This window comes from Campylobacter concisus, assembly GCF_003048605.1.
Classification (GTDB): domain Bacteria; phylum Campylobacterota; class Campylobacteria; order Campylobacterales; family Campylobacteraceae; genus Campylobacter_A; species Campylobacter_A concisus_BM.
This window is the reverse complement of the sequence record NZ_PIRX01000001.1, coordinates 1-230,686: the sequence shown is the minus strand read 5'-3', so window position 1 is coordinate 230,686 and position 230,686 is coordinate 1. Positions and strand designations below refer to the sequence as shown.

At 40.0% G+C, this 230,686-nt stretch carries 216 protein-coding genes, 4 tRNA genes, 1 other RNA gene and 3 pseudogenes (1 of these 224 cut by a window edge); 103 read left to right on the top strand and 121 right to left on the bottom strand.

Annotated features, from left to right (window positions below):
- The 3 genes in view from CVS86_RS01105 to murJ are tightly spaced (each overlapping or abutting the next) and all read right to left on the bottom strand, a layout consistent with a single transcriptional unit that may run on beyond the window.
- Nucleotides 1-1,107 carry the 5' portion of an ABC transporter ATP-binding protein gene (locus CVS86_RS01105; protein WP_107790705.1) on the bottom strand. The gene continues 618 nt to the left of window position 1, outside the view, so 1,107 of the gene's 1,725 nt are visible here — the first part of the coding sequence; it begins with the start codon at nt 1,105-1,107; its stop codon lies off the left edge, out of view.
- Nucleotides 1,100-2,494: a cysteine--tRNA ligase gene (gene cysS, locus CVS86_RS01100; RefSeq protein WP_107790704.1), complete on the bottom strand. Its 1,395-nt coding sequence runs from the start codon at nt 2,492-2,494 to the stop codon at nt 1,100-1,102. Before cysS ends, CVS86_RS01105 begins: the two co-directional genes overlap by 8 nt.
- Complete coding sequence (gene murJ / locus CVS86_RS01095) at nt 2,481-3,881, bottom strand: murein biosynthesis integral membrane protein MurJ (RefSeq protein ID WP_107790703.1); 1,401 nt, start codon at nt 3,879-3,881, stop codon at nt 2,481-2,483. Before murJ ends, cysS begins: the two co-directional genes overlap by 14 nt.
- A gap of 121 nt (nt 3,882-4,002) precedes the next feature.
- Between murJ and CVS86_RS01090 the strand changes: the two genes are divergently transcribed.
- The 8 genes from CVS86_RS01090 (at nt 4,003) to CVS86_RS09800 (ending at nt 11,159) form a co-directional block, all read left to right on the top strand.
- Complete coding sequence (locus CVS86_RS01090; RefSeq protein ID WP_107790702.1) at nt 4,003-5,934, top strand: flagellar assembly protein A; 1,932 nt, start codon at nt 4,003-4,005, stop codon at nt 5,932-5,934.
- Nucleotides 5,934-6,488: a Holliday junction branch migration protein RuvA gene (gene ruvA, locus CVS86_RS01085; RefSeq protein WP_107790701.1), complete on the top strand. Its 555-nt coding sequence runs from the start codon at nt 5,934-5,936 to the stop codon at nt 6,486-6,488. Before CVS86_RS01090 ends, ruvA begins: the two co-directional genes overlap by 1 nt.
- An 11-nt stretch (nt 6,489-6,499) precedes the next feature.
- On the top strand, nt 6,500-7,540 hold the full coding sequence (locus tag CVS86_RS01080) for a D-alanine--D-alanine ligase (protein ID WP_107790700.1): 1,041 nt from the start codon (nt 6,500-6,502) through the stop codon (nt 7,538-7,540).
- A gap of 64 nt (nt 7,541-7,604) precedes the next feature.
- Nucleotides 7,605-7,835, top strand: a complete 231-nt coding sequence (locus CVS86_RS01075) for a type II toxin-antitoxin system Phd/YefM family antitoxin (protein WP_002942153.1) — start codon at nt 7,605-7,607, stop codon at nt 7,833-7,835.
- Nucleotides 7,825-8,610: an alpha/beta fold hydrolase gene (locus tag CVS86_RS01070; protein ID WP_107790699.1), complete on the top strand. Its 786-nt coding sequence runs from the start codon at nt 7,825-7,827 to the stop codon at nt 8,608-8,610. Before CVS86_RS01075 ends, CVS86_RS01070 begins: the two co-directional genes overlap by 11 nt.
- The gene (locus CVS86_RS01065) at nt 8,607-10,031 is read left to right on the top strand and encodes a Mur ligase family protein (RefSeq protein ID WP_107790698.1); all 1,425 of its coding nucleotides are present in this window, start codon (nt 8,607-8,609) and stop codon (nt 10,029-10,031) included. The genes CVS86_RS01070 and CVS86_RS01065 overlap by 4 nt, the downstream gene beginning before the upstream one ends.
- Nucleotides 10,028-10,477: a hypothetical protein gene (locus CVS86_RS01060; protein WP_107790697.1), complete on the top strand. Its 450-nt coding sequence runs from the start codon at nt 10,028-10,030 to the stop codon at nt 10,475-10,477. Before CVS86_RS01065 ends, CVS86_RS01060 begins: the two co-directional genes overlap by 4 nt.
- 526 nt (nt 10,478-11,003) lie before the next feature.
- Nucleotides 11,004-11,159, top strand: a complete 156-nt coding sequence (locus CVS86_RS09800; RefSeq protein WP_159070802.1) for a hypothetical protein — start codon at nt 11,004-11,006, stop codon at nt 11,157-11,159.
- Between the two features lie 45 nt (nt 11,160-11,204).
- Here CVS86_RS09800 and CVS86_RS01055 read toward each other — a convergent pair whose 3' ends face one another.
- Genes CVS86_RS01055 through pta form a run of 3 tightly spaced genes read right to left on the bottom strand, consistent with a single transcriptional unit; the run spans nt 11,205 to nt 14,834 of the window.
- Nucleotides 11,205-12,269, bottom strand: coding sequence for a tyrosine-type recombinase/integrase (locus tag CVS86_RS01055; protein ID WP_107790696.1), 1,065 nt, complete (start codon nt 12,267-12,269; stop codon nt 11,205-11,207).
- Between the two features lie 2 nt (nt 12,270-12,271).
- A complete protein-coding gene (locus CVS86_RS01050; protein WP_107790695.1) occupies nt 12,272-13,465 on the bottom strand; it encodes an acetate kinase in 1,194 nt (397 codons plus the stop codon).
- Nucleotide 13,466: 1 nt separating this feature from the next.
- Complete coding sequence (gene pta / locus CVS86_RS01045) at nt 13,467-14,834, bottom strand: phosphate acetyltransferase (protein WP_107790694.1); 1,368 nt, start codon at nt 14,832-14,834, stop codon at nt 13,467-13,469.
- 67 nt (nt 14,835-14,901) lie between these two features.
- Here pta and flgH point away from each other — a divergent pair, with 67 nt between their 5' ends.
- The 15 genes from flgH to hypA all read left to right on the top strand — a co-directional run bounded on the left by flgH (nt 14,902) and on the right by hypA (nt 30,054).
- On the top strand, nt 14,902-15,609 hold the full coding sequence (flgH, locus tag CVS86_RS01040) for a flagellar basal body L-ring protein FlgH (RefSeq protein ID WP_002940928.1): 708 nt from the start codon (nt 14,902-14,904) through the stop codon (nt 15,607-15,609).
- A 347-nt stretch (nt 15,610-15,956) separates the two neighbouring features.
- Entirely contained in the window at nt 15,957-17,102 is a 1,146-nt protein-coding gene (locus tag CVS86_RS01035; RefSeq protein WP_107790693.1) for a hydrogenase small subunit, read from the top strand.
- 9 nt (nt 17,103-17,111) lie between these two features.
- Complete coding sequence (locus tag CVS86_RS01030) at nt 17,112-18,830, top strand: nickel-dependent hydrogenase large subunit (protein WP_107790692.1); 1,719 nt, start codon at nt 17,112-17,114, stop codon at nt 18,828-18,830.
- Nucleotides 18,831-18,839: 9 nt separating this feature from the next.
- Complete coding sequence (gene cybH / locus CVS86_RS01025) at nt 18,840-19,520, top strand: Ni/Fe-hydrogenase, b-type cytochrome subunit (RefSeq protein WP_021085813.1); 681 nt, start codon at nt 18,840-18,842, stop codon at nt 19,518-19,520.
- Nucleotides 19,520-20,062, top strand: a complete 543-nt coding sequence (locus CVS86_RS01020; protein WP_107790691.1) for a HyaD/HybD family hydrogenase maturation endopeptidase — start codon at nt 19,520-19,522, stop codon at nt 20,060-20,062. Before cybH ends, CVS86_RS01020 begins: the two co-directional genes overlap by 1 nt.
- Nucleotides 20,059-21,531, top strand: coding sequence for a hypothetical protein (locus CVS86_RS01015; protein ID WP_107790690.1), 1,473 nt, complete (start codon nt 20,059-20,061; stop codon nt 21,529-21,531). The genes CVS86_RS01020 and CVS86_RS01015 overlap by 4 nt, the downstream gene beginning before the upstream one ends.
- Nucleotides 21,515-23,740: a carbamoyltransferase HypF gene (gene hypF / locus CVS86_RS01010; protein ID WP_107790689.1), complete on the top strand. Its 2,226-nt coding sequence runs from the start codon at nt 21,515-21,517 to the stop codon at nt 23,738-23,740. The genes CVS86_RS01015 and hypF overlap by 17 nt, the downstream gene beginning before the upstream one ends.
- Nucleotides 23,741-23,785: 45 nt before the next feature.
- Nucleotides 23,786-24,199, top strand: a complete 414-nt coding sequence (gene nikR / locus CVS86_RS01005; RefSeq protein WP_103638568.1) for a nickel-responsive transcriptional regulator NikR — start codon at nt 23,786-23,788, stop codon at nt 24,197-24,199.
- A gap of 356 nt (nt 24,200-24,555) precedes the next feature.
- Nucleotides 24,556-25,818 carry a DUF2157 domain-containing protein gene (locus CVS86_RS01000; protein ID WP_107790688.1) on the top strand — a complete coding sequence of 421 codons (1,263 nt, stop codon included), beginning with the start codon at nt 24,556-24,558 and terminating at the stop codon, nt 25,816-25,818.
- The gene (locus CVS86_RS00995) at nt 25,815-26,465 is read left to right on the top strand and encodes a GDYXXLXY domain-containing protein (protein WP_107790687.1); all 651 of its coding nucleotides are present in this window, start codon (nt 25,815-25,817) and stop codon (nt 26,463-26,465) included. The genes CVS86_RS01000 and CVS86_RS00995 overlap by 4 nt, the downstream gene beginning before the upstream one ends.
- Nucleotides 26,466-26,572: 107 nt before the next feature.
- Nucleotides 26,573-27,385, top strand: coding sequence for a hydrogenase nickel incorporation protein HypB (hypB, locus tag CVS86_RS00990; protein WP_107790686.1), 813 nt, complete (start codon nt 26,573-26,575; stop codon nt 27,383-27,385).
- On the top strand, nt 27,385-27,624 hold the full coding sequence (locus CVS86_RS00985) for a HypC/HybG/HupF family hydrogenase formation chaperone (protein ID WP_009293878.1): 240 nt from the start codon (nt 27,385-27,387) through the stop codon (nt 27,622-27,624). Before hypB ends, CVS86_RS00985 begins: the two co-directional genes overlap by 1 nt.
- Nucleotides 27,624-28,712 carry a hydrogenase formation protein HypD gene (gene hypD, locus CVS86_RS00980; protein WP_103609423.1) on the top strand — a complete coding sequence of 363 codons (1,089 nt, stop codon included), beginning with the start codon at nt 27,624-27,626 and terminating at the stop codon, nt 28,710-28,712. Before CVS86_RS00985 ends, hypD begins: the two co-directional genes overlap by 1 nt.
- Nucleotides 28,713-28,720: 8 nt before the next feature.
- A complete protein-coding gene (hypE, locus tag CVS86_RS00975; RefSeq protein WP_107790685.1) occupies nt 28,721-29,713 on the top strand; it encodes a hydrogenase expression/formation protein HypE in 993 nt (330 codons plus the stop codon).
- On the top strand, nt 29,713-30,054 hold the full coding sequence (gene hypA, locus CVS86_RS00970) for a hydrogenase maturation nickel metallochaperone HypA (protein ID WP_021087609.1): 342 nt from the start codon (nt 29,713-29,715) through the stop codon (nt 30,052-30,054). Before hypE ends, hypA begins: the two co-directional genes overlap by 1 nt.
- Before the next feature lie 868 nt (nt 30,055-30,922).
- Here hypA and CVS86_RS00965 read toward each other — a convergent pair.
- Entirely contained in the window at nt 30,923-33,388 is a 2,466-nt protein-coding gene (locus tag CVS86_RS00965) for an AsmA-like C-terminal domain-containing protein (RefSeq protein ID WP_107790715.1), read from the bottom strand.
- 73 nt (nt 33,389-33,461) lie between these two features.
- Between CVS86_RS00965 and mltG the strand changes: the two genes are divergently transcribed.
- The 12 genes from mltG to CVS86_RS00905 all read left to right on the top strand — a co-directional run bounded on the left by mltG (nt 33,462) and on the right by CVS86_RS00905 (nt 49,984).
- Nucleotides 33,462-34,406 (top strand): endolytic transglycosylase MltG, encoded by a 945-nt coding sequence (gene mltG / locus CVS86_RS00960; RefSeq protein ID WP_107790684.1) that lies wholly within the window; start codon nt 33,462-33,464, stop codon nt 34,404-34,406.
- Between the two features lie 63 nt (nt 34,407-34,469).
- Nucleotides 34,470-36,644: an NADP-dependent isocitrate dehydrogenase gene (locus CVS86_RS00955; RefSeq protein ID WP_107790683.1), complete on the top strand. Its 2,175-nt coding sequence runs from the start codon at nt 34,470-34,472 to the stop codon at nt 36,642-36,644.
- 3 nt (nt 36,645-36,647) lie between these two features.
- On the top strand, nt 36,648-37,541 hold the full coding sequence (locus CVS86_RS00950; RefSeq protein ID WP_107790682.1) for a lactate/malate family dehydrogenase: 894 nt from the start codon (nt 36,648-36,650) through the stop codon (nt 37,539-37,541).
- An 8-nt stretch (nt 37,542-37,549) separates the two neighbouring features.
- Nucleotides 37,550-37,861, top strand: a complete 312-nt coding sequence (locus CVS86_RS00945) for a 4Fe-4S dicluster domain-containing protein (protein ID WP_009293870.1) — start codon at nt 37,550-37,552, stop codon at nt 37,859-37,861.
- On the top strand, nt 37,858-38,988 hold the full coding sequence (locus CVS86_RS00940) for a 2-oxoglutarate synthase subunit alpha (protein ID WP_107790681.1): 1,131 nt from the start codon (nt 37,858-37,860) through the stop codon (nt 38,986-38,988). The genes CVS86_RS00945 and CVS86_RS00940 overlap by 4 nt, the downstream gene beginning before the upstream one ends.
- Entirely contained in the window at nt 38,978-39,823 is an 846-nt protein-coding gene (locus tag CVS86_RS00935) for a 2-oxoglutarate ferredoxin oxidoreductase subunit beta (protein ID WP_103605843.1), read from the top strand. Before CVS86_RS00940 ends, CVS86_RS00935 begins: the two co-directional genes overlap by 11 nt.
- A complete protein-coding gene (locus CVS86_RS00930; protein WP_021087611.1) occupies nt 39,820-40,371 on the top strand; it encodes a 2-oxoacid:acceptor oxidoreductase family protein in 552 nt (183 codons plus the stop codon). Before CVS86_RS00935 ends, CVS86_RS00930 begins: the two co-directional genes overlap by 4 nt.
- A gap of 39 nt (nt 40,372-40,410) precedes the next feature.
- Entirely contained in the window at nt 40,411-40,833 is a 423-nt protein-coding gene (locus CVS86_RS00925; protein WP_107790680.1) for a heat-shock protein, read from the top strand.
- 429 nt (nt 40,834-41,262) lie between these two features.
- Nucleotides 41,263-43,101, top strand: a complete 1,839-nt coding sequence (gene sdhA / locus CVS86_RS00920) for an 8-methylmenaquinol:fumarate reductase flavoprotein subunit (RefSeq protein ID WP_107790679.1) — start codon at nt 41,263-41,265, stop codon at nt 43,099-43,101.
- 9 nt (nt 43,102-43,110) lie between these two features.
- On the top strand, nt 43,111-44,076 hold the full coding sequence (sdhB, locus tag CVS86_RS00915) for an 8-methylmenaquinol:fumarate reductase iron-sulfur subunit (RefSeq protein ID WP_107790678.1): 966 nt from the start codon (nt 43,111-43,113) through the stop codon (nt 44,074-44,076).
- Nucleotides 44,077-44,078: 2 nt separating this feature from the next.
- The gene (gene sdhE / locus CVS86_RS00910; RefSeq protein ID WP_107790677.1) at nt 44,079-44,936 is read left to right on the top strand and encodes an 8-methylmenaquinol:fumarate reductase membrane anchor subunit; all 858 of its coding nucleotides are present in this window, start codon (nt 44,079-44,081) and stop codon (nt 44,934-44,936) included.
- A 350-nt stretch (nt 44,937-45,286) separates the two neighbouring features.
- Entirely contained in the window at nt 45,287-49,984 is a 4,698-nt protein-coding gene (locus CVS86_RS00905; RefSeq protein WP_107790676.1) for a hypothetical protein, read from the top strand.
- A gap of 100 nt (nt 49,985-50,084) precedes the next feature.
- On the opposite strand, the gene CVS86_RS00900 is transcribed toward CVS86_RS00905, so the two are convergent.
- The 15 genes from CVS86_RS00900 to murA all read right to left on the bottom strand — a co-directional run bounded on the left by CVS86_RS00900 (nt 50,085) and on the right by murA (nt 62,983).
- Nucleotides 50,085-50,705: a thiamine phosphate synthase gene (locus CVS86_RS00900; protein ID WP_234399202.1), complete on the bottom strand. Its 621-nt coding sequence runs from the start codon at nt 50,703-50,705 to the stop codon at nt 50,085-50,087.
- Nucleotides 50,692-51,846: a 2-iminoacetate synthase ThiH gene (gene thiH, locus CVS86_RS00895; protein WP_107790674.1), complete on the bottom strand. Its 1,155-nt coding sequence runs from the start codon at nt 51,844-51,846 to the stop codon at nt 50,692-50,694. The genes CVS86_RS00900 and thiH overlap by 14 nt, the downstream gene beginning before the upstream one ends.
- Nucleotides 51,846-52,610 (bottom strand): thiazole synthase, encoded by a 765-nt coding sequence (locus tag CVS86_RS00890; protein ID WP_107790673.1) that lies wholly within the window; start codon nt 52,608-52,610, stop codon nt 51,846-51,848. The genes thiH and CVS86_RS00890 overlap by 1 nt, the downstream gene beginning before the upstream one ends.
- Nucleotides 52,611-53,462, bottom strand: coding sequence for a sulfur carrier protein ThiS adenylyltransferase ThiF (gene thiF / locus CVS86_RS00885; protein WP_107790672.1), 852 nt, complete (start codon nt 53,460-53,462; stop codon nt 52,611-52,613).
- 7 nt (nt 53,463-53,469) lie between these two features.
- Nucleotides 53,470-53,673, bottom strand: coding sequence for a sulfur carrier protein ThiS (gene thiS, locus CVS86_RS00880; RefSeq protein ID WP_107790671.1), 204 nt, complete (start codon nt 53,671-53,673; stop codon nt 53,470-53,472).
- Nucleotides 53,673-54,851 (bottom strand): pyridoxal phosphate-dependent aminotransferase, encoded by a 1,179-nt coding sequence (locus tag CVS86_RS00875; protein ID WP_107790670.1) that lies wholly within the window; start codon nt 54,849-54,851, stop codon nt 53,673-53,675. Before CVS86_RS00875 ends, thiS begins: the two co-directional genes overlap by 1 nt.
- 11 nt (nt 54,852-54,862) lie before the next feature.
- Entirely contained in the window at nt 54,863-56,698 is a 1,836-nt protein-coding gene (speA, locus tag CVS86_RS00870) for a biosynthetic arginine decarboxylase (RefSeq protein WP_103569606.1), read from the bottom strand.
- Nucleotides 56,695-57,921: a histidine--tRNA ligase gene (gene hisS / locus CVS86_RS00865; protein ID WP_107790669.1), complete on the bottom strand. Its 1,227-nt coding sequence runs from the start codon at nt 57,919-57,921 to the stop codon at nt 56,695-56,697. The genes speA and hisS overlap by 4 nt, the downstream gene beginning before the upstream one ends.
- A gap of 29 nt (nt 57,922-57,950) precedes the next feature.
- A complete protein-coding gene (tmk, locus tag CVS86_RS00860) occupies nt 57,951-58,538 on the bottom strand; it encodes a dTMP kinase (RefSeq protein WP_107790668.1) in 588 nt (195 codons plus the stop codon).
- A gap of 1 nt (nt 58,539) precedes the next feature.
- On the bottom strand, nt 58,540-59,010 hold the full coding sequence (gene coaD / locus CVS86_RS00855) for a pantetheine-phosphate adenylyltransferase (RefSeq protein WP_012001782.1): 471 nt from the start codon (nt 59,008-59,010) through the stop codon (nt 58,540-58,542).
- Nucleotides 59,007-59,558, bottom strand: coding sequence for a UbiX family flavin prenyltransferase (locus tag CVS86_RS00850; RefSeq protein ID WP_107790667.1), 552 nt, complete (start codon nt 59,556-59,558; stop codon nt 59,007-59,009). Before CVS86_RS00850 ends, coaD begins: the two co-directional genes overlap by 4 nt.
- The gene (flgA, locus tag CVS86_RS00845) at nt 59,555-60,361 is read right to left on the bottom strand and encodes a flagellar basal body P-ring formation chaperone FlgA (RefSeq protein ID WP_107790666.1); all 807 of its coding nucleotides are present in this window, start codon (nt 60,359-60,361) and stop codon (nt 59,555-59,557) included. Before flgA ends, CVS86_RS00850 begins: the two co-directional genes overlap by 4 nt.
- A gap of 65 nt (nt 60,362-60,426) precedes the next feature.
- A tRNA-Gly gene (locus CVS86_RS00840) sits at nt 60,427-60,501 on the bottom strand.
- A 50-nt stretch (nt 60,502-60,551) separates the two neighbouring features.
- Entirely contained in the window at nt 60,552-61,712 is a 1,161-nt protein-coding gene (locus tag CVS86_RS00835; protein ID WP_107790665.1) for a molybdopterin molybdotransferase MoeA, read from the bottom strand.
- A 2-nt stretch (nt 61,713-61,714) separates the two neighbouring features.
- Nucleotides 61,715-62,983 (bottom strand): UDP-N-acetylglucosamine 1-carboxyvinyltransferase, encoded by a 1,269-nt coding sequence (gene murA / locus CVS86_RS00830; protein WP_107790664.1) that lies wholly within the window; start codon nt 62,981-62,983, stop codon nt 61,715-61,717.
- A 139-nt stretch (nt 62,984-63,122) separates the two neighbouring features.
- On the opposite strand from murA, the gene CVS86_RS00825 reads away from it, so the two are divergent.
- Genes CVS86_RS00825 through CVS86_RS00810 form a run of 4 tightly spaced genes read left to right on the top strand, consistent with a single transcriptional unit; the run spans nt 63,123 to nt 65,655 of the window.
- Complete coding sequence (locus CVS86_RS00825) at nt 63,123-63,803, top strand: NlpC/P60 family protein (protein ID WP_107790663.1); 681 nt, start codon at nt 63,123-63,125, stop codon at nt 63,801-63,803.
- Nucleotides 63,787-64,362: a rhomboid family intramembrane serine protease gene (locus CVS86_RS00820; protein ID WP_107790662.1), complete on the top strand. Its 576-nt coding sequence runs from the start codon at nt 63,787-63,789 to the stop codon at nt 64,360-64,362. The genes CVS86_RS00825 and CVS86_RS00820 overlap by 17 nt, the downstream gene beginning before the upstream one ends.
- Nucleotides 64,349-65,161 carry a ferritin-like domain-containing protein gene (locus tag CVS86_RS00815; protein ID WP_087583241.1) on the top strand — a complete coding sequence of 271 codons (813 nt, stop codon included), beginning with the start codon at nt 64,349-64,351 and terminating at the stop codon, nt 65,159-65,161. The genes CVS86_RS00820 and CVS86_RS00815 overlap by 14 nt, the downstream gene beginning before the upstream one ends.
- Nucleotides 65,158-65,655 carry a SixA phosphatase family protein gene (locus tag CVS86_RS00810; RefSeq protein ID WP_021084619.1) on the top strand — a complete coding sequence of 166 codons (498 nt, stop codon included), beginning with the start codon at nt 65,158-65,160 and terminating at the stop codon, nt 65,653-65,655. Before CVS86_RS00815 ends, CVS86_RS00810 begins: the two co-directional genes overlap by 4 nt.
- Nucleotides 65,656-66,623: 968 nt before the next feature.
- Here CVS86_RS00810 and CVS86_RS00805 read toward each other — a convergent pair.
- The 5 genes from CVS86_RS00805 to CVS86_RS00785 are packed head-to-tail and all read right to left on the bottom strand — an operon-like array spanning nt 66,624 to nt 73,677.
- Nucleotides 66,624-67,112 (bottom strand): flagellar protein, encoded by a 489-nt coding sequence (locus CVS86_RS00805; RefSeq protein ID WP_107790661.1) that lies wholly within the window; start codon nt 67,110-67,112, stop codon nt 66,624-66,626.
- A 4-nt stretch (nt 67,113-67,116) separates the two neighbouring features.
- Nucleotides 67,117-68,463, bottom strand: coding sequence for a TolC family protein (locus CVS86_RS00800; RefSeq protein ID WP_107790660.1), 1,347 nt, complete (start codon nt 68,461-68,463; stop codon nt 67,117-67,119).
- A gap of 1 nt (nt 68,464) precedes the next feature.
- Complete coding sequence (locus CVS86_RS00795) at nt 68,465-70,393, bottom strand: MacB family efflux pump subunit (protein ID WP_107790659.1); 1,929 nt, start codon at nt 70,391-70,393, stop codon at nt 68,465-68,467.
- Nucleotides 70,394-71,590, bottom strand: coding sequence for an efflux RND transporter periplasmic adaptor subunit (locus CVS86_RS00790; RefSeq protein ID WP_107790658.1), 1,197 nt, complete (start codon nt 71,588-71,590; stop codon nt 70,394-70,396). It abuts the gene before it with no gap.
- 53 nt (nt 71,591-71,643) lie between these two features.
- Complete coding sequence (locus CVS86_RS00785) at nt 71,644-73,677, bottom strand: ATP-dependent helicase (RefSeq protein ID WP_107790657.1); 2,034 nt, start codon at nt 73,675-73,677, stop codon at nt 71,644-71,646.
- A gap of 65 nt (nt 73,678-73,742) precedes the next feature.
- Between CVS86_RS00785 and pbpC the strand changes: the two genes are divergently transcribed.
- From pbpC to CVS86_RS00755, 6 genes are all read left to right on the top strand, one after another.
- Nucleotides 73,743-75,911: a penicillin-binding protein 1C gene (gene pbpC / locus CVS86_RS00780; protein WP_107790656.1), complete on the top strand. Its 2,169-nt coding sequence runs from the start codon at nt 73,743-73,745 to the stop codon at nt 75,909-75,911.
- Nucleotide 75,912: 1 nt separating this feature from the next.
- Entirely contained in the window at nt 75,913-81,036 is a 5,124-nt protein-coding gene (locus CVS86_RS00775; RefSeq protein WP_107790655.1) for an alpha-2-macroglobulin family protein, read from the top strand.
- A gap of 121 nt (nt 81,037-81,157) precedes the next feature.
- Nucleotides 81,158-83,914: a valine--tRNA ligase gene (locus tag CVS86_RS00770; RefSeq protein ID WP_107790654.1), complete on the top strand. Its 2,757-nt coding sequence runs from the start codon at nt 81,158-81,160 to the stop codon at nt 83,912-83,914.
- A gap of 150 nt (nt 83,915-84,064) precedes the next feature.
- The gene (locus tag CVS86_RS00765) at nt 84,065-85,051 is read left to right on the top strand and encodes a diaminopimelate dehydrogenase (protein WP_107790653.1); all 987 of its coding nucleotides are present in this window, start codon (nt 84,065-84,067) and stop codon (nt 85,049-85,051) included.
- Nucleotides 85,052-85,081: 30 nt separating this feature from the next.
- Entirely contained in the window at nt 85,082-86,038 is a 957-nt protein-coding gene (locus CVS86_RS00760) for a methionine ABC transporter ATP-binding protein (RefSeq protein WP_103599169.1), read from the top strand.
- Nucleotides 86,038-86,712 carry a methionine ABC transporter permease gene (locus CVS86_RS00755; protein WP_002940443.1) on the top strand — a complete coding sequence of 225 codons (675 nt, stop codon included), beginning with the start codon at nt 86,038-86,040 and terminating at the stop codon, nt 86,710-86,712. Before CVS86_RS00760 ends, CVS86_RS00755 begins: the two co-directional genes overlap by 1 nt.
- On the opposite strand, the gene CVS86_RS00750 is transcribed toward CVS86_RS00755, so the two are convergent.
- The gene (locus CVS86_RS00750; protein WP_107790652.1) at nt 86,701-87,660 is read right to left on the bottom strand and encodes a permease; all 960 of its coding nucleotides are present in this window, start codon (nt 87,658-87,660) and stop codon (nt 86,701-86,703) included. The two genes, CVS86_RS00755 and CVS86_RS00750, sit on opposite strands and share 12 nt — an antisense overlap.
- A 102-nt stretch (nt 87,661-87,762) precedes the next feature.
- On the opposite strand from CVS86_RS00750, the gene CVS86_RS00745 reads away from it, so the two are divergent.
- The 4 genes from CVS86_RS00745 to CVS86_RS00730 all read left to right on the top strand — a co-directional run bounded on the left by CVS86_RS00745 (nt 87,763) and on the right by CVS86_RS00730 (nt 90,729).
- The gene (locus CVS86_RS00745; protein WP_103599125.1) at nt 87,763-88,098 is read left to right on the top strand and encodes an ArsR/SmtB family transcription factor; all 336 of its coding nucleotides are present in this window, start codon (nt 87,763-87,765) and stop codon (nt 88,096-88,098) included.
- 260 nt (nt 88,099-88,358) lie between these two features.
- On the top strand, nt 88,359-89,141 hold the full coding sequence (locus CVS86_RS00740) for a MetQ/NlpA family ABC transporter substrate-binding protein (RefSeq protein WP_002940462.1): 783 nt from the start codon (nt 88,359-88,361) through the stop codon (nt 89,139-89,141).
- Nucleotides 89,142-89,217: 76 nt separating this feature from the next.
- Nucleotides 89,218-89,997, top strand: a complete 780-nt coding sequence (locus tag CVS86_RS00735; protein WP_107790651.1) for a MetQ/NlpA family ABC transporter substrate-binding protein — start codon at nt 89,218-89,220, stop codon at nt 89,995-89,997.
- Nucleotides 89,998-90,138: 141 nt separating this feature from the next.
- A complete protein-coding gene (locus tag CVS86_RS00730; protein ID WP_107790714.1) occupies nt 90,139-90,729 on the top strand; it encodes a DedA family protein in 591 nt (196 codons plus the stop codon).
- Between the two features lie 68 nt (nt 90,730-90,797).
- Here CVS86_RS00730 and murI read toward each other — a convergent pair whose 3' ends face one another.
- Nucleotides 90,798-91,586 (bottom strand): glutamate racemase, encoded by a 789-nt coding sequence (gene murI / locus CVS86_RS00725; protein WP_107790650.1) that lies wholly within the window; start codon nt 91,584-91,586, stop codon nt 90,798-90,800.
- Between the two features lie 91 nt (nt 91,587-91,677).
- Between murI and CVS86_RS00720 the strand changes: the two genes are divergently transcribed.
- Both CVS86_RS00720 and murG read left to right on the top strand, forming a co-directional pair.
- Nucleotides 91,678-92,838 carry an FtsW/RodA/SpoVE family cell cycle protein gene (locus tag CVS86_RS00720; RefSeq protein ID WP_009293817.1) on the top strand — a complete coding sequence of 387 codons (1,161 nt, stop codon included), beginning with the start codon at nt 91,678-91,680 and terminating at the stop codon, nt 92,836-92,838.
- On the top strand, nt 92,835-93,857 hold the full coding sequence (gene murG / locus CVS86_RS00715; protein WP_107790649.1) for an undecaprenyldiphospho-muramoylpentapeptide beta-N-acetylglucosaminyltransferase: 1,023 nt from the start codon (nt 92,835-92,837) through the stop codon (nt 93,855-93,857). The genes CVS86_RS00720 and murG overlap by 4 nt, the downstream gene beginning before the upstream one ends.
- Here murG and CVS86_RS00710 read toward each other — a convergent pair.
- Nucleotides 93,849-94,583: an imidazole glycerol phosphate synthase gene (locus CVS86_RS00710; protein ID WP_107790648.1), complete on the bottom strand. Its 735-nt coding sequence runs from the start codon at nt 94,581-94,583 to the stop codon at nt 93,849-93,851. The genes murG and CVS86_RS00710 overlap by 9 nt on opposite strands.
- Nucleotides 94,584-94,700: 117 nt before the next feature.
- Between CVS86_RS00710 and CVS86_RS00705 the strand changes: the two genes are divergently transcribed.
- Nucleotides 94,701-95,468 (top strand): hypothetical protein, encoded by a 768-nt coding sequence (locus CVS86_RS00705; RefSeq protein WP_107790647.1) that lies wholly within the window; start codon nt 94,701-94,703, stop codon nt 95,466-95,468.
- On the opposite strand, the gene CVS86_RS00700 is transcribed toward CVS86_RS00705, so the two are convergent.
- From CVS86_RS00700 to CVS86_RS00590, 23 genes are all read right to left on the bottom strand, one after another.
- On the bottom strand, nt 95,469-96,719 hold the full coding sequence (locus CVS86_RS00700; protein WP_234399206.1) for an RNA polymerase factor sigma-54: 1,251 nt from the start codon (nt 96,717-96,719) through the stop codon (nt 95,469-95,471). It abuts the gene before it with no gap.
- Nucleotides 96,720-96,722: 3 nt separating this feature from the next.
- On the bottom strand, nt 96,723-97,451 hold the full coding sequence (gene lptB, locus CVS86_RS00695) for an LPS export ABC transporter ATP-binding protein (RefSeq protein ID WP_009293825.1): 729 nt from the start codon (nt 97,449-97,451) through the stop codon (nt 96,723-96,725).
- Nucleotides 97,444-97,842: a tRNA (adenosine(37)-N6)-threonylcarbamoyltransferase complex ATPase subunit type 1 TsaE gene (tsaE, locus tag CVS86_RS00690; protein WP_107790645.1), complete on the bottom strand. Its 399-nt coding sequence runs from the start codon at nt 97,840-97,842 to the stop codon at nt 97,444-97,446. The genes lptB and tsaE overlap by 8 nt, the downstream gene beginning before the upstream one ends.
- Complete coding sequence (locus CVS86_RS00685; protein WP_002940508.1) at nt 97,842-98,087, bottom strand: RNA-binding S4 domain-containing protein; 246 nt, start codon at nt 98,085-98,087, stop codon at nt 97,842-97,844. The genes tsaE and CVS86_RS00685 overlap by 1 nt, the downstream gene beginning before the upstream one ends.
- 33 nt (nt 98,088-98,120) lie before the next feature.
- Nucleotides 98,121-98,948, bottom strand: a complete 828-nt coding sequence (locus CVS86_RS00680) for an alpha/beta hydrolase (RefSeq protein WP_107790644.1) — start codon at nt 98,946-98,948, stop codon at nt 98,121-98,123.
- Nucleotides 98,942-101,041 (bottom strand): TonB-dependent receptor domain-containing protein, encoded by a 2,100-nt coding sequence (locus tag CVS86_RS00675; protein WP_107790643.1) that lies wholly within the window; start codon nt 101,039-101,041, stop codon nt 98,942-98,944. Before CVS86_RS00675 ends, CVS86_RS00680 begins: the two co-directional genes overlap by 7 nt.
- Before the next feature lie 182 nt (nt 101,042-101,223).
- On the bottom strand, nt 101,224-101,988 hold the full coding sequence (locus CVS86_RS10195) for a methyl-accepting chemotaxis protein (RefSeq protein WP_413784218.1): 765 nt from the start codon (nt 101,986-101,988) through the stop codon (nt 101,224-101,226).
- Nucleotides 101,989-102,481: 493 nt separating this feature from the next.
- Nucleotides 102,482-102,982 carry a PAS domain-containing protein gene (locus tag CVS86_RS00665; RefSeq protein ID WP_107790642.1) on the bottom strand — a complete coding sequence of 167 codons (501 nt, stop codon included), beginning with the start codon at nt 102,980-102,982 and terminating at the stop codon, nt 102,482-102,484.
- A gap of 28 nt (nt 102,983-103,010) precedes the next feature.
- Complete coding sequence (locus CVS86_RS00660; protein WP_107790641.1) at nt 103,011-104,246, bottom strand: type II secretion system F family protein; 1,236 nt, start codon at nt 104,244-104,246, stop codon at nt 103,011-103,013.
- Nucleotides 104,243-105,994, bottom strand: a complete 1,752-nt coding sequence (locus CVS86_RS00655) for a GspE/PulE family protein (RefSeq protein ID WP_107790640.1) — start codon at nt 105,992-105,994, stop codon at nt 104,243-104,245. The genes CVS86_RS00660 and CVS86_RS00655 overlap by 4 nt, the downstream gene beginning before the upstream one ends.
- Nucleotides 105,994-106,533, bottom strand: coding sequence for a hypothetical protein (locus tag CVS86_RS00650; protein WP_021089183.1), 540 nt, complete (start codon nt 106,531-106,533; stop codon nt 105,994-105,996). The genes CVS86_RS00655 and CVS86_RS00650 overlap by 1 nt, the downstream gene beginning before the upstream one ends.
- Entirely contained in the window at nt 106,530-107,405 is an 876-nt protein-coding gene (locus tag CVS86_RS00645) for a CDC27 family protein (RefSeq protein ID WP_107790639.1), read from the bottom strand. The genes CVS86_RS00650 and CVS86_RS00645 overlap by 4 nt, the downstream gene beginning before the upstream one ends.
- The gene (locus CVS86_RS00640; protein WP_107790638.1) at nt 107,398-108,225 is read right to left on the bottom strand and encodes an ATP-binding protein; all 828 of its coding nucleotides are present in this window, start codon (nt 108,223-108,225) and stop codon (nt 107,398-107,400) included. Before CVS86_RS00640 ends, CVS86_RS00645 begins: the two co-directional genes overlap by 8 nt.
- A complete protein-coding gene (mshL, locus tag CVS86_RS00635) occupies nt 108,218-109,744 on the bottom strand; it encodes a pilus (MSHA type) biogenesis protein MshL (RefSeq protein ID WP_107790637.1) in 1,527 nt (508 codons plus the stop codon). Before mshL ends, CVS86_RS00640 begins: the two co-directional genes overlap by 8 nt.
- Nucleotides 109,722-110,132: a hypothetical protein gene (locus tag CVS86_RS00630; RefSeq protein ID WP_107790636.1), complete on the bottom strand. Its 411-nt coding sequence runs from the start codon at nt 110,130-110,132 to the stop codon at nt 109,722-109,724. Before CVS86_RS00630 ends, mshL begins: the two co-directional genes overlap by 23 nt.
- Nucleotides 110,132-110,779, bottom strand: a complete 648-nt coding sequence (locus CVS86_RS00625) for a pilus assembly protein PilO (RefSeq protein ID WP_107790635.1) — start codon at nt 110,777-110,779, stop codon at nt 110,132-110,134. Before CVS86_RS00625 ends, CVS86_RS00630 begins: the two co-directional genes overlap by 1 nt.
- Complete coding sequence (locus CVS86_RS00620; RefSeq protein WP_107790634.1) at nt 110,776-112,296, bottom strand: C4-dicarboxylate ABC transporter; 1,521 nt, start codon at nt 112,294-112,296, stop codon at nt 110,776-110,778. Before CVS86_RS00620 ends, CVS86_RS00625 begins: the two co-directional genes overlap by 4 nt.
- Nucleotides 112,297-112,356: 60 nt before the next feature.
- Nucleotides 112,357-113,226, bottom strand: coding sequence for a GTPase Era (gene era, locus CVS86_RS00615; RefSeq protein ID WP_103636894.1), 870 nt, complete (start codon nt 113,224-113,226; stop codon nt 112,357-112,359).
- Nucleotides 113,223-114,545, bottom strand: a complete 1,323-nt coding sequence (gene hslU / locus CVS86_RS00610; RefSeq protein WP_107790633.1) for an HslU--HslV peptidase ATPase subunit — start codon at nt 114,543-114,545, stop codon at nt 113,223-113,225. Before hslU ends, era begins: the two co-directional genes overlap by 4 nt.
- Before the next feature lie 8 nt (nt 114,546-114,553).
- Complete coding sequence (gene hslV / locus CVS86_RS00605) at nt 114,554-115,087, bottom strand: ATP-dependent protease subunit HslV (protein ID WP_002940451.1); 534 nt, start codon at nt 115,085-115,087, stop codon at nt 114,554-114,556.
- Complete coding sequence (rplI, locus tag CVS86_RS00600) at nt 115,088-115,534, bottom strand: 50S ribosomal protein L9 (protein ID WP_107790632.1); 447 nt, start codon at nt 115,532-115,534, stop codon at nt 115,088-115,090. It abuts the gene before it with no gap.
- A gap of 23 nt (nt 115,535-115,557) precedes the next feature.
- Nucleotides 115,558-116,781: an argininosuccinate synthase gene (locus CVS86_RS00595; protein ID WP_107790631.1), complete on the bottom strand. Its 1,224-nt coding sequence runs from the start codon at nt 116,779-116,781 to the stop codon at nt 115,558-115,560.
- Nucleotides 116,782-116,962: 181 nt separating this feature from the next.
- The gene (locus tag CVS86_RS00590; RefSeq protein WP_107790630.1) at nt 116,963-118,501 is read right to left on the bottom strand and encodes an inorganic phosphate transporter; all 1,539 of its coding nucleotides are present in this window, start codon (nt 118,499-118,501) and stop codon (nt 116,963-116,965) included.
- Nucleotides 118,502-118,631: 130 nt separating this feature from the next.
- Here CVS86_RS00590 and CVS86_RS00585 point away from each other — a divergent pair, with 130 nt between their 5' ends.
- From CVS86_RS00585 to CVS86_RS00570, 4 genes are all read left to right on the top strand, one after another.
- Entirely contained in the window at nt 118,632-119,534 is a 903-nt protein-coding gene (locus tag CVS86_RS00585; protein ID WP_107790629.1) for a disulfide bond formation protein DsbA, read from the top strand.
- Nucleotides 119,535-119,564: 30 nt separating this feature from the next.
- Nucleotides 119,565-119,996, top strand: coding sequence for a GatB/YqeY domain-containing protein (locus tag CVS86_RS00580; RefSeq protein ID WP_107790628.1), 432 nt, complete (start codon nt 119,565-119,567; stop codon nt 119,994-119,996).
- Between the two features lie 194 nt (nt 119,997-120,190).
- Nucleotides 120,191-120,265 (top strand) — tRNA-Gln (locus CVS86_RS00575).
- 26 nt (nt 120,266-120,291) lie between these two features.
- Nucleotides 120,292-120,366 (top strand) — tRNA-Met (locus CVS86_RS00570).
- Between the two features lie 28 nt (nt 120,367-120,394).
- Here CVS86_RS00570 and CVS86_RS10190 read toward each other — a convergent pair.
- From CVS86_RS10190 to CVS86_RS00550, 4 genes are all read right to left on the bottom strand, one after another.
- Entirely contained in the window at nt 120,395-120,649 is a 255-nt protein-coding gene (locus tag CVS86_RS10190; RefSeq protein WP_413784217.1) for a hypothetical protein, read from the bottom strand.
- Nucleotides 120,650-120,942: 293 nt separating this feature from the next.
- Complete coding sequence (locus CVS86_RS00560) at nt 120,943-121,941, bottom strand: hypothetical protein (RefSeq protein ID WP_107790626.1); 999 nt, start codon at nt 121,939-121,941, stop codon at nt 120,943-120,945.
- A 34-nt stretch (nt 121,942-121,975) separates the two neighbouring features.
- Nucleotides 121,976-124,069 carry a DNA translocase FtsK 4TM domain-containing protein gene (locus tag CVS86_RS00555; RefSeq protein WP_413784216.1) on the bottom strand — a complete coding sequence of 698 codons (2,094 nt, stop codon included), beginning with the start codon at nt 124,067-124,069 and terminating at the stop codon, nt 121,976-121,978.
- Between the two features lie 143 nt (nt 124,070-124,212).
- The gene (locus tag CVS86_RS00550) at nt 124,213-126,528 is read right to left on the bottom strand and encodes a flagellin (RefSeq protein WP_107790624.1); all 2,316 of its coding nucleotides are present in this window, start codon (nt 126,526-126,528) and stop codon (nt 124,213-124,215) included.
- A 141-nt stretch (nt 126,529-126,669) separates the two neighbouring features.
- Between CVS86_RS00550 and CVS86_RS00545 the strand changes: the two genes are divergently transcribed.
- From CVS86_RS00545 to CVS86_RS00495, 11 genes are all read left to right on the top strand, one after another.
- Nucleotides 126,670-127,416, top strand: a complete 747-nt coding sequence (locus CVS86_RS00545) for a YaaA family protein (RefSeq protein ID WP_107790623.1) — start codon at nt 126,670-126,672, stop codon at nt 127,414-127,416.
- Nucleotides 127,417-127,540: 124 nt separating this feature from the next.
- Entirely contained in the window at nt 127,541-127,843 is a 303-nt protein-coding gene (locus CVS86_RS00540) for an HU family DNA-binding protein (RefSeq protein WP_012001719.1), read from the top strand.
- A 71-nt stretch (nt 127,844-127,914) separates the two neighbouring features.
- Nucleotides 127,915-128,001: transfer RNA gene (locus CVS86_RS00535), tRNA-Leu, on the top strand.
- Between the two features lie 65 nt (nt 128,002-128,066).
- Nucleotides 128,067-129,827 carry a response regulator gene (locus CVS86_RS00530; protein ID WP_107790622.1) on the top strand — a complete coding sequence of 587 codons (1,761 nt, stop codon included), beginning with the start codon at nt 128,067-128,069 and terminating at the stop codon, nt 129,825-129,827.
- Between the two features lie 94 nt (nt 129,828-129,921).
- Nucleotides 129,922-130,827 (top strand): AEC family transporter, encoded by a 906-nt coding sequence (locus tag CVS86_RS00525; RefSeq protein WP_021085107.1) that lies wholly within the window; start codon nt 129,922-129,924, stop codon nt 130,825-130,827.
- 63 nt (nt 130,828-130,890) lie between these two features.
- Nucleotides 130,891-131,217, top strand: a complete 327-nt coding sequence (locus CVS86_RS00520) for a hypothetical protein (protein WP_021085558.1) — start codon at nt 130,891-130,893, stop codon at nt 131,215-131,217.
- A gap of 9 nt (nt 131,218-131,226) precedes the next feature.
- Nucleotides 131,227-131,889: a response regulator transcription factor gene (locus CVS86_RS00515; RefSeq protein ID WP_021089189.1), complete on the top strand. Its 663-nt coding sequence runs from the start codon at nt 131,227-131,229 to the stop codon at nt 131,887-131,889.
- Nucleotides 131,882-133,051 (top strand): sensor histidine kinase, encoded by a 1,170-nt coding sequence (locus tag CVS86_RS00510; protein ID WP_107790621.1) that lies wholly within the window; start codon nt 131,882-131,884, stop codon nt 133,049-133,051. The genes CVS86_RS00515 and CVS86_RS00510 overlap by 8 nt, the downstream gene beginning before the upstream one ends.
- Nucleotides 133,052-133,177: 126 nt before the next feature.
- Entirely contained in the window at nt 133,178-134,653 is a 1,476-nt protein-coding gene (locus CVS86_RS00505; RefSeq protein ID WP_107790620.1) for an aldehyde dehydrogenase family protein, read from the top strand.
- A gap of 127 nt (nt 134,654-134,780) precedes the next feature.
- Entirely contained in the window at nt 134,781-135,497 is a 717-nt protein-coding gene (locus tag CVS86_RS00500) for a metallophosphoesterase (protein WP_107790619.1), read from the top strand.
- On the top strand, nt 135,484-136,509 hold the full coding sequence (locus CVS86_RS00495) for a hypothetical protein (RefSeq protein ID WP_107790618.1): 1,026 nt from the start codon (nt 135,484-135,486) through the stop codon (nt 136,507-136,509). Before CVS86_RS00500 ends, CVS86_RS00495 begins: the two co-directional genes overlap by 14 nt.
- Nucleotides 136,510-136,583: 74 nt before the next feature.
- Here CVS86_RS00495 and CVS86_RS00490 read toward each other — a convergent pair whose 3' ends face one another.
- Nucleotides 136,584-137,405 carry a YihY family inner membrane protein gene (locus CVS86_RS00490; RefSeq protein WP_103571176.1) on the bottom strand — a complete coding sequence of 274 codons (822 nt, stop codon included), beginning with the start codon at nt 137,403-137,405 and terminating at the stop codon, nt 136,584-136,586.
- A 3-nt stretch (nt 137,406-137,408) separates the two neighbouring features.
- Nucleotides 137,409-138,131, bottom strand: a complete 723-nt coding sequence (locus tag CVS86_RS00485; protein WP_107790617.1) for a plasminogen-binding N-terminal domain-containing protein — start codon at nt 138,129-138,131, stop codon at nt 137,409-137,411.
- 114 nt (nt 138,132-138,245) lie between these two features.
- Between CVS86_RS00485 and CVS86_RS00480 the strand changes: the two genes are divergently transcribed.
- From CVS86_RS00480 to CVS86_RS00450, 7 genes are all read left to right on the top strand, one after another.
- Nucleotides 138,246-139,415 carry a peptidoglycan DD-metalloendopeptidase family protein gene (locus CVS86_RS00480; protein ID WP_021085605.1) on the top strand — a complete coding sequence of 390 codons (1,170 nt, stop codon included), beginning with the start codon at nt 138,246-138,248 and terminating at the stop codon, nt 139,413-139,415.
- A gap of 9 nt (nt 139,416-139,424) precedes the next feature.
- Nucleotides 139,425-140,792 carry a magnesium transporter gene (mgtE, locus tag CVS86_RS00475; protein WP_107790616.1) on the top strand — a complete coding sequence of 456 codons (1,368 nt, stop codon included), beginning with the start codon at nt 139,425-139,427 and terminating at the stop codon, nt 140,790-140,792.
- Complete coding sequence (locus CVS86_RS00470) at nt 140,777-141,361, top strand: NUDIX domain-containing protein (RefSeq protein WP_103578625.1); 585 nt, start codon at nt 140,777-140,779, stop codon at nt 141,359-141,361. The genes mgtE and CVS86_RS00470 overlap by 16 nt, the downstream gene beginning before the upstream one ends.
- 163 nt (nt 141,362-141,524) lie before the next feature.
- The gene (locus CVS86_RS00465; protein WP_265094618.1) at nt 141,525-143,642 is read left to right on the top strand and encodes an RNA degradosome polyphosphate kinase; all 2,118 of its coding nucleotides are present in this window, start codon (nt 141,525-141,527) and stop codon (nt 143,640-143,642) included.
- A 257-nt stretch (nt 143,643-143,899) separates the two neighbouring features.
- Complete coding sequence (locus CVS86_RS00460) at nt 143,900-144,532, top strand: nucleoside recognition domain-containing protein (RefSeq protein WP_012001704.1); 633 nt, start codon at nt 143,900-143,902, stop codon at nt 144,530-144,532.
- A gap of 3 nt (nt 144,533-144,535) precedes the next feature.
- The gene (locus CVS86_RS00455) at nt 144,536-144,991 is read left to right on the top strand and encodes a YjiG family protein (protein WP_002942766.1); all 456 of its coding nucleotides are present in this window, start codon (nt 144,536-144,538) and stop codon (nt 144,989-144,991) included.
- A 9-nt stretch (nt 144,992-145,000) separates the two neighbouring features.
- A complete protein-coding gene (locus CVS86_RS00450; RefSeq protein ID WP_107790614.1) occupies nt 145,001-146,119 on the top strand; it encodes a M20/M25/M40 family metallo-hydrolase in 1,119 nt (372 codons plus the stop codon).
- Between the two features lie 59 nt (nt 146,120-146,178).
- Here CVS86_RS00450 and CVS86_RS09840 read toward each other — a convergent pair whose 3' ends face one another.
- Together CVS86_RS09840 and CVS86_RS09940 are read right to left on the bottom strand one after the other, a co-directional pair.
- Nucleotides 146,179-146,481 (bottom strand): hypothetical protein, encoded by a 303-nt coding sequence (locus CVS86_RS09840; RefSeq protein ID WP_234399200.1) that lies wholly within the window; start codon nt 146,479-146,481, stop codon nt 146,179-146,181.
- Between the two features lie 123 nt (nt 146,482-146,604).
- On the bottom strand, nt 146,605-146,766 hold the full coding sequence (locus CVS86_RS09940; RefSeq protein WP_234399199.1) for a hypothetical protein: 162 nt from the start codon (nt 146,764-146,766) through the stop codon (nt 146,605-146,607).
- 41 nt (nt 146,767-146,807) lie between these two features.
- Between CVS86_RS09940 and CVS86_RS10105 the strand changes: the two genes are divergently transcribed.
- On the top strand, nt 146,808-146,930 hold the full coding sequence (locus CVS86_RS10105; protein WP_265094617.1) for a hypothetical protein: 123 nt from the start codon (nt 146,808-146,810) through the stop codon (nt 146,928-146,930).
- 47 nt (nt 146,931-146,977) lie between these two features.
- Here the strand turns inward: CVS86_RS10105 and CVS86_RS00435 are convergent, their stop codons facing one another.
- From CVS86_RS00435 to CVS86_RS00420, 4 genes are read right to left on the bottom strand one after another with little or no spacing between them, the layout of a single operon-like run.
- Nucleotides 146,978-147,781 (bottom strand): 3'-5' exonuclease, encoded by an 804-nt coding sequence (locus CVS86_RS00435; protein WP_107790613.1) that lies wholly within the window; start codon nt 147,779-147,781, stop codon nt 146,978-146,980.
- The gene (gene rpe, locus CVS86_RS00430; protein ID WP_009293926.1) at nt 147,778-148,425 is read right to left on the bottom strand and encodes a ribulose-phosphate 3-epimerase; all 648 of its coding nucleotides are present in this window, start codon (nt 148,423-148,425) and stop codon (nt 147,778-147,780) included. Before rpe ends, CVS86_RS00435 begins: the two co-directional genes overlap by 4 nt.
- A gap of 9 nt (nt 148,426-148,434) precedes the next feature.
- On the bottom strand, nt 148,435-149,808 hold the full coding sequence (locus CVS86_RS00425) for a prephenate dehydrogenase (RefSeq protein ID WP_107790612.1): 1,374 nt from the start codon (nt 149,806-149,808) through the stop codon (nt 148,435-148,437).
- The gene (locus tag CVS86_RS00420) at nt 149,805-150,551 is read right to left on the bottom strand and encodes a hypothetical protein (RefSeq protein WP_107790611.1); all 747 of its coding nucleotides are present in this window, start codon (nt 150,549-150,551) and stop codon (nt 149,805-149,807) included. The genes CVS86_RS00425 and CVS86_RS00420 overlap by 4 nt, the downstream gene beginning before the upstream one ends.
- Nucleotides 150,552-150,702: 151 nt before the next feature.
- Between CVS86_RS00420 and rpmB the strand changes: the two genes are divergently transcribed.
- From rpmB to CVS86_RS00405, 3 genes are all read left to right on the top strand, one after another.
- Complete coding sequence (rpmB, locus tag CVS86_RS00415; protein WP_002942221.1) at nt 150,703-150,894, top strand: 50S ribosomal protein L28; 192 nt, start codon at nt 150,703-150,705, stop codon at nt 150,892-150,894.
- A gap of 22 nt (nt 150,895-150,916) precedes the next feature.
- Nucleotides 150,917-152,047 carry a potassium channel family protein gene (locus CVS86_RS00410; protein ID WP_009293929.1) on the top strand — a complete coding sequence of 377 codons (1,131 nt, stop codon included), beginning with the start codon at nt 150,917-150,919 and terminating at the stop codon, nt 152,045-152,047.
- A gap of 117 nt (nt 152,048-152,164) precedes the next feature.
- Nucleotides 152,165-152,371 (top strand): DUF465 domain-containing protein, encoded by a 207-nt coding sequence (locus tag CVS86_RS00405; RefSeq protein WP_021088212.1) that lies wholly within the window; start codon nt 152,165-152,167, stop codon nt 152,369-152,371.
- 105 nt (nt 152,372-152,476) lie between these two features.
- Here CVS86_RS00405 and htpG read toward each other — a convergent pair whose 3' ends face one another.
- Nucleotides 152,477-154,333, bottom strand: coding sequence for a molecular chaperone HtpG (htpG, locus tag CVS86_RS00400; protein WP_107790610.1), 1,857 nt, complete (start codon nt 154,331-154,333; stop codon nt 152,477-152,479).
- A 681-nt stretch (nt 154,334-155,014) separates the two neighbouring features.
- Here htpG and CVS86_RS00395 point away from each other — a divergent pair.
- Nucleotides 155,015-155,221: pseudogene (locus CVS86_RS00395) on the top strand (thiamine phosphate synthase); the annotation flags it as partial.
- A 36-nt stretch (nt 155,222-155,257) separates the two neighbouring features.
- Here the strand turns inward: CVS86_RS00395 and CVS86_RS00390 are convergent.
- The 11 genes from CVS86_RS00390 to CVS86_RS00340 all read right to left on the bottom strand — a co-directional run bounded on the left by CVS86_RS00390 (nt 155,258) and on the right by CVS86_RS00340 (nt 166,743).
- On the bottom strand, nt 155,258-155,827 hold the full coding sequence (locus CVS86_RS00390; RefSeq protein WP_103617423.1) for a nitrogen fixation protein NifR: 570 nt from the start codon (nt 155,825-155,827) through the stop codon (nt 155,258-155,260).
- The gene (gene mog / locus CVS86_RS00385; RefSeq protein ID WP_009293784.1) at nt 155,828-156,367 is read right to left on the bottom strand and encodes a molybdopterin adenylyltransferase; all 540 of its coding nucleotides are present in this window, start codon (nt 156,365-156,367) and stop codon (nt 155,828-155,830) included.
- 13 nt (nt 156,368-156,380) lie between these two features.
- Nucleotides 156,381-158,033 carry an ATP-dependent metallopeptidase FtsH/Yme1/Tma family protein gene (locus tag CVS86_RS00380; RefSeq protein WP_107790712.1) on the bottom strand — a complete coding sequence of 551 codons (1,653 nt, stop codon included), beginning with the start codon at nt 158,031-158,033 and terminating at the stop codon, nt 156,381-156,383.
- Complete coding sequence (mtaB, locus tag CVS86_RS00375; RefSeq protein WP_107790609.1) at nt 158,020-159,258, bottom strand: tRNA (N(6)-L-threonylcarbamoyladenosine(37)-C(2))-methylthiotransferase MtaB; 1,239 nt, start codon at nt 159,256-159,258, stop codon at nt 158,020-158,022. Before mtaB ends, CVS86_RS00380 begins: the two co-directional genes overlap by 14 nt.
- Nucleotides 159,258-160,847 (bottom strand): mechanosensitive ion channel domain-containing protein, encoded by a 1,590-nt coding sequence (locus tag CVS86_RS00370; RefSeq protein ID WP_107790608.1) that lies wholly within the window; start codon nt 160,845-160,847, stop codon nt 159,258-159,260. Before CVS86_RS00370 ends, mtaB begins: the two co-directional genes overlap by 1 nt.
- A complete protein-coding gene (gene aroB / locus CVS86_RS00365) occupies nt 160,844-161,881 on the bottom strand; it encodes a 3-dehydroquinate synthase (protein WP_107790607.1) in 1,038 nt (345 codons plus the stop codon). The genes CVS86_RS00370 and aroB overlap by 4 nt, the downstream gene beginning before the upstream one ends.
- A gap of 3 nt (nt 161,882-161,884) precedes the next feature.
- Nucleotides 161,885-163,303, bottom strand: coding sequence for a COG3400 family protein (locus tag CVS86_RS00360; protein WP_107790606.1), 1,419 nt, complete (start codon nt 163,301-163,303; stop codon nt 161,885-161,887).
- A 103-nt stretch (nt 163,304-163,406) separates the two neighbouring features.
- Nucleotides 163,407-163,967 carry an ABC-type transport auxiliary lipoprotein family protein gene (locus tag CVS86_RS00355; RefSeq protein ID WP_107790605.1) on the bottom strand — a complete coding sequence of 187 codons (561 nt, stop codon included), beginning with the start codon at nt 163,965-163,967 and terminating at the stop codon, nt 163,407-163,409.
- Nucleotides 163,964-164,899, bottom strand: coding sequence for an MlaD family protein (locus CVS86_RS00350; protein WP_107790604.1), 936 nt, complete (start codon nt 164,897-164,899; stop codon nt 163,964-163,966). The genes CVS86_RS00355 and CVS86_RS00350 overlap by 4 nt, the downstream gene beginning before the upstream one ends.
- Nucleotides 164,900-165,640 carry an ABC transporter ATP-binding protein gene (locus tag CVS86_RS00345; RefSeq protein ID WP_103646864.1) on the bottom strand — a complete coding sequence of 247 codons (741 nt, stop codon included), beginning with the start codon at nt 165,638-165,640 and terminating at the stop codon, nt 164,900-164,902. It lies immediately after the preceding gene.
- Nucleotides 165,637-166,743 carry an MlaE family ABC transporter permease gene (locus CVS86_RS00340; RefSeq protein WP_012001686.1) on the bottom strand — a complete coding sequence of 369 codons (1,107 nt, stop codon included), beginning with the start codon at nt 166,741-166,743 and terminating at the stop codon, nt 165,637-165,639. Before CVS86_RS00340 ends, CVS86_RS00345 begins: the two co-directional genes overlap by 4 nt.
- An 85-nt stretch (nt 166,744-166,828) precedes the next feature.
- Here CVS86_RS00340 and tgt point away from each other — a divergent pair, with 85 nt between their 5' ends.
- A complete protein-coding gene (gene tgt, locus CVS86_RS00335; RefSeq protein ID WP_107790603.1) occupies nt 166,829-167,959 on the top strand; it encodes a tRNA guanosine(34) transglycosylase Tgt in 1,131 nt (376 codons plus the stop codon).
- A complete protein-coding gene (locus CVS86_RS00330) occupies nt 167,949-168,647 on the top strand; it encodes a CorA family divalent cation transporter (protein WP_107790602.1) in 699 nt (232 codons plus the stop codon). Before tgt ends, CVS86_RS00330 begins: the two co-directional genes overlap by 11 nt.
- A 50-nt stretch (nt 168,648-168,697) precedes the next feature.
- On the opposite strand, the gene CVS86_RS00325 is transcribed toward CVS86_RS00330, so the two are convergent.
- A complete protein-coding gene (locus CVS86_RS00325) occupies nt 168,698-171,271 on the bottom strand; it encodes an ATP-dependent Clp protease ATP-binding subunit (RefSeq protein WP_012001683.1) in 2,574 nt (857 codons plus the stop codon).
- A 252-nt stretch (nt 171,272-171,523) separates the two neighbouring features.
- Here CVS86_RS00325 and CVS86_RS00320 point away from each other — a divergent pair, with 252 nt between their 5' ends.
- Genes CVS86_RS00320 through CVS86_RS00295 form a run of 6 tightly spaced genes read left to right on the top strand, consistent with a single transcriptional unit; the run spans nt 171,524 to nt 176,388 of the window.
- Nucleotides 171,524-172,798 carry a S41 family peptidase gene (locus tag CVS86_RS00320; protein ID WP_223228762.1) on the top strand — a complete coding sequence of 425 codons (1,275 nt, stop codon included), beginning with the start codon at nt 171,524-171,526 and terminating at the stop codon, nt 172,796-172,798.
- A gap of 16 nt (nt 172,799-172,814) precedes the next feature.
- Nucleotides 172,815-173,525 (top strand): phosphoribosylaminoimidazolesuccinocarboxamide synthase, encoded by a 711-nt coding sequence (gene purC, locus CVS86_RS00315; RefSeq protein ID WP_009293856.1) that lies wholly within the window; start codon nt 172,815-172,817, stop codon nt 173,523-173,525.
- A gap of 8 nt (nt 173,526-173,533) precedes the next feature.
- Nucleotides 173,534-173,770 (top strand): phosphoribosylformylglycinamidine synthase subunit PurS, encoded by a 237-nt coding sequence (purS, locus tag CVS86_RS00310; RefSeq protein ID WP_103603103.1) that lies wholly within the window; start codon nt 173,534-173,536, stop codon nt 173,768-173,770.
- Nucleotides 173,767-174,432 carry a phosphoribosylformylglycinamidine synthase I gene (gene purQ, locus CVS86_RS00305; RefSeq protein ID WP_107790601.1) on the top strand — a complete coding sequence of 222 codons (666 nt, stop codon included), beginning with the start codon at nt 173,767-173,769 and terminating at the stop codon, nt 174,430-174,432. The genes purS and purQ overlap by 4 nt, the downstream gene beginning before the upstream one ends.
- Nucleotides 174,426-175,733, top strand: a complete 1,308-nt coding sequence (locus CVS86_RS00300) for an SH3 domain-containing protein (RefSeq protein WP_103642023.1) — start codon at nt 174,426-174,428, stop codon at nt 175,731-175,733. The genes purQ and CVS86_RS00300 overlap by 7 nt, the downstream gene beginning before the upstream one ends.
- Nucleotides 175,720-176,388 (top strand): lysophospholipid acyltransferase family protein, encoded by a 669-nt coding sequence (locus CVS86_RS00295; RefSeq protein WP_103573067.1) that lies wholly within the window; start codon nt 175,720-175,722, stop codon nt 176,386-176,388. The genes CVS86_RS00300 and CVS86_RS00295 overlap by 14 nt, the downstream gene beginning before the upstream one ends.
- A gap of 535 nt (nt 176,389-176,923) precedes the next feature.
- Here the strand turns inward: CVS86_RS00295 and lpxD are convergent.
- The 13 genes from lpxD to CVS86_RS00230 all read right to left on the bottom strand — a co-directional run bounded on the left by lpxD (nt 176,924) and on the right by CVS86_RS00230 (nt 189,758).
- Complete coding sequence (lpxD, locus tag CVS86_RS00290; RefSeq protein ID WP_107790600.1) at nt 176,924-177,877, bottom strand: UDP-3-O-(3-hydroxymyristoyl)glucosamine N-acyltransferase; 954 nt, start codon at nt 177,875-177,877, stop codon at nt 176,924-176,926.
- A complete protein-coding gene (gene ilvN / locus CVS86_RS00285; RefSeq protein ID WP_223227413.1) occupies nt 177,877-178,338 on the bottom strand; it encodes an acetolactate synthase small subunit in 462 nt (153 codons plus the stop codon). Before ilvN ends, lpxD begins: the two co-directional genes overlap by 1 nt.
- Before the next feature lie 2 nt (nt 178,339-178,340).
- Complete coding sequence (locus tag CVS86_RS00280) at nt 178,341-180,035, bottom strand: acetolactate synthase large subunit (RefSeq protein WP_234399205.1); 1,695 nt, start codon at nt 180,033-180,035, stop codon at nt 178,341-178,343.
- Nucleotides 180,036-180,127: 92 nt separating this feature from the next.
- On the bottom strand, nt 180,128-180,424 hold the full coding sequence (locus CVS86_RS00275; protein ID WP_107790598.1) for a hypothetical protein: 297 nt from the start codon (nt 180,422-180,424) through the stop codon (nt 180,128-180,130).
- A gap of 190 nt (nt 180,425-180,614) precedes the next feature.
- Nucleotides 180,615-181,622: a tRNA 2-selenouridine(34) synthase MnmH gene (gene mnmH, locus CVS86_RS00270; protein WP_107790597.1), complete on the bottom strand. Its 1,008-nt coding sequence runs from the start codon at nt 181,620-181,622 to the stop codon at nt 180,615-180,617.
- Nucleotides 181,609-182,094, bottom strand: a complete 486-nt coding sequence (locus CVS86_RS00265) for an HIT family protein (RefSeq protein ID WP_087582184.1) — start codon at nt 182,092-182,094, stop codon at nt 181,609-181,611. The genes mnmH and CVS86_RS00265 overlap by 14 nt, the downstream gene beginning before the upstream one ends.
- Nucleotides 182,094-182,879, bottom strand: coding sequence for an indole-3-glycerol phosphate synthase TrpC (gene trpC, locus CVS86_RS00260; protein WP_107790596.1), 786 nt, complete (start codon nt 182,877-182,879; stop codon nt 182,094-182,096). The genes CVS86_RS00265 and trpC overlap by 1 nt, the downstream gene beginning before the upstream one ends.
- Nucleotides 182,876-184,138 (bottom strand): tetratricopeptide repeat protein, encoded by a 1,263-nt coding sequence (locus tag CVS86_RS00255; protein ID WP_107790595.1) that lies wholly within the window; start codon nt 184,136-184,138, stop codon nt 182,876-182,878. Before CVS86_RS00255 ends, trpC begins: the two co-directional genes overlap by 4 nt.
- Nucleotides 184,117-184,482: a YkgJ family cysteine cluster protein gene (locus CVS86_RS00250; protein ID WP_103611468.1), complete on the bottom strand. Its 366-nt coding sequence runs from the start codon at nt 184,480-184,482 to the stop codon at nt 184,117-184,119. The genes CVS86_RS00255 and CVS86_RS00250 overlap by 22 nt, the downstream gene beginning before the upstream one ends.
- Nucleotides 184,479-185,186, bottom strand: a complete 708-nt coding sequence (locus CVS86_RS00245; protein ID WP_107790594.1) for a tRNA1(Val) (adenine(37)-N6)-methyltransferase — start codon at nt 185,184-185,186, stop codon at nt 184,479-184,481. Before CVS86_RS00245 ends, CVS86_RS00250 begins: the two co-directional genes overlap by 4 nt.
- Complete coding sequence (locus CVS86_RS00240) at nt 185,183-187,435, bottom strand: vesicular transport factor Uso1p (RefSeq protein WP_107790593.1); 2,253 nt, start codon at nt 187,433-187,435, stop codon at nt 185,183-185,185. The genes CVS86_RS00245 and CVS86_RS00240 overlap by 4 nt, the downstream gene beginning before the upstream one ends.
- The gene (locus CVS86_RS00235) at nt 187,425-188,393 is read right to left on the bottom strand and encodes an NAD(P)/FAD-dependent oxidoreductase (protein WP_107790592.1); all 969 of its coding nucleotides are present in this window, start codon (nt 188,391-188,393) and stop codon (nt 187,425-187,427) included. Before CVS86_RS00235 ends, CVS86_RS00240 begins: the two co-directional genes overlap by 11 nt.
- A gap of 24 nt (nt 188,394-188,417) precedes the next feature.
- Nucleotides 188,418-189,758 (bottom strand): class II 3-deoxy-7-phosphoheptulonate synthase, encoded by a 1,341-nt coding sequence (locus CVS86_RS00230; protein WP_107790591.1) that lies wholly within the window; start codon nt 189,756-189,758, stop codon nt 188,418-188,420.
- 143 nt (nt 189,759-189,901) lie between these two features.
- On the opposite strand from CVS86_RS00230, the gene rarD (CVS86_RS00225) reads away from it, so the two are divergent.
- From rarD (CVS86_RS00225) to CVS86_RS00205, 5 genes are all read left to right on the top strand, one after another.
- Nucleotides 189,902-190,789: an EamA family transporter RarD gene (gene rarD, locus CVS86_RS00225; RefSeq protein ID WP_009293763.1), complete on the top strand. Its 888-nt coding sequence runs from the start codon at nt 189,902-189,904 to the stop codon at nt 190,787-190,789.
- On the top strand, nt 190,773-191,660 hold the full coding sequence (gene rarD, locus CVS86_RS00220; RefSeq protein WP_107790590.1) for an EamA family transporter RarD: 888 nt from the start codon (nt 190,773-190,775) through the stop codon (nt 191,658-191,660). The genes rarD (CVS86_RS00225) and rarD (CVS86_RS00220) overlap by 17 nt, the downstream gene beginning before the upstream one ends.
- A complete protein-coding gene (locus CVS86_RS00215) occupies nt 191,653-192,105 on the top strand; it encodes an aryl-sulfate sulfotransferase (protein ID WP_107790589.1) in 453 nt (150 codons plus the stop codon). The genes rarD (CVS86_RS00220) and CVS86_RS00215 overlap by 8 nt, the downstream gene beginning before the upstream one ends.
- Before the next feature lie 318 nt (nt 192,106-192,423).
- Nucleotides 192,424-193,890, top strand: coding sequence for an McrB family protein (locus CVS86_RS00210; RefSeq protein WP_107790711.1), 1,467 nt, complete (start codon nt 192,424-192,426; stop codon nt 193,888-193,890).
- Nucleotides 193,862-195,052, top strand: a complete 1,191-nt coding sequence (locus tag CVS86_RS00205; protein WP_107790588.1) for an McrC family protein — start codon at nt 193,862-193,864, stop codon at nt 195,050-195,052. Before CVS86_RS00210 ends, CVS86_RS00205 begins: the two co-directional genes overlap by 29 nt.
- A gap of 17 nt (nt 195,053-195,069) precedes the next feature.
- Here the strand turns inward: CVS86_RS00205 and CVS86_RS00200 are convergent, their stop codons facing one another.
- The 3 genes from CVS86_RS00200 to gatB are packed head-to-tail and all read right to left on the bottom strand — an operon-like array spanning nt 195,070 to nt 198,446.
- The gene (locus CVS86_RS00200) at nt 195,070-196,125 is read right to left on the bottom strand and encodes a glycoside hydrolase family 3 N-terminal domain-containing protein (RefSeq protein WP_107790587.1); all 1,056 of its coding nucleotides are present in this window, start codon (nt 196,123-196,125) and stop codon (nt 195,070-195,072) included.
- Nucleotides 196,122-197,012: an NAD(P)H-dependent glycerol-3-phosphate dehydrogenase gene (locus tag CVS86_RS00195; protein WP_021086264.1), complete on the bottom strand. Its 891-nt coding sequence runs from the start codon at nt 197,010-197,012 to the stop codon at nt 196,122-196,124. The genes CVS86_RS00200 and CVS86_RS00195 overlap by 4 nt, the downstream gene beginning before the upstream one ends.
- Before the next feature lie 12 nt (nt 197,013-197,024).
- Nucleotides 197,025-198,446 carry an Asp-tRNA(Asn)/Glu-tRNA(Gln) amidotransferase subunit GatB gene (gene gatB / locus CVS86_RS00190; protein WP_087583160.1) on the bottom strand — a complete coding sequence of 474 codons (1,422 nt, stop codon included), beginning with the start codon at nt 198,444-198,446 and terminating at the stop codon, nt 197,025-197,027.
- A gap of 213 nt (nt 198,447-198,659) precedes the next feature.
- On the opposite strand from gatB, the gene CVS86_RS00185 reads away from it, so the two are divergent.
- Nucleotides 198,660-200,042 (top strand): purine-cytosine permease family protein, encoded by a 1,383-nt coding sequence (locus tag CVS86_RS00185; protein ID WP_103574174.1) that lies wholly within the window; start codon nt 198,660-198,662, stop codon nt 200,040-200,042.
- Complete coding sequence (locus CVS86_RS00180; RefSeq protein ID WP_103574173.1) at nt 200,039-200,812, top strand: creatininase family protein; 774 nt, start codon at nt 200,039-200,041, stop codon at nt 200,810-200,812. Before CVS86_RS00185 ends, CVS86_RS00180 begins: the two co-directional genes overlap by 4 nt.
- Before the next feature lie 157 nt (nt 200,813-200,969).
- Here CVS86_RS00180 and CVS86_RS00175 read toward each other — a convergent pair whose 3' ends face one another.
- From CVS86_RS00175 to CVS86_RS00125, 11 genes are all read right to left on the bottom strand, one after another.
- Nucleotides 200,970-201,653 carry a F0F1 ATP synthase subunit A gene (locus CVS86_RS00175; RefSeq protein WP_002942300.1) on the bottom strand — a complete coding sequence of 228 codons (684 nt, stop codon included), beginning with the start codon at nt 201,651-201,653 and terminating at the stop codon, nt 200,970-200,972.
- Nucleotides 201,654-201,718: 65 nt separating this feature from the next.
- Nucleotides 201,719-202,480 (bottom strand): TSUP family transporter, encoded by a 762-nt coding sequence (locus CVS86_RS00170; protein WP_107790586.1) that lies wholly within the window; start codon nt 202,478-202,480, stop codon nt 201,719-201,721.
- Between the two features lie 141 nt (nt 202,481-202,621).
- Entirely contained in the window at nt 202,622-203,158 is a 537-nt protein-coding gene (locus CVS86_RS00165; protein WP_103635749.1) for a superoxide dismutase family protein, read from the bottom strand.
- 66 nt (nt 203,159-203,224) lie between these two features.
- Nucleotides 203,225-203,992: a TIGR02757 family protein gene (locus CVS86_RS00160; protein ID WP_107790585.1), complete on the bottom strand. Its 768-nt coding sequence runs from the start codon at nt 203,990-203,992 to the stop codon at nt 203,225-203,227.
- Nucleotides 203,989-205,860 carry a flagellar hook-associated protein FlgK gene (flgK, locus tag CVS86_RS00155; protein WP_002942291.1) on the bottom strand — a complete coding sequence of 624 codons (1,872 nt, stop codon included), beginning with the start codon at nt 205,858-205,860 and terminating at the stop codon, nt 203,989-203,991. Before flgK ends, CVS86_RS00160 begins: the two co-directional genes overlap by 4 nt.
- Before the next feature lie 3 nt (nt 205,861-205,863).
- Entirely contained in the window at nt 205,864-206,295 is a 432-nt protein-coding gene (locus CVS86_RS00150; RefSeq protein WP_012001657.1) for a flagellar export chaperone FlgN, read from the bottom strand.
- Between the two features lie 16 nt (nt 206,296-206,311).
- The gene (locus CVS86_RS00145) at nt 206,312-206,515 is read right to left on the bottom strand and encodes a flagellar biosynthesis anti-sigma factor FlgM (protein ID WP_035142326.1); all 204 of its coding nucleotides are present in this window, start codon (nt 206,513-206,515) and stop codon (nt 206,312-206,314) included.
- Between the two features lie 58 nt (nt 206,516-206,573).
- Complete coding sequence (locus tag CVS86_RS00140; protein WP_002942304.1) at nt 206,574-206,873, bottom strand: rod-binding protein; 300 nt, start codon at nt 206,871-206,873, stop codon at nt 206,574-206,576.
- Nucleotides 206,873-207,925, bottom strand: a complete 1,053-nt coding sequence (locus CVS86_RS00135) for a flagellar basal body P-ring protein FlgI (protein WP_002942326.1) — start codon at nt 207,923-207,925, stop codon at nt 206,873-206,875. The genes CVS86_RS00140 and CVS86_RS00135 overlap by 1 nt, the downstream gene beginning before the upstream one ends.
- Nucleotides 207,926-207,982: 57 nt before the next feature.
- Entirely contained in the window at nt 207,983-208,549 is a 567-nt protein-coding gene (rsmD, locus tag CVS86_RS00130; protein ID WP_107790584.1) for a 16S rRNA (guanine(966)-N(2))-methyltransferase RsmD, read from the bottom strand.
- The gene (locus tag CVS86_RS00125; RefSeq protein WP_107790583.1) at nt 208,546-208,890 is read right to left on the bottom strand and encodes an ornithine carbamoyltransferase; all 345 of its coding nucleotides are present in this window, start codon (nt 208,888-208,890) and stop codon (nt 208,546-208,548) included. Before CVS86_RS00125 ends, rsmD begins: the two co-directional genes overlap by 4 nt.
- Before the next feature lie 119 nt (nt 208,891-209,009).
- Between CVS86_RS00125 and CVS86_RS00120 the strand changes: the two genes are divergently transcribed.
- From CVS86_RS00120 to CVS86_RS00105, 4 genes are read left to right on the top strand one after another with little or no spacing between them, the layout of a single operon-like run.
- On the top strand, nt 209,010-209,405 hold the full coding sequence (locus CVS86_RS00120; RefSeq protein WP_002942325.1) for a FlaG family protein: 396 nt from the start codon (nt 209,010-209,012) through the stop codon (nt 209,403-209,405).
- A 2-nt stretch (nt 209,406-209,407) separates the two neighbouring features.
- On the top strand, nt 209,408-211,168 hold the full coding sequence (fliD, locus tag CVS86_RS00115; RefSeq protein ID WP_107790582.1) for a flagellar filament capping protein FliD: 1,761 nt from the start codon (nt 209,408-209,410) through the stop codon (nt 211,166-211,168).
- Between the two features lie 9 nt (nt 211,169-211,177).
- Nucleotides 211,178-211,549 carry a flagellar export chaperone FliS gene (gene fliS, locus CVS86_RS00110; RefSeq protein ID WP_035167483.1) on the top strand — a complete coding sequence of 124 codons (372 nt, stop codon included), beginning with the start codon at nt 211,178-211,180 and terminating at the stop codon, nt 211,547-211,549.
- Nucleotides 211,542-211,769, top strand: coding sequence for a hypothetical protein (locus CVS86_RS00105; protein WP_107790581.1), 228 nt, complete (start codon nt 211,542-211,544; stop codon nt 211,767-211,769). Before fliS ends, CVS86_RS00105 begins: the two co-directional genes overlap by 8 nt.
- A 100-nt stretch (nt 211,770-211,869) precedes the next feature.
- Here the strand turns inward: CVS86_RS00105 and rnpB are convergent.
- Nucleotides 211,870-212,196, bottom strand: an RNA gene (gene rnpB, locus CVS86_RS00100) — RNase P RNA component class A.
- A gap of 508 nt (nt 212,197-212,704) precedes the next feature.
- Here rnpB and CVS86_RS10185 point away from each other — a divergent pair.
- Both CVS86_RS10185 and CVS86_RS10180 read left to right on the top strand, forming a co-directional pair.
- Nucleotides 212,705-213,598, top strand: a pseudogene (locus CVS86_RS10185) (Cache 3/Cache 2 fusion domain-containing protein); the annotation flags it as partial.
- A gap of 24 nt (nt 213,599-213,622) precedes the next feature.
- Nucleotides 213,623-214,675 (top strand): annotated as a pseudogene (locus CVS86_RS10180) (methyl-accepting chemotaxis protein); the annotation flags it as partial.
- A gap of 110 nt (nt 214,676-214,785) precedes the next feature.
- Here the strand turns inward: CVS86_RS10180 and truD are convergent.
- Both truD and CVS86_RS00080 read right to left on the bottom strand, forming a co-directional pair.
- A complete protein-coding gene (gene truD / locus CVS86_RS00085; RefSeq protein WP_107790578.1) occupies nt 214,786-215,910 on the bottom strand; it encodes a tRNA pseudouridine(13) synthase TruD in 1,125 nt (374 codons plus the stop codon).
- A complete protein-coding gene (locus CVS86_RS00080) occupies nt 215,888-216,709 on the bottom strand; it encodes a thiamine-phosphate kinase (protein WP_107790577.1) in 822 nt (273 codons plus the stop codon). Before CVS86_RS00080 ends, truD begins: the two co-directional genes overlap by 23 nt.
- A gap of 63 nt (nt 216,710-216,772) precedes the next feature.
- Here CVS86_RS00080 and CVS86_RS00075 point away from each other — a divergent pair, with 63 nt between their 5' ends.
- Nucleotides 216,773-217,792: a hypothetical protein gene (locus CVS86_RS00075; protein WP_107790576.1), complete on the top strand. Its 1,020-nt coding sequence runs from the start codon at nt 216,773-216,775 to the stop codon at nt 217,790-217,792.
- A 310-nt stretch (nt 217,793-218,102) separates the two neighbouring features.
- Here the strand turns inward: CVS86_RS00075 and CVS86_RS10100 are convergent, their stop codons facing one another.
- Nucleotides 218,103-218,237 (bottom strand): hypothetical protein, encoded by a 135-nt coding sequence (locus CVS86_RS10100; RefSeq protein ID WP_265094616.1) that lies wholly within the window; start codon nt 218,235-218,237, stop codon nt 218,103-218,105.
- Nucleotides 218,238-218,645: 408 nt separating this feature from the next.
- Entirely contained in the window at nt 218,646-220,454 is a 1,809-nt protein-coding gene (locus CVS86_RS00070) for a menaquinone biosynthesis decarboxylase (RefSeq protein ID WP_107790575.1), read from the bottom strand.
- A gap of 116 nt (nt 220,455-220,570) precedes the next feature.
- Between CVS86_RS00070 and CVS86_RS00065 the strand changes: the two genes are divergently transcribed.
- Nucleotides 220,571-221,293 (top strand): lecithin retinol acyltransferase family protein, encoded by a 723-nt coding sequence (locus CVS86_RS00065; protein WP_087583145.1) that lies wholly within the window; start codon nt 220,571-220,573, stop codon nt 221,291-221,293.
- A 180-nt stretch (nt 221,294-221,473) separates the two neighbouring features.
- Here the strand turns inward: CVS86_RS00065 and CVS86_RS00060 are convergent, their stop codons facing one another.
- The 10 genes from CVS86_RS00060 to CVS86_RS00015 are packed head-to-tail and all read right to left on the bottom strand — an operon-like array spanning nt 221,474 to nt 228,764.
- Entirely contained in the window at nt 221,474-221,839 is a 366-nt protein-coding gene (locus CVS86_RS00060; RefSeq protein WP_103616894.1) for an Imm10 family immunity protein, read from the bottom strand.
- A 2-nt stretch (nt 221,840-221,841) separates the two neighbouring features.
- Nucleotides 221,842-222,771: a hydroxymethylbilane synthase gene (hemC, locus tag CVS86_RS00055; RefSeq protein WP_107790574.1), complete on the bottom strand. Its 930-nt coding sequence runs from the start codon at nt 222,769-222,771 to the stop codon at nt 221,842-221,844.
- An 8-nt stretch (nt 222,772-222,779) separates the two neighbouring features.
- Nucleotides 222,780-223,211 (bottom strand): FxsA family protein, encoded by a 432-nt coding sequence (locus CVS86_RS00050; protein ID WP_107790573.1) that lies wholly within the window; start codon nt 223,209-223,211, stop codon nt 222,780-222,782.
- Nucleotides 223,208-224,908, bottom strand: a complete 1,701-nt coding sequence (locus CVS86_RS00045) for a proline--tRNA ligase (protein WP_107790572.1) — start codon at nt 224,906-224,908, stop codon at nt 223,208-223,210. Before CVS86_RS00045 ends, CVS86_RS00050 begins: the two co-directional genes overlap by 4 nt.
- The gene (gene hemA, locus CVS86_RS00040) at nt 224,898-226,181 is read right to left on the bottom strand and encodes a glutamyl-tRNA reductase (RefSeq protein ID WP_021088348.1); all 1,284 of its coding nucleotides are present in this window, start codon (nt 226,179-226,181) and stop codon (nt 224,898-224,900) included. Before hemA ends, CVS86_RS00045 begins: the two co-directional genes overlap by 11 nt.
- Nucleotides 226,181-227,074: a polyprenyl synthetase family protein gene (locus CVS86_RS00035; RefSeq protein WP_107790571.1), complete on the bottom strand. Its 894-nt coding sequence runs from the start codon at nt 227,072-227,074 to the stop codon at nt 226,181-226,183. The genes hemA and CVS86_RS00035 overlap by 1 nt, the downstream gene beginning before the upstream one ends.
- A 10-nt stretch (nt 227,075-227,084) precedes the next feature.
- Nucleotides 227,085-227,516: a hypothetical protein gene (locus CVS86_RS00030; protein ID WP_107790570.1), complete on the bottom strand. Its 432-nt coding sequence runs from the start codon at nt 227,514-227,516 to the stop codon at nt 227,085-227,087.
- Nucleotides 227,509-227,763 carry a DUF2018 family protein gene (locus tag CVS86_RS00025; RefSeq protein ID WP_012001636.1) on the bottom strand — a complete coding sequence of 85 codons (255 nt, stop codon included), beginning with the start codon at nt 227,761-227,763 and terminating at the stop codon, nt 227,509-227,511. The genes CVS86_RS00030 and CVS86_RS00025 overlap by 8 nt, the downstream gene beginning before the upstream one ends.
- A 48-nt stretch (nt 227,764-227,811) precedes the next feature.
- Nucleotides 227,812-228,435, bottom strand: a complete 624-nt coding sequence (locus CVS86_RS00020; protein WP_107790569.1) for an HAD family hydrolase — start codon at nt 228,433-228,435, stop codon at nt 227,812-227,814.
- A complete protein-coding gene (locus CVS86_RS00015) occupies nt 228,432-228,764 on the bottom strand; it encodes a hypothetical protein (protein ID WP_009293722.1) in 333 nt (110 codons plus the stop codon). Before CVS86_RS00015 ends, CVS86_RS00020 begins: the two co-directional genes overlap by 4 nt.
- 106 nt (nt 228,765-228,870) lie before the next feature.
- On the opposite strand from CVS86_RS00015, the gene CVS86_RS00010 reads away from it, so the two are divergent.
- The gene (locus CVS86_RS00010; RefSeq protein WP_107790568.1) at nt 228,871-230,142 is read left to right on the top strand and encodes an O-acetylhomoserine aminocarboxypropyltransferase/cysteine synthase family protein; all 1,272 of its coding nucleotides are present in this window, start codon (nt 228,871-228,873) and stop codon (nt 230,140-230,142) included.
- Nucleotides 230,143-230,188: 46 nt separating this feature from the next.
- Here the strand turns inward: CVS86_RS00010 and CVS86_RS00005 are convergent, their stop codons facing one another.
- Nucleotides 230,189-230,368 carry a transformation system protein gene (locus CVS86_RS00005; RefSeq protein WP_103589770.1) on the bottom strand — a complete coding sequence of 60 codons (180 nt, stop codon included), beginning with the start codon at nt 230,366-230,368 and terminating at the stop codon, nt 230,189-230,191.
- Nucleotides 230,369-230,686 lie beyond the last annotated feature (318 nt).

The following is a 230,686-nucleotide window of genomic DNA, read 5'->3' as shown; positions in this document are numbered from 1 at the left end:
AAGGGCTATAAATTCTGACTTATTTGCCTCTAAATTTATCCCTTTTAAGACCTCTTTGTCGCCGTAGCTTAGGCGGACGTCGTTAAATTTGATCAAATTTATCTCTTCGTTTAGCTCATTTTGGCCATCTTTTATCTGGCTTACCTTATCCATCAAGAAAAACGTCCTCTCGCTTGCTGCGATGGCATCTTGCATCTTATTATAGATATTTACGATGCGTTTTAGCGGGGTGTAGAGCATAAAAAGCGCTGTTAAAAATGAAAAGAATGCGCCCATGTTTATATGCCCGTCGATGACGTCTTTACCACCTATGATGATTACTGCTGCCACGCCTATTGAGCCTATGGTCTCCATTAGCGGGCTTACTAGCTGCTCGATCTTGACGCTTTTTAAATTTAGCCTAAAAAATTTGTTATTTTCATCAACAAAGCGTGAATGCTCGTATTCTTGGGCGTTATTTGCTTTGATTATCTCGATATTTGTAAAAATTTCACTAAGCGCAGAGGTGATGTCTGATGTTTTTTCTTGCGACTGCTTTGAAATTTTCTTCATCCTTTTAGCAAGGCGCGAGATCGGATAGATCGCCACTGGCATGACGACAAGGGCAAAAAATGCCAGCTTTGGACTTTGATAGATGACGACGCAAAGTAGGCCAATGATCGTTATAAATTCCCTCGTAAGTTCAGGGATCATGCTTGAAACTATTGATCTTATGCGGTCGATGTCGTTTGTTGTTCTGCTGATTAGCTCGCCAGTTCTAAATTCATTGAAAAAGTCCATATCTAAATTTAAAAGGTTTGCAACCATCTTTTCGCGAAATCTTCTAATCGTATCTTGCCCGATATATGCCGTAAAATAGGCCTGCATGAAGGTTCCGATGTTTTTTATCACGTAGATCGCGATGATGGCGCAAGGCAAGATGTAAAGTAGCTTTTCGTTTTTCTCAACGAAAATTTTATTTAGCACAGGCTCCACAAGATAGGCACTTACCGCCGTCCCACCACTGGCAAGCCCCATACCGATGATGGCAAAGATGAAGTGTGGGATGTAGTCTTTAAAGTAAGGACCAAAGCGCTTTAGCACATCTTTTAAACCAAAATTATTCATTATTTCTCTCCCAAACTGCGCCATTTGGCGTATCCATGATAGAGATATTCATTTTTGCTAGCTCATCTCTTATCTCATCAGCCCTTGCGAAATTTCTCTCTTTTTTGGCTACCGCGCGCTCGTCAAGAAGTTTTTGGATATGCTCTTTTTGCTCGTCACTTACACCAAACTGAAAGTACTCCACATAGTTTGTGATAGCAATGCCTAAAATTTCGCCTATAAGCTCTAAATTTGCCACCACTTCGGCCTTATATGCTTTATCTTTTGGGTTGTTATCAAGTCTTTCATTTGCCGTTTTTACAAACTCATCGACGCTTGCAAGCGCTTTTGAAGCGTTTAGATCATCACTTAGTGCCTCAAGTAGCTCATTTTTAAAGCTCTCATTTACCATGCCAGATTGCACGCCATCGACCCTTTTTTTGAGGCGATAAATTTTATCAAGTCTCTTTTTTGAAGCCACAAGATCTTCATCTGAATAGTTAAAATGAGCCCTATAATGGCTCGTAAGCAAATAATATCTAAGCACTTCGCCATGAACGTTTTTTAGGGCGTCTTTTACAAAAAAGCTATTGTTTAGGCTCTTGCTCATCTTTTCGTTATTTACTTTTATAAATCCGTTGTGCATCCAGTATTTGCTCAAATTTTTATGATAGGCGCATCTGCACTGGCTTGCCTCATTTTCGTGGTGCGGAAAGAGCAGGTCGATACCGCCAGCGTGGATGTCGATCTCAAATTTATCATTTTCTTTATCGCTTAGAAATTCTCTTATCATCGCCACGCACTCAGTGTGCCAGCCAGGGCGACCCTTGCCAAATGGGCTCTCGTACCATTTCTCGTCAAATTTCCAAAGCACAAAGTCTTTTTCGTCTCTTTTCTCGCCAAAACTAGCCACGCGCGCGATTAGATCGGTGTTATTATCCTTGCCGCTGATGCTAAAATAGCCACTATCCTTGCTCGTATCAAAGTAAATTCCATCGCTCGTCTTATACGCCACGCCTCGATCCATAAGCAGCTCGATGTAGCTAATGATCGCCTCCAAGCACTGCGTAGCCTTTGGTTTAAAGTCTGGATCAAGCACATTTAAAGCGCCCATGTCGCTCTCATAATGCGCTATATATTTGTTTGTGATCTCCTCTAGGCTTTGACCAGTCTGCGCCATTTTATTTAAAATTTTATCATCGATATCGGTGTAGTTTCTTGCAAATTTGACCTTGTAGCCAAGCGCTTTTAAGACCCTTCTTAAAAGATCAAAGCTAACGGCTGACTTTGCATGTCCCAAATGCGCGTCGTCATAGACTGTTGGGCCGCACAGATAGATGCTAACTTCGCCATCTTTAATAGGGCTAAACTCAACCTTTTCTCTTTTAGAAGTATCAAAAATTCGCATTAAATATATCCTTTAAAAATGTTAAACCAAAATAGAGCAAAACCGCCAAAAGTGCGATGGCGGCTATAAATTTAGGCTCGATTATAGCTAAAAATCGCTTAGCTCCAAAGGCTCTTATATATAAAATAAGCTGTAAAAATCCCCCAAGCGAGCTTGCAAATGCAAGGCCAGCAGCTCCAAATTTCTGCATCAAAATGACTGCTAGGATCAAATTTATCACAAGGCAGATGATAGAAATTTTGGCTGCCTCTTTTTGCTTCATATTTGCATAGAGCCAAAGTGAGAAAATTTTAGCCAGTCCAAATGGCGTAAGCCCCACCAAATAGGCGCTTAGCACCTTGGCGCACTCGGTCGTGTTTGCCCTTACGAAATTTCCCCTTTCAAACAAAAGCCAGATGATAAACTCGCTTAGCACAACGCCTGTGATCGTGGCTGCTAGCAGGGCACAAAGGAGCAGATAAAAGCTCTTTTTTGTCCAAAATAGGGCGTTTGCTTCGTCTTTTTGCTTTAAAAGTCTAGTGATCTTTGGAAATAGTGCCTGAGAGAGCGCGATCGCAAAGATGGCAAGCGGGAGCTGGAAAATTCTATTTGCATAAAAGAGGTAGCTTATCGAGCCACTTACCAAAAAGCTAGCTAACCAAGTATCCATAAATGCGCTTATCTGCATCGCACTTGAGCCAAGTAAGCCGTGGTAGAAATTTATAAAAAATCCTTTGCTTTGCGCTCTTTTGCCCTTAAAATATCCGCTTAGACCGCCCCAGAAAATTTTATTTAAGGCGTTAAATTTCATAGCAACTAGATGCACTAAAACCTGCAAAATGCCGCCTGCAACGACGCCAAAGCTAAGATAAAGCGCAACCACGCTCTCGCTCTTGCCACGAGCCAAAAGTAGTGAAGCGATCATGGCTAAATTTAGTAGCGCAGTAGAAAATGCAGTCGTTGCAAAGTGCCCTTTATACTGAAGTAGCGCACCCATGAAAGTGACGATATAGACAAGCGCTAGATAGTAGAAATTTATACGCACAAGTGGCACTGCGTCTGTGATATTTTGCTCGCTCAAGCCGCTTGCGATGATCTTTATAAAGTAGGGGGTAAATAAATTTACAAGAAGCGTCAAAACGCCTATAAAAAGTAGAAATTTGATGAAAATTTCAGCTTGAAAGATCGCTTTTTTCTTGTTATTTGCAAAATTTGGCAAAAATGCTTGCGTAAAGGCACCCTCGCCAAAGATGCGGCGAAATAAATTTGGTATCTTAAATGCTATAAAAAAGAGGTCGCTAAATATGCCAGCACCAAGGATAGAAGCCGTTAAAAGATCTCTTATAAGTCCTAAAATCCTTGAAGTCATGATGCCAACTGAGTTTGAAAAAAAGCCTTTTATAAACATCGCCCACCTAGTAAATTTAAAACGCAATAGTAACAAAAGATGCTTTAAAGCTTACATAACCCAAATTTAATAAAGTTTTAGAGATAATAAGAGCCAAAATTTTATGTGAAATGGATCAAATTTGAGCGAGAACGTGCAAGAAAACGAGAGATTTTTACCGCCAACGCAAATTCAAACTTCAACACCTTATCTATCGCTTAAAGAGCTAAGCAAACAATACAGCGTGCCGGTAGAATTTATAGATTTTAAACTCTCAAATATCTTAACTTACTACAAAAATAAAGACAACGTCGAACCAGTTTTTGTCCCTGAAGAAAATTTAAGCTTTTTTGATGACAACACATTTTATCTTGACGAGACGCTAGAGATCGAGCAGGTCTATGACGTGGAGTTTTTTGACGTTAGGCTAAATGCCACGCCAAAGCTGCCAAAGATCGATATCGGCGTAAATTCAACCATCACAAAGGTCATCGCAAAGGTTAGAGCGAGCAAAGAGTGCGAATACGAACAGCACTACGAAGATAAGCTTTATGAATACATCGCCAAGCAGCTTATGAAGGCTCAAATTTTAATAGGCATAAGGATCGGCAAGCTAAAAGAGGAGCTAAAGCAAATCGCCTCGATAATCCACGTAAAAGGCGAGCTTGACAAGGACTACACACTAAATTTAACCCAAGGCATCAACCCTAAAAAAGCGATCGATGCTAAGATCATCTACTACTACAAAGATAAGCTTGATGATATAAAAGAAGAAGATAAGGTTGATTACGCTGATAGGGGCTTTGTCTTTGGCGTGGCAAAAGATGAAGTGATAATGGAGGAGAAAAAGTCACACGAGGGCGCAAATGGACGCGACGTAAGAGGCAAGCTTATAGAGGTTGCAAAGCCAAAAGAAGAGAGCGAAAAAGAGATAAGCATAAGCGAAAATATCGAGCGCGTAGAAAATGATGAGAGCATAAAATATATCGCTAAAAAAGCAGGCTACGTGGTCGAGAAAAACGGCTCTTTTGACATCGAAGAGCGCATAGAGATAAATGAAGCAAATTTTAAAACGACTGGCTCGATCCAAGCAGGCACCGACACAAACGTCACATTAGTAGTTCGCGAAACTGACACGATAAAAGACGCTATCGGCACTGGTATCATCGTGGAGGCTGATGAGATCGAGGTAAAAGGAAACGTCGGCGCAAATGCGATGGTCAAGGCAAATGATGTAAATATCGGCGGACAAACGCACCAAAAGGCTAAAATTTATGCCAAACACGCCAAAATTTCTATCCATATAGGCAAGGTTGAGGCTGAAAGCGTCGAGATAGATAGACTTGAAGGTGGCACTGTCATAGCAAAAAGAGTGAAGATAAATAGCGTAGTTGGTGGCTCTATAACAGCTCAAAATATCCAGATAGACACGCTTGGCTCAAACTGCACCATCACTGCCTCGCACCTAATAGACGTTAGATATCTAAGAGGCACTGATAATAAATTTATCATCGACGCTAGCAAGATGCCAGAAAGTGCGGAGGCTACGCAAGATCAGCTAAGCAAGATAGAGAGCACCAAGTCTGAGCTAGCTACGCTTCTAAAAAACATAGAGAGCAAGAAAAATGTCATCAACGAGAACAAAGACTCGATCTACACGATAAAAGCTAAGATCGAGGAGCTCTCAAAAGCCAAAGTGATACCGCCAGTTACGTTTATGAAAAAGCTAAAAGAGTATCAAGGGCTTGTTAATGAGTATAACACCTTGCTTAGGATATTTAAAGAGAAAAAAGAGCTTTTGGCTGATCTAAAAGATGAGCTTGAGATGATGCAAAATGGCATATTCTCAGCCAAAGTGATAAACAGAGGCAACTGGATAGAGCTAAATGAGATAAGATTTGTCATCGTCGATCCTCCGCAAAATGTCACCTACATCTCGAAGCAAAACGAGACCGCTCACGTCATCACGCTAGATAAATTTGATAACGGCGGCGAGGTCGAATACAAGATCAAAAAGTCAAACAAACTTGAAGACTACGCGGATATAAATTTCATGGAACAAAAGGTTAAATGATGATAAAAGCAATCGAAGGCGTCGTTACGAAAAAAGAGCCTGCATTTGCCATACTTAAGACAAATAGCGGCGTAAGTTATGGGATTTTCATCTCGCTTTTTTGCTCAGCAAAACTTAGTAAAGGCGAAAAGGTCGAGCTCGCCATAACGCAGATCATAAGAGAGGACGCAAATTTACTCTACGGCTTTTTAGACGCAAACGAGCAAAAGATGTTTGAGATGCTCATCAAGCTAAATGGTATAGGCGCTAGCACAGCGATGGCGGTTTGCTCAAGCCTTAGCTCGCAGGCATTTACAAATGCCATAATGAGCGGCGATGCGGACACTTTTAAAAGCGTGCCAGGTATCGGACCAAAGACAGCTAGGCGCATAATAGCCGAGCTAAGTGACGCTAAACTAATAAGCGACGAGAGCGTGCCAAGCTACCAAAATGAGGCGCTTTTGGCACTTGAGGCACTTGGCTTTAAGCGTGAAAAGATAGTGAAAATTTTGCCTGATTGTAAGAGTGAAAACACGAGCGATCTTATAAAAGAGGCACTTAAAAAACTAGGATAAGGATAAAAAAGATGAATTTAGGCGTGATATTTGGGGCAAAGAGTTTTGAGCATGAGATAAGCATAGTAAGCGCGATAGTTTTAAAAAACGTCCTAAAACAGGAGCTAAAATTTATATTTTGCGATGCAAGTAGAGACTTTTACTTGATAGAGCAAAAAGATATGAGAGCAAATTTCTTTAGCTCTGGCAAATACAAAAACTCAAAGAAACTATCTTTAGCAAAGGGTGGCTTTTACGCGCAATCGCTTTTTGGTGCAAACAAAGTTGAATGTGATGTCATTATAAATTTGATCCACGGCATGGACGGCGAAGATGGCAAGATAGCGGCACTTTTTGACTTTTACGGCATAAAATACATAGGTCCAAGGCTTGAAGCAAGCGCGCTTAGCTACAACAAAGAGCTTACTAAATTTCTAGCGCAAAAGGCTGGCGTAAAGGCGCTTGACTATGAGATGCTAACTCGTCAAAGTGAGCCAAAATTTCACTATCCTATTATATTAAAGCCAGCAAGGCTAGGCAGCAGCATCGGCGTGAGCGTCGTGCATGATGATAGCGAGCTAGCTTACGCAAAAGATGTGGCGTTTGAATTTGATAAAGATGTTTTAGTAGAGCCATTTATAAAAGGTGTCAAAGAGTATAACCTAGCAGGCTGCAAGATCGATGGAAAGATCAAATTTTCTATCGTCGAAGAGCCAAAAAAGAAAGAATTTCTTGACTACGAGCAAAAATATCTTAGTTTTTCAAATGAAAACAAGGTAAAAGAGGCGGAAATTTCTGAAGAGCTAAAGCAAAAGCTTAAATTTAACTTTTCTAAAATTTATGATTGTGGATTTGACGGAGCGATCATTAGATGCGACTTTTTCGTGATAGATGACGAGGTTTATCTAAACGAGATCAATCCAAACCCAGGCAGCCTTGCAAACTATCTGTTTGAGGATTTTGAGAGCACGCTAAACGCCCTTGCTAACTCACTTCCAAAAGAGCGTGAGATAAAGATTGATTATAAATTTATAAACTCGATCACTTCGGTAAAAGGTAGCGGCAAGCTCTAATTTATTTAGTGATATATAAAGTAGTTTGTGATATTTTACATAAAATTTTACATAAAGAGCGACAATGGTAACTTTTACAAAAGATGAAATTTATACAGCAACCGAGGTGGTTAGAAATTTTAGCTCAGTGCTTTCACGCGTGGGAGCTAGCGAGCTAAAGCGCGCTGTCATCGTTAAAAACAATAAATTTGAAGCTGTCCTTTTAAATATGGAAGAGTATGAGCGCCTTTGCGAGGCTGTAAGCGTGCTTGAGAGCATTTATGCTGCTAAAAAGAGAGAAAACGATGGCGAGTAGGGTAGTAAAATACGGCTCAGACGAGTATGAGATCAGCTACGAGGTAGTAAATCCAAAAGCGTCAAAAACCGTGCTTTTCTTGCACGGCTGGGGTGCTAATAAAGAGATAATGAAAAAGGCTTTTGGCTCATATCTAAGCGAGTTTTGCCACGTCTATATCGATATGCCTGGCTTTGGCAAAAGCTCCATTTTTAAGCCTTTAAAAACAAGTGACTACGCAAAAATCGTTGCAAATTTCTGTGACGAGCTTGGCATAAAACCAGACATCATCGCAGGACATAGCTTTGGTGGCAAGGTCGCAACGCTTCTAAAACCACCATATCTAGTGCTTTTAAGCTCTGCTGGCATAGTTGTCAAAAAGCCATTTATCGTACGAGCAAAGATAGCGATATTTAAAATTTTAAAGATATTTGGCTTTGGTAAATTTTACAAACTCTTTGCTACAAAAGATGTGAGCGGCATGAGTAGAGTTATGTATGAAACCCTAAAAAACGTTGTTGATGAGGATTTTACAAAGCATTTTGCTGACTTTGGGGGCAGAGCTTTTATATTTTGGGGTGAAAATGACAAGGCAACGCCTGTAACAAGCGGCGAGAGCATAGATAGACTTATCAAAAATAGCTCATTTTTCCCGCTTAGCGGCGATCACTTTTTCTTTTTGCTTCACGCTAAATTTATATGTGATGAGATAGAAAAAGGGATAAATTTTGAGCTAAATGAAGCAAAAAATGTCGTGCTAGATGACGATGAGAGCGGGATCGAGGAGATAAGATGAGTATATTTTTAAGTCTGAGCACAGTTTTATTTATCTTTGCGCTTGCTTTTTATGTGATCACTTGCTTTCAGTGGTTTTCATATAGGCCTGAGCGCGTGCTCTTTCACTTCACAAAGCCCGCTTGGCACGTCTTTTTCTTCATCGTGCCTTTGGTGCTATTTTACACGACTGGCAAGTGGTTTTTTATCTATTTTTACTTTGCGCTCTTGCCAGCTCTTTATCTTTGGCATAAAAAACTTGATAAAAAGCTAGTCTTTACAGGTAGGATCAAGCACTTTTTTGCCATCCTTGCTTGCGCTATCATCTTAAACTACGCTTTAAATTTAATCATCCATAAGGCGTTTTTAGCTCCTATGCCACTTTTTGTCTTGGTCGTGAGCCTATTTTTTAGTGAAATTTTAGAAAAGATCAAATTTCAAGGCTTTAAAAACAAGGCGCTTAAAAAACTTGGCGCAAACAAAGAGCTAAAGATTATCCTAATCACCGCAAGCTACGGCAAAACGAGCATCAAAAATTTCCTCTTTGAAATTTTAAAAGATAGCTTTGTCTGCTACAAAACGCCTCGTAGCGTAAATACAATGGCTGGTATCATTAAAGATATCAACGAAAATTTAAGCGAGCAAACGCAAATTTACATCGCTGAAGCAGGTGCTAGACTAAAGGGCGACATCCTAGAGATCACTAAATTTCTAAATCCACAAATAGTAATCGTTGGCGAGATCGGCGCGCAACACATAGAGTACTTTAAAACGCTTGATAACATCCGCGTGACAAAGCTTGAAGCACTGCAAAGCGCTCGCTTGCAAATGGCATTTTTACATAGCTCAACAAAAAAAGAGCCAAGCCAAAATTTAGAAATTTATGATGAGAGCTTAAAAGATATAAATGCAAATTTAGATGGAATTTCATTTACGCTTGATGGCAAAAACTACGCTTCGCCGCTACTTGGTAAATTTAATGCTACAAATTTAGCCGTTTGCATCAAGGTGGCAAGATACCTAAAAATGAGCGATGAGGCGATAAGTAGTGCGCTATCTAAGATGAAAAACGTCGAGCACCGCCTAAGCAAGATCGAGGCTGGTGGCAAGCTGATAATCGATGATAGCTTTAATGGAAATTTCTCAGGCATGAGCGCAAGCTACGAGCTTGTAAGCACTTACGCTGGTAGAAAAGTGCTGCTAACGCCTGGTATCGTTGAGAGCGATGCTGAGCAAAATGCAAATTTGGCCAAGGTGATAAATGAAATTTTTGACCTAGTCATCATCACAAGCTCGCTAAACGCCCAAACTCTGCTAAAACATATCGTTAAGCCAAAGATCATCATCCTAAAGGACAAGAACAAAATGCAAGAAATTTTAGCCCAAAACACGCACGCTGGCGATCTTATACTATTTTCAAACGACGCACCGAGTTTTATATGAAAAATATAGTTTTTTTAGCTCTAATCTTAAGCTTAGCCTCAGGCTTTGACATCGATGACTACGATAGGGGCAATGAGGCACTAAACGCCGGAGACTACGCAACTGCGTATGAAATTTTTTACGATGGTTGCGAGCAAAAAGATGTGCTTTCGTGCGAGGCTTTGGGCGATATGTTTGTAAATGAAGAGATAAACGAGCAGATGGATAGTGATCTAAAAAAGCACTCAAATATCGAGCTTGGCGTGAGCTATTTTATGAAAAGCTGCGACCTTGGCTATCAAAACGCCTGCGATGACGTCATAAGCCTAAAGGACGATCTAAATATCACCTTGCCATCTGGTGTCTATGAAAACGCTAAGGCTAGATATGATGAGCTTTTTGAAGAGTTTAAAGAGCAAGAGGCGAATAAAACGGTAGAAGAAGAGGAGTCAAAGGCTAAAAAATAGTCAAATTTAACTTTGCGAGCAGGCTAAATTTCACATCAATTAAATTAAACTGCCGCCCTTATGAAAGCGGCTAATACAAAATAGGCATAAAGACAAGCCACATCTTGCGTCAAAACTACGCACTTTTTATATAAGCAGGGTTAATTTTATGCCGCGAGGCGAAGTAGTTTTTTAGGCTTGCTTCGCCTGTGAATTTTAAAATTTTTCTAAATTTTACTTTCTCACGGCGCTACTAATTAGAAAGATAGGCAATCATCAAATGCTTATGACAAAACACACAAGGTGCCAACTATAAAATTTACCCCGATTAGTCTAATGGCATTTTGCAGATATTCGTTTATAACGTTTGCAACTGCATAAAGTGTCGCACTAATTATGAAAACAAAAAGGACGGCATGAGCTAGAAAAATGGCTAGTTTTAGCGCTCCAAGCCAAATTTGTCTCGTTATAAAGTTAAGAGTGTATAGGCGTTTGCCTTTGGATTGCTTGGGCTTTAAGCTAAATTTGCCCCGTTATAAAGCGGTTTATGTCAAGCTCACCAAAGATGAAGCTCCTCACCCAAAAGACAAAGATAGGCGACTTTAAATTTAAGATAGCTATCTACCAGCTTATCAAGCCTTTTATCTTCAAATTTCTAGCATTTTTAGCAGAGCAAAGCTTGTCTTGCAAGACGAAACGATAGAATTTATGTTTTTCTCGCTATTAATGCATAAAATTTGATTTAAATTTACTCATTCGCCAGATCCTCAGCCACTTTGGCAGCTAGTTTTAGCTTATCACTATCAAAGTGCGTGTAAATTCGCGAGGTATTTAGGCTCGCATGCCCAAGGGCTTCTTGCACTAGCACAAGGTCTTTTTGCTTTTTATAAAGCATCGTTGCAAAGGTGTGGCGCAGCATGTGAGCGCCGTTTTTCTCTTTTCTGATGCCTGCTTTAAATAAAATTTGCTCCACTATGCGGCTAACATAAGCTTGCGTGAGCCTTGTGCCTTTTTTATTTATAAAAAGATAGCCCTCTTTGTTTATGTAGTTTATAGCGATTGCGTTTAGATGAGCTTCGATTAGGTGGCGCTTTATCATTACGATGCGGTATTTGTTGCCTTTACCACGAATTCTAATGATAAAAAGATCACCATCTTCAGTAATATCTTTTCTCTTTAAATTTAGCGCCTCGCTTACACGAATTCCGGTAAAGATGATGATTTTTATGATGAGCTTGTTGCGGTTTGAGTTTTGCTTAAAGTCGCTCTCCTCGATCGCTTCAAGAAATTTCTTGACCTCATCTTCACCCATAAACTCAGGCAGCTTTTGCCCTTTATTGCCACTAACGCCGCCCCAGTTTTTTAAATTTATATCAAAAACATGAGCCTTGCCGTCCTCTTCGTTTTGTTTGTCTAAAAAGGCAAAGAAATTTATCACTGAAATTCTGTAGTTTTTCTTGCTCGCATCACTTAGTCCGCCAGTGGTGCTGGCTAATATTTCACTTAGCAGCTCTTCATCGATCTGCTTTAGGCTGCTAAGCTCATAAAATTTCATCGTCTCATATATCTTTTTAAGCGGGTTAAAGTAGGTATTTATGCCAGTAAGTCCTGCATTTCTAGCGCTTTTTACCAGCCCATCAAGCTGCTCTATGTTTTTTATCTCGCGGCTTAAGGCGAAATTTACACTTGCAAGCGCCTTTGGATCTCTTAGCTCCTTGTTTGAAAGCGAGCTAAGCTTAAATTTGACATAGCGAGTTAGCCAAAAGATAAATGAGCTTTCAAAACTATCTTTGCAGTCAAGTGGAAATTTCATGCTTAAAGCGTTCTCTCTTTTATCACTCTGGCTGTTTCTATAGCGATCTCAAGCTCTTCGTTGGTTGGGATGATGAGCGTTTTTATCTTAGCGCCTTCTTCATCTATGCACCTCTCGCCTCGCTCGTTAGAGAAATTTAGCTCATGGTTGATGTGGATGCCAAGATGTTTTAGATCATCACAAATTTTTTGCCTTGTATTTGGCGCATTTTCGCCGATACCGCCAGTGAATATGAGCGCATCAACTCGCCCTAAAATGGCGTAGTATGATCCGATATACTTTTTCACTCGGTAGCAAAACATCTCAAATGCAAGCTTTGCGCGCTCGTCGTTTTGCATCTTAGCTACGACCTCTCTCATGTCGCTTGAGCTACAAATTCCAAAAAGTCCGCTCTTTTTATTTAAAAAGTTATCGATCTCGTTCCACTTTAAAACGCCGATATTTAGCAGATAGATGACCACGGCTGGGTCCATGTCGCCGCTTCTTGTGCCCATTATGAGCCCTTCAAGCGGACTAAGTCCCATCGAAGTGTCGATGCTTTTGCCATTTTGCACCGCACAAGCTGAGGCGCCGTTGCCTAGATGAAGTGAGATAGCGTTAAATTTATCAAACTCTATGCCAAGCATTTTAGCAGCTTGTTTGCAGACATATCTGTGTGAAGTGCCGTGAAAGCCGTATTTTCTGATGTGATGGGTCTTGCAAACGTCGTAGGGTAGGGCGTAGCGGTAGGCGTACTCTGGCATGCTTTGATGAAACACAGTGTCAAAAACGACCACGTGAGGCACGTTTTTGCTCTCTTTCATCGCGTTTTTGATGCCAGCAAGGTGCCCTGGGTTGTGAAGTGGGGCAAGAGGGCTTATCTCCTCGATCTTTTTTATCACGCTTTCATCAACGATCATCGAGCTAAAAAAGCTCTCGCCACCATGAACTATCCTGTGTCCGATGCCGTCAAGTTCGCTTAGATCGTGCAGCGTATGCGAGGTGGTAAAGAGTTCGTTCATCGCCTCAAGTCCGTCGTGGTGGTCTTTTATGAAGCGTTTTATCTCATAAACTTCGCCATTTGCCTTTAACACCGCCCTTGAGCTAGAGCTGCCGATTTGCTCGACTAGACCGCTTGCTAGGCTTGTTTTTGTCTGCATTTCAAAAAGTTGAAATTTTATCGAGCTGCTACCTGAGTTTAAAACTAAAATTCTCATATCACTCTCCTGCTTGTATCGCGCTTATTAAGATGGTATTTACGACGTCTTCGACGAGGCAGCCACGGCTTAGGTCATTTACTGGTTTTTTTAGCCCTTGAAGTATCGGGCCCACAGCTAGGGCATTTGCGCTTCGCTGAACTGCTTTGTAGCAGATGTTTCCGCAGTTTAAATTTGGAAATATAAATACATTTGCCTGCCCAGCCACATCAGAATTTGGCATCTTTTTGCTAGCCACGCTTAGATCAACTGCCGCGTCAAACTGAATTGGTGCAGCTATTTTTAAATTTGCATCAAGCTCGCTTGCTTTTTTGGCAGCCTCTTTTACAAACTCCACATCGGCCCCGCTGCCACTATCAGCTGTTGAGTAGCTTAGCATGGCGATCTTTGGATTAAGTCCAAAGGCACTTGCTGTTTGAGCGCTACTTAGCGTGATGCTAGCTAGCTCGTCTGCGCTTGGATTTGGCGTGACGGCGCAGTCTGCAAAGAGTGAAATTTCTTCTTCAAGCGCCATGAAAAATGCCCCGCTTACCACGCTTACATTTGGCTTTGTTTTTATGATCTGAAGGGCTGGGCGGATCGTATCAGCCGTACTCATCGTAGCGCCACTTACCAAGGCATCTGCTATGCCTTCATGTATTATCATCGTGGCAAAGTAAATTTTATCTTTTGCAAGCGCGTTTGCCTTGTCTTCATCCATTCCTTTATGCTTTCTTAGCTCATAAATTTTCTTTGCAAATTTGTCTGTTAGCTCATTTTGTGCTGGGTTTAGCACTTTGGCTTTGCTTAAATTTAGCCCCAAAGTGGCTGCCTTTTTTGAAATTTCACTCTCAAGGCCTAGCAAGATGATATTTGCCGCACCTTTTTCTAGCACGATGTGAGCTGCTTTTAAAATTCTCTCATCATCACTTTCAGGCAAAACGACGGTTTTGTTTGCCGCTTTAGCTCTTTTTAGAAGCAAGCTTTGAAATTTAAATGGCGTGATGATCTCGTGCTCATAGCTTAAAATTTCATCAAATTTATCAGTTATTAGAAGCTTTGAGTTTAAATTTAGCGCCTTTAGCTCGCTTGCGTTTTCGTCAAAAACAGGCGCGTTTAAATTTCTAGCTAGCTTTAAATTTAGCTCGCTCTTGCCAAAGACGCTAAAGCCCTCACAGCCAACGACTATGACAAAGTCGCTTCTCTCCTTTAGCTCTTCAAATTTATCTATAAATTTTAAAAAAAACTCCTTTTCATTTAAATTTATTAGATTTTTTTTGTCGTTTTCGTCTGGAGTTATCTTAAAGATCTCAACTTTTTTGAATTTTGTAGCTATAATTTCCTGCAAATATGCTAGATTTTTGTCTGAAAAAATGTAACAACTTTTCATTTTGTGACCTTTTTGGGAACTTAAATTGCTTAATCTTAGCACAAAGATACTTATTTTAAGGCATTTTATGAACTATAAAAAGATTTGGCTCGTCACATTTGCGGGCATTTTTTACACAGGTTGCACCCCAAGTGCAGATCCTCACATCAATATGAAACCTCCAGTTTATGTCGAACAACTCCCTTCAAAAGATAGTGGCAGCGGTCAAAGCAACGCCGGCAGTCTCTTTGGCAAGGGCGAAAATCCGCTATTTTCAGATAGAAAGGCGATGAATGTAAATGACATCGTAACCATCGTCATCTCAGAAAATGCAAGTCAAATTTCAAGCGGCAGCAAAAGCACCAACAAAGATAGCACCATTTCGCTTGGCGGTGGCGTTTTCACAGCTGGAGCCGCACCGCTCTCAACCGTGGCTGATAATCTAAACAAATACGGTGACATCGGCTTTAAAGCAGGTGGCGGCAATAAATTTACAGGTAGTGGCACTAGCAACAGAAGCGAGAAATTTACCGCAACCATCTCAGCTAGGATCATCAAGATCTTAAACAACGGCAACTACTTCATCGAGGGCAGCCGCGAGCTACTTATAAACGGCGAAAAACAGATCATGCAAGTAAGTGGCGTCATCAGACCTTACGACATCTCGCAAAACAACGAAATCGACTCAAAATACATAGCTGACGCCAAAATTTTGTATAAAACTGAGGGCGAGCTAGACAAATCAACTAAAAAACCTTGGGGCACAAGGCTTATGGAGGCTATCTGGCCATTTTAATGCAAATTTAAAAGCCTAAATTTAACCCATTTGGGCTTTTGTAATTTTGTACCTTAAATTTCACTCTTCTTAAAAACACTAAATTATATTTTTTAAAAATTATTAAAAATTTGAATTGATATTTACTTTCAGAAAAATAGAATTTTTGCCATATCATTTCTCAAAATGGGATAAATTCTCACTAAATATTATTTTTTAGCATATTTTAAGACTATTGATAACAAGGCGTTTAAAATTTTAATCTTTAAAATTTATTTAAATATAATTACTAATAGAATAAAATAATATTTGTCTTCTTTAAAAAAGATAAGATACAAAATAAACAAATTTCAAATGAAGGAGCTTATATGAATAATGACTTGCGTCAAAAGATAAATAGACGCTTAAGCGAACTTAGTGCATTGCCTAAAATGAAAAATGACACTAGTATTGCGCAGCTTTTAAAAGATAAGGGCTTTACTAGGCGTGATTTTATGAAGTGGGCTGGTGCGATGACAGCTTTTATGGCATTGCCAAGTGCGATGACACCGATGGTTGCTCGCGCTGCTGAGCTAAGCGATAGGCTCCCAGTGATATGGCTTCACATGGCAGAATGCACTGGCTGTAGCGAGGGCCTACTAAGAACTGACGCTCCAAGCATAGATAGCCTTATATTTGACTACATAAGCCTTGAATACCACGAAACTATCATGGCTGCTGCTGGCTGGCAAGCTGAAGAAAATTTAGAGCATGCGATAGAAAAATATAAAGGCAGATACATCCTGCTAGTTGAGGGTGGCATCCCAACAGGAGCTACTGAACACTTTTTAACAGTCGGACCTCACGGCACAAGCGGCAAAACTCACGCTGTAAATGCCTCTGCTAACGCGGCTGCTATCTTTGCCATTGGCACCTGTTCTAGCTTTGGCGGTATCCAAGCAGCTAAGCCAAATCCAACAAATTCAGTCGGTCTTTCAAAGGTGACTGATAAGCCAGTCATAAACGTGCCAGGCTGTCCTCCAAGTGAGAAAAACATCGTTGGCAACGTGCTTCACTACTTGCTATTTGGCACTTTGCCTGCACTTGATGTTTATAACAGACCAAAATGGGCTTATGGCTTAAGAATTCACGATCTTTGCGAGAGACGCGGTCACTTTGATGCGGGCGAATTTGTCCAAAGCTTTGGCGACGAGGGTGCAAAAAATGGCTACTGCTTATATAAAGTAGGCTGTAAAGGTCCATATACATTTAATAACTGCTCACGCGAGAGATTTAACCAGCACACATCATGGCCAGTTCAGGCAGGTCACGGCTGTATAGGCTGCTCGGAGCCAGACTTCTGGGATACGATGGGGCCGTTTGAAGAGCCGATGGCTGATAGGCTATTTGACACTGTTTTAGGGCTTGGCGCTGATAATGTAAGTGATAAAATAGGCATTGGAATTTTAGCACTTGCTGGTATTGGCATGGCGGCTCACGCTGCACTAGCTTGTATGAGTAAAGATAAAGAATAAGGCGAAAAAATGAGTGAAAAAAGAATAGTAATAGACCCTATAACACGTATCGAAGGGCACTTAAGAATAGAAGTCGTAGTCGATGAAAATAACGTTGTAAAAGAGGCTTACTCTGGCTCAACTCTTTGGAGGGGCTTAGAGCAGATAGTAAAAAACAGAGACCCAAGAGATGCTGGCTTTTTCATGCAAAGAATTTGCGGCGTTTGCACATACTCACACTACCGAGCAGGCATAGTAGCAGTTGAGGATGCCCTTGGCATCAAGCCTCCGCTAAATGCCGAGCTAACTAGAACGCTCATGAACGCAGCTTTATATCTTCACGATCATATCGTGCACTTTTATCAGCTTCACGGCATGGACTGGGCAGACGTCGTCTCTGCATTAAGCGCAGATGTACATAAAGCTAGCGAAGAGGCGTTTAAATATACAAGCACGCCATTTGCAACAGGCGCAGACAAGCTAAAAGAGGTAAAAGAGAGGGTTGAAGCCTTTGTTAAAAAGGGCAACCTTGGACCATTTGCCAACGCATACTGGGGACATAGCACATATAAATTTACTCCAGAGCAAAATTTAATCGTCCTCTCTCACTACCTTGAGTGCCTTAGGATCCAAAGAACAGCAGCTCAGATGATGGCTATCTTTGGCGCGAAAAACCCACACCCACAAAGCCTAACAGTTGGCGGCGTGACCTGCGTGATGGATCTTATGGACCCAGCTAGAATGGGCGAATATATGAGCAAATTTGCTGAGATCAAAGAATTTGTAGATAGAGCTTACTATCCAGACATTTTGATGGCGGCTAAGGCTTATGCAAACGAGCCAAGCGTTCTAAACGACGTTGGAGTATCAAATTTATTCTGTTACGATGAGTTTTTGATCGGCAAAAATGACCATCTATTTAAAGGTGGTATCATCTTAAATGGCGATCTTAGCAAGGTTTATGACATAGACGAAGAGAAGATCACAGAAGAGGCAACAAGGGCTTGGTATAAAAATGACAAAGCGCTTCATCCTTATGATGGTGAGACAGAGGCAAACTACACTGGCCTTGTTGATGGCGAGAGCATAGACGGCGAGGGCAAGCTAGCTCACAGCAAGCTTTTTGACACAAAGGGCAAATATAGCTGGATCAAAGCGCCAAGATATGATGGCATGCCTATGCAAGTAGGACCGATCGCAAGCATCGTCATAAACTACGCTAAAGGCAACGAGAGAGTTAAAAAGATAGTTGATGAGTTTTTAGCAAAGAGTGGCTTGCCACTAAGTGCAGTCTTTTCAACTCTAGGCAGAACAGCTGCTCGTATGCTTGAGGCAAAAGTGGTCGCAGAGCACACAATGGACGCATTTAATGCCTTAATCGAAAATTTAAAGACAGATCAAGAGACCTGCACAAAATATGTAATAGATAACAAAAAAGAATATAAAGGAAATTTTCAAGGCAACGCTCCAAGAGGCGCGCTAAGCCACTGGTGTCGCATAAAAGATGGCGTCATCTCAAACTGGCAAGCAGTTGTGCCAAGCACTTGGAACGCCTCTCCAAAAGATGCCAAAGGTCAAATGGGCAGCTACGAGGCGTGCTTGATAGGCTTAAAGATCGCTGATCTTTCAAAACCGCTTGAGATAATACGAAAAATTCACTCTTACGATCCTTGCATCGCGTGTGCTGTGCATGTTATGGATACGAAGGGAAATGATTTGAGTACTTATAAGATAAATCCAAATTTGTAAGGAGAAAAGATGTCACATAAAAATCCTGACAGGATCAGCGAATACGAATTCTCCATCGGCGTTAGGCTGACACACTGGATTAGATTTATAGCTATCACGCTTTTAGTGGTTAGTGGCTACTACATCTCTTATGTCTTTATGAGTCCAGAGATCACAAGCGAGCCTACAAATTTCATGCAAGCAAAGTGGCGTTTGGCGCACCAGGTCGCTGGCTTTGTGCTAATAGCGGTATTTATCTTTAAATTTTATCTATTTGTCTTTGATAAACACAGCAAAAAAGAGTGGATGAGCGTGCTTGACTTCTTAAGTCCAAAAGTTTGGATAGCGCAGATAAAGTACTACATTTTTATGGGGCCGCACCCGCATTTAAGGGGCGTTTATAACCCATTGCAGTTTGCCTCATACTTTTTCTTTTACGTCATCTTGGCACTCATTTGCCTAACTGGCCTAGTGCTTTACGCTCACGTTTATCACAATGGACTTGGCGGAGCGATCTACGAGCCAGCAAGATACTTTGAAGAGCTTATGGGCGGACTAGCAAATGTTAGAACGATACATAGAATTTGCATGTGGATTATCATGATATTTGTGCCTATTCACGTTTATATGGCGATATTTAACGCCGTTAAAGGCAAAAATGGAGCGATGGACGCCATCGTTAGTGGCTATAAATTTGTAAAAGAACACTGATGAGAGTGCTGGTTCTTGGCATTGGCAACGTTATGTTTGCTGATGAGGGCATAGGTGTTCATTTTGTAAATTTGATGGCTAAAAACTATAAATTTACAAGTTCTAAAAACGAGCTTACTCTAATGGACGGGGGCACTTTAGCCCTCGCTCTAACTCACATAATAAGCGAATTTGACTATCTCATCGTCGTTGATTGCATTAGCGCAAATGGCGCAAGCGTGGGCGATGTTTATTTTTTCGACTTTCTAAACGTGCCAAATTTTATCAGCTGGGACGGCTCGGCTCACGAGATCGAGATGCTTCAAACCCTTCATCTAATGGAGCTGGCAGGCGACAGGCCGACAACCAAAATCCTAGGCATCGTGCCTAGCCGCATAGAGTCATCAAATTTTAGCCTCTCAGATGAAGTGACAAAAGCTTCTAATATCCTAGAAAAAACGCTGCTTGATCACTTAAAAGAGCTTGATTTTAAGTGCGAAAAGGTGGCAAATTTCACCTTAAATGATACCCTCGATGACTACGCCAAAAAAGGTTTAAAATGATACTTGCTTTTAAATTTGACTGCTTTAAAAAGCCAGCCTTTTTGGCGCCATTTTTACGCTCATTAGCTGGGGAGCTTAAGCATTCTATAAGCTGCAAAGATGATCAAATTTGCCTAAAGGTAAGTGGCTTTGCCAATGAGCTTAGCGCCCTAGCAGACAGAGCTAGCGTCATCTTGCCTTATAGCCTTTATATAAAGCATAGCGAGGTTGATACAGCAGATGAGCTTGACGTGGCAGGTGAGATTAAAGATATAAAATTTGGCACGCTTAGCCCATCTCAAGCGGCGGCATTTTTGGCTAATGGCAAGGCTATTTTAAATGAAAGTGGCACGCTTGCTTTGAGTAAATTTGATGGTGAGATAACGCTTGATAATTTTAATGAAAAGCTAAAAACCTGCCTAAATTTATTAAAAAATGGTAAGAGCGTTTGCATAGAGCAAGATGAAAATTTATATGAAATTTCTCTTGGGGTAAATTTTGATGCAAATTTCTTGATGCCTGTAAATTTAAAGCAGCTACCAAAAATTTTTATAACTGGTGATAGGGCGCAGATCGCGCTTGCCAGCTTTGAAAAGCCACTTTTGGCACTAAAAACGACAGCCATTTATAGGCAAAATCACGAGGACGCGCCGCTATTTTTTGACGTGATGGCGCCAAATGATCTTTTTCTTTACGCCCTTTGCGAGCAGTTAAATCGAGATGGCTTTAGCTTTTTAAGCGTTACTGTAAAGGAGCAAAAAAGCGCTCTTTCAAGGCTTGCTTTGCTTGAAAACAGCGCACTTTTAAGCCCATTTTTTTATACAAAAGATGAAGAATTTGAGCTTAACTATTTGGGCGAAGTGGCTTTGGGGCTAAAATTTAGCAAATTTAGCGATGATGAAATTTGCCTGCTTTCAAAATCAAGCAAAACGCAGCTTCTATTTTTACCAAAATTTAGCAGCTTTGAAGAAATTTATGAGCTCATAAGAGCCGATGAGAGCGGCGAAAGACTACTTGAAAACTTTAGTAAAGAGCGCGCCCTGCCAAGTGGTAAATTTAGCTCAGATGCTAGCTTTTTCTCGCTATTTTGCATTGCTGGACGCTTGCTTGGCTTAAGTGATGAGTTTAAAAAAGCAGGGGAGAATTTGCTTCTTATGGCAAGCGATTTTAGCGGTCAAAAGGGCGTTAGGATCGATTATAAAATGAAAGATGACTTTGGTTTAGACGGGGTTAAGTTTGTAAAAAGTATCATTTCATTTATCCTTGCTGGCGCTGGAGAGAAGAATATCAGCTTTGGTTGCACCGAGTCTTTGGCGCATTTTTTGAGCGATTTTAGCTATGAAAAACGAGATAAATTTAAGATCAAAAACGTTACTTTAAGCGGGGATTTATTTTATAATAAGGTAGTTAGCAACTTGATGAAAAAGCACCTAAACCCAAATATAAAAACAAATTTTGACCCCGGATTTGGCATTGAGATCAAGCTTTAGATATGAGATCAAAGGCTTAGTTCAAGGCGTTGGTTTTAGACCTTTTGTCTATACTTTAGCGGACAAATTTAAGCTAGTTGGCGAAATTTACAACGATGATGAGGGCGTGAAGCTAAATTTTAGCGGCGAAGAGGCTAGCTTTTTGGCTTTTGAAAAAGAGCTTTATGAGAAGCTGCCAGCCCTTGCTAGGATCGATGAACTGCATAAATTTAAGATAGATAAAATTTATGAAAAGCTTGAGATCATCGCTTCAAAGTCAGCTACCAAACAAGCGCCTATCTTGCCTGATTACGCACTTTGCGATGACTGCTTGCGTGAGTTTTATGACCCCACAAATCCACGCTACAAATACCCATTTATAAACTGCACCAACTGCGGACCGAGATTTTCCATCATCAAAGCATTGCCTTATGATAGGGTAAATACGACGATGAATGAGTTTAAGATGTGTAAATTTTGCGAGAGCGAGTACAAAGATCCGCTTAATCGTCGCTACCACGCAGAGCCGATCTCTTGCCCAAACTGCGGACCAAAGCTATATCTAAAAGATAAATTTGGCAAAGTTTTGGCTAGTAAAAACGAAGCAGCCAAAGAGGCGGCTAAGCTCATAAACGAGGGCAAAATTTTAGCCATTAAGGGGCTTGGTGGCTTTCATCTGGTTTGCGATGCGACAAATGAAGCAACAGTTTGCGAGCTAAGAGCTAGAAAGCACCGCCCAAGTAAGCCATTTGCGTTGATGAGTAAAAATTTACAAAACGCTAGAGAGATAGCGCAAATTTCAGAAGCAGAGGCTAGGCTTCTTAGCTCAAATTTAAAGCCGATCGTCTTGCTTGAAGCAAAAAATGGCTCAAATATCGCAAAAAGCGTAGCTCCAAATTTAAACAAGCTTGGCGTTATGCTCGCATTTAGTGGCATACATCTTTTGCTTTTTGACCACTTAGAACACGACATCATCGCAACTAGCGCAAACATCTCAGGCGAGGTTGTGATAAAAGATGAGAGCGAGCTAAGAGAAAAACTAGGCGACGTCATAGACTTTTATCTTGATCACGACCGAGAAATTTACTCGCCAAGTGACGATAGTATCGCATTTTGCGTTGGAGATGAGACGATTTTTACAAGGACGAGCCGCGGGCTAAATCCAAATTTCATCCATACAAATTTCAAGCAAAAAGGGACGTTTTTAGCCCTTGGAGCGGAGCTAAAAAGCTCATTTTGTATCTACAAAGACGGGCTTTTGATGATCAGCCCATATATCGGCGACCTAAAAAACGTGGCGACTTTTGATAGGTTTAAAGACATTTTCACCCTTTTTGAAACGACTTATGATCTAAAAATAGACAAGGTCATAGCCGATCTGCATCCAAATTTTTTAAATACAAAATGGGCAAAAGAGCAGGGCTTTGAGCTAGTTCATCTGCAGCATCACTACGCACATTTGCTAAGTGTGATCTTTGAAAATGATTTGCCAGACAAAGAGTATCTTGGCTTTTGTTTTGATGGCACAGGATATGGAGAGGACGGCAAAATTTGGGGTGGCGAGGTCTTTAGGCTAGATAAAAATAGCTACAAGAGAGTTTATCACTTTGATGAATTTAGCTTATTTGGCGGCGAAAATAGCATAAAAAATATCTATCTCATCGCTTATTCTATTATTTTGAAGTACGAGCTTGAGGATGAGGGGCATAAATTTTTAGTAAATTTTGATGAAAAGGTGCTTCGAAATTTCAAGATAATGGAGCAAAAGGGGCTAAATTTAGTAAAAACTAGCTCTGTTGGTAGGATATTTGACGCATTTGGTGCGATAATATGTGGCATTTCTCACTTGAGTTTTGAAGGCGAGAGTGGCATGAGGCTTGAGGCACTTTATGATAAAAATTTAGATGTGTGTTACAAATTTAGCCTAAATGACGGAGTTATCGGCTTTAAAGAGGCTTTTAAAAGTGCTTTAAAAGATGAGCCAAGAGTGGCTGCAACGGCATTTATAAATGGCATGGCTGATATTATTTTTGAAATTTCTAAAAATGAGAAAAAAGAGATTTTACTAAGTGGCGGAGTTTTTCAAAATAAGACTTTGCTTGAGCTTATTTACAAAAAATTTACTAAAGCAAATTTGAAATTTTATATCAATAAGAAATTCTGCAGTAACGATTCTAACGTAAATTTAGGGCAAATTTATTATTATTTATCCACATTTTCTAATAAGTGATGTATAATTATTTTAAACGGTAATCAAACGAGAAAGGAGCAAAAAATGGATAGTGTTATACGTTTTAGTGTTTCTTTGCCTAGTCAATTACTAGACGAACTGGATAGAAAAGTTAGCGAACAAGGCTACGCTTCTAGGAGTGAATTTACAAGGGATTTGATCCGTGATAAAATCGTAAGCGACAGCTGGAAGGACGCTAACGAGGAGTTGATTGGGGTTTTGACGCTCATTTATGTGCATCATCACAACGATTTGGTGAATAAAAAAATGGATATCGAGCATGACTCTGATGTGAAGATCATCTGCACAAATCACGTCCATGTCGATCACCACAACTGCTTAGAAACAATCTCTATAAGGGGCGAAGCGGAGAAGATAGAGCGCTTTGCTGATAGGATTGCTGGCTTAAAGGGTGTTAAGTTTTCTAAACTTACAAAGGCTGCTGTGCCTAAATTTTAAGCTAAAAGCTTTTTTGGCTCTTAAATTTGGGTTTTTGTAAATAGCTAGCAGTGCTCTTGGCTGCGGAGCTTGTCTTATTTTGTCTTTTTGTTAGTTTTTTAGCAGTTTTTGTGATCCATTTTTGCAAATTGTTATTGGGTTTTGCTATTTCTTGCTTGCCTGATATCTTTTTTGTGGCGAAAGTTTGATGACCGTTTGTTTTTACTTGGGCTTTGGCTAAAGCTAAATTTGCAAAAGCCCGCCCAAGTTTTTTGGCTTTTTAAATTTCTCCCTTTTTGTTTTATTTTCTTCTGGCATTTTTGGCGCTTGTATGCTATCATTAGCCACAAAAAAATGTCATTTAAAGAGAATGAAAGATGAATTTTTACAATAGAAATTTTCTAGCCAAAGAGCTAGATCGCTGGCAAAAAGAGGATGTGGTCGATAAGGCCACCGCTTTAAAGATAGCAAATTTATATGATATAGATCTAAACGCTCATAGCGAAAAGACTAGCTTTATCTTAAAGTTGGTTGCTTATCTCTTTTTCGCGCTGGCATTTTTTACCCTAGTTGGAGCCTACTGGGAGGAGATACCAAGGATGGGGCGCCTTGTCATCATCTTTGGCGTGCTTGCTCTTTTAAATTTTGGCGGAGTTTATTATCTCAAAAAGGGCAAAGACAAGCTTGGCACGGCTACGCTCTTTTTGGGAAATTTCTGCTACGGAGCGGCCATAGCGCTTATCGCTCAAATTTATAATATTAGCGACGAGCCAAGTGGCGGAGTTTTGCTCTGGAGCGTTGGAGCTATGGCGCTCTCTTTTGCTAGCAAAAAAGCCTTGCTGGTGGCTCAAAGCCTTGTTTTTGCGACGATCTGGTTTGTTTTAAAGGGCATGGGCGGCGAGTTTGCTTATGAATTTATCGTCTTTATAGCCCTTGGCACCTACATGCTTTATAAAAGTGACTCGGCATTTCTTGCGATTGTACTTTTAGCGGATATATTTTTCTACATCGTTTCGCTTTGTGCTAGGATCAGCGGGTTTAATGAATTTTATGGTTATGATCTTATGTTTAGAGCGCCGATGGCTGCTACTTTATCACTCTCATACGCGCTTTTACTTGTCGCGCTCTTTAACACGTTAGCTGGCTTTAGAGATAGGCTAGCGCACCTTGTAAAAGGCTTTGGCAAGTATCTTGGCATCGTTATCTTGATCGTTTGCCTGATAGCTTATGCAAATGGCGACATCTACGAGCTAGAAGAAGATAAATTTTGGTTTGCAAAAGCATTTTTCTATAGCAGTTTTGGCAAGGTTTTTGCCGTATTTGGCATCGCTAGCATTGCGCTATTTTTTAAAGAGAAAAACAAAAGTGGCTTGCTTCTTGGCTTGGTACTCTTTGCGTTGCCATTTGTCTTTAGCTTGGGCGTGGGATATGCAAATATCTTCTTCTCGCTAGTAAACATCATCGTCGCAGCCGTGCTTATCAAAAATGGCGAGCTAACGCTAGGACTATGCATGATATTCTTAGTTGCGGTGGTTAGATACTTTGAGCTAATAGGCGATTATTTGGGGGCTACGGCGCTATTTATCGTCTTTGCCTTCGTCGTGCTCGCAGTTGCTGCTAAAAAAGGACGTACAAAATGAAGATAAGATCACTAATACTAGCCATAATCTTTCAAATTTTACTAATAATTGCGATGCTCGCATACGCGCTCATGCCACTTTATCTTGGAAAAGAGGTAAAAGTGAGGGTAAATCTTTACGATCCAAGAGATCTATTTCGCGGAAACTACGTGAGCTTGAGCTATGATTTTTCAAATCTGCAGCAGTATAAATTTGATAAAAAAACTGGCGTTGAGATAGATCAATATGATAGAAATTTCTCAAAAAATGATGAAATTTACGCCATTTTGAAGCAAGATGCGAATGCCACTTACGCTTTTGATAAATTTAGCTTTACTAAGCCAAAAGATGCTCTTTTTCTAGCTGGCAAATTTGATGGATATTCATTTGTAAAATATGGCATCGAAGAGTTTTATATGCCAACTAAAAAGGCAAAGCAAACTGAGCGAGAGATGATGGATCAAGACGTGGATGCTGTTGCTGTTTTGATGGTGATGGATGATGGCAGGGCAAGGCTAAAAGATATCATCATCACGCCAAATGGCAAAAAAAGAAGCAATGATGAAAATTTTGATGAAAATGGCTACACAGATGACAACGAGAGTATAGATGATAACGAGAGCCTTGAAGAGCTAGATAAAAACGCTAGTTTGCAAGATCAAAGATAAAAAAATGGCTTAATTTATCTTATTTGCATAAAATGCCCTTAAAATTTAATTTTATTTTTAAATTTAAACGTTAAAATCTCTGGAAATTAATAAAAAAGGATAAGAAAATGTGTAAAGACTGCGGTTGTTCAATGGGAAATCACACCCACACTCACACTCATGCCGATGGCACCACTCACTCACACCCACACACTCACGATGGACATACAGATCACGCTCATGACGCTCACGAGCATAGCCACGAGGCTCACGCGCACCCTGTGCTAAACGAGGGCAAAACGATAGATGTGATAGAGAAAATCCTCTCAGAAAACGACAAAGAGGCCGCTCACAACAGAGCGCATCTTGATGAGAAAAAGATACTTTGTGTAAATTTGATGAGTAGCCCAGGTGCTGGCAAGACCACGCTTTTAGAGGCTACGATAAAGGCTGGTAAATTTAAGATAGGCGTTGTTGAGGGCGATCTTGAGACTAATCAAGATGCCGACCGCATAGTAAAAGCTGGCGCAAAAGCTCATCAGATAAGCACAGGTCAGACCTGCCACTTGGACGCTTTTATGGTGCATGAGGGGCTTCACCATCTACCGCTAAATGAGCTTGATCTAGTCTTTATAGAAAATGTTGGAAATTTAGTCTGCCCTGCAAGCTACGACGTTGGCTCGCACTTTAACGTTGTGCTTCTTTCAGTGCCAGAGGGCGATGACAAGGTGAGCAAATATCCAGTGATGTTTAGAGCTGCTGACGTGCTTCTCATTACAAAAGCTTCGCTTGCGCCGCACTTTGACTTTGATATCGAGCGAGTTAAAAACGACGCTAGAAAGCTAAATCCAAAGGTCGATATCTTTGTGGTAGATAGCAAAACAGGCGAAGGCATCGATAAATGGATAAGTTATTTGGAATTTAAAAAAGAGCTAAGATAATGTGCCTCTCGATCCCTTCAAAAGTAATAGAAATAGATGAAAATAACGTTGCTACCGTTGAGACTCTGGGCGTTACTAGAAAGGTAAGCCTAGATCTCATCTCTGAAGAGGTAAAAGTTGGCGAATACGTGCTAATCCACGTTGGATACGCCATGCAAAAGATCGACACGCAGTTTGCGCTTGAGAGCTTGGAGGTCTATCAAAAGATCGCTGAGGATATGGACGCGGGGAAAATTTGATGGATCTTATCAATGATTTTCGCGATAAAAATTTAATCCTAGCTCTTTCTAAACTGATACAAAAAGAGAGCGTAAAACCGCTAAATATCATGGAAATTTGCGGTGGTCACACGCATAGCATTATGAAATTTGCACTGCCAAGCTTAGTTGGAGAGCATATAAATTTCGTCCACGGCCCAGGCTGTCCAGTCTGCGTGATGCCAAAGAGCCGCATAGATGAGGCCTGTAAGCTTGCTAGCATGGATAATGTGATCTTTTGCACGCTAGCTGACATGCTAAGAGTGCCTGGCTCAAAGACAAGCTTGCAAAAGCTTCGCGGCGAGGGGCACGACATAAGAGCACTTTACACGCCACTTGATGCGCTAAATATCGCTAAGCAAAATCCAGACAAAAAGGTCATATTTTTTGCCATTGGCTTTGAGACGACGACTCCGATGAGCGCAAATTTGGTTGAAAAAGTGGTGCAAGAGGGCATTAAAAATTTATACTTTCACATAAATCACGTGACCGTCCCAGCGCCAGTTAGAGCTATAATGAGCGATGAAAACGTAAGGATAGACGCATTTTTGGGACCAAGCCACGTGAGCGTCATCACAGGTAGCAAAATTTACAAAGAGCTAGCGAGCGAATTTAAAAGACCCATAGCCATTAGCGGTTTTGAGCCACTTGACATCATGGCAAGTGTCTTAAATTTAGTCCGTCAGCAAAACGCAGGCACTTATGAAGTATATAACGAGTATGCAAGGGCGGTCAAAGAAGAGGGCAACGTCAAGGCAAAAGAGCTCATAGCTAAGTACTTTGAGCCGTGCGACTTTGTCTGGAGAGGCCTTGGCGAGATAGCGCAAAGTGGCATGAAACTAAAAGACGAGTTTGCCTATCTTGACGCTAGAGTGCAGTTTGACTGCAGCGTAGAGAGCGCTGGCGAGAGCAAGGCTTGCATTTGTGGGCAAATTTTAAGAGGGCTAGCAAAGCCGACAGAGTGCAAGGTCTTTGGCAAGGTCTGCAACCCACAAAATCCGATAGGATCGTGCATGGTCTCAAGTGAGGGCGCTTGTGCGGCATATTTTAAATACGCAAGAGTTGGTTAAGGAATTTAATGAAAAAGATAATGCTAAGCCACGGCGGCGGCGGCGAGGAGATGAACTCGCTTATAAACGAGACGATATTTAAAATTTTTGATAACGAAATTTTAAGACAGAGCAACGACTCAGCGATACTAAATTTAAACGGAAAGATCGCATTTAGCTCCGATAGCTTTGTGGTAACTCCCATTTTTTTTAACGGCGGCGACATCGGTAAGATCGCAGCTTGCGGCACGATAAACGACCTTGCGATGGTTGGAGCAAATGCAAAATACCTAAGCTGCTCGCTAATCATCGAAGAGGGGCTTAGCATAGAGGAGCTCGAGCGTGTGCTTGGCTCGCTTGCAAAAACATGCAAAGATAGCGGCGTGAGCGTGGTTTGTGGCGATACGAAGGTCGTGCCAAAGGGCAAATGCGACAAAATTTTTATAAACACAGCAGGTATCGGCGAGATAGTTTGCGAAGGCGTGGAGCTTAAAAATTTAAAAGCAGGGGCTAAAATCTTAATCTCTGGAGATGTTGGCAGACACGGCGGCGTGGTGCTAGCAGCAAGAGAGGAATTTGAGCTTGGGCTTGATCTAAAAAGTGACTGCAAAAGCCTAAAAGAGGTTGTTTTAAAGCTATTTAGCGCTGGCATAAAACCACAAACTATGCGTGATGCGACAAGGGGCGGACTAAGTGCGGTGCTAAATGAGTGGGCTAAATTTAGCAAATTTGACATCTTAGTTTTTGAAGAAAATATCAAGGTCGCAGACGAAGTGATGGGCGTTTGTGAGCTATTTGGATTTGAGCCTTATGAGCTTGCAAATGAGGGCACTTTTGTGATGGCTGTCGATGAGAGCCAGGCTGAAGAGGCACTTAAAATTTTAAGAGAATTTGATAAAAACGCGATGATAATAGGCGAAGTAATGGAAGCCAAAAACGAGCGTGTCATCATAGAAAACGCCTATAAATCAAGAAGATTTCTCGAGCCGCCAAAGGGTGAGCTACTGCCAAGGATCTGCTAATGCACGAGCTTAGTATCGTTCAAAATTTAGTTAGCCTTTGCGAGAAAAATGCTGCCAAAGAAAACGCCAAAGAGATAAGCAAGATCGAGATAAAAGTTGGTCGCTTAAGCGGAGTGGAGCCACACTATCTGGAGAGTGCATTTGATGTTTATAAGACTGGCACGATCTGCGAAAACGCCGAGCTTGTCATAAATTTACAAGGCATTGTTGTAGAGTGTTTGGATTGTGGATTTGGCGGGGAGCTTAGCGAAAATGACTTCACCTGCCCAAAGTGTAAAAGCCAAAATTTAAAGGTAACTGACGGCGAGGATATGTATCTTATGCGCCTTGAGATGAAGTAAAATTTTACGTATTATAATGCGTAAAATTTTATGAATTTATTGATTTTTATGGATAGTGTTAAATTTTTCTCAATCAAACGCCTAAAGAGCTATAAAAACGAGCAAGAGCATAAAAAGAACTTTTTGCTAGTACAGGCTGGCTTAAAAGCTTGGTATTTTAGAAATTGCCACTAGAAATTTGGCTTTTTTAGAGCATTGATAAATAATGACGAGATAAATTTTTTAGGTCATTTATCGCGCACTTCAGTCTAGATGATTTTTGGTCTTTATGATAATGGATTAATAAGTTGAGCCAAAGATCTTGCGCCAACTCAAAAATACATGCTAATTAGCCCTTAAACCGATAAATACGGCAAAGTGCGAACATAGTAACAATTCTAAAAGAAATATCGCGTTTATCACTCGACCCTTTTTTAAAGGACGAAATTTCAACAAAGTTATAGCCCTGAAATAGCTTACTTTGGCGGAAATTTTTGCAAAGACAATAGAGCAGGCTAAATTTTATAGCTACATTATAAATCTAGCTAGGTCGTAAAATTTAATACTTTTGCGCACTTGATCGCTTTAGCTTGTAAAAGAGCTGTAGATACTGTGAAAACCTAAATTTAACTATAAAATAAGCTTCTACCAAAACTAAAGTCCATAATATCTTGCTTCAAAAATAACAAGCCCAGCACTTTATTTTAAACTAAATACCAACTCGTACTAAAAAGACTTTGGCAGGGCATTGAACCGCAAGTGTTGGATGGTTTTGTCAATGAAATGTTTTTTGACAAAAACCAGTGAGATATCTAAATAATTGGCGGATAAGCTCCGCCGTGAACTTCGTCGCAATTATACTAAACAATAATGTTTTTTGCGCAACACTTTACTCAAATATCAAAAACGGAGCTTGCAGAACGTTTCTTATTATCTTTAGCGGTGAGAGCAGGGCATCTTGCAAGATTTGTGTTGAGTACTCGGGCTTTTCAGTCGTGCCACGTATGGCGATGACGGTTGAGAGCGAGCGGTCTTTGCCAAGGATGATTTGGTTGATAAGTGGGATTTTGTCGATGATGCCGCTTGCGTCTTTTAGTATCTTTAGCTCAAGGTCGATGTTTATCTTTTTGCTCTTTAGATCGATCGTGCCGCGTCCGCCGATATCTGCGCTCGTGCCTATCATCTCAATCGCTAAAAACTCGATCACGTCGCCCTTTCTAGTAAGTAAAATTTTGCCGTTTTTAACAGTAAAACCCTTGTCGTTAAAGTCAGGCGTTTTAAAGCTAAGAAGTGACGGCACCGAGTTTAAAAAGCTTAAGAGTTTTTGATAAAAGATGTAGTCTTTTAGATACGTGCCAAAAAATCTCACCTCAGCCTTGAAATTTTTCGAGCTCTCTCCAAGCATTTTTAGGCGAAATTTACCGCCCTCAAAGCTCTTGACGCCAAAAAGGTCGTTGATAAATTCGCCACTTATATCAGTTGCGTCTAAATTTATACTTTTCTCATCGCTAAAATATCCAACTCTGCCTTGTTTTGCCAGTCCGTTTAGAGAGGTGCTTTTGCCCTTTTTCTCGGCGCTAAAGCTGGTAAATGGCAAGGTTTTGTTTAGATCTTGCAAGATGATGTCGCCATTTTTTGCAAAGAGCTCAAGTGGCGTGCTTTGCTCTTTTGTGCTGTTGTCATCAAGCACAAGCAAATTTAGGTCGTTGCTCTTGGCTTCTATGCCTTTTTCGGCGATATTTAAAGAGAGTTTTTTGCTCGCACTTTGCACTTTTACGCCAGCCTTTGAGACCGTGATCAAAAAGTCGTCACTATCATATTTTGAGCCATTTTTATCCAAAAACGGCATGTCAAATTTAAGCCCTTTTGCCAAAATTTCAAGATTAGTAAAGTCCTTGCTCTTTATGCTCACATCTTCAAAGCCAAGCACGCCATTTTGCTTTAAAACTGGGGAGTTTTGCATTATAAAGTTGCTATTTTTCGTAGCTATCACGTTCTCATCGCCAAAGCTTAAATTTAGTCCAAAAGGCTCAATGCTAAGCGTGGTCTCGCTTGGCTTGCTAAAGTCAAGAAGCGCGGTAAAGGGCTCATTTTTAAAGGCTAAAATTTCATCATTTTTCTCTTTTAGATCAAAGCTTTCTATGACGCCCTTTATCTCGCCGCTACTCTTTTGCAAGTCGATATTTGCCACGGCGTTTGCTCTGAAAAAATCAAGCCCAAAGCCGCTTGCATCGATGTTTAGCACAGAAGTATTTACGAGCTTTACAAGGGCACTTTTAGCGTTAAATTTACTCCCAGCGATATCTAAAACCGCGTCACTTATCTTAAAATCGCCATTTGCGATGACGCTTTTTTCATCAAAATTTTCTAAGCTTTTTTCGTCAAGCTTTATCAAAATTTTTAGGCTAGCGTCCATTTTGCCGCTTAGCTGCCTAACTGGCACGTTGATCTTATAAGCTCTTAGTATCTCATTTATCGCCTCATCGTAAATAGAATTTGTCTTTATAAAAAGCTCTAAATTTGCACTTTTTTCATCAAAGATATTATTTATAGCAACATTTGAGCCATCAAGCTTTTTGCCTTTATAAACTGGAGCTGTAAGGTCAAATTTAAGCTTTGAGTTATTAAGCGTGATGTTTGCCTCAGCGACATTTACAGCTGACAAGCCTTTATCAAATTTAACAAGTAAATTTTTGGCATTTGCAGTCGCGTTTAGCTCGTTTAAGAAAAGATCATTTTCTTTAAGATCAGCCTTGCCGTTTATCTCATTTAGGTGATAGTCATCAGCCACGATGTAGCCATATATCCAGTTTTTAACCTCGCTGTTTAGGTGTATGCGGCTATCAAGCTCAGCGATGAAGTCCTTGATGCTGCCAGCATTTACGTCATAGGCTTTGTAGATTAAAAGAGTATCTTTTAAGGCGAAGCTAAGCTTGCCATTTAGCTCGTGCGAGGTGAAATTTCCATCAAATTTATAATCATCTTTGTCAAAATTTGCACTGCCCTCGCCGCTGATGCTTACGTTAAAATCTTTAAGGCTTAAATTTTTTACTATGAAGCGATCTATGCCATCTTGCTGCTTATTTTGAAATTTGATATCGATGTTTAGATAAGGGCTATCAACGAAAAATATATCATCTAAAAATAAAATTTTGATCTTAAAATCATCGCCGATTTGCACGCTCTCAAGTGAAATTTCTTGAAAAAAGGTCTCGAGGTAGTCCACGCCCTGACTAAGGTTTAAAAGTCTCTCATCGCTACTTTTTTGTGCTGCGTCTTTTTTAAAGCTTGGAAGCTTGATCTGCTTTGCTCTTACAATTAATTTTTTATCTAACTTTATATATAATTGCTCCAATTTTACGCCGTAAAACTCGAAATCGTTAATTTTTATGCCGTATTTTAAAAGCAAAAGAAGCGAAAGAATCAAGATGATAAAAAATTTTATAAAAAAACCATACCTAGATATTTTTTTTGATATCGTACTCATCGTCGTCCTAAGCATATTTGTCTATTTGGCACGCCCCATAAACACGAGCAAGGTCGTCTTTGTGCCAAAGGGGAGTGTGGGCGAGATTATATCTTATTTAGCTAATCGCAACTTTAACTTAAGCGCCATAGATAAATACGCCATGCGCTTCATCGGTTCGCCTCAGTCTGGCTGGATCGAGATAGGCAAAGATAAAATTTCAAGGGTTGATTTTTTAAAAAAATTAGCCAAGGCAAAGGCTGCGATGACCGAGATCACGCTCATCCCTGGCGAAACGACGATCGTTTTTTTAAATCAAATCGCTGCCCAGCTTGGACTTGACGGAGCTAAACTAAATAGCGAGTATAACGCCCTTGCGCCAGTGAGCGATGGCTTTTTGATGCCAAATACTTATAAGATCCCAGTTGGCATCAGCGAGAGGCACCTAGCTTATTACCTTGTAAATTCATCTAAAAAGGCGCAAAGCGAGATCAGCAGAAAAATTTTTGGTGAATACAACGAGAAAAAGTGGTTTAAAATTTTAACCATCGCTTCAATCATCCAAAAAGAGGCCGCAAATGACGCTGAGATGCCACTTGTCGCCTCAGTCATCTACAACCGCCTAGATAAGGGCATGAGGCTGCAGATGGATGGCACGCTGAATTACGGCATCTACTCGCACGATGTGATCACGGCTGAGCGCATAAGAAGCGACATGAGCGAGTTTAATACCTATCTAAACGACGGCATACCGCCAAGTCCAGTCTGCTGCGTCTCGATAAGTGCGATAAAAGCGGCGATAAACCCCGCAAAGAGCGATTATCTATACTTTGTGCTTGATAAAAAGGCGAAAAAACACATTTTTTCAAAAACCTTAAGCGAGCACAATCAAAATATCGCAAAATAGGGCTAAAATACAACTAGCTTTAATAAAAAACGTGATAAATTTCAAAAAATCAAAAGGGCTAAAATGAGTGACATTATCTGGACAAAAACCGACGAAGCACCGCTATTTGCAAGCTACTCTCTCTTTCCTATCGTAAAGAGCTTTTTATCACGTGCTGGCATTAGCATAACTAGGGCTGACATCAGCCTAGCAGGGCGAATTTTATCTCTTTTTAGCAAAGAGCTTGGGCTAAACAAGGCTGACGAGCTGGAGCTTTTGGGCGAACTAACCGCGCACAAAGAGGCAAATATCATAAAACTGCCAAACATCTCAGCCACACTCGTTCAGCTAAAAGCGGCAATTGAGGAGCTTAGAAGCAAGGGCATAAACGTGCCATTTTATCCAGACGAGATCATCACAGACTACGACGAAGAGGTCGCTAAAAAATATGCAAAAGTGCTTGGTAGCGCTGTTAATCCAGTGCTAAGACAAGGAAACTCAGACAGAAGAGTTTTGCCTCCTGTTAAAGAATTTGCCAAAAAGCATCCACATAGCAACGGCAGCTGGGACAAGGCAAATAAAACTAAAATTTGCTACATGCAAAAGGGCGATTTTTACGAAAATGAGCGCTCAATCATCGCCAGTAAAGATGAGAAATTTTATATAAATTTCATAAGTTTAGATGGCAAAAAAGAGCTTTTAAAAGAGTTTACCGTTCAAAGTGGCGAGATCGTAGATGCGGCATATCTAAACGTAGATGAGCTAGATAAATTTTATGAAAGCTGCTTTGAGGCTGCGCTAAAAGAGAATTTGACCTTGAGCTTACATCTAAAATGCACGATGATGAAGGTTAGTGACCCAGTCATCTTTGCACACGCGATAAAGAGCTATTTTAAAGAGGTTTTTGAGCTATTTGGCGATGAATTTAAGGCTCACGGAGTTGAGGCAAAAAACGGCTTAAAAGATATGTTTTCTAAAATTTTAACTCTTAAAAATAAAGATGAAATTTTGGCTAAATTTGATGAAATTTTGAGCAAAAAGGCAAAAATTTGGGCACTAAATGAAAATGCCAGCAACTTTGACGTGCCAAATGACGTCATCATCGACGCCTCAGTGCCAGCGCTCATTAGAAACTCTGGCAAGGTAAAAGATAAGGACGGCGAGCTAAATTTCTCACTTTGCATGATCCCAGATAGAACCTACGCTAGGGTTTATGAGGCCTGCGTGGCAGACTTTAAGGAGCATGGCGCGCTTGATGTGAGCAACATTGGCAGCGTAGCAAACGTGGGACTAATGGCTAAAAAGGCCGAGGAGTACGGCAGCCACGATAAGACTTTTATCGCAAAAGAGGACGGAGAATTTGTTGTTTGCAACGAAGCTGGCGAGAGCGTCTTTAAATTTAGTGTTAAAAGTGGCGACATTTTTCGGATGACGCAGGCTAAAGAAGACGCGATAAATGCGTGGTTTGAGCTTGCTTTAAAAAGAGGCGAAATTTCAAAAGATGAGCTTATATTTTGGCTAGATAGCAGCCGTGCTCACGATAGAAATTTGATAGCTAAATTTGAAAAATTTAGAGATAAATTTACTAGTGCTGGCGTGAAATTTGAAATTTTAAACTACGAGCAAGCAACTAAAAAATCGCTTGAAGCGATAAGAGCTGGCAAAGACGTAATAAGCGTCACTGGCAACGTTTTAAGAGACTATCTAACCGATCTTTTCCCGATATTTGAGCTAGGTGGCAGCTCAAAAATGCTCTCAGTAGTGCCACTACTTGCTGGTGGAGCGATGTTTGAGACCGGTGCTGGTGGGACGGCTCCGACGCTTGTAAAAGAGCTAAAAGAGAGAAATCACCTACTTTGGGACAGCCTAGGCGAGTTTTTGGCGCTTAGTGCTTCGCTTGAACATTTAGCGTTTTTTAGGCAAAAAAAAGAGGCAAAAGAGCTAAGTGACGCGCTAAATAGAGCCGTTGCTAGCTATTTGGACGAAAACAAAACGCCAAATGCCACTCTTGATACCAGAGAGTCGCACTTTTATTTGGCACTTTTTTGGGCGAGAGAGATGGCAAAAAGCGGTGGAATTTTAAGTAAAATTTTTGAAAATTTAGCAGACGAGCTAGAGAAAAATGAGAGCGAAATTCTAAAGCAGATCAGAGAAAATGATGGTGCAAGCGTGGAATTTGGCGGATACTACCTGCTAGATGAAGCAAGAGCAAATGAGGTCATGAGACCAAGTGAAATTTTAAATCAAATAATAGGATAAGAGATGAAAATAAGTGTAGTTGGAGCTGGAAACGTCGGTGCTAGCATAGCTTATGCGCTTTGCATGAGAGAGCTTTGCGATGAGATCGCGCTTGTAGATATCTTTGGAGACGTGGCGCGTGCAAAAGCGATCGACCTAGCGCAGTCAAGCTGCGTCTTTAACGCAAAAACTAGCGTTTGTGGTGGCGATGATTTTGTGCTAATTGAGGGCAGTGACATCGTTATAGTCACAGCTGGAAGCCCAAGAAAAGAGGGTCAAACTAGAGAAGATCTGCTGCTTAAAAACGCCGTTGTCGTAAAGCAAACAGCGCAAAAGATAGCTGAATTTGCCAAAAACGCAGTGATAATAGTCGTCACAAATCCGCTTGATGTGATGGTCTGGACGGCTCATAAATTTAGCGGTTTTAGTAAAAACAAAGTGATCGGCATGGCAGGCGAGCTTGATAGCGCAAGGTGCAGATATGAGCTAGCACTTTTAAAAGATAAGGACGCTAGCAAGCTAAGAGCAAAGATCGTCGGCGCTCACAATGACGAGATGATCGTATCAGCTAGCAACATAAGCGAAAATTTAAATGAAAATGAGCTAAAAGCGCTCAAAAAAGAGACAAGCACCGGTGGCGCAAAGATAGTTAAACTTCTTGGCACTTCAGCATATTACGCACCAGCGGCTGCAGCTGTGAAGATGTGCGAGATGATCGTTGGCAAGAGCGATGAGATAATAAGCGCTAGCGTGCTAATAGACGATGAGCTAAGTTGCGGCAGGCTAGTAAGGCTCGGACGTGATGGCTTAAAAGAAATTTTAGAGTTAAATTTAGACGAAGACGAGCAAGAGCAACTAAACAAAAGTGAAGCTGAAATTATAAAAAATATCAAATTTTTAAAAGAAAACTTAGAGTAGGAAGATATATGATCGTAAAAGAAAATGTCCCAGTTTGGGTCGATGAGAGCAGGTGTAAGGCCTGTGATGTCTGCGTGAGCTACTGCCCAGCAGGCGTGCTAGGTATGAGGCTTGAGCCAAAGGCTGTGCTTGGCAAGATGATAGAGGTGGTCTATGCTGACTCATGCATAGGATGCCGTGACTGCGAACTTCACTGTCCTGATTTTGCCATTTATGTGGCTGATAAAGGCTTTAAATTTGCAAAGCTAACGCCTGAGAGCAAAGAGCGAGCTGCGGCTGTAAAGGCAAATAAATTTGCAAAACTTGGAGAGAGCGCATGAGAGAGGTAGTATCAACTGGAAATGCCCTAGTAGCAAGGGCTGCGGTCGAGTGCGGCTGTAACTTCTTTGGCGGATATCCTATCACTCCAAGTAGTGAGATCGCCCATGAGCTAAGCGTGCTTTTGCCAAAACATGGCGGCACTTTTATACAAATGGAAGATGAGATAGCTGGGATTTCCGTAGCTCTTGGTGCAAGTGCGAGCGGTGCTAAGGCGATGACTGCTAGCTCTGGTCCTGGGATTTCACTAAAGGCTGAGCAAATAGGCCTTGGCTTTATCGCTGAGATACCGCTCGTCATAGTAAATGTCATGCGCGGTGGCCCTTCAACTGGCCTACCTACCCGTGTCGCACAAGGCGATATCTTGCAGGCTAAAAACCCAACTCACGGCGATGTAAATATGATAGTTTTGGCCCCTAGCAGCCTAGAGGAGTGCTACACGCAGACCGTGCGCGCCTTTAATCTCGCAGCTAGGTTTATGACGCCAGTTATGCTGCTGCTTGATGAGACGATAGGTCACATGCAAGCAAGGGTTAGTTTGCCAGAAATCAGCGAGCTAGAAATTTATAAAAGAAGAGAATTTAGCGGCGAGCCAAAAGAGTATAAGCCATACGAGGCCGCGCACGACGAGCCAGCCACGCTAAATCCTTTCTTTAAAGGCTATCACTACCATATAACTGGTCTTCATCACGGCGCTACTGGCTTTCCAACAGAAGATGGCAAGATCGTTGAATACTCGATGAATAGGCTATTTGATAAGATAAATTTACACACTGATGAGTGCGAGAAATTTGAAGAGTTTATGCTTGATGACGCTGAAATTTGCATCATCGCCTTTGGTAGTGTGGCTCTCTCAGCCAAGCAAGCGATATTAAATTTACGTGAAAAAGGGCTAAAAGTAGGGCTATTTAAGCCACTCACACTTTTCCCAGCTCCAGCTAAAAAACTAAAAGAGATATCAAATAAATTTAAGAAAATTTTGGTCTGTGAGCTAAATTTAGGCCAGTATAGCGGTGAAATTTCAAAGATCATCTTAAGAGATGACTTTGCAAAACTGCTAAAAGCAAACGGCAGACCGATAAGCCCAAGCGAGATCGAGGCGAAGATAGGAGAAATTTATGGCTTTTAATTACGATAAATATTTACGAACAGATAAAATGCCTACTCTTTGGTGCTGGGGCTGCGGCGACGGCGTCATACTAAAGGCGCTCATCCGCGCTATCGACACCATGGGTTGGGACATGAACGATGTTTGCGTGGTCTCAGGCATAGGCTGCTCTGGCCGCTTTAGCGGATATCTTGACTGCAACACCATCCACACAACTCACGGCAGAGCCGTAGCATATGCTACTGGCGTAAAGATGGCAAACCCAGACAAGCACGTCATCGTGGTAACTGGCGACGGCGACGGGCTAGCGATCGGAGGCAACCACACGATACACGGATGCCGCCGAAATATCGGGCTAAATCACATCTTAATCAACAACTTCATCTACGCGCTAACCAACTCGCAAACCAGTCCAACCACGCCAAAGGGCATGTGGACGGTCACAGCGCAGTATGGCAACATCGATCCTAGCTTTGACGCCTGTAAGCTCGCAACTGCCGCAGGTGCTAGCTTTGTCGCACGTGGTAGCGTCATCGAGCCAGAGAAACTTACAAAGCTCTTTGTAGAGGGCTTTAGCCACGATGGATACAGCTTTTTTGATGTATTTTCAAACTGCCATATAAATTTAGGCCGCAAGAACAAAATGGGCGAGGCGGTGAAAAATTTAGAGTGGATAAAGGGCCGCACGACGAGCAAGGTCAAATTTGACATGTTAAACGACGAGGAGAAAAAGGGCATTTTCCCACTTGGCGTGCTTCACAAAGATGAAGAAAAGATCGAATACACCAAAGCTTACGACAAGGTAAGAAAGGCTGCTATGAGCAATGAAGCGATAAATTTTGAGGAGCTAGCATGAAGTCACAATTAAGATTTGTCGGCGTTGGCGGACAGGGCGTCATACTAGCAGGCGAGATCCTCTCAGCCGCCAAGATAAAAGCAGGTGGATATGGCGTCAAGGCCTCTACCTACACATCTCAGGTGCGTGGCGGTCCAACGAAGGTCGATATCATACTTGATGAGAAAGAAATTTTATACCCTTATGCAAACGAGGGCGAGATAGACTTCATGCTTGCCACTGCGCAGATAAGCTACAACGCCTTTAAAAGCGGCGTGAAAGAGGGCGGTGCGATCGTTGTCGAGCCAAATTTGGTAAAAGTGAGCGATGAGGATAAAAAGCGCTGGAAAATTTATGAAATCCCTATCATCTCTATCGCAAAAGACGAGGTCGGAAACGTCATCACTCAAAGCGTCGTGGCCCTTGGCGTAGCAGTGGCGATGAGTAGGTGCATGGATGAAAATTTAGTGCGTGAAGAGATGCTAGCAAGCGTGCCAGCTAAGGTCAAAGAGGCAAACGCAAAAGCTTACGAGCTAGGCCTAAAATACGCAAAAGAGCTTTTAAAATAAATTTTTGGCTAAATTTAAATTTAGCCAAAACCTCCCAAAATGGATCAGATAAAACTAGAAAATTTCCGCAAAGAATATGGCTTTGAGATGCCGATCGTTAGGAGCTTGCCGGCTGGTGAGTGCTTAAAGATAAGAGAAAATTTACTTCATAAATTTAGCCTAGATGATATAGATGAGTTTTTTAAGATAGATAAATTTAGCAAGCTTGATGACTTTAATGCGGACGAAGAAAATTTTGATCTAAATGCTCTTTTTAACGAACTTAACGTCGCCACACCAAATGAAATTTGCATAAATTTTAATAAATTTGAGAGCATTGATATTTTGCGCTTCGATGACCTCTCTAAATTTTTTAGCGATATCTGGTATCCATCTCTTGATGATATTGAGATATTTGATATAAATTTAAGCTTCATTGTCTTGGTTAGACATTATGGAGCTATCTACTATTTTATTTTCTAACTATTAAAAATTTACAAATTTATATGATTTTTGATAATCATACGATTTTTATCTCATTTAAATTTATTAGTTTTAATTATTTATTTAGATTTAAGTAATATCCTCAAAGATACGTAAAATTAGCCATTTTATAACATCTTATCTATTTTTATCAATATATTGCGATATAATATTATTTTTAGCTTTATCAAAATAATAAATTTATAAGTAGTTGCTACAAATGCGATAAAATGGTTATTTTATAAATGATTTTAGCTATCAAATCTCACTATATAACCTAAAATAAATTCTTATGTTTCTTTTAAGTAAATTTTATGTAAAGTTTCATTATTAATTTTTTTATTAATATAGTTATTTTAAAAAATATTAAGAAATGAACTGGCGGTGCGTTTTAAACGTTAAAAATTAACTAAGAATAGGAAGTTATCAATGAGTGAAAAATTTACCAGAAGAGAATTTCTACAAAGCGCCTGTATCAGCGTAGGTGCGCTAGCTACAACAGCTGGTGCGACCAATGTTTTTGCTGGTGAGTTGCCAAAGGGCAATGAAAATGGCTTGCCATCTGTTGATGTGCTAATAATCGGCTCTGGCGGTGCTGGACTTCGTGCAGCAACAGCCGTTCGCAAGCAATATCCAAACTCAACCGTCGTTGTCGCTACAAAGATGATGCCATCACGTAACGCGACTTGTATGGCAGAGGGCGGTATAAACGGCGTTACTGACTTTAGCAACGGCGACAGCTTCAAGCTTCACGCGTATGACACTGTAAAAGGTGCAGCCTATCTTGCTGATCAAGATGCAGTTGTGAAATTTTGCGAGGCAGCAGGCGCAGTCATCCACGAGCTAGACTACAACGGCATGCTCTTTTCTCGTAAAGATAATGGCGACGTGGCATTTCGTTTCATGGGTGGCGCTAGCAAAAAACGCTGTAACTACGCAGCTGATAAAACCGGCCACGTTTTGATGCACGCCTGTCTTGATGACGCTATCACAGCTGGAGTTAAATTTCTAATGGATCATGAGCTACTTGAGATCGGTCTTGAGGATGGTAAAGTAGAGGGCGTCGTTCTTCGCAACATCCAAGATGGTCAAATTTACCCAGTTCTTTGCAAATCTCTAGTCATCGCAACTGGCGGATACACTAGAATTTTCTACAACCGCACATCAGTTCCATTTATAGCAACAGGCGATGGCATAGCTGCTGCGCTTAAAGTAGGTCTTGGTTTTGAAGACCCTGAGATGCTTCAGTTTCACCCAACTGGCGTTCAAAATGGCGGCACGCTTATCACAGAAGCTGCTCGTGGCGAGGGTGGTTACTTGCTAAACAACAAGGGCGAGCGCTTTATGAAAAACTATCACGAAAAGATGGAGCTAGCTCCTCGTGACGTCGTCGCTCGTGCGATCGAGACAGAAATTCGCGAGGGTAGAGGCTTTGGCGAGGGTATGAGTGCTTATGTGCTTTGCGATGTTCGTCACCTTGGCAAAGATACTATCATGAAAAAGCTTCCAAAAATTCGACACACTGCTATGCTTTTCCAAGACATCGACCTTATCGAACAACCAGTGCCTATCCGCCCAACAGCTCACTACTCAATGGGTGGCATAGAGGTAGCTAAATTTGATGATATGAGCACAAAAATCCCTGGAATTTATGTAGGTGGCGAGGCTTCATGCGTATCTATCCACGGTGCAAACCGCCTTGGTGGTAACAGCCTAACTGACGCAGTTGTAACTGGCGATCTAGCTGGCAAAGGTGCTGGCGCTTACGCTCAAAATGCAAAATTTGCAAGCGGTAAGAAAACTTCTGAGCTAGCAAAAATGTGGCAAGATAAATTTAAATCTATCGCAACAGGCGAGGGTGGCGTAAATGATATGTACGCACTTCGTGAAGAGCTTGGTAAAAACAACTGGGATCTAATGGGTATCTTTAGAACTGGTGCTAAACTAGACCAACTCTCTAAAAACCTAGAAGCTATCCAAGCAAAATATGACACCATCAAAGTGCCAAATCAAAACCCAGTAATGAATACTGCCTTTACCGACTATGTCGAGCTTGGCAACCTTATACTTCTTTCTCGTGCAGCATGTCTTGCAGCGCAAAATCGTCTTGAGAGCCGTGGCGCTCACACAAGAGAGGACTATCCAAAAAGAGATGATGTAAATTTCTTAAAACACAGCATAGTCACACTAAAAGACGGCAAGTTGGAGCTTGGCTACAAAGACGTTGTGACAGGCATATTTTCACTTGACGGCAAGAAGCCAGAGTAAGGAGCTAGGATGAAAATTATTATCGACCGTTTTGACGGAACTAAAAAATATGAATCAACTTATGAGCTAACAAATGAAGAGATCAAAGGCAAAACTCTTTTAACAGTGCTTTTTGACATCAAACAAAAAAAGGATGCGACGTTAAATTTCACAGCATCTTGCCGCTCAGCGATATGCGGTGCATGCGCTGTTAGAGTAAATGGTCACTCATATCTAGCTTGCGATACAAAGATGAACGAGCTTTTGGCTGAGTATGGCAACCCAGATACTATTAGAATTTCACCACTTGGAAATTTCAAGGTTATCTCTGATCTTATGGTGGATTGGGAGCCAAGTATCGAAAATTTACGCAAGATCAAACCAAGCATCTCTGCTAAGCCAGAATTTAGCGCTGCAAAAGGCTGTAAGCAAAGCCAAAAAGAGTACGACAAAGTCGCACTTGAATGGGACTGCATACTTTGCGGTGCATGCGCTAGCGAGTGTAATAAACTTGAAGCAGACGCGAGTGACTATATGCAGCCATTTGTATTTGTTCATGCTTACAGAGCTGCCTTTGACTCACGTAGCAAAGATCCTATGCCACACCTAAAACCAGCTATCGACAACGGTCTTTGGATGTGTGTAAAATGCCAAGAGTGTGCTGATCGCTGTCCAAAAGGCATAAGTGCATGCGCTGACATAACTGATCTTCGCATCATGGCTATACAAAAAGGCTTTAATGAGGGCATGGGACCAGATCACGCTGAGGCGTTCTTAACAGATCTAGTTGATGGCTCGGGCAGACTAAATGAGGTTAGACTTGCGCTTCGTTCAGAAGGCGTTATCAAAAATATGGGCAAACTAGACATCGCTGCAAACTTAATGCTTGCTGGTAAGATGAATCCGCTTCATGTATTTGGCGAAGAAGACATAGAAGGTCATGACGATCTAGTAAAAATGATAAATGCGGCTCGCAAAGCTGCTAGTAAGGAGTAATTATGCAAAATGAATTCGCTTTTTTCCCAGGATGCGTACTCACTCAAGCAGCTAAAGAGGCTAAGATGTCGCTTGAGGCCATCGCTCCAGTACTTGGCTGGAAGCTTCACGAGATAAAGGGCTGGAGCTGCTGTGGTGCTCAACAAGCACAAGACGTAGATCCTATGGCTGCACTTGTAGCAAATGCTAGAAACATAGCGCTTGCAGAGCAGATGAATATGCCGATGCTTACGACATGCTCAACTTGTATGCTAACTCTAACAAGAGCTAAAAGCACGCTTGATAAGGGCGCAAAAGATCGTATCAATACATTTTTAGCTGAAGGCAATATGAAATATAATGGTACATCTGAGGTAACAAGCCTTCTATGGGAGCTTTACCAAAATGTTGATACGCTAAGAGCAAAGGTCGTTAAGCCACTTAGCGGTCTAAAAGTAGCGCTATTTTACGGCTGCCACAGCCTAAGACCTGAAAAAGATCTACATAACAAAGAAAGCTCAGTAAATCCAAAGAGCTTTGAAACTGTTGTAAGCGCACTTGGTGCTACTATCGTGCCATTTGAGAAAAGACTTGACTGCTGCGGCTTCCACGCTAGCTATCCAGCTGGAAAATCAGTAAGAAAAATGTCAAGCCAGATCGTAAATAACGCTGATCAAAATGGCGCAGACGTAGTTGTAACTCCATGCCCACTTTGCCAAATGCAACTTGACATCTATCAAGAGAGATATCAAGATGAGAACCACTCAGATGTTAGAAAACCTATCATCCACCTCTCTCAGCTTGTAGGCCTTGCACTTGGCCTATCTGTCGAAGAGCTAGGACTTGATCTAAATATCATCGACGCTAGCAAGATAGCGTAAATTTTATCCCACGTCTTTTGGCGTGGGAATTCCTTAAGAATTTATACCAAATTTCTATTTTACTTATCAAAAATATGCAAATTTTAATAACATTATCGTTTTAAAATTTACTTTGTAACGACAAAACATCTTCTTGGTAAATTTCATAAAAATTTAAAATTTTATCTTGCTAAAAGCTAGCGGCGATTTTTTGGTAAATTTATAAAAAATCAAGTCGTTTTTAAATTTAAAAACGACCCAGAAATGACAAAAATTCTTATATAGATTTTTTATTTACATTATTATTGATTTGGCTATAATCGCGTGAAAATTTAAATGGATGTTTTAGTTTTAAATTTAAAGGATGAAAGATGCAAAGCGTTGGTGTCGTCGCAAAGATAAGTGGAAAAGTTTTTGTAAAACGAAACGGAAAGTTGATCTTGCTAAAGCAGGGCGACGAGATATTTTTAGGCGATGAGATCATCACGCAAAGCAGCAACGACACTATCGTTATAAATTTCGACCACGCTGCGCCTATCACGCTACTTGAACCACAAACTATCATCATCACAAAAGAGCTATCAAATGCAAAATTTGACGCCCAAGGCAATGAAGCGCAAGTAGAAGAGGACAAGAGAAGGATTTTTGGCGAGAGCGAAGAGTCTGGTAGTAAAAGCAGCGACGAAAGCGCTCAAGGCTCTAGCCGCTACTCTCACGGCTCAAGCCACGGTAGCGACGCAGCAAGCATAAATGGATCAAATTTTGACACGCAAGGGCACATTTCAAACGTAGTTTGGTTTGACGGCGGTACGCTAGAGCTTCAAGCTATCATCTCAAGCGAGCAAACAATGCCAGTTAGTTCTATTAGCGGAGCAGCGCCAGTAGCGGCTGAACAAAAAGAGAGTGCTCCAGCTATACCAGCGCCTAGCATCGCACTTTTAAAAGACCTTGACGGCGATGGTTATATCAATATCGCAGAAGCAGGCGGCGATCCTAACCACACAAGCATGGCAGTCGCTTTTAACAATGACTTTAGGCCAGGCGACAAAGTGACGCTAGAAGTTATAAATAACGGCGTAAAGACCACGCTTTCTTACAAAGTAGATCTAGCAGGCACAAGCGTGATAAATGCAAACAATCCAAGCGAAATTTTGCCTATCACGCCAAATGCAACAAATCCAGATCAAAAAGAATTTATCATCCCAAGCGTTGCTATAACGCCAAATGCCCCGTTTAATGTAAGCTCTAGCATCACGTTAGCAAATGGCGCTAGCTCGGCTCCAGCAAAGGCAGCCGCAAGCGTTGATACTGTTACGCCAGCTCTTAGCTTTACAAAGGTCGTTTTAGGCAAAGACCTAAACGGCGACGGCGTGATAGACGCTAGCGAAAATGGCTTTAATCCAGCCAGCAGTACCCCAAGCGACGATGTGAAGATCGTTTTATCACCAAATATGAAAATAGGCGATAAGATAAAGCTTACTACCACCGATCCAGACGGTACTTTGCATGAAAAAACGCTTGTTAAAACATCTAGCGGCACGCTTGTGGATAAAGATAGTGGCGAGAGCTATCCGCTCACAAGTGAGAGCGGCGGAAATGTCGGCTTTAACGTGGCAAGCGCTGTTAAAATTTCATCATCAACGCCAACAAATGTAAATATCCAAATGATAAGCAAGTCGGGCAACCCAGGTGCGACAGATACGATAACTATCGCAAATAATAACGATCCGATCGCCGTTTTTACCCTTGATGAGAACAAAGATGGCATTATAAATGCAGCCGAACTAGCTAAAAGTGGCGGCACGGCGTCGCTTATCGATATCTATGTGCCAAACAACGCCGCAGTTGGCGACAAGATCCGCATAAAGGTCGATGACCCAGCTAGCACACCAACAAGCGTTACAAAGACCTATACTATCGCACCTGACGGACTTACTGCCACGCTTGATGGCGGTAGCGAGACTATCTCTATCCAAAATGGCAAGATCACAGTCGCTGACCCTACAAGCTCAACTGATCCAAGCAGGAAAAAGCTAAGCACGACGATCATTGATGGCACAACTGGAGCTACAAAAGCTTTAAGTATGAGTGAAATTTCAAGCGATACGGTTGCGCCTGTTAGGTCTCCGCACGTGCAGTTTGCAAAAGATGAGAACAAAGATGGGGTGCTAACCAGTAAAGAGAGTGGCTTTAGCCCTGATGGTGCGAAAACCTCTATAAAGATGAAAATTCCAAACGACGCAAGAGATGGCGATAAATTTGAGATAGATATCGCAGGAAGCGACGGCAAAACAGATAAGATAACCATTAAAATTTCTCAAAACGCATCCGGCGCATATAGTGCCACAAGAGATGATGGCGTAGCTATTAGTGTAAATAATGGCACCATAGAGACCACGACAAAACTTTATGGCGTTACGACAAATTTCACGACCACATTTACCGACAAAGCTGGCAACAAAGCAGACCCGGTCACAGACGAGATCACCGTAGATAACAGCATAAAGGTGCAGTTTGCAAGGGATAATGACGGAGACGGGCTAATAGATAGCATCACCACCCCTTCTGGCTCACCATCAACCCAAAGTGACCTTGATATCTACGTACCTAGCAACGCAAAACCAGGAAGCAATGTAAGCGTTACTATCTCAACTCCGACCATACCAGCTGTAACCACAACGGTCAAATACACAATAAGCGACGATGGACTAACCGCATTGCCAAGTGACGGCTCAGCGCCACTTCCTATCGTGGATGGTAAATTTAGCATACCAAATGTCCCTATCTCGGTCGATCACTCTACGCCTGTTAGAGCTACTATCACGACACCAAACGAGGTCACCACAACTGATGGCGTTCGTGGCAGACTCTTTGACTTTGGAATTTTAAGCTACATAGATGACGTCAAGCTTGCCACGCAGATAGATGGCGGAGCTATAAATATCGCTAAATACCTTAGAGTGGAGGACTATGAGAAGGTTATCCAGAAAAACAACTTTGACGATGAGACAAAAACCATAAAAGAGTACAACATCTCACTTACTAACGACGAGCAGCCAAATATTATATTTGGCGTGGACCGTGACCCCGGCACCAAGCTTCGTTTGGCGCTTGAGGATGATCATGGTAATGCCAAAATTTTACCAAGTGGGCAAACATATATAGATCTAGTTGTCGGCGCAGATAAGCGTGTAAATATGGACTTTGAGGCCCTTGGTATAAAGCTAGATGAGAGATACTCAAACATAAGAGCGACCGTTTTAAAAAGTGATGACACAAAGGATGATGATCTAATAGTTCACGTAGATCTAGACGCCACTCCTGATGCGATCGGCACTCCAACGGCAACTTCACATGTAACTAGCGTAGATATCTCAGGCAGTGTTGGTACCGACGCTAGTGGCAACAACACGCTAAATAAAAACACCATAAACAAAGTAGATCTTTACGATCTGCTAAATTCCGTCCATAAAAGCTCAGCTCTTGATGATACGCACAGCTACTCTGAAAATTTTGCCCTGCCAGCAAACAGCACTGGAGCAAATTTCATGATAAAAAATGCCGACACCGCAGGAAACGTCTCTGTTAGCACGGTAACTTTTATCGGCAACAGCGGCCTTGATGCTGATATGTGGTTTTATAACTATGTAGATCCGTCATGGACGGCTAGAGTTGGTGGCAACTCCGGTGTTTATACACAGCGAGGTGGAAAGTCTATCTATAAGGACTATATCAAAATTTACTCTCCAAGCGCCTCTACTACATATGACGTTGTGCAGTTTGCCTCTGGGACGCACTACAAGACATTACGTGACCAAGGCAACATGCATGCAGAAGATCTAGCAAGAGTGGGTAGATATGGCAGTGATGCCTTATATGACGCATCTAACCCATACGCACCAAAGAAATTTAGAAACGGTGTAGATACGACTGCTGGTACAGGAGAAAATATAAGCTTTGCAAACGGCACATTAAAAGGAAAGCCTGGCAACTACACGCTTGGAGAGTCAAACCCTGTTGGCTCTGATCTTGTCATGAAAATGGATGGTTGGATATATGTAAATGCTCCTGGAACATACTCAGTAAGAGCAGCCGACCTACACAACTACGCAGAGCTTACCATAAATGGCAATACGCTAAAATTTGGAAGTGCAACAACATTTATACAACCATCCACAGAAGTATCATATGGCAAAAATGGTCAATGGTATAGCACTGATTATACTTTTAATAAGGCAGGTTTTTATAAATTTGATTTAGAGTATATGGACGGAACTGGCGAGATGAATTTATCTTTATACATAATGCCAAAAGCTAGTGCGCCAAATGGTCCTTATCCACTAGATGCTTTAGTGGGTTCAGAGCATAGCGGTACTCGCCTCTTTAGCAACAACTACGTTGAAGCGCTCATTCAAAATGATTTTATAAAAAAGATAGGCACTACAAATTCTTACGAGATAAACACTAGCAAATATAGCGAGGCAAATTTTGGCGACCCTGTATATCTAAAGCAAGAAGGTGACGTAAAGGGCGGCAACCTAGATGATGCTTTTGTTTATAGTAAGGGCAGGGCGATAGACGGCAAGGGCGGAGTAGATACGCTTATAGTGGTTGATGATGTGGATTTTTCAAATTTAGACAATGTTAAAAAGATAAATAACTTTGAAAAAGTACAACTTGGCAGTGCAGATCAGGCTGTTTCTATAAAATTTAGCCCAAATGGTATATTTGACATCGTAGATAGTAGAAATACAAGAGATGCGAGCAATAGCGCAGCCAGCGAGAGCGTAAATACCGTGCTAAAGGTTATAGGCGATAGCAAGGACCTGGTGCAGCTTACGCATGATTTTGTAAAAGCTACAAAAGCAGATATCACCACGCTAAATAATAAACATAGCGTTGTTGGCGACACTTATAACAAAGTAGATGTCACAAGCGATGGAGACGCGGTAAATCAAGTCTATAAAGCAACCTTTAATCGCCAAGAAACTATCAATGGAAGACTGATACCATCAACACACACTGTTTTTATCGAGATCCAAGACGGCGTGCAAGTTGATCTGTTGTAAAACTTATTTTGATTTATGAGAGGACTAAGAATAGTCTATAAATTTAAAATTTATGTATTTTTATATATAAAATAATATGTAAAATTTTATGCAAATAAAGCTAAATTTGCTCGTTTTTGCTCTCTACTATCTTTTTTATAAGCTCCATATCGCCGTTCATTGATAAACTCATGAAGCAAATGCCGTTTGCGCCAGCTTTTATGGCCTCTTTGTAGTTCCCGCTGTCTAGTCCGCCAAGTGCGTAAATTTCTTTGTCTAAGCTTTTTAGCTCACTTATAAAATTTAGCCCTTTTGGCTCTAAGCCCGCCTTGCAAGAGGTGGCAAATATATGTGAAGCAACGAGCACGTCAGCGATAGAGGCTGAAATTTTAGCCTGTTCTAGGTCGTGAGCTGGGGCGTAAATTTTAGCTGTTTTTCTAAATTCTTCTAAAAAAATGCTGTGATTTTTAAAAAAATCAAGCTGTGCCGAAGTGAGCCAAAAATCGCTCTTTAGCTTGCAAGCTACGTCAAAAAATTGATTAATGATAAATTTCTTGCGGAAGTTTTCACAAATTTGAGCCACAACCCTAGCAAGATCGTAAAAATGAGCCTCGTTTAGCCCCTTTGCACGAAGCAAAATTTCATCCACGCCAGCCTTATAAAGCAGCTCTATCCTCTTTAAAAAGTCATCGCCCTCATAGCTTTCAAAATCAGCCACGCAGAGAATTTTAAACATAGACATACTCGCTCATCAAGGGCTCTAGTCCGTTTGCTTTTATCATTGCTTTTATCTCATCCACGCTTCTGCTATCACTTATCTCAAACTGCTCGTCGCCCTTTTTCTCTTCGCCGTGAGCGCCGATGCTCACTTTCACGCCAGCGCTTATCTTATTTGCGGCGATCTTTACGGCGTTATCGCGAAATTTCGCCTTTTCTCTGGTTGAGATCGTTATGCTGGCTGTTGGCATGAAAATTCTATAAGCGCAGATCACTTGCAAAAGCTCGCGTTCGCCCACGTCGCGCGGATTGATGCGGTCGTTGTTGATGATAGGGCGAAGTCTTGGGCATGAAAATGCGATCTCAGCGTGCGGATACTTTTTTTGTATGAGGCTTGCGTGAAGTGCCGTAGCAAAGGCATCAAGCCTAAAGTCATCTATGCCAAGAAGTGCGGCAAAGCCAACCCCTCTCATACCCCCAAGCAGCGCTCGTTCTTGCGCATTTAAGCGGTATGGGAAAATTCTTTTATTGCCACCTAGGTGGATTTTCTCATATTTTGTGGGATTGTAGGTTTCTTGAAAGACGGTCACGTAGTCTGCGCCACTTTTGTGAAGCAGGGCGTAGTCCTCAGAGTTTAGCGGGTAAATTTCAACCCCAACGACTTTAAAAAACTTCTTTGCCAAAGCGCAGGCGTTTGCGATATAGGCCACACTTGAGTTGGTCTCGCTCTCGCCAGTTAGAATTAAAATTTCTTCTAAGCCGCTCTTTGAAATTTCTCTTAGCTCCCTTGTGATCTCATCGTCGCTTAGCTTTGCCCTTTTTATATTGTTTTTAGCGTTAAAACCGCAATAAACGCAGAGGTTATCACAGTAGTTTGCTATGTAAAGCGGTGTAAAAAGCGTGATATTTGAGCCAAAATTTGCCCTTGTCTTTGCTTGGGCGAGCTGTGCGATTTGCTCTAAAAACGGCGCTGCAGCAGGCGAGAGTAGGGCTTTTAAATTTTCAAGCGAGCAGTGCTTTGCATTAAGAGCTGCTTTTACGTCTGCTTCGCTGTAAATTTCAGGCTTGTAGCTAGCGCGCTCTTTTAAAATCTCATCCATAATGTCGCTACCAACGTCCTGCATGTGTGGCAGCAGCTGCATGTGGTTGGTTCTTGTAAATTTCATCAGTCTAAAAATCCAGTGAGCGGAGATGAGGCGTTTGCGCTTTTGCTCTTTGCGCCAAGGCCTGCTATATAGGCGTTGCGGCCAGCGATGATGGCCTCTTTAAAGGCTCTTGCCATGAGTGGGATATTTTTAGATGAGGCGATGGCTGTGTTTGCCATGATAGCAGCCGCTCCCATCTCCATAGCTTCGCACGCTTGTGAAGGCCTGCCGATGCCAGCATCAACTATGATCTGCGTATCAAGCTCGTTTATCAAAATTTCAATGATATCTTTAAAAACTAGCCCTTGGTTTGAGCCTATGGGTGCAGCTAAAGGCATTATACAGCTTGCTCCTGCGCTTAGCATCGCTCTTGCGGCATTTAGATCTGGAAACATATAAGGCATTGGCACAAAGCCGTCATTTGCCAAGGCTTCGCACGCTTTTATGGTTTCAGCGTTGTCTGGAAAGAGAAATTTAGAGTCAGTTATGATCTCTATCTTAACAAGCTCCCCACATCCAAGCTCACGTGCAAGCTGGGCGATACGAACAGCCTCTTTGGCGTTTCTAGCGCCACTTGTGTTTGGCAAAAGCGTCACGCCTTTTGGGATAAAGTCAAGTATATTTCGCTCTTTGCTCTCGTTTATACGCCTAAGAGCGAGGGTTAAAATTTGCGCTCCAGCCTCGTTTATGGCTGAGTCGATGAGCTCGTGTGAGTACTTGCCAGAGCCAAGGATAAAGCGGCTTTGAAACTTCTTGCCGCCAAGGATTAAACTATCACTTTGCACTTACGCCTCCAAGCCCATAAGTAGCCTAATGGCTAAATTTGCCTCGTGGTTTGCGCAGACTGCGACGCGCGGCGCCATTAGCCCTTGACCGATCTTCGCCTCATTTGTGAGGTCGCCGCAAAGATAGACATTTTTGGCAAATTTGATGGTTTTTATGAGATTTGAGCTAAAGTATCCTGCCATGCCAGAGGCGCCGATGATCTTTTTATCTTTTAGGCTTGCGCCAGCTTCGTTTAGTATCATCGCCTTGCCAGCGACGTTGTCAAAGGCTTCACATAAAATTCCACACTCACCAAAGACGCTAGCCACATTTTTTTCATCTAAAAATATATCGTGAGTTTCGACCTCAACAAAGGGATTGACGTCATTTATCAGCTCTTTAAGCGCCTGCGTCTTTTTTAAGCCGATGTGGCGGACGAAATACTGCTGGCGGTTTAAATTACTTGGCTCAACGACGTCAAAGTCGGCAAGCACTAGCTTTTTTACGCCAACTCTAGCTAGGCTTAGCGCGATATTTGAGCCAAGACCACCAAGTCCAGCCACGCCGATCACCGCTTTACTTAGGGCCAAATTTAGCTCAGGGCTGTTTCGTGAGGCGATCATCGCGCGTAAAACTTCACGCTCAGGCATCACGCCACGCCTTATAAATACGACGTTTGAGCCATCTTTTAGCTCGCTATCTTCTTTTATAGCAAAGCCATCAACGATAAAAATATCTGGCTTTGTCGCGTTAAATTTCTCTAAAAATTTATAAATTTCACTCTCTTTATCGCCAAGCGCAAGCTCTTTTAACTCGCTAAGGCTTTTTACTGGCACCTTAAATTTTGCGCCATTTAATACAATCTCTATCATTTTCTCCTCATCCACCGCCAACTAAAGTAACGATCTCATAAGCTTTGCCCTCGCTCATGAAGCGCTCACGCCAAAGCTTTTTTGGCAAAATTTCCCCGTCTCGCTCAAGGGCTATAAATTTAAGCTCATAGCCATTTTGTGCTAAAAAATCATAAACGCTTATATCGTTTTCAAGCTCGAAAATTTTGCCATTTACGCTAAATTTGATCATTAAATTTTGTAGCTTTTTACAAAATTTGCGATCCTCTCGATCGCTTTTTTTATGCTCTCGATGTCTGTCGCAAAAGAAATTCTAAAATATCCCTCCATTCCAAAGCCCACACCTGGCACGGTCGCTACGTTCGCCTCTTCAAGCATCTTTTTGCAAAATCTAAGTGAGTCGTCATCTACCTCTTTGCATTTTACAAATAGATAAAACGCGCCATCAGGCTTAACTACGCTTAGCCCAGGGATAGCATTTATCATTTCAACTGCCACGTCGCGTCTTCTCTCATACTCTTTTCTCATGTTTTCGATGTCTTCGTCAGTTTCGCCAAGAAGCGATGGGATAGCGCCTATTTGCACGATCGAGCTAATGTTACTTGTGCTTTGGCTTTGAAGCTTTTTGATGCCAGCAATTAGCCAGTCCATCGAGCTTGCGATATAGCCAAATCTCCAGCCAGGCATCGCGCCGCACTTGCTTAGTCCATTTATCGTGACCGTTCTTTTAAAAAGATCCTCACTTACAGAGGCTACTGCGTGAAATTTCTTGCCGTAGATAACTTTTTCATAAATTTCATCGCTTGTGATGATGATGTCACTGCCTTTTAAAACCTCGCCAAATGCCGCGATCTCATCTTTTGTATAGACAGCTCCAGTTGGGTTTGTCGGGTGATTTAGCGAAAAGACCTTTGTTTTTGGCGTGATCGCTTTTTTTAGTTGTTCGGCTGTGACTTTGAAATTTGTGCTCTCATCCGCCTCGATAAAGACAGGCACGCCACCACAAAATTTAACGATCTCAGGGTAGCTCACCCAGTATGGAGATGGGATGATGACCTCGTCGCCTGGGTTGATAAGCGCTTGAAATACATTAAAAAGTGAGTGTTTTGCGCCGATGTTTGTGACGATTTGATTTGCTTTGTAGTCAAGTCCGTTATCTCTTTTTAGCTTTGCTCTAATGGCGTCTATGACCTCAGGCAGGCCCGGCACTGGCGTGTATTTGCCGCTTTTGCTATCGTTATCAAGTGCGTTTTTTACAGTTTCTCTTATCTTTTTTGGAGTCATAAAGTCAGGCTCACCAGCTGAAAGCGAGATCACGTCGATGCCAGCAGCCTTCATCTCTTTGGCCTTTGTGCTGATCGCGATTGTGATTGATTCGCTCAATGTTTGCATTCTGTTTGCTAGTTGCATTTTCGTCCTTTTTAGTTGATTGTCTTTAAGTAGCTATTATCATTTAAAAATAGATAAAGTTCGCCCAAAATTTGCTTCTTTTGTGTTTCGTTTATCAGAGTTGATTTCTCTAAGCGCTCATTTAGAGTGTCTTGGATCTCGTATATATCGTAGTCCATGTCCTCCATGATATCAAGGATCGACTGGCTCTCTAGTAAATTTGTGATCTTGTAGCCATCGCTTGTTATCTCCACGGTAGCTTCTGTTGGATGAGTAAAGAGATTGTGTTTCATGCCGATTACCTCTTGATATGCGCCAACTAGGAAAAATCCCAAGAAATAATCCTCCTTCTCCACATCCACATCGTGCAAAAGCAGTGGGTTTTTCTCGTCATCATAGCTGATCTCGCCGTCGCTATCGCAAGTTATGTCCCAGATCGAAGCTGGCAGAGTAGGGCGCTCATCAAGCCTGTCAAGTGGCATGATAGGGAAATTTTGCTTTAGTCCCCAAAAGTCTGGCAAGCTTTGAAAAATAGAGAAATTTAGCAGGTATCTCTCTTGAACCTCTTTTTGAATTTTAGTTAGATCGCTTGAATTGCTCTTGTTGCCAAGCATCACGACAGCTTTTTTGCTAATGAGCCTTAAAAGCACCTCTGCGTTTGATCTATCTTGCAGATCGACATATCCTAGATCAAAAAGTGTTAGCACGCTCTCTGTGTGGTGGATGGCGTCGTGCAGGTACTCTAGGGCGTTTGAAGGCTTGATTGACTTGTAAAGATCAACTAGCTCTGTTATTAAATTTGGATTGTTTTTCTTTAAATTTAGCTTCTCTTCGGTGTATTCTTGAGAAAAAAGCTCAAGCACAGGAGCGACTAAAAGTGCGTGAGAAGCGGCGATGTAGCGACCTGACTCTATGAAAATATCTGGCTCGATCTCCTTTTTTTGCTCGCTTATGGTTTTAAGCATATAAACAACGTCGTTTGCGTATTCGTTTAGCGTGTAGTTTCTGCTGCTCTCCTCTTTAAACTGCGAGTACTCGATAGCAAGGCCACCACCTAAATTTATAGCTTTTAAATTTGAGGCGCCCATTTTTCTAAGCTCAGCGTAGATGTTGCCAGCCTCGATGAGTGCTTTTTTGAGCGGATGGATTTCGCTTATTTGAGAGCCGATGTGAAAGTGTATCATTGTGAAATTTTCAAGTAAATTTGCCTTTTTTAGCATCTTTACAGCTTCTATTAGCTCGGTTGATGTTAGGCCAAATTTAGAGTGTATGCCTCCACTTTTCGCCCAAAGTCCTGAGCCTGTCGAGTGCAGTCTTACTCTAAGTCCGATCTTTGGTTTTGGCTTAAAGCGCTCTTTTGCGATGGCGATTATCGCTTCAAGTTCGTTTAAGCCCTCGATCGTTAGCGTGATGTTATGCCCCATTTCAGCGGCGATAAAGCCGATATTTATCATCTCTTTATCTTTGAAGCCATTTACCGTTATAGGCGCTTTGTCGTTGTTATAAGCCATCGTTAAAAGTAGCTCAGCCTTGCTACCAGCCTCGAGGCCGTAGTTATAGGGCTTGCCAAGGCGAACTAGGTTTTTTACAAAGCCAGGATATTGATTGACCTTAAGCGGGAAAACGGCGTTAAAGCTGCCTTTGTAGGCAAACTCTTTCTTTGCCTTTGCAAAGCTTGCGTGGATCTGCTCGATCTGCTTTTGGATAAGGTGCGGAAAACGAAGCAGTAGCGGCCCTCTGTAGCCATCGTCTCTTATCTCTTTTACGATGTCGATGATCGCTGGCTTGCTAGCTTCGTTTATGCAGACTTTGCCATCTTCTATCACAAAATTTGAATTGCCCCAAATGCTAAGTCCAAAATCATTCATCCCAGCTCCTTTTCAAACTCATCTAAATTTATCGTTTTTTCGTCTTTGGTTTCTAAATTTTTATACCAAATTTTATTCTCTTTCATCTCATTTTCGCCCACGCAAAGGAAAATTTTTGCATTTTTATTGTCGGCATTTTGCAGATGTTTTTGAAGTTTTTTAGCTTCATAAGAAATTTCAACCTGATATTTTTTGCGAAGCTTTGAGCCAAGATTATAGATAAAATCAACATTCGCCGCATCAAGCGCGCAAAGATAAACTCCCTCTCGCTCATCTCCAGCTTCACCTAAAATTTCCATTATCCTCTCAACGCCCATCGCAAAGCCAACGCCGTAACTTGCTCTACCGCCAAGATATTCAACGAGCCTGTCATATCTGCCTCCACCTGCGACTGCACTTTGTGAGCCGATCTCATTGCTTATAAACTCAAACGCCGTCTTGCAGTAGTAGTCCAGCCCACGAACAAGCTTAGTGTCTATCTCAAATTTAACGCCATTTGCCTTTAAAATTTCTTGCAGTTTTGCAAAATCAGCCTGCGCCTCGCAGCTTAGACTATCAGTGATCACTGGGGCGTTTTTGTAAATTTCTTGGCAACTCTCGACCTTGCAGTCAAGCACGCGGATAGGGTTTAAAAGCTTGCGCCTTTTGCAGTCTTCGCAAATTTTTTCATCGTTTTCATCTAGAAATTTGACAAGCTTTGCTTTGTAAGACTTCATCGAGCTCTCGTCGCCAAGCGAGTTTATTTTTAGGGTTGTTTTTATATTTAGTCTGTTAAAAATTTCACTCACCATCAAGATAATGCTCGCATCTTCATAGACGCTGCCCTCGCCAAAGCACTCACAGCCAAACTGGTGAAACTCTCTCAAGCGGCCTTTTTGTGGGCGCTCGTAGCGAAACATCGAGCCGTGATAAAAGCAGCGTTTTGTCACATTTGCCCTGTCAAGTTTTGCCTCGATAAAGGCTCTAACCACGCCAGCTGTACCCTCAGGACGCAAGCAAACGTCGTTTCCGCCTTTGTCTTCAAACTGATACATCTCTTTGCCAACGATATCACTGCTCTCGCCGACACTTCTTTTAAAAAGCGCCGTCTCCTCGAGGTGTGGGGTCAAAATTTGCTCATATCCGTAGTTTTTTGCGACTTCCTCGCAGGTTTTGATTATCTGTGCGTAAAGTTTTGCGCGAGCTGGAAGCATATCTTTCATGCCACGAAGTGCCGTTATCATCGCATTATCCTTTTTATTTTTTTGTGATTTTACTTAAAATTTATAAAATTTTCTATCTCTTTTGAAATTAGCTCTATGCTTTTAGATGCGTCTATAAAAAGCGTTTCAAAGCCATTTTTGATAAGAATTTGCTTCATCAGGCTTTGCACTTTTAAAAGATACTCTAACCCACGAGCCTCGATCTTATCGCTTGTGCCTCTTGTTTTTAAGCGCGAGCTTATAAGCTCATGGCTTGCTTCAAAAAAGATGATCTTGTCTGCAAATTTATCATTTAGTGCAAATTTATTAAGTTCTAAAAGCACGTTTTCATCTAAGTTTTCATCATTTGCCATAGCGTAGGCGATACCAGAGATAAAGCCTCTGTCGCTTAAAATGAGCTTACCCAAATTTGGAGCGACCAGCTTTTCAAAATGCTCAGCCCTATCAGCTAAAAAGAGTAAAATTTCAGCCCTTTTGCCTATTTTTATGCTTGAGCTTAGTAAAATTTCACGTAAATTTTCACCAAGCTTTGTGCCACCTGGCTCTTTTGTGACGATGGCATCACTAAATTTAGAAGCTAAAATTTCTATCTGCGTGCTCTTGCCAACGCCGTCAATGCCTTCAAACAAAACATACATTTTACGCCTTTAAATTTTTAAGAATTTTTGCTGGCACTAGGTTGCTCACGTCGCCGTCGTGGCGCAAGACTGAGCGGACGATCGAACTTGAAATGAAGGCGTTATTTAAGCTTGGCATAAGATAAACCGTCTCAAATTCGTCCCAAAGTGCAGCGTTTGCGTAGCCGATTTGTAGCTCATACTCAAAGTCGCTAACCGCGCGAAGCCCCCTGATGACGGTGTTTATGCCGTGCGATTTAGCAAAATCAACAAGCAAGTTATCAAAGCCAAGAACGCTTACGTTTTTTAGCTCGCAAACTGCCTCCTTTGCCATCTCTATGCGCTTTTCATGTGCGAACATTGGCTGTTTGCTATCACTTTTTGCGACTGCGACGATTACTTTGTCAAAAATTTTTGTAGCCCTTATGATGACGTCTAAATGGCCGTTTGTTATGGGGTCAAAGGTCCCTGGATAGATGCAAGATTTTTTCAAATTTGCCACCTTTTGTAAAGATTATTTTCGATTTTTAAGGCATCAAGCCACTTGCCGATGATGAAATTTTCCATATCAAGAAGGCTCTTTATACCTGCGTAGTAGCCTAAAACTGGCGGAGCGATGGTAGCTCCAAGAGATGAGAGCAGCTGCATCTGAGAGAGTGCGATCGTAGAAAATGGCATCTCTCTAACTCCCAAAATTAGGGTTTGTCTCTCTTTTAGCGCGACACTTGCAGCTCTTGTGATGAGTGTGTCGCTTATGCCATTTGCAACTTTTGCTAGCGTGTTGGTAGAGCAGGGCGCTATGATCATGGCATCCGTGCCAAACGAGCCAGAAGCTGGACCTGCGCTAAGGTCTTGATCATCATAAATTTTTACGCCAAGATCATCTAAATTTAGCTTCAAATTTTCTTCAGCTTCTAAGACCTTCATAGCATTTTTACTAACTATGACATGCGCCTCACAACTATCTTTGGCGGCATTTACTAGCTTTAGAAAAAGCCCAGCCCCGCTTGCTCCAGTGGCTGCAAAAACTACCTTTTTCATCTGATAACTGCCTCGTCTTTGCCTGAAACTGTGGCCTGTAAAATTTTATTTTCTCTTGTTCTTATCTTTATCATGTCGCCTAAATTTCCATCTTCAAGCGCCTTTACCTCGGCGATTATCTTGACGCCACCCTCGCTTAAAACTGCGTTTAGCATTTGACCTTTTTTGACTAAACTAATGGCGTTAAACTGACGTTTTGTTAAAATTTCTCCGCTTCTTATCTGCATTTTTGTGACAAGAGTTGAGGCGCTAAGTCCAAAGAGTGCATCACGCGGCCATTTGCTAAACTCGATCATCGTTGGTTGATAGTCAAGCAAGCTTAAAATGTGGTTTGTGTTCATTGAGTTTATAGCGATAAAAACTGGCATTTTGGCGTTAAAACTAAATTTAAAATAAAGACTCTTTAAGCTTAGATCAACGTCCTCAAATGAGGCTCTAAAGACGCCTTTTTGGCTATTTTGATCATTTAGAAATATATTTTTAAAAACTAAGTCTTTGAAATTTGCAGGAAGTTTGTTTTGCGGACTGATGCTAAGATCGCTCACGCTGATGCCTGGGTACTCGTTGCTGATCTCTCTTAGAAATTGCATCTGAATTTCATCCATGATAGAGCAGTTTTTCACAAAAGCAACGCTACCACCGCTTTTGTCATTATATGTTTTAAAATTTGCTGTTAGAATTTCATAGAGTTTTTTGCTATCTATTTTGGCAGCTCTTTTGCCCTCTAAGTTTAAAATTTCATTGTCTTCGCCTTCAAAACCAAAAGTGCTAAGTGAAATTTGATCATTTACGACGCAATACATCGGATAGATGCTGACTTCATTTGCAAAAAGTTTTGTGGAAAATAAAAAAATGAGTATAAAAAAGATGGAGCGGGAAACGAGATTCGAACTCGCGACCCCAACCTTGGCAAGGTTGTGCTCTACCCCTGAGCTATTCCCGCAATCAAAATGAAGTCCGCATTTTATCAGATTGTTTTTCATTTGTCAAGGATTATGGAAGTTTTATAAGTGAAATTTCACTATTTTGTAAAATTTCACCTTGATCAGGGCTAGTTATCAGCACAAAATCACTCTTTAATATATGGTTTATCATGCCTGAGCCATATTTTCCGCCGTCAGTTGCTACAAATTTGCCATCAGCTACATTGCCAAAAACCGCATTTGCTCTGCCTGATTTTACCTTTAAATTTTCGCTATTTATAGCTTTTTGCGTCACAAAACACTCGCTTTTTAGAAGTGGCAAAACAAGCATCATCGTGCAAAGATAAGCAGCCATAGGGTTGCCAGGCAAGATAAAAACAAGCCTGCCATCTTTTTCATAAGCCTTGCAAGGTCTGCCAGGTCTTATGTCAAGGTGCGAGAAAATTTCATCGTATCCAAGCTCGCTTAGGGCTATCTTCATAAAGTCAGCCTCACCAGCGCTCGCTCCACCAGAGCAGATAACGATGTCGTAGTTTGCAGCGTTTAAAAATGCCTGTTTTACAGCACTTAGCTCATCTTTTATGATGCCAAGATATGAGCTTTTTTGACCGATTGAGCTTAAAAGTGCTGTGATTCCAAGTGCGTTTGCGTTGTAAATTTCATCCTCGCTAGCTCTTTGCCAAGGCTCGATGATCTCATTTCCGCTTGAGTAAATTCCAACACTAGGCTGCTTTTTAACTTCTATAAAGCTTATGCCCTGAGCTGCAAGCATCATCACGCTTCTTGTGTTTAAAATTTCGCCACTTTTTAGTAAAATTTCACCAACTTTTGTCTCTTCGCCTTTAAATCGGTAAGCCTCGCCTTTTTTAAGCTTAGCTGGCGCTTTTACAAACTCGCCCTCAACCACGCAGTCTTCAAATCTCATGACCGTGTCAGAGCCTTTTGGCATCTTTGCGCCAGTCATTATCTTCACGCATTCGTTTTTGCCGATAGCTAGCTGCTCTTTATCGCCTGCAAAGGCACTTGCGATGATCTTATAAGGTTCATCTTTTTCATCAAATTTAACAGCAAATCCATCAAGCGCTGAGTTATCAAAGCAGGGCAGGTCTTTGACCGCTATCACGTCATTTGCTAAGGTTTTGCCAAGAGTCTCACTAATGGGTAAAATTTCGCTCTCATTTTTTGGTTTAAATTTAGCTTTTAAAGCCTCAAGTGCGTCATTTACTAGCATTTTTACTCCTCAAGCCTAACAATTTTTGCCCCAAGGCTTTTAAATTTCTCCTCCAGCCTCTCATAACCTCTATCAAGGTGGTAAATTCTATGCACCAAACTCTCGCCATTTGCGATAAGAGCGGCTAGTATTAGCGCTGAGCTTGCTCTAAGATCAGTCGCCATGACATCAGCTGCATTTAAATTTGCAGGAGCATAAACGCTTGCGATGTGACCATTTAGGCGGATATCAGCGCCCATTCTAGCTAGCTCACTAACGTGCATAAATCGGTTTTCAAAAAGCCTCTCATCTATCGTGCTAACGCCATTTGCCGCAAGACAAAGCGCCATAAACTGAGCCTGCATATCGGTTGGAAAGCCTGGATACTCAGTCGTTCTTATCTCGATCGGTTTTATCTCATTTGTCGGCAAAATCGTGATCTTATCGCCGTCTATTTCGATGCCAAAGCCCATATCTTCAAATTTATTTAAAATGGCTGTCATATGCGCAGCATTTGCCTTTGTGACTGAAATTTTGCTATTTGTGATAGCTCCAGCGCAAAGGTATGTGCCAGCCTCGATCCTATCAGGGATAACCTCGATATCACAAATTTCAAGTAGCTTTTGACCACTGCCAGTGATCTTTAGCTCGCTCGTGCCTATGCCTTCGATCTTTACGCCACTTCTTGCTAAAATTTCACAAATTTGCACCACCTCAGGCTCAAGTGCGACGTTAAAAAGCTCTGTCGTGCCGTGCGCTAGCGCTGCTGCCATGATGATGTTTTCGCTGCCAGTTACGGTGATCTTATCAAAAACTATCTTTGCGCCTTTTAGCCCATTTGGCGCGGTTGCGACGACGTAGCCTTGCTTTATCTCGATATTTGCACCCATTTTCTCAAGTGCGCTTAGGTGCAGATCTATTGGCCTTTGTCCGATCGCACAGCCTCCAGGAAGGCTCACCTCGCAATGTCCAAAGCGCGCTAAAAGCGGACCAAGCGTCAAGATAGAAGCGCGCATCTTTCTAACGATGTCGTAGTTTGCCGTGGTTGAATTTACACTGCTCGTATCGATACTTAGTGAGTTTTCACCTTTAAATTCGCACTTTGCTCCAAGATTAACAAGCAACTGGCAAAGCGTCTTTATGTCAGCGACATTTGGGATATTTGTTAAATTTACTTTGTTTTTAGCAAGTAGAGTTAGGGCGATGATAGGTAGGGCGGCATTTTTGGCTCCGCTGATCTTTACTTCGCCGCTTAATTTGGCATTGCCTTCTATTTTTAGATAGTGCATCATTATTTTTTGCCTTAAGAAAATATATTTTTTGCCGATTATATTGTTTTTAAACTTAGAGTAAAGAAAACAGGGCGCTATTTTCGCTTTATTTACATTTAAGAGTTAAAATTACGAAAAATTAATTATTTTGGATAAAAATATGTTAAGTTTAATAAATAAAAGAGTATTTTTTGCACTATGCGTTGCACTTTTTACAGGTTGTTCTTTCACCTCAAATGAGCCTAAAATCCCACAAAATGACTACAATCAAACCGCCTCTACAAATAGTGACTTTAGCAGACAAACTTCAAGTGAGCTTTTAGACGAAGATGACGGCAGAGCTGATAAAGAATTTGGTTCATTTTTTAAAAAATACTTAAATACTAGAGCAGGGGGCGACTGCTCAGGCTTCGTCTCTATCGTAAATGCAAAATATAAAAATATGTATTTTGATGAAAAAACTATCAATAACTACTACAGCAAGGGTGGCAGAAAGTCAAAAGCCATCTACAACTTCTATGAAAGTCAAAATTTGATCACTCATAAAAATCCAAAAAAAGGCGATCTTATCTTCTTTTCAAACACCCTTGGTAAAGGCATACAAAAAAATAAAGACAAGAAAAATGTCACTCACGTTGGCATCGTAACGGCCATACTTCCAGATGAGACGGTGAAATTTATCCACAACTCTGGCGGCAGAATAATCCACAGCTATATGAATTTAAAACAAAAGAACACGCATCTAAATGGCGATAAAGAGATAAATAGCTACGTTGTAAGGTGCTCAAACGCTAGCTGCCTAGCGGCAAATAGATTTGCTGGATATGGCAAAGCTAAGTAGCCCAGCTACATTTGCGCTTATCCTTTTAAATTTAGCTGCATTTTTTGGCGTTACTTTTCTGCACTCGCGTGAGCTATGGCTTGCGCTTGGCTTAAATATCTATTTTTTAGAAAAACTCTATATATTTGAGCCCCTCACATCTATCTTTACGCACGCAGGCGCAGGTCACTTGCTCATGAATATGATCTTTTTATATCAAGTTGGCACGATGAGCGAGCTATATCTTGGCACGAAAAAATTTATCATTTTTTATATCGTTGGCGGCGTTTTGACGCAAATTTTAAGCTTTATTTATATATATTTTGCATTTGAAAATGAGAAATTTATAAATTTAGTCGGTGCAAGCGGCGCTTTGTGTATGCTCTTTGGTATGCTGGCGACCTCGATGCTTTACTCAGACAAAAAGGCATGGTTTGGCTACTTTGCCATCGTTGTTGCCATGAGCTTTTTGCCGCTACTTATGGGCATAAATGTCGCATGGTACGCGCACTTTATAGGCTGGGGCATCGGCTGTTTGTATGCTAAATTTTACTTAAAGAGAGTAGATGAGATTTTTTGATGAGATCTGGGACATTTTAAACGAAGGCGATGTGGGGCTTAAATTTTTAAAATTTGAGCTATTTTACGAGAAATTTAGATCAAATTTAGATATTTGTTTTGATGAAATTTCTGCGCCAAATGAGCTAACTACACCGTGCTACGCTAAATTTTGCGACGTTGTTAGCATGAAAGAGCTAAACAAAAAGGTAAAGCCAAAAGATAAAAACCTAAATTTCATCCACTCAGTCGCTCACATCGAGTTTAGTGCCATTGACATCGCGCTTGATGCTTGTTATAGATTTAGAGGGCTGCCAAGGGAGTTTTACGAGGACTGGCTGGAGGTGGCTGATGATGAGATCAGACACTTTTGCATGATAGAAAATTTACTCACAAAGCAGGGCGGTAGATACGGCGAGCTAAGCGTACATGATGGCCTATTTATCGCACTTCAAAAGACTTCAGACAAGCTTACTAGCCGCATGGCGCTACTACCAAGATATATGGAGGCAAACGGGCTTGATGCAAACGCTCACATCATCAAAAGGCTAGAAGCTGAGGGCGGGCAAGAAGAGCTCATTGAGTGCCTAAAAGTCATCTTAAAAGAGGAGGTCTCTCACGTTTATAAGGGCGATAAATGGTTTAAATTTGCCTGCAAAAAAGAGGGCGTCGATGAGAAAAGCTACTTTGACATCATCTTAAATTTATATCCAAATTCATTTAAAAGCATTAGAGAGATCAACGAAAAAGACCGCTTAAAGGCTGGATTTAGCGAGGAAGAGCTTAGTTGGATAAAGAATTTCTCAAAGGAGAGATCATGAGCAAAATTTACTTCATAAGGCACGCAAAAGCAGTTGATGAGAACAAAGACGGCGCAAAAGACGCTTCAAGAGAGCTTAGTCCAAAAGGAAAAGAGGACGCTAAATTTATGGCTAGCAGGCTAAAAATGTATGATGTGATGCCAGGAGCTATCTTTTCAAGCAGTGCTAAAAGATGTGAGCAAACAGCAAAAATCATCGCTAAAACTTTAAAATTTAAAGAAAAATCCATAGAGATAAAAGACGAGCTTTACGACATAAGCTTTGAGGATCTGTTGGAGTTCGTAAGAAATTTAGACAAAAATTTAGATGAAATTTTCATCATCACGCACAATCCAAGCATAACTGAAATTTGCGAATATCTAAGTGACTCATCGATCGATAATATCCCAACTTCAGGCATTTTTTGCATAGAGTTTGAGTCTGAATTTAAAGAGCTAAAAGAGGGCAGTGCAAAAGCTTTATTTTTTGACCACCCAAAGAAACATCAAAGATAATTTATTAAAAAAATCCACAAATTCACTCATCGCAATTTGGTAGACACAAAGAACATCTGCTTATTTTATTTTTCAAATGCAAGTTTTGCTTTTGAACCAAAAATCATTTTCTACTCAAATTTTAAAATTTATCACTTTTTAAAATTTATCACTCCAGTTTTGAAAAAACTTCAAATCACCAATTTTTAAAATTTAACCATTTCAAGTTCAAGTCACCAAGCATAAAAGCAAATTTAAAATCAACCATAATTGCAATGCCAAAATATGACAAAAGGTAAAATGCAAGGTATTTTATATATTTTGTATTGAAAACTGTAATTTTCAAATTGATATTTTGAAATCTTTATTCTGCTCTTTTGAATATTTTAAATGGCTAGATTTGGCTATGTTTTGCATTTTATCTTTTGTGTGATCTAAATTTATCCATTAAATTTGACGCAAAAATATCTGTAAGAAAATTAGTTAAATTTTACACTTTTCAAAAATTGTGAAATTTGCATTTATCTTATACGTAACTTAAAATTTGATCTACCCTATTTTGAAAAAGTGAGCGAGAGCTATCTTTGGAGTTGTGGTTCTTGCTTTTAAACGTAGAGCACCGACCTTGTAATAGCAGCGATAAACGTAAATAAAGCGCTCGCTCAAGCTGGCGCGTTTTTGGATATAAATTTAATCCCAAGTTTTTTCTCTTTCTAAAAGCTAGTAAAACAATCTTATGCATGTAAATTTTAAGAGCAGCATAAAATAGAATAAATGCGTGATATCTTTTTTTGTGCGCCAAATATTGAAATTGCGCGTTAAAATTTTGAGAAAGGAGTTAAATTTGCTATTAATGTAATGCAACTCTAAAACCAAAATTTGCGTAAAATTTTAAAGTTGAGTGATCTTGTGTGCTAAATTTAAGATCTAGGGGTTAAATTTACTATGAAAACACGCATGAAAACTATTTTTCAAGCTAAAGTGCGTAATTAAATTTTATCGTTAAAAAGTGTGTGGATATCTAGTGTATAGTTTTTAGGCATAAAGATCGGTGAGTCTAAAATTTCAAGCACGCCATCATCAAATGAGAGAAATTCCACTACTCTTTTTGGCTTTCCGGCGGTTTTTATGCTCATATCAGCTAGGCGTACTACCTTTACGATCTGCATTTTATCTGTCGTCCATTCAGAAAAAGCTAGAAATTTAGAGTCCTCTGAAAATAAAAAACAAGCTGTTGCTCTTTCGCTAAGTAAAATTTGATGGGCGATGTCATCTTTAACTAAATTTTTATCCATTGATGACGTTTTTGCGTGGTTTGAAAATTCATTTTTTAAATTTATATAATGCTCGCTATTTATAAAAAGTCGTAGCTCGCCAATGGTTGGAGCGCCCATAGCGACCTCACAGCCTTCAAATTTGGCGCTAAATTTGCCATCACTGCTACACGCATTTGCCTCGTAATCCCAAGCCGAGCTCATAAATTTACCTATTAAATTTGCCTGCCATGGCTTTGTAGATATTTAGCTCATCTTGTAAAAGTGTGTATTTTGCTTTTAGTAGCCCTATTTTGGCCTCTAGTTCGCTATTTTTAGCCTCTAAAAACTGCTTTAGCTCGACCTTGCCGTAGGAGTATTTTAGCTCGTAAATTTTTGAAATTTCCTCGTAGTTTTTTATCTGCTCTTGATAGTTTGTAAGTAGCGCTTCGTCGTTTAAGTAGCCTTTATAAAAGGCGTCTATCTCGTTTAATGCGCTATTTAGAGTGCTTATGTAGTTTAGCTTTGCAAGCTCGAAATTTGCCTCGCTAACTTTTAAATTTGACTTTAGCTTGTGATAGTTTAAAAATGGTAAATTTAGAGCGATGTTGCCATTTAGAAATTTAAGGCTAAATGCTTCCTCTTTTTTGTCGGTGCTGCTTTTGAGGCTAGCTCCTAGCGTGATGCTTGGATAAAACTCTTTTTGGCTCGCTTTGTAGTTTGAGATGCCCTCTTCCATGCGGTAAATGGCCGCTCTTAGATCAGGCCGGTTTGCTATGGTGCTTGTTGGCACATCTAGATCAACGCCCACTCTTTTAACGGGACTTAGTGTGAGGCCTTCAAATTTAAGCTCAAATTCTGGTCTCTCATTTAGTAAAATCCTAAGCGTTTTTTTAGCACTCACAAGCTCTTTTTTGGCACTTTCTATCTTATTTTGAGCGCTTAAGAGCTGCGAGTTTATCTGTTTTAGGCTTAGCGCCTCCTCTTTGCCAAGTTTAAATTTAAGCCCAACTATCTCATTTAGCTTGTTATAAATTTCTAAAATTTGCTCATAAGTTTTTATGCTCTCGTTTAGATATAAAATTTGAAAATAGACGTCTGCCACGGAGTTTATCACGCTTAGTTTGCCGGCTTCCAGATCAAATTTAGTAGCTCTAGCTTCAAACATCGCTGCGTCTTTGCTATTTGCTAGCTTTTGCCAAAGGTCAAGCTCGTAGCTAAGCCCTATGCTTGAGCCAAAGCTTCTACTAGAAGCGCCGCCCTCTTTTATATTTTTGCTGCTTACAGCCTCAAAACCAGCGTTAAAGCTAGGGATCAAATTTGCCTGCAAAACACCAGCTTGAGCGAGCGCTTTATTTACATTTACCGCAGCTTTTGCAAGGTCGGTGTTGTTTTTAAGCGCAAGTTCCACAAGCTCATCAAGATAGCTTTGCTCATACTGCTTCCACCAAGAAGTGTTTAAATTTAGCTCACCACTAGCATTATCTTCAAGTAAAATTTGCTTGTAGTTTTCATCTATATTTTTAACAGCGCAGCCGCTTAAAACGAGCACTAAAGCTAGGCTTAGAAATTTCATATTACTCCCTCGAAAGCGCATCTATTGGGTTTAGTTTTGAGGCATTTTTAGCAGGCATGTAGCCAAATATGATGCCAATAGCCATCGACGTGACAAGTGCAAGCACGATCGAGCCGTTTGAAAAGATCATGCTAAAGCCGTTTAAGAAGTTGTTAAAGATGTAGCCGATCACGTAGGATAGGACGATGCCGATGGCTCCGCCAATTAGGCAAAGTAGCACCGCCTCTATCAAAAACTGCTGCAAGATGTTGCTCTGTCTAGCTCCGATCGCCATTTTTATGCCTATCTCTTTGGTGCGCTCGGTGACTGAGACTAGCATGATGTTCATGACGCCTATGCCTCCAACTACGAGCGAGACGACGGCGATACTTGAGATGAGCAGGCGCATGGTCGAGATGGTCTCTTCAATCGTTTGCTTGATGCTGTCTGAGTTTCTTGTAAAAAAGTCTTTTTTGCCGTGCTTGATCTCTAAAAGCTCGGTTAGTGTTTTTTCGGCGATTTGCGCATTGACGCCCTCATTTACTTTGGCGGTGATCGAGCTTATAAATTTATCTCCTGTGACCTTGTTTAGCACGGTCGTGTATGGAGCGTAAATTTTAAGCGTACTTGAATCGCCCATCTTAAAATCATCCTTTTGCAAAACGCCGATAATGCGAAGTGGCTTTTTGTTAAAAAGTATGATCTTGCCGATAGGATCTTCGTTTTTAAAGATGCTATTTTTGGTATTTTGATCGATTAGAGCGACTGAAGCGGAGTTTAAAACCTCGTCATCATCGTAAATTCTGCCCTCTTCTAGCTTTAGCCCATTTACGTCAAAACTGCCAGTGCCCCCGCCTCTTAGGCTAGCACTTAGTGAGATATTTTCATAGGTTAGCACGCCTGAGGTGCTTGTATTTGGCGTGACAGAGTCTAGAAAGGACTGCTTGGCAAGCATGTTTGCATCGCTTATGGAGAGCGTTTTTACCTTGCCTGAGAGCATATCGCCAAAGCCTTTGCCTGGCATGATGTCTATCGTGTTAGTGCCGATCTTTCTGATACCAGCTAAAATTTGCTCCTGCGAGCCTTTGCCAAGAGCGACGACGCTAATGACCGCGGTTATGCCAATGATAATGCCAAGCATCGTTAAAAGCGATCTTAGTTTGTGCGCTAGCATCGCATTTACCGACATTTTAAAGCTCTCTATTAGCTGGTCTTTATAGTAGGTAAATTTGCTCTTTTCTGGCTGAGTTTGCTTGCTTGCTTCATAAATTTTGCTATCTTTTACATTGTCACTTACGATGTTGCCATCTTTTATCTCTATCACCCTACTCGCATACTCAGCGATCTTTGGGTCGTGCGTGACGATGACGATAGTGTGGCCTTTTTTGTAAAGATCAACTAAAATTTCCATCACCCTTAGCCCACTTTTGCTATCAAGCGCGCCTGTTGGCTCATCAGCCAAGATGATCTCGCCGCCATTCATCAGCGCCCTTACTATGGAGACCCTTTGCTGTTGTCCGCCTGAGAGTTTATTTGGTAAATTTTTCGCTTTTTCGCTAAGACCAAGTGAGCCAAGAAGCTCATTAGCTCTTTTCTCTCGCTCGCTCTTGTTTGCCCCTGCGTAGATGCTAGGTAGCGCTACGTTTTCAAGGGCGTTCATCGTGCTAAGCAGGTTATATCTTTGAAAGATAAAGCCAAATTTATCTCGCCTAAGCTTGGCAAGCGAGTCGCTATCAAATTTTGATATATCTTTGCCGTCAAGCAAATACTCGCCCCCACTTGGGCTGTCTAAGCAGCCAAGGATGTTCATCAGGGTTGATTTGCCAGAGCCAGACTGACCGATGATGGCTATAAACTCACCCTTTTTTATCTCTAAATTTATGCCATGCAGTATCTCTATCTCATTTTCGCCTAGCTTAAAGCTTTTGGTGATGTTTTTTAGGCTTATCACTTAAAACTTCTTATGTTCTTTTGCGATCATCTTAGCGATCTCGCTTGATGAGCCTTGAGATGTGATGATCTCATCGCCTTCGTTTATACCGCTGATGATCTGCGTATCGAGGTTGTCTTTTATGCCAGTTTTGACCGCTGTTTTTACTGGCTTGCCATCTTTTAGCAGATAGACAAAAGTGCCGTTTTCATCTTTTTTGATGCCGATGCTTGGTACGATGATGGCGCCCTCGACGTTTGCTATTAAAAGCTCGTTTTGTGTGGTCATGCCTATTCTTAAAATTCCATCTTTGTTATCAACGATACTTTGCGCGTAGTAATAAACCGCTGAGCTGCTGCTTGAGCTACTTGAGTATGAAGATTTACTGCTACTACTTGAGCCGTAGCTGCCATCACTTAGTGTGGTGAGCCCAGGGTCGATCGAGCTAACAGTCGTTTGAAATTTCTTCGTTGGCTCAGAGAGGATCGAGTATTCAACTGGCGTGCCGACTTTGATCTTTGTGATGTCGCCTTCTGCTATTTGCATCTTCATCTTTACATGACTAAGATCAGCGATATTTACGATAGTTGGCGTAGTTTGGTTGGCATTTACAGTTTGACCCTCCTCAACCTGCACGCTTACAACAGTGCCATCTCTTGGCGCGGTGATCTTTGTGTAGCCTAAATTTATCTTAGCTGTGCTTAGCTCGATATTTGTCTGCTTGATCTGCGCTTCAAGCTCCTTTATCTTGGCGCTATTTGCACTATATGTGTTTTTTGCGCTTTCAAATTCTTGCTTTGAGGTGGCGTTTTTAGAAAATAGTGCGTTTTCTCTATCAAACTGCGTTTTAGCGATATTTAGAGCCACTTTTGCGCTTTCTAGCTGAGCTTTGTAGATGGCAAGCTGTGCTTCTTTATTGTCTATGCTATTTTGCTGGGTCGAGCTATCGATACTTGCGATCATATCGCCTTTTTTGACCTGATCTCCAAGCTTAACGTATAGCTTTTTTATCTGACCGCTCACCTGAGCTCCCACGTCGATTAGCTCGGTGGCGAAAATCTCTCCAGTCGCATCGACCTTTTTGCTAAATGAGCCCTTCTTTGCTTTTTTGGTGATAAACTCCACCTTTTCATCTTTTATATTAAAAAATTTATCATAGACGAAGTATCCACCGACGCCTAAAATAAGCAGGATTATTAAAATTTTAGTTTTTTTCATCGCATCTCTTTGTAAAAAATTGGTAAATTCTACTTCACAAGAGTAAATACTCTTTAAGCTTCCTCTTTTGCCATGCCAGCCTCTATCAAAAACCTACTTGGCTGATAATTGACCTTCTTTATCTTGTCGTATTTTGCATAGCTAAGATATAGCTCGTCTTTAGCCCTTGTTACTGCTACGTAAAAGAGCCGCCTCTCCTCTTCTAGGCTGCCACCCATGCTCATTAGCTTTAAATTTGGAAAGCGGTTTTGCGCGAGATCGACGATAAAAACTTGATCAAATTCAAGCCCCTTGCTCGCATGCACGCTAAGCAAGCTAACGCCCTGCCCTTCGCTCATCTCGTTGCTTCCAAGGGCTAAGAAGTTATAAAATTTACTGATATCTTGATATTTTTTAGCTAGCTCGCTTAGCACCACGCTCTTTGCCATTATGCGCTCTTTGACCTCTTCTTTGAGCGCCAGATCGACGTTGCCATTTTTTAGAGTTGCCCTTTTTGTGCTGATGTTTTCAACGATTAGTGAGTAAATTTTGCTAGTTTTTATCTCGTTTATCATCGTAGCTGGCTTTGAGATATTTCTCATGCCTCTTAAAAAGTTGTAAATTTCATATAAAAACTGCGCCCCACTCTCGCTTAGCTTTTGTAGTTTTAGCACGGGGTGACCCAGAAATTTATCACTAAAGCCAAGCTTAGAAAACCTCGAAACCTCGGCAAATTCGTCAAGGTCGTCAAAAAGGCCAAGCTGGTAGTTTCGCCTTTTGTTTGATGAGATATTTACGCTCTCATCTGGCTCAACTATCCCTTTTATTAAATTTCCATGCCCAAGCTTAAGAAGAGTGTCAAAAATTTCTTTGCTGACTGCGCTACCAACACCTTTTGCGTATTCGCAGATGTGGATAAATGCCATTATATCTTTTGGATTGACATAAATTCCCATGATGTCGATGAGTGCCTTGATCTCGCGGCTCTCAAAAAAGCTCACCCCGCCCTTTCGCTTTGAGCCGATGCCTCGCTCTTTTAGCGCGACCTCGATGCCGTCCGCTGATGAGTTATTTCTAAAAATTATGGCAATATTTTCTCTATTAAATGGCGAGAGCGAGATGATATCAGCGATATTTTGATACTGATCAAAAAGCTCGTTATAGACAAGCAGCCTTGGAGGCTTGAAATTTCCTTCGCGACTAACTGTGAGGTGCTTTTCATAAAGCCTTGGGTTGTTATTTATGACCTTGTTTGCAAGGGCAAGTATGCTTGAGCTTGAGCGGTAATTTACATTTAAAGCGTAGATATTTGCGTTTGGAAAACGATCTTTAAATGAGCCAATGATCTCGATATTTGCGCCGTTAAATGCGTAGATGCTCTGGTCAAAATCGCCCACGCAAAATAGGCTCTTTGTCTTAAATGCGTCTATGAGGCTACCTTGAAGGGTGTTTGTGTCTTGATACTCGTCGATCAAAATTTCATCATAAGCTAAATTTGCCCCATTTTTTAGCTCGTCGCGCATTTTTATGAGAAGATCGTTAAAGTCAGCGTAAGAAAATTTAGCCTTTTCAGCCTCAAACTCCTCTAAAACATCTTCATAAATTTCAGCATAAACGCCCTGCTCTTCGCTCTTTTGGCTTATCCATTTGCCAAAAGTTGTGCCTTGTTCGCTGTTTTGAAAGAGCGAATAAAGGTCGTATAGATATGCCCCGCCATAAGGCTTGACGTCGCTTAAATGGTAAAATTTACGCCTCTCAACAAGACTTTTTAAAAGCGTCTTTAGTTCGCTTGGCTGCTTTAGCGTGACGCCTTTATCAAGGCTTTTTAAAAGCGAAAATGAGACCGAGTGAAAGGTGCCTGCAGTGATTTTGGAGGTGATTTGCTTGTCAAAATACCTATTTAAGCGCTCTATCATTTCGCTGGCTGCTTTGTTGGTGAAAGTTAGAAGCAAAATTTTCTCTGGCTTTACGCCTAAATTTAAAAGATGAGCGATGCGAGCGACAATCGTGCTAGTCTTGCCAGTGCCAGCTGAAGCGATGATGAGATTGTGTCCAAATGGCGCAGTTGCGGCGGTGTATTGTTCTTTGTTTAACCTAGATAAGGGCATTGTTTCCTCTTTTTTAAAAAGGCCTAATTATAGCTACTTAAACTTTAACAGCTATAATCACGCCGATGAAAAAGTTTAAAATTCTAAAATTTCTTGCCCTATTTTTGGCTCTAATAGTCGCTATTTTTTTGATACTTGATCAAATTTATCCATTAAATTTAGACGCGCTTAAAAAAGACGAAGCCAAAATTTTGCTTGATAAAAATGGCGAGATCATAAATATGAAGCTTAGTAGCGACGGAATTTGGAGATTTCACGAGCAAAGCTTCCCAAACTCGCTAAAACAATGCGTCGTGCTCTTTGAAGATAGATACTTTTACTACCATTTTGGCGTAAATTTTGCCTCCATTTTTAGGGCATTTTTCCACAACCTAAGAAGCGACAACCGTATAGGAGCTAGCACTATCACGATGCAAGTAGCTAGGATGCTTGAGCCAAGTGATAGAAGCTATAAAAATAAGATAAGAGAAATTTTTAGAGCATTTCAGCTCGAGCTTCACTTTAGCAAGGATGAAATTTTAAATTTATATCTAAATTTAGCCCCGTATGGTGGCAATATCGAGGGTGCAAAGGCGGCAAGCTTTTTTTACTTTGGCAAGGAGCTAAATGAACTTAGCTACGCTCAGGCCGCACTTTTAAGCACGATCCCTAAAAATCCAAATAAGAATAGGCTTGATAGAGTTTCAAACATAAATGCGCTAAAAAACAGGGTCATAAAGATGCTTTACAAGGCAAAGTTGATCGATCTAAGTGCGTTTAAAAGAGCGCAGGCTGAGCCATTTAAAAATGTAAGGATAAGGGCTGTCGTAAATGCAGGCGACTACGCAAATGTCGCTTTTAAAAACCAAATTTCAAAGGCGAGTTTGGATCTAAATTTACAAAAAGATATGCTTAAAATTTTAAAAGATGCGATGTTTTCGCTAAAGGCTAAAAACGCAAACAATGCCGCTGCCGTGGTCATTGATAATAAAAAAATGAGCGTTGTTGCCTTCATAGGCTCGCACGATGAGCGCGCACGCGACGGCAAAAACTCAGCCCTAAATATGAAGCGAAACACCGGCAGCACGCTAAAGCCTTTTATCTACTCGCTAGCCCTTGATAGCGGGCTTATCACGCCAAGCTCGCAACTAATCGATACGCAAATTTATGTCAATGAATATGTGCCAAAGAACTTTAGTAACGACTTTTTGGGGCTTGTAAGCGCAAAGGACGCTCTAAATTTTAGCCTCAATATCCCAGTTATAAATTTAGACTTAAAGCTAAAAGACAACTCACTTTACGAGCTACTTGAAAAGGTAAATTTAGTTGATGAAAACAAGGAGTTTTACGGCTCTTCGATAGTTTTAGGCAGCGCTGAGATGAGCCTGATTGATCTTGCACATCTTTATACGATATACGCAAATGGCGGGGTTTATAGGCCGCTTGAGTTTGCGGGCAAAAACTACAAAAATGAGGACAAAAACATAACCCTCATCTCGCCTCAAAGCGCATATCTAACCGCCAAAATGATGAGTGAGGCCTCAAGGTCATATCTAAAAAATGCTTGGCAATATGCGCAAAACACGCCAAAGATCGCCTTTAAAACAGGCACAAGTGCAAACTCACGCGATCTTTACGCCATAGGAGTTGATGAGGACTACACAATAGCCGTCTGGGTGGGCAACTTTAACGCTGAAAAAACTGACAAACTAACTGGGCTAAATGACGTCTCAAAGATCGTTTTTGATATGTTTAAGCTCATCGCTCAAAAAAGAAATTTAAGCTTTATGAGTGAGCCAGAGGGCATCGAAAAAGTGCCAACCTGCCTTGATGCTTTTAGCTATGAAACGTGCAAAAAAACGGCGCTTGATGATAGGATAGTTGGAGTTAAACTACAAGATAAGTGCGAGAGTTTAAGAGGAGAGGAGCTTGAGTTTTTGATAAAAAATGGCTTTTTAGACAAGAACGAGGTCAAAAATAGCCCTTGCGCTGAAGTTTTCAAAGACAAAAAGCCAGTTTTTGCCTATCCGTATAACGGCGAAGAGATCGTGACAGATGAAAATGTAACACAAATTATGCTAAAATGCTACGCGTTTTTAGGTGATGAAATTTACCTGAAAGTGGATGATTTGAACTTTTCTAAGATAGAAAATGCAAGCGAAAAAAGGCTTGATATGACCCTTGGCGAGCACACTTTAAAATGCCTTGATCAAAACTCAAATCAAAGTGAAATAACAATAAAACTAAGGAGATAAAATGCAGCAAAAAGCGCTACTTCTAGCACTTTTAGGAGCAGTAAATTTATATGCTTTAAGTCTAAATGGCACCGCCGAGGTGAAGTCGCCTTTAAGCGTGGAATTTGGACTAGAAGATGATGTTAGCAAAAATCTCATAGGCACGCTAAGTGAGAAAAAGCTCATCTCATGCGAGCCAGCGCTAAGTGGCACGGTAAAATTTAACGCTCAAAGCCTTACGCTTTTTACAAAAGATATGCACGCAGGCACCGAGTATAACTGCAAATTAGAAAATGGCAGCAGCGCTAGCTTTGAGACGAAAGAATTTGCGCTTGAGAAGATAGAAAAGCTCTCTGATAGCAAATTTATCCTTAAATTTAATGACGAAGTTAGTGAAGAGCTTGTAAAAAAAATAGCCGTAAAAGGTGCAAGCTTTAATGCCTTGCAGCTCTCTCAAAACAGCTTTGAGCTTGATCTTGATAAAAATATAAGCGAGCCTACTTTTGAGTTTGGAGAAAATTTTGAGAGTAAATTTGGCGCTAAACTTGCAGGCGATGGTGTGGTGAAATTTAGTGAGCAAGCAAGCGATGAGAGCGTAAATATAAATGCTGAGGCAAAGAGCTTTGAGATAGCTAAAATTTATCCAACTAGCCTTGATAACGGTATCTTAGCTTTTAGAATTTATCTAAAAGAGTGGCTAAGCGATGATAATAATCTAAAGAAATTTATAAAGATCAAAGGCGTAAAAAGCTTTAGCATAAGCGACGTGTCATATAAAAATGACGATGAAAATGGCGCGCCAAATTCTGAGCTTGAGGGGTATGATTATTACATCGATATTACAAGCGATGAGTTTAAACCGCAAAATAGCTACGAGATCACGATAAAACCGGGCTTTGGAGACGATAGAAATGTCGTAAGAGAAGCTAAAACCTACGAGGTGGTCGCTAGCAACTTCACTCCATTTGCAAATTTCACAAACGAAGAGCCTTACATCTCAAGCGTGGGCGAGATCGGCATTAGAAGTGCAAATTTACCTGAGCTAAATGTAAGCGTTGAAAAGTTAAGCGATCAAAATTTTAGATATTTTTTAAATTTCAACGACAATAGCGAAGATATAAGCAATTTTAGCTCAAAAGTAGCAAGCAAAAGCTACAAGCTAGAGGGTGCGTTAAACGAAATTTCACTAAACAAGATCAAGCTTGACTTTGCAGGAGCAGGAGACGGCGTCTATAAGATAAGCTTAAACTATGGCAAAGATAAGAGCGTCTCAAAGGTTGTCTATCTAAGCGACATCGCCATAAATGCAAAACTTGGCAAGGATGAAATTTTCGTCTTTGCAAACCGCCTTGGCGAAAACACAATGCTACCAAACGCAAATGTAAAAATTTATGGCAAAAGAAACGAAGAGATCGCAGTTGGCGCTACAAATGACGTTGGTGTATTTAAATTTAACAAAAAAGATATCTACAAAGAGGTCTCATCAATCGTCGTCTCACTTGGCAAGGAGCAAAATTTCCTCATCATAAAAGATGGCGAAGCGCTAAATGAGGCAAAGCTCATCAGCCAAAATCCAAGCGAGAGCATCGATGCTTACACGCATTTTGCCTCAAATATCATAAGACCAAACGAGAGCCTAAAAGGGGCTATCTATCTAAGAGATAGAGACTTTAACCCGCTTAAAAATATGCCAGTTAAGATCAAATTTATCGATCCGCAAGGCAAAAGTAGCGCCCAGATCACACAAAATACAAATGATGTCGGCATGATAAATTTTGAAAAAGAAATTTTAAGCGATCTAAGCGGTAGATTTAACATGCAGATAATCTACGCTAGCAAAGTGATAGCAAGCGTGCCATTTTACGTCGAGAGCTTCGTGCCAAACAAGATAAAAAATGACATAGCCATAGACGCGGATAAATTCTTTGCAAACGAGCTAGTAAAGGTAAATTTGACAAGCAGCTATCTCTTTGGCGGAGCAGCTAGCGACTTAGCTGGCAGTATGCAGGTTAGCTTCTTTGATGATGAGTATAAAAATAGCGAATTTAAAGAGTATAAATTTAAAAACGACACTCTAAAAGCGGCTGCCTATCCAAGCATAGAAAATGATCTAACTCTTTCAAAAGATGGCAAATCAAGCCAGATGATAGATCTTAGCTTTAACACCAAAAACGCACCTTCAATAATAAAAGGTGTCATAAATTTCAACGTAAATGACGATGGCAAAAACGTAAGTGACGCAAAAAGCTTTATACTCTATCCTTACAAAGATATGGTTGGCATCGCTGCTAGCACGACATTTGCTGATCCAAACGAAGATGTAAAGATAAGAACAGTAGTTATTGATATGCCAAGCCAAAAGGCAGTGAAGTCAAATTTGAAATTTGATATAAAACGTGTCTCATGGCAGTATCAAAGGGACGCAAACGGCTATATAAAATGGATCCAAACACTTGAAGATGTGGATAGTTTTTATAAAAATAGTGGCAAGTTTAGCTATAAATTTACGCAAAGTGGCTCATACGTCATCACTGCTACAAATTTAGTAAGTGGCGCAAGCACGAGCCTTGATATGGACGTGAGCGGCTACAACTACTCAACCCTAGCCCCTACAAAAGAGCTTAGCAAGTCTCAGATAAAACTAAACAAAAACGTCTATAAAAAAGGCGACGAGCTAAGCGCAGACATAAGCTCAGCCATAAAAGAAGGCATCGCACTTGTCACGCTTGAAGATGCAGGTGTCAAAGCCTATAAAGTCGTAAAAATCAAAAACAACTCAGCAAACGTTAAATTTAAGCTAGACTTTGACTTTAACGGCCTTTACGTGAGCGCAAATATCTACCGCATGACTGACGCTGGGCTAACTCCGTTTAGAACCTACGGCAAGGTCTATGCAAACGGCGATAAATCTTCAAGGAAGATAGAGCTTAGCTTAGAAGCGCCAAAAAGCGCAAAGAGCGATGAAAATATAAAAATTTCACTAAAAACAAAGCCAAAAGCTTATGTCAATTTATTTATTACAGATGTTGGCGTGCTTGATATCACATCGCAAAAGCCAGCCGATCCGCTTAAGTTTTTTGACAAAATTTTACCTGATGGCGTCTTTGACTACGACATTTATAATATGCTCACAAACTACAAGGTCGAGGGCAAAACGCTAAGCTTTGGCGGTGATGCTGCGGCGATGGCTGTGGCGGCGAAAATGGCAAAACACGCAAGCCCAGTTGATAGCAAAAATGTAAAAACTTATGCAAATTTAGTGAGCCTTCAAGCGGACGACAAAGGCGAAATTTCATACGAATTTAAAACGCCAAATGGCTTTAACGGCGCTGTTAGAGTAGATGCTGTGGCAAATGACGCAACTGCAATGAACGCCGTAAATAGCGAGATAAAAGTAAAAGATGATGTGATTATTAAGCCAAGCGCTTTAGTTTATCTTTTAAAAGGCGATGAATTAAGCGCAAATTTAAGGCTTATAAATACGACAAATACGGACAAAAACCTTACTATAAACATCGTAACAAGTAAAAATTTAAATATCAAAACGCAAGAAAAAGCTAACCTTAAGCCGCTTGAAAACAAGGCGTTTGTGCTTAAAATTTCAGCCCTTGAAACAGGTGCTGGCGAATACAATATAACAGTAAGTGACAAAAATAGCTCAAAAACGCTTCAAAATTTACTAGACGTCATTAGCCCTTATACGATCAGCACCTACGCAAAGAGCAGTGTCTTTGATAAAGAGAGTAAAATTTTGCTTCCAAAAGGCTATCACGATGTGAGTGTTGATGCGTCAAGCTCGGTCTCAAGCGTGCTTTTAGCAGCTTCAAGGAATTTAGTAGAGTATCCTTACGGATGCGCAGAGCAAAGGAGCTCAAGACTGCTTGCGCTTTTAAATTTAAAACCAAAAGATGAGCTTGAAAAGGGCGACCAAAAGAGATTTATCGTTAGTGGCATAGATGAGCTAGTTAAGATGCAAAAACCAGACGGCAGCTTTGGCTACTGGAGCGATCTAGGCGAGACAAATGCATTTGCAAGCATCTTTGCAACTGATGTTTTACTTGATCTTAGCGAGGCTGGATATGAGGTAAGCAAAGGCGTCAAACAAAATGCGCTAAACTCTCTCTTAAAATACGCAAATAACGACCTTGAGGCACTTTACGCTCTTTATGTAAGCTCACGTGCAAATATGGCTGACAGATCGATCTTAAATAAAATTTACGACGACAAAGCCTACAATAAAACAGCACTAAGTAAATACCTAATGGCAGCAGCTCTAAAGCTAAACGGCCTAAATGACGAGGCAAAGGTCGCGCTAAAAGATATCAAAAATGCTAAAACAAGCGAAGAAAATGCATCTGATTTTAGCTCAAAAGTAAGAGATAACGCCTTTATCTTATACTTGCACGCAAAATACTTTGAGAAAAACGACTACTCAGACGACCTTGCAAATTTCTTAATCACAAATTTAAATGAGCTAAGCTCAACGCAGGAGCGTGCATTTACACTAAGAGCGCTAAATGCCTACTTTGGCAAAGATAGCGGTGAGAAAAATAATAAATTTAAGCTTAGCTATAACGGTGAAAGTAAAGAATTTGACGGTCTTTTAAGCACGTCATTTACTACAAAAAATGGCGAATTTAGCATCGCTCCACTAGGCTCAAACAAACTTTATGCGACTATCTTAAGCTACGCTTACTTGCCGCTTGATATTAGGCATAAGATCGAGCCAAAAGAGCTTGACATCTACCGCGTTTTTGTCGATGAAAAAGGCAAAGAGTTAGATCTAAATAGTCTAAAAGTAAATGACGTCATTTACTCAAAAGTGGTGATAAACTCAAAAACAATGGTCAGAAACGGCGTGATAAACGAGATCGTAAGCAGCTGCTTTGAGCCGATAAATGAAAATTTAAGCAGCTTTAGCAAGAGCTTAAAAAACAGCTTACAAGTTGAGTATAAAAGCATAAAAGATGACCGCGTGCTAAGCTTTTACACGCTAAGTAGCGACGAAAAAGACGCCGTTCTTTATACGCCTTATCGTGTAAGACTTGGCGGTAAATGTTCTCTTGGTGCAGTCACAACTGAAAATATGTACAACGAAAGACAAAACGACTACGACCTAGCCGTGAGAAGCTTTAACGTTAAATAGCTATTTAAACCACGGGGCGTTTAATCGCCCCAAGCCCATATTTCCCCACTTTTGCAAAGATTTTTTTAAACAAATTTTAGATAACATTAAGCATTTTTTAAACGAAACTGAGGAGATAAAAGTGGCAGATTTTTACAATGCAAAAGAGATAGAAGACAAATTTTATAAAATTTGGGAAGAACGCGGATATTTCGAGATAGACGCAAACAAAGATATCCAAAAAGATGGACGTAAATTTTGCATTATGATGCCACCTCCAAACGTGACTGGCTCGCTTCACATCGGACACGCCCTAACCTTCACACTTCAAGATATTATGACTCGCTACAAGAGGATGGACGGCTACAAGACACTTTGGCAGCCAGGACTTGACCACGCTGGTATCGCTACTCAAAACGTCGTTGAAAAGCAGCTTTTGGCTCAAGGGATCAAAAAAGAAGAGCTTGGACGTGAAAAATTTGTAGAAAAAGTGTGGGAGTGGAAAGAAAAAAGTGGCGGCATGATCGTCCATCAGATGCGAAAACTTGGCATCACTCCGGCTTGGTCACGCCAGAGATTTACTATGGATGAGGGCTTAAGAAAAGCTGTGAAAAAAGCCTTTGTAAATTTATATGACAAAGGGCTAATTGTCCAGAAAAACTACATGATAAACTGGTGTACGCACGACGGCGCACTCTCTGACATCGAGGTCGAACACAAAGAAAATAAAGGCAAGCTTTATCATTTGAGATATTATTTTACAGATGGACAAAATTTAGAAAACTATCAAGCAGAAGTATCACATGATGAATTTGCTGGTTGCGATGCGAGTTCGAATGAAGCGCACTCTTCGTGCGTTGCAGTGAAGAACGAGCAGCAGTCTCCAGCAAAGGCGCATGCGAGACAAGGCGCTTATATAGTGGTTGCTACAACTCGTCCTGAAACCTACTTTGGTGATACGGCGGTAATGGTAAATCCAAACGACGAGCGCTATAAAAATTTAATCGGCAAAAAAGTGGTGCTACCTATCATAAATAGAGAGATCGAGATCATCGCGGACGAGCACGTTGATATGGAGTTTGGAACAGGCCTTGTTAAGGTCACGCCTGCGCACGATCAAAACGACTACGAGGTAGGCAAAAAACACAACCTTGAGTTTATCACTGTATTTGATGAAAAGGGTATTTTAAACGACAAGTGCGATAAATTTGCAGGTCTTGAAAGGCTTAAGGCTAGAGATATCGTAGTGGCAGAGCTTGAAAAACTTGGCAATGTTGAAAAGATAGAAGACTACGAAAATCAAGTAGGCTACTGCTACCGCTGCAAAAACGTCGTCGAGCCATATATCTCAAAGCAGTGGTTTGTCAAAAAAGAGATCGCAGACGAAGCGGTACAAAAAGTCTCAGAGGGCCTTGCCAAATTTTACCCACCACACTGGATAAACAGCTTTAATGCGTGGATGAGAGAGCTAAGAGACTGGTGTATCTCACGCCAACTTTGGTGGGGACACCAAATTCCAGTATTTTACTGCGATGATTGCGGTCATATGTGGGCTGACGAGGGAGAGCCATGCGAGTGCAAAAAGTGTAAAAGTAAAAATTTCCACCAAGACCCAGACGTGTTAGATACGTGGTTTAGCTCTGGTCTTTGGCCGTTTAGCACGCTTGGCTGGGGCAATGAAAATGAGCTAAAAAATGAAAAATGGTTTGAAGGCGACTTGGCTGAATTTTATCCAAACAACCTTCTCATAACTGGCTTTGATATTTTGTTTTTCTGGGTTGCTAGGATGATGTTTCAGGGTGAAAATGCCCTTGGCAAGCTGCCGTTTGACGACATCTACCTGCACGCACTTGTAAAAGATGAGTTTGGCAGAAAGATGAGTAAAAGCCTTGGCAACGTCATCGACCCGCTTGATAGCATAAATGAGTATAGTGCCGATATATTGCGCTTTACGCTGACACTCCTAGCCGTTCAAGGACGCGACATCAAGCTAAGCGACGCCAAGATGAAGCAGGTAAGAAATTTCACCAACAAGCTTTATAATGCGAGTAAATATCTCATGTTAAATGAGAGCAAATTTACAAATTTAGAGGATATCAAGCTTGAAACAAAGCTTGGAATTTATATGAACAGCCGCTTTAACGAGTGCGTGAGAGAGGTGCGTGAAAATATCGATGCCTACCGCTTTAATGACGCGGCAAACACACTTTATAAATTCCTTTGGGACGAGTTTTGCGACTGGGGTATCGAGCTTAGCAAGGCTGATAAAGCGAGCGTAAAAGAGCTTGGAAGCATATTTAAAGAGGCGATGAAACTGCTAAATCCTTTCATGCCGTTTCTCTCAGAGTATCTATTTCAAGAGCTTAGCGGCACACAACTTGAAAATGCAAAGTCAATAATGGTGATGAACTATCCAGAGGTAAAAGAGCGAAATTTAGAGGTTGAGAAGAAATTTGAGCTAGTTATCGAGGCGATTGTCGCTATTCGCCGTGCAAAAGCTACTATCGATCTTGGCAACTCAAAGATAGCAAAAGCCTTTGTTAAATTTAACGACAAAATCGACCTTGACGAGGTAAAAGAGTACATCAAACTGCTTGCAAAATGCGAAGAGATCGGCTTTGTAGATGAAAAAATAGAAAACTCAATAAGAGATGTGAGCGAAAATTTAGAGGCATTTGTCCCGCTTGAAGGGCTTGATATGAGCGGTATCATCACAAGGCTAAGGTCTCAAAAGACAAAGCTTGAAAAAGAGATAGCCAAACTCTCAGGCATGCTAAATAACCAAAATTTCGTGGCAAACGCACCAAAAGAGGTCATAGAGACAAACAAAGAGGCTTTGCAAAGCGCTGAGGCTAAATTTAAAAAAGTATGCGAGGAGCTTGAGGCTCTTGGTGAGTAGGTTTTTGCGGTAAAAGTTGAAGGGTGGCGTTTTATCTTTGGCAGCTTGTAGTTGCCACGCTACCCTGGGTGCTAATATATTGTCTTATTAAAGTGAAATTTATCGCCCTGCACTATCTTGCATGTAAATTTAAAATTTAAAGGATAAAAGATGAGTGAAAAAATAAAAATAGCAGTTTTAGGATATGGAAATTTGGGTCGTGGCGTCGAGCTTGCAGTGCGAAATAGTAAGGATATGGAGCTTGTGGCCGTTTTTAGCCAAAGACGTCCAAGCGAAGTAAAAACGTGTGGCGCACCAGTTTTTAGTGCGGATCAAATTTTATCGCACAAGGGCAAATTTGACGTTTTAGTCCTTTGCGGTGGCAGCGCAACTGACTTACCGACGCAGACGCCAGAGTTTGCAAAAGAGTTTAACGTAGTTGATAGCTTTGACACGCATGCAAAAATACCTGAACACTTTGCCGCAGTGGACGCTGCTGCTAAAAAAGGTGGCAATGTAGGCGTCATCGCTGTTGGCTGGGACCCAGGGCTATTTTCGCTAAATAGACTATACGGTGAGAGCGTTCTTGAAAATGGCAGCAGCTACACGTTTTGGGGCAAAGGCGTTAGCCAAGGCCACTCAGACGCCATACGCAGGATAAAAGGCGTAGTAGACGCTCGTCAATACACAGTGCCCATAGATAGCGCCTTGGAGCGAGTTCGCTCTGGGGAAAATCCAAATTTAACCACAAGGGAAAAACACCTGCGTGATTGCTACGTAGTGGCGCAGGACGGCGCTGATAAGGCACGCATCGAGCATGAGATAAAAACAATGCCAAATTATTTTGCCGACTACGACACAAGCGTGTATTTTATAGATATTGAGATGCTTAAAAAAGAGCATGGCGGTATCCCACATGGTGGATTTGTGCTGCGAAGCGGAGTGAGCGGAGAGCATGGCGAGAACAAACACTTGATCGAGTTTTCGCTAAAACTTGACTCAAATCCAGAATTTACAGCAAGCGTGCTTGTAGCCTACGCCAGAGCAGCATATCGCTTGGCGCAAAGAGGCGAAAGCGGCGCATTTAGCGTATTTGACATCGCTCCAGCACTTCTTTCGCCAAAGAGCGCTGATGAGCTAAGGCGAGAAATTTTATAAATTTAGGCAGTTAAAAGTAAGGAAAATTTAGTGATAAAAATAGAAAATTTAACCAAATTTTATGGCGGCACACAGATCCTTTATGATGTAAATTTAGAGGTTGCAAAGGGCGAAATTTTTGCTATCGTGGGACATAGTGGCGCTGGTAAATCAACGCTTTTAAGGTGCATAAACGGGTTAGAGAGCTATCAAGGTGGCAGCTTAAAAGTCTTTGATCAAGAGATAAAAAATTTAGATGAGATGCAGCAAAGACATTTGAGGCGTGATGTTGGTATGATATTTCAGCATTTTGCCTTGATGGCTAGAAAAAATGTCTTTGAAAACGTCGCTACTCCGCTTAAATTTTGGGGTTATAAAAGCGATGAAACTGAAAAAAGAGTGAGAGAGCTTTTAAATTTAGTCGGTCTTGAAAGCAAGGTGAAAAGCTATCCAAGCGAGCTAAGCGGCGGTCAAAAACAGCGTGTTGCCATCGCTAGAGCGCTTGCTTTAAATCCTAAAATTTTACTAAGCGACGAAGCGACTTCGGCTCTTGATCCAAACACGACAAATCAAATTTTAGAGCTACTTGAGAAGATAAACAAAGAGCTAGACATCAGTGTCGTCATCGTCACGCACGAGATGGAGGTGGTAAAGTCTATCGCAAAACGTGCCATCTTGCTTGAAGGCGGCAAGATCATAGGCTCTGGAAGTATAGAGGAGCTATTTTTAAAGCCAGATGAGAAGATGAAAGAATTTTTAGGCGAAGTAGAAATTCTGCCTAGCACTGGCACAAATATCAGGCTATTTTTCCCAAAAGAAGTGGCTCAAAACAGCGTGATCACGCACATGGCAAGAAGCCTAAATATCGACTTTAACATAGTCTGGGGCAAGCTTGAAAAGCTAAACGATAACGTCCTTGGCTCGCTTGTTATAAATATAGATGAAAAAGATAAAGAAAACGTGCTTAACTATATCAAGCAAAGTGGCGTTTTGTGGGAGGTTGCTTGATGTTTGGTATTGATTTTTCTAAATTTCCTGATGTATTTTCTAGGATACTTTTGCCAGCTATCGGCGAAACGCTATATATGAGCATAGTCTCCACCCTACTCGCCTTTGCTATAGGCCTTATACCTGCGGTTTTGCTCATCCTTTCAGACAAAAACGGCCTAAAGCCAAACAAACAGCTTTACTTTGTCCTTGATATCGTTATAAACGTGCTTAGAAGCTTTCCGTTTATCATTTTGATCATCGTGCTATTTCCAGTCACAAAAATGATCGTAGGCACGAGTATTGGCACGACTGCTGCGATCGTTCCGCTAACTATCGGAGCGGCTCCGTTTGTGGCAAGGCTCATTGAAAATGCCCTAAAAGAGGTTGATAAAGGCATCATTGAAGCAGCACAAAGCTTTGGTAGCTCGAAATTTCAGATCATCTTTCGTGTGATGTTTGTAGAGGCGCTTCCTGGCATCATCTCGGCATTTACGCTAACGCTTATCGTAAATATCGGCTTTTCGGCGATGGCTGGTGCAGTTGGCGGTGGCGGACTAGGATCAGTCGCTATAAACTACGGATATCAGAGATTTCGCCCAGATATCATGCTCTACACCGTGGTTATTCTCATCATTATGGTGCAAATTTTCCAAGTTTTAGGCAACTATCTCTATAAAATTTCAAAAAAATGATTTTAAAAACATTGCAAATGCCAATGCCACACATAAGATAAAAGCGATAAAAATTGTCATAAATTTTGGCTTAAAAAACCTATTAAGAAGTATGATTTCCGGCAGGCTAACCCCTGCCGCCGTTATTACAAACGCTCCAAATGCGGCCGCACTAGCATCCGAGGCAAGAAGTGCTAAGCCAATTGGCACTAGCGATTCTACTCTAACATAGAGTAAAATTCCAAATAATGCCGAAATAAGTATCGAGGCGATGTCGCTAGAACCAAGGTAGTTTGAGATAAGCTTTTGCGGAACAAATCCGTGTATAGCGGCGCCGATAAACATCGCAAGCAGTATGTAATAAAATAGTTTTTTATACTCTTTTACCGAGTTTAAAAGCGCCATTTTGTAAATATTTTTACTATTTTTTATATCCTTGCAAGAGCAAGCTTGTGTCTGATTAACGGGCGTAAAAACAAAGCCTTTAGTTGAATTGTTTGGGCTAAATTTTGGTTTTAAAAAATCATCTTTTAAAAATAGATTTTGATCTGCTTTTGATAACAAAAGACCAAAAGCAAGCGATGAGATAAAAATGACCGTAAAATAAATAATGCTAAATTTAAACCCAAAACTCATAAAAAGAAGCGTTAAAATTACAGGATTAACAAGCGGAGAGCTTAACAAAAATACGCTACTAACGCCAAGTGATACGCCACTTTTTAAAAACCCATTTAAAAGCGGTATAGTAGAGCATGAACAAAACGGCGTAATAGCACCAACCAAAAACGCCTTGATAAAGCTTGAAATTTTTGTGCTTATAAGGTGCTTTTTGAGTTTTTGGCTAAATTTTTCAGATACGATAAATACCAAAAAAGAGACACAAAAAAATAGTAGTGAAATCTCTGTAAAATAAAGTATGAAAAATTTGATAAACTCAAATATATTGTGTTGATTAAAAAGATCGAGCATTTTTTTACCTTTAAATTTTTTATATGATTATATACTAATATAGGAATATAGTCAAGTATAAATTTAGCTCTTTTAAGTTAAAATCATAAAAAAGGTATAAAAATGCAATATGTTGATATTCTTGCGCTAAAAAGCGAATTTATGAGAGTTTTGGCCCATCCTGTTAGGATTGGAATAGTTGAGGTTTTAGGTGATAAAAAGATGAGCGTAGGTGAAATTTGCGAGCTTTTAAATAAAGAACAAGCAACGGTTTCAAAGCATCTTGGGGTATTAAAAAATGGGGGAATTTTAAAAAGCGAGAAGTCCGGACTTAATGTTTTTTACTCGGTTGATATTTGCTGTTTGCCAAATTTTTTGGAATGTTTAAAAAATATTTTAGAGGAAAAAGCAGCCAAAAACTCAAAAAATGCAAGAGGTGTCATAAAAAGTCTAAGATAAATTTCTAAAATTTATTTTTTTTTAAACTTTATTTATTTAGAATGCGCGAAATTAATTTTAGCTGAAAGGACAAAAGATGAAATCAGATATGTGCCAGATGTGCCGCCTACTAAAAAACGCGTCGTCGAAAGACTAATCCCTAAGCACAGAATTTCTTTTTAAGTGCTTAGAAAAAGCTTAAGCGCTTAAAAAGAAATTTAACCTTCTAGCTTAAATTTATCCTTTTTTGGTGCTTGGCAAATTTTAAAAAAGGATAACAAATGAAAAAACTACTTCTTACCTCTTTAGTTGCCCTAGGCCTTAGCGTTAGCGCAAATGCTGCTGACAAGTCAAAAACAATAATCGTCGGTGCTACACCTATCCCACATGCTGAAATTTTAGAGGTTGTAAAGCCTATTTTGGCAAAAGATGGCTACACGCTTGAGATCAAAGAATTTAACGACTACACCACGCCAAACCTTGCGACAGAGGACGGCGACCTTGACGCAAATTTCTTTCAGCACATCCCATATCTTGAAGAATTTAACAAAAACAAAGGCACTCACCTTGTAAAAACAGTTGGCGTGCACCTCGAGCCAATGGGCGTTTATTCTAAAAAGATCAAAGACATAAAAGAGCTAAAAGATGGCGCAGTGGTCTCTATCCCAAATGACCCAACAAACGAGAGCCGCGCACTTGACATCGTAGCTAGCGCTGGACTTATCAAGCTAAATGACAACCCGCTAAAAACTCCGCTTGATATAGTTGATAACCCTAAAAAGCTTAAATTTGAAGAGATCGAGGCTGCTCAAGTGCCAAGAACGCTCGATGACGTTACTATCGCAGTTATCAACACAAACTACGCGCTAAATGCAAATTTAAATCCAACAAAAGACGCGCTTGTGATCGAGGGTAAAGATAGCCCATACGTAAACTACGTAGTTGTAAAAGCTGGCAACGAGAACAGCCCTAAAACTAAAGCCCTTGATAAAGCTATCAACTCACCAGAAGTTAAGAAATTTATCGAGACAAAGTATAACGGCGCTATCATCCCAGCGTTTTAATTAAATTTATAAAAAGCGACGTAAAAGCTTTTACCTTTTTAGCGTCGCTTTAAATCAAATCAAAAAAGGAAAAACAATGAAATTTATCAAACTTTTAACCGCATCTTTAGTTGCTCTAAGCCTTCATGCAGCCGACAAAGACCACACTATCACTGTTGGCGTCTCACCTGTGCCACACGCTGAAATTTTAGAATTTGTAAAACCAAAGCTAAAAGATAAAGGCTACGACCTTGTTATCTCTGAAATTTCAGACTATTCGATACCAAATGTCGCCACAGAAGATGGTAGCTTAGACGCAAATTTCTTTCAGCACTTGCCATATCTTGAGGAGCAAAACAAGGCTAGAGGCCTGCATCTTGTAAGCGTTGCGAGCGTGCATGTCGAACCACTTGGCTTTTACTCTAAAAAGATAAAAAATATAAAAGATCTAAAAGATGGCGCAAAAGTTGCGATCGCTTACGATCCGTCAAATGGCAACAGAGCGCTTAGAATTTTAGAAAAAGCCGGTCTTATAGAGATCGATAAAAACGTAAAAGTTGCAACTGTAAATGACATAACTAAAAATCCTAAGAATTTGCAGTTTGTCGAGCTAGAAGGTGCTCAGATCCCAAGAACGCTTGATGATGTCGATATCGCTGCTATTAGCACAAATTTCGTCCTTGATCTTGGCATGAGCGTGGCAAAAGACGCACTTTTACTTGAAGACGCCAATAGCCCTTATGCTAACATCATCGTCACAAGAGCTGGCAACGAAGAGAGTCCTAAGATCAAAGCTTTAGTTGATGCGGTTCTTAGCCCTGATACTAAAAATTTCATCATCACTCGCTACAAAGGCGAGGTTATACCTGCATTTTAAAAATTGGGCGAGCTTTCGCCCTACTTCTTTATAAATTTTTACTACCCCATTTAATTTAAATTTTATCACTCCATGTTGGTTACTATTAGTAAATAAAGCTTTGCTACAATGCCTAATTTTAAGATAAATTTCGGAGTAAAAATGCTACATGACATTATTGATTTTATCGTTTCAAGCGTGAGCAGCTGGGGATATGCTGGCATATTTGTGATGATGTTTCTGGAGAGCTCATTTTTTCCATTTCCAAGCGAAGTGGCGATGATACCAGCTGGATACCTAGCCCACAAAGGCGAGATGAGCCTAGCGCTTGCCTTTATCTCAGGCACGCTTGGTAGCTTGTTTGGTGCCATTTTTAACTACTATCTTTGCTACTTTTTTGGACGCGAGATCGTCTTAAAATACGGCAAATTTGTGGGCATCACTCACGAAAAGATGGATAAATTTGAAGCATTTTTTAATAAACACGGCGAAATTTCAACATTTAACTCACGCCTCATCCCAGGAATTCGTCAATACATCAGCCTGCCAGCTGGGCTTGCTAAGATGAATATTTTTAGATTTTGCCTATTTACCACACTTGGTGCTGGGATTTGGTGCGCGGTTTTGCTTGGAGTTGGCTACTTTCTAGGCTCAAATCCTGACAAACAGACACTTCTAACGATCACGATCGCTCTTTTGGCGGTGGTTGCGATAATAAGTGCTATCTATATATTAAAGCAAAGGAAGAGATAATACATATAAAAATACATAAAATTTAATGTATTTTGCAAATTTGGCTCAAATTTTTAGCTAAATTTAGCCTAGCAGATCGCTCTCATTTTTTCTAATCTAGCTAAATTCCTTGAAATTTTCTCCAGCTCACTTTGCTCGAAAACCTCCTCACCAGAGTAGAAAAATTTCACATTTGGAGTTAAATTTACACTTGAAATTTTAAGTCCAAGCTCACTTATAAGGCGCTTTATCGTTCCTTCGTTGCCGTCTATTATGCTTACATTTGAGGGCAAAATTTCTCTTAAGCTATCTTTAAAATAGTTAAAATGTGTGCAGCCAAGCACCAAAAAGTCAAATTTACTTAGATCAAATTTAGCTAGTTCTTCTTTTAGATATGACTTCACGTTTTCACTCTCAAATTCAGCCTTTTCAGCGAAATTTACAAGGCGGGGCAGAGCAAGCAGTTCGGTTTTATCTTTTGCGTTTAAATTTGTGATTAGATCTTTTAGTTTTGCGCCATTTACGGTGACTGGAGTGGCGATGACAAGCGTTTTTAGGGCATCATCATGGCTTAGATCGTGAGCCTTTTTTACAGCTGGCTCCATGCCGATGATCGGCACGCTTAAATTTGCTCTAAGCTCTTTTATCGCCACGCTTGTTGCAGTGTTGCACGCGACCACGACAGCTTTTGCGCCATTTTTAACAAGAAATTTCACCGCCTCAAAGCTAAATTTTAAGATCTCATCCCTGCTCTTTTGTCCGTATGGGACATTTTTCACGTCTGCGTAATATAAAAATTCATGCTCGCTAAGCTTGCTTAAAGCTTCGTTTAAGACGCTAAGTCCGCCAAGCCCCGAGTCAAATATACCTATCTTCATGCCCATCCTTAAAGCCTGCAATTATAGCAAATAATATCTTTGTAAGCCGTTTTTTATTATACTTTGGCTCATTTTAAAGTTGGAGCTAAATTTGGCAGTTGATAAGGTTATTTTCTATCTTTGCGCGACTTTGATCGCCATAAGCATCATTTTTTCACTATCCTTGCCAGTTTTTACAGTTTTATTTTTTAACTACGACGAATTTCACTTTTTTATCCGCCAGTTTGCAGTCGGCTGCATAGGAATTTTTCTCATGTGGTGGCTCTCTAGGCTAAATCCCGACAAAGCGCTTGTTTGGATAGGCTTTGGACTTCTTATCTCGTGCGGTATCGCTATGGGGCTCATGCACGCCTTGCCAGCTTCGATGGTGACTGACTCTGGAGGCGCTAGGCGCTGGATCAGGCTGCCAGGCTTCTCGCTTGCGCCTGTTGAGTTTTTCAAAGTCGGTTTTGTCTATTTTTTGGCGTGGAGCTTTACTAGAAAATTTAGCGACGGCAAGAGGACTTTGATGGCTGAGCTAAAGATACTTTTGCCTTATATCATTCTTTTTGGTATCGCTATCTTTCTTATCGCCGTTATGCAAAACGACCTTGGTCAGGTTGTAGTTTTGGCACTTACCTTTGTGACGATGGCGCTTTTTGCAGGGGCTAGCGTTAGGCTCTTTGGTATCGGTATCTTGGGCGCTGCCTTTGTCATGACGGTGGCGATAGTTAGCTCAGAGCACAGAATTTTACGTATAAAGTCATGGTGGGGCACGATACAAAATATGGTTCTCTCTTTCTTGCCAGATAGCGTGGCAAACGTGCTTAGAGTGGCAGACGCACCAGAGCCTTATCAAATTTCTCACTCACTAAATGCAATTAAACACGGCGAGTTTTTTGGCGAGGGGCTTGGAGCTGGGATATTTAAGCTTGGCTTTTTAAGCGAGGTGCATACAGACTTTGTGCTAGCTGGCATAGCTGAAGAGGTCGGTGTTTTTGGCATTTTATGCATAACAGCGATCTTTATCACGCTACTTTATAGGATATTTAGAATTTCAGCTAGGAGCGAAAACAAGGTCTATCACCTATTCTCACTTGGTATCGGGCTTATCTTGTCGTTTTCATTTTTGATGAATAGCTACGGCATCACATCGATCACGCCGATAAAAGGTATCGCTGTGCCATTTCTTAGCTATGGCGGCAGCTCCGTGCTTGCTATATGCATCGGCATCGGCATGGTCTTGATGGTTAGTAAAAAGGCAAAACTATGATAGTTATTTGTGGTGGCGGCACTGGCGGGCATTTGGCGATCGCTAGAAGCTTTTGTGAGGAGCTAAATAGACGAGGCATAAAGCCTATTTTTATCGGCTCAACTAGCGGTCAGGATAAATTTTGGTTTGAAAATGATGAGAAATTTGCAAAAAAATTCTTCTTACCAAGCAGTGGCGTAGTAAATAAAAGAGGCCTTGCCAAGCTAAAATCACTAACAAATATCATAAGCCTAGCGCTAAAATGCAAGCAAATTTTTAAAGAAAATGGCGTTAAAGCAGTCATCAGCGTGGGAGGCTACTCAGCAGCGCCAGCAGCCATAGCGGCCATCATCTCAAAAACGCCGCTTTTCATCCATGAGCAAAATGCCGTAACTGGCAAGCTAAATAAAATTTTAAAGCCATACGCAAAGGGCTTTTTTAGCTCTTATGATGAGCTCTCGCCCTGCCCTTACCCAGTGGCAAATAAATTTTTTGAAAGCCAAAGAGTTAGAAGCGAGCTAAAAACGATACTATTTTTAGGTGGCTCACAAGGCGCAAAAGCGATAAACGAGCTAGCTATAAATTTAGCCCCATATCTTAAAGAAAAAGGGATAAAGATCATTCATCAATGCGGCAAAAACGCCCTTGATGAGCTTAAAAAAAGATATGATGAGCTTGGCTTTAGCGAGGCAAATTTAGAAATTTTTGACTTTAGCAAAGAGATAGAAAAGAAGATGAGCGAGGCTGATCTTGCCATATCACGAGCTGGAGCTAGCTCACTTTGGGAGCTTTGCGCAAACGCCCTGCCATCTATCTTTGTGCCATTTCCTTATGCTGCTGGCAACCACCAATTTTATAACGCTAAATTTCTAAAAGATAAAGGCATAGCTGAAATTTGCCTGCAAAATGGTGAAAATTTAAACAAAGATGAAGTCATAAAAATGATCGAGAGCTTTGATCTAAACAAAAGCAGCAAAGCCCTAAAAGATATCCTTTTGCCAAACGGAGCAAAAGAGATAATGGATAAAATTTTAAGCTAGATCCTCGCCTATGGCGTAGGCTTTTAGCTCTCGTAGCTCGTAAATGAGATAGTGATAGATAAGCTCGTTTGTCTTTAGGCTTTTGCCTGAAAGCACTGGCTTTATCATCTCGATGATCCTATCTGTGATGCCTGCGATCTCAACCAAAAGTAGCTCATCGCCCCTTTGTTTTGCCACTCTTATGCAGTTATAAAAAAATGTATAGATAGTTTTAAAATTTTCCAAAACGACATTTGAGACGATCTGTGAGTCGAGATGTAAAATTTTATTCATCCTATTTTGTAGTTCCATAAGCTCTGCAAGTAGCCCTCTTATCATCACTGTGTCACCACTTCTTGAGAAGATACTCTTTTTCTTTTTTTTATTTTGTATCTGATATTCAGCGACTAAAATTTGCATGATATTTGAGATGTTTGTCAGGCTCTCTTGTAGGTTTTGATTAGTCTTTAGGCTCACTCCAGCCTTTTCTATCTTGTAGTATAGGCTTTTGTTTGTTTGGTCTAGGTATGAGCTGATGTTTTCGTAGTAATCTTCAGTGTTAAAGACATTTTTAAAAAAACTGCCCTCGTCTGTTGTGTTATAAAGTCTTTTTTTGATCTCTTCGACATTTTTATTAAAAGTAAGCGCATCGATCTTTGTCTCAGGCTCGACAACGCCGTTGTTTTCGATAACTTCCAAGTTTTTCTTAAGCGTATTTATCAGCTTATCAATCTCATTAAAATCCATTTTGCCTCTTTGAAATTTTTGGCTATTTTACTATAAAAAACTGAAGTTTTCGCTTGCAATTCTTAAAGAGATAAATTTATACTTCTTTTAATAAAATATCTCAAAAAAGGAGCAAAAATGAATGGCGAAGTTTTTAACGCTTGCATTATCGTAACATCCATAAAGCAAGCCTTAAAGTCAAATTTAGAGCTAAACTACAAAAGCGAAAAATTTATAAAAAGCCTAGTTTTTGACTATGTCTTAGGTGATGAGCCAGAAAAAAGAGAGCAAGCTAGCATAAATGAGTGGTTTAAGCACGCCTTAAAGCTTGGACTAAGCGACGTGAGATACACCACAAATTTGACAGTCTCTTCAGAGGAGCGCTCGCTGCAAGGCTTTTCAAACGTAAGCCACAAGTCGATTCTTTGCATTTATAAAGATAAGATGAGCTACTTCGTGCCCCACTGGAGCTTTAAAGAAGATAAAAAGGGCTGGGATGTCTGGGAGATAGTCTATAAAGAATTTAGCCTAGATGGCATGCCAGAAATTCAAAAATTTAGCGATAACACTTTGGAGTTTAAAGATATCCTAACAAGGATCTCTAAATTTGCAGATGAGATAGAGTGTGAGAATTTTGGTGACTGCTTTAGAAAGGGGCTAAAAGCGCTAAATGAGCCAGAAAAGATAGAGCAAAATATCCTAAACGCTCCACTTATGCCAAAGCTAAATTTGGCTCTTTTTACTGCGGCAAGTGCGGCTGATGTCTTTGGTGGTATGGGCTCATGGAACGACGACGCAGCGGGCTGGGCGCAGCATAAAAAACGTGCTAAAGAGTACGATGAGCTTAGCAGTGAGCTTTTTACCCAGATGCGAAAGGCCTTGCTTTTTGCCATAAATGAGTGGTAGCTAGCCGTTTATCTGGTAAATTCTTTTTCGCTGGCTTGAGCTGCCGATATTTAGAATTTTGCGGTATTTTGTGATGGTTCGACGAACGATTTGGATGTTAAATTTAGCTTGGATTAGCTCTTGGATTTTTAGATCAGAAAGAGGCTTTTTGTGGTCTTCATTTTTGATAAGCTCTAGCAAAAATTCCTTTATCGCGGCGTTTGAAGTCTCCTCGTCAAAGCCAGTTGCGAAGAAATTTTTAAGTGCGACCGTGCCTCTTGGAGAGCTTAGATATTTGTTTGCGATCGCTCTTGAGATGGTTGAAGGATTGCGTCCAAGCTCGTCAGCTAGGTCTTTTAGCTTCATAGGCTTTATGTCGCCACCCAAAAAGTAGTCATACTGATACTCAACTATCATGAGCCCTATCTTATAAAGTGTCGCCTTTCTCATCTCAAGGGCGTCTATGAGCTCGCTAGCCTCTTTTATGCGTGAGCTTACAAAGGCCTCTTTCTCGTCTAGTCCCTCGGTGTCGATAGAAATTTCTGGATAGTACTCGTCATTTATCTGCACGCTTATGCCACTACTTGTGCTTAGCACGAAGATATCAGGCACCGCCTCTTTTTCATCTTCAAGATATTCAATAGCTGGGGGATTTTTAAATTTCTTTATGATCTTTAGCGCGTCGTCATAAAATTTAAGCTTCCTAAGCTTCTCTATATTTTCAAAATTTAAGATGATCTTTCTTGCGCACTCTATGATCTCTTCACTCGCATCTGCCTCGCTTAGCTGAAACAAAAAGCTCTCTTTAACATCCTTTGCACCCACGCCACAGGGCTCAAGGTAGGCAAATCTCGCTCTAACTCGCTCCACCTCATTCTCATTAAAACCCGCAAAAATTTCATCATCATAAGAAAAATATCCCTCATCATCTAAACACTCAATGATCTTATATGCGATATCCTGGGACTTTTGCGTAGGGAAAAGTGGTGGATTTATCTGGCTAACGAGCTTTTCATAGAGGCTTTCTTTATAGATGCTTAAAGCCTCGATACTCTCGCTAACCGAGTTTTTGCTAACCTGCTCGAAAAAATTTCGCTTTTTTTCGCTTTTTTCTAAATTTTTATGTTCGATCGTGGCAAATGGATTATCTTTTATAAAAGGCTCAAGCGTCTCTTTTAGCTCATCAAGCCCGCTTTGAAGGATAGGAAGCCAGCTTCTTAGCGTTTGGTTTAGTTTGATCTTTGGCGCTAAAGTTTGCTTTTGCCTTAGCATCATCTACTCAAGTAGCTTAAATTCTTCGCCAAGATAGTGCGTTCTAACAAGCTTATTGTTTGCCACTTCGCTAGCACTGCCACTTGCTAGCAGCGAGCCATCTTTGATGACGTAGGCTCTGTCGCAAATGGCTAGTGTCTCACGGACGTTGTGGTCAGTTATCAAAACGCCGATACCTAGCTTTTTAAGGTCTCTAACGATGCTTTGGATGTCGCTAACTGCGATAGGATCGACGCCTGCAAATGGCTCATCAAGCAGCAAAAATTTTGGCTTTATGATGAGACTTCTAGCGATCTCACAGCGTCTGCGCTCGCCGCCACTTAGACTAACGCCCTTTCTTAGGCGGATAGGCTCGATGTTTAGCATATTTAGCATCTCATTTACTCTTTTAGAGATCTCTTCTTTGCTTTGATTTAAAATTTCAGCCCCAAGGAGTAAATTTTCTTCTACGCTTAGCTCTTTAAATATGCTTGATTCTTGCGGTAAATAGCCAATACCAAGGTGTGCTCTTTTGTGAAGTGGGACGTTTGTGATCTTTTCGTCATTTAAAAAAACATCTCCGCTAGTTGGTGAGATGAGCCCGCATATCATATAAAAAGTGGTCGTCTTTCCAGCGCCATTTGGCCCAAGAAGCCCCACCACTTCGCCACTATTTACCTCTAAAGATATACCTTTTATGATCTCACTTTTTTTTATCGTCTTTTTTAGATCTTTTACTTCTAGTTTATGCACTTATAACCTCGTATTTTCTGCCATTTTTGCTAGGAGAAATTTTTACTAATGTATAGCTCTCGCCGTTTTTCTTTAGAGCTTTTTCTAAATTTTCATCGCCCCACTCTACTAGATGAAGCCCCTCTTCAAACAAATTTTCAAAAAGGCCATTTTTAGCCATTCCGTCAAATCCGATCTGGTAAATGTCGTAGTGGTAGATATCTTTACCATAAATTTGCATCAAAGAAAATGTCGGCGACGTCACGCTCTCTTCTATGCCATGAGCCTTGATGATCGCCTTTACAAGCGTCGTTTTACCACTTGCCAGATCGCCACTTAGTAGCACCACGCCACTTTTTGGCAGCACCCGCACAAGCCCATCAAGCTCATTTTCTAAAAGCTCAAAAACCATCAAAGCTCTTTTACATATTCGCTTTGAGCGCTTTTTGGTATGCTTTTTGTAGTTGGGATCGCTAGCACCTCGTATCTCGCCTCACGAGCTAGAAATTTGATAGTGATGACATCGCCGATCTTTACATCTTTTGCCGCTTTTGCCTGCACGCCGTTGATGCTCACAACGCCGCTTTTGCACATATCTTCGCTAACGGCACGCCTTTTGGTGATATTTACTACGTTTAAAAATTTATCTACTCTCATGCGGCGGATTTTAACAAAAATAGCCTTAAATTTTTAATCCTTTAGATATTTTAAAAGCTCTTTTAAATTTAGAGGTATGACGCTGCCATGGGTTTCATTTTTAAAAAGCTCAAAGTGAGAATTTACCCCACTTTGCTTTAAAATTTGAGCTAGATCACTCGCCTTTAAAATGCCAGCTTTGTCTGTTTTGCCCTTTCTCTTTTCAAGCTCGCCAACGCTAAGAAAGACAAATTTGGCCTTTAGTTTCTCTTTAAATTTACCCTCACTCACGTTTTGCTTTAAAATTTCAGACTCACCCCACCAAAGAGATGGCGAAGCGATAAAGAAATTTGAAAATACGCCCTCATTTTTAAGCAAGGCATAAAGCGTAAAAAGCCCGCCAAAAGAGTGTCCATAAAGGCTCTTTTGGCTATTTTGCACATTAAATTTCTCATCGATTAGTGGCACTAAATTTCTAGTTAAAAAGTGGTAAAACGCATCTGCGCCACCACCCTTGCTAAACTCCTCGCCCTCTGCTTTTGGCGTGAGATCTCTTGTGCGTTTTTCTACCTCGTAGCTTTTGTCGCTGTCATATCCTATGCCTATTATTAGTGGTGCAGCCTTGCCATCAAATTCATTTAAAAGCATGTTAAACTGGGCGTTTGCGTCAAGCAAAAAAAGCACGTTTTTAAACTCATCTTGCCCCTTTAGCTTGGCTGTAAAAATTTTATAAATTTCATCATTTGCACTCATTTTAAAGGTTGAAATTTCAAATTTACTAGCAGCTTTTTGGCTAAGTGGCTCAGGCGTTTGTTGCGGAGCTGCTTGTAAAATTTGCGTCACACCAAGCGTAAAAAGCAAAAATTTAAAGGCTCTTACCATTTTGCAGCGACCTTAAACCAAAATCTCCTGCCCTCTTGCGGATACCAGTAGTAGTTGCCGTCGTCTGCTAGCGCCTCATCGTATCTTACTTTATCAAAGATGTTGTAGGCATTTAGGCTAAGCGTTAGGTGCTTGTTTGCGTCCCAGCTGACGCCTGTATCGAAGGTGAGTAGGTCTTTTGTGTTCTCTCTTACTCTGTTGCCAGCACCGAAATTTACGCTTGTTAGCTTGCTCTCGTAGTTTGCGCCAAAAAATGTCTTGACGCTTTTTACAGGCTTATATGTAAGCGTGGCGTGAAGTGTGTGCTCTGGCGTTGCTGTTAGGCTTTTGCCATCAAGTCTGTTAAGCCCAGTTTGGCTAAATTTCATAGGGCCATTTGGCGTATTTATCGTTGGGTTGCCAGTTTTTATCTTTGACTTATTATAGGTGTAGTTTGAGCTTAAATTTAGGTTTGAAAGGATGTCGTAGTCGCCACTTAGCTCTACACCCCAAACGGTCGCACCTTCTATGTTAAAGTAAGTTCCCCAACCAGGGCAAGTAACGTCTGGTGCATTTGTGCAAGTGCCAAAGGCTGGAATTCCATTTACTCTTTTGCTGCCATCAGTGTCTAGGATCTTATCTTTAAATTCATTTCTAAAAAGCGTTACCGAGCCTCTAAAATCAGCCTGATTGTCATAATACGCCCCAACTTCATAGGTTGTACTCTTTTCTGGTTTTAGGTCCTTGTTGCCAAAATCAACTATACTCCAAGCCTTTTGAATAGTGCCTACTTCTGGGGAAATTTGATTGACATTTGGCGTTTTATAGCCAGTCGCTACGCCGCCTTTTAAACTTAGCGTATCTGTGGCGTTATAGACTAAGTAGGCTCTTGGCGAGAGGTGGTTGCCAAAAAATTCGTTGTGCGTGAGCCTTGAGCCAAGCGTTAAAAAGAGCTTCTCATCTAAAATTTGCCACTCATCTTCGATAAATCCCGCATGCTCGCTCATCGAGTAGGTCTTTGGATCTTTTAAGCCGTTTCTTGAAGCGTTTGAGACGATGAAGGTTGTGCCTACATTTTGCTTGCTAAAGTCATAGCCAAAAGTTAGAGTATGTGCGCCAAAAAAGGTTGTAAATTTTGAGTTAAAGTTGTGATTTTTAGCTTTTGCTGGTATAAATTTGTCAAAAAGGCTTGTTCTTTGCGTCTCATCATAAATGTAGCTAAGATCGGCATTTAGACTATCAAATTCGCCAAGGTAGCCCACGCCGTAGCTCTTTTTCTCATAATCATAAGCGTTTAAAACCTTATTTGTTTTTATGGTAGCTGTTTTGCCAACGGTGCGCGAGTAGTCGTGTTTTTCGCTTGAGCCAAGGATGAAAAATTTATTGTGCTCATCTGGAGTGATCCAAAGTTTTGCGCTTAAATTTCTCTTATCGCTCTTTTGATAGCCGCCTTTGTAATTATCCTCATCTCTTAGCTTTTTATATCCCCAAAGCTGAAGCGCGAAAAGGTCCTTATAAAGAGGCAAATTTAGATAAAAGTCGCCTTGCCTGCCGTCGCCTATGCCTTTGTGAGTGTTTATCGTGGTTGAGATGCCGACGTTGCCACTAAATTTTGAAAAGTCCTTTTTAGTAATGATATTTATAACGCCTCCAACTGCGTCGCTACCATAAAGCGAGCTCATAGGGCCACGGATGATCTCTATACGCTCGATCGCTTCAGCTGGCGGGATGAAATTTGAGTTCATATCCCCTGCTCCGCCCTTTGGGTTTGCGCTACTTGAATTTACTCTTTTGCCATCAATTAAAACTAGCGTTTGAGACTTCTCCATGCCGCGTATCGAGATGCCACTAGCTGCCCCGTCCTCGCCACCAACGACATTTACACCTGGCACTTTTTGGGCGATTGAGTGAAGTGAGGTAAAGCTATCTTTTGTAAGCTCATCACCACTTAACACGCTGATGCTTGCAGGGGCTTCTTTGATCTGCTGCGAGAAGCCACTCGCACTTACTACGACGCCATCTAGCTTAGTTTCGTTGTTATCTTTCTCTACTGCATAGAGAGAATTTGCCACACAAGCGCTAAGGCAAATGGCGATAAATTTTGATCTATTCACGGATATCCTTTTGTTAAATTTAATCTTTGATAATGAAAGCGAAACGCAAATTTAACAAAGCAAGCATAAAAACAATATTAATTATCATAATTTTAAACAACAATGTAGAAAAAATTTATGAAAATAAAATTTAAATCAATCTAAGAGGAGCTAGACCCAAAGCGAGTCTAGCAAATTTGAAGTTATTTTGAAGCGACCATTTCGTTGTATGAGTTAAATATCTCTCTACTAAGATCTTCGAGCTTTCTAAACTCAGTGACAAAATGTTTTAAATTTTTCTCGTTATAGCCCTTGCCAGCTTCTGTCAAGATGGCTTTGATGTTTTTGTTAAACTCATCCACTAAATGGCGTGATTTTTCGTAAATTTTAGTGTGACTAAAGCTCTTTGCGCACTCATTTTCATACCACGCTACAAGATCGTCCGCGTCTTTTGCTATATCGTCGCCGTAGCCCTGCTCATTTACAGTGTCTGAATAAACGCCCACTTTATAAACGATGATAGCTATCTTTGCGATGATGCCAAAGGTCTTGTCTTCTACATATTTTGACCTTTGGGCTGTCTCTTTTGCATTTTGGTTAAAGCTAGCTAAAGTTTGTTTGAAATTTTCAACATTTGCTGTGGCGATCTTTGAAATTTCATCTATCTTTTTAGAATTTTCATCTATATCTTTGGCTTCTTGCTGAAGTGTTTGGATATTTACACCGATCTCGTGTGTTGCTTTTTGGGTATTTTCAGCTAATTTTCTAACCTCATCAGCGACAACTGCAAAGCCACGTCCATGCTCGCCTGCGCGTGCCGCCTCGATGGCTGCGTTTAGAGCTAGTAAATTTGTCTGCTCGGCTATATCTTTTATCAAATTTACAACCGAAGTGATGTCGTCTGTTCTACTATTTAGCGTGCTTATGGCGTGGCTTGAGCCCTCTATCAGCTCCTCAAGTGAGCTCATATTTACGCTTAGCTCATTGATGCTTTGCGTCGTATCCTCGGCGATTCTAGCCGTATCTTTTGCCATGAGTGCCATTTGGCTAAGGTTTTTGATACTCTCATTTAGATCGTTTCTAACATCTTCTATGCCGTCGTTGCCATTGCCAAGTGTGTCAAGTTCTTTTGAAAGCAGACCTCTTACTTTACTTTTGTGACTATCTTTTATGCCAGTTACGCCGTTGCTCATAGAGATGGCATTTTGTTTGAATATACCGCGAAACCCCTCTGTAAAGATATTTCTATATGTTAGTCCGCTTTGAGCAGCGTCTATTGAGGTTGAAATTTCTCTTTGAAGCGCCTCAACTTGATCAAGCAAGTCATTTATACCAAGTGCTACTTCATAAAGTGGGTCATTTTCTTTTACATTTACTATCCTAGGCTCTAATATGCCATTTCTAGCTGAGCCTACTACGCTTAAAATTTCATTTATAGAGTCAAGTTTTTTTCCAAACATATTATAGCCTTTGTAGGTTATTTACAAATTCATCATAACTTATATTTTTTTCTTTTAAAAATTCAGTTAAAAATTTCATCGAAGCATCCATGCCACCGCTCTTTTCTACCGATAATAACTTTTGATATATAGGCTCTATCACCTCGATCGCCTTTGGATTTGGCTTGCGTCTAACTGAGTAGTAGCCAACTGGATTATTTTGTACATCAAGCGAAGTTGTGATGTTTGCAAAGACCCAGTAATATCCACCATCAAAGCTTTTGTTTTTAACATAAGCAAAAATTTCTTCTTTATTTTTTATGCGCTCCCAAAGTAGCTTGAAAACAGCTCTTGGCATATCTGGGTGCCTTATGATGTTGTGCGGTTTGCCCAAGACCTCAGACTGCTTAGCGCCAACGATCTTTAAAAATGGCTCATTGCAGTATGTGATACGTCCCTTTAGATCGGTCTTTGAGACTAAAAAAGCACTCTCTTCGACCTTATGTTCTTTATTTTCAGACATCTTCTCTCCTTTAAGATTTTATTATTTTTTAGTTTTTAACGGCTTTTGATAGATCCCACATCGGCAAAAATATACCAAGAGCTAGTAAAAGCACCATCGCTGCTATAAAAACAAGCAATATCGGCTCGATATAGTTTGAGATGTTATCAATAATATCGTTAAATTTCATCCTGTAATAGTCAGTTACTTTTCCAGTCATATCATCTAAGCTACCGCTTTGCTCGCCAGCGCTTATCATCTGTATGAGCATATTTTCATATAAATTTGTATCTCTAAAGGCCTCCGTTAGGCTAACACCCCTACCAACAAGTATCTTAACGCCGCTTAGCTTCTTTTTGATATCCTTATTTGAGACCGTTATCACAGCCGTATCAAGGGCATCTGCTATAGGCAAACCAGCTCGAACAAGCTCTGTAAAGATGAGGTTAAACCTGCTCATATTTGAATAAAATATGATCTTACCAATGAGATAGACTTTCAAAAGGTATTTATCGACCTTATCTTGAAATTCTTCACTATCAAGGTAGTATTTTCTAAGCAAATATCCGATAAATGCAAGTGCTCCAAGGATATAAAAGCCGTAGTTTGTCATGACGTATTCGATATTTAGCAAAATTTTAGTTGGCAGTGGTAGCTCTGCATTTAACTGCTCAAAAATTTCTCTAAACTGCGGCACAACAAGTATCATAAGGATGACAAAGGCTATGATGATCGCGCAGATGACTGTTATCGGGTAGCGGATAGCTTTTTTAAATTTTTGCTGATTGTCCCAGACCTCTTGCAAGATAGAGGCGAGCTTTGCAAGCGCGTCAGCCATATTACCAGTGCTCTCACCAAGCCTTATCATCGCTAGCGTCACGTCGCCAAGCTCTTCTTTAAAATTTTCTATGCTATTTGTGAGGCTTGAGCCTTGATTTAGCTCCTCATCTATGGTTTGAAATATAAATTTCAGGCGCTTATCCTCGGTGGAGTTTGCAACCTCTTTAATGCTATCGTGGATAGAAATTCCAGCATTTGTCATAACGCTAAGCTGTCTTATAGTGGCAACTAAATTTGGGATTTTGACCTTTGGACTAGTAAAAGCCTTTGCGATCACATTTTGTAAATTTTCAAAGTTATTTATGCTAGAAGTTTGCGTCTCTTTAATCTTGACGATCATGCCAGTAACATTTGCTTTATCTTTGATCTCGCTTTTATTGTTCGCTCTTAGGCTCATCTTATGGCGTTTGCCGTTTTGGATGTACTCAACCTCAAAGTATTTCATATCTTAGCAACCCTATAAACTTCTTCAAGCGTAGTTATGCCATTTGCCGCTCTTATGACGCCATCATGAAACATATCTATAAAGCCCTCTTCGTAGGCTACGCTTTTAAGCTCATCTTTAGAAGCGCCATTTGCGACCATACTTGCTATATGGTCACTAATAGGCAAAATTTCACTTATCATCTCACGCCCTAGATATCCAGTTTGCGAGCATTGCGGACATCCGACACTTTTATAAAACTGGTAGTTTTCAGGGACAAATTTCTTAACCTCGTCAAATGCCTTTTGAGATAGAGTGATCTTTTGTTTGCAGTGTGGGCAGAGCTTTCTAACTAGCCTTTGAGCCTCTATGCAAACGAGCGCGCCACTTACTAGATAAGGCTCGATGCCCATATCTATCATACGAGGAAGCGCGCTAATGGCGTCATTTGTGTGAAGTGTAGAAAAGACAAGGTGACCAGTAAGTGCCGCTTGTATCGCTATGCGAAGCGTCTCTTGATCCCTGATCTCGCCTATCATTATAACATCTGGGTCTTGTCTCAAAATAGAACGGAGCGCTGAAACAAAGGTAAGTCCAGCCTTTTCATTTACATGCACTTGTTGGATCATATTTAGCTGATACTCAACTGGGTCTTCAACTGTTATGATCTTAGTTTTTACGCTTTTTATATCATTTAGCGCACCATAAAGTGTAGTAGTCTTACCTGATCCTGTTGGACCAGTGACTAAAATGATACCATAAGGTGCTTTCATGCTCTTTTTAAATTTGGCAAAGTTGTCTGGGTGCATGCCGAGGTCTTCTAAATTTATAATGACCTTTGACTTATCAAGAATTCTTAAAACTATACTTTCGCCATTTAATATAGGTAGCGTCGAGATACGAAAATCATACTCTTTGTCTAAAATTTGAGCTGAAAATCTACCATCTTGTGGGCGGCGGCGCTCTGCGATGTCCATGTTTGATAGTAGCTTCATACGGCTAACCATCGGCGGATAGATATCTTTATCAAATATAAATGTCTCACTTAGCATGCCATCGATCCTGCTTCTTACGATGCAGTTTGTCTCGGTTGGCTCGATGTGGATGTCGCTGGCTCTGCTTTGGATAGATGTTTTTAAGATGATCTCGATTAGCTTTAAAATTCCAGAGTTTTCACTGTTTTGCCCTTGGCTAGCCGAGCTTGAAAGCTCTCTTCTGATCTCTGTTATCACATCTTTTATGCTCTCATTTAGTGCTAGCTTGCTTATATATTTTTCTATCTGAGTTGGCTGAGCTATGGCAACTTTTAGCAGTTTTCTATTAAATAAATTTTGCACCTTATCTTGAGCCATAACGTCAAATGGATTTTTAAAAGCGACATATACGCTTATCTCATCTTCTTTTACTGGGATCGCGCTATATGTCTTTAGCTGAGCGGTGCTTAGTTTTTCGCTTATGCGGTAGTCGATGTCGATATCATCAAGATCAAAGTATAAAACCTTAAATTTCTCGCTTATAAATTTAACAAAAGCCTTGATATCAAGCTCAAGGTCGTTTGAAATTTCATCGATATTTACATGCCCTCTCCTATAAATATCAGACAAAATTTCCATAAAGTCATCGTCATTTAGTAAATTTTCATCTCTTAAAATTTTAACAAGGCCTTTGTCTTCTTGCTCGCTTATCTGCTTTATCTTTTCTATATCTGATGTGCTTAGTTTGCCGTTTTGTTCTATATTTTTTAAGATTACATTTTCTACATTTTTCATTATCTATACTCTATTTGTGATTTCAGGTCGTTATTTTTAAAAATTTTAAGCACTAACTTTGGTATTTGTCCATTTGTCGGACTGATCTCATACCTCGTGTCAGAGTTTGGCTCTTCAAAGATAAATGTGCCAAGCTCTTCAACATACTCTTTTTTTACAAATTTATCAAACAAAAATGAAAGTATATAATCACTCTTTGGAAGCCTGATATAGCTTATATCAACGCCATCTATCATAGCGTGAAATAAGAGCTTTTTCTTAAATAAGATGTCAGCAAAATAGGCAGCATTTTCTCTTGATTTTTCGCTCTTTACTAGCTTATCAATCGGAGTTGCTAGCCTGTTTAGATCGTTCATCTTTATGCAAGCGATGCCAAACATAGAAATTTGCTCTTCATTATTTTGTGTTTTTAAAAAGTCCTCAACCTTTTGGTTGCAGACTTTTGCGTAGTTTGCGCTGTTAAAGTCATCCCTAATCTCAGTTAGGCTAACAGCAAAAACTTCACAAACAAAAACCAAAAAAATAGCAAAAAATTTCATAATGTTCCACTTTTTATCTTATTTATAAGCTCATTTATCGAAGCTTTGTTTAAGTTTTTATTATACTCCCTTAGAGCTTTTACGGCATCATCGCTTTGCTTTAGCTTATATTTTGACTTTGCAAAGATGATCCACGACTCCTCTAAGCTATTATCTATATCGTTTGCAGCAAGCGACCACTTTATAGCTTCTTTGAAATTATTATTTCTAAAATTTAATCTCGCAAGCTCAAGTGCAATAGTTGGATTATTTGTCTTTAAAAATTGTTCTCTTAGCACGCTCTCTTCATTTGATGCTGAAGTTACTTGTATATTTACACGCTTTCTAGCTGGCTTTGACTCAAGATCTATCACTTCATCTTGTGGCATGCTTATGCCATTTATACCATTTTGTTCGGTAAGTGGCTCTTCATCAGGGATATTTAGCTTAAGCCAACCTTGTGAGCTTCTTTGCCTTTTTGGGTCATTTTTCGAAGTATCGTTTGTCTCGTTTATCTTTACAACCTCTTCAAGCTTTTTAGCTATCTTATCAGCTAGCTCATCTTGCTTTTTACCCTCTTCAAATTTAGTCTTAGCAACCTCACTCTTTTGCTTTAGCTCACTAAGAACGCTTACATTTGTCTCATTTTTTTCTACCATTTTTACTGTGGTTGCATTTTTGGCTAAAACTTTATCGCTTTTATTAGCAAGACTTGGAGCTTTTTCTATGCTAAGCACTATCAACGCAGCTAGCAAAATGATGATAAACAAAAGCTCGATGATTAAAATTTTAGAGTTTTTGGCATTAAAAATTTTATGCAAAAAGCCACCATTTTTTTTCTTGTAGCTCTCATAAAGCTTTTCTAGTCTTTGAATTTCTTGTGGTTCAAGCATCGATTAGCCCCGCATCAAGTGCAGCCATGGTAAGTATCATGATATTTGCCTTATCGCCGCTAAGTTTTGAAGGCTGATACTGCTCGTAGTATTCGCAAATTTCATAGAATTTATACATTATCTTGTTTAGTGTTCTTAAATTTCCGCCGCAAAATGAGTAGGCGCACTCGTAATCTTTTTTGTCAAATTTAAGGTATTTATCATAGTTTTTTTGACTAAGTTTTCTTTGCAAGTAGATGATGATCTCATTTACATCAGCGCTACTTAGCTCGATGCTCTCCCAGATCCTAGTCTGAAAATAATCTTTTGCCAAAATATCTTCGTTTTCGGTTTTGTGTATCGTAAAGAGAAATTTAAACATCCTAGTATCAGCCATAAGCCTTATCTTCTCGATAAGCTCAGTCGGATAGAGCTGCGCTTCATCTAGTATAACCGTCATTTGATTTTTTAAAATTTCATCTTTACCGCTAAAGTCTTTTGAATAAAATTTTATAAAGCTCTCAAAGTTGTTTATATCTTCAAGCTTTTTGCCATAAATTTGCTCACAAAGTGCTTCGATAAATGTCGCCTCGCTAAAAAATGGATGCGGGAAAAAGATGAGACTTTTATCCTCTTTTAGATCATTTGCGATCTTGTTTAGCAAAAAGGTCTTGCCGCTACCTGGCTTGCCATAAAATAAGATGAGCTTTAGTGGCTTTTTTAGGGCTAAAACTATCTTGTTGTAGCAGCTTATAGAATTGTCTAAATTTACGAAATTTAAACTCTCGTCTTCATCTATGAAAACATCTTTTATATGTGTATAAATATTTTCGTTACTCATAGATCGATTTAGAAAATCCTAGATCTTTTAGCGACTGCTGAACTGGTTTTGGATCTTCAAGATCAACAACTCTTGGCGTGATGACAAAGATAAGCTCAGTAGTTTTTACGCCATCTCTTGTGCTTTTAAAGACACTTCCTATCAAAGGTATATCAGCTAGAAGTGGCACAGCTGTATTTTGCTTATTTTTAGTCTGTCCGATAAGACCACCAAGTATGATAGTATCGCCACTATTTACTTGAACAACTGTTGAGAGTTTTTTCTGAACGGTGTCAGGCGCTATCTCTCTAATAGAGGTGTTTTGACCTCTTGTGTCGTCTTCTGCATACTTAAAGCTGCTTAAGCTTGGGTTGATGCGAAGCATGATCTTGTTGTTATCTGAAACTTCTGGAAGCAAATTTAACAAGATACCGATAAATACAGAGTATTGCTTATAAGTTGTTGTAAGCCTGTTGTTATTGTTATTGTTGCTACCATTATCTGTCTCTTCCATTACGCGGTAGTTTATATTATCACCCACGGAGATTAGTGCTTGTTGGTTGTTTAGAGTGGTTACTTTTGGACTTGAAACAACCTTTGTTTTGCCATTTGTTTCAAGGAAATTTATCATACCATCAAGGCTAAAGTTTAAATTTGCAGCGATATTTAGTGTGCGACCAAAGCCATCGCTTAAGCTGTTGCCCTTGTTTGTCCAGATTGCACTTGAGCCGGTGTTAGAGCCTGGGTTGCCTATATATGAGTTAAATCCAAGCTCAAATTTACTCCAATCAACACCTTGCTTATACTCATTATTTAGATCAACTGCAATGATAGAAACATCGATGATGACTTGTTTTTTAAGTCTTCTTTGCATCTCCGCTATATATTTTTCAACGCGTTTTAGCTGTGACGGGGTAGCAGTAACCGTGATAAGTCCAGCATTTTGGTTTATGATAGGATCTGGCGCGGTGATGTGCTCACTGCTATTATTTAAGATAGCTTTTAGCTCAGCATCAAGCTTCTCCCAAAAGTCAAATTTCTCAGTTGTTCTTATCAAGTTGTTTTCATTTTTTATGTCGTTTGAGCTAGTATCACTGCTTGAGCTATTGCCTACTTCTGACGGAGAGGCATCAACTGAAGCTTTTGTGATAGCTGTGCCCTCACGGATAGAGGTAATATAGTCTATTTTAAAAATTTTTGTTTGAAGCGATGAGATTTTTAAGACATTATTTGAAAACTCATAGCTTAAATTTTTCTCGTTTAAAAGCAGATCAAAGACTTCGCTTAGGCTCATATTTCTTATATTTACGCCAAAGACTTTATCATCAAGCTCTTTTTTACTATAAGCATCTTTTGCAACGATACTAAAATCACACATTTCAGAGAGCTGATTTAAAACATCTCCAAGACTTATATCGTCTGTGATCTTCATACTAAAATTTTTACTCAAGCATGTGCTTGGTTTTGCCATTATAGGGGTAGCTAAAAATGAAGCCAACGCCGCAGTTATAATAAATTTACTTAATTTTGATACCAACATTTTTACTTCCATTTTTAAGAGTTAGTTCTTGTTTTTCATCATCTTTTACAATGATAACCTTGTTATTTTGAACACTTGTGATATTGTAATCATCAATCATATCTCCCACTTTATACCACTTGCCATTTATATTTGCTTTATTTAGCAAAATGGCCTTTAGCATAAACCCCCTTGCAGAAGAGTATTTTGTAGTGTTTTGATCGCCTTTTGGAGCAACTGGCAAATTTAGCTTGAAAGGATCTTGCAAGCTAGAAATTTCACCGCTATTAAGCCCTTTTCTTTGCTCTTTTATCTTAACAAAAACTTCATCATAGTTTTTCATCTCGCCTTCAAACTCACTGCCAAATAGGCTTAGAGCTAAAATTAAAAATAAACCAAATTTTTTCATCAGTACTTCATGCCCCACACAGAGATAGAGAGCTTAGCTCCTAGATCTTTTTGAGTGGAATTTATATCCATCTTGTGAAGATCTACTACGAGTTTTGACTCTTCAAGTCCGTTTATATAGCTAAGCATATCTTTAAAATTTCCAAGACAAGTGACATCTATATTTAAAATTTGCTCTATCTTTTGGAAATTTGGCTCTTTTATATCACTTTTAAGCTCTAAAATTTTTATATTATTTTGTTTTGCCAAAAGCACGATACTATCTATATAGTTTGCCCAGTTTTGATTGTCAAAAAGCAAAAAAGAAAGCTCTTTAAGCTTTGAATCAAAATAGGTATTAAATTTCAAAATATTCGTGTAGCGAAGTTTTAGATTGCTTAAATTTCTATTTTCTTCGTTTATCTTAAAATTTCTATCGCCATCAGGGGAGCTCACTGAGGCTAGATAGTTTCTAGTGTTTTCTAGTTTTGTAGAAATTCTCGTGTGTTTATCAAGCTTTTCATCAAAGAAATTTTGCGCAGGATCAAAGCATAGCATATAGACAAGATAGGCTATAATAAGCGCTGAGCCAAGAAAAATGAGGTTTGTTTCGTTTGGCTTTTTACCATCAAAGTATTGATCTATTTTGCTTAAAATATCTTGTCTCATTGTCTAATCTCTATGCTTATGTTACTTTCATACTCGTGTTTAGCGTCATCTGAACGAATTTTTTTAGTATTTACCAAGTATTTTTCATCTTTGCTGATATCTTTAATCAACTGGGTTATCCTTTTTTCATTATCGCTAACTGCAGTTATAGTCAAATTTCTATCGTTATTTACGATGTTTGTGATATGAACTGCGTTTAGATTTAAAATATCGGTAATTTTAAAAAGATTTAAACCCTTCATAGCGTAATTATCTTTTTTATTTTCGATCTCAGCAAGCAGACCTTTTCTAAAATTTAGCTTTTCATTCTCTTTTTGAGTCTGTTCTTTTACCGCCTCTTGTTCTCTTGAAATTTTAGCTAGCGTCTCTTTTATCTGCATCTCTTGTGCGTTTAGGACACTATATTCGTCATTTAGTCTTGTGCTGTCTTTTTCTAAAACAAGACCAGCTATGTAGTTGTAAGCTGGATATAACATACTTAGCGCAAATGCCGCAGCACAAGTGAGCAAAAATTTACCACTTTTTCTTTTGACAAATGGATCTGGACGGAGCATATTTGAGAGGTTAAAATTCTCATAAAATGGCTCTTTGGTATAAAATCTACCAAATAAAGCCATAATGTTATAACGCTCGTTTATAGTATAGTTTTTGTTGTTTATCGCAACTTTTATGTTTATATACTCTGCATCCAAACCAAGCTTGGTTGAGATAAAATTTGCAAAATTTTTGATCTCATAGTCGCAATCTATGTAAATTTTCTTTATGGCTATGCCATTTTGGCTATTTATAATGTTTAAAATATCGTTAAAGTAAAAGATATAATCTTCAAAAACTGTGTTTAGATCGTAGTTAAAGCCATCATCGTCTTTATTTACAAGTCCTCTTTGAGACAAAACTTCGATAAATTTTTCATCGCTCAAGCGATCGCCGCTTTGCTCCAAGAATTTATCTTTAAGATAGTTTAAGTTATAGCGAATTTCTCTAGCAGTAAAAAAATCACCATCTAAATATATACTTAAAAATGATTCATCTTTTCTAAGCGCGATAAAGCAGTCTGCTTGTGTGCTAGGCAGCAAGCCTTTTTTATAAATAGCAGAGTAGATCAAAGGCTCAGGCGCAAGATAATCGATATATGGGACCTTTTTTGCAACCGCTTTAAAGGTTGAATTTATATCTTCATTTGTGATAGCAAAAACGGTAAAAATTCTCTCTTGAGCTTTTGTAGTGCCTTCTGAGAAAAATATCTTATTGTCAAGCGCTGGATCAAGTGTGAGCTCTGCATAGGCCTTTGAATAAAGCTCCTCATAGAGGGTGTCGCTATCAACGCTTCTAGGGATAAAAATAGTTGTTGTTTTTAAGTCTTTAAATTTTATATATGAGATGAAAAAGTCGCGTTTATTGACTGTTTTTGAAAAGTTAAAAGCTTCTACATTGCTGTTGTGATAACGAAATCCTTTATAGTCATACGGATCTAGCGCAACTATAGAAATTTCACTATTTTTTTTAATATTCATCATGAATCAAAAAACCTTCCTAAACGCTTATATTGGGTATTTTAATATCTTTAAAATAAAAAATCAATAGCCGATTATCTGATTTAGGCTCTTTTCTTCTTTGCTCCAGCCTTTTTTAACGACTACATCGAGCTTTAGAAAGACCTTTGTGTTGGTTAAATTTTGTATTAACTTTCTTGCAAAAATTCCTATTCTTTTAATGGTTTCGCCATTTTTCCCGATGATCATACTTTTATGGATGTCACGCTCTGTGATAATGCTCGCATAAATTTCAGTTATGCCTGTTTTTTCTTTTACGCTTTTTATGATCGCATCGCTAAGATAAGGTATCTCGTCGCTTAAATTTTCATAGATCGCTTCAAGTATAAATTCTCTAAAAATTTCCTTTTCATTTGTCGGCGTGAGAAATTCTGGATCGTAAAAGTACTCATGCTCTGGCAAAAGCTTGCAAATTTCATCAAGAAGCGGCTTTTTATAAGTAGGCTGCTTGGTGCTAAAAGTAAGAAGTGCTGCAAATTTATCTTGAAATTTTTGATACTGAGTGATCTTTTCTAAGACTTTAGCATTTGAGCTCTCATCGACTTTTGTTAGCACCAAAATGTGCGGTTTTTCAGGATTTAGAGCTAGAAATTTCTCATAGTCACTTGTGTCATCATGGATAGGTGCTAAAAATACGATGAGATCGCAGTCTCCCATCGATTTTATAGCTTGGCCAATTAGTAGTTGATTTATCGCCTTGTTGCTCTCGTGAAGCCCTGGCGTGTCGGTGAAGATGATCTGATCTTCACCATTCATCACGATGCCATTTATCTTTCTGCGAGTTGCGTTTTGCTTGTGCGAGACAATGGCGATCTTTTCGTTTAATAATGCATTTAAAAACGAGCTTTTGCCAGCATTTGTGCGTCCTATGATGCTAACAAAGCCTGATTTCAAAGTATATACCTCGCTAGGTCTTGATCTTCGACCACATCTTTTAGGCGCTCTTTTACGAGCTCTTTTGTCACGTTTATCTTTTCGCCGCTCTTTTCGCTAGCCTCAAAGCTGATATCTTCTATCACGCGCTCGATCACCGTGTGAAGGCGTCTAGCACCGATATCCTCCATCTTTTCATTTGCTGCGTGAGCGATCCTTGCTATCTCTTTTATCGCTTCATCGTCAAATTCTAGCTCGACATTTTCAGTTGAAATAAGTGCGATGTATTGTTTTAAAAGCGAATTTTTTGGCTGAGTTAAAATTTGATAAAGCGCGTCCTCATCAAGGCTATCAAGCTCAACTCTTAGTGGAAAACGGCCTTGAAGCTCTGGGATGAGATCGCTTGGTTTGCTTATATGAAAGGCGCCAGCTGCGATAAATAAAATATGATCTGTCTTTAAATTTCCAAATTTAGTATTTACATTTGAGCCTTCAACGATAGGTAGCAAGTCTCTTTGCACACCTTCTTTGCTAGGGTCTTGCCTGTTTGAACTACCTGAGCCGACGGCTACCTTATCGATCTCGTCTATAAAGATGATGCCCTCATTTTCAGCTCTTCTTAAAGCCTCAGTTTTTACACTCTCAAGGTCTAAAATTTTATCATTTGCCTCGCTTTGAAGGGCTTTTTTGGCGTCTTTTACCTTCATCTCTTTTTTGATATTCTTGCCGCCGATACCAATTATCTTTATAAAACTCTCTTGCATCTGCGCCATATCAGGTGGCACGTTTGAGCCAGCTTCAAGTGGGTTTTGCTGCACCTCTATCTCGATACTTAGCTCGTCAAGCTCGCCGTTTCTTAGCCTATTTAGCATCTTGTCATAGCTCTTAGCGTACTCTGCTTGCTTCTCTTCGCTAGCACCTTTTGGAAGTGGCGGAAGTAGCTTTGAGACGATCTTTTCTTCGATGTAGGCATTTATCTTGTCTTGATTTTTCTCGCTTTGCTCGTTTTTTACGAGATTATATGAGGCCATTGCAAGGTCTCTCACCATGCTCTCAACGTCACGACCAACAAAGCCAACCTCAGTATATTTGCTAGCCTCGACCTTGATAAAAGGCAGCCCCATCATCTTTGAAAGGCGCCTTGCGATCTCGGTTTTACCAACGCCAGTTGAGCCGATCATCAAGATATTTTTTGGCATGATGTCATCTTGCAGGCTCTTTTCAAGCTTCATACGGCGATACCTGTTGCGAAGTGCGATCGCTATGATCTTTTTGGCGTCCTTTTGACCGATCACATAGTCATCTAAAAATTTAACAATTTCTCTTGGTGTTAAGTTCATTTTCTCTCTTATTCTAAAACATAAGTTTTGATGTTTGTATTTGTATAGATACAAATTTCGCCGGCGATCTTGAGGCTCTCTTTGACTAGCTCCTCTTCGTCGATATCAGCAAATTTATCTAAGGCACGAGCCGCTGAAAGGGCGTAGTTTCCGCCACTTCCAATAGCTGCTATCTTGCCATCTTCTGGCTCAACAACATCTCCAGTGCCACTAAGTAAGAAAATTTTATCCCTATCAAGCACAAGCATCATCGCTTCAAGCTTTCTTAGATACTTGTCTTTGCGCCACTCTTTGCTAAATTCTATCACTGCCTTTAGCAAATCGCCCTTTGTATGCTCCAAATTTTTCTCAAACATATCAAAGAGGTTAAACGCGTCAGCAGTGCTGCCAGCAAAGCCAGCTAGGACTTTGCCATTGTGAATTTTGCGGATTTTTACAGCATTGCCTTTTAAGACAGTGTTGCCAAAGCTCACCTGTCCGTCGCCACCGATGACCGCTTTATTTTTGCCTTTGTAGGCTAAGATGGTTGTCGCATGAAACATCTACTCTCCTTGCACATCAACCTTTAAGGTCGCATTTATCGAGTGACCAAGCTTTATAGAGACATCATAAAGACCAACTGCTTTTAGGTGAGTGTCCGGGTCGATAGCCTTTTTCTCAACTACCAAATGATGCGTCTTTTCAAGCTCTGCTGCGATCTCCTCTTTTGAAACTGAGCCAAAAAGCGAGCCATTTGCGCCAAGAGTTTTCTTGACGACGACTGTCACTTTTGCAAGCTCTTCTTTTAGTTTTTCTAAATTTGCGATCTCATATTTTAGCTCTTCAGCCTTTCTTTTTTGAGCCGCTTCGTATTGACGAAGGACATCTGGAGTAGCTGCTTTTGCAAAGCCTTTACCGATTAAGAAGTTGTTGCCGTAACCATCTTTTACCTCTTTTATCTCGCCAGCTTTTCCAAGTCCTTTTACATCTTTTATTAATAATACTTTCATTTTTATCCTTTTAAATTTTATTTTTAGTCAAATTTTCGCCCATTTTTGCGTGCGATTATAAAGCGAAGTGCATTTAGTTTGATAAATCCAGCTGCATCTTTTTGATCATAAACGCTATCTTCTTCAAATGTGCAGTATGCCTCGCTAAATAGATTATCATTTTTGCTGCTTCTGCCAAGGATAGTCACATTGCCTTTGTAAAGCTCAACTTTAACAGAGCCATTTACGTGCTCTTGGCTCTTGTCGATGAGCGCTTGGAGCATATTTCGCTCAGGTGACCACCAGTAGCCGTTGTAGATTAGCTCGGCATATTTTGGCATGATCTCATCTTTTAAGTGAGCTGCACCTCGGTCAAGCGTGATGCTCTCAATCGCTCTGTGAGCTTTTAGCATTATCGTGCCGCCAGGAGTTTCGTAGCAGCCGCGGCTCTTCATACCAACTGAGCGGTTTTCTACAATGTCAAGTCTGCCGATGCCGTGTTTTGCGCCAAGGCGATTTAGCTCGGTTAAAATTTCAGCTGGGCTCATTTTTTTGCCGTTTATGCTCACTGGATTGCCTTTTTCATAGCCGATCTCAATGATCTCGCTCTTATCTGGAGCATCTTTTGGGCTTACTGTCCATCTCCACATATCATCTTCTGGTGCGTGGCTTGGATCTTCAAGCACTAGACCCTCATAGCTTATGTGAAGTAAATTTGCGTCCATTGAGTATGGGCTCTTGCCTGGTTTTTTGGTGATATCTATGCCGTTTTTCTCAGCGTATGTTAAGAGTTTTTCGCGGCTGTTTAGATCCCACTCGCGCCATGGAGCGATGATAGTTAGGTTGTCGCCAAGTGCGTAGTAGCCAAGCTCAAAGCGAACTTGGTCGTTGCCTTTGCCTGTTGCTCCGTGGCTCACACCATCAGCGCCAACAAGTCTTGCGATCTCGCTTTGGCGTTTTGCTATAAGTGGGCGCGCGATTGAAGTACCAAGTAGATATTCGCCCTCATAGATTGCGTTTGCTCTAAACATTGGAAATACATAATCACGTACAAATTCTTCTCTTAAATCTTCTATAAAAATATTTTCAGGTTTCACGCCAAGTGCTAGGGCTTTTTTGCGTGCAGGCTCTAGCTCTTCGCCTTGTCCGATGTCAGCTGTAAATGTGACTACTTCGCATTTGTATTCGTCTTGGAGCCACTTTAAAATAATACTTGTGTCAAGTCCGCCTGAGTATGCTAAAACAACTTTTTTTACATCTTTTTTCATAGCTGTCCTTTTGTTGAAATGGTCGTATTTTAGCCTAAATTGATTAATCTTTAATAAATTAATCTATTAAATAATGTAAGTAAAATTTTATTTTTCTGATAGTTTTTATTCGTAGAAATTAAAAATTTTACTTTAAATGAAATTTGCTTGCAAATTTTAAATTTACAAGCAGAGTGTTTTTCTAAACGCCTAGTAATTTAGCAAGGGCAAAATAAAATATAGCCGATGATATCGCAGCTGCAGGCAGTGTGATGAGCCAAGCTAAGATGATAGGTCTTACCATTTTCCAGTTTGCATTTTTATTTACGATGCCAATACCCAAAACCGCGCCTATTAGGATATGCGTAGAGCTAACTGGTATGCCAAGCTTTGTAGCTAGAAGTATGACGATACTTGAGGCAAGCTCCGCGCTAAAGCCAGTCGTAGGTAAAATTTCAGCTAGTTTTGAGCCAATAGTCGTGATCACTTCTTTGCCTAAAAACCAAAGTCCAACAACAAGCGAGATGCCAAAGGTTACCATTGCGATGCTTGGTATGGGTGAGCTTTCGTTTATAGAGCCAGTTTTTAGCACGTCAAGCACGGCTGCAAATGGTCCAACTGCATTTGCGATGTCGTTTGCGCCATGTGAAAAAGCAAAAGATGAAGCGGTAAAAATTTGAAACCATGAGAAAATTCTATTGATGCTCTTTTCGCTATCGTTTTTGCTCATGACGTTTATGATAGCAAGGCTTGCAAGATACGCTAGAGCGCCGATGACAAAGATGATCCAGACTGTTTGGATGATACTAAAGGCTAAATTTATATGCTCAAGCCCTTTAAAAAGCATCATTGATGAGATGACCATTGCGGCAAATCCAGCGATGATTGGGATGTGCTTTTTCATCGCTTTAAAGGTATCTATCTCTTTTTCGCTATCTTTCATGATGCGAATTTTTGAGCGGTATTCGCTGTATTCAGTGGTTTCGATCTCGTCCTCATCTATAACTGCGATCTTTGAAAGAGTGGCTATCTGCTCCTCAGCTGGCTTTGTTTTGAGCGCTTTTATAAAGCTTTCTTTATAAGCTTTTCTCTCAGCCTTTAGCGCTTTTAAATTTGTCTTTAGTTCGTGCGTTGGCTCGATTATTTTGCTTTTTACGTAGCCAAATATAATGTAAGACATCACGCCGCCAAGCAGTGGTGAGATGACCCAGCTAACGGCGATCCTGCCGATCTCACCCCAAGAGACCATATTAAGTGGCTCAGGATCTTTTATCATAAAACCCATGGCAAGTCCTGCGCCAACGATGCCACCAACGATCGAGTGAGTTGTTGAGACTGGCAAACCCTTTTTAGACGCATAAAATAGCCAAAGACCAGAGCTAAGAAGGGCTGAGATCATAATGATGACAAATTTCATAGGGTTTATGTCGCTTGGAAATTTCACGATCTCGTTTCTAATCGTATTTGTAACCTCAGATCCTGCAAATATCGCGCCGCTAAGCTCAAAAATGGCGGCGATAACAAGAGCTTGTTTTAGTGTGAGTGTTTTTGCGCCGACGCTTGTGCCAAAGCTGTTTGCAACGTCATTTCCGCCGATATTAAACGCCATAAAAAGACCAAACATACCAGCGATCAAGAATAAAAAGTAGTTATTTGCCGGGATGTATTGATAGCCCCAAACGAAAAATCCAACGCTGCAAATCGCAAAAATAACTAACGCCAAGAAGTTATCTCGAAGCAATCAAGCCCCCTTGTAAGAGTTTTTGGCAAAATTATATCTTGAAAATTATTAAAGTTTTTAGAATTTTCTCACTTTAAATGATACTAAATTATCATATGTTAGAATTTGGCAAAAATATTAAGGATAAATTTTGGTTATAGCGATCGATCTTGGCTCAAACACCTTTCGCGTGGCACTTATAAAAAAAGAGCAAAATGGCTTTATCAATGAGCAAATTTATGAAAAAATAGTTGGAGCTGCAATGGGCTTAAACGAAAGTGGCAAGATAGGCTTGGAGGCTAAAAATAGACTTTTTGAAGCGATAGCGGAGGCTAAAAGCAAATTTGACTTTACTAAATTTAAATGCGTAGCAGTCGCGACTGAGGCCTTTAGAGTGGCATCAAATAGCGAAGAAATTTTTAGTGAGATAAGAGAAAAATTTGGCATAAATTTTCATATCATTGATGGGCAAGCTGAAGCAAAACTTACATTTTTAGGCGTGCAAAATGCCTTAAGAAAGCTTGGCATAAATGATAAATTTAGCCTGATCGACATCGGCGGTGCAAGCTCCGAGATAGGCGAAGAGGGAAAATTTATAAGCTTTAAATTTGGCATCATTACCTTTTACGAGAGGTTTAAAACGCTTGATCTGATGCAAGAAAATGCAAAAATTTATACAAAAGAGGGAAGTGAATTTCTAACAAGCCTTGACAATAGACTTATAGTGCTAACTTCTGGCGTGCCGACCACTATCGCAGCACTAAAGCTTGGGCTAAACTACGAGAGCTATGACCCAAAAAAAGTGAGTGGATATGAACTTAAAAATGACGATCTTACTTGGTTTGTAAATGAGCTTTTAAAGATGGATGACAAAAGCGCTGATGCAGCAGTTGGAAGAAGTAGAAAATATCCGCTCATCGCTGGGACACTTCTTTTAAAAGAGCTTTTAAGCGGGCAAAAAGCGAAATTTATAGTTATCGATGATGGGCTTAGAGAGGGCGTTGGAGCTGCTTATCTGCAAGGCTTATTTCAAGAAATTATCACAAAATTTTAGTTATGATTTCAAAAATTTAAAGGAGAGAAAATGAGTATAAGAGAGCAAATTTTAGCTGACATAAAAGAGGCTATGAAGGCAAAAGATGAGTTTAAAAGGGACACTTTAAGAACGCTAAATGCGGCACTTAAGCAAGTTGAAGTCGATCAAAGGATCGAGATGACCGACGAGGTCGTGCTTCCGCTACTTCAAAAAGAGATCAAAAAGAGGGCTGACTCGGTTGAGCTTTATCTAAAGGGAGCAAGAGAGGATCTCGCCAAAAAAGAGCAGAGCGAGATCGGGCTTATCAAAGCATATCTGCCAGCTCAACTAAGCGATGATGAACTAAAAGAGAAGATTAAAAGTATCATTGAAAAGGTTGGTAAAAATTTAGGTGCTGTGATGAAAATGGCAAAAGATGAGATCGGAGCGAGCGCTGAAGCAAAACGCATAAGCATGATCGCAAAAGAGCTTTTGGGTTAAAAACCAAATAAACCCATGTAAATTTTCGCATGGGTTTTAAAAGCTATAGTTAAATTTTAAACGTTATAAAAGTATTTCATTTATTTTTTAATTTTTAAAAAGCTATCTTAAAAATAAAAATAATTTTGCATATTTTTTTTAAAAAACCTTGACAAAACGTGTTAAAATCTATATAATTACAACTCTTTAAACGTTGGGGTATCGCCAAGCGGTAAGGCAACTGGTTTTGGTCCAGTCATTCAGAGGTTCGAATCCTCTTACCCCATCCACCCTTAAAATCCCAAACAACTCTTATCGCGGAGTAGAGCAGTGGTAGCTCGTCGGGCTCATAACCCGAAGGTCGGCGGTTCAAATCCGTCCTCCGCAACCAAATACCAAGGACTTTTACCACCTTTTAACTAAATACCAACTCCCACGCCATCACGTATATCATCAACATTTAGATGCACGTAATGCAGGCTACTTTTAATATCTGTATGACCCATAAAAGCCATCAATTTATGAGCATTAAATCCCTTCAAACTCACTAACCTAGAAGCCACTGTATGGCGTAATACGTAAAGTCCGTGAGTATTGCTAGTCCCTAAATATCCAAGATGGTTTCTCACAGCACACCACATACGATTTGCACTATCGTGATTTAGGTGAGTTATAGGACATTTATCTAGGGGTAAGTCTTTGCAGTTATCATAAAGTTAATTTAAGGCATCAAATTTATTTCGGCAGTGAGGCATTACTTTTTGCAGTTATAATAAAGCTCATTAAGGCATTAAATAGCGTGTATATGAGGTGCGCCACTATTTTTACTCTAAAGAGTTTAAATATTTTTGATTATATTTTTAGCTATTTCAAAATTTCATTTTAAAATTTTTAACGATAATTTTAATTTGTAAAATTTCATTAACCATCAAATTTAGTAGATAAATTTAAATTAACACAAGGCTTTTTATATCTTATCTGCGACACATCTAACAAGTTCATCTTCATTATCGCCCAGATATTCATCACTCCAAAAATCAATCTTCAAAATTTTTCCTAATTCCTTTGAATTTTGCAAATCATCCAGCCAACGACCATCTATATAATCAACCTTTTTAACTTCTGAGAGTAGAATTTTTTGTGTTTTTAGCTCGTAAGTTTTTCTAATCAATATTGCATCATAATCATCCTTTTCTTGCGCATCATCAAAAGATCTGTACTTTTCTATACACTCTTCGTATCTCTTATACTCTTCATTGCCCTGATATAGCAAATTTGCACTTTTCTCTAGCCTATGATTTATAAAGTCCATTTGCACTATATGCTTTGGTTTAGGACCATTATTATCACTACTAAAATACTTTATAAGTTTAAAATCTTTTCCATCTAATGCAAAAACATACCCCCAGTATCCATACCTGCCATGGCCATATAAAAATTTTAGTTCGTTATTTTCTATCTCTACTGCAAGCTCTGGTGGATAATAAACGCCACCATCTTCATTTGGGCTCTCAAAGATATCTCGCTTAGTTACTACGGCCTCATATTTATCACCATTTGAGAGCAAGATCACGATACCACGACGATTTTTATTTACTATTTGACACCATTTGTCGTCTTTAGTACTCTCGTCGCAACCTTCACTAAAAGGTAAAAATTTATCCTTAAATGTTTCTTGAATTACCACAGCTACATCCTCTATGCCATCTTTATTTAGATCACCTTTAATGGCATCATATAGCTCGGTTTGTTTTGGCAATGATGCTTTTACAGCCGCTAGCATCTTATCATCTAGCTTGGATAAATTCTCTATTTCATATTCATCGCCAGAAAAAGGTATGCTCATCTGCTTTAGAGTTTTTAGCATAGATGTTGAGTTTTTCTCTACAATACTCGTATTAAGATCTTTAGCAAAACAGAAATTTAGCATAAAAAGAATACAAAAGATAGCTCCAAATTTAAACATTTTTACTCCTTTATCTTTACATTGCTATATAAATTCAGACCAAAATGTCTCTTTGGCCTTTTGCATTGACTGGGCTTAAAACACCCATTTTTTCCATCTGTTCGATTATATTTGCAGCTTTGTTGTAGCCTATTTTTAGACGTCTTTGTAAGTAGCTGATCGATGTTTTTTGCTCGCTTAAGATGATCTCTTTTGCCTCCTCATAAAGCTCATCCAGTTCATCTTCGCCTAATGCGCCAGCAGCCGAGCCTGCACTAGAGCCCTCTTCTGCTAGAAATCTCTCATCATAGATCACATCTTGCTGTTCTTTTAAGAAATTTACGATCGTCTCGATCTCTTTTTCACTAGCAAATGGCGCATGCAGCCTGATCACTCCAGGGCTTCCAGGAGGTGTAAATAGCATGTCCCCGCGTCCTAGCAAGCTCTCAGCTCCCATTTGATCAAGAATGACCTTACTATCGATCCTCTGCCCTACTCTGTAGCTTATCCTGCTTGGTAAATTTGCCTTTATAAGGCCAGTCACGACATCGACACTTGGGCGCTGGGTCGCCACTATCAAGTGTATACCGCTAGCCCTTGCCATCTGCGCTAGACGGCCGATGTAAAGCTCCACGTCTTTGCCGCTAGTCATCATAAGATCAGCCAGCTCATCGATGATCACGACGATATATGGAAACTGCTCACCGCCATCGCTCTTCATCTTTTCGTTGTAGCTCTCTATATTTTTTGTGCGAGTTTGGCTCATTATCTTATATCTTCGCTCCATCTCAGCGACCATATTTGAAAGCGCTGTGATCGCCTTTTTAGCCTCTGTGATAACAGGCGTCAAAAGGTGCGGGATGTCGTTATATATGCTAAACTCAAGCATCTTTGGATCGATCATCATTAAGCGCAAAGTTTGTGGGCTATTTCTATAAAGCAAGCTTAAAAGCATCGCATTTATGCCCACACTCTTGCCAGATCCTGTTGTACCAGCGATTAGCAAGTGTGGGAGCTTTTTGAGGTCAGTCACAAAAGGAGCGCCCACGATATCCTTGCCAAGAGCCATGGTTAGCGGACTGCTAGCATTTTTAAAGACTTCGCTCTCTAAAATTTCTTTTAGATAGATCGTCTCTAAATTTTGATTTGGCACCTCGATACCAACGACATCTTTGCCAGGGATCGGCGCTTGGATACGGATAGTTTGAGCCTTTAGCGCCATCGCTAGGTCATCTTGTAAAGTGAGAATTTTACTCACCTTGATGTGTGGGGCTGGGCGAAACTCAAATGTCGTGACGATAGGGCCAGTGTAGGTTCGCACCACGTCGCCATCTATCTTAAATTTACGCAGTTTATCGAGTAAATTTGAAATTTGCTGATCGATCTCGGCTTCATTTATATTGTGCGAGCGCTTTGGAGGGTCGTTTAGAAATTTAAGCGGCGGCAAGACAAAGTCTTTTGGCTTTTCGACCTTGCCGCGCTCTATCTGATCAAGAAGTTTTTTGTTTTCAGCCACTTCGTTTAAAATTTCAACCCCACTTATAGTTGCAGGTCTGCTCTCTTGTGCCGGCTCCATCTCTGGCTCTGGCTCACTATCTGAATTTGGCTCATCATCATTTAGCACCTGCGCGTCTATAAGCTCTTCTTCTTTTATCTCTTCAGCTTTTGGCTTTTTGCGCTCTATCTTTGGTATCTGCCTTGCCCTTACCTCTTTTACGCTTCTGCTTTTTTCTTCATAGCTATTTGGCTCTTTATCTACAAAAGCCTTTCTTAAAACGATGATAAAATTTTCTCTAAAAGCAAGCCCAAGTGAGATGATAAATATCATAAGTATAGCAACCGCAGTGCCGATAGCGCCGATGACTTCTTTTAGCGCTGAGACTATAAAGCCACCTATCACGCCACTATTTGCCCCAGAAGTACTTAGCGCTTGAAACATCAAAAATGCGATAAAAAATAGAAAAATCCCAACTACAAACTGGGCAAAATCAAAGTCAAATTTCTTAAAATTTTTATATACAAAATAGCCTAAAACGATAAGCAAAAATGGATAAACATAGGCTATAAGGCCAAAATATTTAATATTAAAAACACCAAGGCTTTGTCCAAGTGAGCCTACAAAATCAGCAGTCGGAGCAGCCGTAGCGATACCAAAATATATAAAAAAACAAACAAAAATAGTAAATAATATATGTCTTAAAATTTTAGATCCTTTTGTTAAAAAGGCTTATTATAGCACGCTTGAGTTTAATTTTTAAAAAATCAGCAAGCTAGGCCTGCTGATTTATCATTTTAGTTTAGGTAGTTTAGCAAGCTTAGTTGATTTATCTTAGCGCTTGCTTGAAGAGTAGCTTGATATGAGAGCGAAAGCTGCGTAAATTTAAGATATGACTCTGCATAGTCTGCGTCTATGACGTCATTTTTAACGGTTAGCACATTTACTTTCATAACCTCTGCACGTTGGTTTGTCGCAGTTAGAAGCTTTGTTTGAGAGCCTATCTTTGTAAGCTCTTTATTTGCGTGATCTATCAAGTGATCTAGCCTTTTTAAAGCGCCTTGCATGCCGGTATTTCGTGGATCGTGATTGTTAGCATCTGCTCTATAGTAGCCATTTCTAACGGCAAATATCATATCATCAAGGTCTTGAAAGACGCTTGTGCTTGGCTCATCGATAGTTAAAGCGTTATTTTCGTTAAAGCTAAATACTGAGCCCTTGCCTTGAGGGTGGCTTGCAGCGCCTGCTGTGTTCATACCAGTGCTATCTCCGTCAAACATATCTCCATTTTTCGCATCATACATAGTTAGCTCTATGTTTGTGACAGATTTTGTCTTGTCAGTTAAAACCATCCTGCCACGATCGTCTAAATTTACCTCTACTGCGCCTTTAGTCTTTGACAAAGCCTCTTTATAGGCGTTGTAGTTTTGATCTCTTCTTACCTTTTCTATATCTGTATCAAAATTTGCATTTTCTACGTTTTGAGGATCAGGGATGTTATCGCTTGCAGCCATCGCTACTATATCCATTAGCTGGCGATATGTAAAGTCGCTTGCATAGGTTCTGTAACTGCCAAATTCATCTGAGTTATAGACGGTCAAATTTCTAGTTGGAGATACCACGCCAGCAGCAGTTGTTGATGTTATTTGAAACTGCACTGGGGTATTTACGCCACCTGCTTCGCCCATTTTTACTTTGATGTCGTAGGTCGTGCCGGTGATTGATTTTACTTGAAGACCTATCTCTTGATTATCTATGTTGTAAAGCTCTCTCTTTCTAGCATCGACATCTTTTGGGTATAAATTTCTATTGTAGCTCTCTTTTGTACCAGAAACCTCGCTTAGCTTTGTCTGATCGGTTGCAAACTCGCCCGTTTTTCTAGCTACTTGAGGTAAATTTGCGATTAATTCATTGTCTTTTCGCTCAAATCTAACCTTGTCATAGTCAAATGCGTTTGTCAAATTTCCATCTTTATCAAGGTATTTGCTCTTTGTAAATTCAGTTATATGAACCGTTTTTGGCACAGCATTTGCCATATTTTCAAGACTTTGTAGAGAATTTATCGTATCAAGAGTATTATTTGGAGCTATCGCACCACGATTTGCCGCCACAGAAGTAGCTGCAACCATGTGAAAGTCTATCGTTTGATTACCTTTAGTAAGGTCTTTTATGTTAAATTGTCCGTCGTTATTTATGCTCACATCGACAACTTTTGTCGTCTTTGTGTTGCCAAATTCCATACCGATCTTCTCCATCAAACCAGCCATTGACGTATCAGCACTCATCTTAAATTTACTCGTAAATGTCGTGCCGTCTGGCTTTTTGCCCTGCATAAAAAAGTATGTGTCAGGAAAATTTACATTTGAAGTATCCAAAAAGTCGAAATCAGGCTCGATCGTGCCTTTATAAGAGCCGTCACTGCCCACAACTGAGTCGCTAGCGTAGTTTAGGCCGATCATATTTTTTATCTTGCTATTTTCATCAAGATATTTTGGCGCATAAGAGATGTCTGTTCTAGTTTGATCAGCTAGCATCACGTTTGTTGTTAAAATTTTGTTGTAGTCGCCATCTTTTCCTAAAAATAGATCAAATCCTGGGATATTGTAAGGTAGCTCAACCTGCGCGCCGGCTGAAGTTTTCATATAGTCGCGGTTGCCTTGATATTTACCTGAGCCATCGATCGGCTTAGTATCCACAGCACTACCTGAGAATAAAAACTGCCCATTTATAGAGGTATTTGCGATATTTACAAGGTGATTTTTGATGCCTTGAAGGTCGTTTGCTAAAGCTTCAAGAGATGTTGTGCTATGCACGTCGCTGGCTGCTTGAACGACTTTAGTTTTAAAATTTTCAAGCTGTTTTTCAAATTCTTTCAGCGCATTGTCCGTATTTTTCGCAAAATTTACTGACTTACCGGTAGCATCTGCCACTTGAGTGAGAGTGGTCGCTTCATAATCAAGCCTCATCGCATCGTTATAAACCGCAGCACCGTCGTATGGATCTTGGATCTTTAGTCCGTTTGAGAGCTGCTGGTAGCTTTTATTTACGCCAACCATATTTTTTTGATAGTCGTGCAAAGTCTGACTAAAACGTAGTTGATTTGTAATTCTCATAATTTTTCCCTAAATTTTTATTCACTCTAAGCAAGAATAATTCCGCTTTGTGATATATCGGTGAAAATTTGATTTTTTTTAGAGCAAAAAAGTTTTATTGTATAATCTGCAAAAATTTACATATATAAAATAGGAAAGAAAATGGCGTTAAAAATCCTCTTCTCACCAAGTGAAAGCAAAATTTCTCTAAATACAAATGATAAATTTGATGGTAAAAATTTGATATTTTCTGAGTTTTTTGACAAAAGGGCTGAAATTTTAAAAAGATATGATGAGTTTTTAAAAAGTGCAAATTTAGACGAGATAAAAAAGCTTTTTGGACTAAAAGAGCTTGAGGATAGCGAGCAACTGCGAGAAGGCCTATCTAAAAAAGGTAGCATAAAAGCTATCTTAAGATATGACGGCGTTGCCTACAAGCACCTAAACTACCGCGGACTAAGCGATGACGCTCAAAAATATATAGATAATAATGTTTTGATATTTTCAAATTTATTTGGGCCAATTTTAGCAAAAGATGAGATAGCCGAGTACAAACTAAAGCAAGGCGAAAAGCTAGCTGGCTTTGAAATTTCAAAATTTTATGAGCAAAATTTTAGCAAGGCAGTCGATAGCTTTTTAGAAAATGATGAAATTTTAGATCTTAGAGCTAAATTTTATGAGAAATTTTATGTGATAAAGAAAGAATTTACGACATTTTGCTTTTTAAAAAACAAAAAGATACTAAGCCACCATGCAAAAGCTTATAGAGGTGAGGTTTTACGCCAGATCGCAAATGCTAAAGTGACAAACAAAGATGAGCTAATGGGTTTAAATTTTGAAAATTTAAAGCTTGTAGATATAAAAAAGATAGGGCTAAAAAACGAGCTTACGTTTGAAATTTGCGAGTGAGAGTTCAAAATTTGGTCTTTTTTACTAAAAAAATGCAAAAAAAGAGCTAAATTTAGGGAAAAAGTATTGTATTTTTTTTTAAAAGAGTGTAGAATTGCCGCATAACTTCTTAAAAGGATGGTTCATGAAAAAAGCTGAATTTATTCAAGCGGTTGCCGACAAGGCTGGTCTTTCAAAAAAAGATACTCTAAAAGTTGTTGATGCTACTTTGGAGACAATCCAAGCGGTTCTTGAAAAAGGCGATACAATTAGCTTTATAGGCTTTGGTACTTTCGGTACTGCTGACAGAGCTGCAAGGAAAGCTAGAGTTCCTGGAACTAAGAAAGTAATCGACGTTCCTGCTAGCAAAGCAGTCAAATTCAAAGTTGGCAAAAAACTTAAAGAAGCAGTTGCTGCTGGTGCTGCTAAAAAAGGTAAAAAGAAATAATTTTCTTTTTCGGGGAGCAAGTCTCCCCTTTTTCTTTCTTCTCACAAATCTAAAAATTCAATCTTAACTTAGCCCGAGTGGTGAAACTGGTAGACGCGTCAGACTCAAAATCTGATAAGGGCAACCTTGTGTCGGTTCGAGTCCGACCTCGGGCACCATTATAAACTTAAACATTTTATAAATTTAACCGATATTGTTTGCAACATCTTTAAAAGGATTTTAGATGAATGTCGCACCGCAAAAGTTTGATTTTATAAATTTAGATGATTTGCAAAATTTATCCAAGAGATTTTTAAATCATAGCGATCACAATAGTTTAAAAGTAAATTCAAGTCAGCTTAACGAGCTTTATGAAGCAAATAAAACAGACACCATCTACATAACTGAAGCTGATATCAAAGAATACAACAAACGTTTAGCAACACAAAAAGCAGAAGAAATTTTAAAAGACTACTCGCAAAATTTAATAAACAGCAACAACAAAATTTACTCTGACGAACTTTCTAATGGCTTTAGCAAAAGCGCCTACTTTAAAAATATAAATGCCATAGATGATGCCGCCATGCTACCTGTTTTAAAAAGTGGCTACTTAGAAAATACAAAATTTAAAAATTTAAACGACTACGCCTACTCAAACACACTAAAGACAAATTATGGTGAAGTTGAAGTCTTTTTAGATATTTACGGCGATAACGATAAGCTAGGCATTGGAAAGCTAGAAAACAATAGCGCACTTTTTAGCTTTGATAGCAATAATGACGGCATGCTAGATCAAAAAGATATGCTCTTTGACAAGCTAAAAGTAAGAGGATATGACAAAGATGGAAATGAAAAAATAGCAAATTTAAGCGATGTCATGGCTAGAGTTGATCTTAGGCAGTTTATCAGCACAAATGTCATAAATCACAACCAAATAACAAGAGAAGAGCTAAATCATAAAGCAATAATCACAAATAGCCCCGATCTTTACGTGGATACAAAAGAGATCGATCACAGGCACTCCTACTACGCCTCAGATCCAAATACCTTGTTTGCTGCTGAAAATAGGTATGAAAAGATAGGCAAAAATGATATAAATAATTTCTTTAAAAAATATGCTCAAAATAACGGCTGGGTCGATCTAAGGCACAATAATATCTTTGGCAAGGATAGCTCTTTTAAAAATTTCGCTTATACAAAAATAGGCTTTGATGATACTGCAAGACTAAGCGAGTTTAACCCGATCATCGAACCAAGCAAAGAGCACAAAAAAGATGAGAATTTCTCATATACAAAATTTCAAAAAGATAGTTTTATGAAATTTTATAATGACTACAACACCGAGCTTAATACGCATAATAAGATGTTAGAAAATCTTAGCGCTAATTTAAAGAAATTTGACGAAAATGCGGACGCTTACATATCAAAGCTCGAAGATACAAAATCCGCCAAAATGATCGCAATGGAAAATGAATTTAAGCAAGCAACTGGACTTGATTTTAGCATCTCAAATTTAAAAAAGGTAAAAAAGGCTTTTAGCGCAAATGAAGCCACAGCTGCCACTGCACTGCGAGATAGCGATAGCGTCATAGCCATGAAGCTAAATCAAGATGGCACGATAAGACTAAAATTTGATAGTGGCAGAGAACTAGACGTAAATGAGCTTTACAATGACACTGGCAAGCTAAATACGCCAAGCGAGCTAAAAACTAGCGTAAATTTAGATGCAAAAAAGATGGATAATGCACAGCTAAATAGCCTAAATTTCAATGATATCGGCGTCATGCAAAGCGGCAAGATCACAAGCCTAAAAGATGCTGGAGCGATCGCTATCATCAACCTATCAAATAAATTTGAGAGCAAATTTTTAATCAGCCTAAATAGCGGCAAAAGCATATCTGCAAGGGAAATTTATAATATCAGCTATCTTGAAAACGATCTAAAAAATAAAGAAAAGATAGATGAAAGAGATAAATTTTACAAAAAGGTTGATACTAGGGTTTAAATTTAAGAGTAAAATCCAAAAAAGTTTATTGTAATTTAATCTTTTGGGGCATATAATCAATTCTTTGTAAATTCCAAACTTAAAAGAGACTGCTATGAATTTCACACCACTTTTTGCAATATTTTTCATAATCGCAACTGGTTTTTTTGCTAAAAAAGTCGGCATTGTTGAGCAAAAGCACTCGATCCCATTTGTGGATTTTGTCCTTTGTTTTGCAATGCCTGCGTTAATCTTTGACAAAATTTACCACGTAAATGTCGATGCCTCGCTTATAAACACGATTCTAATCGGCTTTGCCTCAACCGCCATTAGCGCCGCTTTGGCATTTGTCATAGGTAAAATTTTTAAATTTACCAAAATAACAACCGTCAGTATGGTCATGCTAAGCCTTTTTGGTAACACACTATTTGTCGGTATGCCTGTCATTCAGGGCTTCTTTGGCGATGCGATGGTAAATGAGGTCATCTTTTATGATCAAATAGCCACTGGTATCCCGCTTTCGATCCTTGGACCACTCATCCTATCTTTTGCCGCACCTGAGAAGGTTTCGCTATTTCAAAATACAATGAAAATTTTAAAATTTCCACCATTTATAGCGCTCATCATGGGTCTTATCTTAAAAGAAGTCCCACTTCCAGATTTTATCTTTGCGCCACTTAGGATGTTTGAAGGTAGCGTCACTCCAGTCGCACTTTTTGCGATCGGCGTTGGTCTTAACTTTAGCAGTATCACAAGCTCATATAAAGGCGTTAGCGTCGTGCTTTTGTGTAAGATGATATTGCCAGCTATCGTATTTTTCATCATATTAAAAGTCTCAGGCATCCAGATGAGCAAAACTTGGGTCGTTGGTCTCTTTCAATGTGCGATGCCGACATCAGCCCTTGCAAGCGCGATGGTCATAAAAGCTGGACTTGATAGCTCACTAGCCATCTCATCAGTTGCTATTGGCGTGCTTTTTTCATTTATCACGCTTCCAGTTATCTATTTTGTATTTGCGTAAATTCACACTTATTTCACACTAAGTGACTACAATTGCAACATAATTTAATTTAAAGGAGACTTTATGAAAAAGTTAATCTTAGTTGCACTTGGTGCTATGTTTATGTTTGGCGGTCTTGCAAATGCTACTGAAATGATGCAAAAGGACAAGATGGGCAAAGATGAGATGATGAAGAAAGAGCAGATGATGAAAGATGATATGTCTAAAAAACATCCTGTCAAAAAACACGAAGCTAAAAAAGAAGACATGGGCATGAAAGACGAAATGAAAAAAGACGACATGGGTATGAAAAAAGACGACATGGGCATGAAAGACGAAATGAAAAAAGATGACATGGGTATGAAAAAAGACGACATGGGCATGAAAGACGAAATGAAAAAAGGCATGTAAAGGCACTTGATGGTCAGAATTTTGCTTGTTGAAGATGATGAAACATTACTTGATCTAATAAGCGAGTATCTGGGCGAAAATGGTTACGATGTCACCACTACAAACAATGCCAAAGACGCACTAGATCTTGCATACGAGCGAAATTTTGACCTACTTATACTAGACGTCAAACTCCCGCAAGGCGACGGCTTCTCCCTACTTTCATCGCTACGTGAGCTTGGCGTCACAACACCTAGCATATTTACCACCTCGCTAAACACCATAGACGACCTTGAAAAAGGCTACAAAAGCGGCTGCGATGACTATCTAAAAAAGCCATTTGAGCTAAAAGAGCTACTTATCCGCATGCAAGCTCTCATAAAAAGAAATTTCTCACACCAAAACGGCGAAGATATCAAAATTTTAGATGATCTTTGCTTTCACCCACAGAGCAAAACTCTAAGTAAAAACGGCGAAAATGTAAATATCTCGAGCAAAGAGAGCGACCTGCTCGCCCTATTTTTGCAAAACAAGGGCAAAATTTTAACCAAAGATGAAATTTTTAATAAAATTTGGAAATTTGACGAGGAGCCAAGCGAGCTTAGCCTTCGTGTCTATATCAAAAATTTACGTCAAATTTTAGGCAAAGATGCTATTTTAAATAGGCGTGGAGATGGCTACATCTATGTCTGAAAAGACGCAAATTTTATTTAAAATTTTATCCCTCTATCTCGTTAGTTCCGTGCTCTTTCTGGGCTATTTTTTTATACACGAATACCAAAATAAAAAAGAAGCACTCATCTTAAACGAGGTCAAAATGCTAAAAGAGATAAAGATGGGCATTTACATGAAAGCTAGAATGAATGGACTTGACTCAATCTCAAGTCTAACAAAAGAAAAAGGGGTGAAGGCCTGCATCATTTCAAAAAATGGAGCGAAAATTTATCAAGACTTTGCCTGCGATAAGATAGATAAAGAAAAAAATATAAATTTGATAAACGGCAAGGTTACGATATTTGAAAACATCCAAAGCATGGATAACGACATAACAGACGAGCTTTCTAGCGCCGAGATATTTTTAGTGGGCAAGGACATCAAAAAAGAGATATTATCCCTTGTAATTTCATGCATTGTGGATGCTATATTTTTCCTTTTTATACTGCTTTTCATCGCCTTTTATCTAGCAAAGCTAAGCCTAAAGCCACTTTATGAAAAGATAGATACGCTAAATCACTTCATAAAAGACTCAACACACGAGATAAATACACCTCTAAGCGTCATTTCTATGAGCATAGAAACGGCCGATCTTGAAAACCTAAATGAGCGAAATTTAAAGCGTTTTAACAACATCAGCCTTGCTGCAAAGAGCCTAGGCAGCATCTATGACGCGCTCGTTCATCTAAGTTTTAACCTTGATAAGCCAAGCAAAAAAGAGCTCATAGATCTAAATTTGCTAACTACGCAAAGGTTAAACTATTTTTCACCATTTTTTGCCAAACGCGGACTTAAGATAGATGCTAGCCTAAAGCCTAGTTTTATAAACGCAGACCTTGAAGATGTGAGTAAAATTTTAGACAACCTCTTAAGCAACGCCTCAAAATATGCAGCGCCAAATTCAAAGGTTAGCATCATTTTAGCGCCAAATTTCTTTAGCATAAGCAACACTGGGCGTGGCATCAGTAAAGAGGACCAGATAAAAATTTTTGATCGTTACACGAGATTTAACGACGATCAAGGCGGCTTTGGCATAGGACTAAATTTAGTAAAAGAGTGCTGCAAGAAAAACGGCATCGCCGTAAAATGCCAAAGTGAGCTTGATGGCGAGACTACATTTTCGCTCTCCTGGCAGAGTTAAATTTAAAACTACCCTACTCTAAATAATAAAATTTATTAAAAAAGAGAATTTATACCAAAAATTTATTTTTGATAAATTTTATTAATATTATAATCCTTTTACAAAATCTTAATCAAGGAGAAAAGTATGAAACTACTTGAAAAATACGGGCTTTTCATAAATGGTGAGTGGCGTGACGCAAAAGACGGCGCTACACTTGATGCCAAAAATCCAGCAAACGGCGAGCACCTTGCAAAGATCGCTGACGCTACCGAAGAAGATGTAAATGACGCAGTTCGTGCTGCACGTGAGGCTTTTAAGAAATTTAAACACACCACAATTAGCGAGCGTGCAAAGCTACTAAACAAGATCGCTGATATCATAGACGAACACAAAGAGCACCTTGCAAAAGTCGAGAGCATGGACAACGGCAAGCCAATCCGTGAGACGCTAAATGTCGATATCCCTTTTGCAGCCGAGCATTTTAGGTACTTTGCTGGCGTTATCATGGGCGAAGAAGGCAGCGCAAACGTGCTTGATGAGAAGCAACTCTCTATCGTTTTGCGCGAGCCAATAGGCGTAGTGGGTCAGATCGTGCCTTGGAATTTTCCATTTTTAATGGCAGCTTGGAAGCTAGCTCCAGTTATCGCAGCGGGCGATGCTAGCGTGTTTAAGCCTTCAAGCGAGACAAGCCTAAGCGTGCTTGAGCTATTTAGACTGATAGATAAAATTTTGCCAAAAGGTTTGATAAACATAGTAACTGGCAGAGGTAGCAAGAGCGGCGAGTGGATCAAAAACCACCCAGGCCTTGACAAGCTAGCATTTACTGGCTCAACCGAGATCGGCCGCGATATCGCCATAGCTGCGGCTCGCCGTATCATCCCAGCCACACTTGAGCTTGGTGGCAAGAGCGCAAATATCTTCTTTAGCGACGCAAATTTAGACAAGGCGCTTGACGGCCTTCAGCTTGGAATTTTGTTTAACCAAGGTCAAGTTTGCTGCGCGGGATCAAGAATTTTCGTAGAAGAGAGCTTTTATGAGAAATTTATAGAGGCTGCGGTTAAGAAATTTAGTACTATAAAAGTTGGCGATCCGCTAGATCCTAGCACTCAAATGGGCTCTCAGATCAATAAAAAACAAGCCGAGCAGATATTAGAGTACGTAGAGATCGGCAAAAAAGAAGGTGCAAAAGTGGCAGTCGGTGGCAAAGCCTACACCACAAATGGTTGCGACAAGGGCGCATTTGTCGAGCCAACACTGCTAGTTGATGTGACAAATGATATGAGAGTGGCTCAAGAAGAAATTTTCGGACCAGTTGGCGTTGTCATCAAATTTAAAGATGAAGCCGAGCTTATCAAAATGGTAAATGACAGCGAATACGGACTTGGTGGTGGAATTTTCACGCAAGACATTACAAAAGCACTTCGCGTTGCAAGGTCTATGGAGACTGGCAGGGTCTGGATCAACACTTACAACCAAATTCCAGCAGGCAGCCCATTTGGTGGATATAAAAACTCAGGTATCGGCCGTGAGACGCACAAGATCATACTTGAGCACTACACTCAGATGAAAAATATCATGATAGACCTAACTGGCAAAGTTAGCGGCTTTTACGCACAATGATTTTAGGGGGCTTAGGCTCCCTACTTTTTTAAATTTCATAAATAAATTTTTCTTTCTAAATTTATCAGCAAATAACAATCTTTATTTTTAAGCTTAATAGACTAAAATTTGCACCAAAGGAGAAAATTTGAGCGAGCAAATTTACATTATCGGCGACGTTCACGGCTGTTTTAACACGCTTTTGGAGCTTATAAAGCAGTTTCCAAACAAAGAAAAATCTCAAATTTGCTTTGTTGGCGACGTGATAGATCGGGGGCTTTTTAGCTGCGACGTAGTCGAGTTTATCATGCAAAATGACTATAAAATGGTAATGGGAAATCACGAGCGAAGGCTACTTAGCAATAAATTTGAATTTCTAAACAACAAAGTGCCATTTGACAGGAGCTGGTTTTTTGGAAACGGCGGTGAAGCGACGTATAGATCTTATCTTGGGCAAAGCGTGGAGTTTAAGCAAAGACATATTGACTTTTTAGAACAAAGACCAGTTTATCTGGAATTTAAAGAGTACAAAAACCAAAATGGCGAGCATTTAGTCGTCTCGCACTCAGCCGTTGGCAATATGTGGGAGCTAAGAAACGATAAATATGCTAGCGAAGAGTTTAAAAGGCACCTACTCTCAGGCAGAGGCGACGAGATGCAAGTAGAGGGCATATTTAACGTCTATGGCCACACGCCAGTAAGAGAGGTAAAATTTTATAAAAATAGCGCAGATATCGACACAGGCTGCGTTTTTAACGAAGTTGGTTATGATAAACTAAGTGCGTTAGAGTTTCCATCGATGAAAATTTATACGCAAAGAAATGTTGAAAATTTTAACAAAAAGGATAAAGATGTGGTTTTCTAAAAAGGGCTCTAGCTTTGCTAGCAGGGTTGATAAATTTTGGTGCGAGCTTGGTAAAAATTTAGACAAGATCAAGCGTAATTTAGAGGATAAAAATTACGAAACTGCAAGTAAAATGACTGAAGAAGCGCTAAATTTATGTTTAGTAGATCCAACTTTTATGATAGGCCTTGTTAATGACAAGATCGATCTAGTGCTCACTCCAGAAGGGATGAAATATAGGCTTTTTTGGCTCAAATTTATCAAATCACGTATGCCAAAAGAGTATGAGACAAAGCTTACTTGTACGCTTGGCAAACCACGTGCACCGCGCGACGTAGCCACTATACAGATGTATGGCGTGAGTGTTGATGCAAATGAGGTCATGGTCTATGCAAATTTTGAAGAAAAAAGCGTGGATATGTGCCTATACAACGAGACTTTAAGCAAGCTAAAAAGCGAAGATGAAAACAAGGCCTACACGCTAGCTTTCATACTTTGCGACAATGTTGTTGGCGAGACAGCGATGATAAACACACTTGGCGACTTTGAGATCGTAGATGAGCCAAGAGAAAAAGGCGTCGCGCTTACCGACTTTGCCGATCTTATAGATGATAAATTTGGCAAAGAAGCCTCGAGCGAGCCACTAAAGCAATTTAGCTTTTATGAGCTTGAACCCCGCTCAGACGCACTAAGAGATGATGTATTTATGGGATATACGAGCCTAACCTCGCTACTAAATGAATACTATGACGGCAAAAGCGATATCTATAATGAAGCCTACGAGCTTGGCATAAATTTCTGCTTTTTAGCCCTTGATCACGGTGGCGACGTGCAGTTTGGGGTTGATAGCAAAACTAAGATAGAAGATGAGCTTGAAACTAGCACTTTTTGCGAAGGCATGGGTGCAGCAACTGGCACTAAGCACTCTTATGTTGATCTTATCTGCTTTGATAAAGACGAGCTTGAAAAGGCTGTTAGCAAATTTAGCAAAGAGCTTGATATCAAGATAGAAATTTGCGAGTTTAAACGCTAGATACATAAAATTTTACGTAAAATATTGCATATACTGCTAGCTGGTAAATTTAAAATTGCCGGCTAGCAATAAATTTATCCTTTAAATTTAGAGCTGTTTGAGAGATAGGCGCAAAATTTAAGCCCATATAAAAAGATGATCCACGAGATGTATATCCACACAAAGAAGAAAAGCACGGCTGAAAACGAGCCATAGACGCTTAGATAGGTCTTGTTGTAAAGGACATAATAGACAAAGGCTGACTTGCCAAGATACCAAACGAGCGAGGCGACAAATGAGCTAAAAAACGCGCTTTTAAATTTTATCTCGTCATTTACTGAGATGAGATATGTGACGCAAAATATCACCCAGATGATGAGATATGGCACGATGCTTAAGAAATTTATCCAACTTGTAAATTTAGTCGAGTTTAGCATCTCTTGCACAAGGCTTGAGAGATAAAAACTACCAGCAAGTCCGAGTGGTGCAAGCGTTATAAGCGTCCAGTACGAGCTAAGTGCCGACCAAAAGCCCCTAGCCTTGCTAGCTCTTGTCACTTTTAAGACTACGTATTCATAATCGCTAAAAAACATAGCTGAGGTAAATATCATCGCCACAAAGCCAACTATGCCTAAATTCCCGCTATTTTGGAGGAAATTTTGCAAGTAGTTTGAGATGATCTCTTGGTTACTTGGCAAAAGAGCTGAGAAGACAAAGTCTTGAATTTTGGCGTAATAATCCTCAAAGCTAGGCAGTTTTGTAAAGATAGAAAACGATATAAGAAGTATCGGTATGATCGATAAGATCGTGTGAAAACTAAGGCTTGCTGCGTAGTGAAAGAGCTCTTTGTCCTTAAGAGCAGCTAGCAAATTTAAACCACTCTTTAAATCGCTCTTGCTTAAGGACAAACGGCTCATTTATCAGTTATCTTCTTCAAAAAGTTTTTCGTAGTGAGCGTCGTAGTTGTTGATGTGCTCGCTATTTAGCTTCCAAAATACAGTGTCTATGTCGCTAACTCTTGTGTAAAATGGTAGTTGATAGTACTCAACCTCGCCAGTTTTAAACTCTTTTATCACCTTAAAGCTTTGGCAATCAGCAAAAATGCTTCTGCCATCCATCGCGACAAAGATAAGACCAGCTGCACTTTGAGCGCACATTTTTCTAAAGTCGTCTCTGCTTGGATTTGGCTTGTATTCGTAGCTTAAGTATGCTCCAACAAGATCTGGGTGGATAAATATCATATTAGGAAATGCGCCCAAAACCTCTTCATAAATTTCTTTATTTGGCACGACGATTAGTGAGCGGTTATAAAGGTAGTTTAGCACGACTATATCGCCACTTGCAGGTGCGATGCCAGGGAGTGGGAGAGCCTTTTGCTCAAGCAGGTCAAACACCTCAAATCTAACCTTCGCAAAGCCGGCATTTTTAGAAACAACGCTCACTCTTGCGATGATAGAGCTATCAGTGTCAAATTTATGAAGTACGACGCCGCTTGATCCGATCAAAATTTCAGGACTATCAACTATCGTTGCTGTGCCGTCACTCTCGACGCTAATAAGAGGAGTTCTATACTCGTTTAAAGAAAAATCAGCCCCAAAAGCAAAGCCAAAAAACAGCGATAAAATCACGATTATACGTTTCAAAAATATCTCCTAAGTTTAAATTTTTAGAGCGATTATAGCCTAAAATGCTTTATCTTTTGCAAAATTAAAGCAAGTTTTAGTTAAAATTCCCTCCAGCTTTTTAAAAGGATATCGATGCCTCGTATTTTTGTGATTTTTGCAATATTATGTATAAATTTATATGCCATAAAACCAACTGTTGACGAGCTTAGTTGGCCAAATGGTAGCAGCTTTTTAAATTTCCTAGAGACAAACAAAATCCCACTTTCACTTTACTACAACCTAGCAAGCGAAGATCAAGAGCTAACAGAAGAGATCATCGCTGGCACAAAATATCAAATTTACAAGGACGATAACGGCGAGGTAAAACAAGCTCTCATCCCAGTTAGTGACGAGCTTCAGATACATATTTATAGAGATGACAAGGGTAAATTTCAGCTTGAGTTTATCCCGATCTTATACCAAAGCGAAGATAAAGTTTTAGCCCTAAAAGTCGATAAATCAGTCTCTGAAGATATCTTTGACTACACTGGCTCTGGCACGCTAGCGCTTGGTTTTAAAGAGGTTTTTAGCGGCAGCGGGATCGATTTTAAAAAGATAAACAAAGGCGATACGATCGCTATCGTTTATAACCAAAAACTACGCATGGGACGCTCTTTTGGCACACCTGAAATTTACGCAGCGATGATAGAGACTAAAAACAAACGCTACGTGATGTATAAATTTGAAGATAAATTTTATGATAAAAATGGTAAGAAAAATGATAAATTTTTGCTCGTTCGCCCTCTTGCAAACGCTAGGATCACATCAAATTTCACTCTAAAAAGATGGCATCCGATCCTTCAAAGATATAGAGCGCACCTTGGAGTTGATTATGGTGCTCCAAAAGGCACACCGATCAAGGCTGCAGGCGATGGCACGGTCAAATTTGTCGGACAAAAGAGCGGCTACGGCAGAACCGTCATCATCTCTCACGCTGGCGGCTACGAGACACTTTATGCCCACCTAAATGGCTTTGCAAAGGGCATAAGAAGCGGTCTTAAAGTAAAACAAGGCACGCTAATAGCATACGTTGGCACAAGCGGCATGAGCACTGGCCCACACTTGCACTTTGGCCTCTATCTAGGTGGCAAGCCGATCAATCCAGAAAGCGCCATCAAAGTCGTAAAAAATATAGAAGACAAAAAAGAGTCTGCTAAATTTAAGGCAGTCATAAATAGAAATGACGAGCTGATAAAACAGGCTCTAAGCAACGACAAAGAGTATCACAAGGTGGAATTTTTCCCTAACGTAATAGATTTTTAAAGGTAAAACTTGAGCCAAGAACTAGAAGAAGCAAAAGAGCTGATAGATCAGCATTTAGATGAAAATTTAGAAGACGGCGAGCTCTCTGCATACGAGCTTGCCCAGCACCTAAAGACACTTAAAAAGCATGACGAGGAGCTTTTTGCCAAGTATCTTGAAAAGCTAGATCCTGAAATTTTGGGTGATGTGGCGATCGAGCTACCTGATCACATGCTAAAAGACGTGATCGATACGCTTCCAGCTGAAAAGATCGTAGAAGCGCTTGAAGAGCTAGAGAGTGACGATGCTACCGACCTACTCCAATACATCGAGGATATCGATGAAGACAAGGCTAGAGAGCTTTTTAATGAGCTAGATAAAGAAAATCAAAATGAAATTTTAAGACTTAGAAGCTACGATGAAGATAGAGCTGGTGCGCACATGCAAACAGAGCTATTTTCAGCTCATCTTGAAGAGAAGCTTGGCAGCGCAGTTGCAAGACTAAGACAAGAGAAGCAAGAAGGAAAACTAGAAAATGTCTCACAGCTTTTCATCATCGATAAAAATAGTGTCTTGCAATACGCCATCCCGCTTGAAGATCTCATCCTCTTTGACTTTACAAAGACGCTAAAACAAAATATCGAATCAACCCAGATCGACCACTACAAGCCTCACATGGCAAACGATATGGATCTCATGCAAGATGTCGCTGATATGTTTCAAGAGTACGATCTAAACGTTATCGCAGTTACAAGTAGCACTGGAATTTTGCTAGGTCGTATCACATATGATGATATCCACGACTACATCCAAGAGAGCGCAACAGAGCAAATTTATAACCTAGCTGGCGTTGATGACGAGTCAGAAGAGGACGATACGCTATTTAAAGCGGGTCGTGGCCGTGCGGTTTGGCTTGGTGTAAATTTACTAACAGCACTTTTTAGCTCATCTATCATCGGACTTTTTGATGAGACGATTGCGGCTTACGTCGCACTTGCCGTGCTTATGCCAATAGTTGCTTCAATGGGTGGCAACACCGGCACACAAGCACTTGCTGTTACGGTTCGTCGTTTGGCACTTGGCGAGATAGAATTTAAAGATGCAAAGAGCGTTTTAAAGCGTGAGGTGACGATCTCACTCGTAAATGGCCTCATCTTTGGCGTCATCATGGGTATCATCGCCGCTGTTTGGTTTGACAAAGGCATGCTTGGCGTAGTCATTGGCCTTAGTATGGTTACAAATTTATTCTTTGCAGGCTTTTTTGGCACAATCATACCTTTGACGCTAAGGCGTTTTAACATCGATCCTGCCGTTGGCTCGGCGGTCATTCTTACTACATTTACTGATGCGATAGGATTTTTTAGCTTTTTAGGACTTGCAAAATGGATACTACTATAACAAATTTAGAAATTTTACCTCTTGGTGAGTCAAAATACCTAAAGCCATTTAAGATGAAATTTAAACAAAATGGCTTGCAAAGGGACTGGGACTGCGTCAAGGTGATGAATAGCGTTAGTATATTTTTATATCACGAGCAAAAAGATGCATTTTTATTTGTCAAGCAGTTTCGCCCAGCCGTTTGGTACTCGCAAGAAAAAGAAGGCATCAAAACAAACGAGCAAGGCTTTACCTACGAGCTTTGCGCAGGGCTTATGGATAAGGGGCTAAGCGAAGAGCAAACCGCTAGAGAAGAGGCAGTCGAAGAGGTCGGATATGAGCTAAAAGAGATGGAGCGCATCACGATGACGTATGGCGCTTTTGGCTTTGGTGGCAACATGCAAACTATGTTTTACGCAAAGATCGATGAGAGCATGAAGGTAAATGCAGGTGGTGGCATTGACGGCGAAGATATCGAGCTAGTTTTTATAAAACGAGAAGATATGATGAAATTTGCCTTTGACGAGAGCAAGGTCAAGGGCTTTGGGCTCATCTTTGCCTACTTGTGGTGGGAGAAATTTAAAGGCTAAAAAGAGACCTTTTTGATGAGCGCAAAGACAACAACCGCCACAACAAAAATGCCAACTAATATAATGTAATCCGACATAAAAAACCTTTACGTTTAAAATTTGCACTATTGTAACTAAATTTTTAACAAAATAAGAACTTTATAACCGCACATATCATAAAATAATCAAAAATCATAAGGAGAAAATGATGAGCGAAAACGAAACTCTTTTTATCAACCGCGAATTAAGCTGGCTACGCTTTAACTCAAGGGTGCTCGCTCAGTGTGAAAAGAATATACCTTTACTTGAAAAGCTAAAATTTATAGCCATTTATATGACAAATCTTGATGAATTTTATATGATAAGAGTGGCCGGTCTAAAGCAGCTTTTTGCAGCTGGAGTGACGACAAGCAGCAGCGATGGCATGAGCCCACTTGATCAGCTAAGAGAGATCAGAAAATATCTTCAAGATGAGCAAAATTTAGTTGAAAGCCACTACAAAAGCACCGTAGATGCGCTTAGTAAAGAGGGTCTTTTTATCAAAAACTACGACGAGCTTGATGATAGTTTAAAGCAAAAATGCGACGAATACTTTTTCTCAAACATCCTGCCAGTCATCGTGCCTATCGCCGTTGATGCGACACATCCATTTCCACACCTAAACAACCTTAGCTTCTCGCTTGCCGTTAAGCTTGCTGACATCGAGCATCCTGAAATTTTAAAATACGGCATGATAAGAATTTCAAGGGTATTGCCAAGATTTACCCAGCCAAGTAGCAACGTTTTTGTGCCAATAGAAACAATAGTGCACCGCCATGCAGAAGAAATTTTCCCAGGATATAAGCTTATTAGCTCGGCTGCCTTTAGAGTGACAAGAAACGCTGATATCGTCATCGAAGAAGAAGAGGCGGATGATTTTATGATGATACTTGAGCAAGGGCTAAAGCTTCGTAGAAAAGGGGCTTTTGTGCGTATGCAGATAGACAAAGATGCAGACGCTGATATCTTAGAGTTTTTAAATTTTCACATGAAAATTTTTCACAAAGATATCTACTTTTCAAGCATCCCGCTCACACTTAGCTCTCTTTGGGAGATAGCTGGGAGCAAGAACTTTAGCCATCTAGCAAATCCGCCCTACGCCCCAAAAACACTGCCTCCATTTGGCAACGGCATCTCAGTTTTTGACGCTATAGACAAAGAAGACGTGCTGCTAGTTCATCCATTTGAGAGCTTTGATCCAGTCGTTAGCTTTATAAGAGAAGCTAGCAAAGATCCAAAGGTGATCTCGATACGCATGACGCTTTACAGGGTCGATAAAAACTCGCCGATCATCCAAAGCCTGATAGACGCTGCAAGCGACGGAAAGCAAGTAACTGTAATGGTCGAGCTAAAAGCAAGGTTTGACGAAGAAAATAACCTTCACTGGGCAAAGGCGCTTGAAGATGCTGGCGCACACGTGATATATGGCATCACGGGCTTTAAGGTGCATGCAAAAGTTAGCCAAGTGATCCGCCAGATCGGCGATAAACTCAAATTTTACATGCACTTTGGCACTGGCAACTACAACGGCAGCTCGGCAAAAATTTACACCGACGTTAGCCTATTTACGAGCAAAGAGGAATTTAGCCAAGATACGACCTCGTTTTTTCACATCCTCTCAGGATATAACAAAAACCGCCGTCTAAACGCCCTTAGCATGTCGCCCTTTCAGATAAAAGAGCGCATCATCGAAAAGATAAGAGTGGAGGCTAGCAAAGGCAGCGAGGGCAGGATCATCGCTAAGATGAACGCGCTAATAGACGAAGACGTGATAAACGAGCTTAGCCGCGCTTCAAACGCAGGCGTGAAGATCGACTTAATCGTTCGTGGTGTGTGCGGACTAAGACCTGGCGTAAAAGGCAAAAGCGAAAACATCAGAGTTCGCTCGATCATCGGCAAATACTTGGAGCATGCTAGAATTTTATATTTCAAACACGCTAATCCAAAAATTTACATCTCAAGTGCTGACTGGATGCCACGAAATTTAGAGCGCCGCTTGGAGCTCATGACGCCTATCTTTGAGCCAAGACTACAAGAGAGACTGCTTGAAATTTTAGAGCTTCAGCTAAGCGATAACGACCTAGCATTCGAGCTACAAAATAACGGCGAATACACAAAAGTAGCTAGACGCGAGGGCGAAAAAGTGATCTCTTGCCACGAAGTTTTAGAAAACTATATCTCTAAAATTTACAAATCCGTCAAAAAAGACACTGACAAAGCAAAAGCAGATATGCTTGCAAGCAAGCTTTTAAAAGAGAGCTAAAAGATAAATGGCTTTTAAATTTAAGTTTAGAAGCCATTTTTACCATAAATCCTAAATCTTAAATCCAAATTTCTAAATTTTCATATACTTTAAATTTACATTCTAAGCCTTTGTAGTGCTAACTTTTATCGCATAATAATTTTTATATATAAATTACTCATAAAATTTCATAATTAATTATCAAATTTTATATTTTAAATATTACATAAGCATAGGCATTATAATATTTAAACAAATTCCAAATCAAAGGAGGCTTTATGAAAGAGAGTAGTGATACTAAAAAACTCGTCATCGGTACGATCACACTTGCAATTGCGATCGTTTTCTTCGGAGGTTTTTTACAAAACACCTATGGTGGCATTTTTGACTTTAGCAAACTTGCTGGTCAATTTCCAGAATGGTTTAAAACAGGAAGTGGCACTAGCGCAAAAGGGGGCTTTTTATTTGCCCTTAGCCTTGCCCCTGCCGTTATGCTCGCACTTGGTTTTGTCGCTATTTTTGAGAAATACCATGCACTTTACGCAGCTTCAAGACTGCTAACACCTGTTTTAAAGCCACTTATTGGCATACCAGGATGTTGCTCTATCTCTTTGATAGCAAGCACACAAAGCACCGACGCAGGCAGCTCAACGGCTAAATTTTTGCGTCAAGATGGCCTCATCTCGCACAAAGAGCTTCTCATCTTTGCAGCGTTTCAGTTTAGCGCTGGTGCGATGATCACAAATTTCTTATCTTCATTTGCACCAGTTCTACTAGTTACCGACAAAGCTGGGCACACAGCCCCAGCCACCATAGCCATGGTGCTTGGCATAGTCTTTGTCTTTAAAATTATTGGAGCAAATTTGATGAGACTTTATGTCAAAAAATTTGTCAAAGATGATGAGGAGTAAGAGATGACTGAAAATAAACTAATAACCGATGTATTTGTAGAGGGCGCTAGAAAAGGCTGGGACATCGCCGTAAAAAACACTATCCCAAACGTGCTTATGGCCTTTGTCATCATCCACATCTTAAAAGTATCTGGCGCGCTTAGCGTGATAGGCAAATTTCTAGGATTTATCATGCTTCCACTTGGTCTTCCAGGTGAGTCCATAGCCGTTTTCATGGCTGCATTTTTGAGCTGGGGCGGCTCAGCAGGCGTACTAGTTGCACTTGTGGGAGATGGTACGCTAAACGCAAACGATATCGCTGTCTTGCTCCCTGGCATGGCGCTAGTTGGCTCGACTGTGCAGTACATGGGACGAGTTTTAGGCGTGCTTGAAGTACCAGGCAGACACTATCTCGTACTTTTTGGGATTTGCATCCTAAATGCCTATTTAGCGATGTTTGTGATGAGCTTGCTCGTATAAGGATAAAAGATGAAAGATAGTGAAATAGACAAATATTTGGCCGATCTAAAGGAGATAACCGACATAGAAAGCCCAACTTCAAGCATCGATGGCGTAAATGAAGTTGCAGCTTGGTTTAAAAAAAGAGCCGAAATTTTAGGCTTAAAAAGCAGAAGCATAGAGCTAGGCACCGACAAGGTCGCTCCTTGCCTTTTCATCTCAAACGACCTTGAGGCAAAAAGCTACGACTTTTTATTCATAGGTCACATGGACACCGTTTTTCCTGTGGGCACAAAGGCTGATGTGCCATTTAGCAAGATAGATGAGCGCATAAACGCACTTGGCGCGATCGACGATAAGGGTGGCAGCCTGCTCTCACTTTATGTCATCAAAGAGCTTGATCTTAACAAACTAAAGATCGGCCTCTTTTTAAACTCTCACGAAGAGACTGGCTCAAATTTCGCTAAAGACGCCATAAGAGAGCTAGCCAAGAAGTCTCGCTATGCCCTAGTCGTCGAGCCTGCAAGAGAAGATGGCTCGATGGTAGCCACTAGAAAAGGCGTGATCTCTTATGAGCTAAATTTCCGTGGTGTTAGCGCGCACGCTGGCAACCACCCAGAACGCGGTCGTTCGGCTGTCGTGGAGGCTGCAAATTTCATCGTTGAGCTCTCAAAACTCACTGATTTTAAGGCAGGCCATACATTTAATAGCATAATGACAAAAGGCGGCGACGCCCAAAACGTCGTGCCAGACTTTGCCAGTGTGACATTTGAGATGAGATATCGCCACGCTAGCTCAGTGGAGTTTTTGCATGAGAAGATGGATGAAATTTTATCTCATCCGATAGTGTCAGAAGTGAGCTGTGAGCGCATCCTCATAAACGAAGAAGGGCCGATGATAGACGAGGTAAATTTACCAAATATCAAAAAAGTCTTTGACGAGGCTGCGAAGGCCACTGGCACAAAGGTCACTTGGGTCGATGCTGGCGGGCTAAGCGATGGCAACATCAGCGCATCGGCAGGATGTCCTACGATAGACGGCCTTGGTCCAACTGGTGGCAACATGCACACGAAAAACGAATATCTAGAGATAAACTCAGTCGTTAAAAAGTGCAACCTCATAGTTGAAGCGATCAAAAAACTTTCGTAGTATAGGCAAGCTATATGCTTGCCTAATTTTTAAATTTATAACGAAGCAGTAGTCAAAACCTACCCAAATATCTCAAATTTATGAAAAAGCTCTGGCTCATCTTTTACCACGCCACGCTTCACAAGCTCAGCCACCACTTCACGCTTGCAGTCAGTTTGCATAGGCCAGCCACGCTTATAGCCCTCAAGCTCACTCTTGCTCGTCGCATCCATGCAGAAATTTTCGCCATCGATATAAATATCTCGCAAGGCATCTATGTTATTTGTCACGCGCCAAAGCAGCATATATGGATTTTCTAGGTAGTTTTGCATATCAACTAATACTAGAAGCTTGAAAACCCCTAAACGCCAAAAGTTTAGCAAATAGCTCTTTTACAGGGCGATCTTTTTCAAATTTCACCACACAAATAGGTGTTTTACTCTCTTTTTTTTAAACTGCCTAAGCTCTTTAATATTTGGCGCAAGGCTTTGAAATTTAGCCAAAAGCTACTCATCACTTAAAACCGCAGAGCTAAATTTAACTCCAAATTTATCACGCAGTTTTAGTGAAAATAAATTTTCACATTGGCAAAAAGCTCTAAATTTGCTACAAAAGCAAAATCGCCTAGCAAACTGCGTTATCGGTAGCGACGGCTTGGCTACGCGCATACAAAACTGGCTTTCACGAGAAATTTATCACAATGGCAACGTTGTTTTTCAAGAATTTTGTAAAGATCGGCGCTTGCAGGGCGATAGATCGCGGCGTTTTGAAAAGCACAATGATCGCAAACCGAGAAAAGATAGACGATCTCGTTCAAAGGGGACACACCTAAATCAAATTTCTAAATTCCCAGCCAAGTGGCTTAAATTTATACGAGCCCTACTCCAAAGCTTTTAAAACTGGCTCTGGTTTTAGCTTTACGCTTGGGGCATTTTTGCTAAAGCTTATGAGATCCTCTGTCGTTTGGATACTAAAAGGTAGGCGAGTGAGGCAGACTTTAAAGATTTCGGCCGCTGCTACCGCGTCATTTAGGGCTCTGTGGTGGGTGTTGTTTATGCCAAGGAGCTCTTTTAACGAGCCAAGGCCGTATTTTTGCGAGGCGATGGTGCGGCGGCTAAGATCGATGGTGCAAAGCTTTCTGTTTAGCAGTATGCCAAGGCCGATCTCATTTAGACTATGCGAGATAAATCCGTAGTCAAAATTTACGTTGTGCGCGATAAAGACGCTAGTTCCTAGAAAAATTTTAAACCGCTCCAGCACGTTTAGTAAATTTGGCGCACCGACTAGATCACTAGCCTTTATGCCAGTTAGCTCAGTGATATTTTCAGGTACCGCACTAGCTGCCACAAAGCTTTCAAAGCGCCCTATTTCGGTGCCATTTTTCATTTTTATAGCGCCTATTTCTATGATCTGGCCATTTGTCGTGCCACCAGTCGTTTCGATATCCACGATGCAAAATTCCTGCTCGCTAATATCTCTAAATCTCGTGCCAAGCTCGATCTCGTTGCTTTCATTTCTAGTGATATCAAGCCCGAGAGTTCGCCACATATCAAGGTCACGCACGTCAATGAGCGATGAAATTTCCTCGATATCGCTAAATTTTAAAATAAACTCGTGATAGCCTAAATTTTGCCTAGCTAAAATTTCAATGCTATTTTCTAAACGCTGTTTTTTTGGTTTCAAAACTCAAGCTTTATGGCGCGAATGGCTTGTTCGTAAGAATTTGATGAGAAGATATAGCTGCCAGCCACCAAGACATCAGCCCCAGCCTCTTCAAGATCAGGCGCATTTAGTCCGTTCACCCCGCCATCTACTTCTATGAGGCACTTGGCGTTTTTGCGCTCTATTAGCTCCCTTAGCGCCCTTGTTTTCTCAAGCACGACTGGCATAAATTTCTGACCGCCAAAGCCGGGATTTACGCTCATTAATAGCACCATATCGACTTCATCGATGATATGCTCGATCGCACTAACTGGCGTGTGCGGATTTAGCACGATGCCAGGACTTACGCCATTTTTTCTGATGTGATCGATGAGCCTCATCGGATGCTTCTCTTCTTCTATGTGAAAGGTTAGAAATTTTGGCTTTAGCGGCAAGAAAAGGTCGGCAAAAAAAGAGTTATTTTCAACCATCAAATGAATATCAAGTGGCTTTGTAGCGGCCTTTGCAACGGCACTTACCACGACTGGTCCGATGGTTAAATTTGGCACAAAATGCCCATCCATAACATCAACATGCACCAGATCGCACCCAGCCTCACAAATGGCTCTTATCTCAGCTGCCAAATTTCCGAAATCAGCCGACAAAATACTAGGTGCAACGTACATTTTAAATCCTTATTTACTTATAAAAATCACGCCAGTTTGGCTCTCTTTTGCATTCAATGTGGCAAAAATTCCACTGCTTGCTCTGTCAAAAAACATCTCATTTTCGAAAAATTTAAAGTTGCTAAGTTTTACCTTTAAATTTCTCTCTATGAAAATGTCTAAAATTTTGCTTGCAATGATACTAAAAATTTGAGAAAATCCGCTTAAACAGCCACACTCCAGATCGCCATTATCTGAAAAAATAGAGCAAATTTTACCAAGCTTGTCCTTTTTAACACCAAGCAAAATTCTCATCTGTACGTCGCCATAAAAGAGGACGCAAGCCCGCAAATAGTCATTTTCGCCCTCTACATTAAAGTTGCTAATCTTCGCATCAAGGCATAAAATTTCACTCTCTATCAAAGGCGAGAGCACGTCTGTGACACTTGAAATGACAAGTGGCAAAAACTCAACCAAGTTTTTATTCATCTTTGTTGGCTCTATATCGATAAGGCGCTTTTTAAAATAAAGCGTCGAGTCATCTTTGAAAAAATCATCCATCTTTTTATATAAAAGTATCTTTGCCGCTTTTAAATTTGACGCAAGTGTCTCTGAGATGTTGCCCTCATTTAAACCGCAAATCGCCAATATACCGCCACTTTTTTGGCTAAGCTCAGATAGCTTTATCAAAAAACTAGCACCTATGGTATTTAAAGCGCCAACCGAATCAGACCAAAAAACAAAGAATTTAAAGCCTATCTTTTGCAACCTTTCGTGAAATTTATAGTCAAAATTCTGCACAAAAGAGCCATCTATGAGCCCTGCTGTCTTGTAAATGACAACGTCACCTCTTACAAAGGTGCTAAACTCTTTTTTGCCTAAAACGATGTGATTTAGAGTGCTGATGGTGTATTTGTAAGCTTGCTTGGCAGCGTTAAATTCTTCTACGCTTTTTACAAATTTACACTTGTAACACTTTTGCTCCAAAAGCGAGTTTATGTAGTCTTTGTACTGCTCATTTTTGTTATAAATCACGATGGCTTCACTGCTATCTGCTAGCGTATCGTTTAAAAATAGCGTCGCAACTTTTTCATTTTCAAAGAGTGAAAATCTCAAAATATTTTTTGAAGTCTTTGCGACAAGCTCGTAAAAAGTATCATCATAGTCGCAGACTGCAAACTCAGCGCCTATCTGCTTAGCGATGCTTGATAGATGCTCGCATGTGCTATTTAGCCAAAGTGGGCTAAAAAATGTGACATTTTTTAATGAAAGCAAAATGGCACTTATCTGCCTTGCGCAAATTTGCTCTACTTCGGCCTTTTTGATACTTGAAGGAGTGATATTAACCTCCAAAAATCCAAATGGCCTAACAATGGCCAAAGAGCCCTCAAAAGTTACTTTCATTTTCTAAGAGCCTTTTTTAAATTTATAACCATATCAGCCGAAGCATGGACGCTAACATCGGTGATCCTATCGATGCCAAAGTCGAAAAATTTAGCAGTACTTGCCTCATAAGAGAGCAAAATTTTAAAGTATTTTAAAACCAAAACCTCTTCTCTAGTTAGCCTATCGCTATCCCATCCCGCAAGCTTTAAAAGTACTCCAAATAGCGAAATATCAAATCTTCGCTGCAAGATCCTATCAAAGCTCATATCAGAAAAACCAACGATATGTTTAAGTGAGTGCGGATACTTCAAAAAGATCAGCTCGCAAAATATAAGCAAAATTAGCGCGTAGGCAGCTAGAAACAAATTTTTTTGATTTTTTAGCCCAAGATAGTTTAGAAGTTTACTCCAGTCAGATAGAAATTTGGCATTAAACTCCATCATCGAGTGTAAATTTACGCCAAAATTTTTATATCTTTTTGGAGATTTGATAAAAACAAAATAAGAGCAAATTATCATTTTTAGGTTGTCTATGCCTAGCGGATAAGCCATCGCATAGATATCTCTAGTGTAGTTTTGAACGCCAAAATCGCCTAAATTTACTATCGTAGCAAAGTACGCTTTAAAAGTCTCACTACCCCTAAAAAGCTCCATAGCAGCAGTGATGTCGCCCTCATCCAAGTGCTTTTGGCACTCATAAAAAGCATCGGGCATTTTATAGATAAAATTTGAAATTTCATCTATTTGATTTTTAGTTAGCATTTTTGTTTTACCGATTTTTTATTTTGGGGCTATTTTAGCCTTAATTAAATAAAAAATCAACAAAACTTCTAAATATAAATATCCATTTTAAGCAATACTTTGGTTTTGTTTAGATAAAATCAGCAGAAATTTTTGTTTATAAGGAAAAAAAATGTCAAAAAGATGTGCGATAACTGGCAAAGGACCAATGGTAGGCAACAACGTGAGCCACGCCAACAATAAAACTAAAAGAAGATTTTTACCAAATCTTAGAACTATCCGTGTTACTCTAGAAGATGGCACAACAAGAAGAATAAAAGTTGCTGCTTCTACTCTAAGAACAATGAAAAAGCAGTCAAACTAAGAGATAAAATGAAGAGGAATTTATGTCTTTTCTCTCAAGACTTTTAAAATTCCTCAACTGGTCAAACTCCGCAAAACCAGAAATAAGCCTAGATACTGAGCTTTACGAACAACTAAAACCTTTTAGATTTCCACTAATTTCAGTTGTACTACTGTTACTTTTTGGAACACTTGGTTATATCTTTATAGATAACTTCTCTCTCATAGATGCCTTTTACCAAGCAGGCATGACCTTCACAACGGTCGGTTTTACTGAAGTTGCGCCCATAACTCCAAAGGGGCGAATTTTTACTATAACATTTATCCTTGTTGGCTTCATCATTTTTACGCTATCAATCGGTATCGTTGTAGAAGTTCTAAAAAGAGGCACATTAATTAGCATTTTAAAGGAAAGGCGTATGCTTTACAAGATCGCAAGACTAAAAAATCACTTCGTTATTTGTTATCACAACCTCTACACGATCGAGCTTAGCGCTCAGTTTCGTGAAAATCACATACCATTTGTGGTGGTTGATGACAGAGAAGATATCGCAGAACTAGCTCAAATTTACAAGTATCCATACTTCATAAAAGCTCAGCCTCACACTCAAATCGCCTTTTTAAAAACGCATCTATCAAGCGCAAAAGGACTAATCACTCTTAGCCCAAATATCGCTGATAATATCGCGCTTATCGCATCTGTTAGACTTTATGAAAAAGAGATAGGCCGCAAAAAACCTTACCATATCATCACAAACTCCGATAGTGAAGATGACACACAAAGGCTTAAAAAACTTGGTGCTGACAACGTAGTCAGCCCATCTCGCCTAGTCGCACAGCGTCTAAGTGCCATGAGCGTAAGGCCTGATATGGAAAATTTACTCGAGCAATTTCTATACACAAAAAGCTCACCTATCGATATAGAAGAAATTCTTGTGCCTGACTACTCTTGGATAAGGTTTAAAAGACTAAAAGAGACGCACCTAAGAAATATCACAAATGCTGACGTGGTAGGCATTAGGGACATAAATAACAAATTTATCCCGATGCCAAATGGTGACACGTTAATCGGTACAGGCACAAAGCTTTTAGTCATCGGTACAGTTGATGGCATACGTCTAACCAAGCGCCTAGTAAAGAGCAAGCATAAGCCAGAAGAGCTAAAATACGTTTAGTTTTTGCATTTTGTGATAAATTTGGCTTAACCACTAAGCTTTTATAGATCTAAATTTAGATAGCCAAACATTTACAAAGCCTTGTTAGAATTTATAAATTTTTTACAGGAGCTACGTATGTTACACGAATACACTGATCTCATAAATGAGTTGAAAAAAGTAGATGTTCATTTTGCCGCACTTTGCAAAAAGCATGACGAGCTAAATGAAAAGATAGATAGCAAAGCAGCGCAAGCCTCTGAGCTTGATGCCTTGAAAAAAGAAAAATTAAAACTAAAAGATGAAATTTACGCTCAAGTTTTAAAATACAAAGAGCAAAAATAAGCAAAAGTCAAACTAACAATGGAGCCAAATTTAACTTAGCTCGTATTTTAGGCTTTTGCTAAACTATAAATTTAAAAAGCCCAAATTTCTTTGGGCTTACAAATTTTATATAGCTTTTATCATCACTTTTGTTAGAAGCTCTGAAAATTTAGCTGGATTTTCTAGGCTCATACCCTCATTTAGCCTTGCCATATCAAGAAGCAAAGGCGCTATGTCATAAATCATTGCCTCATTTTTCTCAAGTTTTGCAAAAATTTCATGATCAGCATTGATCTCCAAGATCGGCTTAACTTTTGGAGCATTTGCGCCTTGTCCCATCTGTTTTAGCATCTCTTGCATAGCGTAGTCAGGGTCGTTTTTATCATATATTAGCACCGCAGCCGAGCTTGAGAGTCTTGAGCTTAGCCTAACGTCTTTAACCTCGTCTTTTAGGATCTCTTTCATCTTAACAAGCGTGTTTGCAACCTTGCTCTCATCGACCTTTTCATTGCTTTTGATCTCGTCGTTGATATCAGCGTGTGAGACCGATTTTAGAGGTGTTTTGTCAAATTCATTGACCATTGGCATGACGATCGTATCGATCTCTTCGTCCATTATTAACACTTCGATGCCGTTTTTCTTAAAGCTCTCAAGAAGTGGCGAATTTCTTAGCATATTTTCGTTGTTGCCGCTGATGTAGTAGATCGACTTTTGATCCTCTTTCATCGCCTCTTTGTACTCTTTTAGGCTGATAAGTCCGTCTCTTTTTGAACTTTTAAATAGGCAAAGATCCAAAATTTGCTCTTTTTCAGCGCTAAAACCGTAAAGTCCCTCTTTTAAAACCTTGCCAAATAGTTTGTAAAATTTTATGTATTTATCGCGGTCGTTATCTTTTACTTTTGCAAGCTCGCTTAAAATTTTCTTCACACTCTGCTCTTTAACGGTTCGCATGATCGCATTTTCTTGTAAAATTTCACGGCTAACGTTTAGCGGTAGATCCTCAACATCGATCACACCTTTGATAAATCTTAAATACGGCGGTAAAAGCTCTTTTGCATCGTCAGTTATAAAAACCCTCTTCACATAGAGCTTCACGCCACTTTGATAATCAACCCTAAAGAGGTCAAACGGCTCAGTGCTTGGCACATAAAATAGTGTCGAGTACTCGATCTTGCCCTCGGCTTTTGTGTGGATATAAAGTAGTGGATCGCTGCTGTCATGTGAAATTTGCTTATAAAAGTCGTTGTAGTCTTGCTCTTTTAGGCTGGCTTTATTTAGCCTCCAAAGCGCATTTGCCTTGTTTATCTGCTCGTTTTTAGCCTCATAAGTGCCCTCTTTTTCGCCTTCTTTTGGTGCGACATAGCTCTCTTTATCCATAAATATAGGATAAGGGATGTGGTTTGAGTATTTTTTGACTATCTCTTCGATGCGCCAAGAATTTGCAAATTCATCGTCGTTTAAATGTAAGATAATATCCGTACCAAAGCCATCTTTTTTAGCATCTTCGATCTCGTAGCTTTTTGCATCAGATGTCCATTTATAGGCCTTCTCACTTAGTGCTCGTTTGCTTATGACTTCGATCTTACTTGCCACCATAAACGCTGAGTAAAAGCCAACGCCAAACTGGCCGATCAGCGAGCTATCTTTTTTGGCATCGCCGCTTAAACTTTGCATAAAACCTTTTGTACCACTTCTTGCTATCGTGCCTAAATTTGCAATGAGCTCGTCTTTATCCATGCCTATACCGTTGTCGCTGATGGTTAAAGTCTTAGCTTTTTCATCTACTTTGATATCGATCCTTGGAGTATAGCTTAAGCTTTTATACTTTTCATCGGTCAAGCATAGGTAGTTTAGCTTGTCAAGTGCGTCGTTTGAGTTTGATATGAGCTCTCTTAAAAATATCTCTTTGTTTGAGTAAAGAGAGTGGATCATCAAATTTAAAAGGTCATTGACCTCGGTTTGAAATTCAAATTTATCTGCCATTTTCTTTTCCTTGTTTTAAAATTTTTGGCAGATTATAGCATAAAGTGATAAAAATATACTTAACCTTGATAGCATTACTATCAAGTTTTTTAACAATTTTTTAGGCATGTATGCTAATTTATAAATAAAATAAAAATATATGTTTAATTTTTATTATTTAGAATGCTAATTTGTATAGTATTTATTTAAAATAATGCAAATTTAGCTATAAATCTTTTACAAAATGTTGCTAGTCTGTCTTTCAAAATAAGAAACAAATACCGGTATAAATGTATAACAAAGATCAAAAACCAATAAATTTAAACCCTTTGGCTTGAGTTTCAAACGTTTTATCTATCTTATAACGCTACACGAGGTAATAAATTTGAGTTTGAAAACTAAAAATAGCTCTGTAATGTTTGACTTGAAAGGCATGCAAATAATAGCCGCTTTAAAAAATTTAATTTACCAATAATCACTATGCAAGCAATCTTTGATACCATGCTTTGCAAATTTTCGCCACTCTGACTTAATCCGCAAAATATAACATAAACGCTGTGTATTTCATTAAATTTAGCAACAGTAACAAACTAAAAACTAGTCAAAAAAGACACATACAAAAGTAAACATCAAAATAGCAGCTAGAAAGCATCAAATTTAAAGAGGTAGCAGTAGTGGATAAAATAAAAATTTGCCACCTCTTGCAAGGCGGGCTTAGAGCCAAAAGGGCTAAATTTTATAAGCGAGCTAAAAAACTTAGATAAAGAAATTTACGCACTTGGCGGACTAAACAACCAAAACTACAAAGAGGCCATAAAAGCTGGCGCAAACGGCATTTGCTTCATGAGTTTAGCGATGAACAGCGATATGGAGCTTGTAAAAAAGATAGTAGAGAGCAAAAACGGCTAAATTTAGTATAAATTACATAAAATAATACGTAAAATTTTACTCATTTTTGCTAGCGATATATGTTTTTATATCAAATATAAGTAGCGTCACAAGCGATGGCAGCATATAGGAGTTTAGCACTAAAAGCAGCGACTTTGTCAAATTTGACTTTATTAAAGTCTCTATGTCAAAGCTGCTGTTGTAGTTAAAAAAATATAGCAAGGCAAACTCGCTAACAAGAACTATGCGAGTGATCTTTAGCAAGATGTCATTTCCCGGTCTTGCAAATTTATCATCGACCACAAGCGACAAAGTGATCCAGCCAAGCAGCCAAACTGCGCAGGCTAAAGCATAAACAGTAATGCTTTCATCAAATTTTTCAAGTAGTAAAAATACCAAAGGTTGCAAAAATACAAGGCTAGCGATAAACCAAAGAAGTGAGCTAAAGGCTAGCAGGCAAACACAGCCAAAGATAGAAATGGCAGAGATAAAGCCAAAAACCTCTAACCCAAGATAGTAGGCCAGCGCATAGGATAAAAAAGAAAAAACAAGCCAAATTTTAATAACAAGTCGCCACCTATTTGCAAAGGCAGCGGCTTTTAAATTTAGGCTATCTGTCAAACCCATTTACGAGATTTTCTTTTGTTTTGGACGGAAAACTTTCATCACGTTTTCATCAGTCTCGATAAATGCACCCTCTATAAGATCAATGCAGTATGGCACCGCTGGAAATACCGGCTCTAAGCACTCTTTTATCGCCTTTGGCTGTCCTGGTAAATTTATGATGAGCGCATGGCCTCTTATGCCTGCTGTTTGGCGTGATAGGATCGCTGTTGGGACATATTTTAAGCTCGCAGCTCTCATTAGCTCGCCAAAGCCTGGCATCATCTTCTCGCAAACTGCCTCAGTAGCCTCTGGGGTGACATCTCTCACTGCTGGTCCTGTGCCCCCAGTAGTTAGCACAAGGTCGCATCCTAGCACGTCTATCATGTGCACGAGCCTCTCTTTTATGAGATCAAGCTCATCGGGGATCACCTCGTAAAAATACTCTCTCTCGCTTACTATCCAACCGTCAAGTACCTCTTTAATCGCTGGGCCTGATTTATCCTCGTATGTGCCCTCACTTGCGCGATCGGACATAGTTAGAATCCCTATTTTTGCTTTCATTTTTTCTCCTTTATTAGTAGTTTTCATTTAAAATTTTAGCAAGCGTCTCTTTATCTACGCTCTCGTAAGCAAGCAGATATGAGCTTATCCTTGCGATTTGCTCATTTGTGCCCTTTAAAAAGGACATTATCTCATCTTTTGCTTGTTTTAAAATTTCTTCCACATCGTTTGGATTTGGCACGAAAGAATTTCCCATGCCATACTCATAAACCATCTTTGAGGCGATCTCTTTTGCTAAATTTAGATCGTTGCTAGAGTTTGAAAAGATGTCGTTCTCATCTATCTCGAGCTTACACATGCCAGAGATTAAAACCTTTATGCGTGAGAGCATTTGCGACTTTGACTCGATCTCTTGCTCAGTCGCCATAAAGCGGTCTTCTATGAGCGAAATTTTTTCAAATTTCACATCAAACCAGTAGGCACTTAGCGCCTTTGCGCCTTGATAGATGGCTTGAATTTTCTTCTCGCTCTCGCTGTAGCTTAGCACCTTTTTCTTGCCGAGCAAGACCTTGTTTAAAACAGCCTCAAAATCTCTCATCCTAAGCACGCTTTCGCCGTTTCTTAGAGCGTTTATCGCTGCTTCATTTACAAGCGTGCTAAGTGCCGCACCAGAAAAGCCAACGCTCATCCTAGCGATATCCTCAGCTGGCACTTCGCAGTTTTTATCTCTTAGATATGTGTTTAGGATAGCCACCCTGTCGTTAAAATCAGGCATTGATAAAAATATACGCCTATCAAAGCGCCCTGATCTAAGCAGCGCCTCGTCGATCATTTCGATCCTATTTGTTGCAGCTATTACTATGACGCCGGAGTTGTCCTCAAAGCCGTCCATCTCGGTTAGCAGCTGATTTAGCGTGGCTTCTCGCTCGTCGTTTCTAGTGCCACCCCTGCTCTTGCCGACAGCGTCTATCTCGTCGATAAAGATGATTGATGGTGCGTAAGACTTTGCCCTACTAAAGAGCTCTCTAACTCTTTTTGCGCCCATGCCGACGTAAATTTGCACAAAGCTTGCGCCATTTTGGTAAAAAAACGGCACATTTGCCTCGCCAGCGACTGCCTTTGCCACAAGCGTCTTGCCAACGCCTGGAGGGCCGATCATTAGCACGCCTTTTGGCATTTTGATACCAAAATTTCTATATTTTTGCGGATTTTTAAGAAAATCAACTATCTCGCTAAGCTCGCTTTTTACCTCGCTAATGCCAGCTACATCGCTAAATCTAACGTTTGAGATGACTGGCATCGCATTTTGATTTAACACGCTTTCTATCTCAAAAGCGCCATCTTTTTTGTTTAAAAGACTCTCCTCTTTTTTCTTGATAGCCCTAAAAATATAGGAGTACCAAAGCACAAGACAAACAAAGATGATGCTTCCCCAGACCATGCCTGGCGTGATATATTGCACGCTTCGCTCGACTGGGACCTTTTTTATTAGCTCTTTTAGATCGATCCCCTCCTTTATGATGGCAAAGCGGTTATTTTGCGCATAGAGGATGACCTCATCTTCGTCGATGACCGCTTTATCGATGAAATTTCCATCCATTAGTTGCATATATTGCGAGTAGGTGATGTTTCGTGGCTCTTTGCTCACTGCAAAAAGTAGCGCTATTATCAGAGCCATAGCGGCTATTATCAGGATATTTTTCTTGTTAAATTTAAATTTTTGCATAATTGGCATCTGGCTTAATTTCATATTCGCTTACCTCCAACCACTCTTTTGTTATGTCGTTTTGACTAGAAATTTTAGCTTTGTTGTAAAACTGATCAAAGCCTTCGTAAAAGTCGCCGTTTTTTTGCTCGACTAAAATTTTTAAAGTTTCATTGTGTTTTTTTCTAAAATTTTCATTGTTTTTAAAAGCAATGCCTTGTAAAACCTTTAGCCTTGCCTTTGCCACATCGCCACTTACGTCGCTTTTTAGCGTCGCTGAGTGCGTATCACGCCTAGGCGAATAGACAAAAGCATGCAGATGTGTGATAGGAAATTTCTTAAAATTTTCCACCGCTTCTGCCCAAATTTCTTCACTCTCGCCTGGATGACCCACGATATAGTCAGTCCCCAAAGCAAAGCCAAGGGAGCTTAGCTCATTAAAAAGCTCTAGGTCGCTAAATGCGTTGTTTCGCCTGCGCATGATCTTTAGCATCGCCTCGCTCGTGTGCTGAAGTGCGATGTGAAGATGGCGCTCCAGCCACTCCTCTTTTAAAATTTCTCTAAAGCTCTCATCTATCTGGCTTGGCTCGATACTGCCAAGCCTTATGCGTCTGATGCCTGAAATTTTGCCTAAATTTGCTAGCAATTTGCCAAGAGAGCTATTTGTATCTTTGCCGTAACTGCCTATGTTTGTGCCAGTTAGAACGAGCTCATTATAGCCATTTTGAGCTAAAATTCTAGCTTCTTTTAAGATCATCGCCTCGTCCATGCTCCTAGCTCTGCCACGCACTGATGGGATGATGCAGTAGCTGCAGTTAAAGTTGCAACCTTCTTGAATTTTTATAAAAGACTTTGTGTGATTTTCGTAGTTTGTGACGATGTTTTTATCGACTGAGTTTAAATTTCCAAGCTCAAAAAATGGCTTCTCTTGCTTTAAAAGCTCGTTTAAATCGCTCTTTTTACTAGCTCCTAGCACGCCAAAGACGCCACTACTAAAAAGCTCTTTGCCCTTGCTAACTGCACCACATCCTGTTAGTATCACCTTTGCGCCACGTCTTTTTACGCCGTTTATATAGTTTCTAACGCCACTATCAGCCGAATTTGTCACGGTGCATGAATTTATGACGACGATATCAGCGACCTCTTCGTCGTTTGTGATCTCGTAGTCTTTGATGTAGCTCTTTAAAAGCTCGGTGTCATAGATGTTTGTGCGGCATCCAAATGTCTTAAAAAATATCTTTTGCATTAGATATTTTCGCCCTCTTGCTCAGCGTGAGCTACGTGATCGCTTGGCGTTTCTTTTTTGCCTATAAACATAGTTTGTGTTGGGTAAGCTATCTTTATATCATCGTGAGCCAAAAATGCCTCTATGATCTCAGCGCTTATCGTGCTTCTAAGAGCGAGCGTGGCGTATGAGTTTGACATAAACCAGCATGAGATATTTATGCCGTAAGGCTCAAAAAATGTATAAATTCTTGGCTCTACGTTTGGATTTTTGATGCTGTACTGGCTTCTTAGCTTGTTCATCTGACGTTTTGCGATGTCAGTGTAGCCTTTTGAATATTTTTTTACTATATTTTTTGCTAGATAGGCGGCCTTTTTGTGATTACTATCAAAGCTTATCACGACATCTATGCCGTCCCAAACGGTCTTCATGCCGTAGTGCGAGTAGTTTGCGATGAGGTCTGTAAAGATATAGTTATTTGGCACAAAGATGATCCTACCTGCACGGCGGTTTGTCTTATAAGTTGAGTAGCTAACGTCTTCAAAAACGGTTAGGCGAAGCAGTGAAATATCTATCACATCGCCCACAAATTCGCTACCGTCATGATAGACTCTGACGCGGTCGCCCACGTGGATCGTGCCACCAAACATGATAACCATCCAGCCAAGCATGCTCATAAACATATCTTTCATCGCGATAGCGATACCAGCTGAGGCAAAACCTAGCACAGTTACTAGATATGTGACGTTTTCGATGTATGAAAAGAGTAGGATTATGATGATAACGGTGATGTTTAACACGTTTAAAAATTTATTGACCGTGTAAAATCTCTCGTTATCAGTGATCGTTCTTTTAACGATAAATTTAGCGATAAATGTTAGTCCGATCGTTAAAAGGATGACGATGGCTGTGTAGCCCATGCTTAAAAACTGAGCCTTTATGTCAGATGTCGTCATATTTACCGCTTCGTCCGCCCTTTTTTCATAGACGCTATAAGTGGTATCAGCGATCTGTTTTGCCGCTTTGAAGTCGCCTATCTCTTGCTTTGCAAGGTTTAGACTTGCTCTATTTTGCTCGCTGTCATCTATCAAATTTAGCCTATTTAGCAAATTCTCTTTTGCTTCAAGCTTCTCAAGCAAGGTGTCAAGCTCTTTGATGTGCCTTTGGTACTCGATCTTGTCGCTTCTTATCTTTTTGATGTATGAAAAGCCAGATACCAGCGCCACTGGGCTATTTATCCTAGGTGGAGTCTCCATTTCTGGAGCTGCAAGCATATTTGAAAATGGCGTTTTCTCATACTCTTTTAGCAAATTTATCTGCTCTTTTAGAGTTTGACTTCTCTTTATGAGATCACCACCTCTTTTTGAGCCTTTATCAAGCTTTTTAAGCTCATTTTCATTTTGCTCTAGCTCATCAAGAAGCTTTTGATAGGTGTTGTAGTTGGCGTATCTTGTGATCCAGATGTTGTTTTTTAGGGAGTTATCTAGGTTTGAAATTTCTTTTATAAGCTCGCTATTTTGTAAATTTTGTGAGACATTTTGCTCAAGTGTGGCATTTTCTTCAGCGTAAAGTGCAAAGCAAAAAAATAAAAAAACTAGGATCTTTTTCATTTAAATTCTCTCAAAGTTTCTAAAACGTCCTCTTTTTTGACGTCATTTTTAATGAACGCACTGCCGATTTTATCTGCGATGATGAAATTTATCTTATCACCTTTTGTCTTTTTATCCATAAAAAACGCCTCGTAAAATGCATATTCATTTTCTATTTTATAGCTTACAGGCAGATCAAATTTCACTAATACCTGCTTGATCTCCTCTGCCTGCGCCTCACTCATTAGGCCAAGTCTAACGCTTAGGCGATTTGCCATATTCATACCTATCGCCACCGCTTCGCCGTGTAAAAATTCTTTGTAATTTGTCTCATTTTCGATGACGTGAGCGAAGGTATGTCCGTAGTTTAGGATGGCTCTTAGCCCCTTTTCTTTCTCATCTTGCTCGACCACCCTAGCCTTTAAATTTATAGACTTTTCAACTAGCTTTGCTAAGTTTTCATCGTCTAAATTTACGCTCTTTAGCCAGCCAAACATCTCTTTATCAAAGGTTATCGCCATCTTTAAAGCCTCAGCCACGCCAGCTGCAAATTCTCTCTTTGGCAATGTTTTTAAGAAATTTATCTCGCAAAAAACTGCCTTTGGCTGATAAAATGAGCCTATTAAGTTTTTACCAAATTTGTTATTTACTCCAGTTTTTCCGCCCACACTAGCATCGACTTGTGCTAGAAGCGTGGTTGGGATATTAATGAAGTTTATCCCTCTTTCATATATGCTTGCCGCAAAGCCGGTCATATCGCTGATGACGCCACCGCCAAGGGCTATGAGCGTAGATGAGCGGTCAAATTTACTAACAAAAAGCTGCTCTAAAATTTGCCCTATCGTCTCAAGATTTTTATACTCCTCGCCGTCTGGGACGCTTATGATAAATTTCTCATCGCACTTTAAAACGCTAAGTAGCTTTTCAAGGTGAAGCCCCGCCACTTTGGCGTTTGTGACGATGCCGACCTTGCCCTTTAGCTCCAATCTCTCAAGCTCGTTTATATAAATTTTATAGCTTGACGCCTTTTCCTTAAGGTTTAAATTTATCTGCATTTTCTACTCACTTACTGGCACAAAAAGCTGTGCGTTTTGGCTTAGTTTTTTATAAAGTCTATTTAAATTTGTCGATAAAAAGGCAAAAGCGCTACCATTTGCCACGTTTTTAGTAAACATCACAAAATGAAGCAGATCATTTGTGCCTTTTAGCTTCACTAGCGGGTTTTTGAGGCTGTGATTTTCTATCTTTATGCGCTTTGAAAAGAGCGTGCTAATGCTCTCAAAGTGCTCTTTTAGCGCTTCATCGTCGCTATGCTTGTTATCAAAATAGTAAAATCTCATCTCCAAATCAAGCTGCGCGCAGCAGTCTGTAATGACAGCTGATTGGTTTTCCACCTCTTGGCTTTGATCGCCCAGTATCACGCCCTCTTTTATCTTTGAGAGTAAAATTTTACCCGTTTTTAGCACTGGGATTTTAAGATCATAAAATAGCTTTTGAAATTTAAAAAAGTATCTATCATCGCTTATGATTAGTCCGATGTCGTGTTTTAAAACGTCATCTTTTATCGATTTATTGTCGCTATTAAAATAATCCATCAAAACAAGGATGTTTTTCTCTTTTATCGCCTTTAGCGTCTCTAAATTTTCGCCTAAAGTTGGGTTTATCACCCTAAAGATAAGGCGTTTGTTGTTTAGCTTTGAATGCACATATAAGCTATCTTTTATGAGTTTGCCAACTCGCTCTTTGCTCATTGATCTCATATCGATTAGAGTATAGATATTGCTGCCAAATGGACTTGGAAACTGCCCACTTTCGCGTTTTATCGAGCGATAAACGTTTTGAAGTACGTTTGGATCGCCAACGATTAGCAAGATATCGCTTGGCTGGATCATTGTGTTTGGCTTTGGCAAGATGATCTCAGCACCCCTGTAAATAAGCGCTATCCGCCATCTTTTTTGAGCGATCGAGCTTACATGGCGATACATATATGAGCTGCCAATAGGCACCTTCACCTCCATGATCTCGCCCTCGCTAAAGCCAATATTATCAGCATATACAGGCATATCTGGCAGATAGTCCATGAGCCTTGAAGCTGCGATATCTCTGATATCAACCACGCTTAGATGCTTATCACTTGCAAAAGTCTCCTTGCACTTTTCATCTAGCTCCCATGAGTTCATAAAAATGGTCTCTGTTTTTGTGCTAATCTGCCTTAAATTTTCATAAATGGCAACCGCCTCTTTTTCATTGTCACTCACGATACAAAACTGGCTAAAATAGCCGTCGCTTATGCTCTTTAGCTTTGAAAGGCTTGTTGGGTCAAACTGATAAAATGTAAAATTTTCGTAATTTACCTTTTGGCTGTGATCTTCGTTTGAAACGACGATATAGTGGTGTAAATTTGACTTTGCTCCAAGAAGTCTATCTAAAAAATTTCTTGCAAAAGCTCCATCTGCGATTATTAAAATTTTCTTCATTAATTCTCCGTATTTTAAAGCCACATTATAACAAAAGGTCTTTAAAATAAGCTATTTTTGGCTGTAAATTTAAGCTTTCACAGCCAAAAAATTTAAGAAAATTTTAGTAGATTATTTCAGAGATTAAAATATCGATAGCTGAATTTGCAGCCTTATTTATCGTCTCAAAAATAGTGCTTGAGCTTGGATCTGGGCAGAAAATTTCTTTTGTTATCATGCCTGATTTGAGCGAGGTGTTTGCGTTAAATAGCTCGTAAGCTAGCGAAACTTCGGCCTTGTCGCCTCTTATCTGAAGCGAGATGATGCTAACTTTTAGCCTAAGATCCTTTGCATTTGGCGAAAATATCGGCTTTGCAGCGCAGTTTGAGTAAAACCCTTTTACGAGCGACTTATAGATCATCTCGCTTGGTTCAGAGACAAATTTAGCATCTGTCAAATATCTTATCTTATTATTTTCAGCGACGATTAGTATCTTTCTGGTATCGACCATATCAAGGGCGCTCACGTTTTCGATGAAGACATTTTTTAGCTCTTTTTGCTTGTTTTCAGCTGAGCACTCCTTGTTTGAGTAGTGTATCTCATACATCGTGGCTTGTGGTACGTCGGTCTTTAGCGAGCAGCCAAAAAATAAAAATGCAGCCGCAGCGTATATCAAATTTCTCATTTTTTGTCCTTTTTATCTGTATTTGGCACTGGATTTGTGAAGAAGAACTCGTAAGGGTTGTCCTCAAGTCTTTGAAGCGCGCCTCTAAACTCACGTAGCGTCTTGTCAAATCCATTTAAAAACTCACTAGCCTCTCTAAGAAGCGGAGAGACCGTGTTTCTAAGGTCATACTCGCCGTTTTTTACCTTTTGAGTGATGATATCTTGAAGCGAGCTATATCCAGTGACGGCTGAATTTGCTGATTTAAAAACCGAATTTGCACTTGCGATTAGCGTGTTTAAATTTTTAGCAAGCTCTTTTGTGTCTGTTTTATTTAGGCTGTCGGTGAAATTTTTTACATTTTTAACGATGCTATCAATCTCGCTTAGACCATTTTCATCGGTTAAAACCTGAGTAAATTTATCGATATTTCTTAGGATTGACTCGATGTGAGAGATATTTTCAGCCGAGAAAAAGCCATCAACCTTATCAAGGGTTTGATTTATCTTAAAAGTGATGTTTTCTGCGTTGTTTCCAAGCTTTGAAAAGAGGCTCTCCTCAAGATGCAAGACAGGCTTTTGACCTGACTCAAAGTCCTTTGTGCCGCGGCTTATATTTATGCTAGCCACACCGCTAATAGCCTGAACTTCGATACTTGCAACGCTATCAGCCTTTATAGGTAGGTCCTCTCTTATCTTCATCGTGATATTTATAAGAGCGTTTTTGTCATCGACAAAGCCTATATTACTAACAGTTCCTGCTGGCACGCCGATAAATTTAACCGTAGAGTCCACCTTTAAGCCGCTTGGCAGTTCGCTCGTGTGGATGTAATACTCCTTGAAATCAACCTTTGTGTTATTTTTACTAGTCATCCACCAGATAAATATCGCAAAAGCTGTAAGGCAGGCTATAAAAAACATGCCGACAATGGTGTAAGAATTTCTATTTTCCATCTATTTTTTCCTCATTTTAAATAGCTCTTCAAGCGGGTTATTTTCGAGATATTCAAGCTCTTTTATATCTCCCTCAAAGGCTATTTTTTTGTTATCTATTATCAAAAATCTATCCAAAATATCAAAAATACTATCCGCATCATGTGTCACCATGACGACAGTTACACCGATGCTATCACGAAGCTCTTTTATGAGCGCGTCCATCTGCCGCGAGCTAACAGGATCAAGGCCGCTGTTTGGCTCATCTAAAAATAGCACCCTAGGGCTTAGCACCAAGGCTCTTGCAAGCGCAGCACGCTTTTTCATACCGCCACTTAGCTCGCTTGGATAGAGCATTGAAACCTCTTTTTTAAGCCCCACTTTTTGTATCCAAAACATCGCTATCTCATCGATCTGGCGCTTGTTAAATTTAGAGTACTCATGGAGCAAAACGCCCACGTTATCAAGGATCGTCATCGAGCTATAAAGCGCTCCAAACTGAAACATCGTCCCACTTTTTAGCTTTATCTCTTGCTGCTCCTTTTGGCTACTTTTCCACATATTGACGCCGTCAAACGTTATATCGCCCTTATTTGGCTTTTTTAGATATATCATCGTCTTCATTAGCGTCGTTTTACCAGTGCCACTGCCGCCTAAAAAGCCGTAAATTTCAGCCTCTTTGACGCTCCAGCTCACATTATCGTGCATTATCTTATCGCCATAACTTGTCGTTATGTTTTTTCCAACTATTATCTCGTTCATATCTTTAGCCACATAAAAATTATCGCGAAAAATGCATCAAGCGCAATGACCCAAAATATCGCATTTACAACGCTAACGGTTGTCATCGCTCCAAGGCTTTGGGCGTTTTGACTAACGCCAAATCCCCTCATGCAGCCAATGATCGCAATTACCGCGCCAAAAAATGGAGCCTTTATCATACCAACAGCAAAGTGCCTAAGCTCGACCATCTCGCGAAATCTATTGAGATAGTCGCTAAAGCTGATATCAAGTATCGTTTGGCAAATGATCATCTGCCCTAAAATGCTTATACTATCAGCTATAAAGATGATGACAGGCACGCAAAGCACCATGGCGATGATGCGCGGCAGCACCAAGAAGTTAAAGGGCTCAAAGCCCATAGTCTTCATCGCGTCTATCTCCTCAGTTAGCTTCATAGCGCCAATTTGCGCGGTAAAGCTAGAGGCCGACCTGCCCGCCACGACGATAGCGGCGATGAGCGGAGCGACCTCTCTAAGCGTTAGCATGCCCATGATCTCAACTATAAATATACTTGCCCCAAAGCTTGCAAGCATCGCACTGCCAAGATATGCAAGCACGACGCCTATCAAAAAAGCGGTGAGCGATACGATGAAAACGGCATTTACGCCGCCATCTTTTATATAGTTGCTAAATTCTCTAAACCTTAAATTTGCAGGATTAAATAAAATCCTTACGCTCTTTATCAAAAACTCGCCCAAAAACGAGCCAAACTCAAGCAAATTTACAAATCCCTCGCAAATTTTCTCCCCCAATCGTGAGAAAAAATTTAGGCTATTGTGAGGCGGCATATATTTAAAATCGATCTTCTCGTCATTTAAAAGATCGCTCATCGCCTTTATCTTCTCATCATTTGTGATGATCTCAAATTTCTTGCCATTTAGCGTGTTTTTTAAAAGGATCAAAACAGCATAATCAATGCTCTTTAGCTCGCTAAAGTCAAATTTAACATTGCCTTTAAGCTTTTGGATTTTTTTAAAAATGCTTTGTAAATTTTTTGCGTCTTTATAGCTAAACTCGCCTGCAAATTTTATGGTCGCAGTGCCGTTTGCTTCGGTAAAAACGATATCATTTCTCTTTTGCAAAAAGTTCCTTTGCCTTAAAATTTCTGGATTATATTATAATTTTTGTTAAAATAAAAAATAAAAAATCAAAAATTAAGGGACTTAGATGAAATTTGAAGTTATAAAAAAAGATGGCAACGCAAGGCGCGGCATTCTCACGACTGCTCACAGCGTGATACAAACGCCAGTTTTCATGCCAGTTGGTACGGTTGGCGCAGTTAAAAGCCTAGATGCCTTTGATATGAGTGAAATTTTAGACGCAAAGATAATTTTAGCAAACACCTACCACATGTATCTGCGCCCTGGCAGCAAGGTCGTGCGTGAGTTTGGTGGACTTCACGGCTTTTCTAAATTTGATCGCTCGTTTTTAACTGATAGCGGCGGATTTCAGGCATTTTCGCTTAGGTCAAACACCAAAAACGACGATGGCGGAATAAAATTTAAAAGCCACATCGACGGCAGCACGCACTACTTCACGCCAAGATCCGTCCTTGACACGCAGTATGACCTAGGCAGCGACATCATGATGATACTTGATGATTTGGTTGCCTTGCCAGCTGAGCCAAAAAGGATAGATCTCAGCATAAAGCGAACGATAAAATGGGCAAAAGAGGCGATTGATTACCACAAATTTATGCAGAGTAAGGGCGTTGGCTTGCAGCAAAATATCTTTGGTATCGTTCAAGGTGGCACCAACTATGAGGCACGTAAATTTTGCGCTGAAGCCTTAAATCAGATGCCATTTGACGGCCTTGCCATAGGAGGTCTTAGCGTTGGCGAGAGCAACGAGGCGATGTATGACACGGTTGAGGCGGTTATGCCATTTATGGATGAGCTAAGACCTCGCTATCTAATGGGCGTTGGCACGCCTGAAGACCTAGTTGAAAACGTGGAGCGAGGCGTCGATATGTTTGACTGCGTCATGCCAACAAGAAACGCAAGAAACGGCACGCTTTTTACTAGCTTTGGCAAGATAAATATAAAATCAGCCAAATTTATAAACGACCACGCGCCGATAGACCCAGCTTGCCAGTGCTACACCTGCAAGCGTTACTCCAGAGGCTATCTAAACCACCTTTTTAAGGCAAGGGAGCTAACATTTTTTAGACTTGCAAGCCTTCACAACCTGCACTACTATCTAAATTTAATGAAAGAGATGAGAGAGGCGATAGAGGCTGGCGAATTTGCTAAATTTAAGCGAAATTTCTACGCAAAAAGGAGCACAGATGAGCTATAAAAGCACACTTAGCGGATATTTTTATGGAGATGAGTTTGACTACATCACGCTCATCTCGCCGTCGCAAAAGCAAGTTTTTAAATTTTTATTTAAAGATGGCAAAATTTACAAAGAAGATCTTGAGCATGAATGCGATAAAAGCGCGTTTGAAGCAGCTATTAAGGGGATTTGCAACGAATATGCAAATAAAATTTTAGAGCACCAAGACGAGCTAAATGAGTATGAGAAAATTTATGCTAGCCAGAAAAATTTTGACAAATTTATAAAAAGACACCACTTTTTAAAGTATGAGATCAGAAAATTTCAAAATAGCATTTCGCACTTTTACGAAGCTCTTGCAATATGTCAAAGCGAGCAGCAAGGTCTTAAAAAAGAGCTTAAAAACAGCATCCACGAAGCAAGTGTCTTTAAAACCATAGCTAACGAATATGCCTGCAGGGTCGAAGACATCTATACTTTTATACAAAGCGCTAAAAATGACAAGATAAATAAAAATATCTACCTCTTGACGCTCATTTCGGCTCTATTTTTGCCGCTAAATTTCATCACTGGCTTTTTTGGTATGAATACAAATGGCATGTTTTTAAGCTCATTTAAAGATGGTACGTTGATAGTTTTTGCCTTTGTAGCGATGCTTTGCGTGCTGTTTTTTATATTTTATTACAGATTAAATAAGGATATTAGTTAAATTTATAGTAGGCTTGGCAAGTTGATCCAACCTGCCAAGTAAATTTGAAGTTATTTTTTCTTAATGATAATCTTCTCACCGTCGCTATCAATGGTGATCTCATCGCCACTTTCAAGCTCATCTTTTAAGATCATATCAGCGATCTTATCTTCAACTAGCTCATAAAGTGCTCTTCTAAGAGGTCTTGCACCATAAACTATGTCAAAGCCAGCTTTTGCGATAAATTTCTTAGCCTCTTCGCTTAAAACTGCCTTGATGCCGCGGTTGTGAAGAGTTTTTTCAAGCTCTTTAAACATGATCTCAACGATAGAAATAAGCCCTTGCTCGTTTAGAGGATTAAAGATGATAGTATCATCTAGCCTATTTAAAAACTCAGGCTTAAAGTAGTTTTTAAGCTCGTTTTTAACAGCCACGTCACGGTCTTCACCCTTTAGCTCCATAATGAAATTTGAAGCGATGTTTGAAGTTAAAATGATGATCGTGTTTTTAAAATCAACCGTTACGCCTTTGTTATCAGTCGCGCGTCCATCATCAAGTATGCCCAAAAGTATGTTAAATACGTCTTTGTGAGCCTTTTCAACCTCGTCAAAAAGTATGACTGAGTAAGGCCTTCTGCGAACTGCTTCTGTTAGCTGACCGCCCTCATCGTAGCCTACATATCCTGGAGGCGCACCAAGAAGCCTGCTCACGCTATGTTTTTCCATATATTCGCTCATGTCAAAGCGGATAAGCGCCTTCTCATCGTCAAACAAGAACTTAGCCAAAGCCTTAGCTGACTGAGTTTTACCAACGCCTGTTGGTCCAAGAAATAAAAATGAACCAATCGGCCTTTGACCCTCATTTAGACCAGCCTTATTTCTCTTAACAGCACGTGCAAGTGCGTGTAGTGCGTCATCTTGACCGACAACGCTCTCTCTTAGATGCTCTTCGATGCGCAGATATTTCTCTTTTTCGCTTGTTAGCATCTTTTTAACTGAAATTCCAGTCCATTTGCTCAAAATTTCAGCTACAAGCTCTTCATCGACCTGATTTTTAAGAAGCACGCCCTCTTTTTTCATGTGTTCCCATTTTTCTTCAAGCTCGTGTTTGTGCTTTTTAGCGTCTGCTATTTTGCCGTATTCTATCTCGGCAGCTTTTTGAAGATCGCCATTTCTTTTTGCTATCTCGGCTTGTGATTTTAAGCTATCGATCTCTTTTGTTGCTTTTGAAATTCCGCCAAAAACGGCCTTTTCATTTTCAAATTTAGTATCAAGCGCTAGCTTTTTCTCATTTAGATCAGCTATCTCTTTTTCGATCTCGCCAAGTCTCTCTTTATTTTTATCCGCATCCTCCATCTTTAGTGCTTCTTTTTCTACTTGAAGCGTTACGATCTCGCGTTTTATCTTTGAAAGCTCGTATGGCTCGCTCTCTATTTGCATCTTAAGCTCAGCTGCTGCCTCATCTATAAGATCTATCGCCTTATCTGGCAAGAAGCGGTTTGCGATATATCGGTCGCTTAGCCTTGCAGCGGCAACTAGCGCGCTATCTGTTATCGTGATGCCGTGATGAACTTCAAGGCGCTCTTTTATACCACGTAAAATTTGCAATGCCTCATTTACACTTGGCTCTTTAACGTCTATAGGCTGAAAACGTCTTTGAAGCGCTGCATCTTTTTCAAAGTATTTTCTATACTCTTTTAATGTTGTCGCACCAACAGCGTGAAGCTCTCCACGTGCAAGAGCTGGTTTTAGGATATTTGCAGCGTCCATTCCGCCCTCGCTAGCACCTGCTCCAACTATGGTGTGAATTTCATCTATAAAAAGTATGATATTGCCAGCTTTTTTGACCTCGTCGATGACAGCTTTTAGCCTATCTTCAAACTCGCCTCTATACTTTGCTCCAGCTACAACTGCGCTCATATCAAGTGCGATGACACGCTTGTTTGCAAGGCTTGTTGGCACATCGCGAGCCACTATCTTTTGAGCTAGCCCCTCAACGATAGCTGTTTTACCAACGCCTGGCTCACCAAGCAAGATAGGGTTATTTTTGCTCTTTCTTATTAAAATTTGCATCATTCTAGTGATCTCTTCATCACGTCCGATGACTGGATCAAGCTCTTTATTTAGGGCTTTTTGTGTTAGATCGATACCAAATTTCTCTAAGCTATCAAGAGTATCATCGCCAGTTTGGCTATCTATCTTTTTACCACCTCTTATGCTCTCAAGATTCTTTTTGATCTCTAAGATGTCGCAAAATTTGCTTAAAATTTGTTTGATCTCACTAAGCTCAAGAGCCGAGATGATCCAAGTATCAACAGCTATGTAGCTATCGCCCATGCTTACCATTAAAGCTTTTGCATTTTCAAGCGAATTTATAAGCTCTCTTGAAACTGAAACGTTATCTTTTGTGACGTTTGAGCTGCTTGGGAGTGACGAGATCTTGCTTTTTATCTCAAGCTCGACTGCGTCTTTGCTTATGTTCATCTTATTAAATACTTGATTCAAAATAGAATTGCTATCAGCGAGCAAAGCCCAAAAGACGTGAAGTGGCACAACTTGTGGATTTTTAGAAAAGATCGCTAAGCTAACGCCTTTTTCAAGTGTCTCTTGCATCTGCGCTGTTAAATTTTCTGTTATGTCAGCCATTAAAGCTCCTTAAGTTATTTTATAATGGCGGCATTATATAACTTTAGTCTTATATTGTCAAGTATTTTTATAACATTTGTCACTCTTTTTATTTAATTGCTAAAATTTGCTGTTATAAATTTGTGTTAAAAATAGACAAAAGCTAAAAATATAAGGCTAAATTTATGCTTTTTTTAGCCAAATGTTAATAAAATTGAACCAAAAAATATAGGAGATATTTTGAACAAATTTACTAGATCTTTTGCGCTAAAAATAACAGGCGCCCTACTCATCTCAAGCGTAGCAGTAAATGCGCTTTTTGCTAAAACCGAAGATGAGGCGAGTGCGAAACTTGAAGCACTTTCAAAACTTACAAAAACCATCTCAACTGTTGAAAAATACTACGTTGATGACATTAAATTTAAAGAGATAATCGACAAAGCCATCGCTGGTTTGATGCAAAATTTGGATGCTCACTCAAGCTTTTTAAATGAAAAAGCATATAAAGATATGCAGGTGCAAACAAGCGGCGAATTTGGCGGGCTTGGCATAACAGTTGGCATGAAAGATAGCGCACTAACCGTTATCTCGCCTATCGAGGACACTCCAGCTGATAAAGCAGGCATAAAAGCTGGCGATATCATTTTAAGGATCGATGGCAACTCAACTATCGGTACAACGATAGATGAAGCTGTAAATAAGATGCGCGGCAAGCCAAAAACCCCGATAACAATTACGATTTTGCGAAAAGGCGAGCAAAAGCCATTTGATGTAAAGATCATAAGGGATCTTATAAAAGTTGAGTCTGTCTATGCAAAAATGATAGAAAATGAAAACATCCTTTATATACGCGTCACAAATTTCGACAAAAACGTCGTCACAAAGGTAAAAGATGCGATCAAAGAGCATCCTAAAGCAAATGGCATCATACTTGATCTTAGAAACAACCCTGGCGGTCTTTTAAATCAAGCTGTTGATCTAGTGGATCTTTTCGTAGATAACGGTATCATCGTATCTCAAAAGGGTCGTGATGCATCTGAAAATGTAGAGTATAAAGCAAGCGCTAGCAAAACCTTATCAAAACTCCCACTTGTAGTGCTGGTAAATGGCGGAAGTGCAAGTGCTAGCGAGATAGTAAGTGGCTCACTGCAAGATCATAAGCGTGCGGTGATAATTGGCGAAAACACCTTTGGTAAAGGCAGCGTTCAGGTAATCTTGCCAATAGACGATACTGAAGCGCTAAGACTAACCATTGCAAGATACTACTTGCCAAGTGGCAGAACTATCCAAGCTGTGGGCGTCACGCCTGATGTAGTCGTGCATCCTGGCAAAGTGCCACAAAGCGATGATAGTGCATTTAGCATCAAAGAGAGCGAGCTAAAAGCACACCTAAAAAGCGAGCTAAACAAGATAAATCCAACAAGTGAAGGCAATAAAACTGAAGCAAAAGATGATAAAAACATAATCACACAGAAAAAAGTCGATGAGGATATTCAGTTAAAAACAGCGATTGATACGATTAAAATTTTAAAGATAAAACAACAATAATCTAAAGGAGAACAACATGCAAAAAAGAGAGCTTATCTACGAAGGAAAAGGCAAGAAAATGTACGCCACAGACGATCCAAATCTACTTGTGGCTGAATTTAAAGACGATCTAACAGCATTTGACGCTCAAAAAAGAGGCAACGAAGCTGGCAAAGGCGCACTAAATAACAAAATCTCTACTCAGCTTTTTAAACTGCTAGAGAGCAAAGGTATCGTGACTGACCTAGTTGAGACAATAAGCGACACTGAGCAAGTGGTCAAAAAATGCGAGATCATACCTCTTGAAGTTGTTGTGAGAAATATCGCAACTGGCTCACTTAGCAAAAGACTTGGCATAAAAGAAGGAACAGTTCTACCTTTTACACTTGTTGAGTTCTACTACAAAAATGACGATTTACACGATCCTTTGGTGACTGATGAGCACTGCATCATCATGGGGCTAGTAAAAAGTGAAAAAGACCTTCAAACCCTAAGACATACAGCAAGAGAGATCAACTCTATCTTATTTAAATTCTTTGCAGAGAGAAATTTAAAACTAGTTGATTTTAAAGTCGAATTTGGTATCGACAAAGATGGCAACATCATATTAGCTGACGAGATAAGCCCTGATAGCTGCAGATTTTGGGATGCAACAACAAACGAAAAACTTGACAAAGATAGGTTCAGACAAGACCTTGGTAGCGTAAAAGTAGCTTACGAAGAAGTTTTAAGAAGAATTCTTTCTTAAGGACAAAGATGAAAGCTGTCGTAAATATAGCATTAAGAAGTGGGGTCCTTGACCCTGCTGGTAAGGCAGTAGAACACGCGCTAAATTCACTTGGGTTTAGCGGTGTTTCAAATGTTAGGATAGGCAAACAAATCGTTTTAGATATCGACGAGAGCGATAAAAATAAAGCAAAAGATCAGCTAAAAGTTATGTGTGAAGAGCTTCTAGCAAACACCGTCATCGAAGACTACGAGATCGTGCTATGAAAGTAGCGATCATACTTTTTCCTGGCACAAACTGCGAAGAAGACACAGCTCACGCTTTTAAGCTACTTGGCTGCCAAACGCAGATCATCTGGCACAAAGAAGATAAGATCGATGCTGATCTAGTCGTTTTACCTGGTGGTTTTAGCTATGGCGACTATCTAAGGACGGCTGCGATAGCTAAATTTAGCCCAGCGATGCAGGCTGTAAAAGAGCATGCGAAAAAAGGTGGCTACATTTTAGGAATTTGCAATGGCTTTCAGATGCTTCTTGAGCTTGGACTTTTAAAAGGTGCGATGAGAAGAAATGAAAATTTAAATTTCGTCTCAAAATACCACCATCTAAAAGTGATCTCAAATAACAATAAATTCTTAGCAAATTTAGCCAAAAATGAAGTGGTAAATATCCCCATCGCTCACGGCGAGGGCAACTACTATACCGACGAAGATACACTAAAAAGCCTATATGATAATGAGCAAGTCCTGCTAAAGTACTGTGACAGCCACGGCAATGAGATAAATCCAAATGGCTCAGTTGATAGCATAGCTGGGGTTTGCGACGAGAGTAAGAGGATCTTTGGTCTTATGCCTCACCCAGAGCGCGCTTGCGAGAAAATTTTAGGCACAGATGATGGCATGAAGATGTTAAAAGGGCTAGTTTGGTAAAACGAACACTTTTTATCGCCCTACTCGCGCTAAATTTATTTGCTGCAAACACTGATGAAGTCAGCGTTTTTGACATGATGGATGAGGCAAGAGAGGATAAATTTGTAAATAGCCCAAGTTCAAAGCCGCAAACAAAGACTCCAAGCGAAGAAGAAATATCAAGAAAGCTCGTCTCTCCGCGCTCTATCGCCCCACAGCCAGAGCGTATCACTCCAGAGCAGATGCGAAATATCGTACCGACAAACGAACCAGACATCAGCGTCCCTGATAATCAAGTCTATGACAAGATAAAAATAAAAGACCTCCTTTTAAAAGCGACAAATATCCCTAAAAATGTCGTCGTAGGAGAAATTTTTAGCGTTGAGATCGTAGCTGATACGCAAAGTGACCTTGAGTTTGAGTTTGAGACACAGCTTGATGAGACAAATATCAAATGGCTAAATAAGAAGAATTTTCAATGGGTAAAAGGCGATGAAAACAAATATATCGGCACTTTCTACCTTGAAGCAACGAGCATTGATGCAAAGACTTTACGAGTTAGCTTGGATCTAAAAAGAAATGGCGAGAACTATCAAAACTCAAACATAAATATCTTTTTACCAAAGCTAAAAGAGCTTAGAAGTGACGAGAATTACAACCACATCGTCGCTGATAACCTTGAGGTAAAGAAATTTAAAACGACTAAATTTGATGATATAAACAACATCATGGTCGTGGAAATTTACGGCAACAATGTCGATCTAAGCGCCTTTAATATCGAAAATAAAACGATCCTAAAGCAAGGCGTAGATACGATAAACGGTGATTTTAACTCGCAAAGTGCATATTATTTTGCAGTGTTTAAGCCAAACAAAAAGACGCTTGACTTTAACTACTACAATCTAAAAAAAGCTAAATTTGAGAGCTTTTCACTGCCTGTGAGCGTCGAAGAGGACGAGGTTAGCACGCAAATCGGTCTAAATCCAAAACAAAGCGAATTTAGCACCTACAAAGATATCACGATCTACTCTTTGGTCGCTATCTTTATCTTGCTAGCGATCTGGCGTAGAAAGCTAAGCTACTTCTTTGTGGCAGCTGTTTTTATCGCACTTGGAATTTATACTTACAATCCTTTTGGCAAAGCAGTGCTTAAGCCAGATGTGAGCGTCACTATCCTGCCAACTAAGAATTCAACCGTTTTTTATACATCTCGCAAAAATGAAAATGTTGAAATTTTAGACACAAAAGATGACTACTCAAAAATTTTATTCGCAGATGGCAAAATAGGCTGGGTAAGAAAGGGTGATCTTGTCAAAAATTAGAGCTTTTTTCTTTTCTATCACATTTGTTTTTAGCGTTTTTGTCGTGGTATTTTTTATGTGGCTTTTTAACTCGAAAAATAGACCTATTAGAAAAATTTGGGGCAGAGCTCAGAGATTTTTTGGCGGTTATACACTTGAGGTGGTAGGTGAGTTTAAAGATGAGGCGAATATCTTACTAATAAATCATCAAAGCATGCTTGATATCATCGTGCTTGAAGAGGTGCACCCTAAAAATCTTTGCTGGATCGCAAAGGCGCAGATAGGTAAGATCCCGATCATCGGTAAAATTTTGAGCCTTCCTAAGATGATAGCAGTCGAGCGAGAAAATAAGCACTCGCTAATAAAGCTTTTAAGCGAAGCAAAAGACAGAGTAGAAAATGGCCGTGTTTTAGCGATATTTCCAGAAGGCACAAGGTCTCAAACCAAAGAGCTCTTGCCATTTAAAGGTGGCGCAAAGTTGCTAGTTGAAAAGCTAAATTTAAAGGTTCAGCCTATCGTGATCGTTGGAAGCGATGCGATGAAAGTGAAAGAATTTAGCTTTAAAAAGGCTGACATTAAGCTCTTTTGTCTTGATCTAGTCGATACCTCAAAACAAAACTGGCTAGAGGCGACTAGGGAGAGCATGCAAAAAGTCCTAGACGAAAATAGAAAATAAATTTAGCTTTGTAAATTTACTATTAAAATTTCATATTTCGAAAGCAATTACCGTAAAGGTTTAAAACCATAAAGCTACAAAGCAGATGTTAGTGTGATATTACCTTGCAAGTTTAGGCAAATCATATTAGTAAAATTTCACTCGCCAGCGATTTGTTTGATATTTTTTATAAGTTTTTTGTATATCAAAGCATGTGTCCAAATTTGCTTTTACCACCATGAGAAAGAACCAATTCACGCAGTAGATGGACTTGCTCCCTATATCGTTAAGTACAAAAATTACTACATCTTACTAGCGCCTCGCTCATATTAGTTAAGCTATATTTTATTATGAGTGTTAAATTTACTTAATATACAAAAATTTGCTTTGACAATAAAATCCACTGCTTAGCTAAAAACTCTTGCTGGTTACTTCATTATTAGCCGTAGGCTTTTATTTGACCATAAATGTGGTTTGTGATTGCGGTGAAATAAAACAATAGAAAAATTTAAATTATAGAAGTACGACAACTATTTGGCGGAGAGCTCCGCCAAATTTAGTTTTTCTTAAAAAATCTCAATATCTTTGCTTGTAGTTTAAACTGCTCTGAAAGCTCCATTATCGGATAGGCTCCAGCGTATTTTTTGCCGCCAGGTAGGTCTTTGCTAACGCCGCCGCGTGCCGCGATCTGAGCGAAGTCTCCGACGCTTACGTGACCAGCTGAGCCGCTTTGTCCGCCCATGACGACGTTTCTGCCCAGCACTGTTGAGCCAGCAAGTCCAGTTTGTGAGACGATGAGGCAGCCATTTCCAAGCTCGCAGTTGTGGCCTATTTGAACGAGATTGTCTATCTTTGTGTAGTTTGCGATCATCGTGCTTTCAAAGACGCCACGATCTATCGTCGTGCAAGCGCCGACCTCGACAAAATCCCCCAAAACAACGTTACCATTGTGATAAATTTTCACATGCTCGCCAGTTTTTGTATGCGCATAGCCAAAGCCGTCGCTGCCTATAACGCAGTTTGCTAGTAGATGGCACTCATTGCCGATAACGCAGTCATTATAGATGACGACGTTTGGATGGATGATGCAGTTTTTGCCGATAGTTACGTTATCGCCCAAAAAAGCCCCAGCCATCACTATCGTGTTTTCGCCAACGCTCACGTTTGAGCCTATATAGACATTTGGCATTATAGTGGCGCTCTGGGCGATATTTGATGGTTTTGGCTCGCAAAAAAGCGGCTTAGCGTAAATTTTACTAAGGATGGCAAATGCAAGGTGCGGGTTGTCGCACACAAGCGCTACCATGCCAGCTGGCACTAAGTCCAAAAGTGATTTTGTCACCAAGATAGCTCCAGCGTTTGAGCTGCTTATAAATTTAGCATTTTTCTCGCCATCGCAGTATGTCAGCTCAGCTTTATTTGCATTTTTTAAAGAATTTAGAGCAAAAATTTCAAGATCTTCTCCGCTAAAAGTGGCATCTACTTTTAAGGCTATTTCGCTTAGTTTCATCATATATCCATTATCACAGATCCGCCGCGCACGACATCAACTGGGTTAAATTTTTTTATCGATTTTAAAAAGCTCTCTACTCTGCTCGCATCATCAGCCACCATGACGACGATGTAGTTTTCGTTTGTGTTTGTGACGATGCCATTGTATGTCTTTAGTATCGCCTCAAGACCGGCGAAATTTTCGCCAAGTGGGATTTTCACAAGAGCCATCTCTTTTTCGACAAATTCGCCACTTTCTATGACTTTATATGTTGGGATGAGCTTGTGAAGCTGTTTTACGATCTGCTCCAAAACCCTCTCATCGCCGCTTGTGACGATGCTTAGTCTTGAGAAGTTGCTCTCAGGTATCGGAGCGACTGTGAGCGTGTCGATGTTGTAGCCCCTGCCCGCAAAAAGCCCAGAAATTCTAGCCAAAACGCCATGTTCATTTAAAACTATAACCGAAATCGTTCTTCTGATACTCATTTTTCTTCCTTGCTCTTTAATATCATATTATAAATCGCAGCCCCTGCTGGAACCATAGGAAGCACGTCCTCAAAGCGGTCAATCCTCACATCAATAAGAGCTGATTTTTTACTCTTAATCGCCTCTTTTAAAGCCTTTTTAAACTCATCTTTGCTCTTGCATACAAAGCCAACGCCGCCAAATCCCTCAGCGATCTTGACAAAATCAGGCTGCAAGCTAAGATCAGTCGATGAGTAGCGCTTTTCATAGAAAAATGTCTGCCACTGGCGCACCATGCCTAAGAAGTTGTTGTTTAAGATGATGTTTATGACAGGGACATTTGTCTCATAAGCAGTCATTAGCTCTTGGATATTCATAAGTATCGAGCCATCGCCTGTAAAATTTACAACCAAATGCTCAGGCATCGCACACTTTGCGCCGATAGCTGCTGGCAGGCCATATCCCATCGTGCCAAGGCCGCCACTTGTGACAAGCTGTCTTGGGCGGTTAAATGGATAAAACTGCGCCACCCACATCTGGTGCTGACCAACGTCAGTTGCGATGATAGCCTCAGGGCCAACTATCTTTGCGGTCTCTTCAACGACCCATTGAGGCTTTAAGACCTTGTCGCTATCTGTATAGCCAAGCGGATTTAGCTTTTGATATCTATCTAAAATTTCTCTCCAAGGCGCATAGTTTTTAGGCTCACCTTTCACCTCTTCATAAAGCTCGCTTAGCACGTTTGTAAGGTCGCCAACTATCGGATAGTGTGCGTTTATGATCTTTGAGATAGAGCTTGGATCGATGTCTATATGGATGATCTTTGCATGTTTAGCAAACTCATCAGTTTTACCTGTGACCCTGTCGCAAAATCTAGCGCCAAGTGATATGAGAAGGTCGCACTCGCTAAGAGCCATATTTGAAGCGTAGCTGCCGTGCATGCCCGCCATGCCTAAATTTAGCTCATCTTTTGCATCAAGCACGCCAAGAGCCATAAGTGTCTCGACCGCTGGGATGCCAGTTTTTTTCATAAATTTACGTATGATCTCGCTTGCTCCAGATGCGACTGCGCCACCACCGATGTAAAGAAGTGGTCTTTTTGCTTCATTTATCGCAGCTGCGGCTTTTTTGATCTGCTTAGAGTTGCCTTTATATGTCGGCTTGTAGCTTGGGATAGAAATTTCTTTTGGATAGACAAAGTCGCCAAGCCTTGAAGTGACGTTTTTTGGGATATCGATATGAACTGGTCCTGGGCGGCCCGATCTTGCGATATAAAACGCCTCTTTTATGATGCGAGGTAGCTCCTCGACGCTATTAACCAAGAAGTTATGCTTGACACAGGGGCGTGAAATGCCGACTGCATCAATCTCTTGAAAGGCATCTGTGCCAATCATAAAGGTTGGTACTTGACCGCTTATAAGCACAACTGGGATGCTGTCGCTGTAAGCTGTGGCAAGACCAGTGACCGCGTTTGTAAAGCCAGGACCGCTTGTCACAAATGCCACGCCAACTTTGCCGCTAACCCTAGCGTATCCGTCTGCTGCGTGAACGGCAGCTTGCTCGTGGCGAACCAAGACGTGTTTAAAATAAGTTTGTTTATATGTCTCGTCGTAGATATTTAAAGCTGCACCGCCAGGATAGCCAAAAACTATCTCAACGCCCTCTTCGTGCAAGGCTTCGCTTATCATCTGTGAACCAGAAATTTGTTTTATCATCACTTTAGCCTTTTGATAAATTTATCGCAAATTATATCCCAAAGCATTTTAAATCCATTTTAACTTTTTAGCGAAATTTGGGCGTTATCTTAAATTTTTTGAAAAAAATTTGAGTTAAAAAAGCGAAAAATACAAAATATTTTACATATATTTATACATATTATTTTTAGTATTTTGATAAATTTGGCAAATTTAGAGCAAAATTTAGAAAAAAGCGGAGGGGCGATAGCCAATCCAGCCAATCCAGCCAATCCAGCCAATCCAGCCAATCCAGCCAATCCAGCCAATCCAGCCAATCCAGCCAATCCAGCCAATCCAGCCAATCCAGCCAATCCAGCCAATCCAGCCAATCCAGCCAATCCAGCCAATCCAGCCAATCCAGCCAATCCAGCCCCAGATAAACAGATAAACAGATAAATTTAACTAGAAATTTTCACAAAAATGACAAGAAATTTTATGTTGAAGTATAAAAATAGCCTTAAAATAAGCCATTTTTAAGCAAAAAAAGTAAATTTACCAAGTACAAAAAGGCTAAATTTAGAGGTGAAATTTACCAAAACAAAGCGCCAAAAGGATTTAAAATTTAGCCTCAGCTCTTATCAAATTTAGCTTTTTTACAGCCTCTTCAAAGTCGTCAGAGCTTACAAAAACATCAATGTTTTCATTTTTCTTATAGACCTTGTCGTAGTATTTTGTGAGTAAAATTTCAGCCACTTTGGCGATGTCATTTTCGTTAAATTTAGCCACCGCCTCATCTCTGGCCTCTTTGTCGATAAAGGACGAAATTTTTTTTATGCACTCATCAAAAAAGGCTTTATCCACGCTTTTATAGTCGTTTGTGATGCAAGAAATTCTATTTTCTAAACTTGCACTAACCTCGACACAGATGCCACAACGCATCGCCTCATAAAGGCTTTTTGGAAGTGTTAGCGAGCCGATCCTTCTACTCTCGCCCTCGATAAAGCAAATTTGATCTTTTAGCGTGATGAGCTTTTCAAAGAGCGCGTCTTCAAAGCTTTTTTGGCTAGGCTGTGCGCCATTTATCGCGCCAAAGACCGAGCCTAAGTGATTTGCCATCGCTTCGAGGTCGATTGATGGCGAGAGTGCCCTTATTAGCTTGCTTTTATAGCAGCCAGTGTTGCCAAAAAGAGTGATAAATTTCGTGCTTAAAGGACGCTCTAAAAACTCCAAAACGTGATTTCTATAAGCCTTGTAGCCGCCATTTAGTCTGTAAATTCTATATCCGATCATACTTAGCACATAGGCAACCGAGCTTGATCTAAGTCCGCCCTTTGCGCAGTAGATGCCCACTGCTGAGCCAACCTTAGCCCTTTTATAGACCTCATCGATGATATTTTGTAAATTTTTGCAGATGTATTTTGCGCCAAGGCTCTTGGCTAGGGCTCTGTCACTTTTGTAGATAGTGCCTACCTCTTTGTGCTCAGCGTCATCAAGTGCGTATAAATTTAGAGCATCTTTTATATGTGAGTAGGCATACTCATGTGGCGATCTAGCGTCTATCAGGACTTCAAACTCGCCTCTTTTTTCAAGCCACTGCTCGATATCAAGCTCAAATAACGCCACTAAAAGCCTTTTTTAGCTTTTGATAAAGCGGATGAAACGGCGTGCCATTTACCCTGACATCGGCGATCGTTGTGATGAAATTTGTATCCCCGCTCCACCTTGGCACAAGGTGATAATGCACGTGCTCAGCTATACCAGCGCCTGCTGCCTTGCCTAAATTCATACCGATATTTACGCCTTGCGCGTGAAGCTCACGCTTTAAAATTTCAACCCCAAGCCTTACAAATTTACTCATCTCAAACCACGTCTGCTCGTCAAGCTCCTCGATCTTGTCGGTGTGATGGTTTGGTATGATCATAAAGTGTCCAGGAGAATATGGATATAAATTCATGATCCCAAAGCAGTGCTTAGCACGAAAAAGCACGCCATTTTTTTCGTCGTCCTCTTTTGAATTTATGATCTCGCAAAAGACGCAACTATCTTTTTTTGCGCTGAAATACTCGCTTCTCCAAGGGGCACAAAGGTGCTGCATCACTCGCCCTCCTTTATCTTTTTAACGGCATTTTTTATATCATCTTGCCTCATGAAATGCTCTCCTATCAAGAAGGCATCAACTCCGATCTTGTTTAGCTCACAAAGCTGCTCATGCTCGTAAAGTCCGCTTTCAGCGACTATTATCTTGCCGTTTGGCAAAAGCGGCACGAGCTTCTCGCAAAGGCTCATATCCATCGTAAAATCATCTAAATTTCTATGATTTATCCCTATTATATTTGCTCCTGCAAAGACCGCTTTTTTCACATCGCTCGCGTCATGGGTCTCTACTAAGACCTCAAGCCCCAAGTGGTGCGCGTATTCAAGTAGCTCTTTTAGCTCGCCTTGAGTTAGCGCTTTGGCGATGAGCAAGATAAAGTCTGCCCCATAAACAAGAGCTTCTAAAATTTGATACTTATCAACGATAAAGTCTTTTCTAAGGATTGGCCTTGAGGCGTAGCGGCGAACCTGCGTGATATACTCGATGTCGCCCTTAAACCAGTGAGGCTCTGTTAGGATACTAAAGGCATTTGCGTACTGCTCGTACTCCTGAGCGATCTTGATCGGCTCAAAGTCCTCTCTTATCACGCCCTTGCTTGGGCTTGCTTTTTTTATCTCGGTTATGATCTTTATAGGCTCATCTTTACTTGATCTAAGTGCGCCCAAAACGTCTCTTGGCACGTATGGGTTGTATGCGAGCGAGCGACCTAGCCACTCCTGCGGATAGTCAGCTTTTCGCTTTTTTAGATCCTCTTTTGTCTTTTTTATGATCTCATCAAGTATCATTTTTTAAGCCTTTTGTTTAAATTTATTATGCAGCGCTCGATTAGATGCAGGTGCTCTTTTGCCTCTTTTGAAGTCCTAAAATCAACATCTTTCATCGCGTGCATCATTATGCCCTTTGCCTTTTTGCACTCGCCAAGCTTGAAGTACCCCCACGCTAGCGAGTCCTCGTAGTAAGGCGAGTCAGGCGAGATCTCAAGTGCTTTTTGCACCATCTCCACGCCCTTTCTAGGGTCTATCTCGTGATCAATGAGCAAGTAGCCATAGTAGTTAAAAAACATATCGTTATTAAGCTTTGGCACGCTAGCTTCAAATTTATCTAAGATATCAGTGATCTTTTTCTCATCTAGACTATCTTTGTTCATCTCGTACTCGTAGATGGCGGCCTTTGCTAAGAAATTTAGATCCCTGCTGTCATTATAAATTTTAACCGCCAAAACGTATGCATCGCCAAAATTTCCAGTCGCAGCGTAAAGGTCCATAAGCGTGGCGTCGTTGTAGCCATATTTTTTCAAAATTTCTATCGCCGCTTTGTAATTTTTAGCATAGACAAAATACTGCACGATCTTGTCAAGATAAGAGGTGTCGTGAGTGATGTCGTAGATCTCTTCAAAAAGCTCGATCACCTTTGGGAAATTTCTTTGCTGAGAGTAAATTTCAGCCAAAAGCTCACATGTCTTTTGGGTGCAGCCCTGCTCCTCGCGAAATTTCTCGAGGTATTTTGTCGCATCATTTACATTATCCATGCGGTTTAAAAGGATATCAACGATGCGGAGTAAATTCTCCTCTTCAGGCTTTAGCGAGTATGCCTCTTCAAAATATTTTAGCGCCGTTACTGTATCATTTTGCATCATGCAAATGGTGCCAAGCATGAGCAAATTTTGAGCGTTTGGCTCTTTTGTGGCAAGCTCTTGCATCAGCTCTTTTGCCTCGTTTAACTTAAAGAGATTGACTAAATTTGCAACCTTGATCCTGATAAAATCGCTATCGTCTTTTAAACTCTTTTCGCCCTCAGCCATGAGGCTATCTAAATTTTCATTTTTTGTAGCAAAGGCTAGCTTGATCGCCTCTTTTAGATAGGTCTTTTGATTTGTCTCTTTAAAAAGTCCTAGATAGGTCTGGATGCTAGCATTTACATCACCGCTATCTTGCGAGATGAGAGCTTGCATTAGGCGTAAATTTACACTTTTGTTATCATCTGCAAGCAGATGCGTGCTAAAAAATACGCTTATAAAAATTATTAAAATTTTACGCCAATGCATTCTGCTCTTAGCTCCTTTAAATTTTTTTTAAAATAATCCCAAAACGGAAATGTCCTGCACTGCTTAGGTCTTAGCTCATAAACCGAGCAGTTTTTATTTTTCTCATCAAAAAATATGCAAGCAAAACCGTCATCATAAGGCTTTTCTTTTATGCTTCGCCTAAGCCCGACACGTATTAAAAATTTGTTCTCAAACTCATCTTTTGACATATCAAAAGCGGCGCAAAATTTTAAAATTTCACCCTCATCTATCCAGATGTAGCCGCTCTCGCCAGTGCAGCATTTGCCCCCGCAACTCTCGCAAAAGTTAGGATCAAACTCATAGCTAAAACCATCAGCCCTCACGCTATCTCCTTGTAAGAGACGCTGTTTGTATCTGCTTTTTTAAAGATCTCACTTGCCTCTTTCGTGTGCGCGCCATCTTCGCTCATCACAAGAGGCGGCAGGACTTTTAGCTTTGAGTTTGAGTTGTTTCGCACTTCAAGCAAAGCCAAATTTGCTGGCTTATCCTTTTTGGTATAGGCAAATTTTAAGCTCACCAAATTTAGCTTATACTCTTTTAAGCATGCCGCTATCTCGCTAAGATCATCTGGCGCATAGCAAAAAAATGCCCTTTTATGTGGCTTTAAATTTACGCTTATGCCTCTTATAAAATCCTTTAAATTTAGCGAGCTTGCATATCTACTAACTTTTATGTGCTCATTTTGGCTTTTTGTAACACCGTCATGATAAAAGGGCGGATTTGAGATGATTAGATCAAATTTCTCACTATCTTTAAAATTTGCAAAATCAGCCGTTATGGCTCTAGCCTCTAGGCAGTTACTCTTTGCGTTAAAGCTAGAAATTTCGCTATTTAGCTCCAAAAGATCAAGCATGCTTAGATCTATCTTTTTAAAATCACGCTTAAGCAAAAGTCCAAGTATCCCGCACCCTGCTCCAACATCCAAAACCCTGCCAGAAATTTCGCCTACGCCAGAGCAGATAAAATCATAAAGAACGAGCGTATCGCTGTTGTAGCGATAGCCATTTTCAAGCTGGGCTAAGATCATCTATAAACCTTGATGATAAAGCCGCGCGTCACATCTTTTACTATCACTTCGGAGCTAAAGCTAATCCTTGCAAAGTCGCCAAATTCCTCTTTTATAAGCTCAGCCGCAGCCTTTGCACGCTCTTTACCAACGCCGTAATTTACGTAGTTATTTAGCTTGCCAAGGTCATCTTTTTTGATATTTTGAGCGACATTTGATGGGATGACAAAATTTTTCTTATCCACGATCGGGATGATCTCATACATATAGTTTGAGTTAAATCTCTGCAAAAACTCGCTAACTCTGTTTTTGCACATTATGCTCACTTTGTCCTTTGAGTCCATATCGTCGCACTCGATGCTAGAGATGAGGACGAGCTTTGTTGGGGTCTCAGGCTTTGTCGTAGCTTGTAAGATATTTTTTAAATTTACATTTTCATTTTCAAGCTCATCTTGTCTGTTTAAATTTTGCTCGATATCCTTTTGAAGCTCGATGATCTGGGCATTTACAGCTCCACCTTTATGACCGCTCGAGCTTAGCTCACTTATCTTTGAATTTAGCCGCTCGATCGTCTTGTTACTCTCGTTTAGCTTTTGCTTTGCATTTTCTAGCTCATTTTGCAAGCTTAGTAAATTTTTGCCGCCGCTTTTGTTGTTGTCAGTTAAAAAGGTTGAGGTATCAACTATCTTTTTTTGTAGCATATTTATCTGCTGGCGCAAAATTTCATAGTTTTGCATGTCGATCTTTAGCGTTCTTTTTTGAGTTTCTAGCTCGTTTTGCTTGGCGAGGAGCATCTGGCTTGTCTTTGTGACATTTTCTTCAAGCTCTTTTATCTTCGCATCTTTTAGATCAAGCTTTGCGCTTAAATTCTTTAGCTCGCCCTCGTTTGAGCCAAGTTTTTGCGACTGCAAAGAGATAGTTTGGTTTTGATCAAATAGCGTTTTTAGAAATTTAGTTGTCTTTGTATCAAGTGCTTTTAGCTCCTCTTGACTCTTTTTAAAGCTCTCTTCGCTTAAACTTAGCTTTTTGCTTAGCTCATTTAGAGTTGAGTTTGCATCTAAATTTTGCTTTTCAAGCTTTTTATTTAGAGCATTTGCCCTCTCAAGCTCTTTTTTAAGCGAGCTTATGTTTTCATTTGCAAGCTTGTTCTCTTGCTCGCTTTTTAAACTCTTTTGTTTTAGATCATCAAAGCTTTTATGAAGTGCTGCAAGCGAGGCATTTAGCTCTAAATTTTTGCCATTATAGCTTTGTGCCATTAGATCCTTTGAGTTTAAATTTTTCTTGATCTCTTCAAGCTCGTAAATTCTATCTTTTAGCGCAGTCTTGCTTGACTCAAGAGCCTCCTGCAGATCAATTATCTTATTTGCCTTTTTAGAAAGCTCATCCTCCATAACGCTCTTTTGCGTCTCAAAGCCATCATTTAGCGCATTTATCTCTTTTTCATAACTAAATTTTTGAGTGTCGGCGTCATTTTTAACTCGCTCGATCTCCTCTTTTAAAAGCAAAATTTCTTTTTTCTCGCCTCTATCTTTTTCACTTTGAGCTTTTTCATACTCTTTTATAAGAGCTTCTTTTTGCGCAAGCGTCGCATTTAGCTCATTATTTTGCTCTTTTAAAGCAGTGTAGTTTGCCTCAAAGCTCTCTTTAAATTTATTAAAGCTAGCCTCGGCATCTTTAAGTTTGCTCTCATCGCCATTTCTAGCGTCATTTATCGCATTTTCAAGGTCAATTATCTTTTTCTCGTAGGCCTTTGAACTCTCTATCATATCAGCTTGCGCTTCATTTAGGCGCTTTGTCAAAGCTTGGATATTTTCAAAGTGTTGCGCCTCAAGCTCGCCAAGAGCCTTTTGATTTTTTTCTACTATCTCGTTTTTTTCATTTTCGATATTTCTTTTCATCTCTGAAATTTTGCTTATGAAGTCTAAATTTTTCTCGCTCATATCGACATTATCAGCTGCTAAAATTTCATTTTTTTTGCTTAGCTCGCGCACTTGCTCTTGAAGCTCATTTACATTGTTTGATAAATTTAGATCCTTATCATCAACAAAATTTTGCATGTAGCTCTTTGGCGTGATGTAGCCGCCATACTCGTAAAGATCGTCTTTGCTTACATATCTTTGCTTCTCTTCTTCTGGGAGATCATCAAAATTTATAGAGTAAATCGTTTGATTAGTATCTTTTGGCGCCTCGTCCTCTTTTTGAAATTTCAAAAACGAGAGAGAAAAGCCAGCTATCAGACAAACAATAGCTAGTGCGATTTTATTTATCAAGCTTGTGCCTGCCTTTTAAGATATCTTTGATGACGCTATGAGCGTGATTTAGTCCGACTACTATCGAGCCGCCATTTTTTAAAACGATGTCGCCTCCCACGTATAGTCCTGGCACGCTGCTTTGGTAATTGCTATCAACTATCGGAGTGCCTTTTTCATCAGTTTTTATCTGACATTTTTGTAAAAAATCAACCGGACTTGAGCCACCGATCGCATAGACAACCCTGTCATAGACACGGATCTTGCCATTTTCATAATGCACTCTTACCTTGCCTGATTCATTATCGATCTCGGTTATATCGTGATTTAGTCTTACTTTTATCTTATTATGCTTCTCAAGCTCCCAAAGAGCGCTTAAATTTGTCTCATTCACACGGCTAAATTTATCTTTTCTGTAAGCGATCGTCGTTTTATTATACTGACAAAGCTCGATAGCATACTCAACCGCAGAGTTGCCACCGCCCACAACTAGCACTTTTTCGCCGTTTGTGCAGTTATCAAGATTAAAATTTACAACTGAATTTAGTGATGGCGGTATCTTATAGTCAGGTTTGTTTGGTCGTCCCATTTTGCCGATAGAGACCATCACGTTTTTGGCTTCATAGACAGCTTTTGAGGTAGTTACTTTAAAAATTTCTCCCTCTTTTTTTACGCTTTCGACCTCAGAGTTAAAAAACGCCTCGATATTCTCAGAGTCAAGTAGCTTGTCAAAATAATCAAGCGTGCTCTCTTTTGTGCCATCTTCAAACGAAACTAGCCCATGTATCGTGCTATCTTGCCCTTTATACTCTTTATCTACGCGTTTATTATCTTTATAAAATTTTCTGATCGTTTGGCTGTGGTTGTCGCCTTTTTCAAGGAGCAAAACATTACTTAAGCCATTTCTTTTAGCCTCTACTACGCTAGCTATGCCACAAGGTCCGCCGCCAACTACTATTAGATCATAAATATTTGCCATATTTTTCTCCAAATTTTATAAATTTTAAGCTTTTTTAACTAGATCAGCCATCAAAAATGCAAGCTCTAAAGCCTGATCAGCATTTAGTCTTGGATCGCACTGCGTCTCGTATCTCTCTTTTAGCGAGCTTTCAGTGATGTTTAGCGCGCCGCCGGTGCATTCTGTCACATCTTTGCCAGTCATCTCAAGATGCACGCCACCTGCTCTTGTGTCCTCAGCTTTATGAATTTCAAAAAAGCTTCTAACCTCGCTTAGAATTTTACTAAATTCACGAGTTTTGTAGTTATTTGAGGTCTTAACAGTGTTACCATGCATCGGATCGATGCTATAAACGATATTTAGTCCCTCTCGCTTTAGCTCTCTTAAAATTTTTGGTAAATTTTCGCCGATCTTATCAGCACCCATTCTGATTATCACATTTAGTCTGCCAGCTTCATTTTCTGGATTTAGCTTATTTGCTAGTGCGATGACATCTTCTGCCTTTGCACTTGGTCCGATCTTTACACCGATAGGATTTTTCACACCACTTAAAAAATGCACATGAGCGTCGTTTATACCGCGCGTTCTCTCGCCTATCCAAAGCATGTGAGCCGAGCAGTCATACCACTCGCCACTAAGGCTATCAACCCTAGTTAGCGCCTCTTCATAAGGCAAAAGCAGTGCCTCGTGAGATGTATAGACTGCGGTTTGATTTATCGCTGGGGTATTTGCTGAAGTGATACCACAAGCTGCCATGAAAGATAGAGTTTTTGTTAGATCATCGGCTAGTTTTGCGTATTTCTCGCCGATCTCTGGCTTTTTAACAAAGCCTAAATTCCACTTATGCACCTGATGAAGGTCTGCCAAACCTCCTCTTGAAAAGGCTCTTAAGAGGTTCATCGTAGAAGCACTTTGATAGTAAGCCTCGATCATGCGTTTTGGGTCAGGAACTCTTGCCTGCTCGTCAAATTCAAAGCCGTTTATGATGTCGCCTCTATAACTTGGCAATTTAACGCCATTTACCTCTTCAAAATCGCTACTTCTAGGCTTTGCAAACTGCCCTGCCACGCGGCCTACTTTGACCACCGGACAGCCGCCACCAAAGGTTAAAACTATCGCCATTTGAAGTAAGACCTTAAACATATCTCTGATGTTGTTTGCGTTAAAATTTGTAAAGCTCTCAGCGCAGTCGCCACCTTGAAGCAAAAAGGCCTCGCCGTTGCAAACTTTTGCAAGCTCATTTTTAAGACTTCTAGCCTCGCCAGCAAATACCAAAGGCGGAAGTGCTTTTAGTTTTTCTTCAGCCTCTTTTAGCTCTTTTAAATTTGGATAAGTTGGTTGTTGTAAGATGTTAAATTCTCTCCAACTATCTCTGTTCCAAGTCATAAATTTTTCCTATCTTTTTCCTTAATTTAGCGCTGATTATATCACGCAAAACTTAAAAAATAAAAGCCATTAATGGGTTATTAAAGATATTTTGCATACAATCGCTACTTTAAATTTACCCAAAAAAAGAGAAGATTTTTTTCATGATAAAAGGCATTTTTTATTCGCTTTTGGCATCAGTTTTATTTAACTGCATCTACTACATGTCAGTGCTCATGAACCCCATCAGCACGCAAGCTCTTATTGGATACCGCATGATCTTTGCCATGCCTTTTGTCATCGCCGCCATTTTTTTGTTAAAACAGCAGCGAAATTTCAAATTTTTACTTCTAAAAATAAAGCTAAAACCTAAAATTTTACTAGTTTTGCTTGCTACCTCGCTCATCGTCTCATTTCAGATGTGGCTCTATCTCTGGGCTCCAAGTAACGGCGCAGCGCTAAAAGTCTCGATAGGCTACCTCATCATGCCAATAGTCATGGTCCTTTTTGGACGGATATTTTTCAAAGAGCACCTCTCAAAAACAAAGCTAGCATCGATCTTTTTCGCTGCCATTGGCGTCTTTAGCACAGCAGTTATAAGTGGCGGCATCTCGTGGGAGAGCGCTGTAGTTTTTTGCCTTTATCCAGTCTATTTTACCATTAGAAAGTACTACAACCTTGCAAATTTCTCAAGCTTTGTTATCGAGATAATTTTTATGTTTTTATTCTCATTTTATTTTGCGCTCACAGCCGATATGGACTACGTAATGAGCCAAAATCCAAACATCTACTACCTGCTCATCTTGCTTGGTGCTATCAGCGGCATAGCCCTCATCGCCCAGATCCTCTCAAGCACGCTCGTGCCGATAAATGTGCTTGGTTTGCTTACATATTTTGAGCCTATAATGATGCTTTTTGTCTCATTTGCCATCGGCGAGAGACTGGAGAAAAGCTCATACTTTTTGATGATCTGCCTAGCCATCTCTGTCACACTTTTGATGATAGATAGTATAAATTCTATAAAAGGCGACAAAAATACCAAGACTAAATGAGAGCCAAAAAGGCGTTGTTTTTGCGCTTAGCGCCTTTTTTATGTGGGGATTTTTGGCGGTTTATTTCAACCTATTTAGCAAAGATGTCGATGCTTATGAAATTTTAGCCCACAGGATCATCTGGTCATTTTTCTTGATGGCGGCAGTGCTTTGCATCAGTGGCAAAATGGGCGAAATTTTTGCGCTTCTTAAGGATATCCGCTCGCTAAAAGCTCTATTTTTAAGCGGTATTTTTATCACCATAAACTGGGGCGTTTATGTCTATGCGGTGGGTAGCGGTAAAATTTTAGACACGAGTTTGGGATATTTTATAAATCCCTTGATAAGCATGCTTCTTGGTGTCATCATCTTTAAAGAGCGCCTCAGCAAAGCTGGTGCCATAGCCGTTTGTATCGTCATCGCAGCTGTCTGCGTGCAAATTTATGCTAAAGGTGGCCTGCCACTTGTCTCTATCATCTTGCCACTTTCATTTGGTTTCTACGCGATGGTTAGAAAGATGGCGAAGATTAGCGCATTTAATGGGCTTTTTATCGAAACATTTTTTATGTTTCCATTTGCACTTGGCTACGTTTTATGGCTGGTTTTTCACTCGCAAAGCCACTTTGGACTAAATGAGAACTCACTTTTAATGATCGCTTCAAGCATCGTAACTATCGTGCCGCTTGTCGCTTTTAATGCAGCTGCAACAAGGATAAATTTAACCACTATCGGCTACTTGCAATACATCTCACCAACCATAGCGATACTCTGCGCGGTCTTTATCTTTAACGAAACCTTAGACGTCTACAAGATCGTCTCTTTTTGCCTCATCTGGCTGGCACTCGCCATCATCAGCATAAACAAAATCACAAAAAGGAATAAAAATGAATAGCGTAACGATCTATTTGCTGCTTGCGTTTTTTACAGCGCTTATTTTATATTTTCAGATACAAAAACTAACCAAAAAGCTTGACGAAGAGGGGGCGGTGCCTGCATATCAAAAAGCTGCGCAAGAGGTTTTGCAAAATTTAAGCAATGCCGAAAAATACCCTAAATTTTGTAATGTCATCTTAAAAAAGATAAATACTTTAAGACAAGACATACTCTTTGAAGATGCGCTAAATGAGACTAGCGATAAGAATAAAGCACTAGATCAGCTTGAGCAGACAAGAGATAAGCTAGAAGCACTTTTGAAACAAGAAAATGCAAACTGGGAGAGCGAACTGGTCGAAATTTTAGACGAGATCGATGACTTTGTGAAGCTAAATTTAAAAAACGGCGAAGATAGAGCCGAGGAGCTAAGGGACGAACTAAAGAAAGAATTTGATGGGTTGTGAAAGTGACTTTGGTAAATTTTGATAATTAAAGGAGTAAGCGTGTTTGAAGATATAGACTATGACGGTTTTAAAGATTATTGTAAAAAAACTTTAAGTAAAAACACAGTTCCACAATATCAAACCTATTTAAGAAATTTTATTAGTTTTTTAGAAGACAATAAAATTTACTCAATTTTTGACTATTATGATGCAAAGAGCAAAAATCCAAAATATCTAGAAGAAGAGTTTATAAAATCAGGAAGACCTAAAAAACATTTTTCTAATTGTAACTCTGCAGTAAACAAATACATAGAATTTAAAAATGGCAAAGGAGATACAATGCCAACAGAAAACAATGGACAACAAAAAGCTAAGGTAAATTTTTCACTAAATCAAATTTTATATGGCCCTCCAGGAACTGGAAAAACATATAAGCTTTCAAAACTCATGGGTAAATTTACTCAAAATCTCAATATAAAATCGAGTGATAATACTGATGCACTATATGAAATGTTAAAAATAGAAAGCTACACTTGGTATCAAGTGGCAGCAGCCATACTGTATGATGCGGCTATGTCAAACACTAATGGCGGTTGGCTTAAGTTAAATAACGGCATAGTAAATCACATTTTATTTAAATTAAAATCAATAAAATCAGGTTCAAAAACACCAATACAAACAATATCATCAGATTTGTTATTTCATGCAAAAATGGATTGTGAATATGTAAAAACACAAGAAAGACGAGCGCCTTTTATCTTCGAGAAAAATGAGAAAAGCGAATGGCATGTAGATATAAAAATACTTAATGATGAGTGTCCTGAGGTCATAGAGCTTTATGAAAAATATAAAGAGATAAAAGAACAAAAAGTAGGCACAAGCTACACTAAAGAGAATTTTAAATTTATAACATTTCACCAAAGCTATGGATATGAGGAATTTGTTGAGGGTATAAAGCCAGTATTTGATGACGAAAACGAAGATGGCGATATAACCTATGAGATATCAAAAGGAATTTTTTATCAGTGCTGCGAAAACGCCTTGCTTCTTAGTGATTACAAAGGCAAACTTAGGGATTTTTGCGATCTGCCAAAAGATGAGCGACAAAAGTTTTTTAATGACAACACACCAAAATATGCCATCTTTATCGACGAGATCAACCGCGGAAATATATCGAAAATTTTTGGTGAGCTCATAACTCTTGTAGAGCCGTCAAAAAGGCTCGGAGCAGATGACGAGATAATGGTGGAGCTGCCATATTCAAAAGAGAAATTTGGAGTGCCGTCAAATTTATACATAATAGGCACGATGAATACAGCAGATCGCAGCATAGCCCTTATGGATACGGCGCTTAGAAGAAGGTTTGAGTTCGTGGAGATGATGCCAGAATATGACAAACTAAACAAAATAAATATCGAAGGCATAAATATAGGCGAAATGCTAAAAACGATAAACGAACGTATAGAGTATCTTTATGACAGAGATCACACGATAGGACATGCTTATTTTATAAACGTGTCAGACTTAAAAACGCTTGCAAATGTCTTTAAAAATAAAATTTTACCACTACTACAAGAGTATTTTTACGACGACTGGGAGAAAATAAGGCTGGTTTTGGGCGATAGTCAATTTATCAAAGAAAAGAAGCCAGCAAAAGTTTTATTTAAAAGCGATACTGACTATATAAACGACAAAATTTTATACGAAATAGACAAAGAAGCTTTTTACGACGAGCAAAACTATCTAAAAATTTACAATTTAACAAGTAGCCAAGCAGATGAAGCAAACCCAGATAACGATTACTGAGTTTGAGCGCATATATCAGCACGATATAGACAAAAAAGACTTTAAAGATATAGAAAATTTTATCCTTAAAAATAGCGATGAAAATGCGCCGTTTTTAAGGATAGCAAGCGGGGTTGGCGGGAAATTTATACAAGCTAGAAATTATGTCGGCGTTTTGCAAACAAAAAGTGGCTTAACGATAGAGATTTTGCCAAAAATAGCAGACAAAAAAGACGCTGAAAGATCAAAAGCAGTTTTTATAAAAATGCTAAGAACGCTAAAAAATTTCCCATTTAAAAGCTCAAATTTAGCTAATCTAAAAACCCAAAATTTACCGCTTTTAGAAATTTTCATCTCGATGTTTTTATGCGAGCTTGAAGCTCTTGTAAAAAAGGGGATAAAAAGTGACTATGTGGCGCTAGAGGAGAATCTAAATTTCCTAAAAGGAAAGCTTAGTATAAACGAGCAGATCAAAAGAAATAGCGTCCATAAAGAGCGGTTTTATGTAGGATACAGCGAATTTTTAAACGATATAAAGATAAATAGGATTATAAAAACAACACTTAAATTTCTATACAAAAAGTCAAATTCTAGTAAAAATCAGCAAAAAATACGCGAGCTTTTGTTTATATTTGATGAGGTTTCGGAGTGTGAGAATTATAAAAATTTCTTTGCAAAGCTTGTCATAAACCGCCAAGTAAAGCACTACGAGCAAACGCTTTTATGGTGTAAGATATTTTTGCTTGGCAACTCTTTTACACCACACAAGGGCGATGATCTAGCCTTTGCCTTGCTATTTGATATGAATGCACTTTTTGAAAGCTATGTTGGAAATTTTATAAAGAAAAAGTTTTCAGGCACTATATTACAACACTCAGAAAAACACCTCGTTGAAGAGCCAAAAAGTTTTAAACTAAGGCCCGATATATTTTTAAAAGGCAAATTTATAGCCGACACAAAATGGAAGATCATAAGCTCAAAAGATGATATCTCACAAGCCGACCTATATCAACTCTACGCTTACGGCAAAAAACACGAGTGCGGCAAGCTTCATCTGATATATCCAAAGATAGACGGCATAAAACAAGAGTCTATGAATTTTAAATACGACGATGAAATACGGCTTGAAATTTTATATTTTGATCTTGAAAAAGACGAAAATAACACAAATTTACTAATCTAACTTTCTAAAAATCAAATTTACATCTTCGCTTTTAGAGCCATTATCCTCTTGTATGATGCGTCGATTCGCTCTTTGCTGATCTTTTTCTCATTTACAGCATCGATTATGATCTGAGTGATCAGATCAGCCGTTCTTTGGTTATTTATCTTAAACTCGCTAAAGAGCAAGATATCGCCACCAGCGTTTATAAATTTCACCACTTTTTGCGCTAAAGCTTCATCGCCAACGCCTTTCATCAGCATATCATCGCTGATAACCACGCCATTAAATTTAAGCTCATTTCGCAAGAGGTCGGTTATTATTTTTTTAGAAAGCGTGGCTGGATTGTCCTCGTCGATGCCCTTCACAAAAAGGTGCCCTACCATGATGATCTGCGCTCTACCAGTGCTTATAGCGTCTTTGTATGGTAGTAGCGCGTCTTTACTTAACGTGACCTCACTCTTATTTTTATGTGAGTCCTCTTTTGAGTTGCCATGCCCTGGGAAGTGCTTAAGTGTCGTTAGGATGCCCTGTTCTTTAAATGCGTCCATAAAAGCATCAGCGTAGATCACAACCTTGCTCGCATACTCGCTAAACGCCCTTTGCTTAGCGGCGATGATCGGCGAGTTTTCATCGTGCAAATCAACAACTGGGGCGAAATTTAGGTTTATGCCGCACTCTTTTAAATTTATAGCCATTTTTGAGTAGAGATCATAAGCGCTTTTGATATCAAGCGTGCTTGCGACCTCGTATGCGCTAGGATATGGGCCGTCAAAGCTCTCATCCTTCATACGGCTTACGTTGCCGCCCTCTTCGTCAATGGCGATAAAAATTTTAGGACTTTTCTCTTTGATCGCCTTTATGCTAGCTTTTAGCTGGGCTTTGCTAGTGACGTTTCTACCAAGTAGCATCACTCCGCCAAATCTCTCATACCCAGCGTCACTTAACATCGCGCGAAACGCAGCGTCTTTTGTGCTAGCTCCGTTAAAGCCAACCATTATCATTTGCGAGACCTTGGCTCTTAGGCTCACCTCTGCGCCGCTTAACCCCAAAGCAAAAATAGCTACAAAAAGTATAAATTTAAAAGCTCTCATCTTCTTCCCAAAAGCGATTTTACGCTCTCAAAAACATCTTTGCCATTTAGCATATTTTCAACCTCACTGGCTATGGGCACATATATGCCCTTTTCTTTAGCGATCTTGCTAATAGCCCTTGCAGTATCGACACCCTCTGCCACCTCGCCAAGCTCATTTAAAATTTTCTCCAGCCTCTCGTGCCTTGCTATGCCAAGACCTACGCGGTAGTTGCGCGAGAGTATCGACGAAGCGGTTAAGAAAAGATCTCCTGCGCCGCTTAGCCCCATAAATGTCTCATCTTTTGCACCAAAAAATTTACCAAATCTAGCCATCTCAACAAGCCCCCTCGAAATGAGGCTAGCCCTTGCATTGTTGCCAAGACCAAGTCCGTCGCAGATGCCACCAGCTATGGCGATCACGTTTTTATAGGCTCCACACACCTCAGCACCGATCACATCATCAGAAGTGTAAGCTTTCATATAGCTTGGGAAAAATGAGGCAAATTTTAAAGCTAAATTTTGATTTTTAGAATTTACCACCAAAGCACAAGGCAGCTTTTGCATGATCTCTTTTGCAAAGGTCGGCCCAGAAAGAAAGGCCAAATTTTCTCTATCAACAAAGTCTTCATAAATTTCATTTAGAAATTTGAGATTTGCCGTGTCTATGCCTTTGCTGGCGACTAGGATCTTTTGACCTTTGTTTTTGTAGTTTTGCTTTAACCATAAATTTGTAGCTTGCGTTGGGATCGTGCAAACTAGATATTCGCACTCCAAAGCTTCATCCAAGCTTACAAAATTTGGCATCTCTCTTGGGGTTCTTGAGCTGATGACGCACTCGTTATTTTCACTAAATGCGTGAAAAAGCGCACTGCCCCACTTGCCAGCTCCGATGACTGCTATGCTCATTTTAGCCCTTTTTTAGCCTATTTTGGCCTTTAAAAGCTCATTGACCTTGCCTGGGTTAAAGGCACCCTTACCCTCTTTCATCACCTGACCGACAAAAAATCCAAACATCTTATCTTTGCCGCTTTTATACTCTTCGACTTTGTCGGCGTTTGCAGCTAAAATTTGATCTATAATTGCGATGATCGCTGAGTCGTCGCTCACTTGCTTCAAGCCAAGCTTTTCGATGACGCTATCAACGTCTGCGTCATGCTCCATTAGATAGTCTAATACCTCTTTTGCAGCCTTGCCGCTTATCGTGCCATCTTCTATGCGTTTTAGTAAATTTATCATCTTAGCGCTGCTAACTGGGCTTGTCTCGATCGTTACGCCGTTATTTAAGCGACCAAGAAGCTCGACTATGAGCCACGTAGTAGCAAGCTTTGGTTGAATTCCAGCGGCGATCAGCTCTTCAAAATATCTAGCCATCTCAACGCTTTGGGTTAAATTTAGTGCATCGCTCTCTTTTACGCCTAGCTCGCTAACATATCTTGCGACCTTTTGCTCGGCAAGCTCTGGAATTTTGATCGCTTCGTTATACATCTCTTCTGGCACTTCAACAGGCAGCAAATCAGGGTCAGGGAAGTATCTATACTCCGCGCTATCCTCTTTGCCACGCATCGATCTTGTCACTAAATTTGTCGTGTCAAACAGCCTTGTCTCTTGATAGACCTCTTCGTCATATTTGCCATCTTCCCACGCTGCACTTTGGCGCTCTACCTCGTAGTCGATCGCTTTTTGGATAAATTTAAATGAGTTTAGGTTTTTTATCTCGACCCTTGTATAAAGCTTGGTATCGCCTTTTGGACGGATAGAGACGTTTGCGTCGCAGCGGAAGCTACCTTCTTGCATATTTGCGTCGCTGATGTTTAAAAAGCGAAGGATCGAGTGTAGTTTTTTAAGATAAGCTACCGCCTCGTCGCTACTTCTAAGGTCTGGCTCGCTAACTATCTCAAGAAGCGGCGTGCCAGCTCTGTTTAGATCAACTAGGCTCTCATTTTCTTCGTGGATATTTTTGCCAGCATCCTCCTCAAGGTGCGCTCTAGTTACGCCGATGCGTTTTTTAGTGCCATTTACGTCGATGATGAGCTCGCCGCCTTCTACGATAGGTATCTCAAACTGTGAAATTTGATATGCCTTTGGAAGGTCTGGGTAGAAGTAGTTTTTTCTATTAAAGACTGATTTTTTATTTATCTTAGCGTTTATCGCTGTGCCAAAGCTGATCGCCTTTTTGACAGCCTCTTTGTTTAGTACAGGTAGCGCTCCAGGCAGAGCTAGGCAGGTCGGACAAACGTGGGTGTTCGCCTCGTCGCCAAAGCTAGTCGAGCAAGAGCAGAAAATTTTAGTTTTTGTATTAAGCTGAGTATGAACTTCTAAACCGATAACGACTTCAAACATATTTTTACCTTTAAATTTATGCAAATTTTTAGTGCGTATTTTAGCGATACTTTCTTTTAAAATATCTAAAGGAGTGCTTTTAAGGAAATTTAAAAACACTAACAATTCGTAACATTAATGATAAAAATTTAAATTACAAATTAAATATTTTTCGTAAGAAAAAAATAATATAGCTATAATAAAAAAAGATAAAATTTTATGAAAGGAGCTTGTATGAGCGACAAAGAGAATGTTGTTTTAGAAGATGGCGAACGTATGCTGTCTCCGGTTCCGATGTCTGAGCGACGCCCGACATTTAACCAGATAATGGTCTGGGTAGGTTTTGGCTACGTCGTTACTGGACTTTTCATAGGTGGCGTTCTGGCCGGTTTTGGCGGAAAGCCTGGCGTCTCACCTCAAACTGCCCTTTGGGCGATCATTTTAGGTATGGGCTCGCTAAGTATCATCACTGCGCTACTTGGCATAATGGCCCAAAAAACTGGTATGAGCCTAGCTCTAGTTTCTAGGTACTCTTACGGCATGAAAGGTGCAAATTTGCCAATGATCATCATGGCACTGCTAACACTTGGCTGGTTTGCCAGCATCACTGGCATGGTCGGTCAAATTTGGGGTTCATTTATAGGTAACCCAAGTGGCGTCATCGTCTTTGATCCGGCAAATTTTGGCTACAAAGATATCACACCGATCACGCTTGAGGTCTTTCTTGCTTGCTTTATCTTTGGCATCATATTCACCATCACAGCATACGTGGGCATCAAAGCTATCGAGGCTATCGCGATCCCTATAAGCCCTGTTATCTTGATCATCGCAGTCTATGTTGGCTACGAGATGTTAGCAGAGGGTGGCGGAGCTGCGGCCTTTTTAGAAAAGACCAAAAATATACAAGGTCTTGGACTTGGAAATGCCATCACAGCTGTCGTTGGTAGCTGGATAGCAGGAGCTGTTATGGGTGTTGATCTATTTAGATTTAACAAATCAGTAAAAGCTGTCATCGCTGGTGTCGTGGCTTGCTTTATACTAACAAACCCTCTTTTAAACATAGTTGGCTACATCGGCGCAGTAAGCGTTGGTCAGTTTAACTACGTAGAGTGGATGCTAACAAAGTCAGCCCTTTTAGCTATCATCGGTGTCATCGCTTGGACAGCATCGCTTTGGACTACAAATAACGCCGAGCTATACTGCAACTCACTATATACTGGCCCGGTGCTCTCAAGCATAAATTTAAACATAAATAGAAAAAAACTAGTGTTAATCGCTGGCGTAGTAGGCACTGTGCTTGGCTCATTTGCCTTTTATCAAATGTTTTTTGCATCATTCATCACGATACTTGGCACATTTGCTCCGCCTCTTGCTGGTCCGCTGATAGCTGATTATTACATCATCAAAAAAGGAAAATACGACATCGCTAAATTTAATAGCGAACCAGACTATCACATGGCTGGCGTTATTTCATTTGTCATAGGCGCTTTGCTTGGATTTATCTTCCAGTACTATTTGCCACTTCCATTTGACCTACCATCAGGTCTTGTAGCGTTAGTTATTACGATTATTATCTATCCGATATTTTATAAATTTTTTAACAAGGAGATGAGATGAAAAAGGTAGTTTTGAACGAATTTAGCGCAAGAGAGCTAAAGCAAAAATTTGAGGCGCACGAGATAGATAGCGCTATCACGACCTTTGGTAGCTGCGAGAGCCATGGCTGGCACCTGCCACTTGGGCCTGATCTTTTCGTGCCTGAAGAGATCGCAAAAAGAGCAGCTCTAAGACTTGGAAAGACCATCGTTGTTCCAGGCGTGCCTTTTGGTACTTCTATCCACTACAATCAATTTCCTATGTCAGTCACTCTTAGATTTGAAACCACGATAGCGATCGCTGAAGATATTTTTGAGAGCCTTATAAATAACGGCATAAAACATATCATCATCCTAAATGGCCACGACGGCAACATCCCTGCCCTTGAGATCGCCGCTAGAAAGGTAAAAGATAGACACAAAGACGCTGTTTTGGTCTTTATCCCTGCTTGGTGGAATATCACAGGAGCTAGACTAAAAGGTATATTTGACGTCTGGGACGGACTTGGTCACGGCGGAGAGGGCGAGACTTCTATAACAATGGCGGTTAAGCCTGAACTTGTAAATTTAGAGTACGCAAAGTCACAAGTGCCTCATGACGTTATCGGTTTTGGCGAGTTTAGCACCATCATCTGGGATATCAAAGAGGTAACAGAAACAGGTGCTACTGGAGATAGCACAAAAGCTAGCCTAGAAAAAGGTCAAAAGATGCTTGATTGTGTGACTGACTACGTTGTCGAGATCGTTGAAAAGCTTGAAAAAATGGGCTGGAAATACGACCACAGAAAATAAATTTATGTGTGCTAGAGATAGCACACATTTTTACTGCTTAATTCTTCACTAAATTTAATACTTTATTTTTTATTTTAAAATGTTGCTTGAAAGTTAAAGTTGATAGATAGTAGAAATTTAAAAAAGAGAAAAGCCATATAAAATATGGCTTTAAATTTTAATGCTCATGCTCGCTAATAGCGACTGCGCCAGCTAGATAAACGTAAGTTAGCATCATAAAAATAAATGTTTGCAAAACAGCCATAAGTGTTAGAAGTGCAAAGGCTGGAAGTGGAGCAAACCAAGGTGCAAGTGTAAGCATCGCAAGTAAGAACAAGTCATCGCCCTTGATGTTACCAAAAAGACGGAAAGATAGCGAAACTACACGTGAAAGATGTGAGATGACTTCGACTGGAAACATAATAGGAGCTAGAAATTTGTTTGGTCCCATGAAGTGTCCAAAGTATTTGAAAAAGCCATTTTCTCTAATGCCCTCAAAGTTATAGTAAATAAATACAACCAAAGCCAAAACTAAAGTCAAATTTAAGCTTGAGCTTGGTGACTCAAAGCCAGGGATGATACCAATGACGTTTGAGAAAAATACGATAAAACCGATAGTTGCAACAAGTGGGAGGTATTTTCTAGCTAGCTTTTCGCTGCCTAAAGTATCTTTACCCATAGAGATAACGCCCTCTAAATAAGCCTCAACTATGTTTTGAAGGCCTCTTGGTACAAGCTGCATCTTGCTCCTTGCGATGTAAGCAACGATAAGGATGATCAAAGCTACAAGGCAAAAGTGAAACGCATAGACAAAGGCATGTGAATGGTTTAGCAAATTTGAGAATAGAAACAAATCTTTCATTGATTTACCTTAGATTTAGAATTTTGCGTGATTGTAACAAAATTATTGTTAAAACATTTTTAATTTTAAGCTTTGAAGTAGTCAAAAAGTAGTTTGCAAATGGTCGCTGCGACAACTATCAAAAACATCGTTCTAATAAATTTGATCTCTTTTTTGATGACTAAATTTGAGCCAAAATATGCTCCTAAAATTTGCCCTACAGCCATCAAAAAGCCAACTAGCCAAAGTATCTGCCCGCCTGCTATAAAAACGCCAAGCGCTACGATGTTGCTGGTAAAATTTAAAGCCTTTGTGTGAGCGACAGCTTTTTTTAAATTTAGCCCAATTAAAGCCACCATCGCAAACATCCAAAACGAGCCTGCTCCTGGGCCAAAAAAGCCATCATAAAAGCCAAGAATTAGTCCAAATATGACATAAAATAGCTTCTCATTCATCTTTGCAGCCCTGTCGCTCTCGCCTATTTTTGGCATAAAAAGCGTATAGATGAAGATGGCGATTAGCAAAAATGGGATGATTATTTTTAAGAAATTTGCATTTAAAAATAAGATGAGCGTTGCGCCAATGGCCGCTCCAATAAATGTAAAAACTATGCCAACAAAGCACTCTTTGTAATTAATCAGCCCTTTTTTAGTGAAATTTAGCGTTGCCGTGAAGCTGCCAAAGACGCCTTGAAGCTTGTTTGTGCCAAGAGCAAGATGAGGTGGCACGCCCATAGCCATGATGGCTGGCAATGTGATCAGTCCGCCGCCACCTGCGATCGCGTCGATAAAACCACCCAAAAACGCGGCGACAAAAAAGACAGTGTAGCTAAGTAGGTCAAATTCCATTTTTGTTCTTTGTAAATTTAAGTTAAAAGCGGATTGTAGTTTAAAATTTTGAAATTTCATCTTAGAAATGAAGGTTAAATTTGAGTGCGAAATTTAAAAAGCCTTTAAACATTAAATTTAAAGGCTTTTTGCGTGGTTTGATTACTTAATAACGCCGCAAAGCATTCTAGCGCCGCCGCCGCCAAGTGCTTTTGGCTGGTCGCTGTGGTTATCGCCACCAACGTGAACCATTAGTGAGTGACCTTTTAGCTCGTCAAGGTTTTTAATCTTTGGAGCTAGCACTGGGTAGTTTGCATTGCCCTCAGCATCTACGTAAAGCGCTGGTAGATCGCCTTTGTGACCCTTATCGTCCCATGCAAATGAGTGCATTTTTGTCTCAGCTGGATCCCAGTGACCGCCAGCTTTCATGCCAAGACCTTTTTCAGTTGCACCGCAATCAGCATTTTGATGAACGTGAAAGCCGTGAAGTCCTGCAGGAAGACCTTTTAAATTTGGAAAAAACGCTACGCCGTAGTTTGTCTTAACAGCTACTATTTCACCAACGTTTTTATCGCCCTTTTCACTTAGCTCATTAACTGGTATAACTAGATGCTCTCCAGCTTTTGGATCAAAGTGATGACCCTCGTGAGCAAAAAGCAAAGTTCCTAAAACTGCACTTAGTAAAACGATTTTTTTCATACGAGCTCCTTATGGATAAAATTGTATGGCAAGTCTATCCTAAATTTAAAAATTTAGCAATAATTTTTATTTTTTGAGATTTTTTACGATAGTTTCTAGCTCTTTGCTCTGCCCTATCCTATAAAGCGCAAAGTCGTATTTGATCGGATCAAGCTTATCAAATTCTCTAAGCCTATTTGTAAGCTCCATGACCGCTTTGAAGTCGTAGCTTTTTCTATTTATAAGCCCTAAATTTAGCGAAACCCTATGCGTATGCACGTCAAGTGGCATCAAAAGCCTATCTTTTGGTAAATTTTTAAACACTCCAAGGTCGATGTCGCTATCTCGCACCATCCAGCGAAGATACATATTGTAGCGTTTATATGGGCTTTGAGGCTCTTTGCTAAAGCTCTTTCCAAAGAAAAACTCATACCCATCTGAGCGGTAAGAATTTAGCCCATAAATAAATTTAATAAGCTCATTTACGCCCTCTATCATCTCGCCGTTTTTTGCAAGACCACGGGCTAAAATTTCCTCTATGCAGCCCTCTTTTTTCAGGCGTGAAAGCGTGATGAAAATTTCTTTTACGTCGTTTTCATTTTGAAAGCGGTATTTGAAATTTGATAAATTTTTCTTGATATTTTGCTCGCTCTCATCAAGCAAACTAAAATCAAGCGAATTTAGAAATTTCACTATCATTTTTGCGTTGCCATAGGCAAATAACGCACAAATGAGTGCTATATTTGGCTCTTTAAATTTAGAGGCGACTTGAAGTGGGTCTGGGGCGTCAAATAGCCCCGAGCTTGTATTTTTACTTAGTACGTGCGAGTCTAAAAGGCTCTTTAGATCACTCATTGTTTTAGTGAAAGAAGAGTGTCTAACATCTGATCAACGGTCGTGATGATCTTTGCAGCTGCGCCGTAGCTTGCTTGAAAGCGGATCAAATTTGTAAGCTCTTCGTTGGTATCTACGCCACTTGTTGATTGAAACTCCTCTTCAGCAGTCCTTTGCAAAGATGTATTTGTGTCGTGGATCGTGTTGTTTGCCTCGGTATCGCTCGCCATATCGGTCGTAAAATAGCGGTAATATCCCTCGATCGTCTCATCCCTATCAAGCGCAGTGCCACTTGAGTAAAATGTCTGCTTTTGGTACTGAAGCTGGATCATCTTGTTTGCAACTTCGTTGTTTCCCACAACTGGCTTTGAGTAGGCACGAAGTTTTGTGTGATCTTGGGTGAAATTTTGATTGATACCTATTGTATTTGAGTTTGTGCCAGAAAAAAATCTGTTGATACCAACAACGCCTGGGAAATTTGTGCCATGATCGACTATTGAGATGCTATAAAGCCCTTGAGCTTGCTTTGGTATGAGCGCAAATGTGCCTTGATGCGTGTTTTTATCATAAAAATACGACGCTTCAAAAAAGTCATCGACGTCATTTAGCATGTTGTTGTCGTTGTTATCGTCTGAATTTGAGTTAAAATCTTGCACAACAGAGTTGCCGTATTTTGTATCATTCATCGTCGTAGTGCCGTTTATCTCGATAGTCTTTTTGGCTACGACGTTGCCTTTGTTATCATAAACGATAGCATCAAAGCTGCCGTTTCTTATGCTGTTATCATGGTTCATCAGCGTCTTGTCGTTTTCTAGGTAGCTGATCGGATCTGAGTTTGAAATTTCAACCGCAGACTCGGCATAGACATTGTTTGTGCTAGTTATTAAAGTTTTTGAAAATGTATTTAGGTTATCGATATATTTTTGGATGATACCATCACTAAATTTATCATTATCTGGCTCGTAGTTACGGCCTCTAAGATCAAGTGCAGCTCCTATCTTGCCATTTGTGATCTTCTCCTCCATAGGGATACGTCTGCCATCTTCTCTTTCATAATAAATTTTAGTGTATTGCCCACTCTCAGTTGAGCTCATAGAAATTTCATGAAAATTTACACCATCAACGATACTCACACCGCCGATATTTAGGTTGTAGTATCTTCCTTGATCGCTTATGCCAGTATCTATCCTTGACTCGCTTTTTAGATCGCTTTTATAAACGGCTGTATTTACCAGCTTTGACATAGCAAGCTCTAGCTCATCGCGCTTGTCACGAAGGTCGTTTGCATTTATCTTGATACCAGCGTCTGCGCCTGATTCAACTCTTTGAATTTGTTTATTGATATTTGCTATTTGCTTGCCAAGTGAATTTATCTCGTTTATATTTATCTTTATAGTCTCATCTATCTGCGTGTGCATATCATAAAGCATCTTTGATGAGCGGTTGATGCTAGCTGTTAAAACGCTAGCTTTATTTATCAAATTTACCTTTTGAGCGCCCTCGTCTGGGTTTGAAGCGAAGTTATTCCACGCTGCAAAATACTCTTGGATATCTTTTACCATGCCGTTATCTTTTAGATCTGGGAAGTATTTTGTCGCCTCTTGTAAAATTCTCTGTTTATAGCCTGTATTTTCTAAATTTGATGATGAATATTTTAGTCTTGAGTAGGCAAACTCATCGTGAAGTCTTGTCACAGTATCTACTTGCGTGCCTGTGCCAACGCCACCAGGGACAGTGTTCATCGCTGGAGACGCAGACTGCACTACGCGCTGCCTTGTGTAGTAGTTACTATCGGCGTTTGTGATGTTGTTTCCGGTTGTGCTTATTTGCACTTGGGCTGCATTTAGCCCTGAAACGCCTGTGCCTAATGACATAAAGATATTAGCCATTGTTTAAACCCTTGATTTGTAAAAATTATTATCTGTGCCGCTGCCGTCTTGACCGTATTCATTAGTCTGAGTACCAAAGACTTTTTTGCTAAGTGAGTCGAAAAACTCCTTAACAACAACGACGTGTCTTGCATATTCTTTATTTACTTTATGCAAAATTTCAAGCTTTGAACGCATAAGCACTAGCTTTGACTTCACTTCATCATCTAAAACATTTGCAAGTGTCGTCGTGCCACTCTCTTTTGAAACCCTTAGTAGCTCTTTATCCAAAGCTCTTTTGGTATCTTCAAAAGCACGCACAAGAGCATTTTTCTTCTTCACGCTCTCATCAACGCTTGAGTGCTTCGCCTCTTTTATATTGGCGATATCTTGCATCGTTAAATTTATAAGCTCGTCTAGCTCGCCTATGGCCTCGTCCAAAAGCTTCTTTATCATTTAAATTCCTTTAAATTTAGAGCAACGCATCAGCCACAGCTTTTGCTGTTTTAGAGATATCTACCTGATAGGTGCCATTTGCTATTGCATCAGCTATCTCTTTTACTCTTGCGTTTTCGTTTGTTTTTACTTCTTTGTTTTCATTTTCAACTCTAGCATCGCTATTTTTATTTAGCGTATTTGCCTGGTAGTTTGGTCTTTGGTTCAAAGGAGTTATCATATCCATACCTCTTAAAATAAAATGTTTATATCACTACATCGGCAAAATATAAATTTACTTAAGAGTCTCTCTTCAAAAAATCGTATAAAAGTTCTGAAAAACCTAAATTTCCACTCAAAGCTTTGCTCATAGCGTCGTTATACATAGACCTGTAAATATCGCTGCCAGCGGCTTTTGGATAGAGTGAGTTCTTATCATCTTCTTTTAAAGCGATATCAAGAACAGCTTTTACCATAAATGCTTCAAAAGCATCAGTTTGCTCTTTTAAAAGTGCATCTTGTTTGGCATTTGCATTTTTTATCTTGTTTGCTGAGATGTCGTTGTATGAATTTAGTGCTAAGGTGTTGTCTATTTGCATTATATTATCTCCAGATCGACTTGTATCGCGCCAACTCGTTTTAAATTTTCAAGTATCGAGATGATGTCACTTGGTGTTGCACCAAGCTTGTTTAGCGCTCTTGTCACGTTTGCGACGGTTGTTTTCTCACCTGAAATTTTAAGTAAATTTTGACTAGGAGCCACCGAGGTGTCGCTACCTATATTTACATCATTTTGCGCCGCCTCTTCGTAGCTATTTGGCTCTATCTTTATAGTTATAGCGCCATGAGTTATCACGACTGGACTAACTACCGCGTTTATACCGCTAACTATCGTGCCAGTTCTCTCATCAACTACGATCTTCTCATCTGGCTTATACTCCACATCAAGATCAAGCACAGCGCTTGCAAGCTCGATGATGCTAACGTCATCTGGCTTTTTAACAATAACCGTTCTTGGATCGATCGCCTTTGCAGTATCGTCTGAGATGTTTGCATTTATGGCGTTTTGGATATCAAGAGCGGTTTTAAAATTTGTATCTTTTAGGCTTAGTTTTATGCTGTCTTGGTTGTAGATATCGTAAGTGACCTCGCGCTCCACAAGGGCACCATTTAAGATAGTGCCAACGGTTGGGTGATTGCCGCCACTTCTACCCGCACTCTTGCCACCGATACTTAGAGGTCCTTGAGCCAAAGCGTAGATATCGCCATCAACGCCCTTTAGCGGAGTCATAAGAAGTGTGCCACCTTGTAAGCTTTTTGCATCGCCGATAGATGAGATCTCGATATCAAGCTTGTCGCCATGCCTTGCAAATGCAGGTAATTTTGCTGTCACCATAACAGCAGCTGCGTTTTTAGACTTGATATCATCTGGATTTATCTTGACATTTACGCCTTGAAGCATGTTTGATAGCGATTGGATCGTAAATTTTGACGTTGAGCCGTCCCCTGTGCCGTTTAGTCCGACGACTAAACCATAGCCTATTAGCTGGTTGTCCCTTACGCCAACGATGTTTGCAAGCTCTTTTATCTGCGTAGCAAAGGCTGAAGTAGCTATCACTGAAGCTGCTACAAAAGATAAAAATTTATTCATATTTTTTCCTAAAATTTAGCTATTTTAGGTTTTTAAAGCAAAAGATGTTCCAAATTTTTACTGAAAATAAGAGAGAGAAGTAGCTCCAAATTTTTTAAATTTAACAAGCTTATACGCAGAAATTTCATCGCCAAATTTAAAATCGCTGTTATGCTCAAAAACTATCATATAAATTTTCTCTTTTTTTAGCTGCGAGATCAAATTTACAAGCTTTTCGTAGATATCATCAAAGCCAGCCCTTATGTCAAATGGCGGATCAAGATAGAGTAAAACCTTACCATTTTGCGAATTTACAAGATCAGGCAAAAGCGCAAAGCTGTCGCCATTTATTGCTTTTAAATTTGGACTTTGCAGGCTTGCAAGGTTACTTTGCGTGATCTTAAAAGCAGCTCTATCTTTTTCGATAGCGATAGCCTCGCGCGCTCCGTTACTAACAGCCTCGCTTGCCATCACGCCGCTTCCGCCAAAGCCCTCTATAAATGTAAGTGAGTACATTTCATCTCTAATGACGTTAAAAAAGGACTCTTTTACGATGCTTTTTGTGCTTCTAGTCGTGCTTAGACTTGGTAGCTCTAGCCTTTTGCCTTTAAATTTACCACTTGAAATTTTGGTGCAAAGCTTCACTGATTTGCCCTTAAAATTTCAAGCAGATCAGCTTTAAATTTATCTATTAAGAGTGATACTTTTTGCTCCAAACTCTTTTCATTTACTATCTGATCTGGCTCTTTTGCCTTTGAAATTTGCGTGGCTGAGTAAAACTCCTCAAGCGTATCAATAAGAGTGGCTCTTGTAAATGGATGAGAAAGATGAGCGTTCTTACCTATTATAAATAGCGGTTTTTTTGTGACAATCTCGCGGTCACTTACTACAAAATCACAATCCTTATGATGAGCGGCTAAATTTCCACAAAAAAGCAGCAAGGTCTTTTGCAGCAAAATGCAGTCGCATTCAAATGAAATTTTCATATCCCGTCCTATAAATTTTGCTCGATTTTAACCTAAATAATCAAAAATTTATATAAATACTAAAGGAATTTAAAATTTTACCGATGTAGGAGCTAGCGTAAGTTTTAAGGAGTAAAACTATGGAAATTTTCAAAGCAGCGGCAAATCAAACACTTGATGCAAGCATGAGCACGTCGGCTCAGCGTCAGATAGACAGCAGACCTATCGAGCACTCTGATGTCAAAGTAAATGCCGATAAAAACGGCAAATCAAAGGATGCTAACGAGCTTGACGGACTTAGCAACGAGGATCTTGCTAGAAAGACAAGAGAGGTCACTGATAGGCTAAACTATCAGATGCAACAGCTCGATACTAATGTAAGATTTGCTTACAACGAGAAGTTAAATTTAATGGTAGTGCAAGTAAAAGACGCCAAAACAGGTGAAGAGATAACACAGCTTCCGAGCAAAGAAGCTATAAAAATCAGCGAGTATTTCAAAGAAAGTATCGGAATACTTTTTGACAAGGAGAGTTAAAAATGGCAGTAGGTAACGTAACAAATTTAGGCATCGGTACAAAAAATAGCGGCCTAAACGATGAGCTTATCAAGAAACTAAAAGAGGCTGATGAGGCTGGACAGATCAAACCACTTACAACAAGACTAGAGAAAAATGAGCTTAAGCAAAAGGACCTTGCAGCGCTAAAAACTCTTGTTAGCAACGTAAATGTTAGTGGCAAAACACTTGGCGGCGAGGCACTTTATCTAAAAAGAAATACAAATAACGCTGGCAAAAGCGTCACTGCTTCTGCTGCAAACGGCGTTAGCGTGCAAAGCTTTAGTATCGATGTGCAAAAACTTGCTCAAAAAGATACATTTCAAAGCACGAATTTCAAAAATTCTTCAAGCATGGTGGGTGCGACAAATACTGGCTCGTTTGATGTTGAGATCGATGGACAAAAATTCTCTATCGGTGTGACAAGATCGACAACTTATCAAGATATCGTTGATAAGATAAATGACGTAAGTGGTGGCAAGTTGCAAGCTAGAATTTTAAATGTTGGTGGCGATAAACCAAATCAAATAATGCTTCAATCAGGCAGCACTGGCGCTACACAGACTATCAAATTTTCAAACGACACAGCTGGCATCTTAGACAAGCTTGGCTGGGATGATACGCAGTTTCAAGACACAGACGAGCACGGCACAGCGCTAACAAATCCTGATGGCTCGCCAAAGATGACATCAAATTTGGAGAAAAATAGAATTCTAAAAGCGCAAGATGCAGAATTTACATATAACGGCGTAAATATCAAAAGAAGCAAAAATAGCTTTGATGATCTAAGACCTGGCGTAAATATCACGCTAAATGAGACTGGCAAGACAAATGTCAGCATCTCTCAAAACACTGAAGAGGTCGTAAAAGCGGTTGAAGAGTTTATAAAAGACTACAACCTAATGACTATGAACCTTGAGATCGCTACAAAATATGACGAAGAAAAAGGTGCTGGTACTTTCCAAGGTGTAAGTGAAATTTCAAGCCTTAGATCAAACATCGGACGTCTAGTAAATGGTCAAGATAGCGAAGGCAAAGCGCTAAGTAAATTTGGCATAGTGCCTGACAAAGATGGTCAGCTTCAGCTTGATCTAAATAAATTTAACGCAGCTCTTAGCAAAGATCCAGAAGAAATTCAGAAATTTTTTATGGGTTCAAGCAAGACCGAGCCGATAAGCTACATGGGCAACTCAACCGTTAGCGCAGGTGCGTTAAATATCCAAGCTGGCGATCTAACGATAAATGGCAAGTCAGTTATATTTTCAACCATAGCTGGCGGGACAGCTGAGGATAACGCCCTAAAGCTTCAACAAGCTATCAATGACGCTGGTATAGACGGAGTCACAGCTAGCCTTGATCAAAGCGGCAAGAGGATCATCTTAAAAAGAAGTGATGGCGAAAATATCGAGGTAAAAGGCAAAGCTTCTGCACTAGCAACTCTTGGTATGAGTGAAGCCACTGTAAATCCGGTGACTAAAAAAACTGATGGTCTTTTTACAAAGCTAGCTAATATGCTTGATGGCGCTGTTGGCAAGAAAGGCACTATGATCGCTATGCAAAATCAGCTAAAAGATGAGAGTGAGTCTATCACTAAAAACAAAGAGAGCACTCAAAAGCTTTTAGATGAGAAATATACAACGATGCAAGAGCGCTTCATCAAGTATAACTCTATCATCGCAAGTTTAGAAAATCAGTTCTCAACTCTAAAATCAATGATAGATGCTGAAATAAACAGCAGAAAATAAGAGAAAAAAATGAATCAAAGCGCATATAGTGCATACGCACAGTCGAGTTTTGGGGGCATTGAGTCCCCAACTAAATTAATAGAAATGCTTTATGATGGGATTTTGAAATTTATATTTCGCACCAAAAAAGCGATAGAAGCTGGAGATATAGAGAAAAAAGTCTACTATATAAATAGAACAAACGCTATTTTTGTTGAGCTTTTAAACTCGCTTGATTATTCTCAAGGCGACGTAGCTCACTATCTTAGCGGACTTTATACAAGACAGATGCAGCTTCTTGCGATGGCTAATATCCAAAATGATATAGCCGCGCTAAATGAAGTAACAAACGTCGTAAAGCAGTTATCAGAAGCATGGAGGGAGGTAACATCAGGTGAATAGCTGGGTCAATGAATTTAAGCTAGCGTTAATAAACGAAGACACAAGAAAGCTAGCTGCACTATCACAAAGCTTTAGCGAAGATATGTTTAAAAGCTTAGCTTCAGCTCAAGAAGCACAAGCGCTAATTGGCGGTGCGATAGAGCTTTTTAAAACTAAATCTTCACACATCCAAAACGAGCTTACAAAACTACAAAAAGCTCAAAAATACGTAAAAAATTAATCTAAACTCAAACTTTCAAGGCACGGCATATTTGCCGTTTTTGTCTTGAAAATCTTTCGAATTTACCAACTGCTAACTACTTGAAATTTACTCTAAATTTAAGGGAGGCACGGCGTTAAGCCGAGTTCTGTCTTGAGCGATCATTTATCTACGCTTGCTTTTACAAACAAGCTCTAGCGAAGGGTTTTAATATAAGACCAAAACCATCCCTTCTTACTGCAAGTTGGGTTTATATGGCCACGCAAGTTACCAAGCGCGCCGGTGGGCTCTTACCCCGCCGTTTCACCTTTACCGCCAAGGCGGAAGTTTGCTTTCTGTTACACTATCCCTTAGGTTTCCCTAGCCATCCGTTAGATGGAACTTTGTCTTATCGCAGCTCGGACTTTCCTCTTTTGCAAGGCGCAAAAGCGACCGCTTACCGTGCCAGAGCGTGATTATATTTAAAATTATATAAATTTACCCTGCGGCTAAATTTTTCATCAAATTTAGCAAATTTTATCTAGACATTTTTTGATTTTTGAACGCAAATTTTGTCACAAGTTGGCATAAAATTAATTTTTTTATTTAATCTTTTTAAAATTTCTTTACAAAAACAAGAATAAAACGCTCCAAATTTCACTTTTTTGTTATTTTGCTTTTAACCTTAAACAAATATAATAAAACAGACGACAAATCAACAAAACGATACAAATTTAAATTTTTAGCCCCGTAAAAACAAGAAATTCTTGCTTTTGCCAAACTATAAATTTTGCTTAAAAAGCTAAATTTAAATAGCAATTTTTTATAAATTTTTACTCCAGTTTCATAAAAGTTATAATTATAAATACAAAGCAAACAAAAATTTAAAATTAGTTATTTTTCCCCAAAATTCTATATGTTTTACGAGAAAAAATTTGTATAATAAGACCTTAAAATCTAAACCAAGGAGGATATAGATGAATTTGCGTAGCATCTTAGTCAAGGTCTCAGCGATCATCGCTTTAGTTCTTGCCATTTGTATGGCTTGCTTTGTATTTTTTATATCAAACGTTTTGGAGCGTGAGATCAAGAATGGAGTGGCAACTACAGTTAAACAAGATGTCGCACTTGCGATGGATACAGTTGAACTATTTGACGAAGACAACCAAGATAATGCACAACTATATATGCATGTCCTAAAAGAAGCTTTAGGCAACATAAGAGCCACTAGCCAAACCATAAAGACAGAAAATGATGATGCTTTAGAACTTGTTTCGGATAAAATGGGTGTATTAAACAACAACCATGAAATTTCTGATAAGATCAAAAAGCTAACAAATGGCGGTATCCCAACTATCTTTGCAAAATCGGGCAATGAATTTGCTGCTGTCTCTACTTCGCTTTTACTAGATGATGGCAGTAGAGCACTTGGTATGCTAAATAAAACGATCTATCCAAAAATGATGAACAAAGAGACATATGTGGGTGCTTTAAATATTTTTGGTAGAAACTATATGTGTGTCTATGAGCCAGTCATTCAAAACGGCGAAGTTGTAGCTGTTTTATTTATAGGTTACGACTTTACTGAAGGCCTAGAAGATCTTCAAAAGACAATGTCACAAATGAAGCTAGGCGAGCATGGATACTTCTCTATCTTTAATACAAAAACTAACAAATTTGAAATCCACCCAACTCAAGCTGGTAAAGAGCTAAGCAGTGATGTTAAAGCTGCTATGGAAAAAATAGCGAAACAAAAAGAAGGTGTTGAATTCGCTAATACTGGTGATGTTGAACGAATAGTTGCTTTTGAGCCATTTGACAAACTAAACTGGATAGTGCTTGGCTCAGCTGTTACTGATGACTTTTTAACACCTCAAAAAGTGGTTAGCAAAAACTTCATCATCGCAAGCATTATAGTTACATTGCTTCTTATTATGGTATCTATCTTCTTGCTTAAAAAGCTAGTTGCAAATCCTATCGATAGACTAGGAGCAAATTTAAATGCTATAACATCTGACTTTACTCTTAAAATCCCAATCTACGGCAAAGATGAAATTGCTAAAATAAGTAATGATATAAATAACTTCATAGAGCGCATAAGAGTGCTTATAAGCGATACTAAAAACCTTTCAAGCGAAAACAGCTCAGTCGCAAATGAACTAAGCTCTACCTCACTTCAAACGGGCAAACGCGTAGAAGAATCAACCCAGATCGTTGAAGAGACAAATCAAAGATGCAAGTCTATGCAAGAAAGCATGAAAGAGTCTCTATCTATAGCTCAAGCTGGTAAAGATGACCTTCAAAAGGCAAGCACTCATATAAAAACAGCAACTGACGCTATCAGAGCCCTATCATCTCAGATAGTTGATTCTGCTAATGTAGAAAATCAAATGGCAGGTAAGATCGAGCAGCTTAGCCGTGATGCAGAGCAGGTAAAATCAGTGCTTGTTGTTATCAATGACATAGCAGATCAGACAAATTTACTTGCTCTTAACGCAGCCATCGAAGCAGCACGCGCAGGTGAGCATGGACGCGGCTTTGCAGTCGTTGCTGACGAGGTTAGACAGCTAGCTGAGAGAACTCAAAAATCTCTAACAGAGATAAACGCAACTATCAACGTTATCGTTCAAGCGATAAATGATAGCAGTGAGCAAATGGGTATCAACTCTAAACAAATTCAAGAGCTAACCCATGTGGCAAGCGACGTTGAAAAGACGATAAATGATATGAGCGCAACGATGAATAACGCCATAGCGATGTCTGATAAGACTATGCAAGACTACATCGCAACTGGTAAGAATGTAAATGAGATCATGGATGGCATCTCAGAGATCAATCAAATTTCATCTGAAAATGCTAGAAGCGTAGAAGAGATAGCTTCTGCGGCTGAGCATCTAAATAAGATGACAGACGCGCTAAATACAAAACTAAGTGTCTTTAGAACTTAAGTTTTACCTCTTAAATTTAATGTCTTAGGTCTAGCTCCGGCTAGACCTTTTTAAATTTCACCTAGCTAAATTTAGCCAGCGACCCTTTTTCTCCTATCTTTAAATTTACCCTACTCAAATATATTTTTATGCAAAATTTCTTCTAACACAACTGTGGCGTATGAGCCCTTTTGAAGTGTGAAATTTAAGCTAAAGTGAGCATTTTCTTCGTTGTATTTGTAGCTTGTGTTTTCAAGATACGCCCAGTTAAAGCGCCTTGAGCCAGCGATCTTTGAAGTTAGCAAAACTGCCTCAGCGAAAATTTCATCCTCAAGCTCTTTTGCCACGCCGCTTGCCTCATAGGCCTTTGCGCCAACAATGAGACCAAGGCTTGTGATATCACGCCTAGCAAATCTTTGCGCCTCTTGATCTAAATTTTCATACAAAAAGAGCTTGCCAAATGGATAGTGCCCCAAGACCTCTCCTGGCAAAAGTTTAAAAAAGCTCTCCTGCGCCTTCATCGCCTGGAGAATTTCTTTGCTAAAGTTTTTATAAATTTCACCTAGCTCATTTAGGCTAAAGTCGCTTACAAACCTTGAAATTTCAACCCTTTTGCTAAGATAGCGGTTAAAAAGTTCGCTTTGATAGGCTGAGATCAAAAAGTCATTTAGCTTCACATTTTTGCTCTTTTTGCCATTTATCGTGCCGTTTTTAAGTAACTCCAGCCCAGTTGTAGCATTGTCGCCAAATTTGCCAAAACGCTGATAGCCAAAGTAGTTTGCATAGCCCATTTTATCGATGCTGACAAAGGCCTGCTCGAGCTTTTTAGCGCTACTTGGCAGCACCTTTTTTAGGCGGATAAAAAAGCTATTACCCTTTAGATGTCCGATGCGAAGCTTGTTTTTATGCACGTTTAAATTTAAAATTTTCATCTTTTCGTGGCTAAAGTTTGCAAGCGCACTCTCAAATTTACGAGGCATAGAGATAAACTGTGTCGTCATACCTTGCTTGTCCTTTAGCCCAGCATAGCCAAAGTCGCGCATTTTTGCCCCTGTAACCTCGCTTAAGGCGTGCAAAGCGTCACTTGTCGTCATATCTTTTTTAGAAATTTCAACGATCAAATGCTCGCCGTCACCGCTAAATTCATAAAGCGGTATCTCGCGCACGACAAAATCATCTGAATTTTTAGAAAAATATGCCTCGATGGGCGCATGAGTTAGCACATAGAGCGGCTTAAAAGTGGTGGCTTCTTGCATTTTGTCTTAACCTTTTGTGTGAAATTTTGGCAAAAATCGTGATCTTTGTCCTAGTTTTTGCGGCAATCCTTTTTATAGCGCTTAAATTTTTAGGTCTAAAGGTAAATAAAACCTCATACTCCTCGCCGCTACTAAGCTCAAATTTGCTTAGCTTTTTTGTAAATTTAGCGCCCTTTTTGCTAGCCTTTAAAAGCTTGCCAAGGTCGGTATTTAGCCCGTCTGAGATATCCATGGCGGAGTTTATAAGATGAGCTGCTTTGTAAAAAAATTTATCTCTTAAGATAGGCTTTTTAAAGCGTGAGTTTTTAGAAATTTGAGCCAGTCTTAGAAGCGAGTTTAGCCCCTTTTGGCTGCCTCCAAGCTTGCCTGTAAATGCAACAAGATCGCCAAATTTAGCATTTTTTCTAAGCACAGCCCTGCCCTTTAGCTCGCCGATCACGCTAACGCTTATGTTTAAAATGGGGCTACTTATCGTGTCACCGCCTATTATCTTTACGCCAAACTCTTCGCACGCCCTATTTATGCCGCTAGTTAGCTCGCTGATCTGGCGCGGCGTGAAGCTCTTTGGCAGACTAAGTCCTAGAAGGGCAAATTTGGGCTTTGCATTCATCACGATCGTATCTGAAAAATTTACGATCATCGCCTTGTAGCCGGTCTCTTCAAGGCTTAGCCAGCCAAGCTTAAAGTGCGAATTTTGCGCAAAAATGTCCTTGCTAAAGACCATTTTGCCAGCAACCGCCGCATCATCGCCGATATATGCGTTACTAAAGCATGCAATCGTAAAATTTTCTTTATCCATTGAGCTATTATAATGAAACTCCTTTTAAATTTAGGATAAAATAAGCCTAAAAAAAGGATAGAGATGCAAAGAGTTGAGATTTTTAGATTTGACGCAAAAAGAGATGTTTTGGCATATTTTAAGCCCTATTTTTTAGAGATTTCAGACTTTGCAAACTTAAACGAGCTTTTTGCCCACGTAAAAAGCATAGACCCCTACTTTAGCCCATTTGAAGGCTTTGTCAAGGTAAATGACGTCGTAGTTAGCACCGCCCAGCCACTTGCAAATTTAGCTCAAAAATTTGATAGCGAGCTTTGCATAGCCCCGCTTGATGAAAAAAGAGCGGTTTTAGATCTTGCCATAAATGATGATGACTTTTGGGCGAAATTTGAGCCATTTGCTAGCTTTTGCAAAAGAGCCGACAAAGAGCTTTACGCTAGCTTTAAGCCCTATTTTTACGCTGATTTTGTAAAAGACTACGAGCCAAATTTTATAGGCGTAGCAGCGATAATGCTAGCTCATCATCTTTACAAAAACGAGAAAAACGATGAAATTTTAAAGCTAGTTGGCGGTAAAAACGGCGTTTTGATAGCCTGCGAGCTTGATGATTTGCTATTTGAAGGTAGCGAAATTTATAGTGAGGCGATTAGATTTTTCAAAGAAATTTTAGGCGTAAAAGCTGCGCCAAAATATGAAAACGAGCTTGAAAATATAGAAAAACTTAGTAAATTTAAAGAGTTTAAGATAGCCATAAAAGACAGACTGCCAGCAAATTTAAGCACATATAGGGCAAATTTTATAGAGCTAAACGCCAAAATGCCTTGTGGATATGAGCTTTTAAAGGCCGATGAAGAGCTAGCTTGCAAGCTTGCTAGTAAGATAATTTTTGCTGCATTTGATAGTGGGGCTGACTTTTTGCTAGCTAGCAATGAAGCGGAGTTTTATATCTTTGACACGCTAGCAAAAAAGCTTGAGAAAAGTGCTAACAGAAGCTTGCAAGACTTTTATGTCCTAAGAGTGAGCGAGCTAATGGCGCTTGAAAATGGCGAGATACCAAGCGGGCTAAAAGAGCATGTTTTGAAGGTTGGTTTGGTAAATTTGTGAGCTAAATTTACTACGTCAAATTTAAAGCATTATGACACTCGTGCGATTTTAAATCTTGTATTTAGGGTTTATAATTTTTCTAAAAAACAAAAATAAGTTATTTTAAACGCTTAATTTACCAAAAGCTGGTAAAAGTTTTTACACTTCTGATCTTTTGAATTTAGATGTTTTTATGCTCACATAACAGATCAAATTTAATTTTCACTTGTCTCTTACTCCAAATTTTATCTCTCACAAGGCAAAATCATATTATTTTACATGAATTTTTACATATTATTTTTAGTATTTTTAGAAATTTGAAGTGCTAAATTTAAAAATTTGCGTTTTCTGGTGTAAAAATTGGCGTAGTTTTTAAGCCAACCAAGCCAACCAAGCCAACCAAGCCAACCAAGCCAACCAAGCCAACCAAGCCAACCAAGCCAACCAAGCCAACCAAGCCAACCAAAAACCCAGATAAAACAGATAAATTTAACTAGAAATTTTCATAAAAATGGCAAGAAATTTATGCCAAAGTATAAAAATAGCCTTAAGCTAAGCCATTTTTAAGCGCAAAAACCAATCTTTTAAATTTAAAAGCAATTTTATCAAGCCAAAATGCTAAATCAAATTTAAAGCTTAATAATAAAGAGCTTTGCCTATACGGCCAAGAGCGAACTTGAGCGATCACGCTCTGGCTTTATGCGCCGATCGAGCCATTTCTAGCGATGGAGACAGCCTAGCAAACAGGGGGCAGCATTTCACACGACTGCGACTGGCAAGTAGCCGCTTGAATATAACTACAAGGGCTGGGCGACTGAGCGCATTTTCTTACCGCTTTTGCGCACGACCGTGCCAAAGCCACTAGGCTACAACCCTACCCAAATATCTCAAATTTATGAAACAGCTCTGGCTCATCTTTTACCACGCCACGCTTCACAAGCTCAGCCACTACTTCACGCTCACAGTCAGTTTGCATAGGCCAGCCACGCGTGTAGCCCTCAAGCTCACTCTTGCTCGTCGCATCCACGCAGAAATTTTCACCATCTATGTAGATATCACGCAAGGCATCTATGTTATTTGTCACGCGCCAAAGCAGCATATATGGGTTTTCTAGGTAGTTTTGCATATCTAGGACAACCAAAAGTTTGAAAAACTCCCTAAATTCCAAAAGCTTACTAAAGAGCTCTTTTACAGGGCGATCTTTTTCAAATTTCACCACGCAAATAGGCGTTTTACTCTGCTTTTTAAACTGCCTAAGCTCCTTAACATTTGGCGCAATGCTTTGAAATTTAGCCAAAAGTTCATCATCGCTTAATACCTCAGGGCTAAATTTACAAAAGTCCTGCGTCGCATCGATGCCAAGCTTGCCGCCAAAGCACGAGTTTGGACTGGCGTGATCGAGCTGGTCGCACACGCCTTGGCTTATCAGCACACTCTCACTGCCAAATTTATCAAGCACAAAGTCCGCAAATTTGTCGTATTCTGCTAGCTCTGGTGCATCGCTACCCACAAAGATCGCGTGCTTTACAAAGCTCATCTGTCCAACTCCCCAAAACGCGTGCATCGCCTGCTTTGCGTGCGCTGGATAAAGGGCGTTGATCTTGGCTAGGATAAGGTTGTGAAAGACGCCATTTTCAGGCATGTTGTAGTCTAGTAGCTCTGGCACGGTCGTTCGCAAAAGCGGCAAGAAAATGCGCTCAGTCGCCCAGCCCATGTATTTATCTTCAAGCGGCGGTTTGCCAACCACGGTCGCGTGAAATACGGGGTCTTGTTTGCTAGTTATCGCCGTGACCTCCATCACTGGAAACGGCTCAACCGGCGTGTAAAAGCCAGTGTGATCGCCAAATGGTCCCTCAAGCTCGCTCTTAGCCGTATCCACAAAGCCCTCTATCACGTAGTCGGCGTCGTACGGGACGTAAATTTCATTAGTTAGCGACTTTACAAGCTTGGCTGGCTCTTTGCGGATGAAGCCGTAAAGTAGCAGCTCAAAGACGCCCTTTGGCAGCGGCGCTTGACCGCACCAGATATAGAGTGGATCGCCGCCGATCGCCACAGAGACTGGCATCTTACGGCCTGCGCGCTTATACTCGTGAAAGAAATTTGCGCCGTCTTTGTGGATCTGCCAGTGCATGCCAAGGCGATTTTTATCATAAATTTGCAGTCTATACATGCCTAAATTTTGCAGCGCGCCATCTAAACTTTGCGTATAGACCTGCCCCATCGTGATAAAAGCGCCTCCGTCATGCAGCCAAGTCTTTAACGCAGGCAGGCTCAAAAGATCAGCCTGCTCGCCCATAAATTTGACCTGCTGGCACTCGCCCTCACCTTTTAGCCTTTTTGTAAAAATCTTTCTCATGCTAAAAAGATAGGCCAAAAAGTCAAGCTTCTCTTTAAAATTCTCAGGTTTTTTGGGCTTTAAAAGCTTCTCTATCTCAGCTGCGATCTCATCAGGCTGCACGCCAAATATCAGCTCAAGCGCCATTTTCGAGCCGTAGATATTTGTAAGCACTGGGGCAAATTTACGCCCAGTTTTTTTGCAGATAGGATTTGTAAAAAGTAGTGCTTGTGAGCCCGCGCGTTTGACCTCGATATAGCTAGCGTGCGCGATCTCTAGGTCGATATCTACTGGCTCATTGATCACCCTAAGTAGGCCGTTATCTTTTAAAAGCTTGATGTAGTCCATATTTTTCCTTATAAATTTATACTTAGTTATCCAAATTTTAATAAAGTTAAATTTAGCAAATTTGGGCTAAATTTGTCGTTTTATTGCGATTTTTAATAAATTTTATAGAGAGAGATATGCAAAATTTACCAAAAATAGGCGATCACATCTTCGTAGACAGAAGCGTACTTGGCATAAAACTTTACGAACATCACGGCATCTACGTCGGAGATGATATGGTCGTGCACTATAACGGCTTGGCACGCGGGATAGTTTTTGAAAAGAGCTGCTTTGAGGAGATTTTAAGCAACGTCGTACCGCTAGATAAACGCAACGTAGCAAAAGTGGAGATGACTAGCCTCGAGGAGTTTGCAAGCGGCGATACTTGGCAGATCAAAGAGCACACAAATGCGCCATTTAGCGGCCAAGATATAGCCCTTTGCGCCAAGTCGCGTGTAGGCGAGCAAAAATACAACCTACTCATCAACAACTGCGAGCACTTTTGCAACGAATGCGTCTTTGGCGAGCATGTGAGCCAACAAGTGCAAAACGCAAAGCAAAACTCGGCGCTATTTAGCGAGATAGAGCCATTTTTAGGGCAGATCATAAGTGAACTTTTTGGTGCACAGACCAAGGATGAGATCAAAGAAACTCTCGTAAAATCATTTACCGCGCTTGCACAATTTACGAAAGATAGCGCGGAGAAAAAAGCTCGCGAGATGATAAAAGAAAACAGCGACAAGGCAAATTTGCAAATAGAGAAATTTATGGACAAAAATGCCAAAATGAACGCTATGTTTAAAAAGATCGGCGCGGACTTAAAAACAAAGATCGCAAAGGATTTTAATATAAAAATTTAGTCCGACTACGGTTTTGACGCTTGGTCAAATTTAAAAGGCGCTTTTAAATCGCGGCTTTATTTCTCGATATCTTATCCGCGTTTTGGCTTGCAGCATTTAGCACGCTAGGTAGCGTCACGTCTCCTGAAACGGCGGCAAATTTTAGAAAATTTCGTCTTTTTATCTCTGAATTTAAACAAATTATTTTGGTACGCTACACTCTAGCAGCTCGCCAAATATCTCTTTGCAGTATTTCATAAAGCGCTCATTAAGCTTTACACCCTCGGTATCTACGCAAATGAGACTATCTTGCACCTCAAAAATGATGCTCTTATCAGTGATCTTTACTCGTTTGCAAGCGTTGTAGCAAACGTCGCCATTGCACTCAGCATATAGGCCGTTTATCTCGGCATTTTCGTCGTCGCCCTTTTTTAGCTTGATCGGTCTTTGAAAGATTATGTAGTTTTTGTAGTTATATTTGTCGTCTGCAAGACCGATCATATAGTAGTTGTCTTTGCTATTTTTGGTGGCGCTTAGGGCTTTTGCTTTAAATTTTAGCTCAAACACGCTTACGCCATCTCTTCAGCGCGTTTCAAAAGCTCTTTCGCCCCTTTTTCTATAAATTTATGCGCTAGCTCTTTGCCGATGCTTTGAAATTTATCTTTGCTAGTCTTTAAGCTATCTTTTATATACTCGCTTCCATCAGGCAGACCAACGATCGCATCGATAGAAATTTCATCTCCTTTTAGCCTTGCGCTTATGCCTATTGGCACTTGGCAGCCACCCTCTAAAACGCTTACAAAGTCACGCTCTATGGTCGTTTCTATGACTGCATTTTCGTCATTTAAAAAAGAGATCTCATCTAAAATTTGCTTCTCATCTCTAGCCTCGACACCAAGAGCGCCCTGACCCATCGCAGGTATCATCTCGTCAAAGCCAAATGTGTAGATGTGCGCCACTTCAGCCTTGATATTTAGGCGGTTTATGCCAGCCATCGCCAAAATGATCGCGTCAAATTCGCCCTCTTTTAGCTTTCTAAGCCTAGTTTGCACGTTTCCACGAAGCGAGATGATCTCAAGATCAGGTCTCATGATAAGTAGCTGCATCTTGCGGCGCAGGCTCGTTGTGCCAACTTTCGCTCCATGTGGCAAGTCGCTAAATTTAGCAAATTTCTCACTTATCATCGCATCTCTTGTGTCCTCACGTGAGCAAATGGCAGCTAGCTTAAGCCCTTTTGGAAAGACTACAGGGACGTCTTTTAGGCTATGCACGGCGATGTCAGTCTCGCCTTTTAGCATGCTATCTTCAAGCTCTTTTGTAAAAAGTCCCTTGCCGCCGATCTTTGCAAGTGGCGTGTCAAGGATCACGTCGCCCTTTGTCTTCATGCCCTCAAGCACGACCTTAACATCCTTGTGCTGCGCCTCGATCCTAGCCTTGATATGCTCGCTTTGCCAAAGTGCTAAGATACTCTTTCTAGTTGCTATTTTTATCTCTTTCATCATCTCTCCTAATTTACTCTTTTTGGCTCTTCGATAACCTCAACGTCGATGATCTCGCCATCATCTTTTTTGGTACTTTGCTCGCTAAAATTTTGAAATTTAAACTCCTGATAACTCTCATTTTTCGCTGCATTTTTCTTAAATATCAAAGAAAAAACGATCACGGCTATGCCAAAAATATCTGTCAAAATCCCTGGTAAAAAGAGCAGCGCTCCGCCAAAGCTAAGTCCTAGCTGGCTAAATAAATTTCCGCCAAGAAAGCTTTTAAATGCCGCTTGAGGCGAATTTAAGCTAGAAAATCCAGCATTAAAAAGAAGTGCTATACCAACAAAACCAGAGACCAGCACCTCAAGAAAGTAGTTCAAAAAGCCAAATTTATCCACAAAAAGATAGATAAATACCGCCTCTATCAAAAAAAACAAAAATGCAAAAAATCTCATAAGCTTTCTTTTGTCTTTCTAAAGGCGTCGTCTGCATCGATCGCCTCTTTGCTTAGCCCATCTCTCGTGATAAACTCGACTTTGCCATTTGCAAATTCTTTACCCACAAGCAGCGCATAAGGAAAGCCTATAAGCTCAAAGTCATTCATTTTAACGCCAAATCTCTCGTTTCTATCATCGATGATGACGCTAACGCCAGCTTTTTTAAGGCTCTCATAAAGCTCAAATGCAAATTTCACGCCCGCTTCATCTTTTAAATTTGAGATGATGATCTCCACATCAAACGGCGCGCACTCTTTTTTCCAGATGCAGCCCTTTTCATCGTGGCTAGCCTCTATCATCACAGCGATCAGCCTGCTTATGCCAATGCCGTAGCAGCCCATCAAAAATGGCTTTGCCTTGCCGTTTTCATCAAGATATGTCGCGTTCATCGCAGCTGAATATTTATCGCCTAGCTGAAAGATATGACCGACTTCTATGCCCTTGCTAAGCTTTAAATTTCCGCCACAAACTGGGCATTTATCGCCCTCTTTTACCTTTACAAGGTCTTTAAATCTCTCTTCGTTAAATCCGCTAACACTAACGCCAACAAAGTGGTAGTCCTTCTCGTTAGCGCCACATATCATGTTGTTTGCGCCTTTTAGCTCGTTATCTATGAAAAATTTCACATCCTTTAGTCCAACTGGTCCGCAAAATCCAGCCACAAGCCCAGCTTTCGCCACGTCAGCCTCGCTAGCATCGACAAGCTCTAGCGCCTTGCAAGCGTTTTGCGCCTTTGTCTCTTGAAGCTCGTCATCACCCCTTACAAAAAAGACCACGACCTCTTCTTTATCCTCATAAATCGCCTTTTTCATAACAGCTTTTATGCAGTAAAACTCGCTAACTTTGAAAAACTCCGCCACATCTTTTATAGTTTTTGCATTTGGCGTTAGAAATTTAGCCGCGTCTGCCTCTGGCGCTTCAGCCTCGCTAACTCTTGGCTTGCGCCTTGCAGCCTCGACGTTTGCAGCGTATCTGCAAGCCTCACAGCAAAGTATGTCATCCTCGCCGTTACTTGCAAGCACCATAAATTCTTTACTGCCGCTACCACCAATGGCTCCACTATCAGCCTCAACAGCTCTAAAATTTAGCCCCAAACGGGTAAAAATCTTACTATAAGTTGCCTCCATAAGGTCAAACTCACGCTTTAGATCCTCTTTGCTAGAGTGAAAGCTATAACCATCTTTCATCGTAAATTCGCGCCCTCTTAGTAAGCCAAAGCGTGGTCTTGCCTCGTCACGAAATTTGGTGTTTATCTGGTATAAATTTAGTGGTAGCTGCTTGTAGCTAGTCACCTTGCCACGCACCAAAGCAACGGCTGCCTCTTCGTTTGTCGGGCTTATGACAAAGTCGTTGTCCTTTCTATCTTTAAAGCGCAAAAGCTCCTTGCCAAAGACGTTGTAACGACCACTTTGCTTCCAAAGCTCGCCTGAAGTGACCACGCTAAAGCTCACCTCTAGCGCGCCAGCCTCGTTCATCTCCTCTTTTACCACGCATGAAATTTTATCATGCATGATCTTTCCAAGCGGCAGATAGTTGTAAAGCCCAGAGCCGATCTGTTCGACAAAGCCACCTCTTATCAAAAACTGATGGCTTGGTAAAGATGCATCTTTTGGCGCTTCTTTGGTCGTTGGGGCGTAAAATTTACTAAATTTCATCTATATCTCCTGCTTGAAAATTTTGTTCATCTTTTATGTCAAATAAAAATTTAACTCCGTTTGAAAGCTCGCTCGCTCTCTCCTCGTCTGCAAGTCCTTTTAGCTTCATCGTTGGCTGGTGCAAAAAGGCTTTAAAGACTTGATGAATGAGCTTTTGCGCCTCATCATAATCGCTGTGTTTTAAATAGCCCTTTTTCATCGCCTTTTCTAGCTCATTTTTCGCGCAAATTTCAGCCTGCTTGCGGATTGATTTTATAAGAGGCACGCTCATATCTTCTTTTAAAGTCTTTAAAAACTCGCTCGTGTCTTGACCGACGATCGAGTAGGCCTTTTGCGCCTGCTCCTCTCTGAGGGCTAAATTTTTACGCACGATCTCCTCTAAGCTATCGACCGTATAGACGCTGATAAGCTCCGTGTTTAAAAGATCGATATCTCTTGGCACGGCGATATCAAAAAAGTATCTGTGAAATTCTCTTGGCTCGATGATCTCGCCTGTGATGATGGCGTGTGGGGCTGCGGTGCTTGAGAAGATGAGATCGTAGTTATTTACGTATTCTTTTAGTTTTAATATACTATCCCAGCTCGCGCTATCTCCTAAGCTGTCAACTAACTGCTCAACGCGCTCGGAGCTTCTGTTTATAATGATCACCTCTGCGCCGCTTGATATGAGGTGCTTTGCTGCTAGCTCGCCCATCTCGCCAGCGCCCACGACGATAGCCGTTTTGCCCTCAAGCGTGCCAAAAATTTCTTTTGCTTTTGCTACGGCGACGCTTGAAACTGAGATCGGGTTTTTAGAAATTTGAGTTTCGTTTCTAACCTTAGCAGCGCACTTACATGCGTAGTGGATGATCTTGCTGATATCTTCGCCACATGAGTTGTTGTCATAGGCAAATTTAAAGGCATTTTTTAGCTGGCCAACGATCTGCGTTTCGCCAACGACTAGGCTATCAAGCGAGCTTGCCACGGCAAATAGGTGGTGTGCGGCACCGCTGTTTTCATATATGTCAGCTCTCTCATAAAGCTCATCTTCAAAAACGCCTGAAAATATCGACATACACCTGATGATATGAGCAGTAGCGGCCTTTACATCCTCTACGCTTGCTATGATCTCGACGCGGTTGCAGGTGTTTAGCACCATGCTCTCTTTTATGTTTTTGTTTGAGTTTATCAGCTTTAAAATTTGCTCTTTTTTATCGTCACTATCAAATGCAAGCTTCTCTCTGACCGAAATATCAGTATTTTTATATGTAAAACTTATGTCTAAATAGTGCATCAAAATTCCCTATCTATCATGCTTTTTATGATCCCTTCAAGCTCAGCGTTTTTATACTCTTTTATCGCTTCTATCGCTTCATTTCCAAGTCTTTTTGCCTCGTTTATGGCTTTATTAACCGAGCTAGTTTTATCAAAATTTTCTTTTAGCCACAAAATTTCGCCCTCGTCAAGCTTCTTTGCCCAAAGCGATCTAAGCTTTGTTTTGCTAGCCTCGTCCAGGCTCTTATGAAGATAAATGTAAGGAAGTGTCGTTTTGCCCTCGACAAAGTCGTTAAGCACTGGTTTGCCAAGCGTTTTTTCATCTTGAGTTATGTCTAAGATATCATCAACGATCTGAAATGCAAGACCTAAATTTTTGCCATAAACGCCAAATTTCTCGCTATCTTTGCCAGCTAGCTTTGCCCCACAAATAGCCGTGGCTTCTATCAAAACAGCTGTTTTATAGTAGATCATTTTTAAATATTCTTGCTCGTTTTCATTAAAATTTTCAGCCATTTTCACATCCATCATCTCACCGATGCTTAGCTTACTGACCGCGTCTGAGATGACAGCTGCGATGCTTGGATCAAATTTTGTAAGCTCAAAATAAGCCTTTGAGTAGAGGATGTCGCCTAGCATGACTGAGTTTTTACTGCCAAAAAGTGCGTTTATGCTTGGTTTGCCACGTCTTATATTTGCCTCGTCTATGACGTCGTCGTGCAATAAGCTTGCAAGGTGGATAAGCTCGATGATAGCGCAGAGCTTAAGAGAAATTTCACTCTCTCCTGCGATCTTTAAAAGAAGTTTTGAGCGAAGCTTTTTGCCTGAGCTTATCTTTAAAAACATCTCAAACGCCTCTTTGTAGCCAAGCTCGCTTATAAATTTGCTCATTATTTCATCGATTTTATCCATTTTTATCCTTCTATTTATCCTCGTGCGGATCTCTAAAACCCACATCCACACGCTTGCTCTCATCTAGCAGTGCCACCCTAAAATGCGCCTTTTTGTCCCTAAAATCAACAAATGATATGTAAAGGCTCACGCTCTCGTTTGGCGGCATCATAAAATCAGGCAAAACTCGCTGCATATAGGTATCTTGCCCATGTCTTAGAGAAAAGACCATCTGCCTTGGATAGCGCCTAAAAAAGCTTTGCACAGTGATATTTGTGCTATCAAATAGCGTCCAGCGAAAGTCAAATGTTTCAACTTTTTGAGTTTTTTTCTCGGTTATAAAGACCCGCGCCCACTCATCTTTTTTAAGCTCAAATGTATGCACCGAATTTGGGTCAAAATTTGGCTCTTTTGCAAAGACAAGAGCGGCTAGCAAAGCAATGAGCGCAAAAATTCTACTCATTTTGGCTTAAAATTTCTCCGCTAAGCTCGATATATAGGTCATTTACTCCGTTATAAACTTTATCTTGCTCTGAAGCTATAAAATTTCTGATCTCGTCTTCGCTAACGCCATGCTTTTCGCAAAGCTCGCTCATAGCCACAAATTTCTCAAAAATTTTATCTATCTCGTTTTTAACCAAAACGGCATTTGCGTTAAACAAAATGTCATAAAATTTATCCCTCGCACTGCCCTCAAATATATCTATCATCGTTGTTTCTTTGAAAATTTCTTAAGATTATAGCCAATTAAAACTAAGTTAAAAATTTAATATTATCTCCCACGCCTCGCTAACATTTTTGGCGTTATACGCGGCAGTTTTACTCTCCTCGCCAAATCCCCAGCAAACTTGCACATAAGGCATATTTGCGTTTTTGGCCGCCAGTTCGTCTTTTAGGCTATCTCCTATAAAGATCGCTTTATCGGCTCCAGTTTTACTAACAGCTAGGTGAAGCATCGCAGGATCAGGCTTTTGCGGTATATCCTTGCTAGCGCCGATGACCTCGTCAAATAGCTCATAAATTTCATTTTTCTTTAAAATTTTCTCTAGCGTATCATGCGGTGCGTTGCTTGCCAAAACGACCTTATAGTGAGCATCTCTACACTTTTGTAAAAGCTCTTTTACACCATCATAGGTAGTCGCGCACTCATCATAAAATTTCTTAAATTTCTCTTCAAAGCCCTCTTTTAAGCTCTTGCTTGGCGTGTCGATGCCGTAAAACTCAAGGGCTAAATTTCTACCTGGCTCGTTGATCGCTTTTATGATAAATTCCTTATCAAGTGGCGATAAATTTAGCTCGCCCCTTACTTCATTTACCGTTTTATATATCGCCTCGCCGCTATCGATCACAGTGCCGTCCATGTCAAAAATAACTACTTTCAATCCTCATCCTTAAATTTATTTTTATGCTTTTCTTTTTTATATGTCTTTTGATTTTTTAGCTTATCAAGTAGATTTGCCGCCTTTAAAAGCTCATCTTTTGGGGCATTTTTGATAAGCAAATTTATAAAATTTTCTAGCGCCTTTGAGTATGGTTGATCAAGATAAACAGCCTCGACTTTTTCGATGACTTTCGCGTTTTTCTCAACTCTTTGGCGAAACTCAGTCTCGTCAAAGTCATCTCTTTTTAACCCGTTTATCGCTGATTTTGCAAATTTTTCTAGCGCGCGAAGATATTTTACACGCTTAAATTTGTCCGTGACTTGGTTCAAATTTTTCCTTTTTTTTGGCAAATTATATCAAAATTTGATTTTATCCCCTAAATTTTGGCTTTGCTAATGTATAATTTACGCCAAAATTACCAAACAAGGAGCAAAAATGAGGCAAGAAACCGCTGCGATCCACGTAGGCTACGACACACATGAGGGCTTTGGCACGATGGCTGTGCCTATTTTTCAAAGCACAGCTTACGACTTTGGAAGTGCCGAGACAGCCGCTGCTAGGTTTGATCTAAAAGATAACGGCCACATCTACACAAGACTTGGCAATCCAACGACAGACATCTTTGAAAAAAGGGTCGCTGCACTTGAGGGCGGAGCTGCTGCGATAGCGACTGCGAGCGGTCAGGCAGCTTTGTTTTACAGTATCGTAAATTTAGCCAAAGCAGGCGATAATATCATCATCGCTAAGAAAATTTACGGCGGCACGACAGTGCTTTTTACGCACACGCTAAAGAGATTTGGCATAGAGGCTAGAGTCTTTGACAGCGACACTGCTGATGATCTGGAGAGTTTGATAGACGAAAAAACTAGGGCTATATTTTTTGAGACGCTTTCAAATCCGCAAATTTCTATCCCAAATATCGAGAAAATCGTAGAAATCGCAAACAAATATGGCATTATCAGCATCACCGATAACACCGTGCCAACACCTATCATCTTTCAGCCACTTCGCCACGGCGTCGATGTTTGTGTGCATAGCGCTAGCAAATATATGAGCGGCCAGGGTCTTAGCCTAGCAGGTGTCGTTGTAAGTGCAAATCACCTAAATGAAAAGCTAAAAGGCAACAAGAGATACGAGCACTTTAACGTGCCAGATGCGAGCTATCACGACATCGTATATGCTGATATGACCGATCGTTTTGATATCTACACGCTAAGAATGAGGCTTGCCATCGTGCGCGACATCGGCGCTGTGATCTCTCCGTTTAACTCTTGGCAGCTCATACAAGGGCTCGAAACGCTTGCTGTTAGGGTTGAGAGACACTCGCAAAACGCGCTAAAAGTGGCTAAATTTCTAAACTCTCACAAACATATAAAAAGTGTGGCATACCCAGGACTTGCCGACAACGTAGATCATGCAAAGGCACAAAAATACTTTAAAGACGGCATGGCAAATGGGCTATTTTGCTTTGAGACTGATAGCTTTGAGCGTGCAAAAAAGATGCTAGAGCGCGTAAAACTCTTTAAGATCGTGGTAAATATCGGCGATACAAAGTCGCTCATCACGCACCCAGCCTCGACAACTCACCAGCAGCTAAGCAGCGAAGAGCTCATCAAAGCTGGCATCACAAAAGAACTGATAAGAGTTAGCATAGGTCTTGAAAACGCCGAGGATCTGATAGCTGACCTAGCTCAAGCCTTAGAATAGAATTTTCTATTTTTTTCTAGCTCATCTTGGGCTAGAAATTTAAAATTTACTCAAGCTTGCCGCATATCCTCTCGCACTCTTTTGCATGCCTTATAAATTTTATAACGATGTAGATGACAAGTAGCGGCACGCTTATATACCAAAATGCAAAAAAGGCGAGTATAAAAAGCATAAATAAGAATGTTGCGAAATATACTAAGACAGCAAGGATGATACTATCAAGCATTTTGCCTCCCATTTTGCTAGTGTTTTGGTGATTTTATAAAAAGCAAAATAAAATGAGACTGAACGGATTTGTTTTGGCTCTAAAATTTGAGCTAAGCGATAAGCGAAGTCAAATTTTAGTAGCCAACTCTTGCGAGTGAGTGGAATTTTAAAATTTGCAAAGACAGTTTTTATAAATTTAAAGTTTTGTTTCTTTGTTAAGGGGGAAGAGGCTTGAATTACGAAGTCGCTCCCTCCCCCCCCCTTTTTTTTTTAACAATCCCTAACCCCGACAACGTTAGAAGTGGCATGTCTCAGCGCTAAAGCACTGCATGCATTT

What these genes read in the sequence shown, in the direction of transcription:
- CVS86_RS00640 (WP_107790638.1), bottom strand. Translation starts at nt 108,225, where the DNA reads ATGAGTAACGAAAATATTTATACACATATAAAAGATGTTTTCATAGAT.
- hisS (WP_107790669.1), bottom strand. Translation starts at nt 57,921, where the DNA reads ATGATAACGGCACTTCGTGGCATGAAAGATATGCTTCCAGCTCGCGCA.
- CVS86_RS00545 (WP_107790623.1), top strand. Translation starts at nt 126,670, where the DNA reads ATGGCGTTAAAAATCCTCTTCTCACCAAGTGAAAGCAAAATTTCTCTA.
- CVS86_RS00460 (WP_012001704.1), top strand. Translation starts at nt 143,900, where the DNA reads ATGAAAGAGAGTAGTGATACTAAAAAACTCGTCATCGGTACGATCACA.
- CVS86_RS00010 (WP_107790568.1), top strand. Translation starts at nt 228,871, where the DNA reads ATGAGGCAAGAAACCGCTGCGATCCACGTAGGCTACGACACACATGAG.
- CVS86_RS00495 (WP_107790618.1), top strand. Translation starts at nt 135,484, where the DNA reads ATGTGGTTTTCTAAAAAGGGCTCTAGCTTTGCTAGCAGGGTTGATAAA.
- CVS86_RS00390 (WP_103617423.1), bottom strand. Translation starts at nt 155,827, where the DNA reads ATGGGTTTGACAGATAGCCTAAATTTAAAAGCCGCTGCCTTTGCAAAT.
- CVS86_RS00525 (WP_021085107.1), top strand. Translation starts at nt 129,922, where the DNA reads ATGAATTTCACACCACTTTTTGCAATATTTTTCATAATCGCAACTGGT.
- CVS86_RS00825 (WP_107790663.1), top strand. Translation starts at nt 63,123, where the DNA reads ATGTTAAGTTTAATAAATAAAAGAGTATTTTTTGCACTATGCGTTGCA.
- sdhA (WP_107790679.1), top strand. Translation starts at nt 41,263, where the DNA reads ATGAGTGAAAAATTTACCAGAAGAGAATTTCTACAAAGCGCCTGTATC.
- CVS86_RS00520 (WP_021085558.1), top strand. Translation starts at nt 130,891, where the DNA reads ATGAAAAAGTTAATCTTAGTTGCACTTGGTGCTATGTTTATGTTTGGC.
- CVS86_RS01070 (WP_107790699.1), top strand. Translation starts at nt 7,825, where the DNA reads ATGGCGAGTAGGGTAGTAAAATACGGCTCAGACGAGTATGAGATCAGC.
- CVS86_RS00625 (WP_107790635.1), bottom strand. Translation starts at nt 110,779, where the DNA reads ATGAGACAAGATATTTTAAGCAAAATAGATCAATACTTTGATGGTAAA.
- tmk (WP_107790668.1), bottom strand. Translation starts at nt 58,538, where the DNA reads ATGTATGTTTTGTTTGAAGGCATTGACGGCGTTGGCAAGAGCACGCAG.
- CVS86_RS00735 (WP_107790651.1), top strand. Translation starts at nt 89,218, where the DNA reads ATGAAATTTATCAAACTTTTAACCGCATCTTTAGTTGCTCTAAGCCTT.
- speA (WP_103569606.1), bottom strand. Translation starts at nt 56,698, where the DNA reads ATGAATGATTTTGGACTTAGCATTTGGGGCAATTCAAATTTTGTGATA.
- pbpC (WP_107790656.1), top strand. Translation starts at nt 73,743, where the DNA reads ATGAAAAAGTTTAAAATTCTAAAATTTCTTGCCCTATTTTTGGCTCTA.
- CVS86_RS00510 (WP_107790621.1), top strand. Translation starts at nt 131,882, where the DNA reads ATGTCTGAAAAGACGCAAATTTTATTTAAAATTTTATCCCTCTATCTC.
- hypA (WP_021087609.1), top strand. Translation starts at nt 29,713, where the DNA reads ATGCACGAGCTTAGTATCGTTCAAAATTTAGTTAGCCTTTGCGAGAAA.
- CVS86_RS00750 (WP_107790652.1), bottom strand. Translation starts at nt 87,660, where the DNA reads ATGCTCGATCTTTTTAATCAACACAATATATTTGAGTTTATCAAATTT.
- purS (WP_103603103.1), top strand. Translation starts at nt 173,534, where the DNA reads ATGAAAGCTGTCGTAAATATAGCATTAAGAAGTGGGGTCCTTGACCCT.
- tgt (WP_107790603.1), top strand. Translation starts at nt 166,829, where the DNA reads ATGAAATTTGAAGTTATAAAAAAAGATGGCAACGCAAGGCGCGGCATT.
- CVS86_RS00550 (WP_107790624.1), bottom strand. Translation starts at nt 126,528, where the DNA reads ATGAGAATTACAAATCAACTACGTTTTAGTCAGACTTTGCACGACTAT.
- CVS86_RS00185 (WP_103574174.1), top strand. Translation starts at nt 198,660, where the DNA reads ATGAGCGACAAAGAGAATGTTGTTTTAGAAGATGGCGAACGTATGCTG.
- CVS86_RS00120 (WP_002942325.1), top strand. Translation starts at nt 209,010, where the DNA reads ATGGAAATTTTCAAAGCAGCGGCAAATCAAACACTTGATGCAAGCATG.
- CVS86_RS00630 (WP_107790636.1), bottom strand. Translation starts at nt 110,132, where the DNA reads ATGAAAAAATTTGGTTTATTTTTAATTTTAGCTCTAAGCCTATTTGGC.
- CVS86_RS00140 (WP_002942304.1), bottom strand. Translation starts at nt 206,873, where the DNA reads ATGCAAATAGACAACACCTTAGCACTAAATTCATACAACGACATCTCA.
- CVS86_RS00180 (WP_103574173.1), top strand. Translation starts at nt 200,039, where the DNA reads ATGAAAAAGGTAGTTTTGAACGAATTTAGCGCAAGAGAGCTAAAGCAA.
- CVS86_RS00710 (WP_107790648.1), bottom strand. Translation starts at nt 94,583, where the DNA reads ATGGATTTTAATGAGATTGATAAGCTGATAAATACGCTTAAGAAAAAC.
- rarD (WP_009293763.1), top strand. Translation starts at nt 189,902, where the DNA reads ATGATAAAAGGCATTTTTTATTCGCTTTTGGCATCAGTTTTATTTAAC.
- hslU (WP_107790633.1), bottom strand. Translation starts at nt 114,545, where the DNA reads ATGAACTTAACACCAAGAGAAATTGTTAAATTTTTAGATGACTATGTG.
- sdhE (WP_107790677.1), top strand. Translation starts at nt 44,079, where the DNA reads ATGCAAAATGAATTCGCTTTTTTCCCAGGATGCGTACTCACTCAAGCA.
- mog (WP_009293784.1), bottom strand. Translation starts at nt 156,367, where the DNA reads ATGAAAGCAAAAATAGGGATTCTAACTATGTCCGATCGCGCAAGTGAG.
- mltG (WP_107790684.1), top strand. Translation starts at nt 33,462, where the DNA reads ATGATAAAAAATTTTATAAAAAAACCATACCTAGATATTTTTTTTGAT.
- murA (WP_107790664.1), bottom strand. Translation starts at nt 62,983, where the DNA reads ATGATGCACTATCTAAAAATAGAAGGCAATGCCAAATTAAGCGGCGAA.
- cybH (WP_021085813.1), top strand. Translation starts at nt 18,840, where the DNA reads ATGTCACATAAAAATCCTGACAGGATCAGCGAATACGAATTCTCCATC.
- CVS86_RS00450 (WP_107790614.1), top strand. Translation starts at nt 145,001, where the DNA reads ATGAAAGATAGTGAAATAGACAAATATTTGGCCGATCTAAAGGAGATA.
- CVS86_RS00150 (WP_012001657.1), bottom strand. Translation starts at nt 206,295, where the DNA reads ATGATAAAGAAGCTTTTGGACGAGGCCATAGGCGAGCTAGACGAGCTT.
- ruvA (WP_107790701.1), top strand. Translation starts at nt 5,934, where the DNA reads ATGATAAAAGCAATCGAAGGCGTCGTTACGAAAAAAGAGCCTGCATTT.
- CVS86_RS00645 (WP_107790639.1), bottom strand. Translation starts at nt 107,405, where the DNA reads ATGCTTGAACCACAAGAAATTCAAAGACTAGAAAAGCTTTATGAGAGC.
- CVS86_RS00490 (WP_103571176.1), bottom strand. Translation starts at nt 137,405, where the DNA reads ATGAGCCGTTTGTCCTTAAGCAAGAGCGATTTAAAGAGTGGTTTAAAT.
- CVS86_RS00030 (WP_107790570.1), bottom strand. Translation starts at nt 227,516, where the DNA reads ATGAGTAGAATTTTTGCGCTCATTGCTTTGCTAGCCGCTCTTGTCTTT.
- CVS86_RS00070 (WP_107790575.1), bottom strand. Translation starts at nt 220,454, where the DNA reads ATGGACTACATCAAGCTTTTAAAAGATAACGGCCTACTTAGGGTGATC.
- CVS86_RS00200 (WP_107790587.1), bottom strand. Translation starts at nt 196,125, where the DNA reads ATGAGAGCTTTTAAATTTATACTTTTTGTAGCTATTTTTGCTTTGGGG.
- CVS86_RS01050 (WP_107790695.1), bottom strand. Translation starts at nt 13,465, where the DNA reads ATGAGAATTTTAGTTTTAAACTCAGGTAGCAGCTCGATAAAATTTCAA.
- CVS86_RS00775 (WP_107790655.1), top strand. Translation starts at nt 75,913, where the DNA reads ATGCAGCAAAAAGCGCTACTTCTAGCACTTTTAGGAGCAGTAAATTTA.
- CVS86_RS00455 (WP_002942766.1), top strand. Translation starts at nt 144,536, where the DNA reads ATGACTGAAAATAAACTAATAACCGATGTATTTGTAGAGGGCGCTAGA.
- CVS86_RS00025 (WP_012001636.1), bottom strand. Translation starts at nt 227,763, where the DNA reads ATGATAGATATATTTGAGGGCAGTGCGAGGGATAAATTTTATGACATT.
- rpmB (WP_002942221.1), top strand. Translation starts at nt 150,703, where the DNA reads ATGTCAAAAAGATGTGCGATAACTGGCAAAGGACCAATGGTAGGCAAC.
- CVS86_RS01055 (WP_107790696.1), bottom strand. Translation starts at nt 12,269, where the DNA reads ATGAAATTTCCACTTGACTGCAAAGATAGTTTTGAAAGCTCATTTATC.
- CVS86_RS00350 (WP_107790604.1), bottom strand. Translation starts at nt 164,899, where the DNA reads ATGGAAAATAGAAATTCTTACACCATTGTCGGCATGTTTTTTATAGCC.
- CVS86_RS00005 (WP_103589770.1), bottom strand. Translation starts at nt 230,368, where the DNA reads ATGCTTGATAGTATCATCCTTGCTGTCTTAGTATATTTCGCAACATTC.
- CVS86_RS00805 (WP_107790661.1), bottom strand. Translation starts at nt 67,112, where the DNA reads ATGAGCTCGGCTTGGGATTACGAGGCAAATGCGTGTAGCAGTGATGGC.
- fliD (WP_107790582.1), top strand. Translation starts at nt 209,408, where the DNA reads ATGGCAGTAGGTAACGTAACAAATTTAGGCATCGGTACAAAAAATAGC.
- purQ (WP_107790601.1), top strand. Translation starts at nt 173,767, where the DNA reads ATGAAAGTAGCGATCATACTTTTTCCTGGCACAAACTGCGAAGAAGAC.
- CVS86_RS01015 (WP_107790690.1), top strand. Translation starts at nt 20,059, where the DNA reads ATGATACTTGCTTTTAAATTTGACTGCTTTAAAAAGCCAGCCTTTTTG.
- CVS86_RS01000 (WP_107790688.1), top strand. Translation starts at nt 24,556, where the DNA reads ATGAATTTTTACAATAGAAATTTTCTAGCCAAAGAGCTAGATCGCTGG.
- CVS86_RS00700 (WP_234399206.1), bottom strand. Translation starts at nt 96,719, where the DNA reads ATGCTAAGGCAAAAGCAAACTTTAGCGCCAAAGATCAAACTAAACCAA.
- hemC (WP_107790574.1), bottom strand. Translation starts at nt 222,771, where the DNA reads ATGAAAGAGATAAAAATAGCAACTAGAAAGAGTATCTTAGCACTTTGG.
- CVS86_RS00135 (WP_002942326.1), bottom strand. Translation starts at nt 207,925, where the DNA reads ATGAATAAATTTTTATCTTTTGTAGCAGCTTCAGTGATAGCTACTTCA.
- CVS86_RS00800 (WP_107790660.1), bottom strand. Translation starts at nt 68,463, where the DNA reads ATGAAATTTCTAAGCCTAGCTTTAGTGCTCGTTTTAAGCGGCTGCGCT.
- CVS86_RS00050 (WP_107790573.1), bottom strand. Translation starts at nt 223,211, where the DNA reads ATGAGATTTTTTGCATTTTTGTTTTTTTTGATAGAGGCGGTATTTATC.
- CVS86_RS00875 (WP_107790670.1), bottom strand. Translation starts at nt 54,851, where the DNA reads ATGCAACTAGCAAACAGAATGCAAACATTGAGCGAATCAATCACAATC.
- CVS86_RS00930 (WP_021087611.1), top strand. Translation starts at nt 39,820, where the DNA reads ATGAAGTCACAATTAAGATTTGTCGGCGTTGGCGGACAGGGCGTCATA.
- aroB (WP_107790607.1), bottom strand. Translation starts at nt 161,881, where the DNA reads ATGCAGATAAATTTAAACCTTAAGGAAAAGGCGTCAAGCTATAAAATT.
- CVS86_RS00505 (WP_107790620.1), top strand. Translation starts at nt 133,178, where the DNA reads ATGAAACTACTTGAAAAATACGGGCTTTTCATAAATGGTGAGTGGCGT.
- CVS86_RS00360 (WP_107790606.1), bottom strand. Translation starts at nt 163,303, where the DNA reads ATGAAGAAAATTTTAATAATCGCAGATGGAGCTTTTGCAAGAAATTTT.
- htpG (WP_107790610.1), bottom strand. Translation starts at nt 154,333, where the DNA reads ATGGCAGATAAATTTGAATTTCAAACCGAGGTCAATGACCTTTTAAAT.
- purC (WP_009293856.1), top strand. Translation starts at nt 172,815, where the DNA reads ATGCAAAAAAGAGAGCTTATCTACGAAGGAAAAGGCAAGAAAATGTAC.
- CVS86_RS00985 (WP_009293878.1), top strand. Translation starts at nt 27,385, where the DNA reads ATGTGCCTCTCGATCCCTTCAAAAGTAATAGAAATAGATGAAAATAAC.
- murI (WP_107790650.1), bottom strand. Translation starts at nt 91,586, where the DNA reads ATGAAGATAGGTATATTTGACTCGGGGCTTGGCGGACTTAGCGTCTTA.
- CVS86_RS00245 (WP_107790594.1), bottom strand. Translation starts at nt 185,186, where the DNA reads ATGATCTTAGCCCAGCTTGAAAATGGCTATCGCTACAACAGCGATACG.
- CVS86_RS00045 (WP_107790572.1), bottom strand. Translation starts at nt 224,908, where the DNA reads ATGAAATTTAGTAAATTTTACGCCCCAACGACCAAAGAAGCGCCAAAA.
- CVS86_RS00065 (WP_087583145.1), top strand. Translation starts at nt 220,571, where the DNA reads ATGCAAAATTTACCAAAAATAGGCGATCACATCTTCGTAGACAGAAGC.
- CVS86_RS09940 (WP_234399199.1), bottom strand. Translation starts at nt 146,766, where the DNA reads ATGCGCGTAGCCAAGCCGTCGCTACCGATAACGCAGTTTGCTAGGCGA.
- hypE (WP_107790685.1), top strand. Translation starts at nt 28,721, where the DNA reads ATGAAAAAGATAATGCTAAGCCACGGCGGCGGCGGCGAGGAGATGAAC.
- CVS86_RS00680 (WP_107790644.1), bottom strand. Translation starts at nt 98,948, where the DNA reads ATGGTAAGAGCCTTTAAATTTTTGCTTTTTACGCTTGGTGTGACGCAA.
- CVS86_RS00595 (WP_107790631.1), bottom strand. Translation starts at nt 116,781, where the DNA reads ATGAAAAAAGATGTAAAAAAAGTTGTTTTAGCATACTCAGGCGGACTT.
- mtaB (WP_107790609.1), bottom strand. Translation starts at nt 159,258, where the DNA reads ATGCAAAAGATATTTTTTAAGACATTTGGATGCCGCACAAACATCTAT.
- CVS86_RS00230 (WP_107790591.1), bottom strand. Translation starts at nt 189,758, where the DNA reads ATGACTTGGAACAGAGATAGTTGGAGAGAATTTAACATCTTACAACAA.
- CVS86_RS00265 (WP_087582184.1), bottom strand. Translation starts at nt 182,094, where the DNA reads ATGCAGCACCTTTGTGCCCCTTGGAGAAGCGAGTATTTCAGCGCAAAA.
- CVS86_RS00650 (WP_021089183.1), bottom strand. Translation starts at nt 106,533, where the DNA reads ATGAAATTTTTTGCTATTTTTTTGGTTTTTGTTTGTGAAGTTTTTGCT.
- CVS86_RS00745 (WP_103599125.1), top strand. Translation starts at nt 87,763, where the DNA reads ATGCAATATGTTGATATTCTTGCGCTAAAAAGCGAATTTATGAGAGTT.
- CVS86_RS00235 (WP_107790592.1), bottom strand. Translation starts at nt 188,393, where the DNA reads ATGGCAAATATTTATGATCTAATAGTAGTTGGCGGCGGACCTTGTGGC.
- CVS86_RS01065 (WP_107790698.1), top strand. Translation starts at nt 8,607, where the DNA reads ATGAGTATATTTTTAAGTCTGAGCACAGTTTTATTTATCTTTGCGCTT.
- CVS86_RS01075 (WP_002942153.1), top strand. Translation starts at nt 7,605, where the DNA reads ATGGTAACTTTTACAAAAGATGAAATTTATACAGCAACCGAGGTGGTT.
- flgH (WP_002940928.1), top strand. Translation starts at nt 14,902, where the DNA reads ATGAACTATAAAAAGATTTGGCTCGTCACATTTGCGGGCATTTTTTAC.
- flgA (WP_107790666.1), bottom strand. Translation starts at nt 60,361, where the DNA reads ATGTATTGCGTCGTAAATGATCAAATTTCACTTAGCACTTTTGGTTTT.
- sdhB (WP_107790678.1), top strand. Translation starts at nt 43,111, where the DNA reads ATGAAAATTATTATCGACCGTTTTGACGGAACTAAAAAATATGAATCA.
- CVS86_RS00935 (WP_103605843.1), top strand. Translation starts at nt 38,978, where the DNA reads ATGGCTTTTAATTACGATAAATATTTACGAACAGATAAAATGCCTACT.
- CVS86_RS00170 (WP_107790586.1), bottom strand. Translation starts at nt 202,480, where the DNA reads ATGGAATTTGACCTACTTAGCTACACTGTCTTTTTTGTCGCCGCGTTT.
- hslV (WP_002940451.1), bottom strand. Translation starts at nt 115,087, where the DNA reads ATGTTTCATGCGACAACCATCTTAGCCTACAAAGGCAAAAATAAAGCG.
- CVS86_RS00820 (WP_107790662.1), top strand. Translation starts at nt 63,787, where the DNA reads ATGGCAAAGCTAAGTAGCCCAGCTACATTTGCGCTTATCCTTTTAAAT.
- CVS86_RS00945 (WP_009293870.1), top strand. Translation starts at nt 37,550, where the DNA reads ATGATCGTAAAAGAAAATGTCCCAGTTTGGGTCGATGAGAGCAGGTGT.
- CVS86_RS00355 (WP_107790605.1), bottom strand. Translation starts at nt 163,967, where the DNA reads ATGAGAAATTTGATATACGCTGCGGCTGCATTTTTATTTTTTGGCTGC.
- truD (WP_107790578.1), bottom strand. Translation starts at nt 215,910, where the DNA reads ATGCAAGAAGCCACCACTTTTAAGCCGCTCTATGTGCTAACTCATGCG.
- CVS86_RS00380 (WP_107790712.1), bottom strand. Translation starts at nt 158,033, where the DNA reads ATGCAAAAATTTAAATTTAACAAGAAAAATATCCTGATAATAGCCGCT.
- CVS86_RS09800 (WP_159070802.1), top strand. Translation starts at nt 11,004, where the DNA reads ATGTCAAGCTCACCAAAGATGAAGCTCCTCACCCAAAAGACAAAGATA.
- CVS86_RS00325 (WP_012001683.1), bottom strand. Translation starts at nt 171,271, where the DNA reads ATGGCTGACATAACAGAAAATTTAACAGCGCAGATGCAAGAGACACTT.
- trpC (WP_107790596.1), bottom strand. Translation starts at nt 182,879, where the DNA reads ATGATACTTGATGAGATCATAAAAAAGACAAAAGAGGATCTAAAAAAG.
- CVS86_RS00075 (WP_107790576.1), top strand. Translation starts at nt 216,773, where the DNA reads ATGCAAAGAGTTGAGATTTTTAGATTTGACGCAAAAAGAGATGTTTTG.
- mshL (WP_107790637.1), bottom strand. Translation starts at nt 109,744, where the DNA reads ATGTTGGTATCAAAATTAAGTAAATTTATTATAACTGCGGCGTTGGCT.
- CVS86_RS00195 (WP_021086264.1), bottom strand. Translation starts at nt 197,012, where the DNA reads ATGAGCATAGCAGTCATCGGAGCTGGCAAGTGGGGCAGTGCGCTTTTT.
- CVS86_RS00175 (WP_002942300.1), bottom strand. Translation starts at nt 201,653, where the DNA reads ATGAAAGATTTGTTTCTATTCTCAAATTTGCTAAACCATTCACATGCC.
- CVS86_RS01035 (WP_107790693.1), top strand. Translation starts at nt 15,957, where the DNA reads ATGAATAATGACTTGCGTCAAAAGATAAATAGACGCTTAAGCGAACTT.
- CVS86_RS00685 (WP_002940508.1), bottom strand. Translation starts at nt 98,087, where the DNA reads ATGAGAGTAGATAAATTTTTAAACGTAGTAAATATCACCAAAAGGCGT.
- CVS86_RS00215 (WP_107790589.1), top strand. Translation starts at nt 191,653, where the DNA reads ATGAATAGCGTAACGATCTATTTGCTGCTTGCGTTTTTTACAGCGCTT.
- CVS86_RS00790 (WP_107790658.1), bottom strand. Translation starts at nt 71,590, where the DNA reads ATGAAAAAAACTAAAATTTTAATAATCCTGCTTATTTTAGGCGTCGGT.
- CVS86_RS00345 (WP_103646864.1), bottom strand. Translation starts at nt 165,640, where the DNA reads ATGAACGAGATAATAGTTGGAAAAAACATAACGACAAGTTATGGCGAT.
- CVS86_RS00205 (WP_107790588.1), top strand. Translation starts at nt 193,862, where the DNA reads ATGAAGCAAACCCAGATAACGATTACTGAGTTTGAGCGCATATATCAG.
- CVS86_RS00540 (WP_012001719.1), top strand. Translation starts at nt 127,541, where the DNA reads ATGAAAAAAGCTGAATTTATTCAAGCGGTTGCCGACAAGGCTGGTCTT.
- lpxD (WP_107790600.1), bottom strand. Translation starts at nt 177,877, where the DNA reads ATGAAACTAAGCGAAATAGCCTTAAAAGTAGATGCCACTTTTAGCGGA.
- CVS86_RS00785 (WP_107790657.1), bottom strand. Translation starts at nt 73,677, where the DNA reads ATGCCCTTATCTAGGTTAAACAAAGAACAATACACCGCCGCAACTGCG.
- CVS86_RS00810 (WP_021084619.1), top strand. Translation starts at nt 65,158, where the DNA reads ATGAGCAAAATTTACTTCATAAGGCACGCAAAAGCAGTTGATGAGAAC.
- CVS86_RS00405 (WP_021088212.1), top strand. Translation starts at nt 152,165, where the DNA reads ATGTTACACGAATACACTGATCTCATAAATGAGTTGAAAAAAGTAGAT.
- CVS86_RS00835 (WP_107790665.1), bottom strand. Translation starts at nt 61,712, where the DNA reads ATGCTAGTAAATGACGCACTTGAGGCTTTAAAAGCTAAATTTAAACCA.
- CVS86_RS00425 (WP_107790612.1), bottom strand. Translation starts at nt 149,808, where the DNA reads ATGAAAGTAACTTTTGAGGGCTCTTTGGCCATTGTTAGGCCATTTGGA.
- murG (WP_107790649.1), top strand. Translation starts at nt 92,835, where the DNA reads ATGATAGTTATTTGTGGTGGCGGCACTGGCGGGCATTTGGCGATCGCT.
- CVS86_RS00900 (WP_234399202.1), bottom strand. Translation starts at nt 50,705, where the DNA reads ATGTCTATGTTTAAAATTCTCTGCGTGGCTGATTTTGAAAGCTATGAG.
- CVS86_RS00125 (WP_107790583.1), bottom strand. Translation starts at nt 208,890, where the DNA reads ATGAAAATTTCATTTGAATGCGACTGCATTTTGCTGCAAAAGACCTTG.
- CVS86_RS00165 (WP_103635749.1), bottom strand. Translation starts at nt 203,158, where the DNA reads ATGAAAAAAATCGTTTTACTAAGTGCAGTTTTAGGAACTTTGCTTTTT.
- CVS86_RS00755 (WP_002940443.1), top strand. Translation starts at nt 86,038, where the DNA reads ATGTTTGGTATTGATTTTTCTAAATTTCCTGATGTATTTTCTAGGATA.
- hemA (WP_021088348.1), bottom strand. Translation starts at nt 226,181, where the DNA reads ATGCACTATTTAGACATAAGTTTTACATATAAAAATACTGATATTTCG.
- hypB (WP_107790686.1), top strand. Translation starts at nt 26,573, where the DNA reads ATGTGTAAAGACTGCGGTTGTTCAATGGGAAATCACACCCACACTCAC.
- thiS (WP_107790671.1), bottom strand. Translation starts at nt 53,673, where the DNA reads ATGATCAAATTTAGCGTAAATGGCAAAATTTTCGAGCTTGAAAACGAT.
- CVS86_RS00815 (WP_087583241.1), top strand. Translation starts at nt 64,349, where the DNA reads ATGAGATTTTTTGATGAGATCTGGGACATTTTAAACGAAGGCGATGTG.
- CVS86_RS00580 (WP_107790628.1), top strand. Translation starts at nt 119,565, where the DNA reads ATGAGTATAAGAGAGCAAATTTTAGCTGACATAAAAGAGGCTATGAAG.
- fliS (WP_035167483.1), top strand. Translation starts at nt 211,178, where the DNA reads ATGAATCAAAGCGCATATAGTGCATACGCACAGTCGAGTTTTGGGGGC.
- pta (WP_107790694.1), bottom strand. Translation starts at nt 14,834, where the DNA reads ATGAAAAGTTGTTACATTTTTTCAGACAAAAATCTAGCATATTTGCAG.
- CVS86_RS00480 (WP_021085605.1), top strand. Translation starts at nt 138,246, where the DNA reads ATGCCTCGTATTTTTGTGATTTTTGCAATATTATGTATAAATTTATAT.
- CVS86_RS00655 (WP_107790640.1), bottom strand. Translation starts at nt 105,994, where the DNA reads ATGAAAAATGTAGAAAATGTAATCTTAAAAAATATAGAACAAAACGGC.
- CVS86_RS00740 (WP_002940462.1), top strand. Translation starts at nt 88,359, where the DNA reads ATGAAAAAACTACTTCTTACCTCTTTAGTTGCCCTAGGCCTTAGCGTT.
- CVS86_RS00420 (WP_107790611.1), bottom strand. Translation starts at nt 150,551, where the DNA reads ATGCTAACTAAAAATCAAATAGATGAAATTTCAAATTTTATCTATAAA.
- CVS86_RS00620 (WP_107790634.1), bottom strand. Translation starts at nt 112,296, where the DNA reads ATGATGAATATTAAAAAAAATAGTGAAATTTCTATAGTTGCGCTAGAT.
- CVS86_RS01060 (WP_107790697.1), top strand. Translation starts at nt 10,028, where the DNA reads ATGAAAAATATAGTTTTTTTAGCTCTAATCTTAAGCTTAGCCTCAGGC.
- CVS86_RS00665 (WP_107790642.1), bottom strand. Translation starts at nt 102,982, where the DNA reads ATGTCTGAAAATAAAGAACATAAGGTCGAAGAGAGTGCTTTTTTAGTC.
- CVS86_RS00160 (WP_107790585.1), bottom strand. Translation starts at nt 203,992, where the DNA reads ATGAGTGATCTAAAGAGCCTTTTAGACTCGCACGTACTAAGTAAAAAT.
- CVS86_RS00925 (WP_107790680.1), top strand. Translation starts at nt 40,411, where the DNA reads ATGGATCAGATAAAACTAGAAAATTTCCGCAAAGAATATGGCTTTGAG.
- CVS86_RS01020 (WP_107790691.1), top strand. Translation starts at nt 19,520, where the DNA reads ATGAGAGTGCTGGTTCTTGGCATTGGCAACGTTATGTTTGCTGATGAG.
- murJ (WP_107790703.1), bottom strand. Translation starts at nt 3,881, where the DNA reads ATGTTTATAAAAGGCTTTTTTTCAAACTCAGTTGGCATCATGACTTCA.
- rplI (WP_107790632.1), bottom strand. Translation starts at nt 115,534, where the DNA reads ATGAAAGTATTATTAATAAAAGATGTAAAAGGACTTGGAAAAGCTGGC.
- CVS86_RS00035 (WP_107790571.1), bottom strand. Translation starts at nt 227,074, where the DNA reads ATGGATAAAATCGATGAAATAATGAGCAAATTTATAAGCGAGCTTGGC.
- flgK (WP_002942291.1), bottom strand. Translation starts at nt 205,860, where the DNA reads ATGGCTAATATCTTTATGTCATTAGGCACAGGCGTTTCAGGGCTAAAT.
- CVS86_RS00530 (WP_107790622.1), top strand. Translation starts at nt 128,067, where the DNA reads ATGAATGTCGCACCGCAAAAGTTTGATTTTATAAATTTAGATGATTTG.
- CVS86_RS10195 (WP_413784218.1), bottom strand. Translation starts at nt 101,988, where the DNA reads ATGAGCTCACTTGAGGAGCTGATAGAGGGCTCAAGCCACGCCATAAGC.
- CVS86_RS00080 (WP_107790577.1), bottom strand. Translation starts at nt 216,709, where the DNA reads ATGGATAAAGAAAATTTTACGATTGCATGCTTTAGTAACGCATATATC.
- CVS86_RS00850 (WP_107790667.1), bottom strand. Translation starts at nt 59,558, where the DNA reads ATGAAAAAGGTAGTTTTTGCAGCCACTGGAGCAAGCGGGGCTGGGCTT.
- cysS (WP_107790704.1), bottom strand. Translation starts at nt 2,494, where the DNA reads ATGCGAATTTTTGATACTTCTAAAAGAGAAAAGGTTGAGTTTAGCCCT.
- CVS86_RS00255 (WP_107790595.1), bottom strand. Translation starts at nt 184,138, where the DNA reads ATGCATTGGCGTAAAATTTTAATAATTTTTATAAGCGTATTTTTTAGC.
- rpe (WP_009293926.1), bottom strand. Translation starts at nt 148,425, where the DNA reads ATGTACGTTGCACCTAGTATTTTGTCGGCTGATTTCGGAAATTTGGCA.
- CVS86_RS00145 (WP_035142326.1), bottom strand. Translation starts at nt 206,515, where the DNA reads ATGATAACTCCTTTGAACCAAAGACCAAACTACCAGGCAAATACGCTA.
- CVS86_RS00410 (WP_009293929.1), top strand. Translation starts at nt 150,917, where the DNA reads ATGTCTTTTCTCTCAAGACTTTTAAAATTCCTCAACTGGTCAAACTCC.
- nikR (WP_103638568.1), top strand. Translation starts at nt 23,786, where the DNA reads ATGGATAGTGTTATACGTTTTAGTGTTTCTTTGCCTAGTCAATTACTA.
- CVS86_RS00370 (WP_107790608.1), bottom strand. Translation starts at nt 160,847, where the DNA reads ATGAAAAAGATCCTAGTTTTTTTATTTTTTTGCTTTGCACTTTACGCT.
- CVS86_RS00515 (WP_021089189.1), top strand. Translation starts at nt 131,227, where the DNA reads ATGGTCAGAATTTTGCTTGTTGAAGATGATGAAACATTACTTGATCTA.
- hypD (WP_103609423.1), top strand. Translation starts at nt 27,624, where the DNA reads ATGGATCTTATCAATGATTTTCGCGATAAAAATTTAATCCTAGCTCTT.
- CVS86_RS00950 (WP_107790682.1), top strand. Translation starts at nt 36,648, where the DNA reads ATGAAAATAAGTGTAGTTGGAGCTGGAAACGTCGGTGCTAGCATAGCT.
- CVS86_RS00905 (WP_107790676.1), top strand. Translation starts at nt 45,287, where the DNA reads ATGCAAAGCGTTGGTGTCGTCGCAAAGATAAGTGGAAAAGTTTTTGTA.
- gatB (WP_087583160.1), bottom strand. Translation starts at nt 198,446, where the DNA reads ATGTTTGAAGTCGTTATCGGTTTAGAAGTTCATACTCAGCTTAATACA.
- CVS86_RS00470 (WP_103578625.1), top strand. Translation starts at nt 140,777, where the DNA reads ATGGATACTACTATAACAAATTTAGAAATTTTACCTCTTGGTGAGTCA.
- CVS86_RS01080 (WP_107790700.1), top strand. Translation starts at nt 6,500, where the DNA reads ATGAATTTAGGCGTGATATTTGGGGCAAAGAGTTTTGAGCATGAGATA.
- thiH (WP_107790674.1), bottom strand. Translation starts at nt 51,846, where the DNA reads ATGAAATTTACAAGAACCAACCACATGCAGCTGCTGCCACACATGCAG.
- CVS86_RS00560 (WP_107790626.1), bottom strand. Translation starts at nt 121,941, where the DNA reads ATGTTTAAATTTGGAGCTATCTTTTGTATTCTTTTTATGCTAAATTTC.
- CVS86_RS00940 (WP_107790681.1), top strand. Translation starts at nt 37,858, where the DNA reads ATGAGAGAGGTAGTATCAACTGGAAATGCCCTAGTAGCAAGGGCTGCG.
- thiF (WP_107790672.1), bottom strand. Translation starts at nt 53,462, where the DNA reads ATGATAGAGATTGTATTAAATGGCGCAAAATTTAAGGTGCCAGTAAAA.
- CVS86_RS00995 (WP_107790687.1), top strand. Translation starts at nt 25,815, where the DNA reads ATGAAGATAAGATCACTAATACTAGCCATAATCTTTCAAATTTTACTA.
- tsaE (WP_107790645.1), bottom strand. Translation starts at nt 97,842, where the DNA reads ATGGTTTTTGAGCTTTTAGAAAATGAGCTTGATGGGCTTGTGCGGGTG.
- CVS86_RS00705 (WP_107790647.1), top strand. Translation starts at nt 94,701, where the DNA reads ATGAATGGCGAAGTTTTTAACGCTTGCATTATCGTAACATCCATAAAG.
- CVS86_RS00955 (WP_107790683.1), top strand. Translation starts at nt 34,470, where the DNA reads ATGAGTGACATTATCTGGACAAAAACCGACGAAGCACCGCTATTTGCA.
- CVS86_RS00210 (WP_107790711.1), top strand. Translation starts at nt 192,424, where the DNA reads ATGCCAACAGAAAACAATGGACAACAAAAAGCTAAGGTAAATTTTTCA.
- CVS86_RS00730 (WP_107790714.1), top strand. Translation starts at nt 90,139, where the DNA reads ATGCTACATGACATTATTGATTTTATCGTTTCAAGCGTGAGCAGCTGG.
- CVS86_RS01030 (WP_107790692.1), top strand. Translation starts at nt 17,112, where the DNA reads ATGAGTGAAAAAAGAATAGTAATAGACCCTATAACACGTATCGAAGGG.
- CVS86_RS00330 (WP_107790602.1), top strand. Translation starts at nt 167,949, where the DNA reads ATGAGCTATAAAAGCACACTTAGCGGATATTTTTATGGAGATGAGTTT.
- CVS86_RS00660 (WP_107790641.1), bottom strand. Translation starts at nt 104,246, where the DNA reads ATGAAATACTTTGAGGTTGAGTACATCCAAAACGGCAAACGCCATAAG.
- CVS86_RS00765 (WP_107790653.1), top strand. Translation starts at nt 84,065, where the DNA reads ATGAGTGAAAAAATAAAAATAGCAGTTTTAGGATATGGAAATTTGGGT.